The sequence below is a fragment of the Arthrobacter sp. YC-RL1 genome, assembly GCF_001454985.1.
Lineage (GTDB): Bacteria > Actinomycetota > Actinomycetes > Actinomycetales > Micrococcaceae > Glutamicibacter > Glutamicibacter soli.
On the sequence record NZ_CP013297.1, the window covers coordinates 1134878 to 1360991 of the forward strand.

Consider the following 226114-nt stretch of genomic DNA (forward strand, 5'->3'; position numbering starts at 1 on the left):
CCCACTGCTGGACCAGTTCCGGGCTGCGTTCAATGGCCAGGACCTCGCGCCCCTGCTTGACCAGGGTTTCGGCGACGGACGCGCCGAAGCGGCCCAGCCCGATCACCAGTACCGGGGCGTTGTGGTCAATGTTCTTGTCAGCCAATGATCGGCCTTTCTTCCGGGAGCTTGTACAGCGTATCGCGATGTCTCATGGTCAGGGCGCTGGCCAGGGTGATGCTGCCGATGCGGCCTGCGAACATGAGGGCGCTGAGCACGTACTTGCCGGCCGGAGGCATCTCCTGGGAGACGCCGGTGCTCAACCCCACCGTGGCGAAGGCGGAGATGGACTCGAACAGCGCCCGCGAAATGCCCACCTCTTCATCGATGGTCACCAGCAGGCCCGTGGCCAGCGCGACCAGCGAGGCGCCCAGGGCGACCACCGAGATGGCCACGCGCATGGTTTCCTCCGGGATGCGGCGGCCGAAGGCGCGGGTCTCGCTGTCGCCGCGCACCTCGGCCATGATAGCCAGGAACATCACGGCGATGGTGGTGACCTTGATGCCGCCGGCCGTGGAGGCCGAGCCGCCGCCGGCGAACATCATCGCGTCGGTGATCAGCATGGTGACTTCGTGGATGTCGTTCTGGTCCACCAGATTCATGCCGCCCGAACGCATCATGACGGAGGAGAACAAGGCATGGATCAGCTTGTCCGACATGCTCAGCGTGCCGATGGTCTTGGGATTGTTCCATTCGGCCAGCAGCCACAGCAGCGCGCCGGAAACCAGCAGGATGGTGGTCACCAGTAGCGTCAGCTTGGTGTGCAGGTTCCACTTCTTGGTATTGAAGCGGTTGGCCAGCAGCACCATGATCACCGGGAAGCCCAGCGAACCGACGAACACGCCGGCCATCAGCGGCCCGAGGATCCACAGGTCGGTCTCGTAGGGCACCAGCCCGTCGGAGTGGGGCGTGAAGCCTGCGTTGTTGAACGCGGAGACCGCATAGAACACGCCGTGCCAGATGGAGGAGAGCAGGCTCTCGCCGAGGATGTAGAAGCGCGGGATCAGCAGCAGCGCGATCAGCGCCTGCAGGCTGATGGCCGTCAGGATCACGATGCGCAGCAGCGAGCCGACCTCGCCCAGCGCGGAAGCTCCAGAGGTGTTCATGGAGTTCTGCGCCATTAGCTTCGCACGCACGCCGAGCTTGCGGGAGACCGCCAGGGACATGATCGAGGCGAGAGTCAGGATGCCCAAGCCACCGACGAAGGTGCCCACGATCATCACCAGCTGTCCAGCGAAGGACCAGTGCTCTGCGGTCGAGACCGTGGTCAGCCCGGTCACGCAGACCGAGGACACGGCGGTGAACAGCGCATCGTGCAGTGGCGTGGGCTTGCCGGTCGCGGAAGCGAACGGCGCGGCCAGCAGCGAGGTGAACAGGGTGATGACGATCAGGAAGGAGCTTAAGGCCAGACGGGCGGGAGAGCGGATGGTGAAGTTGGCGATCAACGTGCGCAACGCCAGCCACCTGCGGCGCGCCTCGCCGCGCGATTCGCCGGGCTGCCTTCCGGCGCCCGGACCGCTCAAGCTGCTCATTGGAATAGGCTCGGTCTTTCCCTAGGAGATCAATGTCTGGAAACCCTACTCCATGTAATTTACGCGGTTGACGGCGACTTCGCCCGTCCAACGGCCATGTCCTCAGGCTCCGGAGCAATCAGGACGCCACAAATGCATGAGTTGCATCACGATCAGGTACCCTGAAATTGTGTTAGAGCCCCAGCATGCCCCACGACCAACGATGGTGATGTGGGACGAGAAGTACCTGAAATACAAATTTAGCGACTGGCACCCGATGCATCCGGCCCGACTGGAACTGACCTATCGGCTCAGCGAACAGCTCAATGTCCTGGGTGCGCCGAATATCAGCATCGAGCCCCCGGCGGTGGCGGAAGACTCCGTGATCGCCACGGTGCATGACCAGTCATTTATCGACCAGGTACGCAAGGTCAGCCTTGATCCGAGCATTGTCGCCGAGGATTTCGGGCTGGGCACCGAGGACGATCCGGTATTCGCCGGGATGCACGAGGCTGCGGCCCGCATCGTGGGCGGCTCGGTCATCGCGGCAGACGCGATCATGGACGAAACCACCGTGCGCGCCGTCAACTTCGCCGGCGGCATGCACCACGCCGCGCGCAGCAAGGCCAGCGGCTTCTGCATCTACAACGATGCCGCCGCAGCCATCCACCGCATGCTCGAGCGCGGGGCGCAGCGCGTGGTGTACATCGACGTGGATGCGCATCACGGCGACGGCACCGAATCGATCTTCTGGGACGACGAGCGCGTGTTGACCATCTCCATCCACGAATCGGGCCTGAGCCTGTTCCCGGGCACCGGCTTCGCCAACGAGATCGGCGGGCCCAAGGCCGAGGGCAGCGCCGTGAACATCGCGGTGCCGGCCATGACCTCGGATGCCGGGTGGATGCGCGCCTTCCATGCGGTCGTTCCGCAGCTGGTGCGCGCCTTCAAGCCGGAGGTGATCGTCTCCCAGCACGGATGCGACGCGCACCGCGATGACGACATGACCAACCTGAAGCTTTCGGTGGATGCCCAGCGCCAGGTGGCCATGGACATCTCCCAGCTTGCCGACGAACTGTGCGAAGGCCGCTGGTTGGCGACCGGTGGGGGCGGCTACAACGTCACCGCCGTCGTGCCGCGCACCTGGACGCACCTGACGGCAATCGTAGCCGGCAAGCCGGTTCCGCTGCGCACCTACGTTCCGGAGGAATTCCGCCGCTACGTGCTGGAAACCTACGGCCGGGCGATGCCTTATCTCATGGGAGACGACGCCCAGCTGTGGTGGCGCAACTGGGAAGTGGGCTACGACCCGGCTGACCCGGTGGACCGCTCCATCATCGCCACCCGCAAGGAAGTGTTCCCGCTGTTCGGGCTGGACCCCTGGTTCGATTAGCGGCCGGCGTTTCGTCCAGCGCTGCGGGGCGGGACGCGGCAAATCCTGCAAGGCTGTTGCCATTCGCAGACATATGCCTACGTTGCAGATCGGTCATATGCCGCTAGGGTTATGTCTGTGGCTATAGACGAAGTTTTTTCTGCGTTGGCTGAGCCGACGCGGCGCAGGATCATTGAAGCATTGAAATCCGAACCCAAGGCAGTGGGTTCGCTGGTAACCGAGCTGGAAATTTCCCAGCCGACGGTTTCCAAGCACCTGAAGGTGCTGCGCGAGGCCAACCTGGTCAGCATGACGGCGGCCGGGCAGCGGCGCATCTACAGCATCGATACCGAAGCGGTCGAGGTGCTGCTTGGCTGGTGCGCCGATATCCTGCCGGTTCCGGATTCCCCGGCGCAGCTGGAAGAGGTGGCGCGCAACGAGGTCCAGGACGACCTCGCCGGCACCGCGCCCGCTGCGCAGCATTTGGGTCGAAGTGTAGGCCGCGGGCTTGAACAAGTCACGGGCCGAGCCCAGGAATTTTTCGACAAGCTACCGCGTTTCGGGCGCCGCCGGTAGACATTTGACCAGTGGATCGCGCGCTGGGTCGACAAAATGGCCAAAAATTTACGTTACGCGGACATTCCTGTTTTGTAACGTGAAATTTTCGTTCAGATCGCCTTGCATGGCATTCTCGTGTCTGGGGCAGTGACGCCGGGTATTTTGTGGCCCCGTCACGGCCCGTGCCTGCCCCAAGTGATGAGGAGAGAAACTTGGATAAGCACTTAGCGACGATTCGCGACGAAGTCTTCCGCCGCAATCCCGGCGAAGCAGAGTTCCACCAGGCAGTCACCGAGGTTTTTGAAAGCCTTGAAGCGGTATCGCTGAAGCACCCTGAATACGCCGAAGCCGCCATTCTGCAGCGTCTGTGTGAACCTGAACGCCAGATCATTTTCCGCGTTCCCTGGGTCGACGACGACGGCAAGGTCCAGATCAACCGCGGCTTCCGCGTTGAATTCAACTCTGCGCTGGGCCCTTACAAGGGCGGCCTGCGCTTCCACCCATCCGTCTATCTGGGCATCGTCAAGTTCCTTGGTTTCGAGCAGATCTTCAAGAACTCCCTGACCGGCATGCCAATCGGCGGCGGCAAGGGCGGCTCTGACTTCGACCCGCGCGGCAAGTCCGACGGCGAAGTCATGCGCTTCTGCCAGTCCTTCATGACCGAGCTGTACCGCCACATCGGCGAATACACCGACGTGCCTGCAGGCGACATCGGCGTCGGTGGCCGCGAAATCGGCTACCTGTTCGGCCAGTACAAGCGCATCACCAACCGCTACGAGTCCGGCGTCCTCACCGGCAAGGGCCTGTCCTGGGGCGGCTCGCTGGTCCGTCCGGAGGCTACCGGCTACGGCGCCGTCATCTTCACCGAGGAAATGCTCAAGACCCGCGGCCTGTCCTTCGACGGCCAGCGCGTCATCGTCTCCGGCTCCGGCAACGTGGCCCTGCACGCCATCGAAAAGGCTCAGTCCCTGGGCGCCAATGTCGTTACCGCCTCCGACTCGGGCGGATTCATCGTGGACGAGGGCGGCATCGACCTGGACCTGCTGCGCCAGATCAAGGAAGTCGAGCGCGGCCGCATCTCCGAGTACGCCGAACGCCGCGGCAGCAAGAAGGTCAAGTACGTCGAAAGCGGCAACGTCTGGGACGTGCCGGGTACCGTGGCCCTGCCATGCGCCACCCAGAACGAATTGGGCGCGGCCTCGGCCAAGAAGATGGTTGCCGCAGGCACCATCGCCGTCGCCGAAGGCGCCAACATGCCGACCACCGCGGAAGCGACCTCGGTCTTCCAGGACGCTGGGGTGCTCTTCGGCCCCGGCAAGGCCGCCAACGCCGGCGGCGTGGCCACCTCTGCGTTGGAAATGCAGCAGAACGCCAGCCGCGACTCGTGGTCCTTCAACCACACCGAACGCCGCCTGAGCGAAATCATGGTTGGCATCCACGACCGTTGCGCAGCCACTGCGGACGAGTACGGCATGCCGGGCAACTACGTGGCCGGCGCCAACATTGCGGGCTTCGTCAAGGTCGCTGACGCAATGCTGGCCCAGGGCCTTATCTAGCGCCTAGTAGCAGCCGGAGTACCTGTAGCCCAGAGTATGTGAAGTGGAAAACACTTCAGATACTCTGGGCTGCTGTCGTTGCCCGGTAAAAAGTCGGATTGTCCGTGACACGTGTGTGTTTCGTGATGCGAAAGTTATGAAAGTGCGACTAGACTGGTACAAAGCAAACGTGAATCCGATCGCCGGTGTTGATCCAAAGTCGTGTAAGTTCACGTGTGCTAGTCACGCGACGAACAAAGAGATCAGCGTCAGGAGAATATCCCGCATGCAGGATAAACAGAATTTTGCAGGAGCCCGTTTCATGACGGTGGCCGAGGTGGCCGACATGATGCGCGTTTCCAAAATGACGGTTTATCGTCTGATCCATGCGGGCGATCTGCCTGCGGTTCAGTTTGGTCGCTCCTATCGCGTTCCGGAAAACGCCGTAGAAACCTATCTGCAGTCTGCGGCAATCGATCCGCAACGCGGCACGGGTTCCCTCGGTCGATAAGCCAAGCGGTGGTCAGAGCATGGCCGAAAAGCGGGTAATCTATTAAGGAACGTTTAACGTCCGGTCAACCTTGCCGTGTGCTTCGGCGCAGGGGGAGCATCGAGGTTGGCGCATTTTAATTAGTTTGTGAGGAACCAATATGGGCTCTGTTATCAAGAAGCGCCGCAAGCGTATGTCGAAGAAGAAGCACCGCAAATTGCTTCGTAAGACCCGCCACCAGCGTCGCAATAAGAAGTAAATTTACTTCGAGCAGCTTGCCGCTTGGCATTCATCGCCACCGCATCAGGATTCTGTCCTGGACGGTGGCGATTGCTTTACCCGCAGAAAGCCGCAGGGGCCCTGCTAGCGGCCGCTGCGGTCCTTGAGAGACCGCTTGGCGGCCCAGATGAATCCGATGACGCCAGCGGCTTTCAGGCTGAACTTGGCGGCGCGCTGTCCTGTGCGGAAGTCGTAGACCTGCCAGCCGCGGCGCTTGGCATAGGCGCGCAGCCGGGCATCTGGATTGATGCAGACCGGATGCCCCACCGCTTCGAGCAGCGGGACGTCGTTGTAGGAGTCCGAGTAGGCCCAGGACTTGGACAGCTTGATCCCGCGTTCCTTGGCCAGGGCGCGGACTGCCTGCGCCTTCTCCGCGGCGTGGAGAATGGGGCTTGCCAGCGCTCCGGTATAGACCCCGTCCACGCTCTCCACCACGGTGCCCAGCGCGCCGGACAGCTTCAACCGGTCGGAGATGACGTTGGCCACTTCAAGGGGAGTGGCCGTGACGAGCCAGACTTCGCGGCCCACCGTCAGATGCTGGTGGGCGATGGCCACGGTTCCGCGCCACAGCTTGGGCTCGATGTACTCGTCGAAGATCTCGTTGCCGATCTCCTCGATTTCGGAAACCTTGATGCCCTTCGCCATGAGCAGGGCGCGGTCGCGGATCTGGTGGATATCACCCAGGTGCTCGCCGCGGGCCGCGAAGCGCAGCTGCTTGAGCGCGAACCACAGGATCTCGCGCATGCGGAAGAACCGGTGTTCATGCAATTTGCGGGCCAAGAGATAGAGCGAGGCGCCGCGAACCAGGGTGTTGTCGACGTCGAAAAATGCGGCGACGATTTCGGGACGCTGCTCGGGCTCGGGCGCGGAGGCTGAATCGATGGAAGGCATTTGCTCCAGTTTATTTCATTGCGAAGTTTAAGACCCGTCGGGGCTCATGAGAATATGAAGGAGTGAAGACAATGCATGAAATTCAGTTGCTGGTACGCCAAGGATGCCACCTTTGCGAGGCCGCACGGGCGACCGTCAGCGAGGTCACCAACCGACTGGAGATGCAGTTCACCGAGCTGGACATCGACGGCGACCCGAAGCTGCTCGAGCGACATCATGAAGAAGTCCCGGTGCTGATGATCGACGGGCAGGTCAGGGATTTCTGGACCATCGACCCGGTCCGGCTTGAACGTCTGCTCAGCAGCTAATGAACACGACCGCGCGCTACCAGCGTGCCTTGGGGAATCAAACCGATGGGGGGACGCGGCATGTCCGAGCTTGAGGCAAAGGTGCTTCCTGAAGCCACGGTTGCACGCCTGACCCAGTACCTACGCGCGCTGAATGCCCTTGAATCACGGGGAATGGAACGCACCAGCTCCGGGGTGCTGGCCAAGGAATCCGGCGTGAATCCAGCGATCCTGCGCAAGGACTTGTCGTGGTTGGGTTCCTACGGCACCCGCGGCGTGGGCTATGTCGTACGTGAGCTCTCGGAGCACATCAACAACACGCTGGGCCTGAACCGGGACTGGCGCGTGCTGATCCTCGGCGCCGGCAACCTGGGCCGAGCGCTCAGCGGCTATGCAGGCTTCACCACCCGCGGCTTCAAGGTCAGGGCTATCCTCGACGTCTCGCCCGACCTGGTAGGCACGGACGTCGGGAACCTGCATGTCGAGTCGCGCAACGACCTGGCCGAGGTGGTACGCCGCGAAGAGATCAATATCGCGGTGCTGGCGGTCCCCGGCGATGCCGCCCAGGACCTAATCTATGAGCTGGGGGAGCTGGGCGTGAATTCCGTGCTGTCCTTTGCGCCCAAACCACTGGTTGTTCCGCGCGGCATGAACCTGCGCCGGGTGGACCTGTCCACCGAGCTTCAGATCTTGGCGTATCTGGCCGTTCAGCCATAACAATTTTTTGGGCAAACGCAGAGGCGGCCTGAACCCTTCCGGGTTCAGGCCGCCTCTGCGTTGTCTGCGCTGCCGCTTTTAGCGGTAGCCGGCCCGACGCGACATGCGTCGGGCAACGATGTATTCCGAGGATGGACGCAACCAGGAGAAGACCACGCCGGCTACGCCGAGACCGACTGCCAGCACGATCAGCGCGTTCAGCAAGCCTGCCTGGGCATCACCGAACATGGACACCGTGGCAATGGACATCGACAGTCCCAGCAGCGAAAGCACTGCCAGCACGGTGGCGATGATGCGCATGGCGCTCACGCCGCGGCCCACGAAGAAGCCCACCAGGAAGTACAGGGCAATGCTGACGACAGCGGAGGTGATCATGAAGCCGGACATCACGGAGTTGAACTCGGCCATGAATGCTTCGGGGCTGCTGAGCATCTGCTCGAGGAACGGGTCATCGGCCAACTGCGGATTCGCCTGCAGGTCGTTCTGCATCTGCTCCTGCAACAGCGACCACTGCGAGGTGATCATGTTGGCGAACATGTTCGAATTGAATATGAACCAGGTGGCAATGGCATTGACGATTCCCGAGAGCAGGATCAGCAAGAAGGCCCACTGCAGGGTCTTGGGACGCTGCGCCGGAGGCTGGACCGGCGTGTAGCCTCCCTGTTGCTGGCCGTAGGGGTCGAACGACGGCGCAGGGGATTGCGGCTGCCCGTACGGGTTCTGGCCGTAGGGGTTTTGTCCATAGGGATTCGGGTTCGAAGCGTTGGACCCGGAATTGGGGTCGTAGGGCTGGCCCGGCTGGTTCGGATCGTAGTTGCTCATCTGTGTCCTCAAAGGTTGAACCGGCAGGAAATCACGAAGGTTCCACATGCCTGATTCCGTGTGCATTCTCGTACTCTCAAGACTAGTCGCCGAGCTTTGTGATACACCCCATCCGAAAGGATGGTTTTCCATTTGCGATTCCCATGCAAGCCCTGTGAATCGTTGACGGTGAGCACATTATTCATCTTTTAGGTTGATTCTTTGAGACACTGGAAACATGCCAATCTCGACTGTTCATTTGCTGCGCCACGGGGAAGTTTTCAACCCGGATCGCGTTCTTTATGGACGAATCCCCGGTTTCGGCCTGTCAGAGCGGGGATTCAAGATGGCCGATGGGGCCGGCGACTACTTCGCCAAGCACCAGGCCTCCGGTGGAAACATCGTCCGGATCGTCGCCTCGCCACTAGTCCGGGCCCAGCAGACCGCAGCCCCCGCGGCGCAGGCGCTGGAGCTGCCGATTCTCACCGATGACCGGGTCATCGAGGCAGACAACCAACTGCAGGGACTGTCCAAGGTCGCGCAACATCTGAAGAGCCCTCGCTACTGGCCGCTGCTGGTCAACCCCCTCAAGCCGTCCTGGGGCGAACCCTACGTCGAGCAGGTCGCCCGCATGCGCGAGGCCATGGACTTCCACCGCAAGGCCGCGCTCGAAGAGCACGGCGACGGTGTCGAAATCGTGATTGTCAGCCACCAGCTTCCCATCTGGGTCACCCGGCGCGCCGCCGAAGGCAAGCCGCTGTGGCACGATCCGCGCAAGCGCGAGTGCACGCTGACCTCAATTACCAGCTTTGAATTCGATGGAGATGACATCCTCTCCGTGCGTTACACCGAACCGAGCCCCGAGCTTCTTGCGGGCGCGGCAAACATCCCTGGAGCCTGAAGCAAAATGATTGATCCCGTGCAGAATTCTCGTCCGCTGTCTCGGCGCACCATGTTGCGTACGTTGATAGTGGCGGCGGCTGTGGTGCCGTTGGCGGCGTGTTCGGCCAAGGAGGATAATCTCACCGCTCAGGCCAACAGCGGCGACGGCAAGAACTACATCGCAGGCGACGGGGCAGTGCAGGAATACACCCCTGACCTGCGCACGGATCCAGTGAAAATCGAAGCCAAGACCTATCAGGGAACTGCGGTGGCTACCGCTGACTGGCAGGGCCAGCCGGTGGTCTTGAACTTCTGGTACGCCGCGTGCGCACCATGCCGTATCGAAGCACCTCACCTAAAGGAACTGGCCGAGGAATTCAAGGGCAAGGTCAATTTCCTCGGCGTCAACGTCCGAGACGAAGCGGAAGCTGCCAAGGCTTTTGAACGCACCTTCGAGATCCCGTACGAATCAGTCCAGGACACCAGCGGCGACATCCAGCTGGCCATGACCAAGTACGTCCCATTGCAGGCCGTCCCGTCCACGCTGATCCTGGACCGCAAGGGCCGGGTCCGTGCCCGCGTCATCGGGGCCGTCGAGCCGAGCACCCTGAAATCGCTGATCGGCACCGCTCTGACCGAAGAGTTGTGAGCTGAGCATTGACCTCTAATCCATTCGCGGACATCGTTCTGGACGGTTCGCTGCTGCTGGCTGCGCCGGTAGCGCTGCTGGCCGGTCTGGTCTCCTTCCTTTCGCCCTGCGTGCTTCCGCTGGTGCCCGGGTACCTGGGCTATGTCACCGGACTGACCGGCGCCGATCTAAAGGACCACCGCCGCGGACGCGTGCTGGCAGGCGTGCTGCTGTTCGTCTTGGGCTTCTCGGTGGTGTTCATTGCCGTGGGAGTGCTGTTCAGCCAAGCGACCGCATGGCTTCGCTTCAACGGCGGCTGGGTCACCCAGGTCCTGGGTCTGGTGGTGATGTTCATGGGCGTCGTGTTCATGGGCGGATTCTCCTTCATGCAACGCGACCGCAAGATCCACCGGAAGCCGCCGGCAGGCCTGTGGGGCGCACCGGTGCTGGGCCTGACCTTCGGGCTGGGCTGGGCTCCGTGCATCGGCCCGACCCTGAGCGCCGTGCTGATCATGTCCACCGGCGTGGATGCGAACGTCGGGCGCGGAACGCTGCTGACCGCGTTCTACTGCCTGGGCCTGGGGCTGCCGTTCATCCTGATCGCGCTGGGTCTGCAGCGCGGCATGCAGGCGTTGAACTTCTTCCGCCGCCACCAGCTGCTGATCATGCGGCTGGGCGGTGGACTCCTGATTCTTTTGGGTCTTGTCATGGTTACCGGCCTGTGGGGCACCTGGGTAACTGAACTGCAAAACTGGTTTGCCAATGAAGTGAGGTTGCCAATCTAATGGCGAAGAACAAGCAGAAGGCCAAGAACCGGGGCGACGCCCCGGCCCTTGGCCTTGTCGGATCCCTGCGGTGGATTTGGACGCAGCTGACGTCGATGCCGACGGCGCTGTTCCTGTTGCTGATGCTGGCGGTCGCCGCCGTGCCGGGATCGATTTTCCCCCAGCGTTCGGTCAACCCCGAACTCGTCGCACAGTACCTGGACCAGCACCCGGTAGCCGGCCCGTGGCTTGACCGCTTCCAGATGTTCGAGGTGTACTCCTCGGCCTGGTTCTCAGCCATCTACATCTTGCTGTTCATCTCGCTGGTCGGCTGCATCACCCCGCGCATCAAGAAGCATGCCAAGGCCCTGCGCACCCCGCCTCCGCGCACCCCTGCCCGGCTGCAGCGGCTGCCGCAGTACCATTCCATGGACGTCATGGAGGGCCAGCCGGATACGCCTACCGACGACGAGCTGATCGATGACGCCTACAAGATCCTGAAGAAGCGCGGCTACCGCGTGGAACGCCGTGAAGACGCGACCGGCCGCTCGGTCGCCGCCGAACGCGGCTACACCCGTGAGATCGGCAACCTGCTCTTCCACATCTCGCTGCTGGGCATCCTCGCGTCCGCCGGCCTCGGCCAGGCCTACGGCTACGGCGGCCAGCGCGTGGTTGTCGAAGGCGAGACCTTCGTGAACTCGCTGGTCTCCTACGACTCCTTCAGCCCCGGCAGCAATTTCTCCGCCGACGACCTCCAGGGCTACTCGGTGAAGCTGGACAAGTTCGACATCATCTTCGACCGCGATTCGAAGGACTACTTCGGCCAGCCGCTGGACTTCACCGCGCATGTCCAGGTCCGCGAGAATCCCGACGCCGAACCGGTCAAGCAGGAGCTGAAGGTCAACCACCCGCTGCGCATCGACGGCGCGGACGTCTATCTCGTGGGCAACGGCTATGCGCCGGTGGTCACCGTGCGCGACGGCGACGGCAACGTGTCCTACTCGGGCCCGCTGGTAGCCGTCCCTCAGGACTCCGTGTACACCTCGCTGATGGTCATCAAGGTCCCCGACGCCAAGCCCGAGCAGCTGGGCTTCCAGGGCTTCCTGCTGCCGACCGCCCTGGTCGGCGAGGACAACGTGGCATTCTCCGGAGACCCGAACGCCATCAACCCGCAGCTCCAGCTGAACTCCTACTACGGCGACCTGGGACTTGACTCGGGCGAGCCGCAGAACGTGTACGTGCTGGACACCGAAAAGATGACGGAGCTGAACAACCGAAATCTCGATGCCGGCGGCATCGTGCTCGGTGCGGGGGACACCTACGAGCTGCCCAACAACATGGGCAGCATCACCTTCGACGACCTCAAGCGCTATATTGCCCTGGACGTGAACTACGATCCGGGCAAGATGCCGATCGCGATCTTCTCCGGCTTGGCGCTGCTGGGCTTGATCATCTCGATGTTCACTCCGCGCCGCCGCGTCTGGGTGAAGCTCCGCAACGAGGACGGCAGGCGTAGTATCGAATACGCGCTCTTGGCCCGTGGCGAGGATCCGAGGCTTGAACGTGAATCCGATGAATTGCAGAAAATCTTTGACAAGGCTTGGCCGCTGGCAAGCCAGGAACAGGACCTAGGAGCCGTAAATGGGTAGCAACGCTGCACTTGAGCCAATCAATGAAACGCTGGGCGTTTACAGCCAGCTGTTCATGCTGCTGGCAGCCATGGTCTACATGGTCGTCTTCATCTTCTTCGCGCTGGACCTGGCCAAGACCAACAAGTCCATCAGCGAGATGGACGCCGCGGCGCTGAAGGAAGACGAGAAGCTCCTGGTCTCCGCCGGCGCGGTGACCCGTCCGGCCCGCGGCCGCCGTGGCCAGGAGGTCCGCGCGGACAACGTCGGCGAGCACATCGTGACTGACAAGATGGAGTACACCAAGCTCTCGTCGAACCGCAAGATGGCACGCATCGCCGTGGTCCTGATGTGCCTGGCCGTCGCGCTGCACGGCTTCGCCGTCTTCGCCCGCGCGTTCGCCGCGAACCGCGTGCCGTGGGGCAACATGTACGAGTTCATGTCCACCGGCGCGCTGGTGGTTTCCGTGGTGTACCTCGTCGCGCTGTTCTTCAAGGACCTGCGTTTCATGGGTGCGTTCATCTCAGGTTTGGTGACCCTGATGCTCTGCGGCGCCACCATCGGCTTCCCGACCCCGGTCGGCCACTTGGTGCCTGCCCTGCAGTCGCCGTGGATCGTCATCCACGTGTCCATCGCGGTCTTCGCCTCGGCCCTGTTCGCCATCAGCTTCGCCATGAACGTCCTGCAGCTGATGCAGCACTCCCGCATGAAGCGCATTGCCGACGGCCAGCCGGACAAGATGCCGTTCATGCGCGTGGTGCCGGGCGCCGGCGCGCTGGAGAACTTCGCCTACCGCCTGAACACCATCGGCTTCGCCATGTGGACCTTCACCGTGATCGCCGGAGCGATCTGGGCTGAAGCCGCCTGGGGCCGCTACTGGGGCTGGGACCCGAAAGAAGTCTGGTCGTTCGTGATCTGGGTTGTCTACGCAGGCTACCTGCACGCCCGCGCCACCGGCGGCTGGACCGGCCCGCGCTCTGCATGGCTGTCGATCATCGGCTTCCTGTGCGTGGTCTTCAACTTCACCATCGTGAACATCTTCTTCAACGGCCTGCACTCCTACGCCGGCGTCTAAACAGCGCAGAAGCGTCAACAGGGATCCGGCGACCTGCCAACTGGTGGGCCGCCGGATCCCTGTTTTATGCGCCTTGACGGGGCTTCCACGGCTTCCCAGAGCCTGACATGCGTTGGACAGGGCCTCTGGAAGCTCCAGGACGCTGTCTGCGGATCCGCGGGAGCGCCAGCAATCCAACTGCCGCATGCCCGCTGGCGCGAACCGGAGCGAAGGCTTTCCCTCCGTGGCCCATTGAAGCTTTGAGCACGGGGCACGGAGCGCATTGTCCGGCCCGCCCTGGCCAAGGCAAAACACAACCCCCGCCAGCTGTGATCTGGCGAGGGTTGAAGGGCTGTCGGCTGCAGGTTGTGCAGCGTTTTCCGCTAGCTTTCGGGAGCGGCGGTGCCGTTTCCGTCGGACTTGTTCTTGTGGTCCTTGGTTTCCTTGGAAGGACGCTCCGTGGATTGGTTCTTTTGCTGATCTGCCTCGCGGCGCTTGAGCTCTTCCTCACGTGCGGTCAGCTCGGCATCACGCTGCTGCTGGCGGCGCCACACCTCCAGCTGGCGCAGGAAGTCCTCGTCATCGTCCGGGGCCCGCGAGGTTTGGGCGGTGCTCGTCTCGGCACTCAGCGGGCGGCCCAGGGTGAACCACAAAGCGGCTCCGATTAGCGGAAGGAAGACGATCACTGCAAACCAGGCAGGCTTGGGCAGCGAGCGCACCTGATGTGCCTCGGACCGAGCGCATTCGATGACCGTGTAGATCATCAGCGCTACCGAAATCAATGCGGCGAAAATAATGAAGCGGACCATGACTCCAGTCTAGTGACTATTTTCCCCGCTGGTTCATCGGCAAACTCTCTTCACAGGTTCATCGGTAGACTTTAAGCTATGCAGCTTCTGAAATATACCGTGCTTCGACTGGGAATTTTCCTGGTCGTTTTCCTTGGCCTCTGGTGGGGCCTGAAATGGCCGATTTTTGTGGCGGGCCTCGTGGGCCTGGCCATCGCCTTCGCGGTGTCCTACCTGTTCTTCAATGACCTGCGCCTGCGTGCGAACCAGGACGTGGGCAAGGCGTTCAACAAGACGACCGCCAGCAAGTCCGAAAAGCAGCTGGCGGACGAGGCCGCCGAGGATTCCTACGACGAATCCCAGCGCCGCCCGCAGGATCCCAGCGCGTAACCCGGTACCTGACCGCCGGGAAACCCAACGCCCCATCCGCCAGCATGCTGGCGGATGGGGCGTTGGGTTTTAAGCGTGGTGTGCCGGGCTCAGCGCAGCCACATGGGGACCAGGATGGCGCCGGCGAAGAGCACCGCATAGACCATGTTCACGATGCCGGTCTGCTTGAGCACGATGACCAGCTTGGACAGCTCGGCCTGGCGCAGCATGGTCAGGCTCGGGGCCACCGCCGGCAGGAACGTGACCAGGATCAGCCACATCCACGGGAAGGTTCCGGTGACCAGCAGCGGCAGCAGGATCGCCACGGCGAGCATCAGCACGTAGCTCAGCCGGGCGTTGTGCTCGCCCAGGCGCACGGCGAGGGTGATCTTGCCGACCTCGGTGTCCGTGGGGATGTCGCGCGCGTTGTTGGCCATCAGCAGCGCGCAGCCGATCAGGCCGGTGCCCACAGCGCCGAGCAGCGCCGTCAGGGTCAACGTGCCGCTCTGGGTGAAGGTGGTGCCCAAGGTGGCCACCAGGCCGAAGAAGATGAACACGTAGACATCGCCCCAGCCTCGGTAGCCGTAGGGGTTCTTGCCGCCGGTGTAGCCCCAGGCAGCGAAGATCGCCGCCACGCCGATCAGCAGCAGCGGCCAGGCTTGGGAGAGGATCACCAGGACCAAGCCCAGCACGGCGGCCAGGCCGAAGCAGGTGAACGCGGCGTTGCGCACGTTCTTCGGATCGGTCAGCTTCGAGCCGGTCAGGCGCAGCGGCCCGACACGCTCGTCGTCCGTGCCGCGGATGCCGTCCGAGTAGTCGTTGGAATAGTTCACGCCGATCTGCAGCAGCAGCCCGACGCACAGCGCCAAAAGGAAGCGGAACCAGTGGAAGAGACCGGTTTCGCCCACTGCTGCGGCGGTTCCGATGACGACCGGGGCAATGACGATGGGAAGGGTGCGCAGGCGCGCGCCGGCAACCCATTGGGAAAGTGTGGCCACTTTCAGTCCTTTCGGGCGAACACAAAAATCCGTACCCTCTAGTTTCCCGCGAATCGGCGGGCAAGGCGAATCGGGCGGCTAGCGGGCCTCGGCCAGCCGGGTCACGACCAGCCGGCGGTCGAACTTGCCGTTGGCCAGCAACGGCAGCCCCTGCGGGTAGTGCAGCACGTATTTCGGCACCGCTTCCTTGCCCAGGGTGCGGCGCACCGCTTCGAAGGCGTCCTCGGTCCGGGTGGGCCCGGAGTAGGCAAGCCCCACGGCTTGGCCCCACTGCGCGTCCGGAACTGCTACCACGAGGGCCTGGGTGAAGAACTCCTCCAGCAGTCCCTCGATCTTCGCCGCGGAGAGTTTCACGCCTCCGGTGTTGATCACGTCGTCGATGCGTCCGGCGATGCGCAGCCGGGAGCCGTCCACGCTGCCCAGGTCGTCGGTCAGGTACCAGCGCTGCCCGTCGTGCTCCACGAAGTGCTCGGCGGTGGCCTGCGGGTCGTTGGCGTAGCCGTCGGCCAGCATGGGGCCGGAAACCAGGATGCGCCCGTCCTGCTCGCGCAGCTTCACCCCGGGCAGGGCGGTGCCGTTGTAGACCAGGCCGCCGGAGGTCTCCGCCGAGCCGTAGGTCTGGAAGATCTTCAGCCCGTGGTGCCGGGCGCTGGCCAGCAGGTCCTTGCTGGCGCGCGCCCCGCCCAGCAGGATCGCGTCGAAGCGCTTGAGCGCGGCGACGGTCCGCTCGCTGGGGTGGTCCAGCAGCCGGGCCAGCTGGGTGGGGACCAGCGAGGTCAGCCGGCGGGTGTCCACCATCTGCTCGGCCGCCGCGGTGAACTCCTCGGCGGAGAAGCTGCCGTTCTGCTTCATGAGAACCGGCTTGGTTCCGGCGAACAGCGAGCGGGTGAGCACGCTGAGCCCGGCGACGTAGTGCACCGGCAGGGCCAGCAGCCACTGGCCCTCGAAGCCCAGGAACTCGGCGGTGGCCTGCGCGCTGGAGGCCATCGCCGAGACGCTGAGCACCGTGCGCTTGGCGCGCCCGGTGGACCCGGAGGTGCGCACCACCACCATCGGCTCCTCGAAGCCCGCGAGCTCGGAGCGATCCAGCCGGTTCAGGACCCAGCCATCCGGGGCGCCGGGATCCGCCACGACCTCCACGGCCGGGCCGTCCTCGTTCACGGCGGCGGCCAGCGCCTCCAACAGTGCCAGATGGGGTGCGTCCAAAGCCGTCTCCTAGCTCGGGTCGATGGGTGGATCGGTGGTGGTGCGGTGCGCGGCTAGAAGTAGTACGGGTAGTTGGACCAGTCAGGGTCGCGCTTGCCCAGGAACGCGTCGCGCCCCTCCACCGCTTCGTCGGTCATGTAGGCCATGCGGGTGGCCTCGCCGGCGAAGACCTGCTGGCCGGCCAGGCCGTCGTCGGCCAGGTTGAAGGCGAACTTGAGCATGCGGATGGCCTGCGGGGACTGGGCGGCGATGTCCGCCGCGTATTCCAGGGCCACTTCCTCGAGGCGCTCATGCTCCACCGACTCGTTGACAGCGCCCATGCGCACCATGTCGTCGGCCGAGTATTCGCGGGCCAGGAAGAAGATTTCGCGGGCGGTCTTCTGCCCGACCTGGCGGGCCAGCAGCGCCGAGCCGTAGCCGGCGTCGAAGGAGCCCACGGTCGCGTCGGTCTGCTTGAACTTGCCGTGCTGCTTGGAGGCGATGGTCAGATCGGAGACCACGTGCAGCGAGTGCCCTCCGCCGGCGGCCCAGCCGTTGACCACGCACACCACGACCTTTGGCATGGTGCGCATCAGGCGCTGCACCTCCAGGATGTGCAGGCGGCCGGCGCGGGCCGGGTCGATGGTCTCGCGGGTCTCGCCCTCGGCGTAGCGGTAGCCGTCGCGCCCGCGGATGCGCTGGTCGCCGCCCGAGCAGAAGGCGTGGCCGCCGTCCTTGGGGGAGGGGCCGTTGCCGGTGAGCAGCACGGTGGCCACGTCACCGGTCATGCGCGCGTGGTCCATGGCGCGGTAGAGCTCGTCCACGGTATGCGGGCGGAACGCGTTGCGCACCTCGGGCCGGTCGAAGGCGATGCGCACGGTGGGCAGGTCTCGCAGGATCGCACCGGAGGCGTCGCGCTCGACCTGGCGGTGGTAGGTGATGTCGGTGAAGTCGAATCCCTCGATGACCCGCCACCGGGTCGGGTCGAAGATATCGGAAACCTTGCGGGGCAATGCGGAATTATTCTGGCTACTCACCCTGTAAATGCTAGCCGTTTGCCGCGCGTTCTTCAGCACTTCGGCCGCCGGGCCGGCTTTGTTGCCCGTTCGGCGCAAACAACGGCGGCGGCGCTTCCCCAATGGGAAGCACCGCCGCCGTGGCCGGGACATTGGCTCAGGCGCTAGGAACGCGGGCTGTCGCCCGCCGGAGGGACCGTGGCCAGGATGCCGGTGTCGTGGGCATCAGGGATCTCGGTGCCACGCAGCGAGGCGCCGGCGGTCTCCGGCATGAACTTGACGGCGATCACGCCGATCACGCAGGAGGCCATCATGTACACGGCGGGGAACAGCAGGAAGCCGGTGGAGTTGATGGCCGCCTCGTTGACCATGGCCGCGGTGCCGCCGAAGATCGCGGTGGCCACGTTGTAGGTGATGGCGAAGCCGGCGAAGCGCACATGCGAGGGGAACATCGCCGGGAACGTCGCGGTGATGGTGGCCAGCTGCGGGATGTAGAGCAGGCCCAGCACCGCGAAGCCCACGATGGCCCAGACGAAGGACTGGCCCATGAGCCAGAACATCGGCAGCGCCAGGACGAACAATCCGATCACCGAGGTGTACCACATGGGTTTTCGCCCGATCTTGTCAGAGAGCGATCCGGCGAAGGGGATGACCGCCATCATGGCCACCTCGCCGATCAGGATGGTCGCCAGCGAAGCGGTGGAATCCAGGCCCAGCTGGGTTTCCAGGTAGGTCGGCATGTAGCTGAGCAACGTGTAGTTCACGACGTTCAGCGCGATGACCAGTCCGCCCATGGTCAGGATGGGGCGCCAGTAGGTGGTGAGCAGTTCCTTCAGCGAGCCGCCCTGCTGGTTTTCGCCGGATTCCTCCAGCTCCTGGAAGACCGGGGTGTCCTCCAGCTTGCTTCGCAGGTACAGGCCGATCAGGCCCATGGGAAGCGCCAGGAAGAACGGGATGCGCCAGCCGTAGGCCATCATGGCTTCCTCGCCAAGGCCCAGCTGCAGGAACAGCATGACCGCGGTACCCAGCGCGAAACCGCCCAGGGTGCCGAATTCAAGGAAGGAGCCGAAGAATCCGCGTTTGCGGTCAGGGGCGTATTCGGCCATGAAGGTCGCCGCGCCGCCGTATTCGCCGCCGGTGGAGAAGCCCTGGATCATGCGCAGCAGCACCAGCAGCACCGGGGCCAGCACGCCGACCATTTGATAGGTCGGCAGCACGCCGATCAGGAACGTCGCGCCGGACATCATGAGGATCGTCAGGGCCAGGATCTTCTTGCGTCCGAGCTTGTCGCCCAGCGGGCCCCAGACGAATCCGCCCAAGGGGCGAACCAGGAAGGACAGGGCGAAGGTGGCCAGCGCCATCACGGTGCCGCCCTCGGTGGGGAAGAAATGGGCGGTGATATAAGTGACGGCGACCGCGTAGACGCCGTAGTCGAACCATTCGGTCATGTTGCCCATGGCCGAGGCGGCTGTGGCCTTGCGGACTTCCTGCCGGCCTTCCACGGTGGACATGTCCGGGCCGATGTCCTGGGTCAGGTCCGGGGAGAAGGAGGCGGTATTCGAATTGTCTTGTGGTTGGCTGTTTTCCGGTTGCACAACTGCTCCGATGCGTCTCAGCTTTCCGTCGACCGGATGCCCGGGCTGGCAATGGAAAACTTTGCCGTCCCGGTTACGGTCCACGATCCGGGCAGGCCCGGAGTCGGTCAAGTGACCGAGACTACGCCGTCATCAACCGAAATTCAACGTTTGACATGGAATTCATTGGAACTCCCCACGGACATATTCGATCGGGTATCACGTGATCAACAGACGGAGCTCCTAAACAGCCGGGGGTTTCACGTAAAGTTTGTGTCGAGCCGAGCTTGTATTATTGAACGAATGGTCGGTAAGTTAGAGTGCTGAGCATCACTACTTTTTGTCGCAAGGAGCAATCATGGCCGAGGCATTTCTCGTAGGCGGAGCACGTACCCCAGTTGGACGGTACGGCGGAGCGCTGAGCAGCGTGCGTCCGGACGACCTGGCGGCGTTGACGATCCGCCGCGTCATCGACGACGCAGGCATCGATCCGGAGCTGGTTGACGAAGTCATCTTCGGCAACGCCAACGGCGCCGGCGAAGAAAACCGCAACGTGGCCCGCATGGCCTGGCTGCTGGCCGGCCTGCCGAACACGGTTCCGGGCATCACCGTGAACCGCCTATGCGCCTCGGGCATGAGCGCCATCACCATGGCAAGCCACATGGTCAAGTCCGGCGCCGCGGACATCGTGGTAGCCGGCGGCGTGGAATCCATGTCCCGCGCCCCATGGGTCATGGAGAAGCCTGCCAAGGCCTTCGCTAAGCCGGGCGCCACCTTCGACACCTCCATCGGCTGGCGCTTCACCAACCCCGCCTTCCTGTCCGGGGAGCTTTCCCGCGACGGCAAGGCCACCTACTCCATGCCGGAGACGGCCGAGGAAGTCGCTCGCGTCTACAACATCTCCCGCGAGGACGCCGACCAGTTCGCCGTGGAATCGCACGCCAAGTCCATCGCCGCCATCGAGGCCGGACGCTTCAAGGACGAGATCGTCCCGGTGACCGTCAAGGGCCGCAAGAGCGACACGATCGTGGACACCGACGAAGGCCCGCGCCCGGGCACCACCGCCGAGGTGCTGGCCGGTCTGCGCCCGGTCGTCAAGGGCGGCTCGGTGGTCACCGCCGGCAACGCCTCGACCCTGAACGACGGCGCTTCGGCCATCCTGGTGGTTTCCGAACGTGCCATCCAGAAGTACGGGCTGACCCCGCGCGCCCGCATCGTCGACGGCCAGGCCGCCGGCCTGGCACAGGAGATCATGGGCATGGGCCCGGTCCCGGCCACCAACAAGGTGCTTTCCCGCGCGGGCCTGTCCATCTCGGACATCGGCGCCATGGAAATCAACGAGGCCTTCGCCAGCCAGTCGCTGGCCAGCATGAACGAGCTGGGCGTGGACCCGTCCATCGTGAACCGCGACGGCGGCGCCATCGCCCTGGGCCACCCGCTGGGCTCCTCGGGCTCGCGCATCGTGATCACCCTGCTGGGCCGCATGGAGCGCGAACTGGCCGGAGCGCAGCGCAAGCTCGGCGTGGCCACCATGTGCGTGGGAGTCGGCCAGGGCACCGCCCTGCTGGTGGAGGGCGTCTAACTCCATGAGCCTGACTCCCGAAGACTTCACTACCTTGCAGATCACCGAGACCGATGACCGCGTGTGGGTGCGCCTGCACCGCCCCGAGGTCCGCAACGCGATCGACCAGGTCATGGTCGACGAACTGCACGCGGTCTGCGCCTACCTTGAGCGCACTCCGAAGATCATGATCCTGGCCGGCACCCCCGGCACCGCGCCGACCGAGGAAAAACCGCGCGGCTCCAAGGGGATCTTCGCCTCCGGCGCCGACATCGCGCAGCTGCGCGAGCGCCGCCGCGACGACGCGCTGGCAGGCATCAACTCCGGCATCTTCGACCGCATCGCCAAGCTGCCGATGCCCGTGGTGGCCGCGCTTGACGGCTTCGCCCTGGGCGGCGGCGCGGAACTGGCCTACGCGGCAGACTTCCGCATCGGCACCGAGGATCTGCGCATGGGCAACCCTGAAACCAACTTGGGCATCATGGCCGCCGCCGGCGCGACCTGGCGCCTGAAGGAACTGGTCGGCGAGCCGCTGGCCAAGGAGATCCTGCTGGCCGGCAAGGTGCTCACCGGAGCGCAGTGCCTGGAAGTCCAGCTGATCACCGAGCTGCACCCGGCCGCCGAGCTGGACGCCGCCGCCGACGCGCTGGCCGACCGCATCGCCGCGCAGGACCCGCTGGCAGTGCGCATCAGCAAGTCGGTCTTCCACACCCCGCGCGAGGTGCACCCGATCATCGACAACCTGGCCCAGGGCATGCTCTTCGAGTCCCAGGCCAAGTTCGACCGCATGCAGGCATTCCTAGACCGAAAGAAGAAGTAAGCATGAGTGAAGCGACAAACTTTATCGACGGCGCCCTGCCTGCCACCATGGGCGTGCTCGGCGGCGGGCGCATGGGCGCCGGCATCGCCCACGGCTTTTTGGTCAGCGGCAGCGCCGTGACCGTGGTTGAGCGCGACGAGGAATCCGCCAAGGGCGCCTACGAGCGCGTGGTGGAGTCCGTGGACAAATCCATCGCCCGCGGCGCGGTCAGCGAAACCCGCGAGCAGCTGCTGGCGCGCTTCGCCGTGAGCACCAACTACGCCGACTTCGCCTCGGCACAGCTGGTCATCGAAGCCGTCCCGGAAATCTGGGACCTGAAGATCTCCTCGCTGCAGGCGGTGGAAGCCGAGCTGTCCCAGGACGCCGTGCTGGCCTCCAACACCTCCTCGCTGTCCGTGTCCGGCATGGCCGAGAAACTGGCGCGCCCGCAGAACTTCCTGGGCCTGCACTTCTTCAACCCGGTCCCGGCGTCCACGCTGATCGAGGTCGTCATCGGCAAGCAGACCAACCCGCAGCTGGTTGACGCCTCGCGCGGCTGGGTCTCCGCGCTGGGCAAGACCGCAGTGGTGGTCAACGACGCCCCGGGCTTCGCCTCCTCCCGCCTGGGCGTGGCCATCGCGCTGGAAGCCATGCGCATGGTCGAAGAGGGCGTGGCCAGCGCCGAGGACATCGACAACGCGATGGTGCTGGGTTACAAGCACCCGACTGGCCCGCTGAAGACCACCGACATCGTGGGCTTGGATGTGCGCCTGGGCATTGCCGAATACCTTCACGAAACCCTTGGCGACCGCTTCGCTCCGCCGCAGATCCTCAAGGACCTGGTGGCCGAGGGCAAGCTGGGTCGCAAGACCGGACAGGGCTTCTACACCTGGTAGGAACCCAAGAGCACGACAACCGATGGAAAGGGCTGCGCAAGCGGCCCTTTTCGCATATCCGGCGCGCGTTTCAGGGAATCAGGCCGCGGCTTCGGGCCCGCAGCACCAAATCGAAGCGGTTGGCTGCCTCCAGCTTGCGCATCGCCGAGGCGATATAGCTCTTGACCGTGCTCTCGGCCAGGTCAAGGTGCGCACCGATCAGCGCGTTGCGCTTGCCCAGCGCCAAGTGGGTGAGGACATCCAGCTCCCGGGGCGACAGCGGGCCCGCGCCGCGTGAACCGGCGACCTCGCGCGGCTGCCCGGCGCGCAGCATGGATCCCGCGGTGCTCAATCGCTGCGCCAATTCCGGATCCTCGATCAGCCGGGCGATGTCGCGCAGCTCGGTGTACAGCACTGTCAGGTCCTCCTGGCTCAACGCCAGATCCGAGGCGTGGGTGGCGTGGGCCTCCGAGGCGGACAGCACCGCCAGACGACGTTCGGTCTCCTCGTGGACCGACAGTTCCCAGGCCAGGCGCCGCGCCTCGCCGGCCGCGGCGGCCAGCGTTTCATCCGTGAGCTGGGAACGGTCGCGCAGCCCGGCGTAGATCAATGCGCGCACCTGGTTGTCGACCACCACGGGGATCGCCAGCAGGGTGATGATCCCTTCCACGCCGATCTCCCGGTCGTAGCTGTGGATGATGTCGGGGGACTGGTGGTAAGCCCCGGTGGCCGTCAGCTCCCGGCGGGCCAGGGCAAGCCCGCCCAGCCCCTGTCCGGGCTGGATCACCAATCCGCGCAACGCGCCGGTGCGGGTGCCGGCGAAACTTGTCAGCACCGTGCCGCCGGATTCCGCGAAGCCGCCGAAGGCCACGGGGAAGCCGGTGCGGGCGGCCAGGGTGTTCAGAGTACGCTCCAGCAGGGCCACCTGGGGCAAGGAATCGGTGGTCAACTGCTACCTCCTTTAGATGGTAGTGACGCGTCTCACTGCCTCCCTAGGATACCTGCAGGAGAGTTGGTGACGCAGGTCACCGCCCGACGATTATTCCGTACAACTACACATCGGAGTGTGCCCCATGACTGCAACCCTGACCCGCCCGGACCTGGAGTTGCCGCTGCGCGAACAGCCAGCCGCCAAGACCGCTATTGCCGATCCGGCGGCCCTCGGCCTGGGCGCCTTCGCCATGACCACCTTCGTGCTGAGCCTGGCCAATGCCGGGCTGATTCCCGAGGCCGGTTTCGCGGTCCTGGCGCTGGCGTTCTTCTACGGCGGCATTGCACAGATCATTGCCGGCGTCATTGAATTCTTCAAGGGCAACGTCTTCGGGGCCACCGCCTTCACCTCCTACGGAATGTTCTGGATGGGCTTCTGGTGGATCGAGAGCAACCCTGAAATCGCCGCCGCCGTGGGATCCGTCGGCATGGGCGTCTACCTGCTGGGCTGGACCCTCTTCACCATCTACATGACCATCGCCTCGCTGAAAACCAATGGGGTCCTGGTTACCGTGTTCACCGTGCTGTGCACCGCCTTCGTCGCGCTGACCATCGGCGCGTTCACCGGCAACCAGCTGATCCACGAGCTCGGCGGCTGGCTGGGCCTGGTCACCGCGGCACTGGCCGCGTACGGTTCCTGCGCCGTCGTCACCAACGCCACTTGGAAGCGCGAGGTGCTGCCGATGTGGGCCAAGTAGCCCGCAGCTGAGCAGAGCGCAAACAACGGCAGCCCGCCGACCCGGAGGATCCCGGGTCAGCGGGCTGCCGTCCGTCTGGGGCTAAGCGAACATGCTGGCCAGCAGCGAGGTGAACAGCGCCTCGGCGTCGCGCGGCAGGCCCTTGGCGGTAAACCAGTCGCACATGTTGACGCAGTCGCGGTGCAGGTAATCCAGGCCCTGCACGTTGCCGGCCAGATCCACGCATTGCGGCACATCGATGACCACCAGCCGGGCGCCCGCAACCAGCAGGTTGTAGGCCGACAGGTCGCCGTGCGCGATGCCCAGCGCGGCGAACTTCTCCATGGCGTCGGCCAGCTGGTCCCAGAGGGCCGGAAGCCGAGGATCGTTGCGGGAGATCTGCTGCAGCCGGGGCGCGGCGGCCCGCGGGATCTCCGGGTCCGCAATGAATTCCATGAGGATTTCAGTGCCGTCGATCTGCACGGGATAGGGGACCGGGATCCCCGCTTCGTGGCAGCGCCGCAGATAGGACCACTCGGCGCTCGCCCACTGCAGGGCCGCCACCTCGCGGCCGTAGCTGGAGTTGTTTTTCACCGCGCGGTTATCGCGCGAGCGCCGGGCCGAGCGGCCCTCGCTGTAGGCCTGCGAACGGCTGAACTGCAGGTGCTCCCGGCCGCGGTAGCGTTTGGCCGCCAGCAGCGTGCTGCGTGTTTCGGTGGCCCGCTCCACGAGGAAGACATCGCCTTCCTTGCCGGTTTTGAGGATTCCGAGCTCGGTATCCAAGGCCGCGGCGTCCTCGATGAGCCACGAGGGGTAGGGCTGCGGTCCGCGACAGCCCTTTTCGATGGATGGCCAGGTGGAGTAGCGCTGGCCCTCGATTAGATCGTCCTGGGTGGTTTCGTCCCAGGTCGGCTGGCCGCGGCGGGTTTTCAGCTGGGTGTCGGCCTCGTCGTAGCCGTTGCGCGCTAGGGGAGAAAAGGCGGTGTTGCCGCCGGGGTAATGAGACACAATGAGTCCTTGGTGAGAAGGGGAGATGGCATAGCAAGGTCACGGACATTCATCGGTACCCCTCCTTAGATAGACTCATTGGCATTTGCCAATGACTAATACCCTACAGCAGATGGCGAATGTGTTGCAATGGACTCATGAGCCACGCCCCCGAGTACCGCAAGCAGTCGATGGACGTCCACTGGGACGGCGCGATCAATGCCCGCCACATCTGCGGAGTCTTCTACCGCATGGGCCGCCACGAATGGCTCACCGCCCAAGGCTGGCGGCAGCTGCAGGCGGACGGCATCGACCGGGTGATCGACCTGCGCAACCCGGGGGAGATCAGCCGCCGCGAGCACGACCCGGTGGTGGATGAGTTGAGCATGCAGGGCATCGAGCTGTTCAACCTCCCGCTGGAATCCCCGGGCAACAAGCGCTTCGAGGCGATCGCGGTGCCGTACATGAACCACACCGGAATGTTCCGGCTGGTCTGCGAGGAATTCGGCGGGCATCTGGCCTCGGTCTTCGAGAACCTGGCCGCAACGCGCAGCGGCGCGGTGATCCACTGTTCCGCCGGACGGGACCGCTCCGGACTTGTGGCAACGCTGCTGCTGGATTTGGCCGGGCGGCGCGACGAGATCCTGGCCCACGACGAAGCGGCGGTGCGCGGCATCAACGAATGGCATCGGGTCTCGCCGCGCAAGCACCCCTATGAGTCCCACCAGGCGGACGGCGAGCTGGACTCGATCATCCGCGGCCGCGCCGCCGAACTGGAGAAGTTCCTCGACTGGCTCGGCTATGCCGGGGACTACTTGCGCGGGCAGGGCGTGGGCGAAAGCAGCTTGGCTGCATTGCGACAGCTGGCACGTCGCGAAAACCCATGACAGAGCCGCAATCGAACTGTAGGCTCGGGGCATGGATGGAAAGCTGCGGCATCATGCCTTGAACTATGTTGAACTGACCGTCACCGACCTGCAGGCGGCCAAGGACTTCTACGCGGCCGCCTTCGGCTGGAAGTTCGTCGACTACGGCGACCAATACGCCGGCATCCTCATGCCGGAAGCTACTGCGGAGGAGTCCGGGGGACTGCTGTTGGCCGACAAGCCGCGGCCCGTCGGCGGGCCCTTCGTGCTGCTGTATTCCGAAAACCTGGACGCCACGGCGCGCGCCATCGAGGCCGCCGGAGGCTGGATCGACCAGCCTGCCTATCCGTTCCCCGGAGGCCGCCGGCTGCATTTCACCGATCCTTCCGGAAACGAGCTGGGAGTTTGGGCCTCCGCATAGGAACGTGGCACCCATGGCCTTGATCCAGCACGATCAATGGCACTATTTCGATCCATCAGCTTCGCTGACCGGCGGATGATCGTAAAGAAAGGAGCACGGGAAATGGGCATTGGTGACTCAATCCCGCGCGGCGGTGATGATCTGGTCGTGTCTCTGGGCCAAGACGACGAGGCATTCTGGAGAGATATCGCTGACAGAGGCGTGGACGCTTTGGAAGCACTTGAACCGGGTGGGCCGAATTTCTGGACTGTCGTGCAAGCCTTGGCTCCGTGGGCCGCATTCCTTGCTGCGGCCGTAGTTGCGGTGGTTGCTTTGCTGAATCTTGCGCATCAACGAAAAGTTCTCGCCTCGTCCAATGCCAATGAGTCCCGTTCCGAATGGTGGCGGCGAACCCAATGGGCGCTGGAAGCCAGCACATCTCGGGACCCTTCGATGAAAAAGTTCGGGAAGGAAGTATTGGAGCAACTTGTAGACAGTCCCCTTACCAGCGATTCAGACAAGATATTGCTTGATGCCGTTTGGAAGGGTGGCAACACGGGTTTGGTTGAATCCAAGATTCAGCTACTTTTGCAGGATGCCAATAGGTTTGGTTTTCTCGGGGGTGGGGATCCCGCGTCGGAAGAAACTGTAGACCAGAAATCAACCGAGCGGGACAATGGGGACCAAGAGTGAAAGGAGGAAAACATGTCGGAGCCGGCAACCGCACCTAGGGCGCGGACTTACGACCCCAATAACGCCGAAGAAGTCTTCAGGGTGCTGGGCGAGGAAATCGAAGCAGCCAAGCTTAAGGTTGCGCTTGATCGCCGATTGGGTCGCAAGACGTCCGAGTCAGTCATTGAGCTTTCCCAAATTCGCTTGCCCGAGCACCTCGGCCGAGTTGTGGATGGGTAGTTTCCACCGCGGTTTGCAGAAGGGATGAAATCCAGAGTCTCCGCGGAAATATTCCGCGCCATTCCTAGGTGATCTTGTTGCTCTTCGGAAAACTTGAGGTGTTGGGACTCCACGCGGATTTCATCTGAAAGCGGGCCCGCCGATGGCGAGCCCGCTTGTTCGTGGGATTCCGTTTCCCGGAGTAGCCAGCCGTTCTTTCCTTGTCTCGGCGTAAACCGAGCGCAGGAGCCTAGTGCTTGGGCTTATCCACCACCAGGTTGGTGATGCGCAGGGTGCAGATGCGGCGCTGCTGCTCGTCGGTGATGAGCACTTCGTGGCTGGTCATGCGCCGGCCCAGCTTGATCGGCGTGGCCGTGATGGTGACCAGCCCTTCGGTGGCCGAGCGGTGGTGCGTCGCGTTGACGTCGACTCCCACCACGACCTTGCCGAAGGTCGAGGCGAATTTCACGGCGGCCCAGGAGCCCACCGCTTCACCCACTGCCAGCGAGGCGCCGCCGTGCAGCAGGCCGAAGGACTGGGTGTTGCCCTCCACCGGCATGGTGGCCACCACCTTGTCCACGGATTCCTCGATGATGCGCACACCCATCTTGTGGTCCAATTCGCCCAGCTCAATCGTCCATGGTTCGAGGTTCCGGGCCTGGTGCTGCATGTCGGTCATTTTTGCGGTCCTTTACGGGTGTCGTCGATCACGTCATTGCTGTTATGGTTAACACTAATACTGACCGACCGTTCAGGAAGGAATTGCGTCGATGACGACAGCCCAGATTGGTGTAGTCCCAAGTTTCATTGCCGGTCAATGGCAGACCCCAGCAGCCGAGGGAGGCACTGAAGTACTCGATGCCAACACCGGCGAGCTGCTCGCCACCGTCACCAAGGAACGCCTTGATGTTGCCGGTGCCGTAGCCTACGGCCGCACCACCGGCCAGCGCGAGCTGGCCAAGCTCTCGCTGCACGAGCGCGCGTTGAAGCTCAAGGAGCTGGCCCTGCACCTCAACGAGCACCGCAAGGACCTCTACGAGATCTCCTACAAGACCGGCGCCACCAAGATCGACTCCATGGTGGACATCGATGGCGGCATCGGCGTGCTGTTCACCTTTTCCGGCAAGGGCCGCCGCGAACTGCCCAACAGCAATGTCATCCTCGACGGCCCGACCGAGCCGTTGAGCAAGGACGGCTCGTTCCTGGGCACCCACATCTACACCGCGCTGACCGGTGTCGTGGTCCAGGTCAACGCCTTCAACTTCCCGGTCTGGGGCATGCTGGAGAAGTTCGCCCCGGCCTTCATCGCCGGCGTGCCGACCATCGTCAAGCCCGCCACCCCGACCGGCTACCTGACCGAAGCCGTGGTGCGCCTGATGCTCGACTCCGGCCTGCTGCCGGACGGCTCGCTGCAGCTGCTCTCCGGCTCGGCCCGCGACCTGATGGACCACCTGGACTACCGCGACATGTTCGCCTTCACCGGCTCGGCGGCCACCGCCAGCAAGCTGAAGGCCCATCCGAACGTCATCGACGGTGGCGTACGCTTCAGCGCCGAGACCGACTCGCTGAACGCCGCCATCCTTGGCCCTGACGCAGTGGAAGGCACCCCGGAGTTCGACGCCTTCATCAAGGTCGTCGTCAACGAGATGACTACCAAGGCTGGCCAGAAGTGCACCGCCATCCGCCGCAACATCGTTCCGGCCGGCCAGGTGGACGCGGTCATCGCAGCCATCGGCAAGCGCATCGACGAGCGCGTGGTCGTCGGCGACCCGCGCGTCGAAGGCGTGACCATGGGCGCGCTGGCCTCCCTTGACCAGCTGCGCGACGTGCGCGCCGCGGTCGAGGATATGCTGGCCGCCGGCGGCGAGCTGGCCTACGGCGCGCTGGACGCGCCAAAGGTCCGCGTGGCTCCGGACACCGACGCAGTGGCCGAGCAGGGCGCCTTCATGGCCCCGATGGTGCTGCGCTGGGAGGACGCCCGCAACCCGATCCTGCACTCCCGCGAAGCCTTCGGCCCGGTCAGCTCCGTGGTCGGCTACGACACCGTGGACGAGGCTGTGGCCCTGGCCGCGCTGGGCGCCGGCTCGCTGGTCGCCACCGTCTGCACCAATGACGCCGAAGCCATGCGCCAGCTCTCGCTGGGCATTGCAGGCCACCACGGCCGCGTGCACATCCTGAACCGCGAAACCGCGCGCAGCACCACGGGCCACGGCTCGCCGGTGCCGCACCTGGTCCACGGCGGCCCGGGCCGCGCCGGCGGCGGCGAGGAACTGGGCGGCGTGCGCTCGGTCAAGCACCACATGCAGCGCACCGCGGTGCAGGGCTCCCCGAACATGCTCACTGCCCTGACCGGCGTGTGGCACACCGGCGCGGCCCAGTCGCTGGCCGGCTGCGAGAAGTTCGGCGGCCAGGCCTCGAACGTGCACCCGTTCCGCAAGTCGCTGGCCGAGCTGAAGATCGGCGACGGCTTCGTTTCAGACCTGCGCGAGGTGAGCCTCGAGGAAATCACCGCGTTCGCGAATGAAACCGGCGATACCTTCTACGCGCACACCGACGCGAAGGCCGCCGAAGCCAACCCGTTCTTCCCGGGCATCGTGGCGCACGGCTACTTGCTGGTCTCCTGGGCCGCGGGGCTGTTCGTGGAGCCCGCTCCGGGACCCGTGCTGGCCAACTACGGCTTGGAGAGCCTGCGCTTCATCACCCCGGTCGGTGCCGGGGACTCGATCCGCGTGACCCTGACCGCCAAGAAGATCACCCCACGCGTGACCGACGAGTACGGAGAGGTCGCCTGGGACGCCGTGCTGCACAACCAGAACGACGAGATCGTGGCCACCTACGACGTGCTGACCCTGGTGGAGAAGACCGATTCCACCTACGCCAACTGGCAGGGCTGAGCCCCGCTCCGCGGTAGCGCCATAAACACCACGCCGGCCTTCGAGAATTCTCGAAGGCCGGCGTGGTGTTGTTCCGGGAAGTATTTACTTGTCGTCTGCGGAGTTCAGCTTGTCCAAGGCGGCCTTGGCGGCTGCTTCCAGGGCGATCTCTTCCTGGGTCGGTACCGGCTGCGAGGCCTGGGGCAGCGCGCGCCACTGATACCAGCCGTACAGTGCCGCCAGGGCGGTGAACACGTACAGGCCCAACATGCCCAGCATCGGGCTGACCAGGAAATACACCACGACATAGGAGATCGCGCCGGCGGCCAGCAGCAGCCAGCCACTGCGCACGCCGCGGGCGATTAGCACGAAGGACGCGAAGATCACTGCGTCGGAAACGTACATGGCCCAGACTTCCGGGGTGGCGCTCAGGTAGCTGCCGTTGAACAGGAAGACGTTGAAGTGCAGGGCCACCAGCAGGATGATGCCGGCCAGCAGGCCGACCACTGAGGTCACGGTGAGCTGGGTGCGGGTCACCATGCGGATGAACTTGCCCTTGAGCTCGAATCGGGAGAAGCGCCACAGTCCGAAGATCGCCAGCAGAAGCAGCGGGACGCCGTAGAACAGCGCGTACAGGTCGTACTTCATGGCGCTGATGATCGGTCCGGAGAATACCGCCATGATCAGGGCCCACCAGCCCAGGTCGTTGCGGTGCGCCAGCAGCAACGCGGCGATGACCACGAACAGGGCGCTGATCGCGAACAGCAGGATCTGCACGCCAGAGCTGGTGCTCAAGGACAGCTGGAAGAGACTATCAATAATTGATTCCACGATGCTTCTTTGTGTTGAGTTGTATACGGCTGCGCGGGAGCAAAACGCACCCCTACGATGCTAGCTGTGAATCCTGTGAGGAACACAAGCGCGGCAGCCAGTCCGGTCCGCAGGAACCCGGTGCACCTCGATGCACGGCAAAGGCCCCGGCCCGCCCCGCAGGGAGAACCGGGGCCGATAGCGCCGGGGTTCAGGAGGTCTGGTCCTCGGGCAGCGCATGCAGGCCATTGAACAGCAGCGAAATCGCCTGGTTCTCCAAGGTCACCGCATCGATCACGCCGTCCAGGCGGTACCAATCCACCACCGAGTTGATCATGCCGAACAGCAGGCGGGCGGTGGCGCGAGGCTCCAGGTCCTCGCGCAGCTGACCCTCGCGCTGCGCCAAGGTCACCAACTGCGAGAGTTCGCGGTCCATCTGGCGTCGGCGCTGCAGCGCGGCGCGCTCAAGCTCCGTGTTCCCGCGCAGGCGCAGCAGCAAGGTCACGTAGGAACGCTTGGCGATCAGGATGCGCACCGTGGAGCGCAGGAAGAATTCCAGGCGCTCGTCGGCGTTTCCCTCATGCCCGTGCACCTGCTCGATCATGGATTCCAGCGGGATCAGCGCCTCGTCCAGCGCCAGGCGCAGCAGATCCTCCTTGGAGGGGACGTGGTGGTAGATCGCCGACTTGCTGATGCCCAGCCGGTCGGCGAGCTTGCCCATCGAGGTTGCATCGTAGCCGTACTCGTTGAACGCCTCGACGGCGGTCTGGAGCACGGTTTCCTGGTCGTAACCGGGACGGCCGCGTTTGACCGGTGGGGTCACTGCTGGGGTTGTCTGCATAATTCCTCGATTATTTCACGTCTCCGTGACGGCTAGCTGTTGCGCAGGTCGTAAATGCGCTTGAGCTTGCCCATGGAGCGTTCAAGAGTCTCCGGATCCACCACGTCGATGGCGCAGGAGGAACCCACATGGATCTTGATCAGCTTGGCCAGGGTCTTGGCGGCGTCGGCCGCGTCCTCGGCCGAGGCATCCGAACGGCGCTCGACCTTGACGGCCAGCTGGTCCATGCGGTCAGGACGGGTGAGCACGAGCTGGAAATGCGCGGAGAGGGCCGGCACCTTCAAGATCAGTTCCTCGATCTGGCTCGGGAACAGGTTCACGCCGCGCAGGATGATCATGTCGTCGCTGCGGCCGGTGATGCGGCCCATGCGGCGGTGGCCCGGACGCGCGGTGCCCGGCATCAGACGGGTCAGGTCGTGGGTGCGGTAGCGGATGATCGGCAGCGCCTGCTTGGTCAGCGAGGTGAAGACCAGCTCGCCGTGCTCGCCGTCCGGCAGCACCTTCGTCGGGTCGTAGGCGTCCAGGATCTCCGGGCGGAAATGGTCCTCCCAGATGTGGCTGCCGTCCTTGCGCTCGCGTGATTCGCCGGCCACGCCTGGGCCCATGACCTCGGATAGGCCGTAGATGTCGCAGGCGTCGATGCCGAACATCTCTTCCAGCTCGTGGCGCATTTCCTCGGTCCACGGCTCGGCGCCGAGCACGGCGACCTTCAGCGAGGTGTCGCGCGGGTCGAGGCCCTGGCGCTGCATGGCGTCGCCAATGGTCAGCAGGTAGGTCGGGGTGCACAGGATGGCATCCGGGGCGAAGTCCTTGATCAGGGTGATCTGCTTCTCGGTTTGGCAGCCGGACATCGGGATCACGGTGGTGCCCAGGCGCTCGGCCGCGGCGTGGGCGCCCATGCCACCGGTGAACAGGCCGTAGCCGTAGGCGTTATGCACCTTCCAGCCCGGCTTGACGCCGGACAGGCGCAGGCAGCGGGCACCGAGCTTGGCCCAGTCGTCCAGGTCCTTCTGGGTGTAGCCGACCACGGTCGCGCGGCCTGTGGTGCCCGAGGAAGCGTGGATGCGGGCGACCTCGTGCTGCGGCACGGCGAACATGCCGAACGGGTAGGTCTTGCGCAGGTCTTCCTTCTCGGTGAACGGGAAGATCTTTAGATCATCCAGTTCCTTCAGGTCGTTCGGGTGCACACCGGCTGCGTCGTACTTTTCCTTGTAGTACGGCACCTTGTCGTAGGCCAGGTGCAGGGTTTCCTTCAGACGGGTGAGCTGGATCGATTCGATCTGATCACGGCTCATGGTCTCTTCTGCATCCAGCGGATTCGGCAGGCTGTCGCGATCGATATTCTGTGACATGCTCGTACTTTCGTGTGGTGGTGGCGGAAAGGGCTAGCGGCTCTTGGGCTTCGGGACGGTTCGTGAGCGTCCGCGGAACTCGGCCACCGTTTCGGTGGCTCCGTCGCGGCCCGGCTGAGTGACGGTGATGTCGTAGAGTCCGCTGCGGCCCTGCTGGGAGACCCGGCGTGCTGATGCGGTCAACAAGCGTCCGGGGATGCCCGGCTTGAGGAAATTGATGTCCACTCCGGAGGCGACTGTGATCGTGTCCTCCGACCCCTCGGGAGGGTTGCAGCTCAGTGCGAAAGCGGTATCGGCAAGGGCGAAGATCATTCCGCCGTGGGCGATGCCGAAGCCGTTGAGCATCTCCCGCTTCAGCTCCATGGTGATGACGGCCTTGCCATCGGAGACCTCGACAACCTCGATGCCCATCCACTGCGTGGCATAGTCATTCTCGAGAATTGCGTGCGGAAGAGGTTTCTCGACCTGTGTTTCGCTCATGGACTTCCTTCGCCGAATTATTTACCGAACGATCATTAGGTAATAACAAAATGTGAGGCAAGTCAAGTTCTGGTGGTGAATCGTCTGCGAATGGCTGGCTATCGCGGGGAAAAGTCTTAGCTGCCGAAAATCCGTCGGTGCAGGTCAAGGATGAAAGGCTCCTTGATCCGGTTGTAGTCCATCACCAGCCCCTGTGCCCCGTGCGTCGCCGCCAGCTGGCTGGCCGCCTCGCGTTTGGCCGCGGCGTAGGCCTCGCGGTCCGCGCGGTGGCCGCGCAGGTGGTCGCGGAAGAGGACCATACGCAGGAACTCCGGGCTGCCGGGACTGAAGACATGGATGTTGCCGGCCGCCAGCCCGGTGCCGGCCCCGGGCTTGAACATGCGGTGCTTGTACCAGCCAGGTTCCCGGTGCCAGAAGACCATGCCCGCCGCGCGCAGCTGCCGGACGTACCGCCCTTCATCATCGGCATCGGGAACCAGCAGGGCCACGTCGATCAGCGGCTTGGCCGGCAATCCCGGCACCGAGGTGGAGCCGGTGTGCTCGATGGCCAGGGCGCTGGACCCCAGCGCTGCGGACAGCGCCGCGCGGATCTTCTCGAAGTCCCCACGCCAGCGCGGATCCGCCGGGGCCAGCTCGATGAGTCCGCGCGAGGGTGCGCCATCGACATCCTCGTAGCCCGGGTCCGAGGTCGGCTGCAGGCCGAGCAGCGGAGCGTAGGGCAGCGTGCACAGGTGCCTGCGCGCCGCAGGCCAGCGTGGATCCGCAGCGCTGTCGCTGATGAGGAAGCCCAGCGCGCGGTAGAAGTCCACCGCATCCGCGTCGGTGGTGGCCCAGATGCAGCGGCCGTGCAGTTCCTGCAGCCGGCTCACCAGTGCCGAGGCCAGGCCCCGGCGCTGGTGCGTCCCGAGCACGGCGAGGTACTCGATGCACAGGCTGTATTCGTCGCCCAGCCGGTAGGCTGCCAGCGCCACCGGGCCGCCGTCCGCGCCGAAGGCTGCCAGGACCTGCAGCTGCCGGCAGTCATCGATCAGTTCCTGCAGGGCCGGCTCGTCCACCGGGTCGGCGGCCAGCGCCAGCAGCTCGCGCACGGCGGGATCCTGGCGGTACTCGGAGATCTGGATGTGGCGCATGGCAGTCTTTCCGGTGGTGGGTGTCTACTTCACGATCTCGCGGCAGCCCAGCGCGTCCAAGATGAATGCGTAGTCCCAGGCGCGGGACTTCCACGACTCGTAGCGGCCCGAGGCGCCGCCGTGGCCGCCTTCCATCTCGGTCTTCAGCACGATCGGCTGCTCTCCGGTGTTCAGCTCGCGCAGCTTGGCCACCCACTTGGCCGGCTCCACGTAGAGCACACGCGTGTCGTTCAGCGAGGTGACCGCCGCGATCTTCGGGTAGGACTGCGCGGTGACGTTCTCGTAGGGGGAGTAGGACTTCATGTAGTCGTAGACTTCCTTGTCCTCGATCGGGTTGCCCCATTCCTCCCATTCCAGCGCGGACAGCGGCAGCTCGGGATCCAGGATCGAGGTCAGCGCGTCCACGAACGGCACCTGCGCCACGATCGCGGTGTACAGCTGCGGGGCCATGTTCGCGATGGCGCCCATCAGCAGGCCGCCGGCCGAACCGCCCAGCGCCACCAGGCGCTGCGGGTCGGCCCACCCGGAGTCCAGCAGGTACTTGGTGGCGTCGATGAAATCGGTGAAGGTGTTCTTCTTGTGCAGCTTCTTGCCCTGCAGGTACCAGTCGCGGCCCAGCTCGCCGCCGCCGCGCACATGGGCGATGACGAACACGACACCGCGGTCCAGCACGCTCAGCCGCGGGATGCCGAAGCCCGGATCCATGGACGCCTCGTAGGAGCCGTAGCCGTAGATGAGCACCGGGTTGGGCACCGAGGTGTCCAGGTCCGCGCGGCGCATGATGGTCAGCGGGATGCGCGTGCCGTCGGCCGCCACGGCCCATTCGCGGGTGGACAGGTAGTCCGCGGCGTCGTAGTTGTTCACCGGGGTCTGCTTGCGCAGCACCAGCGACTGGTCCTCGAGCCACAGGTCGTACACGCGGGCGGGGGTGAAGTCCGCGGTGTAGCCGATGCGGATCAGCGGAGCTTCCAGCGAGGCGAAGGTCGGGGAGGCGGTGAACAGCTCGTCCTCGAAGGCCGGCTCCAGGGCCGCCTGCTGCGCGGCGGTGCCCAGCCCGTCCAGGGCGATGAGCTGGACGCGCTCGCAGGTGTCGCGGCGCACCGAGAGCACCAGGTGCGTGCCGGTCAGCACGGTGCCCTCGATCTTCACGGTCTGCTGGTGCTCGATGACCGTGCGCCACTGCGCGGGCTCGGTCTGCTCGCCGAGCTGGTCGAGTCCGGCCATCGACACCATGTTGTTCGGCGCCTGGAAATCGTGGGTGATGACTGCCGCGCCGTCGGTCCCGGGCAGCAGGTCCACCCCGTGCAGCAGGCGCAGCGAGCGCGGCACCAGCAGCCGCACCTGGGCCGCCGGATCAGTTAGATCCAGCACGCTGGTCTCCGAGTATTCGGAGTTGCCGCTGGAGATCAGCAGCTTGGTCCGATCGGTGCTCAAATCGAAGCCCAGCCACATGCCCGGGTCGTCTTCCTGGTAGAGGACGGTGTCCGTGGCGGGATCGGTGCCCAGCACGTGGGCCTTGATCTGGTGCGGGCGCCAGGTCTCGTCCACCACGACGTAGAAGACCGTCGAGGAATCGGGGGAGAACGCCAACCCGTAGAACACGCCCTCGATGACGTCGGGCAGCAGCTGGCCGGTGGCCAGGTCCTTGACGTAGAGGGTGAAGCGCTCGTCGCCTGCGGTGTCGATGCAGTAGGCCAGCAGGTTGCTTTCCTCGTTCAGGGCCATGCCGCCCAGCGCGAAGAAGCTCTGCCCCTCGGCCAGCTGGTTGCCGTCGAGCAGCACCTGCTCGGCCTCCAGCGCGGTTTCCGGGTCGATGACCGGCGGGGTCCAGTCGGCTCGCGGGTCCCCGGTCTGCTCCGCTGCGACGCGGCACTGGATGGTGTAGGGCTTGCCCTCGACCGAGCGGGTGAAGTACCACCAGCCCCGGCGCCGGGTGGGCACCGACAGGTCGGTCTCCACGGTGCGGGCCTTGATCTCGTCGAAGATGGCCTGGCGCAGCGGCTCCTGGTCGGCAGTGACCGCGTCGGTGTAGGCGTTTTCAGCCTTCAGGTGGTCCAGGACCTGCTCGCTGGTCTTCTCGCGCATCCATTCGTAGTCATCGGTGAAGGTGTCCCCGTGGAAGGTGCGGGTGACTGGATTCTTCGCGGCGATCGGCGCGCTGGCGGTAAGCGGTTCTGGAGTCATATACCTATTCAATCCCACCGGTCCGCTGTTTGGCAGGCCGCTAAGCTCAGCGCGGACAGCCTTCAGGGCCTCGTGCGCTGACGCGCTCGGTTGGGCGGAAAAGGTTTCGACATGCGCGCATTGGCCATAGGCTAGCAAGCAGAGTGAATCAATCTGCCCCATGGGTTACTCGCCCCTACAGCATGAGAAAGCGATTGAGATAAGTGAAAAATAAACACACACCGACCCGGACAGGTCGCCTTGCCCGGTGGATCGCCGGCGTGGCCATCGGTCTGATGGCGCTGGTGGTTGGAGCCCCGGCGTCCATGGCCCAGGGCGCCGACAGCGTCGAAGGCCAGACCTACGTCATCGGCACCGACACCACCTTCGCCCCGTTCGAGTTCCGCCAGAACGGCGAGCTGACGGGCATCGACATGGACATCCTCCATGCCATCGCCGAGGACGAGGGCTTCCAGGTCGAAGTCCGCTCGCTGGGCTTCAGCGCGGCGCTGGCCGCGCTGTCCGCCAACCAGGTCGACGGCGTCATCGCCGGCATGTCGATCACCGACGAACGCAAGCAGATCTACGACTTCTCCGAGCCGTACTTCGAGTCCGGCGTGCAGATGGCGGTGGCCAAGGACGACGAGGCCATCAAGGGCTACGAGGACCTCAAGGGCAAGACCGTTGTCGCCAAGACCGGTTCCGAAGGCGAGACCTACGCGAAGTCGATTGCCGAGCAATACGGCTTCACCGTCAAGTCCCTTGACCAGTCGGCCACCATGTACGAGTCGGTCAAGGCCGGCTCCGCCGTCGCCGTCTTCGACGACTACCCGGTGCTGGCCTACGGCATCGCGCAGGGCAACGGCCTGAAGACCGTCACCGACAAGGTGCCCGGCGGCTCCTACGGCTTCGCCGTGAACAAGGGCGAGAACACCGCGCTGCTGGCCGCCTTCAACGACGGCCTGGCCGAGCTGAAGGCCAACGGCGAATACCAGAAGATCCTGGACAAGTACCTGGCCGACCCCACCGCCAGCACTCCTGGCAACTTCTTCGACCTGGCGGTCAAGTCGTTCCCCGCGCTGATGACCGGTCTGGGCAATACGCTGGGCGTCACCGCCATCTCCTTCGCGATCGCCATGGCGCTGGGCCTGATCTTCGGCTTCTTCAAGATCTCCGGCAACATCGTGCTGCGCGGCATCGCCACCACCTTCGTGAACATCTTCCGCGGCACCCCCCTGCTGCTGTGGGCGTTCATGTTCTACTTCGGCCTGCCGCAGCTGACCGGATGGGACATCAGCGTCTGGACCGCCGGCATCCTCACCCTGTCGCTGAACGCCGGCGCCTACGTGGCCGAGATCGTGCGCGGCGGCATCCAGTCGGTGGATCCGGGACAGCTGGAAGCCGCCCGCTCGCTGGGCCTGGGCTACGGCAAGTCCATGCAGAAGGTCGTGATCCCGCAGGCCTTCAAGATGATGACCCCGTCGCTGATCAACCAGCTGATCATCAGCCTGAAGGACTCCTCGCTGCTGCTGGCCATCGGCTTCGCCGAACTGCTCTACCAGGGTCAGCAGATCTACGCGGCGAACTTCCGCGTCACCGAGACCCTGCTGATCGTGGGCGTCATCTACTTCGTCGCCATCATGGCCCTGACCAAGCTGGCCAACTATGCCGATAAGAGGTTCAACAAGTGAGCACCGCAAGCGAGATGAACTCGCAGGTAAAGATCCAGGTCACCGACCTGCACAAGTCCTTCGGATCCAACAACGTGCTCCAGGGCATCGACCTGGAGATCCGCGAGGGCGAGGTGTTGTGCGTGATCGGCCCGTCGGGCTCGGGCAAGTCCACGCTGCTGCGCTGCCTGAACAAGCTGGAGGACATCACCTCCGGCACGGTGGTTGTCGACGGCTTCGACGTGACCGACCCGAAGGTGGACATCAACGAGGTTCGCCGCCACGTGGGTATGGTTTTCCAGCACTTCAACCTCTTCCCGCACATGTCGGTGGCCGAGAACATCATGCTGGCCCCGGTGGAGCTGAAGAAGATGAACCGCACCGAGGCCCGCGCCAAGGCGCTGGAGCTGCTGGAGCGCGTGGGGCTGAAGGAGAAGGCAGATGCCCGCCCGGCTTCGCTCTCCGGCGGCCAGAAGCAGCGAGTGGCCATCGCCCGCGCGCTGGCCATGTCCCCGGGCATCATGCTTTTCGACGAGGCCACCAGCGCGCTGGACCCTGAAATGGTCGGGGAGGTGCTCCAGGTGATCAAGGAGTTGGCCGACTCGGGCATGACCATGGTGCTGGTGACCCACGAGATGGGCTTCGCCCGTGAAGTCGCCGACCGCGTGGTCTTCATGGCCGACGGCGTGGTCTGCGAGCAGGGCAAGCCGGAGGACCTCTTCGGCAACCCGCAGCAGGCCCGCACCCAGGATTTCCTGTCCAAGGTGCTGTAGCGACGCAGCGTCCGTAGTCGCGACGCTTTATTCCGCAGGCCGCCCGGAAATGAACAAAAAAATTGTTCATTTCCGGGCGGTTTTGCCATGTGCGGGTCAATCCACAGGAACGACATAGAAAATTATCATTGAAGCTTCAAGTTTTAAGTATAGGGTTGATCCCGAGTTGTTGCGAAGCCGCTCATCCCCGAAGATCCGCCGATGGAGATTGACATGACCACCCGAAACAACCCGCCGATGACCTCCGCCGCCCTGCTGGTGCTGCGCGTTGTGCTCGGCATCATCCTGGCCGCCCATGGCTGGCAGAAGTTTTTCCAGTACACCCTCGATGGGGCTACCGCCTCGTTCGAGCAAATGGGCGTCCCGCTGGCCTCGATGGTGGCCCCCGCCGTGGCCACCCTTGAACTCGCCGGCGGCATCGCGTTGGTCCTCGGGGTGGTGACCCGTGTCGCCGCGGGGCTGCTGGCCTTGGATATGCTCGGTGCGCTGTTCCTGGTCCACCTTCCTGCCGGCATTTTTGTCGACAACGGAGGATATGAGCTGGTGGCCATCTTGGCTGCCGCTGCCGCGGCTCTGGCCTTGGCCGGCCCGGGCTCCTATTCGGTGGACCGTCTGGTCTTCGGCCGGACGGCCCCGGTCGGGTCGATGTCGAACGCCTAGGAGATAGTCAAGCCCGGCACCCGAAAGAGCATCTTTCGGGTGCCGGGGCATTTAAGCGGACGATTGGCTGGCCTGGGGTGCTTGCGTGATGCCGGTTTCGGTGGTGATGTTGACGTGACCGAACCCACTCTGACATACTGAACGAACGGTCAGTATGTAAATAGTTTTCAGTGAGGTGAACCCATGGCCCCGACCACACCGCAGGAGCCGGGACTGAGTGCCGTCCCAAGCTACGAAGAAGAGCAGTCGCAGGCGCGTTTTGACGCCCTGATCGGCAAGGATTCGCGTATTGAGCCACGCGACTGGATGCCGGATGCCTACCGCAAGACCTTGACTCGCCAGGTTTCCCAGCACGCGCACTCCGAGATCATCGGCATGCAGCCTGAGGCCAACTGGATCACCCGCGCGCCGTCGCTGAAGCGCAAGTCGATCCTCATGGCCAAGGTCCAGGACGAGGCAGGGCACGGACTGTACCTGTACTCCGCCGCCGAAACCCTCGGCACCGACCGCGACGAGCTGAACGACCAGCTGCTGACCGGACGCGCCAAGTACTCCTCGATCTTCAACTACCCGGCACGTTCCTGGGCCGACATGGGCGCCATCGGCTGGCTCGTGGACGGTGCGGCCATCGCCAACCAGGTGCCGCTGTGCCGCGCATCCTATGGCCCGTACGGCCGCGCCATGGTCCGCGTCTGCAAGGAAGAGTCCTTCCACCAGCGCCAGGGCTTCGAGATCCTGCTCTCGCTGTCCCGCGGCAGCGAAGCTCAGAAGAAGATGGCCCAGGATGCCGTCAACCGCTTCTACGAGCCTGCGCTGATGATGTTCGGCCCACCGGACGAGCAGTCCCCGAACTCCAAGCAGTCCATGGCCTGGAACATCAAGCGTTTCTCCAATGACGAACTGCGCCAGCGTTTCGTCGGCATGATCGCCGAGCAGGTCAAGGTCCTCGGACTGACCCTGCCGGATCCCGAACTGCGGTACGACGAAGAGACCAAGCAGTGGATCCACAAGGATCTGAACTGGGATGAGTTCATGGCAGTAATCAAGGGCAACGGCCCAGTCAACGCGCAGCGCATGGAGCGCCGCCGCGAAGCCCACCGCGAGGGTGCCTGGGTTCGCGAAGCCGCCGCAGCATACGCCGCCAAGCAAGTACAAAGTGAGGTTGCCTAACATGAGCCAACAGAACAATTGGCCCCTGTGGGAAGTATTCGTTCGTTCCTCCCGTGGACTCTCGCACGTCCACGCAGGTTCGCTGCACGCTCCGGATGCCCAGATGGCAGTGCGCAACGCCCGCGACCTGTACACCCGCCGCAATGAAGGCGTGTCCCTGTGGGTTGTGAAGTCCGAGGACATCATCAGCTCCGATCCGGATGAGAAGGACGCTTTCTTCGAATCCCCGCAGGGCAAGGACTACCGCCACGCGACCTATTACAAGGCCAGCGAGGGAGTGAAGCACCTGTGAACCACGACGAACTCGATGCCGAGCTCGACAGCTTCGGCGACGCGCTGGCCTCGGCCACCCGCGTCACCCCGGGCAACGCGCTGCGTCCGGAAGACATCGCCGTGGGCGGTGCCAAGCCGAGCGAAGACGTTGCACGCTACGCACTGACCCTGGGCGACGACGCACTGATCCTGGCCCAGCGCCTGTCGCACTGGATCTCCCGCGCACCTGAGCTGGAAGAGGACATCGCCCTGGGCAACATCGCCCTTGACGTGCTCGGACACGCCCGTTCGTTCCTGACCTACGCCGGCCTGGCCTGGGACAAGACCGAAGACGACCTGGCCTACTGGCGCGAAGAAGACGACTTCACCTCGCTGTGGATCGTCGAGCAGCCCAACGGCCACTTCGGCGTGACCATCATCCGCCAGCTGATCGTCTCGGTTTTCCAGCACCTGCTGTACTCCAAGCTGACCGAATCCGCCGACGAGACCCTGGCCGCGATCTGCGCCAAGGCAGTCAAGGAAGTCGACTACCACCGCGACCACGCCATCCAGTGGACCATCCGCCTGGGCCTTGGCACCGAGGAATCGGCTGCCAAGATGCGCCACGCGCTGGAAATCCTCTGGCCATACGTCGACGAGATGTTCCAGGACCTGGAGCTGCACCGCAAGCTGGACGGCATTGCAGTGCTTCCGTCCTCGCTGCGCGAAGCCTGGGACAAGGAAATCAACGCCGTCCTGGCAGATTCCGGCCTGGAAATCCCGAAGACTGGCCAGGCCATGGCCAACGGCCGCGGCGGAGAGCACTCCGAGCACCTCGGATTCATCCTGGCTGAAATGCAAGTCCTTGCCCGCAAGCACCCCGGTGCAAGCTGGTAGCCACCACACCAACCCTTTCGCCCGCTAAGGGGGAGCAGTCTTGAGCAACCTGATCGCCAACACCGAAGATCTGTTCGCCATCGCCTCGAAGGTCACGGATCCGGAGATTCCCGTGCTGACCATCGCCGACCTCGGCATCCTGCGTGAAGTCCAGCAGGACGAGGACGGCGCGGTCCACGTGGTCATCACCCCGACCTATTCGGGCTGCCCGGCCATGGACGTCATCACCGAGGACCTGCACAGGGTCTTCCAGGAGGCAGGCCATGAACAGGTCGACATCCGTTTGGTGCTCACCCCCGCCTGGTCGACCGACTGGATGACCGAGAGCGGCAAGGCCAAGCTGGAAGCCTACGGCATCGCCCCGCCCACCGGGCGGGGCCATGCCGGACGCGTGACGCTCGGCATGAGCGTCAAGTGCCCGCGCTGCCATTCGCTGAACACCCGCGAGCTGGCGCGCTTCGGCTCAACTTCCTGCAAGGCGCTCTACACCTGCAAAGACTGCCTGGAACCCTTCGACTACTTCAAGGTGCTCTCATGACCGACCAAACCACACCAACTCGTCGCCGTGCCTCCTTCCACCGGCTGACCGTCTCCAACGTCCGCCGCCTGACCAAGGACTCCATCGAGGTCACCTTCGCGATTCCCGAGGAACTGAGCGAGGAATACGACTACGTGGCGGGCCAGTACGTGGCGCTGCGCAAGGAGATCCCGAACGCGGAAGGCGAGCTGCACGAGCTGCGCCGTTCCTACTCGATCTGCGCCGAGCCCACTGGCAGCGAGATCAAGGTCGCCATCAAGCGCGACCTGGGCGGCTTGTTCTCCACCTGGGCCAACGAAAACCTGGCCGCAGGCGACCAGATGGACGTGATGAGCCCTGCCGGCGCGTTCATCTCCAAACACCGCCTGACCGAGATCAATGATCCGTCCAAGATCGACACCGCTGACCAGGACCGCTTCGTCGCGGTGGCCGCAGGCTCGGGCATCACCCCGGTGCTCGCCATCGCCCGCACCATCCTGGCCGCGAACGAGAACACCCGCTTCGACCTGATCTACGCGAACAAGGCAGCCATGGACGTGATGTTCCTGGAGGAGTTGGCGGACCTGAAGGACCGCTACCCGTCCCGACTGGCCCTGCACCACGTGCTCAGCCGCGAACAGCGCATCTCCCCGCTGCTCTCCGGGCGCATCGACGCGGACAAGCTGTCCACGCTGCTTGAGACCGTGGTTCAGGCGCCGAGCGTCGACGAATGGTTCCTGTGCGGACCGTTCGAGCTGGTGCAGCTGGTCCGCGACCAGCTGACCGGCATGGAGATCCCGGCCGAGAAGGTCCGCTTCGAGCTGTTCTCCACCGGCGAGCCGACCAAGCCCCAGGGCCATATCGGCCGCCCGGTCAACGTCGAAGAAGACGAGGACAGCTACGAGATCAGCTTCACCCTCGACGGCCTGCAGGGCGAGGTCAAGTCGCCGGTACGCGCCAACGAGACCGTGCTGAACGCGGCGCTGCGCGTCCGCCCGGACGTTCCGTTCGCCTGCGCCGGCGGCGTGTGCGGCACCTGCCGCGCCAAGGTCACCAGCGGCACCGTCACCATGGCGGAGAACTACGCGCTGGAGCCTGACGAGGTCGAGGCCGGCTACGTGCTGACGTGCCAGTCGCACCCGACCACCGAAAAGCTTAGCGTCGACTTTGACGCCTAGAAACGGGATGACTTCATGATCGAACTGACGATTGCCGACTCCATCGCCCGCGTGGTGCTGAATGCGCCGAAGAAGATGAACTCACTGGACGAGGCGGCACTTGCCGAATTGTCCGAGGCCTATGACAAGGCCGCGGCGGCCGTGGAAACCGGAGAAGTCCGCGCCCTGGTGCTGACCGGCGAAGGCCGCGGCTTCTGCGCAGGACGCGACATCTCCGGGGTCAACCCGGCAGATGACGACGTCATCGGCTACCTCGAAGGCAAGGTGCAGCCGCTGCTGGAGAAGATGTCCAGCTTCCCGGCTCCGACCTTCGCCCTGGTGCAGGGTGCCTGCCTGGGTGTTGGACTTGGCCTGGCAGTCGCCACCGACGTGGTGTACGTGGCGGAAAACGCGAAGATCGGTTCGCCGTTCGCCAACCTGGGCGCGACCCTGGACTCCGGGGGACACTGGCTGTTCACCGAGCGCCTGGGTGCCCACCGCACTCTTGACATGATCTACACCGCAGAGCTGATTTCCGGTGCCGAAGCCGTGCGTTCGGGCCTGTTCTCCCGCGCCTTCCCGGCCGAGGAACTCGCCGAGCGCGGCGAGGAGATCATCGCCAAGGTCGCCCAGGGCGCTACCCAGGCGTTCGTCGCGTCCAAGCAGCTGGTGGCGGAAATCCGCGACCAGCGTGTGGGCCTGTGGAACTCCATGCGCACCGAGAACCGCGCGCAGGCGGCACTGTGCGACACCGTGGACTACGCGGAGGGCTTCAAGTCCTTCCAGGAGAAGCGCCCGCCGGTGTTCACTGGCAAGAAGTAAGTACTTGAAGCCAAGCGCCCGCCAGATTGATTCTGGCGGGCGCTTGGTGCATCAATAGACTTTCAGGCTGGGCCGCCGAGGCTGCCGTCCGTAAAGTTTTTTCTTGCAGGCCAACGCCGCCAAGCCGGCAACGAAATTGCCGACGCGCAGGTTGAACTTGCGTAGAACCAAGCACCCTGTTTCACAGTTTTCCCAGCTGGACCGCGCATGTACTGTGCATGACAACAACAGACTTCATGACCGGTCAACGGAATCCGCACAGCGATGCTATCGATCTCGTGCGGGGACCAGTCGACAGCTTTGCGTTCTTCCATGGGTCGGTGCTCGTCTTGGGCCCCTCAATACGCTGTTGTTCCAGTTCGGCATAGCAAGTATTGGCCAGGGGACGGCTGCGACTTTGGATGTTGAATGAGAAGCGGCCTGCCGTGCGAGAATTTTCGGAGCAACGACAAAACGTCCGCTGGATCTGATCCGGCGGACGTTTTGTCTTCGGGCGGGCTTGCCCGTTTAACGGGTATCGGTGTCTTCAAAAATCAGCAGCGTCTGGGTATCCAGCACGGTGGGCAGCGATTGCAGCTCCTCGAAAACCACCCGGCGCAGGTCCAGATTGTCCTTAGCGCGCACCAGCAGGATCACGTCGAAGTTTCCGCCAACCAACCCGATATGGTGCACCTCCGGGATCGAGGCCAGATGGTCGCGCAGTTCCCGCCAGGAGTGCTGGCGCAGCTTCAATGTCACGTAGGCACTGGCTTTCAGGCCGGTTTTCACAGGGTCGATGACCACCGTGTAACGGGTGATCACCCCTGCATCCTGGAGCTTGGCGATTCGCGAGTACGCATGGGCCCGGGAGACATGGACCTTCTGTGCGACCGTGGTGACCGACTGCCGGCCGTCGCTGGTGAGTTCGGCCAAGATCGCGCGGTCGACATCATCCAGTTTCAGTTCCGCGTCAGCGGTCATTAGTACTCCTTGCGAGCGGGTCGGACGAGTCATCGCCAAACCCATTTTCTTGATACGAATCGTCTACAAGTATACGCATCCCATGCTCAACTTTCCATGATTAGCGCCCGGAGTGGATACAGATTGCCACTGATACGCATAATTAGTTGCAAATGATGTTTGGGTGAAGCCAGTCACAGGTATGCGTGACGGGGGACCTTCGCAGCACTACGAAAGGTGGGAGAACATGAGCACCGATGCACACGCGGGTCGCATGACTGAAGTCAGCGACAAATTCGGTATCACCCCGGAAGACTACATGCTGCCAGCACGGCACATGATCAACCTTCTGGACCCGGATGGAACCCTCCGTCCACAGGACAAGCAGGGCACCGAACCGGGCCATGAGTACCCGTTGCCGAGCCCCGCTCGTCTCATGGAGGCCTACTCCGCCCTGGTGACCGGACGCCGCGTCAACGACCAGAACTCCGCCCTGGTGCGCCAGGGCCGCATGGCCGTCTACCCGTCGAGCCACGGCCAGGAAGCCTGCCAGGTCGCCGCCGCGCTGTGCCTCGAAGAAGGCGACTGGCTGTTCCCGACCTACCGCGACACCGTGGCCGTGCTGACCAAGGGCGTCGCCCCGATGGAAGTCATGACCAGCTTCCGCGGCGAATGGCACTGCGGGTACGATCCGAAGGCCTACAACTGCGCGCCGATGGCCACCCCGCTGACCACCCAGCTGCTGCACGCGGTGGGCGTCGCCCACGCGGCCAAGCTGCGCGGGGAGGACACCGTTGTGGTCGCCATGTGCGGCGACGGCGCCACCAGTGAAGGCGACTTCCACGAAGCGCTGAACTTCGCCGCGGTGTTCAACCTGCCGGTGATCTTCTTCGTGCAGAACAACAAGTACGCGATCTCCGTGCCGTTCTCCCAGCAGTCCGCCGCCCCGTCCCTGGCCCACAAGGCCGTGGGCTACGGCATGGCCGGCGAACGCGTGGACGGCAACGACCTGATGGCGCTGATGGCAGTCATGACCCGCGCCGTGCGCCTGGCCCGCGAGGGCAACGGCCCGCTGCTGGTCGAGGCCCACACCTACCGCATGCAGGCCCACACCAACGCGGACGACGACAAGCGCTACCGCGAGGACGCCGAGGTCGCCGAGTGGAAGGCCAAGGATCCGGTCATCCGCATCCAGTCCTACCTGGACGATGCCGGGCTGCTCACCGAGCAGGCCACCGCGGAGATCACCGAGAAGGCCGAGGCAGTGGCCAAGACCCTGCGCGACGGCATGAACCAGGACGCGGACACCGATCCGCGCGAGCTGTTCGAGCACGTCTACTCTTCCAAGACCCCACAGATGGCCGAGCAGCAGGCAATGCTCGCCGACGAACTAGCCCGTGAGGAGGCCTAGCATGACTACCACCACTTCGCGGGTGAACCCGAACGTCTCCGACGCTACCGCCCGTGCAGCGGCCAAGGCCGCCACCGAGAACCAGCCGGTCACCTTCGGCAAGGCGCTGAACACGGCGCTGGCCGATGCCCTGACCGCAGAGCAGTCCGTGGTCATCTTCGGCGAGGACGTGGGAACGCTTGGCGGCGTTTTCCGCATCACCGACGGGCTGACCGCCCGCTTCGGCAACGAACGCTGCTTCGACACCCCGCTGGCCGAGTCCGGCATCGTGGGCATGGCCGTGGGCATGGCAATGAACGGCATGCGCCCGGTCATCGAGATGCAGTTCGACGCGTTCGCGTACCCTGCCTTCGAGCAGATCGCCTCGCACGTGGCCAAGATGCGCAACCGCACCCAGGGCCGCCTGCCGCTGCCGATGGTCATCCGCATCCCCTACGCCGGCGGCGTGGGCGGCGTCGAGCACCACTGCGATTCCTCCGAGGCCTACTACGCCCACACCCCGGGCCTGAAGGTCTTCACCCCGGCAACCGTGGCCGACGCCTACCTGATGCTGCGCGAGGCCATCGACTCCGAGGACCCGGTGGTCTTCTTCGAGCCGAAGAAGCTGTACTGGTCCAAGGAGCAGGTCAACCTCGAAGAGCTGGCCGCCCAGTACGAGGCCGGCAAGGCCGCGGAAACCGAGGGCAAGGCGCGTATTGCGCGCGCCGGCTCCGATGCCACGCTGATCACCTACGGCCCGAGCGTCTCCACCTGCATGCAGGCCGCCAAGGTCGCAGCGGAGGAGGGTATCAGCCTGGAAGTCATCGACATCCGCACCATCGTTCCGTTCGACGACGAATCGGTGGCAGCCTCGGTGCGCAAGACCGGCCGCGCCATCGTGGTGGCCGAAGCCCAAGGCTTCGCCTCCGTGGCCAGCGAGATCGTTGCCCGCGTGCAGGAGCGTTGCTTCCACTCGCTGGCGGCTCCGGTGCTGCGCGTGACCGGCTTCGACATCCCGTTCCCGGCGCCAACGCTGGAAAAGTACAACCTGCCAAGCGTCGAGCGCATCCTTGATACGGTCGACCAGCTCCAGTGGGAGGCCTAAATTGAGCATTAAGACGTTCCTGCTGCCCGATCTGGGCGAAGGCCTGACCGAGGCTGAACTGGTGCGCTGGATGATCGCCGAGGGCGACTCGGTCATCGTCGACCAGCCCATCGCCGAGGTGGAGACCGCCAAGTCGCTGGTGGAGATCCCGTGCCCGTTCGAAGGCGTGGTCTCGACCCTGCACGGCGATGCCGGGCAGATGATGCTGGTGGACGAACCGTTCATCTCCGTGAACACCGGAGGCGGCGAGCCGGAAGCCGCAGCCCCTGCCGCCGAGGGCGCGCTGTCCTACCGCGAAGAGGAAATGGCCGGAACCCAGGTGCCGGAGGAGGCCGAAGAGGACGAAGCCAGCGGCAACGTGCTGATCGGCTACGGCACCGGCGCCTCCAAGCCGAGCACCAGCCGCCGTCGCCGCCCGCGCGCAGGCAGCACCACCGCGGCCGCGTCCAGCGAGACCTCCACGCAGGCCGTGCGCGTCATCAACCCGCTGGTGCGCAAGCTGGCCCGCGAAAACTCCATCGACATCCACGCAGTGCGCGGCACCGGCCCCGAGGGCCTGGTCCTGCGTGCCGACGTGGAGGCGCTGATCAGCCAGGGCCAGCCAGACGCAGCGGCCGCTGTCCCGGCAGCCCCGGCGGCAGCTCCCGCTCCGGCCGCCGCGCCGGCACCGCAGAAGCCGTCCGAGGGCGCTGCCGCAGGCGCAGACAAGCGCACCGGCCTGCCGGTCGCTTCCAGCCAGGTGCTCTCCGGCGTGCGCAAGACCATTGCCGCCGCCATGAGCACCTCGCGCCGGGAAATCCCGGAAGCGACAGTGTGGGTGGACGTGGATGTCACCAAGCTGCTGAAGCTGCGCGGAAAGATCAAGGAATCCGAGGGCCAGGCGCCAAGCATCATGGCGCTGATCTCCCGCTTCGCCGTGGCCGGCCTGCAGCGCTTCCCTGAGCTGAACAGCCGCATCGACGTGGAGGACGACGGCTCGCTGCGCCACACCATCTTCGATGGGGTCAACCTGGGCTTCGCGGCCCAGACCGACCGCGGTCTGGTGGTCCCGAACGTGCGCGACGCCCACAAGCTGAACGCCAACGAGCTGTCGGCCGAGTTCGCCCGACTGGCCGGCGTGGCCCGCGAAGGCAAGGCCGGGGTCTCCGACCTGTCCGGCAGCACCTTCACCATCAACAACTACGGGGTGTTCAACGTGGACGGCTCCGCGGCGATCATCAACTACCCGGAAGCTGCCATCCTCGGCCTGGGCCGGATCGTTGAGAAGCCATGGGTTGTCAACGGCAAGATCAAGGTCCGTTCCATCTGCGAACTGACCCTGAGCTTCGACCACCGTGTCTGCGATGGCGGCACCGCTGCAGGATTCCTGCGCTACGTCGCCGATGCGATGACCGATCCGAAGAAGGCCCTGTCTACCCTGTAGACGGCCGGAATCAGGCCCCGCAACCCGGGAAGTTTTCCCGGGTGGCGGGGCCTTTTCCGTACCCTTTGGGCGGCTGCAGCCCGGGGGATTAATTGGCAAGTCAAGGCGCATTTCCTAGACTTGAAGATGACTTATCCGGCGACCGGCCCGAGAACGGGGCGGAGCGCCGAAGCCGAAAGGGGCAGATCATTTCCAGCGAACGCGTTGAGATCAGAAGCCGTACACCCCTGATCATCCTGCTTTTCCTGCCCATTGCGGTGATCGCGCTGACCCGGACGCTGCTGGGGACGTCGCTGCCCAGCATCACAGCGACCCACTGGTCCGACAGCGCCCGGCCGGACGGATTCGCCGACAGCGCGGTGTTCTTCACCGCCTCCATGACCTTCGCGATCCTCGGAGGCTTGGTCGCATGGGCATCGTTGTACCTGACCCGCAAGCCACTGGTGCTGCTCGGGCTTCTTTTTGTGGGAAGCCTGATGGCTTGGACCACCGCAGGGGTCTATGTTTCCAGCTCTGTGCCTACGGCGTTCGCCGGTGATCCGACCCAAGCCGTAGCGGGACCCTGGATCTTCGCCAGCATCGCAGCGACCTTGGTCAGCCTTGTTCCTGTTTGGATCTGCGGGGTATTCCAGCAGTACCAGCTCAATCGCCAGAACAAGCGCCGTGACCGCTTGGCTAAGGTACAGGAGAAGCGGCAGGCAGCCACAGTGAAGGCCCCGCCGGCGGCTGAAATCGCACCAGGTGATGAATTCAGCGAGACAATGAACGCCCCCCGGTGGTTGTGGCTGCTAGGACTTTTCATGGCGGGCATGGGTATCTTCATGATCTTCATGAGCACCACTGAAGGTGGAGACATCGTCAGCTTCATCATGGGAATCGCCTTCATCGTCCTGCTCACCCCGCTGGTCCTCGGGCTGGCGAGGATCCGCGTGACGGTGGCCGGCGGAAGGCTACGCGTGTCCAGCGCCCTTCTGGGGTTCCCGTCGCGCACCATCGAGGTCAAGGACATGGAATCGGTCCTCGCCGAGGAGATCCAGCCCATGGAATGGGGCGGCTGGGGATGGCGCTTCTTCCCCGGCGGATCCGCCGTGGTGCTGCGCCGCCATGAAGGGCTGGCCGTTGAATTGAAGGACAAACGCCGCTTCGCGGTCACCATCCCTCGTTCCGAACAGGCCGCCGCCCAGCTGAACGCCCTGATCGCCCAGGGTCGCTAGCCGGTACTGCGGCGGATCAGATGCGGGCCGGGCCGATGACAACGGAGCGCAGCGCCAGCCCCGAGATCAGGGACGCAGCCACCACATGCACGATGCCCAGTACCGCATAGGCCAGCAGCAGCTCCTGCGGGACCTTCTGGATGTGCGGGTGGGGGAGCAGATAGGACAGCAGCAGCACCAGCACCCAGACGACCAGGCTTAGGACGCCCAGGCTTCGCGACCAGCTGGTCTTGCTGACCTCGCCGCTCAACGGCTGGATGCGCTGCAGCACCGCGCTGGCAAGGACCATCCAGAACGCTGCGACCAGGAAACCGGCGGCGATATCGCTGGGACGGTGCCAGCCGCACACCAACGTGGCCACTCCGGCCGCCGTGGCGAAAACCCACGCGACCAGCTGAACCACAGGCCGTAGCGTCGGCGGCGAGACCAGGTACATCAGTCCCATCGCCGCGGCGGCGGCCGTGGTGTGTCCCGAAGGGAATGAATTTCCCGAGGTGCCGAAGTTGAAATCTGGGCGGATCAGGATCATGTGCTTGAGGATCTGCGTGGTGGCCATGGCGGCACCTGCAGCAGCAACCGCAATCACCGCCCGCAGGAATCTGCGGTCGCGGATGACGCGGTAGAGCAGGAACACCGTGGCAATGGCTCCGCAGATCAACGGCAGGAAATCGAGGAACTGGCGGACCGGGTTGCCCGAATTGGTGGACGGCCACCACTGGGACCACACGGTGAAGCCCACCTGGTCGGCCCACTGGCCGGCGCGCATCTGGACAAAAAAGACGTACTCGACAATGAACAACGCCAGCAACAGCAACCCGCCGGACCACCACTGCACGTGGCGTGGCTTCAGGGTGGCGGAATGGCGGCTCATATCTCTAGCCTGTCATAACTCACGTGCTTCAAGGCACGCTTTGGGCATGTAACTATCGCCACCATGGCTAGGCTGGGACTATGAACTTTCCCCTGCCTGCCCTGGAAGAAATCCTCGCCCACAGCCACGTAGTCCAGCTGCCCATGCAGGTGAAATTCCGCGGGGTGACCCAGCGCGAAGCGCTGCTGATCGAAGGACCGGCGGGCTGGGGAGAATTCTCCGCCTTCTTGGAATACGGTCCGCAGGAAGCATCCCGCTGGCTGGCCGCCGCCATCGAAGCCGCCTACCAGCCCTTCCCGCAGCCGCTGCGCACCAGCATCCCGGTTAATGCCACGCTCCCGGCCGTTCCGGTCGGCGAAGTCGGCCGCGTGCTTGAACGCTACGATGCGCCGCACACCATCAAGATCAAGGTGGCCGAGCAGGGGCAGAGCGTAGATGAGGACCTTGCCCGGGTGGCCGAAACCCGGCGCTTGTACCCGCAGGCCGCGCTGCGCGTGGACGCGAACATGGGATGGGACATCCCCACCGCGGTGGCAGCGCTGACCCGGCTCAGCGACTTCGATCTGCAATACGCGGAACAGCCGGTGCCCGGCATCACCGGACTGGCCGAGGTCCGCGCGCGACTGCGTTCCGCGCGGATCGACCTGAAGATCGCCGCGGACGAAGCAGTGCGCAAGCACACCGATCCGCTGGAAGTCTCCCGGCTCGGGGCCGCCGACCTGATGATCATCAAGGCTCAGCCGCTGGGAGGCATCCAGACCGTGCTCGACATCGCTGCGCAGGCCGAACTCGATGTCGTGGTCTCCAGCGCCCTGGACACCTCTGTGGGCCTGGCTCAGGCCGCCGCGCTGGCCAGCGCCCTGCCCGAGCTTCCCTATGCCTGCGGGCTGTCCACCGGAACCCTTTTCGCGGACGACGTGACCGACGAGCCGCTGCTGGCTACCGCCGGGTACCTGCCGGTGCGCCGCGTGAAGCCGCAGCCGCACAAGCTGGCCAAGCTGCATCCGGGACAGGAACGAGAGGCCTGGTGGCACCTGCGGGTGCGCGACTGCTACGCGCAGCTGTTGGAGAACTAGGGGAGCCGCACCCAGAATTATCCTCGTGTTAACCTCCAGTACGGCTTTTGACCACTTCGGGATGAAAACCTCGAATCGCTTCACCCCCTGACGAGCGAGCCACACCGAGGAAGTGACGGATCAATGAATCCCACCCGTACCCTGCTGCCGATGCTTGGCCATACCCGCGGCGGACGTTCCGCAGCGACCTGCCACTTCAAATGCGGGGATGCCTGCGTCAAGCCGGACTGCAACAACTCATCCAACGCGTACTTCCGCGACATCGCCGACTCCGCGCTCTCCCGCCGCCAGATGCTTGGGCTCGGTGCCATCGGTGCCTCCGCACTGGTCGTCGGCCCGCAGCTGTTCGGCGCCCCGCCGGCATCCGCTGCTGAAGTGGCCGTCGCCGGCAAGCACGGCTCCCACGGCGGGAAGCTCGGTTTCCAGGCCATCGACCCGGTCTCGCGCTCGGTGGACACCATGACCGTGCCCGAAGGCTACGACTGGCACAGCATCATCCGCTGGGGCGACCCGCTGTTCAAGCGCTCGCCGGAATTCGACGCGCAGAATCAGACCGCACGCAAGCAGGCCGAGCAGTTCGGATACAACTGCGACTACCTGGACATCATCGTGGACAAGTACTCCGGCCGCACCGGCGTGCTGGTCGCCAACCACGAATACACCAACGAAGACATGATGTTCGACGCCGACTGGTTCGAGGCGAACAAGGACGAAGCCCGCCGCATCGCCATGAACGCCCACGGCTTCAGCGTTGTCGAGGTCTCTCGCAAGAAGAACGACAAGAAGTGGACCTACGTCCAAGGCGGCGAACGCAACCGCCGCATCACCATGCAGACTGAGTTCACCGTGGACGGGCCGGCTGCGGGCAGCGACCTGCTCAAGACCGCAGCGGACCGCACGGGCACCAAGATCCTGGGCACCTTGAACAACTGCGCCGGCGGCACCACTCCGTGGGGCACCGTGCTCTCCGGCGAGGAGAACATCGACCAGTACTTCCGCGGCCGCGGAACCGCCGAGGAAGCCCGCTACGGAATCGCGGCCAAGGCCACCGAACGCGGCTGGGAAGACACCGACCCGCGCTTCGGCCTGCACCATGAAGGATTCGAGAACGAGGCGAACCGCTTCGGCTGGGTTGTCGAGATCGATCCGCAGAATCCGAAGTCGATCCCGGTCAAGCACACCAATCTGGGCCGCTTCAAGCACGAGGGCGCGAATGTGCGCATCGCCAAGAACGGCAAGGCCGTCGCCTACTCGGGCGACGACTCGCGCTTCGAATACATCTACAAGTTCGTCTCCTCGGGGACCTACCGCAAGAACGACCGCCGCCACAACATGACCCTGCTGTCGGATGGCGACCTGTATGTCGCGAAGTTCGCCGGCAACTCGCCGGCCGCTGAAATCGACGGCAGCGGGGCGCTGCCCTCGGACGGCGCCTTCGACGGCACCGGCACCTGGCTTCCGCTGGTGCGCGGCGGCAAGTCGATGGTGGACGGCATGAGCGTGGAAGAAGTGCTGGTGTATACCCGTCTGGCCGCCGACAAGATCGGCGCCACCAAGATGGACCGCCCCGAAGACGTGGAGCCGAGCCCGGTCTCCGGCAAGCTGTACGTGGCGCTGACCAACAACTCCGACCGCGGCAAGGCAGGCAAGGAAGGCGCCACCGAGCAGAACCCGCGCGTGGCAAACCGCGACGGGCACGTCCTGGAGCTGACCGAAGCTGGCAACGACGCGACGGCCACCAAGTTCACCTGGAACATCCTGCTGGTGGCGGGCGACCCGAAGGTCAACTCCTCCACCTACTTCTCCGGCTATCCGGCGCAGAAGGTCTCCCCGATTTCCTGCCCGGACAACCTGGCCTTCGACTCGGCGGGCAACCTATGGATCTCCACCGATGGCGCCCCGGGCACCATCGGCTACTCCGACGCGCTGCACAAGGTGACGTTGACCGGCAAGGACCGGGGCCGCGTGGAGCAGTTCCTCGCGGTGCCCACCGGGGCCGAGACCTGCGGCCCGGTGATCCATGACAAGGACGGTTCGGTGTTCGTTGCGGTGCAGCATCCGGGCGAGGGCGGCAGCTTCGCCCAGCCGGCGTCGCTGTTCCCCGATTTCGTAGCCGCTCCGGGCAAGGTGAAGAAGGGCCAGTTCTACGGCCCGCGGCCCAGCGTGGTCCAAGTCTTCACCGAGCGCCAGGGCAACAACGGAAACGGTCACGGGCATGGCCACGGCAATGGGCACGGCAAGCACTAGCCATTTCCGGTGACAGGCAGGAAGCGGCGGGAAGCGACAGGCTTCCCGCCGCTGTCCGCGTCCCGGGATGAACTCCGGGTACCGGGCAACCGGCGACTCGATAGACTTGGAAGGGTGTTTTCCGGCCAAGACTAGAGGTGACTGAACGCGTGAGTGCGCAGCAGGATGGACAGCGTGCCATCACCACGGCCCGCGAGGTGCTCTCGGCACTGATTGCCGCAGGAATCAGAGACCTGGTGATTTCTCCCGGTTCCCGCAGCGCCCCGCTGGCCTACGCCGCGGCCGAAGCCGAAGCCGCAGGGAAGCTTCGGGTGCATGTGCGCATCGACGAACGCTCGGCTTCTTTCATGGCGCTGGGACTAACCCAGGCCACCGGCGCGCCCACTGCCATCGCCGCCACCAGCGGCTCGGCCATCGGCCAGATGCTGCCCGCCGTCATGGAAGCCAACCACACCGGCACGCCGCTGCTGGTGCTCTCGGCCGACCGGCCGGACGAGCTGCACGGAACCGGCGCCAGCCAGAGCACCCGGCAGAAAACGTTGTTCGGCGAGCACGTTCGTGCGGCGCTGAACGTCCCCGCCGGGAACAGCCCTGCAACTGCGCTGGATGCGGCCCTGGCCGCTCTGCGCGGCAATGCGCAGGCACCGGCCGGCCCGGTGCAGCTGAACCTGCAATTCCGCGACCCGCTGACGCCTGAAGACGATTCCCGAGTGGAGACCCAAGCCTGGACCGGCATTGAGCCGGGGGACTGGGCAAGCCCAGGAACCCAACTGTCCGGAACCGCCTGGCCGCAGCCCACCGACGCCGCCGTGCGGCGCACAGTGGTTGTCGCCGGACACGCTGCGGGTCCCGAGGCGCAGGCTTTCGCCCAGCACCTGGGGCTGCCGCTCTTCGCCGAGCCGTCCTCCAACGCGCGCTTCTCCGCCCACGCCATCCGCCACTACCGCCCGCTGATCGCGGTAGGTCTTGAGCGCATCGAACGCGTGGTGCTGTTCGGGCGTCCCACGCTCAGCCGCCCGGTCGGCCGGCTGCTCGCCGCAGCGCACATCGACTCGGTGATCTGGGAACCGGCTCCTGCCCCCTGGTACGAGGCCGGGCGCCGGCGCGAAACACCCGTGGCAGATCCCCAGCAGCTCGTCGACTTCGCCGGCACCGCACCCCGGGGCTGGCTGGAGGGCTGGCAACAACTGGATGCGCAGGCCCAGCCGATCCGCGCAGCACTGCAGGAACCCGAAACCCTGGACGGGGCCGCAGTGGCGGAGGAAATCTGGAACGCCCGCATTCCGCAGCTGCTGCTGGGGTCCTCGAACATCGTGCGCGACTTCGACCTGGCTGCGGATCCGAGCGTTCCGGGGGCCAGCACCTGCCATGCGAACCGCGGATTGGCCGGCATCGACGGGACCATCTCCACGGCCCTGGGCCTGGCGGCGGGCAGCGGGCAGCACACCGTGGCAGTCATGGGGGACATTACCTTCGCCCATGACGCAAGCTCGATGCTCTGGACCCTGGGCGAGCAGAAGCCCACGGTGGACGTTGTCGTCTACAACGACGGGGGAGGAGCGATTTTCTCCACACTGGAGCACGGCCAGGTGGACGAATCCCGGCGCTACGGCAATAGCGTGGAGCGGCTGTTCGCCACGCCCCAGCAGATGGACCTGAGGGCGCTCGCCGAAGGCTACGGCTGGAGCTACCACCGGGTGCTCACCCGCGCAGAACTCGGCTCGCTGCTGTCTAGCGGCACCCCCGGGGACTTGCGGCTGATCGAGATCCCGGCGAGCCGCCAGGCACTGCGCGCGCACCATCTGGAACTGAATAAGCGCCTGGGCGAACTGCCCTGGCCTGCGGCCTGATCCGGACTCGGAACCGCGCCAGACGCGGCGAAGCCCCGGCAGGCGAACTGGCTGATGGCCAGGATGCCTGCCGGGGCTTCGGCGATTCCTATCTCCGGGGGAGGACTAGATATCCACGTGGGTAGGGTCGAGCACGCGGCGCAGGAAGTCCTGCGTTCGCGGCTGCTGCGGATTGCCGATGACCTCGGCCGCAACGCCCTCCTCCACCACGACGCCGCCGTCCATGAAAACCACGCGGTCGGCGACCTCTTTGGCGAAGGCCATCTCGTGGGTCACCACCAGCATGGTCATGCCCTCGCGGGCCAGCTTCTTCATGATGGCCAGCACTTCGCCCACGGTCTCCGGGTCCAGCGCACTGGTCGGCTCGTCGAAGAGCATCAGGGTCGGTTCCATGGACAGCGCGCGGGCGATCGCCACGCGCTGCTGCTGGCCGCCGGAGAGCTCGTCCGGATAGCGTCCGCCGAAGTCGCCCAGACCCACACGTTCCAGGTTCAGCTTCGCGGTGGCGTGCGCCTTGGCCTTGTCGCGCTTGAGCACCTTGATCTGGGCGACGGTGCAGTTCTCCAGCACGGTCAGGTGCGGGAACAGGTTGAACTGCTGGAACACCATGCCGACGTTCTGGCGCATCTTGTCCAGGTTGACCTCGGGGTCGGTGGCCTCGAAGCCGCCCACGTGGATGGTGCCGCCGTTCGGCTTCTCCAGCAGGTTCACGCAGCGCAGCAGGGTGGACTTGCCCGAGCCCGAAGGGCCGATCAGGCAGACTACCTCGCCGGGCCTGACGTCCAGGCTGATGCCCTTGAGCACCTCGTTGCTGCCGTAGGACTTGCGCAGGTCCGAGATCTCCACGCCGGCGGCGCGTTCTGCCATCGAGTTGTTGGTCGTGGTCATTGTCGGTCCTTTCTAGCGCTTGGTCCGAGCCGAGCGGGATTCAAACTTCCGGGCTACCAGGCTCAACGGGATCGTGATGACCAGGTAGAACAGGCCGGCGGCGACCAGCGGGGTGATGCCGGCGTCCAGCGACTGGATGCCATCGCGGCCGAATTTAGTCATTTCGTACTGGGCCATCGACGCGCCCAGGATGAAGGCCAGCGAGGAGTCCTTGGTCAGCAGGATGATTTCGTTGGTCATCGGAGGCAGGACGATCTTGAACGCCTGCGGGATCACGATGGTGACCATGGCGCGCCAGGCAGGCATGCCCAGCGAACGTGCCGCTTCGGTCTGCCCCTTGGGCACTGCCTGCAGGCCCGCGCGCAGTGTCTCGGCGATGTAGGCCGAAGATACCAGACCCAATGCCAGCATGATGTTCACCGGCTGCGGCCAGGTGGTGCCGAAGGCCTGGGGGAGGCCGAAGCCGAAGGCCAACAGCACCAGGATGGCGGGGATGCCGCGGAAGAATTCAACAAAAGCGGTGGCGAACCAGCGGTACGGGGCGAAGGACGCCATTTTCATCAACGCCAGCAACAGGCCGACAACCAGGCCGAAGGCGAAGGAAATAACGGTGTAGAAGATGGTGTTCTTCAAGCCGACAATGATCATGTCCGGGAACATCGGGCCTAGCTTCTCGAAGGAGAAGAAGGCATAGCGGGTCTTTTCCCAGTCCAGGGACAAGACCACTGCGGCGATGATCGCAACAAACAGGATGATCTGGATGGTTTTGCTCAGGCGGGCGCGCTGACTCGTGGTCATTGCCATGGTGTACCTCTCATAAAGGTCGCGGGGGCCGCCGCGGCGCCCGGATCAGGGCGTCGCTCGGCCCCCGCGTCTAAATAGTCCGTTAGCGACGAGGACTTACTTCTCGCCGAACCACTTCACGGTCAGCTCTTCCATTTCACCCGAATCGGTCAGGCGCTTCAGGGTGCCGTTGACCAACTCGAGGGTGGCGGCCTGCTCCAGCGGCACTCCGACGCCCAGCTGCTCGCCGGTCTTGAAGTCGGCGACCACCGCGTAGCCCGGCTTGTCCTTGATCGCGTAGCCGAGCACCGACTGGTTGCCCAGCAGCGCGTCAACCTGGCCGGCCAGCAGGGCCTGGGTCTGCAAGCCCGCGTCCTCGTAGCCCACGATGTTGCTCAGGCCCTGTTCCTTGGCGTACTTCTCGCCGGTGGTGGCCTGCTGCACACCCACCTTCTTGTCCTTGGCCGTGGCCAGATCGGTGATGCCCGAACCGTCCTTGGAAATCAGCACCAGGTCGTCATCCATGTACGGGGTCGAGAAGTTCATCTTCTTGGCGCGCGCATCGGTGATGGACAGCGAGGAAATGGCAATGTCGCACTGGGACTTGAACAGGCCGGATTCGATGGAGTCGAAGCTTGCGTCGATGACGTTCAGCTCAACCTTGGCATCCTTGGCGATTTCCGCGGCGATGTCCATGTCGAAGCCGACGTTCTTGCCGCCCTTGACGAACTCGAATGGCTCGTAGGGGATGTCGGAGCAAACGGTGAGCTTGCCTGCGTTGAGGAAGGTCGGCCCACCTGCGGCGTCTGCCGAAGGCTCGGCCGAACCGCTATCGGAGCCGCAGGCGGTCAGGGCCAGAAGTGCCACGGAAGTTGCTGCCAGGGTGGTGGCAAAACGTTTCTTGGTCAGACGCATAGGATCAAAACCTACTTTCGGGTAATGCGAGTGGATCATTGCGTACGCACAATCATAACCACGCTACAACGAGGATGAGATTCACCTCACACACGTGTCGGGGAGCATAAGTAAAACTTGTGCTCAAATCCGACCATTACCTGACCAGCACGAGGAAGCCGGCTAGGGCACTACTCGGCGCCCAGCGCCTGGCGCATCGGGCGCATTTTCGCCCATGACTCGGCCAGCTCGTCTTCGGGCACCGAGCCTGGAACGATGCCGCAACCGGCGTAGAGGCGCATGTGGTTTGCATCCTCCAGAATGCCTCCGCGCAGCGCGATCCCGAATTCGCCGTCGCCGCGCGAGTCCACCCAGCCCACCGGGCCGGCGTAGGGTCCGCGGTCCAGGCCTTCCAGCTGGCGCAGCACCGCTCCGGCCTGCTTCGTGGGAGTGCCGCACACCGCGGCGGTCGGGTGGAAGATCTCCGCGATGTCCAGTGCTGAGGGCAGCGCCCCGCGCTCGTCCGGGCGCAGTTCGGCGCGCACGTCGCTGGCCAGGTGCCAGACATTGGGCAGCTGCAGGATGAACGGCTCGTCCGGGGACTTCATGCCGTGGGAAATCGGGTTCAGCGCTTCGGTCAGCGAATCGATGGCCAGCTGGTGCTCGTGGCGCTGCTTGGGGTCGTCGAAGAGCCGGCGCTTGGCAAAGTCCGGGGCGTCAGCCCCTTCGGTGGCCCGGTCCAGGGTGCCGGCCAGCACGCGGGCCTCGGCCAGTCCGTTGGTGACACGCACCAGCATCTCGGGGGTGGCGCCCACCAACCCGTCCACCGAGTAGGTCCAGCAGTTGCCGTAGCGTTCGGTCAACGCGGTCACGACATGGGACAGGTCGATCGGTGTGGTGCTGCGGGCCATGATGTCCCGGGCGAGCACCAGCTTGGAGATGCCTGACTCGCTGAACGTGCCCAGCGCCTGGCGCACCGCGTCAAGGTAGGCGCCGGCGGTCAGCTGTCCGCTGGTCAATTCGATCTCGCCCTGGGTCGTCGGGGCTAGTGCCGCTTCGTCCTTAGCGGCCCGGGCGCGTTCCAGCGCGGAGTCGAGAGTCAGGCCAGCCAGCTGTTCGGCGCTGCCGGTCACCGTGATCCACGACTTCTCGTCATCCTGCCCCAGCACGATCTGGGGGATCACCAAGCGCGAGTCGAAGGCGCTGGTGAAGGAGAAGGCGAAGGACCCGAACGCGATCAGGCCGCTGCCGGGCCGGTTGATCGGGTCGGTGATCTGCGCCTGTGAGAGCAGCTGCGCGAACCAGGTGCGCGCCTCGACGAAGCGCTGTTCGCCGCGGGTAGTCAACCGCGCGGCGGTCCCGAATCCCACCAGCCCGCGTCCGCGCCGCGTCCAGACCATGCTGCCGTGGCGCAGGGAATCGGAGATGAGATGCTCGGAGGCACCTTCGTACTCGAAGGTGATGCTGGTTAACGCTGGTGCCGAGGCATGAAGGCCGCTGGCGCCGAGAACGGACGAATCTGCAGACATGATAGGGCTAAGCCTACCGCGCAATGACCACCGGCGACTGGAGGAGGTGTCCGCTGTCACCACGCCGGATGCAGCTGTGACTTTCAGCGGGTTGCGCCGCGCCATCGCGCGCGACCCGGTAAACTCGGTGTTGACCAGTTTCGCGGCCCATTGCCATGCCATAAAACGCGGCAAGCGCCGGTCTGCGAGCGTTCAGTGGAACGCATCGGATAGAGTGAAGTGATGTTTGTGCGCCACCAGCGCGGGCAAGCAGTCCTCGTTCAATGCGATGACCAAGCCGATGAAAGATAGTAAGCCGTAAAACAGTGACTGATTCCAAGAGCAACTGGACCGCAGCCGGACACGAGGTGTCCGACTCGATTGAGCTGAATCCTGAAACCGCAGTGCTTGCTGCGGCCATCAATCTTCCCTCGGGCTTTGCACTGATCGCCGAGGATCCCGAATTCGGACCTGCCATCTCCATGGGCATGGCCAAGGTGGAGAAGCTGCTGCGCGATGCGCTGGCCAACTCCGACCCGTTGATTGATGCCTCAAGCCGACACCTGGTGGAAGCCGGCGGCAAGCGCGTGCGCCCGCTGCTGGTGCTGCTGACTTCCCTGCTGGGCGGCGGCGTGACCGACGAGGTCATCAAGGCCGCCGCCGTGGTCGAGCTGACCCATCTGGCAACCCTGTACCACGATGACGTCATGGACTCCGCGCCGATGCGCCGCGGCGCTCCCACCGCCCATGAGGTCTGGGGCAACTCCGTGGCCATCCTGGCCGGAGACCTGATCTTCGCCCGCGCTTCAGTCTTCGGCGCCGACCTGGGCCCCGAAGCGGTGCTATGGCAGTCGCGCACCTTCGAGCGCCTGTGCCTGGGCCAGCTGCACGAATCCATCGGCCCGCGTGAGGGCGACGACGCCATCGCCCACCACATCCAGGTGATCAGCGACAAGACCGCCTCCCTGCTGGCGACCTCCGGCGCCTTCGGCGCCCGCTTCGGCGGCATCCCCGAATTCATCGAAGTGCTGCGCGAGTACGGCGAGAAGGTCGGTGTGGCCTTCCAGGTCGCGGACGACGTCATCGACATCGCCTCCAAGGAAGCCGACTCGGGCAAGACCCCGGGCACCGACCTGCGCGAAGGCGTGCCGACCCTGCCGGTGCTGCTGCTGCGCCAGGCCGCCGAGAACGGCGACGCCGCCGCGCAGGCGGCCGTCGAGCTGGTGGATTCGGACCTGACAAGCGACGAGGCTCTGGCCAAGGCCGTGGAAGCCGTCGCCGCCCACCGCTCCGTCCAGGACGCCTGGAGCGTGGCTCGCCGCTGGGCCGACGACGCTATCGAGGTGCTGGCTCCGTTGCCTGAAGGCACCGTGAAGAGCGCGCTGATCTCCTTCGCGGACGCCGTGGTGACCCGCGAAGCCTAGCTCCGGCGAACCGTCCAAGCAACGAAGTCCTGCACCTCCCGGAAGGGAAGTGCAGGACTTCATTGGTTTAAGCCGCGGTTTTCAGCACCGCAGGTCGGACTCGTAGAGCCGCTGCGGGTGTTCGTCGCTGAAGAGCGCCGCGCGCAGCTGCTCGGCCTTCGCGGCGCGGTCCTCGACAGGAACCCGGTGGCGCAGCTGGCGGTAGAGCTCGTCGTCCCAGTACCGCGGAAAGACATGCTGGTGGTAGTGCCAGACATGCTGGTTCCCGGCAGGCTCGTTGTGCTGGCGGGTGCTGGTGCCGTCCGGATTCCACGCCAGCTTCATGGCCAGCGCGATACGCCGGGTCTCGCGCATGATCGCGGCGCCGATCTGCTCATCCAGGTCGTACAGGGATTCAAGATGGGCTGTCGGGATGATCATCACGTGCCCGCCGAAGTTCCCGAAACCGTCGCAGGCCATGATCGCCGCGACCTGGCCGGTCTGGTAGATCATGTCCGTCGGGGCGCACAGGTTGTCCTCGCTGAAGGGCAGGTTGTTGACCAGCTCGCAGAACGGGCACTGGTAGCCGTGCGGTTCGTGGGAACGGTAGAGCACTAGTCCTCCAGCTCGGCAGCTAATTCCTCGAAGACCCAGGCGAACATGTCCAGGGTGAATTCGCTGAAGGTGCCCTCCTCGCTGACCCAGTTGCCCTTGGCGTTGTTGCGGCGGTAGACAATCGGATCCGGCACCTCGAGCTGGGACTGCTTGAAGCCCCACACGAACTTCTCTTCCTCGTCCTCGAGGAACAACAGGTAGCCGTCCTCGATTTCCAGCTCTTCGGGATCGAAGAAGTAGTGGTAGGCCTCCATGAAATCGTCGTTGTTGCCCAGGGCGAGGTAGAACTCCTCCAGGACAAAGGGGATCTGGACCTTGGCCTCGGCCAGGCGGTCTGCCAATTCCCCGGCGCTCAGGCCATCGGCTTCGTTCCACTGGTCCTCAAGGTATTTCGGGACGAGTGAACGGAACTTCTCTAGAAACATGTCAGCCATGCGTTAATCCTATCCAGAACTAGCGCAGCTCAAGTGCACTGAGCGCAATCCATAGTTGGACCCGGTCACTGGTGACGTTCGGGTCGTAGCCGGAGAGCTCGGCAATTTGCTGCATGCGGTAGCGCACGGTGTTGCGGTGCAGTCCCATCGATTCGGCCACCGCTCCCACGGAGCCGTCGCGGTTCAGGTACTCGCGCAGGGTGCGCATCAGCCCCGAGTCGTGGGAGGAATCGAAATCCTGGATGGGGCCCAGCGCCTCGGCGGCCAGGTCCTGCAAGGGCACGTCGCGGGCGGCCAACAGCAGGGAGGTCAGCGAGAGCTTGGTGGGGACATTGACGCGTTCGCCGTGGCGTAGCGATTCCAGGGCCTCGAAATAGCTCCACCGGATGCCGGTGGTGTTCGAGTAGCGTCCGCCGTAGCCGACCTTGGCGGGGATGCCTGCGGTAGCCAGGTAGGTGTCGAGCCGGTCGATGGACAGCTGCACCTGCTTGTACGCCACGATGACCACTAGCCGGTCCTCGACGATGGCGGTGACCTGCGAGGCGAGGTCGGCGGGCAGGGGGAGTGTCTGCAGCCTGTCGGCTTGGCCGCTGGCCTGCACCAGCACCACCGAGTGCTCGCGCTGGGATTCCAGGCCCAGCGCGCCCAGGCGGACCGCCGCGTCCGATCCGGACAGCGCTCCGGAGGCAAGGTCGGCCAGTACCTGCCCGTTGGCCAAGCGCCGCGAGGCGCGCAGCCGGGACTTGTTGGTCAGCTCCAGTCCGATCAGCGACTGGGCGTATTCCACGATGGGGTCCCGGGTGTAGGGCTCGGCGATGTGCAAGGTGCAGCGGTCGCGCAGCCCGGTGGCCACCGGCAGCTCGTGCCAGGCTCGCCCCGGATCGAAGTCGCCGCTGATCACTTCGCCGTGCAGGCTCAAGGCGACTTCGGTGCTCAGCATCTTGGACAGCTCGGTGAGCATGCGGTCCAGATCCGAAGACAGCAGGGATTGGGCCAGCTTCTGGTGGGCGCGCAGCAGGTTCTCAACACGCTTGACGTGGTCGGCGTTCAGCGCTTCGGCAATTAGGCGCGAAATCGCCGCGAAAGGAGTTTTATAGGGCACCTCGATGACCGGCAGGCCTACTTCCCGGGCGGTTTCAAGTACCGGACCCGGTACGCTTTCGTGCTCCAAGCCGATACCGAACCCCAGCGCCACCACATCGTTTGCCGCGAGCGTGCGAACGAAATCGATCTGCGCCGCGGCCGACTTCTGGCGGACTCCGGTGGTCAGCACGATCTCGCGGCCGGTGAGGAATTTGGAGGGGTCCAGAAGCTCAGTCACCGCGCCCCATGTGATCGCGGTCTCCAAGGAGTGTGTAGGATCAGTCAAAGCCTTTAAACCAAGCTCGTCATGATCCAGCAGTCCGCGTAAACTAATTGCCATAGGTTCATTCTATGGTGCGTCTCCCGCTGCAACGATTTGCGCAAAATGCTCAAAAACTTGCGCGAAAGATGCCGAAAAGTGACCACATTGCGAAATTTTTGCGCTAGCTTAGTGACATGAGCTCTCAATCATCTACTCAGGGCGCTCCGCTCGCATCAGACAAGCGTGAGACTTTCTCGTCACGCAAACTCTTCATTCTCTCCGCGATCGGTTCGGCCGTTGGTCTGGGAAATATTTGGCGTTTCCCCTACGTCGCCTACGAAAACGGCGGCGGCGCATTCCTCATCCCTTATCTGGTTGCCATCCTGTGCGCCGGTATTCCGCTGCTGTTCCTGGACTACGCAGTCGGCCACCGCTACCGCGGGTCGGCCCCGCTGTCCTACCGCCGCGCGAATCGCAAGGCCGAAGTGCTCGGCTGGTGGCAGGTCCTGATCTGCTTCATCATCGCCATCTACTACGCGGCCATCATTGCGTGGGCCGCCATGTACTGCTGGTTCTCCATCACCAAGGCCTGGGACAAGAACCCTGACGGCGCTGGTGGATTCTTCATGAACGACTTCCTGAAGGTCCAGGAAGAAGTCACCGTTGGCTTCGACTTCGTCGGCCCGGTGCTGATCCCGATGTTCGCCGTCTGGCTGATCGCCATCGTGATCATGGTGGCCGGCGTGAACAAGGGCATTTCCCGCGCCAACGCCATCTTCATGCCGCTGCTGATCATCATGTTCCTGGTCCTCGTGGTCCAGTCGGTCTTCCTGCCCGGCGCCATCGACGGCCTGAACACCTTCTTCACCCCGAACTTCGAAGCGCTGAAGAACCCGAGCGTCTGGGCTGCTGCGTTCGGACACATCTTCTTCTCGCTCTCCGTGGCCTTCGGCATCATGGTGACTTACTCCTCCTACATGAAACGCAAGAGCGACCTGACCGGTTCCGGCTACGTGGTGGCCTTCGCCAACTCGAGCTTCGAGCTGCTGGCAGGCATCGGCGTGTTCGCCGCCCTTGGCTTCATGGCCTACAACGCGAACTCCAGCGTGGACGAGGTCGCGGTCAGCGGCATCGGCCTGGCATTCATCGCCTTCCCGACCATCGTGTCGCAGGCGCCGCTGGGTTCGGTCATCGGCGTGCTGTTCTTCGGTTCGCTGGTCTTCGCCGGCTTGACCTCGCTGATCTCGATCCTCGAAGTGATCGTGGCGGCGTTCCAGGACAAGCTGGGCTGGCGCCGTGCACCGGCGACCCTGATCGTGACCATCCCGGTCGCGCTGATTTCCCTGGCGCTGTTCCCGACCACCACGGGCCTGTACCTGCTGGACACCATGGACGCGTTCGTGAACCAGTTCGGCATCCTTGCCTGCGCACTGGTCATCGTGATCGTCCTCGGCGCCGGCCTGGGCATGCTCCCGAAGCTGGCCAAGCACCTTAACCGCCACAGCTCCATCAAGGTGGGCACCGGCTGGAAAGTCCTGGTTGGCGGCGTCGGCCCGGCAGCGCTGGGCTACATGCTCATCAACGAGGTCCAGACCAAGATGGCCGAGCAGTATTCCGGCTATCCGGCATGGTTCAACGGTGTCTTCGGCTGGGGCATGGCCGGTGCGCTGATCGTGGGCGCAATCATCTTGTCCATGGTTCCGTGGAGCAAGAAGTCCAAGCTTGATGACCCGGAATTCCACCAGCACAAGAAGAATGTCGAAGCCGAGGAAATTCCGGAACCCGCAGGAAAGGAATACTGACAATGAGCGCACTGGCGATTGTCTTCATGATCATTTCGATGCTCACCATCTGGGGCGGCCTGGCCCTATCCCTCATCCACCTGTCGCGTCACCCGGAGAAGACCGATGACGACGTGATCGAGCCGGCACACTCGCTGTAGCCTCGATTTACGGCAGCACCAGCGCGGCTCCCGTTCCTTCGCGGAACGGGGGCCGCGCTTTGTCTGTGCACTTGCACTACCAAGCCGGCAGCTCCTTGTGCTGAATCCGGTAGTGCAACGTTTCGCGCCAACATATTCTGCTACTAGAACTTTGCATTCCTCGGCGGATGCAAGAGCCATAGTGAGAGGAAAAGCTGGTGGACGTTACCTACCGCATTGAACAGAAGCGCAAGCTCGAAGGCCCATTCCCAGGCCCCAAGTCTCAGGAGCTGACCGCTCGCCGCGCCAACGCGGTGGCAGCTGGCGTCGCCTCGACCCTCCCGGTGTACGCTGCAGACGTTGACGGTGGCATCATCGTCGACGTGGACGGCAACCAGCTGATCGACCTCGGCTCCGGCATCGCCGTGACCACCGTTGGCGCCTCGAACCAGGCAGTGGCCAAGGCCGTCGCCGAGCAGGCCCAGCGCTTCACCCACACCTGCTTCATGGTCGCCCCGTACGAGGGCTACATCGAGCTGGCTGAGAAGCTTGCCGCCATCACCCCGGGCAGCTTCGAAAAGCGCGCCGCATTCTTCAACTCGGGCTCCGAAGCAGTGGAGAACGCCATCAAGGTGGCCCGCGTGGCCACCGGCCGCCAGGCAGTGGTTGCCTTCGACCACGCCTACCACGGCCGCACCAACCTGACCATGGGCCTGACCGCCAAGGCAGCTCCGTACAAGCGCGGTTTCGGCCCGCTGGCGCCGGAGATCTACCGCATGCCGATGAGCTACCCATACCGCGAAGAGAACCCGAACATCTCGGGCAAGGAAGCCGCTGAGCGCGCCATCCTGGCCATGGAGAAGCAGATCGGCGGCGACCAGATCGCCGCGATCATCATCGAGCCGATCCAGGGCGAGGGCGGCTTCATCGTCCCGGCCACCGGCTTCCTGCCTCGCATTGCCGAATGGGCCAAGGAAAACGGCATCGTCTTCGTCGCCGACGAAGTACAGGCCGGCTTCGCCCGCTCGGGCTCCTGGTTCGCCTCGGACATCGAGGAAATCGAGCCGGACATCATCACCGTGGCCAAGGGCATCGCCGGTGGCATGCCGCTGTCGGGCATCGTGGGCCGCGCCGAACTGATCGACGCCGTGCACGGCGGTGGCCTGGGCGGCACCTACGGCGGCAACCCTGTTGCCGTGGCAGCTGCGCTGGAGTCCATCAAGTTCATGGAGGAGCAGGACCTCTCGGGCCGCGCCCGCGAGATCCAGGAGCAGTTCTTCACCCGCTTCACCGCGCTGCAGAAGGACGTCCCGGCAGTGGGCGACGTCCGTGGCCGCGGTGCGATGATCGCGTTGGAATTCGTCAAGGCCGGCGGCAAGCAGCCTGACGCAGCCGTAACCAAGGCCATCGCCGACGAGTGCCTGGCCCAGGGTGTCCTCATCCTGACCTGCGGCACCTACGGCAACGTTGTCCGCCTGTTGCCACCACTGGTCATCGGCGACGAGCTGCTCACCGACGCGTTCGACGTGCTGGAAGCAGCAATCCGCAAGCACGCCGCCTAATTGGCAGCGAACGGATAAACCCACCCCAAACGGCATCCCGCACAGCTCGCGCTGTGCGGGATGCCGTGCATTAACCGGGGGCTTCCCGGCCTTCCGCGTCGCACCCGCGCGGGCAGGCACCCGGCAGGGCGCTGCAGGGGACCTGTCGGCCGCGAAGTGAAGCAGCACGGGACGGGTGCGCTGGAGCGACCAGAAGGCCTCAAGAAGCGGGGCAGACGGTTCAGCTAATGAACAAGGCCCGCAGCTGCTTTCCCAAAGGACTGGGAGAAGCTGCGGGCCTCGCTGTGCGCGGAGGGAGCCTTAGACGAGCTGCTTGGGCTCCGGCATGGTGCCGGCCTTGGGCGCGCGCAGCATGTCGACCAGGACGATGATGACGGCGACCCAGACCAGCCCGAATCCGATCCAGCGTTCCACCGGCATCTGCTCGCCGAAGACCAGCAGTCCGAGCATGAACTGGATCAGCGGAGCCAGGAACTGCAGGGAGCCGACGGTGCTCAGCGGCAAGCGCCGGGCAGCCCCGCCGAAGAGCAGTAGCGGCACAGCGGTAATGATGCCGCTGGCGGCCAACAGGAGCACCGTGGCCGGGTCGGCCGCAAACAGGGCCGAGGAGTCCTCCATGGCTAGCCAGCCGATGAACACGGCGGCCAGGGGAGCGAGCCACAGGGTCTCCATGGTCAGTGTGCCCAGCGCAGTGCCGCTCTGGCCCACCTGGTTCTTCACCAGGCCGTAGAAGCCGAAGGAGAAAGCCAAGCCCAGGGAGATCCAAGGAACCCGGCCCAAGCCGATGGTCAGCACGATCACCGCGAGGCAGGCGAAGCCCACTGCCACCCATTGCAGGGTCCGCAACCGTTCCTTCAGCACCAGCACGCCCAGTAGGATCGCCACGATCGGATTGATGAAGTAGCCCAGCGACGCCTCCAGCACGTGTCCGGTCAGCACCGCCACCGCGTAGAGCACCCAGTTCGCCGCGATCAGGAAGCTGGCCAGCGCCAGCTGCCGCATGGTCTTGCCTTCCTTGAACATGGCCGCGAACTGGCGCATCTGCTTGGTCGCAAGCAGCAGCATGACGCAGAAAACCAAGGAGAACACCACTCGGACCGCAACGAACTCGAAGGCCGAGATCTGCGGGAGCATGAGGAAATAGACCGGGAGCAGGCCCCAGATGAGGTAGGCGGTGCTTCCCTGGATCAAGCCGTAGCTGTGCTGCGAGCGGATGGGGTTCACGGTGCGTGGTGTCATGCGGCGGATCGGCTTTCGAACAGGGAGGACTGCGGTGAGCCCGGAAACTTCTTATCAAGAAGTGGATACAAATCACACGCTATAACATCGAGCCGTGCGCGGCGTTCCCCGTTTCGCTTCATTAACCGCCGGCGTTGCCAAGATCACCCTGCCGCGGCGCAGGTTTTCTCCCCGCAGCGGAACGGTGCGGCGTTTCCGTACGTTGACTAGACTAGGAAGACTAAGTACGAATTCATGACTAGGGGAGTACGCCATCGTGCATGGACACAACAACGGATTCAAGACGGCCCTTTTGCTTGGCGGCATGTTTGCGTTGCTCCTGGCAATTGGCTCCCTGATTGCCAACGGCACCGGCAACGCCAGCTTCATCTGGATCTTCGCCCTGATCGGCGTGGCCACCACCGCGTACGGCTACTGGAACAGCGACAAGATCGCGCTGCGCTCGATGCATGCCTACCCGGTGACCGAGGAGCAGCAGCCGGAAATGTACCGGATCGTGCGCGAGCTGTCGATGAATGCCCAGCAGCCGATGCCGCGCCTGTACGTTTCGCCGACCGCCTCGCCGAACGCGTTCGCGACCGGACGCAACCCGGAGAACGCCGCGGTGTGCTGCACCGAGGGCATCATGCAGCTGCTCAACGAGCGCGAGCTGCGCGGGGTGCTGGGCCACGAGCTGATGCATGTCTACAACCGCGACATCCTCACCTCCTCGGTGGCGGCGGCCATCGCCGGCGTGATCACCTCGCTGGCGCAGTTCCTGCTGTTCTTCGGCGGCGGAAACAACAACGAGAACCGCAACGTCAACCCGATCGCGCTGATCGCGCTGTCCCTGCTGGCTCCGATTGCCGCGTCGATCATCCAGATGGCCGTGAGCCGCACCCGCGAGTTCGACGCGGACGAGGACGGCGCCAAGCTGACCAACGACCCGCTGGCCCTGGCCAGCGCGCTGCGCCGGCTTGAAAGCGGCATCAGCGCGGCCCCGTTGCCCGCCCAGGATCAGAAGCTGGTCAACAGCTCGCACCTGATGATCGCCAACCCGTTCGGTTCGAAGCTGAAGCAGATGTTCTCCACCCACCCGCCAATGGACCAGCGTATTGCGCGCCTGGAGTCCATGGCCGGCGGCCAGCAGTACTAAACTCCGGTATCGCACCGGTTAGATGGAAATAGGCGAGGAGCCCCGGCAGGGGCTCCTCGCCTAGGTCGTACCGCAGCGGTGGACGCTTAGCGGTAGTTGATGAACTGGAGGTCGGCTTCTTCGAAGTCCTTCAGCAACGCGATGATGCTCTGCAGGTCGTCGCGGGACTTAGAAGAGACGCGCAGCTCGTCGCCCTGGATGATGGACTTGACACCCTTCGGGCCCTCGTCGCGGATCAGCTTGTTGATCTTCTTGGCGACATCCTGGGCGATGCCCTCCTTGATGGCGGCTTCGATGCGGTATTCCTTGCCCGAGGCGAACGGCTCGCCGGCGTCCAGGGACTTCAGCGAGATGTTGCGCTTGACCAGCTTGGACTGGAAGACGTCGAGGACTGCCTTGACGCGCTCTTCCGAGGCGGCCTTCATGAGGATCTTCTCGCCGCTGAAATCGATCTCTGCCCCGACGCCCTTGAAGTCGTAGCGCTGCTGGATCTCTTTTTGGGCCTGGTGCAGCGCGTTGGCTACTTCCTGACTGTCCACCTTGCTGACAACGTCAAAACTGGAATCGCTAGCCATGTGAATACTCCTAGATGTAACGGTTCAGATTCGAGTCCAAGACTACCGGGTTTGGGCCCCGAAAACCGGCTGTGATCAGGGTTACAGCAAAAAGACCCCTCTCGATTTCACATCACTGAAAATCTCCTGTAGAGTTATTTCTCGTTCCGACAAGAACAAATGTTCCCAAACGGAGCGATTCGGCAGATTACCCGAGTGGCCAAAGGGGGCTGACTGTAAATCAGCTGGCAACGCCTTCACTGGTTCGAATCCAGTATCTGCCACAAATAACTCCCAGATCGAAAGATCTGGGAGTTTTTGATTAACCGGAAGCTATTCCCGAAATGGCAAAGGTTTGTTAAATCTCCCATTTCTGGGTATTCACCGCGCTCGTCCGCTACCGTGTAAGCATGGCAACTAAAAATGTGAGCGAAAACGATTTCGCGCAGCTGATCGAAGAGAACGACATTGTCCTCGTGGATTTCTGGGCTGCGTGGTGCGGCCCCTGCCGCCAGTTCGCCCCAGTGTACGAGCAGACCTCGGAGAAGTTCACCGATGTCGTCTTCGCGAAGGTCGACACCGAAGCAGAGCAGGGCCTGGCCCGCGCCGCCAACGTCACCTCCATCCCGACCATCATGGCCTTCCGTGAAAAGGTCCTCGTGTTCTCGCAGGCAGGCGCACTGAACGCGAGCCAGCTCGAAGACCTGGTCACCGCGGTCAAGGGCATCGACATGGGCGAGGTCCACGCGCAGATCGCCCAGGAAGCCGCCCAGGCGGAATCCTAAGCACCTACGCTTCGGGTTCTAGCGCTCCCGGTGATCCAGCGGCGCATAGCGGGGCCCGAAGCTTTGCTTCCGTTCGCCCGAAAGCTGCAGCAGGCGAACCACTCGCTGCCGATGCGGAGCGAACGGAGCAAGAAGTTCCATCATTCCGGCGTCATCCACACGCCTTCCGGTGAGCACCTGGCCCACGAACGCGGCCAGATGGAAATCTCCCACCGAAACGAAATCCGCCGAACCGTGCGAACGCTGCAGCGTCTCGGCCACGGTCCACGGACCAATACCCGGCAGCGAGAGCAACGCAACCTCCAGAGTCCCGGGTTCTCTCGCCGCCGGCTTCGCCGCGTCAATCGGCTGACCGGCCCACCACTGGAGGCTTCCAGCCGCCGCCGCTACCTGGCGCAGGGCAGTTGCCCGCTTCTGGTCCACGCGCGCGGCCTGCCAATCCCAACGATTCATCGTAGCGATCTGGGCCGCACCTGGGGCGATCCGCAGCCCATCGGGCACCGGTCCGGGCGCCGGCCGTCCCTTATGGCGGATCAGCCAGCGCCATGCGTAGTTCGCCTCGATCCCCGTGACTCGCTGCTCCAGCACTGCGCCCAGCAGATGCTCGAAGATCCGGTTGGTCCGCGGCAGGACGACGTCCCGGTGCAGGGTGCGGGTATGCTGCACGATCTCCGGCAACGTGGCGCTGAACTCCGGAGCGTCGAAACCGCTCCAGTCATCGCTGGCGCCCAGTAGATCCGGGGCGCAATCCACGGCCCAGTGGGCGCCGGGACCCCACCCCTGGAATGTTGCAGGCGCGTTAAGCGTGGGCTTGAGAATTCGCAGGGACGCGTCGCCCGCCGGCGTCGTGAACGCCAACCAGGCCTCGGAAGCGGACAGCCGGATGGTCGGATCGCCCAGACCGCGGCGCAGAACACCTAGCGACCTGCCCAAAGAGACCGGTCCCTGCGGGGCGTAGGTTCCGGTGACTGCGTCCTGGTCCAATTGCATGCTCGGCTGCTTCCTTTCCTTATGCCGGCCCGCCGCCGTGCGGCCCGTGTTAACACCGTGGATGGGCGTGCGGGGACTGCGTGACGTTAAGCTACGAACGGCAACGACAAGTGTGACACCCGCCGGTAAAGTTCTTGACATGAAGTATGCGCCTACTGTTTTGGACCTGATCGGCAACACACCGCTCGTCAAGCTCAACCGCGTGACCGAAGGCGTCAAGGCCACGGTACTCGTGAAGCTCGAATACCTGAACCCGGGCGGCTCCATCAAGGACCGCATCGCGCTGAAGATGATCGAGCGCGCCGAGCAAAGCGGCGAACTGAAGCCCGGAGGCACCATCGTGGAGCCCACCAGCGGCAACACCGGGGTCGGCCTGGCCATGGTGGGGCAGCTTAAGGGCTACAACACCGTCTTCGTCACCCCGGACAAGGTCGGGGAGGAAAAACGCGACGTGCTTCGCGCCTACGGTGCCGACGTCGTGGTGACCCCCACGGCGGTAGCTCCGGATTCTCCTGAATCCTACTACGGGGTCTCCGACCGCTTGGTCACCGAAATCGACGGCGCCTACAAGCCGGACCAGTTCTCCAACCCCGGAGCCCCGGACAGCCACTTCGAAACCACCGGACCTGAAATCTGGACCGACACCGACGGCAAGCTGACCCACGTGGTGATCAGCGCCGGCACCGGCGGGACCATCACCGGCACCGGGCGCTACCTCAAGCAGATTTCCGCCGATCGCGCCTCCGGCCCGGTCAGGGTCATCGCCGCGGATCCGGATGGCTCGGTCTATTCCGGCGGCACCGGCCGCCCGTACTTCCTCGAAGGCGTCGGCGAGGACATGTGGCCCGGCAACTACGACTCGGCCGTGCCCGACGAGGTCCAGGCGGTCACCGATGCCGAAGCCTTCGCCATGACGCGCCGGCTGGCTAAGGAAGAAGGCTTGCTGCTGGGCGGCTCCTCCGGCATGGCCGTGGCTGCGGCCCTGCGTATCGCCAAGGACCTCGACGAAAACGACGTTGTGGTAGTCATCGCCCCGGACGGCGGCCGCGGCTATTTGGCCAAGATCTACAACGAATCATGGATGCTGACCCAGGGCTTCACCGGCGAGCAGAACTCAGAGCTGCGTCGCGTGGCCACGGCGTTGGCGACCGAACCGGTCATGACAATTGGCCCGGACGCCACGCTGGCCCGGGCTGCCGCGTTGCTGCGCGAATCCGGAGCCGACGCGCTGGTCGTCGCCACGGCGCAGCTTCCGGCCCGCATCGGCGAGGTCCGCGGGGTCGTCGGCGCTGGCCAGCTCACCGAGGCGCTGCTTGCCGGGGCCGCTCCGGACAGCACCTTGGCGGACCTGGAATCGCTGCCGGTCCCACTGCTGGGAGTGGGGGAGAGCCTGGACCGCGCACGCCAGTTGCTGGAGCATTGCCCCGCCGCGCTGCTGACCGAAGACGGCGAGGTTGTCGCCGCACTGACTTCATCCGACCTGCTGGCCTATGTCACCCGCTAGAGATTTCGCAAAGGACACACTTTCAATGACTGAAAATCCCCAGGGATCCAACACCCGTTTCGTCCACGCCGGCCAGGCCTTCGAACCGGTCACTGGCGCCGTGGTGCCGCCGCTGCACTTTTCCTCGACCTACGCCCAGGACGGCATCGGCAACCTGCGCGGTGGCTACGAGTACGGCCGCGGTGGTAACCCGACCCGCGACGCGCTGCAGGCCCAGCTGGCCGCCGCCGAGCACGGCACGCACGCCTTCTCCTTCGGTTCTGGACTGGCCGCCGAGGATTCGCTGATCCGTGCCATTCTGCGCCCCGGTGACCACATCGTGCTGGGCAATGACGCCTATGGCGGAACCTTCCGCCTGATCGACCGCGTGCTGGGTGCCTGGGGCATCGGCAACACCCCGGTGGACATGGGCGACGAAGCGGCGCTGGCCGCGGCCATCGAGAAGAACAAGGCGAAGCTGGTGTGGGTCGAGACCCCGTCCAACCCGATGATGAAGATCACCGACATTGCCAAGGCCGCGCAGATCGCGCACGCGGCCGGCGCGCTGCTGGTCGTGGACAACACCTTCGCCAGCCCGTTCCTGCAGCAGCCGCTGACCCTGGGGGCGGACATCGTGGTGCACTCGACCACCAAGTACATCGGCGGCCACTCCGACGTGGTCGGCGGCGCGGTGATCGTCAAGGACTCCGAGCTGGCCGAGAAGATCGGCTTCATCCAGTTCGCCGTCGGCGCGGTCTCGGGTCCGATGGACGCATTCCTGACCACCCGCGGACTGAAGACCCTGGGCGTACGTATGCGCACCCACTCGGAAAACGCCGCGCAGGTGGCAGCCTGGCTGGGGGAGCGCAAGGAAGTCGAGCGCGTGCTGTACCCGGGCCTGGAAAACCATCCGGGCCACGACATCGCCAAAGCGCAGATGAGCGGCTTCGGCGGCATGGTTTCCGTGCAGTTCGCCGGCGGCGAGGCCGCGGCCCGCAAGGTCGCGGAAAGCACTCGCCTGTTCACCCTGGCCGAATCGCTGGGCGGCATCGAATCGCTGATGAACTACCCCTCGGAAATGACCCACGCCTCGGTCAAGGGCACCGAACTGGCAGTTCCGGTGAACCTGCTGCGCCTCTCGGTGGGCATCGAGGACGCCGCGGACCTGATTGACGACTTGGAGCGGGCCTTCTCCGCGCTATAGCCGAGGCAGGAGCCCCGCGCCGGAGGAAAACCATCCGGCCGAGAACTGAAAATGCGCGCTGAACCCGTCTCCGGGTTCAGCGCGCATTTTCGGTCTTTTCTCTGGTGCCCAGAGGCCCGGGTGCTGCGAGGCGGAGTGCCCGTCAGCGCGGAGGCACCGGGCCGCGTTTGCGTGGCTTGGGGGAGACCACCTTGAAGTAGCGGTTGCTGGCCGGCACCCACATCAGCGCGACACTGAACAGCACAATGGCCGCCAGGATCGAATAGCGTCCCATGCGCAGCACCATGGGCAGCGCCGCGATCAGCCCGACCCAGGTCAGCTGGGCCCGCGCCGAGCGCTGGCCGAGAAACAAGCGGTAGGCCAGAACGCCGAAAGCGACGCCGGCCGCCAGCAGCAGCGCAACCAGCGACATGGCCGCAAGGTCCAACGAACCGCGCTGGGTCTGCTCGTAAACCAGGAATGCCCCGAAGCCGAGAAAGAGCACTCCGGCCAGTACCCAGAGCAGCTGCGAGATGAGCAGCCCGCCGGGGACCGGCTCGTCCGGACGCCTTGGAAAATCACGAATATTCACGGTTTCAAGCCTACTGGGTGAGTAGCGGTGCCCGATCTCACACACCCCTGGCGCTGACAAACAGGGGCAGGGTTCGTTAGCATTAAGTGTTCGCGAACATCAGGGTATCCCTTGCATCTGGCCCAATTTTTGAGGTTAGAGCCTTCTCGTGTTGTATCTCCGCAAAGTGTGTGCGGGTCTTTATGTCATAGGGGAGCGCTTGATGAGCGTGACTTGTTTTCTGACTGTGTAGCCTTGTGTCGTTTCTTTGGGGACGGCTAGGCCTATTCCCCTAACGAATGAGGTAATTCTTCGTGTCTTCTGACATGCCCGTAAACACTGCCGACACCCAGACCACCGAGGAACCAACGGTTACCTTCAGCGAACTTGGTCTTGATGCCCGCGTGCTTGCTGCACTGGCCGACCTGGGCTACGAAAAGCCGTCGCCGATCCAGGCCGCCACCATTCCGCTGCTGCTCGACGGCCGCGACGTTGTCGGTCTGGCCCAGACCGGTACCGGCAAGACTGCCGCTTTCGCATTGCCTGCGCTCTCCCGCATGGCAGAGCTGGCCGACCTGAACGGTCCGGCCACCACCCCGCAGATCCTGGTTCTGGCACCGACCCGCGAGCTCGCGCTGCAGGTTGCCGAGGCTTTCACCTCCTACGCCAAGTACCTTCCTGACTTCACCGTGCTGCCTGTCTACGGCGGCTCGCCATACGGCCCGCAGCTGGCCGGCCTGCGCCGCGGCGCACAGGTTGTCGTCGGCACCCCGGGTCGCGTGATCGACCACATCAACAAGGGTTCCCTTGACCTGTCCAACCTGCAGTACATGGTGCTGGACGAGGCCGACGAAATGTTGCGCATGGGCTTCGCCGAAGAGGTCGACAAGATCCTGGAAGCCACCCCGGAAGAGAAGCAGGTTGCCCTGTTCTCGGCCACCATGCCACGCACCATCCGCCGCATTGCTTCAGAGTACCTGCGCAACCCGCAGGAAGTCGCCGTCAAGTCCAAGCAGACCACCGGCGCCAACATCACCCAGCGTTACCTGCAGGTCATGGGCGCCCACAAGCTGGACGCCATGACCCGCATCCTCGAGTCCGAGGAATTCGACGGCGTCATCGCCTTCGTGCGCACCAAGATGGCCACCGAGGACCTCGCCGACAAGCTGAAGGCCCGCGGCTTCACCGCTGCAGCCATCAACGGCGACATCCCGCAGCAGCAGCGCGAGCGCACGGTCGAGAACCTGCGTTCGGGCAAGATCGACATCCTGGTCGCCACCGACGTTGCCGCCCGCGGCCTGGACGTCGAGCGCATCTCGCACGTCGTGAACTTCGATATCCCGCACGACACCGAGTCCTACGTGCACCGCATCGGCCGTACCGGCCGCGCAGGCCGCAAGGGCGACGCGATCCTCTTCATGACCCCGCGTGAGAAGTACCTGCTGCGCGCCATCGAGAAGGCTACCCGCCAGTCGGTGACCCAGATGCAGCTGCCTTCCCTGGATTCGGTGAACAACCGCCGCATCCAGAAGTTCACCGACCGCATTGATGCAACCATCACCGGCCAGGACCTGGGCACCTTCCGCGAAATCGTGGAGCAGTTCGCCGCCCAGCACGAGGACCTGGACCACCTTGAAATCGCTGCGGCCCTGGCCCTCATGGCCCAGGGCGGCCGCCCGCTGCTGATGACCGAGCCGGTCATGCCACCATCCAAGAAGGCCCGCCTGGAGCGCGACCGCGCAGACCGTGGCGATCGCGGAGAGCGCGGCCCACGCCGTGGCAAGACGGCCGCCGAGGGCAACGCCATGTACCGTCTGGCAGTTGGCCGCCGCAACCGCGTGCAGCCGGGTTCCATTGTTGGCGCACTGGCCAACGAGGGCGGCTTCAACTCCTCGGAAATCGGCGGCATCGAGATCCGTTCGGACCACACCTTGGTCGAGCTGCCAGCCGAGCTGAGCAAGGACCAGTGGCGTGCACTGTCCAACACCCGCATCGGCGGCGAGCCGATCAACCTGGAGCTGGACTCCGGCCGCAAGCCGCGCCGCGATGACGAATCGGATCGCGGCGGTTACCGCGGCGGACGTGGCGGCAGCTTCAACGACCGCAAGCGCGCGGGCGGCTTCCGCGGCGATGACCGCCGTGGCGGCGGCGACAAGCGCTTCGGCGGACGAGGCAAGGATCGCTTCAGCGATTCGGCTCGTCGCCGCGACTACTAAGCCGCCAGTGGCTTAGCCAGCGTGAACTGAGAACCCCTGGGAAAGACCGCAAGGTCATACCCAGGGGTTCTTCGCATCCCGGGGCTTGCTTGGCGCCGCCGTAGCCAAGAACTCGCCATGATGTGGGAATGCCTGGTCTCCGGCGTCTTGAGGGGCCTCAGGGACACCAGAATGCCGGACGTGACCCCACGGAGCCGCACGAACTCCTGAAAGGCCGTCAAATCCGCTCTGGCGTGCGAAGAGGTGATTCATCGGCGGCGGGGAATGAGTGGCAAACGCAGCCATCCTACGCTCAAATCCAAAAGGCTCAGGGTAAGCAACGCCCGAGCGTGGGTTCGCTGGCCAAAGCCTGATCAGTACAACCGGGGATGCAGTGCTTGATCCGAGGGGTGATGACTGGCAACAGCGCGAGAACCTTGCAAGCGGCCGGAAAGGTCTTGAAGGATTGCAGAGCCATGCGTAGTTCAGTGATTTGGACTCCGACTAAAGCGCTGTGAATGCCAGGACGCGAAGCCCGTTAAAACGGCAATGAATACCACAAGAAAAACGCAGGGAAACGAAAAGAGAGACAATCTGAATTCAGATTGTCTCTCTTATTTCGAGCCCCCTGCCGGAATCGATCCGGCGACCTCGTTCTTACCAAGAACGCGCTCTACCACTGAGCTAAGGGGGCAACGAGTAATAACTTTACACAGCTTTCGGTTGATTGCAAAATCCTGAGCGGATATGTCGTTGAGGTCACATCATTCCTACTCAGGATGGTATTAGCGACGCTAGCACCAAAGAGATGTGAGGTGGCGGAAATTATGGCGATGTGCCACGTCGCTCCGCCGGCATTCAGGCGGTGGAGCCGGATTGCCAGGAGTGGGTCCCTGTGGGTGGGGTGCTGGAAAGAATCGCGACCAGCGATGATTGGGTGCGGCCCGTGACCTTTATTGGGTCGCCCGTTCGCCGCGGGCAGGAGCTGGAGATTTTATTATCGGGTGGCAATTATTTGCCAATTTATCGACCCCGAAACGGCCGTGAGCATCGTCACTTACGGTGTTTTTGTCCCATTCTTCGTCCCGCGCCGCCTTGCGGTGATCGGTATTCTCTACCTGACTTGGGTTTATCCATGATTCCGGGTGGTGATCCCGGGGGTGGTTGGCGATTTTTGTTTCCACGAAAACCCGTGTAGAGTATTTACTCGTTGCCCCCTTAGCTCAGTGGTAGAGCGCGTTCTTGGTAAGAACGAGGTCGCCGGATCGATTCCGGCAGGGGGCTCTGAGTGAGAAGCGATCTTGGCTTCTACTGGAAAGCTTCTCACTTGTGGCGGCGTAGCTCAGCTGGTTAGAGCGCACGACTCATAATCGTGAGGTCCCGGGATCGAGTCCCGGCGCCGCTACCCGATTTAGCCCCGGAATCTCAATGATTCCGGGGCTTTTATGTTTAACCAGAAGCGCCTCAGGTACCCCCGAAGGTGCCCCCGATAGTTTATTTCGAGCTAGCGTAACGTAGCGGACGCTAGCGCAGGCTACCGATTTTAGAACTTCAAAATGTCGCCCCATGGATATAGGCTTATTCCAACCTCTCAATCGAACATACTTTCGACCAAGTTAGGAATAGTAGTGCCGAACAGCACAGACCAGAAAAAGAAGAGCGCCACCCCGTTAGAGGTGACGCTCTCCAAGTTGACCGCGACCGACTTGGTTACGATCGGACTAGCAACAAATGTTGCACCATCAGAGGTCCTTAGCAGCCTCATTCAGAAGAGCGCCTGGGTCAACGCCTAGCGCCTGGCATATCTGCATAAAGGCGGACACCGGGATATCTCGGTGTCCGTTCAGGTATCTAGACAGTGTGTTCACTGCAAGGCCTGACTTCTCAGCCAAATCTTTTTTCAGGATTCCTTTTACTGCTACCACCGCCCTAAGCTGGGCGGCTATGGACTGACTCGTTTTTGACTCATCTTCCATACTGGATAGCTTATCACCAATTTGGGCACGTTCACACCCGATAAGAATATTTAAGTTCTCACCCGAACGGGGTTGCGCTTGCCCGAATGGGCATGTAGAGTCTTACTCATGATCAACAACGAAGCAGCCGAAAAGGTAGCAACCGCAGTTGAGAAGTCGAAGATCCCAGTAGCTCGAATCGCACGGGACTCCGGCGTACCAAGGGCAACCTTGGTCCGCAAGATGAACGGTGGCGGCGAATTCGGGGTTTACGAAATCCTCCGAATCGCCAATGCAATCGGAATCGAACCGGCTTCACTCCTGCCGACGCCGTACCAGGCTAAGCACGCCGCATAAGAAAGGCCTCCGATGCTCGAACATCGAAGGCCAACATTCCAACAACACACGCAGAAAGGTTGTCGAAATGACTACCACCATCGTACCAACCATCGAGAACACCGACAACGGACTCGTGGTTAGCAGCGTGACCATTGCAAATGGCACCGACAATCAGCACAAGAGCATCGTCCGACTCGTTCGCGACAACCTCTCCGATTTCGAAGAGTTCGGAAGGGTGGGATTTGAAAACGCACCCTTTGAAACCGCCGGGGGAATCCAAACCCGCGCCATCGCCAAGCTGAACGAACCACAGTCCACTCTCCTGATGACCTACCTGCGAAACAACGACAAGGTGAAGGCATTCAAGAAAGCTCTCGTGAAAGCGTTCTACGAAATGGCCGAACAGCTCAAGTCCCAGGCGTTCAACCCGGCTAGCTTGTCCCGCACAGACATTCTTCGCATGGCGCTGGAATCTGAAACGCGAGCAATCGCCGCCGAAGCGAAGATCGAGCAGGACGCCGGGAAAGTTGCCTACGTCGATACTCACGTGAAGCCCGAGAACGTACAGCCGTTCAACACCGTAGCGAAGAATCTGGGAATCAACGTATCAGACCTGCGGCGCGCACTGATCTACCGCCACTGGATCTACGTCGATGGCTACCGGATCAGCAAGGACGGCGTGCGCGCAAACCGCTACAGCGCCTACCAGAACAAGAACTACCCAAAGTACTTCAAGCACTGCGTGACTCACGAGGTCGCACGACTAAACGGCACTCCATGGCACACCTTGAAGATCACGCCGGAAGGCGTAGCCGCGGTCACGCGACTAAACGAACGCCTGACCGCAGAGTATGGCTCACTTCGGGAAGCGCTTCCGGAACTCGAAGCCAAGTACAACAAGCGCAAAGGAATTGCAGCATGAGCACTGAGACTAAGCACGCATACACTGTGCAGGAATCCGCTAAGGCCTACGGGGTCAGCCAGGATACTATCCGGGCGGCAATCAAACGCGGCGACCTCGCAGCCAAATACCCGACCAGCCGGCCAATCATCGGAGCCAAAGAACTCGAAGCATGGTTCAATGCGCTGCCCGATGAAGCTCACGCCTAATCAGGCATCACACCACTCTTTGTATTACTTTTCCGTTCATGGGTTCGCCCGTGACGTTGAAACAGGGGTTCATTCGTTGACCCCGGAAACAGGAATCATGACCGTCACCGGATACCAGAAGAAGATTATGGCTGCTGTGCCTGAGATCAAGAAGTCTAAGGCTGAGAAGCTGGCGCACAAGATCGCTAAGCGTGCCCAGGCTATGCAGGAGCAGTTCGATTTCTTCGAGTCGCTGAAAATCTTGGGGGTTATCAGCGACCCAACCGCCCGCGACGCCGTGAAGAACATGGAGGCAGCAGCATGAGCAAGCACGTTGATATTGATCAGTTGGAACGCGATATGGGTGATGGTGGCGGCGAGTACGTCAACATTCACTATATGGAGCTGGTGAACCTTATTGAACGCGTGAGGGCTGGCGAGCAGCTGCGCAGTGAGATTGCGGAGGTTGCAAAGAACTTCTGCTTTGTCAGCTAACCAAAACCAAACAAAACGAAACCCACCAGCGGCCATCTGGTGGGTTTCCCATTTCCTTAGGAGAAAACGATATGTCAAGCGTAGCAAAACCCCCGCCGATTCCTGTGGTGTTGAACAATCACGACGAGTGGGATGAAGCTGCACGGGCTGCTATGAACGGTTTCATTGCTCGTGGTGTTTCTTTCACTGCTGATGACCTCCGTGATGTCACCCCTGCCCCGAAGCATGCTAACTGGGTTGGCCCGTTGTTTGGTGAGTATCAGGCTAAGGGTTTGATCCGGTATGTGCAGCATGAGCGGTCGCGGTCTAGGTCGCGTCGTGGTGGTGCTGTAGCTCGGTGGACGGCGGTGAAACAACGTGGATGAACCAATGACGGTGCGTGACAACGTTTGTGTTGTTGTTGTCGGTGTTGTTTGTGCCGCCGGTTTCGTAGCCCTGATCAATGTGGTCGGGGCTTTACTCATGCTCACAGTAGGGAAAATCTGATGGAAGATCTGAAAGAACTCAGCCGGATTGCTGAAGCCGCAACCCCCGGGCCGTGGGAAAAGTATGACCTGCCGGTTGCCGTTGCGAATTCTAATTTCACTATTCACGCGCCGAACGCTGTCGGGGTCCCAACGTGGACAACGGCTTTACCTCCTGAGATCGCCAGCACACTAAAGGCGGAAGATGCCGAGTTCGTCGCCACGTTTGACCCGCCGACCGTGCTGGCCCTCCTGTCCCGCCTCGAACAGGCTGAACAGGCCGTCGCAAGGGTTTCCGAATACCACCGCCGCGAAGAAGTCCGCGACGTCTTCGGTGATCACCAAGTGCGTTGCGCCGGATGCTTCGAGTGGTGGCCATGCACAACCGCACGCGCCTTGGACGGTGATCGGTAGTGAAAACTCCATCTTTGCAACCAGCGCTCCACCGGGCTCACATCGCCCTGGACAATCTCAGCCACGGTGCGGTTGTTCTTGACCGCTTCGGGCACGCATGGCAGCAGAGCAGAGTCGGTGCTGTCGGTTCTGGCTACTGGTATCGGTCCTACGGTGACGACTCCGAAGTTTCGTCGTATGAGGTCGCCCAGCGTGGACCTATGAAAGTCCTATGGAAAGGCGGTGACGTGTGAGTAAGTGCATCAGTGTGCACGGTGAGTTCTCGGAGCATGAATACACCGGACAGAATCCGACGTGTGATTACTGCGGTCAGGTTTCCGAGATGATCGCTGTCGACCAGCTACAGACGATGCGCACCGCTTTGGTAGCGATCCAAGAACTGCACCATCCGGCGATAACGCTAAAGGGATGGGACGCAGATGGCAAAGAGATAACCGAATGGGTCTGCAAATACTGCACGAGCATCGCAGAGAAGGGAACTTACTTCGCGTTCCCCTGCGCTACCCGCCGGTTGGCTGACGACGCGCTGACCGCCCGCACCACCAAGAACGGAGACAACAAATGAGCAACCAGCCCCCGCTAAACCCGGACGCAAGTACCGAAAGTTGCCTTGATTGTTCGGCAACATCTCGAATCTTAGAGCAAAAGGAGCAACATTTCGACAGGTTCTTCAGCATGGCTGAGGACATGTTCAATGTCGCGACCGCATCATTGCACGCAAATCAGGGCAAGTGCGCCGAAGAGATCATCCGCATTTGGGATACAAGGAGCCAGCGATGACTAACACCCCGCTAAACCCGGACGCTTTTGATGCTGCTTGGGAGGCGCTGTATGAAGCGTTTTCCGGGCGGATAGGTGATCTGAACGGCAATGACTGCGAGCGCATGGCTGAGACTGCGATCCAGGCTTATCTCGCCGCCGCGCTGCCGGAAGTGACCAGCGTCGAACAGTGGGACGCGCTGCCCATCGGCACCATGGTTCGCGTTCACTTCAACGGCAATTCAGAACTCATCATCCGATGCCCCGCTAATTCGGGTGCTGGAATCGGTGGCATGTCGTTTATCGGCGGGCGCTGGTGGACTGAAGTGTTCACCGTATGGAACGCAGACACACTCGAAATCAAATACATTCCGGAGGTGAAGCCATGATCGGTTCTTGGTTTTGGGTGTTCATATACACCGCTTACACGCATTGGATGCACTCATGGCTATAGGAGGCCAACAATGACTGGTAAAACCCGTTCGTTTGAGCGACCAACCCTACCCGTATTCCAAGCATCCTGTGCTTGTGGCTGGACAGGTCGCCAATGGAGCTTTGAAGCCATCGTCAGGGAAGAACAAGAAGAACACAGGTGCGAACCATGAGCCGTTACCCGCACCCCTACCAGCAACATTGCGAACCAGACGGTTCCTGTGGATGCTGCGAACCCCAAGCCGAATCCAATGATTCGGCTTTTCTTATACCCGAAAGCAACCAGGAGGAAGACGATGGATAACAGGATCTACGACTTGGAAAGCGACGACTTGGCCAAGGTGCTGATCGGCAAGCGCATCACAGGCATTGATGAGCGAGCGGGTTCTATCAAGCTCGAAGACGGCACTCAGCTAATCATCGAAGACTCCGCGGACTGCTGCGCCTACTTCGGAGGCGATCTGAAGAAGATCGACCTCACCGAGAACGCGATCACCGCAATTCGACACGATGATCTTTCAACTGGTGAGTACGACGAGCACTGGAAGCTGACAGTCCTTTCGGTGGACAAGGAAGTTTGTGCCATCGAGATCGACGGCGATTCTGGGAGCGGGTACTACTGCCATTCGATCAACCTCATCGTGCGAAAGCCAAAAATCAAGGAGGCCGACTGTGGCGATCAAGATTGAACCCGGCATCATCGACGGCCTACCCAACGCCGAATACCACGGGGCTAAAGAATGGCTCGGGTCCACCAGCTTGAAAACGCTGGCCATGAAAACCCCAGCACACTACAAGCACGAGTCAGAGCATCAGGTGTTCAAGGATGAATGGAACATCGGAACCGCCTCACACTCCCTAATTCTGGAAAACGACACCACAAACATCGTGGTCCTCGACTTCCCGAACTACACCACCAAAGCAGCGAAGGAAGCTAAAGCCGCAGTTATCGCGGACAACAAGCAACCCTTGCTAGCTAAGGAGTGGGAGCAGGTTAAGGCCATGCGTGACAGCGTGATGAGCCACCCTGTAGCCGGGCAACTATTCAGCGGGCATGTTCCTGAGCGGTCGATCTTCTGGGAACAGGACGGGATGAAGTACAAGGTGCGGCCGGACGCGTTGCACCCTGATCTGATCGTGGACCTGAAAACGACCGTGAACGCTTCACCGGATGAGTTCGGTCGGAAAGCGTATGACTTCGGCTATTTCGTGTCCGCTGCCCTCTACCAAGAAGGCGTTCGGCAGGTCACGGGCAAGAAGCTGCCGTTCGTGTTCGTCAACGTCGAGAAGACCGCACCATACCTCGTGTCGGTCACTGAGCTGGATGAGGATGCGCTCGACTTCGGACACATGATGATCGAACGCGGATCCCGCATCTACAAAGAATGCACCGAATCCGGTGTGTGGCCAGGATACCCAACCCGCACCATGACCCGGTTGCCTGACTGGGCTTACTGGCAGCTCGAAGAACTCGATGACCAAGAAATCACCATTACGAAAGGAGCCTAACCATGGACTTGTCTAGCGCTATCGAAGCGAAATCCGACCAGAAAAATGCGGATGACTTCCTCGCTGGCCCGAAGACGTTCCAGATCGAACGCGTCGAAGTGCGGGGCGGGCAGGATCAGCCCGTGTGGATCCACCTTGTCGGCGAGCAGGGGAAGCCTTGGAAGCCGTCCAAGAGCATGACCCGCGTCCTTGTGCAGGCGTGGGGGCCAGACGGTGACACGTACGCTGGCCGGTTCGTGACGTTGTTCCGTGATCCTGAGATCAAGTGGGCTGGCGAAGCGGTTGGCGGGATTAGTGTTGCCGCTTTGTCTCATATTGACAAGACGTTCAGCATGAAGCTCACGGTGTCTCGTGGCAAGCGTAAAGCGATCACGGTGCAGAAGCTCGAAGCACCAGCACAGACTGATTGGTTGGCAGCGGCTGAGACTGTCACTGATATGGACAGCCTGCGAGACCTGTACATGGACGCACAAGCCGCCGGGGCATCACCGGACGTACTGAAGACTATCCAAGGCCATACCGGCCGTATTGAAGGGATCAACCACTAATGGCTCTACCTACTATTTCGCACCCGTTCGGTGTTGTCGCTGACCCGGAGTTCGGAACCACTCAGAACGGTAAGAATTATTGCCGGATCCGGTTCGGTTCGTCGGCTCGCAAGTTCAATCAGGAATCGAACCAGTGGGAAACCACGGCGAGTTTCTATGTCGCTGGTACCGCTTGGGAGCAGGACGCGGAACGTATCCGCAACGCCGGGATCAAGCAGGGCGATCAGGTGTATGTGGAAGGCCAGCTTGTTACTGAGTCTTGGGAGAAGGATGGGCAGAAGCAGTCTAAGACGGCGTTGCGTGTGAAGACTGTGCGCCGGTTTGAGAAGTCGCAGAACGCTCAGCAGGGCAATGGTGGAGGTTTCCAGGCTCCACAGCAGCAGGTTACTCCGCAGCCTAATGGTGGGGGTTCTTGGGCTGGTACTCCGGCACAGGATCCTTGGAGCACTGGTGGGAACCCGGCTCAGGGCAACGGTGGCGGCTGGGATCAGGGAACCGCCCCGTTCTGAGTTATCCACACCTAATCAACAAGCGCTAACCCAAACCGGGTAAGCGCTTTTTTCATGCACCAAACACGGGGCTGGTTTCACATCTTGGGGGTGAGGAACCAGCCCCAAACCCATAACCAAAGGAACAAAAATGTCAGCAGTAGACACCGAACCAATCCGCCCATGCCAAGGCTGCAAACGACCAACCAGACCCAACGGATGGTCACCCGAAGAATACCCCGGCACCGTCACCTACGGCGGATACGGGTACTGCACGAACTGCCGACGCGCACAGGTCAAAGAAGAACAAGCAAAGATGTTCGGGGAACCGCAAGCCGACCGCCCAACCACCGAACAAAACAAGGCCTCGTTGCTCGCCTACTTCAAGGAGCGCCGCCCATACCGTGAAGCACTCGGACAAACCCACTTCCCAGACCCACTAAACCCCTGGCCCACCCCAGCCTGCGGAACCCCAGCAGGCTACAAACACCACGTAAAGCGCAAAGAAAAGATCTGCGAACCGTGCAGGAAAGCCAGATCCGAACAGCGCCCAACACGCCGCAAACGAGAGCTGAAGCCCTGCGGAACATACGCCGCATGGATGCGACACAACCGCAAAGGCGAAGAAAAAGACCTCGCCTGCGAAAACGCTTACACACTCCACAAAGCCGAGCAAAGAGAACGCGCACGAGCACGAAGGGCAGCCGCATGAACGAGTGCGATAAGTGCTGTCGTGGATCCGCACCGTACTTCATGTGCCGTCGAAGCATGGACTGCATCTGCCACAAGATCCGTGACGAACAAGCCCGCGTCACCCCGAATAACCTCCCGTGGGCTGATCACACAGCCAACACAGCAATAGGAAGAACCAAATGAGCGAATACAAAGAAGGCGACCGTGTGCTGGTCGATGCCGTAGATGGATCCACCGGGTTCGTAGAAGTTGAAATCACCGCACTCGAATACAACTACTTCAACGACCTCCGCTACCGGGCAGGAAAACGAATCCTCCACCCCAAAGAAATCCAAGGACATGCACAAGCGCCCGCACAGGAAACCGACACGGACGAACCCAACGAACGCGCCCGAATCCTTGCCGAGTCCGAGAAGCTGATCAACGGTGACCGGGCGAAAGACTACGGCGACCCAAACGAAAACTTCGGCCGCATCGCTGATCTGTGGAACGCACAATTCGCCCACAAACTCAACCAACCATTCACCGCACAAGACGTGGCCTACGCACTTATCCACCTGAAAATGTCACGCCTCGCAAACACCCCAGGACACCGCGACTCACTCATCGACGTCTGCGGATACGCCGCACTATCAGGAGAACTCAAATGAAACTCGAACAAGACCACCTCACGGAACTTGCAGAGCTTCGATTCGAGAAGCAGCAACTCGGATACCACCTAGCAGAAATACGAACCAAGCTCCGCGGAAATAACCACCATCGAGGCCTGATTGCGGCGCGAGTTAGAAAGCTCAATCGCCTAAAAGAAGTCGATACGCGTCTCGAAGAACTAAAGACTCTGATCGCAAGGAAGCCCTTTTCACAAATCGACCTAGTAGTTCTCATTGAGCGCTTGGCTGAACTCGAAGCAACCATCGTTGACCAAGGATACGAGGGCGGCCTCAGAGCATTGAGGGCATTCATCAAAGTCGTCATTGCAGACCAGAACCGCCTCAGCTCATTGGAAGGAGCAAGCGAATGACCACGTATCAGGCAGCAGTGAAGCGTGACCATGACGCGGCAGTAGAAGCGCTCATGGACGCATATCTGGCGTACGGGCAATACCCGAACCATGAGGAGTCTTTCCTCATCAACACCATCGTCACAACGTACATCGGCGCACCACTATCCTGCGCGCAGATCACGGAAGCGCTGGAGACCTGTCACGACATCCACTACCGGCGCACCACGAAACCGAATCTGATGTACCACGGTGCGGAAGTTATGCCAGAAGACGACCTATACCAGGACGCGCTAGCCGACTACGAACACGACAACGAAACCACCCTGTACCGAATCATCCAAGAAGCAACCAAGTAAGGAGGCCAGCATGGGCTGGTTCAAAGTTGACGACCAGTTAGCCTTCCACCAAAAAGCCGTCGTCGCCGGAAACGCTGCAATGGGGTTATGGGTGCGCGCCGGCTCATGGTCATGCGCCCAACTCACAGACGGTTTTATAGCAAAAGCTATGGCAAATGCTATGGCAAACGAATGCGATGCTGATGCGCTTGTTCTGGCTGGGCTATGGGATGAGGTCGAAGGCGGCTACCAGTTCCACGACTGGTCAGAGTTCCAACCAAGCGCCGAAGATGAGCGCGAAAAGCGAAAAGCCCGGAGTTTAGCGGGTAAAAAGGGTGCGGCCGCCAGATGGTCTAACAAAACGGATAGCAAATCGCATAGCAAATCGCATGGCAAAAACATGCGGTCGCAATGCCCCGACCCCGACCCCGACCCTATAAAGAACTCTTCGTCCGAAGTTGATAAATCAACTCCGCGACCAGACGTCGAAAACCTCCTGAACGCATTCGACAAAAACATGGAATCGAACGGAGCCAAAAAGCCAACACGGTCTAAAGCCAACATGGACGCGCTCAGGCTACTTATCGACAAAGACGGATACAGCACAGAGCAAATCCTCTGGATCATGAACTGGGCTGCAAACGACGAGTTCTGGCGAACCAACATCCTGTCACCTGCAAAGCTCCGGGAAAAGTTCGATCAACTCAAACTCAAAGCTGGGGTACAACCATCAGCACCTAAGCCACTCAAAGGCTTCGACTTCTAGGAAGGAGACCAAACCTTGGAACACACCCACACCGTCGAACGATCAATCATCGGAATGATCATCAACACCCGCGGCGGCATCATCTCCCAAATGACACTCGACCCCGCAGACTACGCCTCGAAACAATACGAGGTCATCCACCGGGCAGCATTGACGATGTACAACGAACGCAGAGGCATCAGCCAACTCACCCTCGAAAACGAACTACGAGGCAACGAGTTCCGTGTAGACCCGCTAACCATCCGCGAAGCCGCACAAGAACTACCCGACTACGACAACATCGAAGTCCTCGAAAACATTGTTTCCGAAGCAGCCACACGCCGCCGACTCCTAGCAGTGTTCCAAGGCGCACAACAAGCCATCGCATCCCCGGTAGACATCGGCGACACCGTCGAAGAAACCCGGCTCAGGATCACCGACGCGGTAGCAGGCTCCAAAGGCCCGAAAGTATCCTTCCTCGCCGATGACGTAGACGAGATCATTGCCAGCCTGGACGAAGTACACAACTACCCAGCAACACCATGGGCAGACCTCGACGACATCATCGGTGGCCTACGCCCCGGAAACGTGTACGTCGTCGGAGCACGACCCGGAGTCGGCAAATCAGTGCTCGGCATGCAATTCGCGCAAGCCATGGAGCGCAACGGGGCAGTACCATTCATCAGCCTCGAAATGGGCAAAACCGAAATCGGCAAACGCTTGATTGCTAACGAAACCGAAATCAGTCTCTCCCGCGTCGACTCAGGCAACCTCCACGACCGCGAACGCAACATCATCGCCGAATGGCGGGCACGACGACTCGAACAAGGACGCATCGCGATCCTCAACGAATCACTCACCATGTCGCAAATCAAAAAGTTCGTCCACAACGTCAACCGCAGGCAGAAGATCAGCGGCATCGTCATCGACTACCTGCAACTGATCAACTCACCATCCGGTGACCGCAGGCCACGGCACGAACTGATCGCTGAAGCATCACGCCAAGCGAAAATGCTCGCCGTCGACTACGGGGTACCACTCATCCTGCTATCGCAGGTGAACCGAAACAGCACCCAAAACGACGACCCACCAAAAATGTCAGACCTCCGCGAATCCGGTGCCATCGAACAAGACGCATCAGTAGTCATCCTCCTACACCGGGCAATCAACGGGCAGGACGAAGAAGCAAAAACGAAACTCATGGTCGGAGTCGCCAAGAACCGCCACGGACGCACAGGATCATTCGAACTCGAATTCAAAGGCCATTATCAGAAAGCGGTGTAAACCATGATCACCATCGAACAAGTGCAAGGCATGGGGCGCGAACAGTGCCGTGACCTCATCCCACGATTGCATGAGCAGCACGACTACATCGCATGGTCGGAACGAAAAGAGTTCTTCCAGCCGTTCGCGTACAGCCCCTCGAAACCCATTCCGCCGAAGTTCGGTTGGCCAGACCTACCAACCGACAAGCACCAGATCGACGTGATGCTGATCGTCTGCCTCGAAAAAGTCGGATCCGATGTAGTGCACATCAGTCAGGTCATGGACGAATACCTAGACCACCTAGAACACCAAGCCACTCTCAACGAGGGTGGCTTTTCTGATGCCAACGAACAGGAGCAAAAATGATCACGATTTCCGTCCCTGCACCGTATTTCCCGCCTGTACGTGATCGTAAGACCGGGAAGTTGAAGCCGGTGAATCCTTGGTTGAATGCGAACCATCGTGCCCATCGTATGGCTGAAGCGACGAAGATCGCGGCGTGGCGTGTAGCGACCACTAAAGCCGCTGAGGGTGTCGCAGAGATACAAACTCCGGTGCGCATCATCGCGCACATCTTCAAGCCGCGCCGAGGTATTTATGATCCGAACAATTTGAACGTGACCACGAAGGCTTGTGTTGACGCGCTGGTGGAGTGTGGCGTGCTGGCTGCGGACGATTATCATCACGTGATCGGCCCGGATCATCGTCACGGTGGAGTTGCGCCTGCATCAATCATGTTCACGTTCGAACCACTAACACCCCTCTGGTTAGCCTAAGGCGCCACCTAGGACGCACGAACAACCGATCAAGCTACCCGTGGACGTCCAAACACTTCCTAGCGCCTCTAAGGGCGCTTTTCTCATCTCAGGAACAAACCATGACCTTCACCAGCAGAACCTACAAAGCCGCAATCAGGCGATCCATCCGCAAAGAGGCAAAGCTACACGGCCAGCACGCCTCATGCTTCCGCGGACCCGAAGCGTGGCTCAAACAGTACGAACACACTCGCAAACTCCAAGCACGAAAGCGCAGGGAACGTAAATGCCCCGCAAGCCGCAAGGACACCCAGCACGCACCAACCGGGACGCGTTGCATGTGGAAGTCGAGAAGCTGGCAATGCGTTTGACGAAACTCGTCCCACAAGTAATCAGGGACGCTCGTTTCGATCCTGAAGACGTCATCGTCTCCAAAGCCGGAAGCGTCGCCATGCTCCACCTACTCGCAGTGCTGGCCGACCGTCCAACCCCCGCCGAAATCTACGGCCACGGCAAACACGGATACCACAAATCGAAGGACACGAAATGAAACCACTCACCGTCGCCAACATCGCACTCTGCTACGGCTCTCTACTCGCAACCATCGTCACATTCGACGCAACCCCATTCCGAATCGTCCTCATGGCACTACTCGTACTCCTGCTCGGCTACTGGCTCTGGATTGCAGTTGGAGAGAACCGGAAACGACGCAACATGCAAAACCTCATTGACATGATGGGGCAGCGAATCATCGAAGCCAGGAACAAGCCATGACCACCTACACGATCACGTCGCAGCACGGAACCCACTGCCTCATGCTCGGAACCATGCTCATCGCACAAGCCACCGACCGTGAAGACCTCGAACGCGTCAAAGCCGGCCTCGAACACCGACACCCAGACAGGAAACAACCATGAGCCGACCAAGCATCGGGATAATCATCGAACACCAACGCCACGCATACCGGGTCCTCGAAGTCCGCGAACCACTCGATAGCAACTACCTCTACGAAGTAATCGTCGAACGACTCACCGGACACGCGCCCGGAACACACCACGGGATGAGGATCAAAAACCAACACAAACACTGGCGCGAAATCGGTGAACATTACGCAGTCTGCAACTGCTGCAACGAACTACCACCATGCAGTGGCATCCGCGCTGAACGAGCCGTTCAGCAGTCTGTCGAAGCCATGAAAGTCCCAGACGGATACTGCCCAGCCTGCAAAGAGCCAATCACGCACCGGCAAAAGAAATACGTGTTCCCCGGCCCGAACCTACTGAACCCATTCGGAGCCGACGGAGTGCAGTTCCATCAGCGCAGCAAATGCCAGTCCAGCGCCGCGGCCTACGAAGAAAAGTGGGTGAAAGCAGATCCCACCCGGGCGCGCTCGCTACTAACTCTCACCTGCCCAGGCCACGTGATCGTGCATCACGACGGCACCGGCGAATGCCACCGCGCAGACGGCGAAAGTTGCCCGCACATTCATGCTCGGCATCAGAGTTATTCCGCCTGCTATACCCAATCCCACGGGTGTGGGAAAGAATGCCCACGCAACGGCCATCCAGGATGCCGACTGCACCCCGACCTCACACCCGCCGGAACCATGAAAGGAATGATCCCATGATCCCCGCAATCATCTGCTGCGTCGTAGCCACCGCCATCATCTTCACCGTGCTACTCGCATACGCCTGCGCCAAAGCCTCAACAAGGCCATACCCACGTAAACCCGAAAACAAGGACGCACCATGAGCGACACCATCAACATCTACGGCCACGAAATACAACTCGAAAAAGCCGACTCACACATCACCGACATCATCATCATCGCCCGAGAAATCCAATACGCGCCCGACGGCACCATGGAAGACGCAATCCTCATCAGTACCACCCCAAACAGCACATACATCATGCAACGCGGAATCATCGAAACCGCACGAGACGAACTGCGAGACACCGAATGAACATCACCGCCAAAGAACTCTCAGGACGGCACCTAGGGAAAACCGTGACGTTCGTAGTACCCGGCTATAACGGCGAACCAATCACAAAACGACTCCAACAAATCCGGCACTACGCCACATTCGTCAGCCTTCACTTCTCATCCACAAATTCAGCCTGCGTGGAACCGTGGACCCCAATCACCATCCAGGAGGGGCAGTGAAGTACTTCTACGACACCGAGTTCTACGACAACGGACACACCGTAGACCTAATCAGCATCGGCATCGTCGCCGAAGACGGCCGCATGCACTACAGCGTCAGCGAAGACGCACCATTCGACTGGATCAACGACACCCAACCATGGCTACGCGAAAACGTCGTCGCTCAGTTGCCAGATGAATACTTCTGGAAACCACGCGAACAGATCCGCGACGAGGTCTACGCGTTCCTCACCGCTGGAAACACCCCACCCGAACTATGGGCATGGTTCGCCGCATACGACCACCTCTGCCTATCCCAACTCTGGGGACGCATGATCGACGTACCAGCACCAATCCCACAATTCACCAACGACGTGCGATCGCTCGCCGGATGGACTGGAATCACCAAACTCCCAATGCAACCAGCAGGACTACACGACGCACTCCAAGACGCACGCCACGTCAAACGAATGCACGACCACATCACCAACCCACACGGACAGGAGGGGCAGTGAACACCTGCGGAACCATCGACTGCGAAGCTGAAGCGCAAGACAAATACTTGTGCGCAAACTGCATCCGAGACTTGCAAGCATGGATCAACAAATGCGCCGAAATCCTACCCGAACTCGACGACACAATCGCCCGAACCGACAACGTGCGACAACACAACAACGAAGGCAACAACGGAACCAAAAGCGCCGGCAGCTCAGCACCACTCAACCTCGACGCAATGCAGTTGAAAATCAACCTGCAAAGCATCACCCAAACCGCCGAACACTACGCCAAAGACCAACACGCAGCCGGCATCGCCTGGACAATCCAAAACTGGTACACCAAAGCCGAACTACTCATCAGCGGACCCGAAACCGAACACATCGACCACCAAGCCAACCGCGAAAAGATCGAACAGATCGCGCCACCAATGCCCACGCGTCAACTCGTGCCCTGGCTACGCGCAAACGCTAAACTAACAATCAAAGCAAAAGACATCCGCAACTGGGCATCACGAGGCAAACTGCACCCAGTCACCCGCACACCACAGCCCACGTACTGGCCGCACGAAGTCCTCGCAGTGCACCGTGAAACCAAGGGGGACTGAGCTTTTAATTTCGACCAGAACCGTGTAAAGTGACTCAAAGAGGGCGGGAAACTGTACCCTCACCAAGGATTCTCAGATTCGAGAGTCCTTATTTTTATGCCCAAAGCGACCCGAAGGCCCCCAAGCTCGGGTCGCTTTTCGCATTTAAGAAACGTCTGAGCCGCCCGGAGAACAGACGATAAACCCACCGGGCCACCGAGACCACAGACTCCCCAAGCTGTGCGTCGGTGACAACTGAATAGCCCTACGGCACACGAGGCCGAAGGGAGCGCTGACCGGTGTGACCCATCGCGGTTACCGGGGTTCGAGTCCCCGGCAGCGCACGCCAGGTATGCGGAGCCAAATGAGTGAGACTGGCTCACTACGGGACGACCGCCGCAAAGCCTAATCCCATAGCCGACGGGGAGATAGTCGGCCACTCTACTTCCATAGAATCCTCGGGTAGCTCCCGAGGCCAGAAAGCCCCTGACGTTCTCCTACGTCGGGGGCTTTCGCATACCTAGGAGATCTAATGAGCTGGGCAACGAGAGAAGGCCGCGCACCGTACAGGGCTAGGCGATACCGGAGCCGCATGAAAGCAATGAAGCGCATACTCGGCGGCCATTGCGTCGTGTGTGGAACCGACGAGAACTTGCAGTTCGACCACATAGACCAGAGCACTAAGCTGTTCACGATTGCCGAGCGCTGGGATGCCCGGCACGAAACGCTTATGCCGGAACTTGCCAAATGCCAGCTCCTTTGCGAACGCTGCCACACTGCCAAGTCCGCTGCCGAGAAATCTGTAGAGCACGGCGGTGGCACATCAGGAAAGCGCAACTGTAAATGTGATCCATGCAGGGCTCGCAAGAATGAATACATGCGCCGCTGGAAAGCCGAGCGACGGTTGAAGTTGCGATCGGTATAAAGATTTGGCCTGGGTACGCTCAACTGCCCATCCGCCCTTGTAGCTCAACCGGCAGAGCAACCGCCTCGTAAGCGGTAGGTTCCGTGTTCGAATCACGGCATCGGCACCAACACACAACCCAACCAAGGGGCCCGGCGCTGCGACCGGGATACGATCCAGCAACGCCGCCCGCGTCAGAACCATGGACAACTGACGCGGGTAGCAACAACAAAGGCGGTGACAACGATGGCAACCGAACGCAACGGACGAGGACACCGAGCCTACCGACGCAAAGCCCAACACCTCCGCAACAAACAACTCCCATGCGCATGGTGCGGACACCCCATCGACTACACACTCCCACCAAACAACCCCCTCGCATTCACCGCCGACCACACACAACCACTCGCAACCGGCGGACACCTCTACAACCAAGAACTCCAACCCATGCACCGAAAATGCAACGCAACCAAAGGCGCAACCACACCACCCACACTCCGCCCAGCCGGATAAAGAGAGCGGTAATCATGAATCTAGTAACCCAAGTTCTTGACCACGAAGCAAGAAAGTGCGAACGCAATATCGCAGATCTCGAAGAAACAATCAACGATAATCGCATTCGACTAGCTGCCGACATTGAATCGCTTGAGGCCATGAAACTATTACTTGCCGAACTTAAGCAAGCGAAAAAAGAAATCAACAAATAAAAACGACCCCGCAACGACTGGAATCGTTCGGGGTCACGGCCGAGTTGAATGGAACAACCCGACATGCCAAGAATACCCGATCTTCCCTGCGCAGTCTGCGGAAAAATGATGTGGCGAGGAACAACATCACTTCCCGAAGGGGAAGCTAAATGCCGTCCCTGCCGTCGAGCCAACCAAACACAGGAAAGCAAGGCGGAACCAGTGAAACGTCACTGCGGGCACTGCGGGAAAATATTCGCAGCCAGAACCAAGGCACACAAATTCTGCGCCAAGACATGCAGCAGAGAAGCCGCACGCAAGACCGCACCACAACAGAAGTGCATAGGGTGCGGCAAAAATCTGGGAGACTACCGCTCCGAACATTGCACATCCTGCGCCCAACGCATTCGCCACGGATGGAGCGGAAGCAAAGAGCTAACCCTCCGCACAAAGCCTAAACAAAAACCAATACAACCTATTCGCAACACAGCGCCCCGCACATTCAAAGCGGGGCGCTGTGTTGTATGTGCTGGACATTTCTTGAGCCTCAACATGGACGTGACTTGCAGTAGCGGATGCCAAGTTGCTCACTACCGAGCGCAAAAACAAGAAGCTAAGCATCGACGCAGGGCGCGACAGCGTGCCTCGTATGTCGCGCCCGTCCACCGCTACAGGATATTCGAGCGCGACAACTGGATCTGTCAACTATGTGGTGAGCCAATTAGCAAGGCAGAGAATTACCCGTCGCTCTGGTCAGCATCTATCGATCACATCGTGCCTATCGCCAAAGGTGGTGCGCATGAACCGAGCAACTGTCAAGCAGCTCACTTCATCTGCAACTCCTTCAAGTCAGATCGGCTCGAAGGGGTGGGGGTATGCCTAAAAATATCCTGAAATTGCCTTGTCCCGGGCCGATCGAGGCGCTTCTCTCTCCGCAGTTTCTGGGGTTGTACCTGATTAGTACCGGATTGGTGGTGCTTGATGCCTAAACCCCCTGCTCCTTGTGGCACGAAAGCTGCTTATGAGCGTCATTTGCGTAAGAAAGAGCCGGTTGATGATGCTTGTCGGCGGGCTAATACGGTGTCGAAGCGTCGGCAGCGTGATGAGTCTCGACGTCCGTCTGCTGATAGTGCGCCTGGGGGTGTTGTTGTGCCTGAAGCGCCGTCACGAGAGAACGATTTAGAGCGTGCGCGTGAGGTTTTGTGGGCTTCGATTCAGTATGCGGTTGCAGAGGACCCGACTCGTGTTTCTGGGCTCACTAAGGAGCTTCGCGAGGTGTGGAAAGAGTTAGAAGCCATTCGTGGTGAGGAAAAGCAGGAGGCTGATAGTTTTGACAGCTTCCTTGACGGCGGCAACGTTGTTGGGTTCCCAAACGCCGCGAATTCTTAAGTCTCCTGAGCGTGTTGGTACGCATGGTCCACGGGTGTGCCAGTTTCTCGATATGTGCGGTGTGAACCTTTTGCAGTGGCAGCGCGGCGTGATGGATGAACTGTTCGCTTATGACGCTTCGGGTGCTTGGGCGGCGACTGAATTTGGTGCGCTTGTTGCCCGTCAGAACGGCAAGGGCGAGATCCTGCTCGGTTACGACCTAGCTCATTTGTTCATGTTTCCACGGGCTAATGGTGCGCATAAGACGATTCTGCATACTTCGCATGAGACAAAGACGAACGATGAGGCTTTCCAGAAGTTGGAGGCTGTGATTCGTTCTGTGCCTCAGTTGGAAGCTCGTGTTGCACACATTTACACGGCGAACGGGCAGGAGGGTGTGACGCTGAAGCCTCGAAAGGGGCAGAAGCGTGGCGATCGGATCCGGTTCGTTGCTCGTTCCAAGAATTCTGGGCGTGGTTTTACTGCTTCGAACGTGATTTATGACGAGGCTCAGGAATTCAGCCGGCAGGCCTATAAGGCGATCTCTTACACGCAGACAACGATCAAGAATCGTCAGGAGTTGTTTGCTGGCACTGTCCCTGAGGACGGTGTGAATGATTCTGAGGTGTTCGAGGGGCTTCGAGACCGTGGGCGAGACACTGAGGCGTTCCCTCGTACTGGGTGGGCGGAATGGTCGCCTACCGGGGCTGAAGATCCCGACTTGGCCGAGAGTATCGATAAGTCGGATGAGTCGGTGTGGCTTGAATCTAACCCGTCTGCCGGCTATCTGATCGAGCTGGAAACGATAGCTCAGCAGTTGGAACGTGATAAGTCGCCCAACGCTGAAGATTTTGGCATGGAGCGCCTGTCTATTTGGCCGGCCCGTCGCCCTGAAGCTGAAGTTGTTCTTCACGACATGGACATGAGCCGCTGGGGCGATTTCGTTGTGTCCAAGGACGCTGAGGTGTTGCCGGCTGGTGGCGCTTTGACGGTTTATCTGGGGCGTGGCGGTGGTTTCGCTACCGTTTCGTATGCCGCCCGTATTTCTGATGGTCGCATCGGTGTGAAGACGCTGTATACGGCTCCGCAGACGTTGTGGGTGCCGTCGAAGCTTCAGGAGATGGCTGATGAGCTTCGTCCGTCGATTGTGGTGCTTGATGCGAAGAATTGCGCCCCGGTTTTGACGGATATTGACGCGATCAACCTCCCGTACATGTCATTGAACGCTTCTGAGATCGCTGGTGCCTTCGGTCTGTTCGTTGAGTCGTGGAATTCAGGGCTTGTTGCGCACTTTGACCAGGAAGATTTGCGCGAATCGTTCAAGAATGCCGGCACTCGACCTTTGGTTGGGGGAACAACTTGGGACCAGGTTGACCCTTTGGAGCCAATTACCCAGGCGCAGTCGGTGACTTTTGCGTTTTGGGCTGTCAAAAAGTTTGAATCTGCGCCGCCTAAGACTCAGGCGGTCGTAACAGGGATTAGGTGAGACTGTGGCTAAAACTGCCGAGGAACTGACTGGCCTAATTGGCGGCGATTTCATGCGTGATGCACGCAAGGAGTGGGCTCGTCTGCGGTGGTTGCAGAAGAACATTGACGGTGGTCTGAATAAGACGTGGATGCCTGAGCATGCTGATCTTGAATACAGGGATTTGTTTCGCAAGGCGCGTTCCCCGTGGCTTCGTTTCGTTCGTGATTGCATCGCTCAGGGGCTCATCGTTGATGGGTACACGCATAACAGTGTGTGGCTGGATGCGTGGCAGGCGAACGGTATGGATGGCCGGCAGGGTCAGACGACGCGTGAGGCGATCGGCCTTGGGTATTCGTTCATCCTGTCGTTGCCGTCGTCTGATGGTGGTGTGGTGATGCGCCCGTTGTCTGCGGCGCGCACGTTCATGCTGAAAGAAGATCCTTGGGCTGAGTTCCCTGATTTTGTGCTTCATCGGCTGTCTGACACGAAGTGGTTGGCGGTTGATGATGAGGCTTCGTACCGTTTCGAGGGTAGTCCTGAGCGTATTGGTGAAGTTGAGGTTACGCCTCATGGTCTTGGGTTTACTCCGGTGGCGCTCATCCCGAATAGCTACTCGAACGATGGGCTTCCAGAGTCGGAGATTGAGCCGGCGATCCCGGTATACAAGCGGATTGTTGATGCCACGTTCACTTTGCAGATGACTCAGCGTTATGGTGCGTTCCCGCAGAAGAACATGGCCGGCGGAACTATTGCTACGGACGAGAACGGGAACGCGCTCATGCGCCCGTCTGTTGACTCGCTGTTGCATTCGACGGACCCGGATACCAAGTTTGGTTCTTTCCCTGCCGTTGATTTGGACAAGGTTTCCAATTCGGTGGACACCCATATCAAGCATCTTTCGGCTGTATGCCAGGTTCCTCCGCATTATCTGTTGGGAACTGTGGTGAATATGTCTGCTGAGGGTATCGCGGCCGCTGAATCCGGGTATTTCCGCAACATTGATGATCACAAGGTGGTCATGGGTGAAGGGTACGAGCTGGCGCTACGATCTGCCGCTGCCATTCTGGATGACGATGCTGCTGGCGATACGGCAGCTGAGATCCATTGGCGTGACACTTCCACGCGTTCCTTGGCGCAGACCAGTGACGCTGTGGTGAAGCTGGCTACTGTTGGCGCTCCGTTGGAAATGTTGTTTGCCATGATTCCTGGCTGGTCTAAGAGTGATGCTCTTGAAGCGGCCGAACATGTCCGCTCGAATGGTTCGCAGGCGCTTCCGGAAGCTATTCAGGCTAACGCACAGAAGGCCGTGAACGGTTTCGGCAAATTAGAACTCCCCGTTGAGGGTGATCAGTGACAGCGACTGTTTTCGCTGGAATATCGACGGATTTACGGATGAATCGAGGAATCACTCATGTCTAACGAACCAGCCCCAACTGCCCCCGCTGGTGATCCTGCATCGTCTTCCGAACCTGCTGTTTCGGCGTTCACGCCCCCAGCATCTCAGGAGGAACTGGACAAGATCATCAATACTGCGGTGGCTCGAACTCATCGAAAGTACGCAGATTACGACGAACTGAAGTCCAAGGTCAGCGGTTTTGATGAGAGCTTGTCAAAGGCTAGGGGCGAAGGTCGAGCAGAGGCCGAATCTGAGCTGGCGTCGAAGCTATTCAACGCTGAGGTTCGTGCAGCTGCACAGTTAGCGGGCTTCCATGATCCTGCTGATGCTGTAGCTCAGTTCGGCGATCATTCCGGCGTTGTTTCTGGTCTGGACGTAGACAAGGACAAATTGTCGGCGCGCCTGACTGAAATTGCGACGGAAAAGCCGTATTTGGTGAAGGCTGACCAGTCGAAGCCGAAGATCAAGCTGAAGCCGTCGCTTGGCGAATCTCCGAAGGCCCAGGATTCTCCTTCGGCTAAGGGCGCTCGTGCTGCTGCTGCACTTCGTGAGTTTTCCTCAAAACGCTAACCATTCCTATTTTGGAGGTATTGCCAAATGGCAACTGTAACTCGCGCCGATATTGAGGCGCTGATCGAGGAAGAGTACAACCATACTCTCCTGAACCGTGCTGCTGAGACTTCCACTGTTCTCCGCGCATTCCGCACCGTGCCGATGGGCGCTAAGGTGCAGAACCTGCCCGCTCTGGCAACCCTGCCTGAGGCCAAGTGGGTTGGCGAGACCGCGGAAACCCGCACCAAGCCGACCACCAAGTTCTCTTTCGAGAACAAGGTGCTCACCGCCGCTGAGGTCGCCGCGATCATCGTGATCAACGAGGAAGACATCGAGGACGCGACCGAAGACCTGCTGTCGGATGCTGCGGAGCTCGGCGGTCAGGCCATCGGCAAGGCGCTGGATGCTGCTGTTCTGTTCGGCACCAACAAGCCAGCTGCGTGGACTTCTGCAGATCTGTTCGCCGCTGCGACTGCTGCCGGCAATGTCTTCCAGGTTGGCACTGGTGGAGACGACCTGGTTGGATCCATCTTCCAGGCTGCTGAAGCTGTGGACGATTCGGGTGCGAACCCGGACGCGTTCCTCGCTCGTGGTGGCCTGAAGTATAAGCTGGCGAACCTGCGTGACGCCCAGAACGCCCCGATCTACCTGCCGTCCCTGTCTCAGGCTCCGGGTTCTGTGGACAACGTTGCCGGCCTCGACGCGTACTGGAACAAGAACGGCGCATGGGACAAGACCAAGGCGCTGGCGATGGTCGCTGACCCGTCGCTCGCCCTGGTTGGTATCCGGTCGGACATCTCGGTGAAGTTCCTCGATCAGGCCACCATCGATGGTGTGAACCTGGCAGAGAACGATCAGGTTGCCCTGCGCTTCCGTGCCCGTTACGCGTACGTCCTCGCTGATGTTGTCGGTAGCGAGGGTACCCGCATGTCTCCGGTGGCTGCGGTCACTCCTGCCGCTGTTGGTGGCTAGTCATGGCGGTTCTCGTTCATGAAGGTACGGGGCGGAAGGTTTCTGTAACCGGCGCGGTTGCAGATTACTTCCGCTCCAATGGTTGGAAGGAGGTCGAGGGTGGCAAGTCTGCTGACGCTGGTGAAGGTCGAACCGCTGCTCGCACGGCCCCTAAACGACGCGGAAAAGCCTCGGATTGATGGTTGGCTGAACGCTATCGAGGCGTTCTTGTTCAACCGCTACGGTGAGCAGAAGGTTTTGGGCCTGTTCGATTATTTCCTTGTGATGGTTGCTGATGCTGTTCAGCGCCGGCTCACTAAGGGTAATCAGATGGCCGAGCAGGAAGGTGCCGGCCCGTTTCAGGTTCGTTGGTCATCGGAAAGTTCTAAGGGTGGCTGGTTTCTGCCTCGTGAGCTGTCTGAGATGGACGATACGGCGGGTTTGGGTAGTGTTCGAACGTATCGGACTCCTGCTCCGTCAGCGGTGATTGCTGGCAATTTGATTGATCGGTTTGCGTTGCCTTCTGCTTATGACCCGTACGAGCGTACCGATGGGTATTTCTGATGTTTGGCCATGGTGAGTCTGTGGTGTTGCATCGTTATCTAGGTCAGATTCGTAATGCGTCTGGGCAGACGGTGAAGCAGTTTGCTGATGATATGTCGGTGCATGGTGTTGCGGTGGCCCCTGGTGGCGGTTCTGAGCCGTCTCAGGGGCTTTCGTATCGGGTCGTATCCAAGATGACGATTTACGTGCCGTCGTCGGTGTCGATTTCGCCTCAGGACGAGGTTACGGTGCGGGGGAAGCGTTACGGAGTTGATGGTGATGCTTCCGGCGGTTGGGTGAGTCCTTTTACTGGTTGGTCGCCGGGTTCGGCGGTGACGTTGAAGCGGGTGACGGGGTAAATGGCCAAGCGCAAGGTGAAGTTCAACATGAAGGCTTTCGAGGAGTTGCGTAAGTCGCCGGGTGTTGTTGCTGATTTGGAGCGTCGTGCACAGAATGTTGCGGCTGCTGCGGGCGGTGAGGACATGGGTTATAAGGTGACTAAGCTGGTGTTGGAGGGTCCGCGTGGTGCTGTGTCGGTGATGGCTACGGGGCACGCGCACTTCCATAACCGCCGTCATCATGCGTTGCTTCGGGCTCTTGATGCTGGGCGGGACTGATGGCTGAAATCATCTTGTTTCAGGATCCGACTCAGCGTGCCATGGCTTACCTCGGCAACTGGGTTCCGTTCTATGCTGGCCCGTTCTTGGATGTGCCGGCCGATTGGGCGTGGGATCAGCTGTTGGTGACGGTTGTGGACACTGGCGGGCGTGGTGAACGTGACGTGGTGTTGGATGATGTCCGGCTCACCGTCGAAGTGTCTCACCCTAATGCTCCGCGTGCGTCGGAAGTTGCACGACGTTTGCATGGGCTGGTCAGAGCATGGCCTGAACATGAGAGCGGCGTGATCTTCCTGCGCACGCTCCAACGGCCAACATTCACCCCGGATGATGCGACCCGCACGCCGGCGTATACGTTCACCGTGGAACTGAGTTTCAGGGCGACCGCAGCCGAAATAACCGCTATCTAACCAAATCATTTTCAAGAGCCTAACCACGCGTGTGGTTGGGCTTCTTTTGTATGCCCTTTAGGAGGCAAAGACATGGCTACTGGTGTAGATGCCATTATGACCGGTGCGCCGGTCACTGCGACTGGCGGTGTGTGCTTCGCTGATGCGACTGCCGCAGCACCAACTGACGCGACCACCGCACTGGATCCTGCGTGGATCAAGGGTGGTTTCATCGGTGAAGACGGTGTAACCCGTACTACCGATGCGTCGGACGAGAAGATCAAGGCTTGGGGCGGCGACACTGTCAAGATCGTCCGCACTGAGCACTCGATCACTTACACGTTCCAGTTCCTGGAATCCGCTAATGCTGAGGTGCTGAAGCTGATCCACGGTGAGGAAAACGTGGTGATCGCGGGCAACAAGGTGACTGTGAAGCACACTGCGAAGATGCCTCCGCGTAAGTCCTATGTGCTGGACATGAAGGATGCGGACACGGGTCTTCGTGAGTACATCAAGGATGGTCAGATCACCACTTCGGGTGATGTGACTTTCGTTCATTCGGATGTGATCCGTTACGAGGTCACGATTGAGTGCTTCCCTGATGCGGCGGGTGTGAAGGCGATTTCGTTTGTCGATTCGCCGGCTCCTGCTGGCCCGTAAGTAAGTCTCCTGTGCCCGGTGTGTGGTCAGCTCCACCGGGCACAGGTTCTAACCCCTGATGCTGACCAAACAATTCACATACTTTTAGGAGCTGACATGCCTGTATCCAAGTCCCGCAAGGGTGGACGTTCGACCAAGAAGCAGTACTCGTTCGTGAAGTTCGAATTCGAGGGTTTCAATGACCCGTTCGAGCTTCCTTCGTTCGAGCAGATGCCCATCGGCATCATTGAGGCCATGGAGAAGGGCAACATCTCCAAGATCGTCGGTTGGCTTGACAGCGCGGGCGTGGACAAGTCTACGCTGGATGACTTCCGTGAGCTGTCGCAGGAAGAGGTCATGCCGTTCACTGAGGCTTGGGGCAATGGCCAGCCGGTGGGTTTAGGGAACTCGGAGAGCTAGTCCGACTCCACGCTGAACACCCTACGGAGTTTGAAGCGACGCTAATTGAGCGTGGCCTGCGCTGGCGCAACGTCGGCACCGTGGACTTTACGTGGTCTGACTGTTGGGCTGTCATCTCAAACCTGCCATACGATGCCCCGTTGACGAAAGCGATCAACGGGGCTGACTGGTGGTGGTATCACCCTGTAGTGGATTTCGTTGTAGGTTCCTTTGACTATCTCGGTGTCATTGCGGCTGTTGTTCAGCGTCGTCCGAAGGTGAAGCGTGATGACGTTCCGAAGCGCACTGTGAGGCCGTGGGATCGTCGTAAGGAGACTGAGACTTTGAAGGTGAAGCCTTCGAAGCTTGATGATCTGCGCAAGTTGCTCGGCTGGTAGCTCGCCCGTTTTTCTGCCCGATTTTTGTTGTTAGCCCCTGCTGTTTGGTGGGGGCTTTTTTCATGCCCTGAATCGGGCGGAAAGGGGCTCTTGTGGCTTCCGTTGAACTCGCTACCGGGTATGTCACCCTGGCCTCTGAAACTTCGCAGTTGGCGAAGCAGATCGGCGGGATGTTCAAGAATGCTGAGCGTGATGCTGGGCGGACCGGGCAGGCGATGGGTAAAGCTATCGCCAAGGGTTTCGAGCAGAACGCCCCTGACATTGATGAGCTGACGGCTGATGTTGAGCGTGCTGAGAAGCGGTTGGCGTCTCAGGCTGACATTTCGGCGCGCAAGCAGGAGGCTGCTAAGCGCAAGGTTGAGATTGCTCAGGCGAAAGTCAATGAGGCTACTGAGAAGTACGGTACGAAGTCCTCCCAGGCGTTGTCGGCGGTTGACCGTTTGGCTACTGCTGAGCAGAAGCTTGAAGCGGAGACGCTGGCGGCTGCGGGCGCTCAGAACAAGTTGCAGTCTGAACTTGACCAGTCAAAGTCGAAGCTTTCTGATGCTTCGAAGCAGTCTGCCGAAGCGTCCAAGACCTACGCGAAGGGTTGGAAGGGTGTTGGTCAGCGGATCAAGGCCTCTCTAGCTGGTGGAGTGAAGACCGCTACTGATGCGGCGCATAAGCAGGCTGAAGACGGTGGCAAGCATGCTGGTGGCGGTTTCAGCAGTGCTTTCAAGGGTGCTGTAGCCGGTCTGGCCGCTGGTTTCTCTGTAGCTGCGGTGACACGCGGTGTCGGCGAAATGGTGAACCTTGCTGGTGAGGCTGAGCAGTCCATCGGCGCGATTGACACGGTTTTCAAGGACAACGCGAAGACCATGCATGAGTGGGCGGCTACGGCGGCTCAGACTGTTGGTATTTCGGGTAACGAGTACCGAAGCTTGGGCACGCTGCTTGGCTCCCAGTTGAAGAATGCTGGCACGCCGATGGATGAGCTGGCCGACAAGACGAACGCTCTGATCGGCATGGGCGCGGACATGGCATCGATGTTCGGTGGCACGACCAAGGAAGCCGTTGAAGCGATCTCATCCGCCCTTAAGGGCGAGATGGACCCGATTGAGAAGTACGGCATTACTCTCAGCCAGGCGGCGCTTGAAGCTGAGGGTTTGTCTAAGGGCATCTTGAAGCCGGTTGTTGATTCGGTGAAGGTTTCCGAAGCGGCAACGAAGATGACGTTGGCTCAGAAAAAGTACAACGAGGTTGTTAAGAAGCACGGCAAGGATTCTGATCAGGCGAAGCGTGCGCAGTTGGCGCTCACTTCGGCTGAGCGTGCTTACAACAAGGCGACTGCTGGCAAGGTGCCGAAGCTTGAAGGTGAAGCTAAGGCGTTGGCTGTGCAGTCGGCGTTGTACTCGCAGTCGGCTGACGCGCAAGGCAACTTTATGCGCGAGGAAGACACCTTCGAGCACAAGCGGCAAGTTGCGCTCGCCACGTGGGACAACCTGAAAGAGAAGATCGGTGGGGCTTTCCTCCCTGCCATGACTTCGGCTTTCGGCTTCATCAACGATACTGCGTTGCCGGCGATGGAGTCTTTCAGCGGTTGGGTTGGCGGAGTCGCGTCAACGATTGGTGAGCGTCTTGGGCCGGCGTTGCAGAACACTGCTACATGGGTTTCGGACAACAGCACTGCGTTGACTATCGCTGCTGGTGTGATCGGTACCCTGATGATCCCCATGCTGATTCGGTGGGGTGTCCAGGCGACTGTTGCAGCGGCGAAGAATGTTGCGGCGTTCATCTTGACCCGGTTGGAAGCGATCAAGACTGCAGCCGTGTTTGTGGCCCAGTCGTATAAGATCATCGGCCAGTGGATCGCGATGAGTGCAGCCGCTGTAGCGTCTGGGATTAAGACTGCCGCTGTCTGGACTGGAACGATCATCAAGAACGCTGTGATGGGCGCAATCGCCATGACGGTGCAGGCGGCTAAGGTCGTCGCTTCGTGGGTTGCGATGTCTGCCGCTGCTGTCGCTTCTGGCATCAAAACAGCGGCGGTGTGGACTGGCACGATTATCAAGCAGGCCGCTATCGGTGCCGCACAGTTCGCGGTGTCTGCTGGGCGTGTGGTTGCCAGTTGGGCGATGATGGCCGCTCGTGCTTTGGTTCAGGGCGCGAAGATGGCTGTTTCGTGGACTATCGGCGTTGTTGTTCCAGCTGCTCAGGCTGCTGTAACGATGGGTATTCAGGCCGCGAAGATTGTCGCTAAATGGGTGTTCATGGGCGCGCAGTCCTTGTTGCAGGCTGGGCGAATGGCAGCCGCATGGTTCATTGCGCTTGGTCCTATTGGGTGGGCGATTGCGGCGATTATTGGCATCGCGGCGATTGTTATTGCCAACTGGGACAAGATCAAAAAGTGGACGGTCGACACGTGGAATTCGGTTTCCGCGACGATCAAGGACGTCTGGCTGACAAAGATCAAGCCGATCTTCACAGTGTTTGGGTCGTTCTTCAAGTCCACCTGGGAGAACGTCCTGAAGCCAGCTTTCAACGCGGTCAAGGCAGCGTGGAAGGGCATTTCGGACAGCATCAAATATGTCTGGAATACGTTCATCAAACCGGTGTTTGACACCTTCGGGAAGATCCTGAAGGGCGACTTCGTCGGTGCTTTCCAGACGGCGAAAGACGCTGTCGAGAAGATTTGGAACGACATCAAGGGCGTCGTGAAGAAGCCTATCGAGTTCGTCGTGAACAAGGTCATCAATGATGGTCTGATCGGCGCGTTCAACAAGGTCACCGGGTTCATTGACCCGGAGCATAAGGTCATCCCGAAGATCGGCAATGTTGCGTTGCCGGCAGGGTTCGCTACTGGTGGTTGGACAGGTCCGGGCGCTAAGTACACTCCTGCTGGTATTGTCCACGCGGATGAGTTCGTGGTCCGCAAGGAGTCGCAGCGCTCGATTGAGAAGACCGCTCCTGGTTTCCTTGATGGGTTGAACCGGTTTGGTGCGAAGGCCCTGGGCTACGCGAATGGTGGTTTCGTTCGCCCGGTCAAGGGCGGGTCGTACACTTCGAAGTTCGGTGCTTCCCGTGGCCGGTACCCGCACGCTGGTTTGGATATTGCGGTGCCGATTGGCACCCCAGTGTTCTCTCCGATGGACGGTACTGTTCGGGCGGCACGAACTAACGCGGTTCCGGGCCGTTCGGGTATCGGCATCCTGGTGGATCATGCTAACGGGATCTCCACCTATCAAGGTCACCTGTCGCGGTTGCTCGCGCAGGTTGGTCAGCAGGTGAAGGCTGGTCAGCAGATCGCTCTGTCGGGTAATACTGGTCGTTCTACTGGTCCGCACGTTCACTCGGAAGTGTGGATCAATGGGAAGCCGGTGGATCCGTGGAGTTACATCAACGGTGGAGCTATGCCGGTTGGTGGTTCTGGTGGTGGCGGGTTCAATCCGTTGCAGGCGTTGATTGATTTCAAGGACAGCATTGTTGGACGGTTCAAGGAGTCGTTCAGTGGTGGTGGCATGTTCGCTGATTTGGCGCAGGGTGCTGGCACGAAGCTGACGTCGGACATTTTGGGTTGGTTCCCGGCTCAGATGGCGAAGATCGGCGACTTTGCTCAGGACGTGTGGGGTAACACGAAGGATTTCTTCAATGGTAAGGATTCCGATGTGCAGTCTGCTGTGCGTGGTGTTGCCAACGGTTACGGGTGGGGTTCTGGTCGGCAGTGGGATTCACTTTCCAAGCTGATCAATAAGGAATCTTCCTGGAACCCGAACGCGCAGAACCCTACTTCGACGGCTTATGGGTTGTTCCAGTTCTTGAATTCCACTTGGGGTTCGTATGGTGCGAAGACGTCGGATCCTGCTGGTCAGGCGCAGGCGGGCATGAAGTACATTCAGGCTCGTTACGGTGACCCGGAGAAGGCGTGGGCTTTCCATAAGCGGAACAACTGGTATGCGAATGGTGGTCTCGTTACCCCGACCCTGTACGACGGTGGCGGATGGTTGCGGAACACTGGTGCGCCGCAGCTGATCGATCACAAGAAGTCGAAGCCTGATGCTGTGTTGACTAATGCTCAGTGGGGTTCGGTGATGAAGTCGATTGAGATTTCTCAGAAGGTCGCTGATGTTGGGCAGGCTACGACGGTTTACAACATTCAGACCCCGCAGGGTGCAACTGTTGACGATCTGACGGCCGCGTTGCGGTTTGAGAAGCGTCGTCAAGAACGTGGAGGTGTGCGTAGTGCGGTTTCGGTTTGATGGTGTTGAATTCGGCGACAGGCTTCCGTTGTTTGTGACTGGGTTTGATGCTGGGAACACTGAGTATCGGTCGAATGATGTTGAGCGTTCTCAGGGTGACGGTTTGATTGCTGGCCGTGATTTCTTGGGTGGGCGTACTTGGGGTTTGAGCTTGTCTACGAACATGCCTGATCTTCCTGATGCGCTCACCCTTGAATCCCGGTTGGCGGCTGCGTGGCATAACCCTGCGCACCGTAATAAGTCGTTGGCGCTCGTCCCGCTCTCTTATGAGCTGGGCGGGCGCTGGCGGCGCGTTTATGGTCGACCTTCCCGGTACGCGGGGATCAACGGGGACATTTATTCTGTGCAGGGTGCTGGGCAGATTGAGTGTGATTTCAAGGTCCATGATCCCCGTTATTTCGATGATTGGGAGCAAGTGCTTCGGTTGCCGATTGTGCCGGCGAGCACTGGTGGTTTGAAAGCGCCGTTGATTGCCCCGTTGTCTACGGTGCGTTCTGGTGCTGACCGTGCAGGATATGTCATCAACACTGGCACCGCACCAACGCCGCTCAAAGTGGTTTTCCGTGGCCCTGTGACTGACCCGTATGTGCGTGCTGCTGCTGGTTGGGAGATCGCTTTGAAGGGCACGTTGCGGGCTGGTCAGTCGGTGGTGGTGGATGCGTTCGCTGGCACTGTGATGCGCGGTTCATCTCCGGTGGCTGGTTTGTTGACTCGTAAAACACGTTTGTCGTCGGCTGTGTTGCCGGTCGGTAATTCTGATCTGACTTTTGGTGGCGTTGACCCAACCGGCACTGCTCTTGTGGAGCTTCGTTGGCGCAACGCTTACTACTCAATCTAAGGAGGCCTTTGTGGCTTTAGATCTAACCCCCTGGATGATCGGTGGCGGTGCGGTCCATAGTGTTGAGGTGGCGCGCCTGTTGGCTTATGCGGCGACCTCGGGTGCGGAGGGTGTGGTGGAGCCTGCTTCGTTGGCGGTGAAGGCACAGTCCACGCCGAACGGGACGGTTGCGGTTCGTCCTGGTGCGGCGTTGATTCTGAACCGTTACGCGGGTGGTTCTCAGCAGACTTATGTGTTGCGTAATCCGTCGTCTACTTCGGTGACGATCCCGGCGACGGGTTCGACTGGTGGGCGTACGGATGCGATTATCGCCCAGGTGCTGGATCCCCAGTATGAGGGTGCCGCCCCAGCTGACCCGGTCACGTTCAATTATGCCCGTTTGGAACGCATCGCCTCGGTGCCGGGGAATCTGAACAGCATCGAACAGCTCGGTCTATCATATCCGGCGATCTTGCTGGCGAAGATCACCATCCCAGCTAGTACCGGCACGATCACCAACGCGATGATCACCGATCTGCGCGATGTGGCGTTGCCGCGAACCCGTGATGTCTGGCGGCCACGCCCCAACGTGGTCGCCGATAAGGAAACACTGAAAGCCGCTGGCACGGATGGTGAGTACTTCCCTAATGCTGGTGGTGAACAAACCATTCCGATTCCTAAGTGGGCCACCCGCGTTCAGATCAGGGCCACATGGATGGGTGTTCGGCTTGAACCAGGTACTAACTGGGGTGAGATTTGGGCGGAGTTCGGTCCTTATCTGAGGCCTTCTACCCGCCGGCATAGCACTCAGCGGTACACGTGGGACGGGTCATCTGCTGGTGGGGTTAGCCGTCAGCCGTGGATTGTGGAAGACGACGTTTATATTCCAGCGGACATTCGTGGCACTGATCAGATCTTTGTGATGAAAGCGCGGTACGGGTCTGCTGGTGGTGCGTGGACTGTTTCGATGGATGGCATGTCCGGTGTTTCGTTGTCTCTGCGGTTCTTAGAAGCTGCTGACCCGTCCACCACCTAACAGGAGGCTGTTGTGTCTGATTGGCGTTTCCATCTGATGACTCTCCCGGACAGGGTGTGGGTTGACAGGGATCTTCCGTTGCAGGATGCCAAGGTGATTACGCCGTTGTCTGGGCCCGCGTCGATCAGTGGACAGCTTCCGCTCGGGTATCGGGGCATTGAGACCCCGGACCGGAAGCGGGCGTTGGTGGAGTGGGGTTCTGCGATTGTGGCTGAGCAGGAGGGCCGCGACCCAGTATTCGGGATTGTGGATGAGCTTTCGACTGACGGGGATTGGTTGAATGTTGGGGCGGGCGGGTTCACGTCGTACCCTCAGGGGATGCCGTGGACTGGCCCGCAACTGTCTTCCACCAAGATTGATCCGTTGGATGTGGTGCGGGCTATTTGGGACCGCTTGCAGTCCTATGAGTCCGGGGATCTTGGTGTGGTCGTTGGTGAAGGCCGGTCGCTCAAATATTTGGGCAAGCCTGAGGGTAAGGAACTGACTGCGGCGAAACGTTTCCAAGCGTATATGCAGGAGCAGTTGGATTACACCAAGGAGCAGGCTGAGGGTGACGCGCAGTTGGTGGAGCAGTACGCGACCAAAGCGCTCGCAGCTGCTGGCCTTCCGAAGGGTGGGCTGTTGATTCGTCAGCAGTCCGCCCCTACTGGGGATAAGCGGTCGAAGCGGAATCTGTGGTTCAAGGGCAACGCGGACGGCCTGCTTGGCGGGTACACGTGGAACGGGAAGAAATGGGTGGAGTTATCCACGGCGAAGTTCAACGCAGCCAGTGACTGGTTCTTTGAATGGCTGGACCAGAAGGAAGTCCTGAAGGATTCCAAGGCCATGTATTCGAAGACGAAAACCGAGTTCAACGATGCGAAATCGAAAGTCAATGATCTGTCTGATCAGAAGGCGGACCCGTACCAGTTGAACTGGTGGGAAACCCACGACCTCGGCTCCGTCATTTCTGATCTAGCGCGTGAAACCCCGTTTGAGTTCCGTGAGGAAACGAAATGGGTCGGTGATGACGCACTGTCTCACCGGATTGTTTTGGGTGTGCCTGAGTTTGGTGTGCGGCGTGAGGATCTGCGGTTGGAGATCGGCGTGAACGTCACCGCACCACCGCCACTAGTCGAGTCCGATTATGCCTCTCATGTGCTGGTGCTAGGGGCGGGTGAGGGGCGTTCCATGCTGAACACGCTCGCGTCGAAGGATCGTGGCCGGCTACGGCGAACTGTTGTGGTGGAACGTAAAGACCTCACGCGGAAAGACCGGGTTGATGCGACAGCTCGCACCGAAGTCAACGCGAGGGACGCGGAATGGTCGTTTGAAAGCTTATCCCTCGTTGATCATCCGATGTGCCCCTACGGCAGTTTTGACGTGGGGGATTACTTGTATCTGACCGGCGACGCGGGCTGGACCCAGTTGGATCAGTTGGTGCGGGTGACTGAGATTGCGGTGGATTGCGTGACGGGGAACATGGATTTGAAGGTGGTGTCTACGTGACTAATCTGCGTGATGAAGCGCGCTGGCTGATCAGTGAGATTGGTGATGCGAAGCGTTTGGCTAAGGCTGTGGGCAAGCCGCAGCTGGCGAACTCCGCTATCGAGGCCGGCAAGATCGAGGAATACGACGCTGATGGTGCGTTGATGCAGATCGTCGGTGAGCAGCACGACGGCACGCACGCCCCGGTGACGGTGAATGGTCCGGTGCCGCCTGAGCCTGTTGCCCCGGTGATTACGGTGGGTGCGAGTGGCGTGGAGGGGCGCTGGTCGGGCAAGTTCGCGGGTGACATGCTGTCGCCCATGGATTTCTCCCATGTGGCGTTGCATGCTTCACGTGTGGAAGTGTTCACCCCGTCGAATGAAACCCAGCTGGCCACGATCACTGGTGAGCTTGGGGATGTGGCGACGAAGATCCTGGACGCTGGCGAATGGACTTTCGGGTTGGTGGCGGTGTCGAAGGCTGGCAAGTGGTCTGACATGTCTGAGACGGTCACGGTGGATGTGCCTGACTTCTCCGGCGGCACTAGCGAGGTGCTGGACGCACTGTTGGGGTTAGGTTCTGCGGTGGACGGCAAGATCACCGTAGACATCAAACCCCCGACGCTGGCTGACGGTGAGGGTAAACCGGCTGACGCGCTGTGGAATGAGCTGGATCCTGTAACGCGGGAGCAGGTCGCTGTGTGGCGGTGGACCGGAACCGCGTGGGAAAGCCTGCCACTCAGCGAAACGATCATCCCCAAAGTCAGCATTGGACAGGGCACTTATGGGGTGCTGGAAGGTGTCCGACTCGCCGCTGACGCTGTAGACGGCAAAACCATTACCGGAGCTACGGTGCAGACCGACAAGGAAGCCGCGAAGGGCTTGAAGCTCGACACCGCAGGCATGCGCGTTTACGGTTCAGAGGGCGGCGAACCAGTTACGGAGATCCGAGCCGATGGTGGAACCGTTTACTCCATCACAAATCCTGCAACAGGTGAAGTTCTCGCAGCACTTGACTCCGAGGGTGGCGTGACGGGGCAGGCGCTTAGTATTGCTGGCGAGTCTCGTTTGGATGGGTCTGTTGTCACGGGTAGTGACCCGCTCACCAGCGGGCACGGTTCCGGCGATTACGGGGTGACGATGAACGGACGCGACACTCTAGGTGCTACGTTCATGAAGTACGTCGAAGAACACCCGAACGTCGCAGACGGCAACGCGTGGATGACCGTCATCCCACACGGCATTGTTGCACATCAAGAAGTCTCCGCACCTGATCAGGCCTGGAACGCTGTTGGCGGTATCGATCACGCTCGTATTCGTGCGGTCGTGACATTGAACGCGGTCTACGGTCGCATGTACCAGATCACCTACCGCACCCCAGCGATCAAGGAAACATCATCTGTGGGCGGCACTATCGGCGGCGCGGCAATCGTGTATTCGAACCCAGGTGGGTCGATCTCCGCCGGTGCCACAACGAATAACGCGCTACGCGGATCCCGTTACTACCTTCGCGGCGGTGGAGGTTTCGATCAAGCCATGGTCACCGTGTACGCACGGTGCCCGGAAGATATTCCTGAAGGAAAGATCATGCTCGGCCCGGAAGTGTACATCTACTCCGGGCGTGCAGCCGTCGCCTCAGATACGAATGATACTGCCCGTTGGTCGGTCATCGTGGCTGATCTTGGGATACGCCGTTCCGCGTACACAGGCCGCGACATTGACTCGAACAAGCAAGGCACAACCCCACCGCCTGTGCCTGAACCAGACGCGGATCCGGTGAAGCAGTACACGGACACGATAGATGCTACGTGGTGGCAGGCTTACACAGGTGACGGCACAAAGGCAACCCATTCGACCTACTCTGGTTCAGCCGCTCAGGGACGTTCGCCCTATGCCCCAGGCAATGGTGTGATGCGAGGGCTGGTTGGGTTCCCGTCTCAGGCTGGTCGCTTGTCTAATGCGACAGTGAAGAAAATCGAAGTGTACGTGTACGCGAAGCATTGGCACTCGTCGGCTGGTGGAACCGCGTGTATTGGTGTGCACAACCATGGTGGCGCTCCTGACAGTTGGTCTTCGTCAGCCAATGATGTGAAGCGTCAAAAGTTGAAGAAGCCCGAGGGTCGGTGGATTACTTTGCCTTCGTCGGTTCACGCGGGGTTCAAGAGCGGAGACACCAAGGGCATCAGCTTCCTGCCGCCTTCTTCGTCTACCTCATCCGAATACTACGGGCTGTTCAAGGGCAACCGGACGAAGCTGCGTATCACTTACACCAAATAACGCCACCGGCTAAAAGGGGCAGAACGAAACGTTTCTGCCCCTTTTTTGGCGTGCCAAAAATTCTTTGGAGGAACCATGGCGGCTCGACCGCAAACAACCAGCGACCTGCTGAAGATTCAACGCGCCCTTGGTGGTGACACCATGTGGGGTCTTCGATTGGAGATCGCTTTCAAACTGGCCGGAAAACCGGATACAGAAAGCAACCGGATCACTGTCACCACTGCTTGCGTGGATCAGATCATTTGCGACATCGACGGAACAGTATCCACCGAATCTGTACCCGACGAACAAGTTATCGCGGCTATCGAAAAGTTGGAGGGGTAGTAATGCTGACTGAAGACTTTGAGCAGGCTCAGTACCTGAGCTCGCAGGTTGAGCAGGCGCGTCAGCGTGCGGTGTTGGCCGCTTCTGACGCTGGATCTTCTCGCGACGGGGCACATGCCGCAGAGCAGGTGGCGCGAGAACACGCGAAAGATGCTGAACGTGTAGTTCAGGGAGCTGAAAAAGCACGCGATGAAGCCCAGGCCGCCGCTGACCGGGCTGAAGCACCAACCGATGCCATGGTAGCCACATTGGCTGGCAACCCTGTGTCGTTGACTCGTGCAGCCGTTGACTCAGCTACTGGCGACATGATCACCACCGAGGGTTCGACCACGCAGGCGGCGGGTGACGCACGTTGGGTCACCCAAACCGGGGCGGACATACTCGTAGCATCGGAGATCGAACGAACCGGATCCGAAATACAAGTCTCCGGTGACAACCGATGGGTAACCAACGAGGGCGCTGACAGTATGGTCAGTGCCCTTTTCAATGCCCCGGATTCAGCTGTTCAAGTAGCGGCCGACAACCGATACTCTAAACGCGGCGAGCTCGAAGTCAATGTTCGTGATTTTGGTGCTGTAGGCGACGGGGTCACGGACGATTATTTGGCAATCCAGGCCGCCCTTGTGGCTTCACTAGCGATCGGTTCGCGACTCAGGATTCCATCCGGCCGGTACCTTCTCAACGACACGCTGCGCCCCACCGCAAACGGTCTTCATATCGTCTGCGCGCCAGATGCAGAACTCATCAACAACAAACCAGGCTCCATCCTGAAGAGCAATGCTCGCCTCGAACCTGTCAAAGGATTTGACGACATCACTATCGAAGGTGGTATCTGGAACGCCAACGGGCTGGTGACCGGAGACTTCACCGGTTGCATTGGGCTTGGAAAATCCAAGAACGTCATCGTTCGTGACGCCATTCTGAAAAACTCCAGCAGCGGGCACCTTATCGAGTTCGCTGGCTCGGAAAACGTCCTGATCGATAATGTTCGAATCGCCGGGTACATCGACACTGTTGGTGGCAGAGATTACGCGGAAGCTTTCCAGCTAGAGCGAATCACCAAGACCGGCTATCCGGATGCCGACATCAACGACAGTACCCCGTGCAAAAACATCACGATTCAGAACTGCACCCAGATCGACCCCGACACAGGGTATTCGCGCTGGCCTGTTTCTGTCGGAGGTCACGCTATTGATAGTGGTGGCGTATTTATTTCCAATGTGAAGATCCTGCACAACAACTTCGGGGAGTGCACCTACCGCGGAATACGGTTGCAGGCATGGCGGGATGTTGTCATCGACGGAAACACGGTCTCCGGCCCGGTCGGTTTCACTGGGGCAACCAACACCGAAGCCCGCTCCGACTGGCGAATCACGAACAACAACATTTCGAGCACCTCAACCCACGGGATATGGATTCTCAACGCACGAGGGATCTCACTCTCGGGGAACACCGTGAAATCCGCTGGTGTGGGCATCCGGTTAGAAGGCTGCTTTGAAGTTGACGTGGCCAACCTTCCATCTGTGATCACTGGCGGCGCTGGAAACATCGGGGTGCAGATTATCACCGGATGCGATGGCGTCACCGTCTCAGGCTGCTACCTTGTTGGGTCGAATGGTTGCTCTGTGCAGAATTCGGTAAATGTTCGGTTTATCGGCAATCGTGTTGCGGCGACTGCTAACGGGATCAACGCGTTTGAAAATACAGCGAATATCGCCGTGATGAACAACATTTTCGAAACAAGTGTTGGCGGCAGGGTCGTAACCGTAAATGCAACCGCCGCAAAGATCGCTATTTCAGGGAATGTTTACAAGGCTGGCAATTCTTTGCATAACGGGACGACTCAAGTAACTCTTGGCACGAATTTTGACATTCTTTAGACTGCCTCAATGAACGGCAATGGCTTGGAGGAAACTCAATGGATCAGATCCCTTGGGCTGCGATAGGCGCGCTCACACCCAACGGCCTGCTGATGCTTACTATTTGGTTGATCTTGTCCGGCAAGCTTGTCCCGAAAGCCACCCTTGACCGGGAGACTAGTCGGGGTGACCAATGGCGCGACACTGCGGCGAAGAAACAGGAAATCATCCAGGTGCAAGCCGAGACAATCCGTGATCAGGCGGTCATCTCCGAGACAGTAGCTAAGGTCATGTCAGCGGTTCAGGAAGCCAACAAGGCTGGTGAAACCACATGAGTTTCTGGAAGCGACACAAGCAAGCAGGACAGGACGCGGACGAAGCGTTGGCCGCGAAGATCGAAGCTGATATTGAGCTTGCCGCTGTAAGAGCTCAGCAGCGTGAGGTTGCTAAGCAGTCCGAGCAACTGCGCCAAATCAATAAGCAAAATCATTTCAGCGAGGGCTTGCAGCGCTCGTTCCGAGGAAGGCCAGCATGACAATCCAACCACTCACCGGCATCCTCATGTCGATAGCCCTGCTGGAAACGCTGATTGTGATGATCGGGTGGCACGGGCTCACTGGTGGCACGTGGACGAAGTTTCCTGCCGGTCGGGTGCTCATGGGCTTGCTGGCAGTCATGTCGGCGATCCTCACGCTCGCTTCGTTGTCCGGCTTCTTCCCGGCGTTTCCTGGCAGGCCGTGGGTGTACATCGGCTTGTACACGCTACTGATAGGTGTGCTCGGCTGGCTTGGCTGGACGATCTTCAGAGAACAACAGAAACACAACAAGGACTAGCCACTTCGGCTGGTCCATATTTTTGCCCCGTCACAGTCCGTGTGGCGGGGCTTCATCATACCTAGGAGCAAATCATGGCGCTAACTCGCCTCGGCTGGGACGTTCTCGAACCCGGCTCCAACCGACTCACCAACCTCTCCTGGATCACCGGCAAGGTCCGCTCGGGGGACGCTCACACGATCCTCAACGAGCTAGGACGACGATTCAACTCTGAGGTGGAGACCATCCGCAAGGACTGGTCGTGGGGTTACGCCAAGCGCCCTGTGCGTGGCGCTTCTGTAGCCTCTGAGCACTCTGCTGGTGTTGCTGTGGACTTCAACGCACCAGCGCACGGCCTCGGCTTGTCTGGCACGTTCTCCGCTGCTCAGGTGCGCGCTATCCGCCGTATCCTCGATGACCTCGACGGCGCTGTCCGCTGGGGCGGTGACTACGCCGGCCGCAAGGATGAAATGCACTTTGAGCTTCAAGGCGGTGTCACCAAGCTCGCCAAGGTTGCCGCGAAGATCAACGGCGGTGTGGGTGACGTGAAGCCAGCCGGTAAGCCTTCGAAGCCGAAGCCAGCCGGCAAGCGTCCAACCGACTACAAGGACCTCTCTGTAGACGGCAAGTTCGGTTCCGATTCCGCTGAAGCTGTCCAGATCCTCATGTCCCAGATCGGCTTGTACGAACGCGAGATCGACAAGAAGGCCGGCGAACATACTTGGGCGGCAGTTCAGGAATGGTTGAACGGCCTCGGCTACTACCACCGCGCTGTTGACGGCGACTTCGGCAAGCACTCCGTCATCGCGCTACAGCAGTTCCTCGCGAAGAAGGGTCACCTCGACACCCGCAAGTGGCTGATCGACGGCAAGTTCGGGTCAGAAACCATCAAGGCGTTCCAGCGCTACCTCAACACACAGAACGGAAAGTAGATCATGTCTAACTGGACTTCCCTTATCCCTGCCCGTGTCCGCTCGGCCCTCTACGTGGGGTTCGGCGTGCTCTCGTTGGCTCAGTCATCCATCCTCGCTTACAGTGCCGCTGTACAGTCTCCTGCGCCCGTGTGGGCTGTCGGTGGTGGTGCTGTCCTCGGTGTCATCGGTGCCGCGTTTGGTTTCGTCGCAGCAGGCAACACCGAAGTGATCGACACCAACCACGGCGAACACGTCGCTGAATAAGTGATAGTAAGGAATTCCCTTACTATCACTTAGAAAACAAGTGATAGTAAGCAAATAGACCCCCACTCATTATGAGTGGGGGTCTACACGTGTTTAAGAGGCTAACCGAGGCACTTCCTAGCGTCCTCAGAAACCTTGTCAGCAGACGACACCTGCCACGGCGAACCCTTAGCATCAGGCCAATTCGTGAACTGCTTAGCAATACCATCAGCCGCACCAATCACAGACCCACCCGGCTCCAAACTACCCGAAGCCCACAACCCCGTCAGATCCTCATGCCCCTCATTGAAGCTCATCGCGATCACATACAGTTCACCGTCTTTCGCAGCAGCACCCTTGATCGGCTTCATCGGGTTGCCTGAAGTTCCGTCTGCGATGGCTTGGAGCATGGAATCTTCGACTGACAGGCAGTCAGCGGCCGGCGCGGACTCCGACGAACAACCAACCAGAGCGACAGATGACAGTGCGAGCGCGGACAGGACAGCAAACGTTTTCTTCACAGGGTTCTCCTAAACGGCATGAGTGATTACTACCGAGTGTAGATGATCAGTGCGACAACTACCCTCACGGCGACTAGAATTCGGTTCATGGATCAGTACGGAAACCCAGGCCCCTACCAAGACCCCAAAATGCGGGAATGGTGGGACCATCTTGAATTCGAGCAACAGGACAACGACAACGAATAAAAAACCCCGCAGAAACAAATCTGCGGGGTTCATTCGTGGTTAAGAGGCTACGCTTCGATGGCCTTTCCAGATAGTGCGGTGCTGAGCTTCGAGATAGCGTCCTGCATAGCCCGCTTGTTACCGGCCTGACCATATCGGCGAGTCACCGAAACTGTGGAGTGTCCAACGATCTGCATGATCGTTGCCTCACCTACACCCAGTTCATACAGTAGGCCAACTGCCGTGTGCCGTGCGCCGTGGAGCTTCACTTTCTCGTTCACACCAGCGCCGGCCAAGATGACTTTCCATTCCTTCGAAGCGTCGGCTGGATCCCATGGTTCACCGTCGCGTAGGAACACAAGCCCGTCTTTGCGGTCGCCGATTTCGCGCCGTAGCAGCTCGGCAAGTTCTGGCACTAGCGGGGGAGTGCGCCAGCCGGCCTTCGACTTCGGGCGGGCAAGGTAGAGGCTCTTGCCGATATGCCGGTACTCGTGATCCTTCGGCGCGCTGTCTACGTCGGAGATGCGCTGTGTCTGCCACGAGAGATCTAGATGGTCGTCCAATACTCGATCCACTTCGAGGCCGATAATCTCACCGCGACGTGCCCCAGTGAGCAGGTAGGTTGTCCAGAGCGCTCCGTCTGGGTGTGTGGTCAAGTACCCGATGAGCTTGATCGCTTCTTCGAGGGTGAGGACTTCCTCGGTGGTGTGCCGTTTGCTGGGCTTGTCTACGAGTTCACAGACGTTCCGACTGATGTTGCCCTCACGCACGGCCATCTTCAGCGCACCAGATAGCGCGTTGTGGACTAGGAGCGCGTAGGTGCTTGAAAGGTATTCGGTGCCTTCGGGCGGGTCTGACAGTTCACGTAGCGCCTTGTCCTTCGGTGTCTCCTGGATGACATCATGCAGGTGCTTGATGTCCTGCGGGGTGAGCTTGTCCAGTTTCTTTTTGCCCAGTAGCGGGTTGATGTAGTCACGGAACGCTACCCGGTACCCGTTGACTGTGTTCGGCGCGAGTTTCTTGGCGCGTTCTTCCAGCCAGTGTTCTGCCCATGCTTCGAGGGTGACGCTGCTGGTTGCGAGGTCGCCGGTCTTGGCTAGTTCGTTTTTTAGTTCGCGGAGGACTTTGACTGCGTCGGCTTTGCTTTTTCGTCGAATTTCTTTTCGACGGCGCTTTCCGTCTCGGTCTGGTGGAAGTTCGATGCGGACGCGCCAGTAGCCTCGGCTGTCTTGTGTGAGTGATCCTTCGCCTTTGCCGCGGGTTTTCTTGGCCATGGTTCTCCTTTGGTACCCCCATTGGTACCCCCATAGGTACCGTAGGTTAGCTTATGCTAGCGTACCGACAACCCCTAAAAACCGCGGAATCATGCGGATCTAGCCTACCTCTAGGGTATCAAGCGCACGACTCATAATCGTGAGGTCCCGGGATCGAGTCCCGGCGCCGCTACAGCAGTAAAACCCCGGAAACCCAACGGTTTCCGGGGTTTTTGTGTTCCCGATCGGGCCGTTCACAAGCCCGGGTACTCAGATAATGCCTCCGAAAGTGATCCGTGGGTTCAATGGAGCCAAACGCAGTTCCCGTGAAGCCACCCGATGAATGAGAAAACGCGGATCGGCTCAGTGCCGATCCGCGCCTATCCATCCTAGTTTTGTTTCCTTGGCGACTCGGTTGGTTCCTCAGGAATACCTTGCTGGGCGATCATCAATAATTCCTGCAAAACGGAATCATCGAAACCTCGATCATCCTCGGACTCCGTGCTGTTGACATCGTGGCCGTGGACTTCCGTGTGCAGCCTTTGCATTTTCATGTCCAGGCTTTCTGCGACCCGTGCCGCCTCGGCCAGCTCTTCGACAAGATGCTCGGGCACGGCGCCTTCGTACTTGTAGAAGATCTTGTGTTCGAGCGTCGCCCAGAAGTCCTGCGCAATGGTCCTGATCTGGATTTCCACGGTGATATCAACCGGCCCCTCGGACAGGAAAACCGGGATCTTCACGATGGCATGCAGGCTTTTGTACCCGTTGGGCTTGGGATTCTTGATGTAGTCCTTGATCTGGATGACTTCCAGATCGCTTTGCGATGTCAGCGTATTGAGCACCTTGTAGATGTCTTTCACAAAACTGCAGGTGATGCGAACGCCGGCGATGTCGCTGATATTTTCGCGGATTGCCTCGAACGTTGGAGTGATGCGCCGCTGGGCGACTTTCCGCATGATGCTTTCCGGCGACTTGACCCGGGAGGTGACATGCTCGATGGGGTTGTACTTGTGCAGGTACAAGAATTCCTCGCGCAGAATCGACACCTTGGTCAGGATTTCATCGACCGCAAACTGGTGTTCCATCATGAAGCGCTGGAACTGGTGATGGAAAGTGCGAGCCATGTTCTGGAGTTCAGGGTTGTTCATCGCTGCGGTACGCAGTGCCACAGGGGGAGGGGACGGCCTGTCTGAGCTTTGAGTTGAAATCTCTATCACCTCTGAATATTCAATGTCGCGAAGTCGGGGCACGCGTCTGTATGTACCTCCAGAGTAGAACGCAGTCCTAAGAAAATGGACAGAACCCCGGGTATACCGACCGAAAACCATCCGATGCCTACCAGAGTTGACGCGGTTCCGGCACAACTGGAACACTGCCCAACGAGCTCTGCAATGTGAGCGCCTACGAAGCGGTGAGCGGAGTTCCAGGAATCAGGTGGTACTGGCTTAGGCTTGAATGCGACTCTTTTCTTGAAAGGCCTCCATGGAATTCCCCAGTGAATCACGACAGCTCTGCCACGGGATCAGCTTTTCCCACTACGAGCCGGCGCCAAGCCTGAGCCTCCGTCGCGGTTCACAGTGGATCCATGAGTCCTTGTCCAAGAATCGAGCCCTTCGCTTGCAAGTCAGCGACCTGAAGTTCTGCCTGGGCTATATCTCCATGAACCCTGACGGCGGTCGCAACAATTTCCCCTGCCCGAAAAACAAAGCTGTACGGACAGGCAATCAGTGCGACCAGTGTCGGAGACTTGACCACTCCAAATTCATGCACCACTTCCATACGACCGGCGAAGCGCCGGCGGGGATGCGAAAATATTTGGAACAGCCGCATTTCCTCTACGTGGCAAGCTTCGCCCATGGAGCCACGAAGGTCGGCACGACCTCAACCCAGAGCAAATGGAGCCGCCTAGCACAGCAGGGTGCGGTCGTCGCCCGCTACATCGCTGGCGCGGGGGACGGCGCGGCCATCCGCGTGCTTGAAGATCTCATCACCGAACACGTGGGACTGGGCCAGCAAGTGCGGCAGAAATCCAAGGTGAAGGGGCTGACCAGCTGGGAACTGACTTTGGCCAGCCTCGATGACATCAACCGTGCAGCGGCCGACAAGGCCCGGGACTTCCTGTCTGCACAACGCGGGCTGGAGACCTATGGCATCGAACTTCGCGATGAGCTGTGGGAGCACCCGGAGTATGCGCAACTTGTGGTCGACGCCTGGGACGCGCATGCGCTGCATCCGTGGGATCAGAAGATCGCAGACAACCAGTTCAACATCAGGGTGCGCGGAGTTCTGGGGCAAACCATCATGGTCGACAGCGGCCCGTCGACAACCCTGAGGCTCATCGACGCGGCGGAACTCAAAACCCACGAATTGGGAGTTGCCGATGAACGTGGCGACTTCCATGAAGAACAGTCTGCGCTGTTCTAGGTAATCGAGGCTAGGGGGCCGAATCCGCCACGGCTGCGGCTTCGGCTAGGCGCGCCAGCTGCAGATCTTCGATACAGAGCATGAGCACGCTGTTGGGTTTGTTGAAGCAATAGAGTTCAACCCCGCAAGTCCCGGCCGTCCACCTTGCCGCGGGCATGGCTTCGGTTCCCCAGGTTTCCGTCGGAGGAGAAAAGTACGTTGACAGTTCCGTCCGGAGCTCGGCGAATTTTTCCAGAACCTGCGGATGCTGTTCCGATGGCTGCGGGTACAGGAATAAGGTGATCAGCACGAGAGAACCCCGGAACGAACTCCAACGAGCATCCACCTCGGCCCCCAACGGAACTTTCAGCACCCAGATGCCTCCGATGTTCTCCTCTGCATCTTCCGTGGGTCGCTGCGGGCTGTGCATGCCCAACGCTTCGAATACGCGAACGCGCTCAGCCTCGCTGTGGGGCCATTCGTGGCCGAGGATGCGGCCGATGAATGCGACCACTTCTACCGGTGCCGGTGAGTAGGGCATGCCCTGCGTAGGCGCTGTCATACCCGGAGCCTAGCGCGGGTCGGTAGATCAATGCAACGGACGCAGTACTGCAGGGCGAGGCCGCGATCCGATGACGATGGCATAGACGCCCATGGCGCCGACGTCGCCTAGACTCCGTGAATGGGTGACGGGGGAATGCCACGTCGTCGGCGGAATGCCGACCCCAGATGCTGCACATCCCCACTCCGGCTGAGGTCAAGACCTCAGATGGCACCTGCACAGATTCCAGAATTGATGGAGGAGACATGGATAAGCGCAACGGCACCCAAGCCTCCGCAAGCTTGCGGGTCAACCGATTGTCGATCATCGCCCTCTGCCTGGCCATTGCCGAAATCCCGGCCCTGATCTTCCTGGGCGGCACTGGCCCGGCGGTTTTCGCGGTAGGTGCAGGCCACGTGGCACTGAACCAGATCAAAACGAGAAATGAGCAAGGCGCGAAAGCCGCCATCCTCGCCTTGGCGCTCGGCTACGCGGTGGCGCTGTTCGGGGTCTTCAGCACCCTGCGAGCGCTGCCGTACATCTTCGCCTAGTCGTCTGGGCGGGCTCGCTTTGCCGATGAGTCAGGCCAGATGTCCTTCCATGAACTGGCGGTTGCGGGATGTCAGCAGAAATACCCTTGTACGTCCGCGGTCGCTCCCTGCCCTGAACTAGACTGGTGGGTATGACCAATACGCCTTGGGAGGCGGCCTCCCAGCACTACAAGAAGATCGTCTTTACCGCGATGGGCACCATCGGGCTAGGGATCATCCTGACGATCATCGGTTCAGTCAACCACATTCGACCGGTGCTCTACGTAGCCATCGGACTGCTGGTCATCGGCATGCTCTGCCACGTTGCAGGACTTGTCATTCGCGCCCGGGACGCCCGCAACTGGCGGATCGCCAACGGCCTGGCAACCCCTAAAGCCAAGAAGAACAAGGGCAACGGCGGTAACTAGCCGCACCCCGAAGGTTTCGTGTTCCGCAGAGCTGGGAGCCCCGAGCGGCTGAGCCCTGCGTGGACAGCAATCAACACACAGTCACAAAGTTCAGGAGAACTAATGGGCATCAACCCTGATCTGGTGGGGCGCATCTACCCTGCCGGCGAGTCCTACCAGGTAGGACGAGAGAAGATCCGAGAATTCGCAGCAGCCACCAAGGCCACCTCTCCGGCCCACTACGATGTCGAATCCGCGCGCAAGCTCGGCTTCAATGACGTGGTCGCCCCGCCGACCTTCGCCATCATCGTGGCCCAGCGCGCCGACGCCCAGCTGATCGCCGACCCTGCCTCGGGCATCGACTTCTCCCGCGTGGTGCATGCAGACCAGCGCTTTACCCACCACCGTCCCATCGTGGCCGGCGATGAACTGCTCGCCGAGCTGTACGTGGACCAGATCCGCGAAATGGGCGCCGGGGCCATGATCACCACCCGCGCCGAAATCACCACCGTCGGTGGGGAAAAGATCGCCACCACCGTTTCATCGCTACTGGTTCGAGCTGAGGACTAATCATGATCGCTTTCGACACCCTTGAAAAGGGACAGGTTCTCGGCACCCACACTGTCAACGTCAACCGCGCCGACCTGGTGCGCTATGCCGGCGCTTCGGGGGACTTCAACCCCATCCACTGGAACGAGCGCTTCGCCAAGGAAGTCGAGCTTCCCTCGGTCATCGCCCACGGCATGTTCACCATGGGCGCGGTCATCGACCTGGTCTCCACCTGGGTGGGCAATCCGGGCGCAGTCATCGACTACCAGACCCGCTTCACCAAGCCGGTCGTCGTCGAGGACCCCGAAGGTACCAACCCCTCGGACTTCGAAGGAACCACCATCGAGGTCGAGGGCAAGATCGGTGCCCTGGATTCCCAGGCCCGCACCGCCCGCGTGGACCTGACCGTCTCCGCCAACGGAACCAAGGTATTGCTCAAGTGCCAGGCCGTGGTGCAGCTCTGAACCAGCAACCCGCAGCCGACGTGCCGGTCGCGGTAAAGCACTGGCGCAACTCGTTGATGGCCGCCTACACGGCCAGCGGCCTGCTGCTGGCAACCCTGGTCTCCAGGCTTCCGGCACTGCGCGACGAGCTGGGGCTGGACCACTCGCAGGTCGGCCTGCTGCTGCTCGGAATGAGCGCAGGCTCCTTCCTCTCCGTATCCCTGGCTGGTCACCTGGTGATGCGTTTCGGCGCCACCAACGTCATGCGCTACGGCGCACTGATTGCAGGTCTCGCGCTCATGGGCGTCGGCTCCACCTCGGGACTGCTGCACTCAAGCATGCTGACCGCGACGGTGCTCTTCTGCCAGGGGCTTGGAGCCGCCTCGTGGAACGTCGCCTCGAACATCCAGGGCGCGGCCATGGAACGGGCACTGGGACGCAGCGTCATGCCTGCCCTGCACGGGTTCTTCTCCGTGGGTACAGTTCTCGGCGCCGGAATCGGCGCCGGCGCCGCAGCGGTCGCGCTGCCGCTGCAACTGCACTACGGGGTCATGGGCATCTTGATCATCGCCACGGTGCTGTATTCGACCCGTTTCTACGGGGAAGACCGGAGCCGGGCCTCGAAGGATTCGAAGTCCAAGGGGCATTCGCTGCTGAGTACCTGGAAGGAGCCGCAAACGGTCCTGCTGGGCGTGCTGGTGCTGGGCATGGCGCTCGCTGAAGGCGCGGCCGGGGACTGGGTGGCCTTGGCCCTGGCCGATGGCTACGGGACCACCGAAGCCACCGGCGCGCTGGGCTACGCGGCCTTCGTGACTGCCATGACGCTGACCCGATTGCTGGCCGGGGACTTGATCCTGCGTATGGGGCGGGTTTGGATGATCCGGGCCAGCGCCATCGCCGCGCTAGTGGGCCTGCTGATCTTCGCGTTCGGAGACAACCTGCCATTGGCTTTCGTGGCGCTGGCGGTGTGGGGCATGGGTGTTGCCCTGACCTTCCCGCTGGCCATGAGCGCCGCATCGGATGACCCGGAACACGCGGCAGCCCGCGTGGCAGTGGTTTCTACCATCGGCTACGCGGCATTCCTGGGAGGTCCGCCGCTGCTGGGCCTGCTGGCCGGGGCTATCGGCCTGCTGCCTGCCCTCGGCTGCATCTCGATCCTGGTTGTCGTGGCGTTCCTGCTGTCGAAGAACGCCGCAGGCTATCCGCGCCAGCCCGAGTCCGCCAGCTAGATCCGCCCGAATCAACGTATTTCCAGAGACAAATCGAAAGATAGTAGTTCAATGCTGAAGAACATGACCACCACGGCTGTTGGCGGCGACGCTGCGCGCACCGTGACCGCGTCCACCGAAGCCGAGCTGATTGCGGCGATCACCGCCGCGGACAACGCCGGCGAGGACATCCTGTTCATCGGCGGCGGCTCGAACCTGGTTATCTCGGACGAGGGCTTCTCGGGCACCGTCATCCGCATCGCCACGCGCGGCCTGGTTGTCGAGGAACAGGACGGCGGGCTGGCGCTGCTGCGCGCCGCGGCCGGCGAGAACTGGGACGCCACGGTCGAGTACTCGTTGGCCGAAGGCCTGAGCGGACTCGAAGCCCTCTCCGGGATCCCCGGCTGTGCCGGTGCCACCCCGGTGCAGAACGTCGGCGCCTACGGAGCGGACGTCTCCCAGACCTTGGCCTGGGCCCGCGTCTGGGACCGCACCGCGCAGGAGATCCTGCAGCTGTCGAACGAGGACCTGGCGTTCGCCTACCGTGATTCGCTGATCAAGCGCACCAGCACCCACGGTTCGCCCCGGTACGTGGTGCTGGAAGCCGCGTTCCTGCTCAAGCGCGGCAACGAGTCGGCGCCGATCCGCTATGCCGAGTTGGCCCGCCGCCTGGGCGTCGAAGCCGGCCAGGGCGCGGATGCAGCGCTGGTTCGGCAGACGGTTCTGGAACTGCGTCGGTCCAAGGGCATGGTCTATGACCCGCAGGACCCGGACTCGCATTCAACCGGCTCCTTCTTCACCAACCCGATTGTCGACGCGTCGGTGCTGGAGCAGCTGCCGCACAACGCTCCGAACTACCCGGCCGAGCAGGCCGAAATGGTCAAGTTGTCGGCCGCCTGGCTGATCGACCAGGCAGGTTTCGGCAAGGGCTACGGGCTGGAGGGGACCGACGGGTTCCAGATCGCCGGGGGACGGGCTTCACTGTCCACCAAGCACACCTTGGCCATTACGAACCGGGGCACCGCCAGCGCGGCTGACATCCTGGCCATCGCCCGCGCAGTGCGCGCCGGGGTTGCCGAGCGGTTCGGCATCACGCTGGTCAATGAGCCGCTGCTGATCGGAGTGGAGCTCTAGTATCCGTCCGCATATGTGAAAATGCCCGGGGCGCACCGTTCAGTGAACTGTGCGCCCCGGGCATTTGTCGGCGGGGAAGTAGTCCCTACAGGCGGCCCTGTGCGATGGCCAGCATGCGCCGCAGCGGCTCCGCGGCGCCCCAGAGCAGCTGGTCGCCCACGGTGAAGGCGGAGATGTACTCCGGGCCCATCTCCAGCTTGCGGATGCGGCCGACCGGGATGTCCAGGGTGCCCGAGGCGGCCACCGGAGTCAGCTGCTCCATGGTCGCTTCCTTCTCGTTCGGCACGACCTTGGCCCACTCGTTGTCCTCGGCCAGCAGCGACTCGATCTCGGAGACCGGCAGGTCTTCCTTCAGCTTCAGGGTCAGCGCCTGCGAGTGCGAGCGCATTGCGCCGATGCGCACGCACAGTCCGTCCATGGCGATGTGGCGGCTGCCGGAGGTCTGCAGGATCTTGTTGGTCTCCGCGCCGGCCTTCCACTCCTCGCGGGACTGGCCGTTGCCCAGGTCCGAATCGATCCACGGGATCAGCGAACCGCCCAGCGGCACGCCGAACTGTGCGGCGTCCAGGCCGCCGCGCTGGGTTTCAAGCACCTTGCGGTCGATCTCCAGGATGGCGCTGGCCGGGTCCGCAAGCTCGTCCGCGACCGAGGCGTTGATGTCGCCGAACTGGGTCAGCAGTTCGCGCATGTGGCGGGCGCCGCCGCCGGAGGCCGCCTGGTAGGTCATGGAAGTGCCCCACTCGACCAGGTTGTTCTTGAACAGCCCGCCCAGGCCCATGAGCATGCAGGACACGGTGCAGTTGCCGCCCACGAAGTCCTTGACGCCGGCAACCAGCGACTGGTCGATGACGTTGCGGTTGATCGGGTCCAGCACGATCACCGAGTCGTCGTTCATGCGCAGGCTCGATGCGGCATCGATCCACAGTCCGTCCCAGCCGGCCTTGCGCAGCTCGGTGTGGACCTTGGTAGTGTAGTCGCCGCCCTGGGCGGTCACGATTATCGGCAGCTTGGCCAGCGTCTGGATGTCGAAAGCATCCTGTAGCGGGCCGGCGCCCTCGGCGAATGCGGGGGCCTGGCCGCCGGCATTCGACGTCGAGAAGAAGACCGGGTCGATCTGCGCAAAGTCGCCCTCGTCGAGCATGCGCTGCATGAGCACGGAACCGACCATGCCACGGTAACCTACAAAACCAACAGATGAAGTCATACCTCAATGGTAGGGCTGAATTACGTTATTATCCCGGTTCGTTACAGCGCTTAAAGCAGAATCACACCCAAGCCCCAGAAGGGCCGGGTGTGATTCTGCAGCAGCAAAAGTTCTACTTTTCCTCAAGCAACAGCTTGCGGTTCTTGATGGCCCAGAACGCTGCGTAGAGGAACACCTGGGTCGGGACGAACAGCAGGATCACGCCGAAGATCTTGTGGCCGCCGAGCACCATGAAAAACCCGAGCACCGCGACAACCAGCGCGAGCAGCGGGAAAAGCATGTAGCCGAGGACGAACAGGGCATCTGAGTGCTGTTTGAGATCAGCGAGGTATTTTTTCATGGGATGTTAACTAGTCCTTTTCGCGGATCCAGGTTTCAAAACGGTAGCGGGTGCCGGTACCGGACTTGTGCCATTGGTTCTCCGGTCCATCCAGTCCCGGGTCGCTGAGCCCCAGGGCAAAGTCATCGGGGAGCTGCGGCGCGCTGGTATCTCCCTGGACCTCCAGATCGAGCTTGGTGATCACTGCCAGGTCCAGCAGCTGAAGCGATTGGGCGTAGACCTTGCCTCCGCCGATGATCCAGATTTCCCGGCTGCCCTCACAGGTCTTGGCCAGGGCCAGGGCTTCGCCGAGGTCCGCGACCGGCAGCGCACCGGCATCGCGCAGCGCCTGGTGCGACTCGGCGCGGGTGGTCAGCACGATGTTGCTGCGTCCGGGCAGCGGCCGGAACTTTGGCGGAAACGACTCCCAAGTGGCGCGGCCCATGATGACCGGATGGCCGGCGGTGATCCTCTTGAAATGGGCTAGGTCTTCCGGGACATGCCAGGGCATGGTTCCCTGGTTGCCGATGATTCCGTTGTCCGCCTGGGCCCAGATGGCGCCAACCAGCGGCGTGAGGTCGGCGGTGTGGCGCGGTTCAGGCGTCATACGGCGACGGTCCCCTTGATGGTTGGGTGGTGCTTGTAGTCGACGACCACGAAGTCTTCCAGAGTGTAGTCGAAGACTGACTCCGGCTTGGACGCGAAGTCGAGCGTCGGGTACGGGTACGGCTCGCGGGAGAGCTGTTCGCGCACCTGCTCCAAGTGGTTGGTATAGATGTGCACGTCGCCGCCGGTCCAGATGAACTCACCCGGTTCCAGGTCCAGCTGATGGGCGAGCATGCGGGTCAGCAGCGCGTAGGAAGCGATGTTGAACGGCACGCCGAGGAACATGTCGGCACTGCGCTGGTACAGCTGGCAGGACAGCTTGCCGTCGGCCACGTAGAACTGGAAGAAGACATGGCAGGGCGGCAATGCCATGTTCTCGATTTCGGCGACATTCCAGGCCGAGACGATGTGGCGGCGGGAATCGGGGTTGCTGCGCAGCGAGTCGACCAGCTGGGAGATCTGGTCGATCTGCCCGCCTCCGGGGGTGGGCCATGAGCGCCACTGGACGCCGTAGACCGGCCCCAGTTCGCCGTCCTCATCAGCCCATTCGTTCCAGATGCGCACGCCCTGGTCCTGGAGCCACTTCACGTTGGACTCCCCGCGCAGGAACCACAGCAGTTCTGCAGCGACCGAGCGGAAATGCACGCGCTTGGTGGTGATCAGCGGGAAGGAATCGGCCAGGTCGAAGCGGATCTGGCGGCCGAAGACCGACAGCGTGCCGGTTCCGGTGCGGTCTTCCTTGGCGGCGCCGTTCTCCAGAACGTCGCGAAGCAGGTCTTCGTATGGGGTAGGAATGCTCACCCCACCAGTTTAGTCCACCGGCGAACGGCGCCGGAGGTCCCGTGGCGTATTCCACGACGCCCCGGATAACGAAGCTTCAGCCCTTGACGACCATGCCCTGGTACTCCGGGTAGCGGCGCAGGTAGTCCTGCACGTAGCTGCACTCGGGAACGATCTTGACGCCCTCGTTGGCCAGCCGGTCCAGTACCAGCGTCACCAGCGCCCGGGCGTAGCCGCGGCGGCCGAATTCCTCGTTGACGATGGTGTGCTGGATGGTGACCACGTCGTCTTCGCGGTGGTAGCCGATGAAGCCGACATAGGTGGATCCGTGCCACAGCGAGAAACGCCCGCGGTCTTCATCATGGTCCAGGCGCAGACCCTGGTGCACGATCTTCTCAACCGGTTGCTGGGGCTGATTTGCACTCATGGCTTGGCCTTTCTCTGGGTGACAAGAGCCACTGGGGATTCTTATTAAACAGTCATAGTCGCATTTGTGCGCAGATGCAACGACGGGCATCCTCGCGGCGTGAGGAGCCGGGGATGCCCGTCCGCCGGGTGCGGTGCAGCGGCGCCGGCGGTGGTGTCAGTCGTGATACGGGGTATGGACTTCCAGGGAGATGATCCGCGGATTCGCGCCGGGTAGCTGGTGCGCCACGATCACCCCTCCGGGATCGAGGAAAGGATCCTTGGCGGGGAGCACCTCGGCGATGGTCGCCGAGGTGCTGCCCTTGAGGACCTTCAGTACCGTGGGAAGCACCGGCCGGTGCGTGCACAGCACCTGGGAGCGGTTCTTGTCCAGGAGTTTCTGCACCGCCTTCGCAGCCCGCTTCGGGTGCCGGGTGGCCGCATGCTCGGTGACCGCCCGCACGGAGCTGAGCTTCAGCTGGTTCGCCGTGACGTAGGGCGCGACGGTCTGCACGCAGCGCATCCACGGCGAAGACGCGACATGCCCCGGGGCCCAGGCTTCCAGCAGTCGCGAGACCGCCTGGGCCTGGCGGCGCCCGGTGGCCGCCAGCGGGCGGTCGCCTTCGGCACGGGTCCACTTGCTGCGCGGCTTGGCCTTTGCGTGGCGGACCAGGATGAACGGCTTGGCCTCCAGATGGCCGGCCTTGTGGGCGGCGAGCAGGTCCTGCAGCGGCGCGGCGTCCGAGGGGTTGGTCAGCATGCCGATGGCCTGCTTGGGGGAGACCCAGCGGACCTCGTCGCATTCGGATCCGTCCGGGATGACCTCGGCTTCGTGGTGCGTGGCGGCCGCCCAGTAGTAGACGACCTTGGCGCGCTGCTTCACCGAGTACGCGGTGGCCGCCAGCGGCAGGCCGAGCGTGATCTGCAGCCCGATCTCCTCGTGGACTTCGCGCACCGCGCATTCGGCGATGGCTTCGCCGTCGTCCAGCTTGCCCTTGGGCCAGGACCAGTCGTCGTACTTGGGCCGGTGGATGACCAGCACCCGCAGCTTGCCGTGCTCCAGCCGCCACGGGATGGCCCCCGCGGCGATGATGTCGAAGTGGCCCAGGCGAATTTCCTCGGCATCGGATGAACGATGCAGTTCCAGCACCCGGTCAAGGGCGCGTTGGACATTCGAATCGGCCACTAGCTGTTTCGCCCGCTATTTCGCCGCTGGGCGTGGTCCTGGATGAGCCAGAACTGGACATCGGAGAGCGGGTTGCCGTCCTCGTCCTTGTAGTGCCGGTCCCACTTGCCGTCCGAGTGCAGATGCCAGGAGGAGGTCCCGTCGTCCATGTAGCGTTCCAGCAGGCTGATCATTTCCTCGATGTCCTCCGGCTGCCCCAGGGAGACCAGGGCTTCCACGCGGCGATCGAGGTTGCGGTGCATCATGTCGGCCGAGCCGATGTACACGATCGGGTTCCCTGCGTTGGCGAAGGTGAACACGCGGCTGTGCTCCAGGAAGCGGCCTAGGATCGAGCGGACCCGGATGTTCTCGCTCAGCCCCGGGACGCCCGGGCGCAGGGCGCAGATGCCGCGCACGATCACGTCGACCTTCACCCCGGCCTGGCTGGCGCGGTACAGCGCGTCGATGATCGCCTCGTCGACAATCGAATTGACCTTGATGACCACCTTGGCGTCGACCCCGGCCTGGGCGTTGCGCACTTCCTGCTCGATGTGCGCCAGCAGCCCGGTGCGCACCGAACGCGGGGCGACCAGCAGACGCTTGTAGGTGGAGCGCGGGGCGTAGCCCGAGAGCTGGTTGAACAGCTTCGAGACGTCCTCGCCGACCTCCTCGTCGCAGGTCAGCAGCCCGAAGTCCTCGTAGTAGCGCGCGGTGCGCGGGTGGTAGTTTCCGGTGCCGATGTGGCAGTAGCGGCGCAGCTTGTCGCCTTCGCGACGCACCACCAGGGAGAGCTTGGAGTGGGTCTTCAGGCCCACGATGCCGTACACTACGTGCACGCCCGCCTGTTCCAGCTTGCGCGCCCAGGAGATGTTCGCCTGCTCGTCGAAGCGGGCCTTGATCTCAACCAGCGCCAGCACCTGCTTGCCTGCCTCGGCCGCGTCGATCAGCGCATCGACGATCGGGGAGTCGCCGGAGGTGCGGTACAGGGTCTGCTTGATGGCCATAACCTTCGGATCCGCCGCGGCCTGCTCCAGGAAGGCCTGGACCGAGGTGGAGAAGGAATCGTAGGGGTGGTGCAGCAGGATGTCGCGGCGGCGTACGGCGCCGAACACGTTGGCTGCCTTGGCGGTTTCCGACTCGTTCAGGAACCGTGAGGTGTGCCCCATGTGCTTGGGGTAGTGCAGCTCGGTGCGGTCCAGCGAGGCGATGACGCCCAGGCCGCGCAGGTCCAGCGGGGCAGGCAGCTTGAAGACCTCGTCCTCGTCGATACCCAGCTCCCGGGAGAGCAGGTCCATGATCTGCGGGTTGATGTCGTCAACCACCTCCAGGCGCACCGGAGGGCCGAAGCGGCGGCGCAGCAGCTCCTTTTCCAGGGCCTGCAGCAGGTTCTCGGCGTCGTCTTCCTCGACTTCCAGGTCCTCGTTGCGGGTGACGCGGAAGAAGTGGTGCTCCACGATTTCCATGCCCGGGAACAGCTGCTCCAGGTGCACGGCGATCAGGTCCTCCAGCGCGATGAAGCGTGCGGCGCGGTGCGAGGAGTGGGCGGCGCGCGGGCCGTCGATGCTGACCAGGCGGTCGATGGTGTCAGGCACCTTCAGGCGGGCGAACAGCTCCTTGCCGGTCAGCGGGTTGCGCACCACCACGGCCAGGTTCAGCGACAGGCCGGAGATATAAGGGAAGGGGTGGGCCGGATCCACCGCCAGCGGGGTGAGGATCGGGAAGACCTGGGCCATGAACCACTCGGAGAGCAAGCTCTGCTCGGAGGCCGAGAGCTCGTCCCAGCCGGTGATGCGGATGCCGTGCGTGGCGAGGTCGGGGGAGACCGACTCCGAGTAGACCCTTGCATGGCGGGTCTGCAGCTCGTGCGCCGAGTTCAGCAGCAATTCGAGCTGGTCCACCGGGTTCATCCCGTTGGCCGCCGGGACGGCCAGGCCGGTCACGATGCGGCGCTTCAGGCCGGCGACGCGCACCATGAAGAACTCGTCCAGGTTGGAGGCGAAGATCGAGAGGAAATTGACGCGTTCAAGCAGCGGCAGGTCGACGTCCTCGGCAAGTTCCAGCACCCGCGCGTTGAAATGCAGCCAGCTCAGTTCCCGGTCGAGGAACCGCTCGTTCTCGAAACCCCCGTCCGGATGGAGGTCGGGCAGGAGTCCTGCCGGTTCGATCCGGTCTTCATTGACCTTGGATGAAGGGACATCCCTCAGTTGTGCCGGGGGCTGCTTGGGGGTGGTTGTCATCTGCTGAACTCACTTCTTCCTGCAGGTGGAGGCCATCTTCACCGTTGGCTGGCAGTCCGGGAAAATCCCGGACTGCCATGCGCTATCAGTCTATCTGTTCGGGGCCGTACATGATGTCTGCGGACCATAGCGTGAAGCCGAGTGACCGGTAGAGCTTGACTGCCGCCTCGTTCTCGGCGTCCACGTACAGCAGCACCGACCCGACCCCCTGCTCCAGAAGGTAGTTGATGCCCACAGTAGTCAGCGCGCGGCCCAAGCCCAGGCCCTGCGCCTCGGGAACCACGCCGACCACGTAGACCTCGCCCATCGGGCGGATGTTGTCGGCGCCCGCCGGATGGATCTTGGTCCAGTGGTAGGCGATGAGCTGGTCTTCCGGGTCGAAGGCCAGGAAGAAGCCCTGCGGGTCGAACCAGTTCTCGTTCATGCGCGCATCGAGATCGGACAGGGTCAGCGAACCCTGTTCCGGATGGTGCGCGAAGGACTTGGCATTGGCTTCAAGCCAGGCCGACTCGTCCTCGCCGACGCGGAAGCTGCGCAGCGTCAGCCCGCGCTGCAGCGGCGTCTCTTCCAGAGAGTCGGTGCCTTCGCGGCGCATCCGGTACAGCTCGCGGTTGCGCGACAGGCCGATCGAATCGGCCAGCTTGCGGGCCGCTGGGTGGTCGCCGTGCGCCCAGGTCAGGATCTGGCTCAGATCCAGCTGTTCGCCCAGCCTCTGCAGCAGCTGGCGGCCGATGCCGTGGTTGCGGAACTGGGGGTGGACCACCAGTTCGACGATCCAGCGCCGGGATATCGGGTCGTCGATCGCGACGATGACGCCGCTGAGCTGGGCTTCGCTTCCCTCGCCCGAGGAGGCCAGCAGCGTGATGACGTTCTTGCCGGAGGTTTCCGAGCCCAGTGCGACCAGCGTCTGGTCGCTCAAGGGCGGGTTGCCGTCCTCCTGCAGCGCGGCGGCGGCCAGGTCTCGGACCTCGGCCAGCGAACTCTGTTCCAGCTCGCCGAGGACCTTCTGAATGGACACAGTTTTCTGGGGCAGCTCGTTCATGCTCTCAGGTTATCCGCTGGATGACCTGACCCGCCAGAGGCCCTGTCATGTTAGGCCTCGTTGTGGAACCGGTAGCCGACATTTCGCACGGTGCCGATCAATTGTTCGTGGTCGGTGCCCAGTTTCGCGCGCAGGCGCCGCACGTGCACGTCCACGGTGCGGGTGCCCCCGTAGTAGTCGTATCCCCATACCTCGTGCAGCAGCTGCTCGCGGGTGAATACCCGGCCCGGGAACTGCGAGAGGTACTTGAGCAGCTCGAATTCCTTATAGGTGAGATCCAGGATCCGCTGGTCGATCTTCGCGGTGTAGCTCAGCTCGTCGATGCGCAGCCCGGAGCGGTTCTGCGGCGCTTCCGCCGGGGCGGCGGGCTCCGGCACGGCGGAGAGGAGCAACCGGATGCGGGCCTCCAGCTCGGCGGGGACCGCCGTGGGCAGGATGAAGTCCGCGGCATGCCATTCGGAGTTCAGGATGCTCAGCGCGCCCTCGCTGGCCACCAGCAGCAGCGGAAGCTTCAGCGTTGAATGGATGACCTGCGCCAGCGAGCGGGCCGCCACCAGTTCGGTGCGGGCATCGAGGATGACCGCATCGCATTCGGAAACCTGGCTCAGGGACTGCGTTTGCGCCGGGAGGCACTGGATCTGATGCAGTAGTAGTTCGAGCGCCGGAAGCACTTCAGCTTCGGACTGTCCGTTGTTCGTCAGGAGCAGCAGGTTCGCCACAGCGGTCTTCCTCCTGCCAGATAGATGCGAGAAAATCGTTTTTACGTGTCAAAGTATAGAGAATGGAAGAGTCCAAGCTCGCATGTGAAGTCACAAGTGCGCATAAATTACCGTCAGGAATTCTGGTTTGAGGATCAAGGTATTAATAAGCGGTCTGCTGGCTTCGGCCCTGCTCCTGGGAGCGGCCAGCCTTCCCTCCGTCGAATGGGCGATGGGCGCTGTCGCGGTCATATTGCAGCTCACGTTCGCCTACACCTGGCCCCGGCTGATCCGCGCTGAAGCGCCATGGCCGCTGACGGTCATCCTTGCCGTGTGCTCGCTCGCCTCGACCGCGGCGGTGCTGTTCATGCCGGGCGTGTCGCCGATGTCCCATGGCGTCGAAGTCATTGCGGTGGGCGTGCTGCTGGTGTTCATCAGCCAGGTGCTGCGCGGGGCCGAAGCCGAGGGCCGCATGGCCGGCACGGTCAGCGGCATCACCGGCGTGGTCATGGCGGTTCTCGGTTCGGCATGGGCCGCCGCCGGAACCGTGAACTTCGGGTTCGCGCTGACCCTGGTCACCGTCATCGGGCTGGCCGGGGCCGGCCTCGTGGCGATGACGCGGTTGCCCAACCGCATCACCATGTTCCTGGCGCCGCTGGTATCGCTGGTGCTCGGCGCCATCGCCACCGCGCTGCCGCTGGGGATGCACATTGTTGAAGGCGTGGTGCTGGGCCTGCTGGCGGGAATCCTGGTCAGCGCCCTGCGCGCCCTGGCGCTGTCCACGCGCAGCGTGCGGAACCTGACCGGCGTGATGGGCCTGTCCAGCGGGATCGTCCTGCTCAGCGGCGCCGCCAGCTGGTACGCCCTGGATTTGATGGTTTTCAGCTAGCGGATCGCACCGCTTGCAGCACCGAAGCCCGGGCTGCGTCACGCAGGTCGCGGTTCATGCAAAGCTCGCGCTAAGATGAAGCCATGAATGATAACTTCCTTGCACTCGAAATTTTCTTCCAGGCTCTCGTGGTCATCGCCGGACTGGGAATGGCGGGCTTCGCCGGACTGGTCGTCAAGCGTCTTTTCCAGGGCCAGAAGTAGCAAACAGCGCACACAATAGCGTGTGCGCTGTTTTTGTTTCACCAACGACTAAGGAGCGAGTGGTCCATGGCATTTGCCCTACCGACTGACCTCACCCCGGAACTCGTGCCTTTCGCCTGGCTCATTGGAACCTGGGAAGGCATGGGGCGCCTTGGAGAAGGCGAAGCCGAGGACGAATATTTCTGGCAGCAGGCCACCTTCAGCGACGTCGGCGGCCCCTACCTCGAATACCGCAGCGAATCCTGGCTCACCGACGCCGAGGGCAACAAATTGCGTCTGCTTACCGTGGAGACCGGTTTCTGGTCCCTGGATCGTGAGCAGCTCGAAGCCGATGCCGGTCCCGGCATGATTCCGGGCGACGTGTTCCCGGTGCTGCGTTCGGCGGATGACGTGCAGCAGCTGCACACCAAGGACGGATTCAAGATCCAGGCGCATATCGTGCAGCCCGGCGGCATCTCGGAACTGTACTACGGCCTGATCGATGGTCCACGTGTCCAGCTGGCCACCGAAGGGCTGCTGCGCAGCAAGAACGCCAAGCAGTACGCCTCCTCAACCCGCATCTACGGGTTGGTCAACGGTGAACTGTTCTGGCGCTGGGACGTGTCCATGGGGAATCTGGAACTCAAAGCCCATGCGTCAGCCGCGCTGAAGCGTGTTGCCGCGGACGAATCAACGAAGTAGCCATGACTGAAACTTATCGTTCCCAGCTGCTGCAGCGCGATGGCGCCGTGGAAGCCGGGGGAGTGGACGCAGGGGTTGCCGCGCACTACGGCGCGCCGACCCGCGAAGCCCGACGATTGTTCGAGGGCGAAGCCATCGCCGACCTGTCGCATTTCGACGTCCTGGAAATCACCGGAGTCGATCGTCAGAGCTGGCTGAACACCCTGAGCACCCAGCAGACCACCGCGCTCAAGCCGGGAGACAGCAGCCAGGCGCTGCTGCTCTCCATCCAGGGGCGCATCGAGCATGAGATGAAGGTGCTGGTCGACCAGGAGCGCCTGCTGCTGATCGTCGAGCCCGGCAGTGGACCGGCGCTCCAGGAGTTCTTGAACTCCATGCGCTTCATGCTCCGCGTCGAGGTCAACGACCTGTCCGCCACCCACGGGGTGCTTGCGGCCACCCGCCGCATTCCCACCGCAGGCGAGCTGATCTGGACCGATCCGTGGCCTGGAGTCGCCGAGGGCGGCTGGGCCTACTCGCGGGACGAGCACCCGGGCGCCGAGCGCCCGTGGCTGCTGCACGTCATCGAGCTGGAGAAGCTCGGCGAGGCGGTGGGCGAGGAGCAGCTGGCCGGCATGATGTCGGTGGAGGCCCTGCGCATCGCCGCCTGGGAGCCGCGCTTCGGGGCGGAGATCGACGACAAGACGATCCCGCATGAGCTGGACTGGCTGCGCACCTCGGTGCACCTGAACAAGGGCTGCTACAAGGGCCAGGAAACAGTAGCCCGCGTGCACAACATCGGGCACCCGCCGCGCCGCATCGTGTTCCTGGATCTGGACGGCTCCATGCACACGCTGCCGGCTTCGGGGGCCGAGATCAAGCTCGGCGACCGGGTTGTCGGCAAGGTGACCTCCGCGGCGCTGCACTACGAAGCAGGGCCGATTGCGCTGGGCGTCATCAAGCGCAACGTGGACCCCGGCGAAGTGCTCAGCGTGGTGGATGGAGACAGCGTCTACCCCGCCAGCCAAGAAGTCATCGTGACCCCGGACGCCGGACAGGTGGCCGGGCGGTTCACCGGATTCCTGCGCACGCCGCCAGCCAAATAGGAGGCCGGCGAAACAGCACGAGCCGTGAAGTCTTCAGGGACTTCACGGCTCGTGCGTCGTTTAAGACGTTGCCTGCGCGGATAGCTACACTAGCTGGCCCGCTGTGCGCGGGGTCAATGAATCAGTCCAGCGCGTCGCATTTTTCCACAGGGCCTAATAAACCTGACGATGGAAGATTCAGTTGTGTCCCATCTGGGTCCACACCCACTGGTGATAATCAGTAGCCCACTCTCTCGCATGATGCTGAGGATTTCGAGGACCGGTAAATCTTGCCTGAGCGTACGAGCACTAGATTCCATCAATGCTTGATCCTTATCTCACTGCATAGAAGTCACATAAGTCTCTTGTCGCATAGAAGCTCTCGGACACTAAAGACCGCCTGACTCGCTTTGATCTCGTCTTATCTGTCTCTACTAGATACGAGCCCTTAGTGAGAATCCATTATTTCTATTGGAAAGTATGCATAAATATATGATCATAGCGAACTCTGACGAAAATTGAGGTTTCAGACAGTAACTAGTCGAGGATAGTTATTGACATTGCAAAATAACGTTAATAGCATCAAAGTGGGTTTGTGCCATGACAAGAAGGGAAGTGGCATGAAGCAGAAGAAGCCCGAACCGCTGGTAGTCGTAACGTCTGATGGGGTTACCCTTGCTAACCTGCTACTGCAATCGAGAAGTTGGATTCATAGATGCGTAGACACAATAGCGCTAGATGACGACGGGCGAAGCTGGCAGCGTACCTCTCTGGACCTTACTCCGCCTGGTAGCTACACGGGTTCCGCACTTGCCGAAGCTAAAAATCGCGAATCTTCGATTCTTCCCCACTGGGGAGTGATTCGGGGCAGCCGAAACCGGATTATTCTACCTATTGGGTTTTTCAAAAAAGGAGTAGGGATCCGAGGGTTCGGGATTATCGGACCAAAGGGTTCACCTTTGTCAGTCCTGACAACTGCGAAGAACGTTGATCTAGTATTCGAAATGCTCGTCTCTTTATTACCGAATCTATTTTTTGAAATTGCAGCTCATGATGAATTGATCGTGCGAAATATTCTTTCGATTGCAGAGCGCAATAAAAGTGTTGACCAGAGTGCAAAATCGGATGTAAGAAATTGGATCATACAACTAAAGAATGACCCAAGGTATTCGCATGCTCTCGAAGAGAAAGATGCTTGGGATATATTTGAGCAAGTTGCCCTATCGCTGGCGGAAGAATTTCTAATGTTGGTTGAAGTTGATGTAGAACTTCAAGGTGTTAGGAGCCTAATCAAAGTATCCTTTGAGATAGACCTTGAAGTAAGCAGTGAGTGGCACCTAGGTACTATCTCAGTTTCTACGTCGCTCTGGAGCTTTGGTATAGCTGCAAGCCATCACTGCGAGTTGAGGCTGCCTGGTGATCTAGTGTTAACCAAGATGGCCCTCAACGAAAATGCTGAGGTGGGACGCGACGCACGCTTTCGAGAGCTTAGGCGACGGCTTCGATTCTGGCGGGGAGATTCTGGCCATAAGGAGCCGGTAGAAGTCTCTACAGGCCATGTGAGTTGCGCTCCTCCTAATTCAGATAAGTTCGCATCAGGCTATATGCGGGCACAAGTTGAACCAGCGAGACAGGGGATATCAAGCATTACAGTTATCGCAATTTGGGGAATGCTGTTTTTGTGCTTAGCTTCAATTTGTTTTCGTATTTGGAATGATTTTTTCCTGAGGCCGATACATTCTGCGCCGACTTCTGTAATCTCTGTTCTCTTGGCCGTCACTGCGGTATTGTTGTCGTGGCGTTCGATGCGGCGCGAGCATACACTAACTGGAATACTGTTCTCGCCATTTAGGAAAATCCTGTTGTGGAGTTCCTTGGCCTTAGCTATACTCGCTGTACTGCTATCGCTGATGTTTGATAGCTGGGTATGGCACGTGGGTTGGTATGTAATCTACGGTATTACTTTGGCTGTGATCTATACATACTGGAAGCTCTGGAGGGTTGCGTACAGTGCTACATAAATTATTGATGGGCATTCTACAAGGTAAGGGGAGCGATTCCACCGCTGGCCCCGTTCCTAGCGGTGCGCGTGATCAACTCCCAGTCACTGTTGCAGTCGTTTCCCCTGGCGCTCACTGGGCAGGATCTACTGCTGTTTCAGTTGAAACAGTCGAGAGAGTGCTCAGCGAAAAGCGTAAAAGCGAAAAGGGCAAGAACCTTAGAAATTCCACAGAAAAGATTCGAGCCTCCAGAGATGCAGATTTTACGCTGATAGGCAGATGAAACGAAAAAGCGAAATGCCGTCGGGCTTGAAGTCTCCTCTGGAAGGTGATTTTAAGCCCGACGGCATATTTAACTTGAAGTTCATGGTCAGCCGAAGAGGATCTTCGCCTCGTTGTAGCGCTCCATCGGCACCCGCTTGAGGTTGTTCAGGGCCGCGCGCATCGGCACGCGGTTGATCTTGGTTCCGTGCAGCGCCACCATGGTGCCCCACGCCCCGTCGACGACCGAATCCACCGAGGCCATGCCCAGCCGGGTGGCCAGCACCCGGTCGAAGGCGGTGGGCACCCCGCCGCGCTGGATGTGGCCCAGCACGGTGGCGCGGGTCTCGATGCCGGTGCGCTCCTCGATCAGCGGGGCGAGCATCTCGCCGATGCCGCCCAGCCTGGCGCGGCCGAAGGTATCAAGGCCGCGCACGGAGAAGGCCTCTTCCATGCCTTCGGGCACGAAGCCCTCGGCGACGACGATCAGCGGCGCGCGGCCGCGGTCGTGGGCCTCGTTGACCCACTGGCAGATCTGCTCCATGGTGGTGGAGACCTCGGGGATCAGGATGGCGTGGGCGCCGGAGGCCATGCCCGCATGCAGCGCGATCCAGCCCACGTGCCGGCCCATCACCTCGGCGACCATGCAGCGGTGATGCGAATCGCCGGTGGTGCGCAGCCGGTCGATGGCCTCCACGGCGATCTGGTTCGCGGTGTCGAAGCCGAAGGTGTAGTCGGTGGCGTCCAGGTCATTGTCGATGGTCTTGGGCACGCCCACGAGCGGCAGCCCGGCCTCGCACAATCGCTGCGCGCCGGCGAGGGTGCCCTCGCCGCCGATGGCGATCAGCGCGTCCACGCCGTTGTCCTTGAGCACCGCGGCGATGTTCTGCGGTCCGCCGTTTTCGCCTTCGAAGGCGTTGGTGCGGGAAGTGCCCAGGATGGTGCCGCCCTGCTTGGAGATGCCGCGCACCGCGGTGCGCGGCAGCTCGAAGAAGTCGCCTTCCTTCACTCCGCGCCAGCCGTCGCGGAAGCCGACGAATTCATGGTCGTAGCTCTTGATGCCGTTGAGCACGGCACCGCGGATCACTGCGTTCAGGCCCGGGCAGTCGCCGCCCGAGGTCATGATTCCAATGCGCATTTACCCTCACTTGGTCATGATGGGACATAACCTGCGGCGGTGCGTGGGGGACGGGAAAATCGCTTGCCCCGTGGGGCAGCGCTGCAGGAAATCCATCTGGATGTCATTCGATATCCGCGCGCCATTGAGCATCGAGTTTGAAAAATAGTCTACGTGCTTAAGCCCACAAGGGCGAGTTTGCGGACCATGGGAGATCCGCAAACCCGCCCCGGGTTGCTGCGCCGCCTCAGGCGGTGCCGGCTAGAACTTCCTGAGCCATTTCTGCAGGATGATGCTGTCGTCCTGGGCCGGGATGAGCAGCCAGGCCACGATGTAGGCGCCGATGCCGAGCACCGGCAGCAGGAACGAGACCAGCATGATGATGCGCACGATGGTGACATCCCAGCCGAACTTGTCGGCCAGTCCGCCGGCTACGCCGCCGGCCATGCGGGCCGGGCCGCGGCGCAGCGGGATTGATCGGATCGAGTTGAAGAACTTGTCCATGTTCGGGCTCCTGGTTTTCGGGTTGGAAGACTAGTAGTTGGGGTTGGCAGGGGGTGGAAGCTCGTCATCGCGGTTGCCGCGCTTCATGGCTGAAGCGATGCCGGAAACGATCATCACGATACCTGCCAGGGCGATCAGTGAGATGAAGAACAGCGGGGTGTCCAGCGTCCAGTCGAAGATCGTGTTGCTCAGCGAGACCACGGCGACCACAACGAGAATGAGTCCGAAGACCAGGGTTCCGGTGGGGAACTTGGTCTCCCGGGTTGGTTTGGAATTCATGTGTCCATTCCTTAGAACTGCGGATTGGTGGCGTTGCCGGGGCCGGTGGATACCGTTGACTCGAAGCTGGAGAACACTCCGTCGATGTCCACGGTGAGGGTCGGTGCGTCGGCCGGCAGCTGGCGCAAGTCCTGGGGCAGCTGGCCCTCGAGGTCCGAGATGAAGACCCCGTCGCTCTTGATCTTGACCGGAACATTGTCAGGGAGTTTCAGTTCCAGCTTGGAGAAGACCGAGGAGACGTCAACGGTGGTATCCGAGGTGATGTCCTGCTTGTCGGTCAGGTCCAGGGTTGAGTTGCTGAAGACGGCGCTGTACGAATGGTCCGAACCATCGGTGTGCACCATCGACTGGTTGCCCGACGCGAGGTTGCTTCCGCCGAAGATGACGGTCAGCACCAGCAGCGGAATGGCCAGCCCCAGCAGGCCCCCGCTGGTGCGCTTGGTGGCGGAGATGAGGATCAGGCTCAGACCCACCAGAAGCAGCCCGCAGGCCAGGGCGACGGACCAGCCGTTGCCGGGCAGCTCCACGACGTTCAGGTAGTCGATGCTGAGCACCGCGGCGATCACCAGGACAGTCAGGCCCACGATGGTGGTGGCGATCCAACCCGGTACCGGAGGGGCCAGCCGCGCCCGGCGGGCTTCCTTGGCCTGCTTCGACGGGTTGGGCCGCGGCGGGTAGGCCTGGTGCTCGAACGGGGTGGTGTAGTCCGCGTCCGGCCGCGAGGTGGAGGCCGAGCCCTCCTGCGGTCCGGAGGGACCCGGTTTCTCAGATTCCATGGTGTGCTCCTCAGAAGCCGAAGTGGATGTCTGCATGAAGTCGAATTGATCGGCGCCGGCCGGTTCATGCCCCGGAACACTTGCCTGCGCGCTGAAAGACGTGTTTTCCGAACGCCAGGTTTTTTCAACCACGGTGCCGGTCAGGGTTTCCCCTGAGCCCTGGGTCGTGTGCTGCGTGGTCCCGGCAGGTGATGAATCCTCCGGGGCCGGCCGGTAGGTAGCGCCGGGCCGCGAGCCGTCGTATTTGGTGTCGCGGCGCTTGAAGATCAGGAAGACGATGGCCGCGACGATGGCGATGGGCCACAGGATCGGGGCCAGCGAGTCCAGGAACCAGGGAGCGGGGAAAATGCCGAGCACCATGGTGATGAGCGCGCCGGTCATGCCGCTGGTCCATTCCTTGTTGATGGCGCGTTCCAGGTGGATCCGGTCCTCGGTGTCCGGCAACAGCGCCCAGGCGATGCCGTAGAGCACCAGGCCCAAGCCGCCGAGGATGCTCAGGGCCACCAGCACGCCGCGCACCAGCACCACGTCGATGCCGAAGTGCTCGGCGATGCCCGCGGCGACGCCACCGATCCATTTGGATTCCTGGCGGACGATCTTCAGCTTGCGCATCTGGGCGAAGAATTTGTCTTCATGGCCCGGGCTCTGGTTCCTCATGCTTCAATTCTGGTGCAGAGGGAGCCGTACCCGCTATGAGGGGCTACCCTGATTTGTCCCTAGGGGTGCCCCCGGTTGTGCCCAGAACGCGGCGGAACCCGGCGATTCCATGCTTGACTTAGAAGCATGGCAACCCCTGAACAGCGAAAATTCATCGTGCGCAGCGAGAACCGGTTCATTGCCGGCGTCTGCGGGGGACTCGCCGAGCATCTGAACATCCCGGTCAGCTATGTGCGCCTGGCATTCCTGGCGCTCAGCGCGCTGGGCGGCGTGGGCTTGCTGCTGTACGGGTGGCTCTGGGTCTTCACCCCCAGCGCGGACGAAACCCAGGCCGACGAGCTGCGTTCCTGGGGCGCCAAGAACCGCACCCTGGCCGAGGAAATGGCCCGCGTGCAACAGGGCCTGTTCAGCGGCCGGGAGAACGCGGTGTCGCTGAGCCGTTGGCGGGACGCGCTGATCGGTGCGGGCCTGCTCGCGCTGGCGGTCCTCGCCATGGGCCAATGGGCAGGCTGGAAATTCCGCTGGGACCTGATCTGGCCGGTGATCGGCATCCTCGGCGGCATCCTGCTGGCCTGGATGCAGATCGACCGCAGCGCGGTGCAGCCGGACCGCAAGATCAACGCCACCCTGGTCATCCGGCTGGCCCTGGGCCTGGTGCTGGTGGTCGGCGGGCTGCTGGCCATCCTCAGCGGCACCGTGGCGGTGGCTGACCTGCTGGGCGGGTTCTGGGCGGCCCTGGCGATCATCGCCGGCGCCGTGGTGGTGCTGCTGCCCTGGGGCGCGAAGCTTTGGCGCGACTACCTGGCCGAGCGCAGCAACCGGCAGGCCACCGCGCAGCGCGCGGAATTCGCCGCGCACCTGCACGACTCGGTGCTGCAGACCCTCGCAGTGATCCAGAAGCGCAGCGAGGAGCCGGCCGCGGTGCGGACCCTGGCCAGGGTGCAGGAGCGCGAGCTGCGCCAGTGGCTCTACGGCGAACAGCACCTGGACGCCGAAGACGTGGTGGTCGAGATCCAGAACGAGGCGGAGAGCATCGAGCAGCTGATGCTGCGCGACATCGACGTGGTGGCCGTGGGCAACGGCCAGGGGTTCGCCGGGCAGCAGGCGCTGGTGGCCGCCAGCCGGGAAGCCATGATGAACGCCGCGAAGCACGCCGAGGGCAAGATCTCGGTATATGTCGAATGCTCGCCGGCGCAGGTCGAGGTGTTCATCCGCGACCGCGGCGCCGGGTTCGACCTCGGCTCGATCCCCGAGGACCGGCACGGGGTGCGCGAATCCATCCTCGGGCGCATGGAACGCGCCGGCGGGGCCGCGCGCATCCGCAGCGGCCAGGACGGCACCGAAGTACAGTTGAGCATGCCGCGTGGCACTGAGCAGGAAGAACAGAAGGCATCATGAGTGAAACCACCGAACAGACCTACCGGGTGGTGCTGGTTGACGACCACGCCATCTTCCGTTCCGGGCTGCGCGCGGATCTTGCCGCGGACCTGCAGATCGTGGGCGAAGCCGGCAGCGTGGAGCAGGCCATCGAGGTGATCGAGCGCGAGCGCCCGGACGTGGTGCTGCTGGATGTCCACCTGCCTGGCGGCCGCGGCGGCGGGGGCGCGGAGGTGCTTGCCTCCTGCGCGCACCTTTTCTCCCAGACCAAGTTCCTGGCGCTGAGCGTTTCGGACTCGGCGCAGGACGTGGTGCTGGTAATCCGCTCCGGTGCGCGCGGGTACGTCACCAAAAGCGTTTCCGGCCAGGAGATCTCGGATGCGGTACGCCGGGTGGCCGGGGGAGACGCGGTGTTCTCCCCGCGCCTTGCAGGCTTCGTGCTCGACGCCTTCGGCTCCTCGGTGGCGCCGGGGCAGATCGACGAGGAGCTGGACCTGCTCACGGACCGCGAGCTGCAGGTCATGCGGCTGATCGCCCGGGGCTACAGCTATAAGGAAGTGGCCAAGGAGCTGTTCATTTCGATCAAGACCGTCGAATCGCACGTCTCCAACGTGCTGCGCAAGCTGCAGCTGTCCAACCGCCACGAGCTGACCCGCTGGGCCGTGGAGCGCAAGATCCTCTAGATGCCGGAAACCAGACAAGCCGAGGCGCCAACCTTTCCAGGTTGGCGCCTCGGCTTGTGTGGTGTTGGAAACCTACTTGGCTTCGCCCAGCAGCTTGATCATGCGGTCGACACCTTCGGCCAGATCAGCGTCGCCCAGTGCATACGACATCCGGATGTAGCCCGACGGGCCGAATGCCTCGCCCGGAACCACGGCGACCTCGGCCTGCTCCAGGATGAAGGCGGCCAGCTCGGCGCTGGTGTTGTTCACGACGCCGCGGATCTCGCGGCCCAGCAGGCCGCGGACATCCGAGTAGGCGTAGAAGGCGCCGTCCGGGGTCGGGCAGTGCAGGCCGTCGATGGTGTTCAGGCCCTCGACGATGGCTAAGCGGCGGCGGTTAAAGGCGGTCTTCATCTCGTTCACGGCATCCAGCGGACCTGCCACGGCGGCCAGCGCGGCGCGCTGCGACACGTTGGCGACATTCGAGGTCGCGTGCGACTGCAGGTTGGTGGCGGCCTTGATGACGTCGTTCGGGCCGATCATCCATCCCACGCGCCACCCGGTCATCGCATAGGTCTTGGCTACGCCATTGAGCACGACCACGCGGTCTTCGAGCTCCGGCACCAGGGTGGCGATGGAGCTGAACTGCGCATCGCCGTAGGTCAGGTGCTCGTAGATCTCATCGGTGACAACCCACAGGCCGTGCTCCGCGGCCCACAGGCCGATCTCCCGGACCTGCTCCGGGGTGTAGACGGCGCCGGTCGGGTTGGACGGGGAAACGAAGAGCAGGATCTTGGTGCGCTCGGTGCGCACGGATTCCAGCTGCTCCACGGTGACCTTGTAGCCCTGCTCCGGGCCGGCAAAGATCTCCACCGGCTTGCCGCCGGCCAGCTGGATGGCTTCAGGGTAGGTGGTCCAGTACGGAGCCGGGACGATGACCTCGTCTTCGGGATCCAGCAGCGCGGCGAAGGTGTTGTACACGGCCTGCTTGCCGCCGTTGGTGATCAGGACCTGGGAAGGTGCGACCTCGTAGCCAGAATCTCGCAGGGTCTTCGCTGCTACGGCTTCACGTAGCTCGGGAAGTCCGCCGGCAGGAGAGTAGCGGTGGTTCTTCGGATCGCGGGCTGCCTGCACGGCTGCCTCGACGATGTAATCCGGGGTTGGGAAGTCAGGCTCACCAGCGCCGAATCCGATGACCGGGCGTCCTGCGGCCTTCAGGGCCTTGGCCTTGGCGTCAACGGCGAGGGTTGCGGATTCGGAAATTGCGCCGATGCGGCGAGAGATTCTAGACATGGAAGATTTCGTCCTGAAGTCAACGATGGTTGGTGATGCTTCTAGTCTAGATCCCGCGGGCGCGCTTCCCGCGCCGAACTGGAAAAATGACCTCTCACGACCAGTCCAGTGGTGACGAAAATGCGTTATGCGCCACACTGCATCTGTCCAGTTCGACATTTTGGATTTCCTTGCGTAAAGTTATTTCTCGTTGCAAAGACATCGCAACGGACAAGGCATAACGCTGAATCCGACAAGATTATGCAACGGAGCATTCAGCTCTAAAGGGTAGTGGCGCAATTGGTAGCGCAGCGGTCTCCAAAACCGCAGGTTGCAGGTTCGAGTCCTGTCTGCCCTGCGCAGTAGCGATCTATCGCTCAGCGAGAATCTCACGTCACGGTGTGTTGTGGTCAGAACGGCTGCGGCACACCGTGATTGTTTCAACTGGCCAAAAAATTGAAACGAGGAACAACGTGACAGAGGCTGTAGTGAACTCGGGCAAAGGCAAGCAGAAAAAGGGCATCTTCGCCCGCATCATGCTGTTCTTCCGCCAGGTAATCGGCGAACTGAAAAAAGTCGTCACACCAACGCGCAGCGAACTCGTGAACTACTTCTTCGTTGTTCTTGGCTTCGTCGTGGTGGTCATCGCGATCGTCACAGCGTTAGACTTCGTCTTCGGGCAGGGATCGATCCTCCTGTTCACCCGGCAAGTAGAACAGTAATTTGATTGCCTCGGCGGTATAATCGCTCCGAGGCAATTTTAGTGTCATCCAGTCAAAGAAAGCAGGATCCGCAGTGTCCGACAAGGAACTCGAACCGCAGATTAATGACGAGGTCGAAAACGAGTTCGTTGAAGCCACCGGCGATCAGGTGGAGGCAGCTGAAGAAGCTGCAATCGACGAAACCGAAGAGGCAACCGTAGCGGTTGACGAATCCTTCGAGGCCCTCGTTGCGGACGTGGATGCCGATGACGCAGACGCCGAGGAAGAAGCTCCAGCAGAAGAGGACGCTGCCGACAAGGTAGCCAAGCTCAAGGAAGAATTCCGCACGAAGCTGCGCCGTCTTCCGGGCGACTGGTTCGTAATCCACACCTACGCAGGTTACGAAAACCGCGTGAAGGTCAACCTCGAAACCCGTATCCAGACCCAGGACATGGAAGATTTCATCTACGAAATCCAGGTTCCGATGGAAGAGGTCGTCGAGGTCAAGAACACCCAGCGCAAGATCGTGCGCCGTGTGCGCATTCCGGGCTACGTCCTGGTGCGCATGGAACTGACCGACGCTTCGTGGGGTGTTGTTCGACACACCCCAGGCGTCACCGGCTTCGTGGGCAACGCCCACGATCCGAACCCGCTGAACCTCGATGAAGTGTTCTCCATGCTGGAGCACACCGTGGTCGACCCGGCCGAGCAGCCAAACGCCGCGAAGCCAGGCCGCGCCCCGATTACCGAGGTCACCGTGGACTTCGAGGTCGGCGAATCGGTCATCGTCAACGATGGTCCGTTCGAGACCATGCCGGCTACGATCTCCGAGATCAAGCTGGAAGCCGCTCAGCTGGTTGTGCTCGTTTCGATCTTCGAACGCGAGACCCCGGTGACCCTGAACTTCAACCAGGTTACCAAGATCCAGTAGTATTAAGTTTTCGTGCCCCGCTTCGAGTGCTTTCGATGCGAGGGCGCGTTCGGCTGTCGCGCCACGATAGCCACAACCCGCACCACGCTCCTGTGCTGCGGGAACTGCAAGAGTAGAAGGACCCGACATGGCCCCAAAGAAAAAGGTCACCGGACTCATCAAGCTGCAGATCCAGGCAGGTGCTGCTAACCCAGCTCCTCCAATCGGTCCTGCACTTGGCCAGCACGGCGTCAACATCATGGAATTCTGCAAGGCTTACAACGCTGCCACCGAGTCGCAGCGCGGTAACGTGATTCCAGTTGAAATCACCGTGTACGAAGACCGTTCGTTCACTTTCATCACTAAGACCCCACCTGCAGCTGAGCTGATCAAGAAGGCTGCCGGCATCGCCAAGGGCTCGGGTGTTCCACACACCAACAAGGTTGCAAACCTGACCCAGGCCCAGGTTGAGGAAATCGCCACCTCCAAGATGGCTGACCTCAACGCAAACGATCTGGCTGCAGCAGCCAAGATCATCGCCGGCACCGCTCGCTCCATGGGCGTGACCGTAGAAGGCTAATAACGCCTTCGGTCATTCGCCCCATGGGTGAAGGACACTCAAGAATTCAAGAAATGGCGATAAGTTCACTCGGACTTTTCGCCCGTGGCAGGACCCAGCGCGGTCCACATGACCACGACTGCATAAGGAGATAACGCAGATGGCAAAGCGCAGCAAAGCATATGTAGCCGCCGCGGCTAAGATCGAGGCTGACAAGTTCTACGCTCCAGCCGAGGCAATCGCCCTGGCCAAGGAGATCGCTGGCGACAAGACCCACTCGACCGTTGAGGTTGCATTCCGCCTGGGTGTCGACCCACGCAAGGCCGACCAGATGGTTCGCGGTACCGTGAACCTGCCACACGGCACCGGCAAGACCGCCCGCGTGGTTGTTTTCGCCAACGGTGACAAGGCTGAGGCAGCCCGCGAAGCCGGCGCCGACTTCGTTGGCTCGGACGACCTGATCGAGAAGATCCAGGGCGGCTGGACCGACTTCGACGCAGCGGTTGCTACCCCGGACCTGATGGGCAAGGTTGGCCGCCTGGGTAAGATCCTCGGCCCACGTAACCTGATGCCAAACCCTAAGACCGGCACCGTGACCATGGATGTGGCCAAGGCTGTTACCGACATCAAGGGCGGCAAGATCGACTTCCGCGTCGACAAGCACTCGAACCTGCACTTCATCATTGGCAAGGCTTCGTTCGATGCCAAGCAGCTGACCGAGAACTACGCAGCTGCACTGGATGAGGTTCTGCGTCTGAAGCCTTCGGCTTCGAAGGGCCGCTACATCTCGAAGGCCACCATCGCTACCACCTTCGGTCCAGGCATCCCTGTTGACTCGAACGTAACCCGCGTTGAGGCCTAAGCTTTAGAGCTTATTTAAGCCCGCGGGCTCCACCACTGATCGTGATGGTGCCCGCGGGCTTTTGCATTCCCCGAGGGCATCCGCTGTTGTGCAAGCAACCTCCCAAGGTCGATCACAGGGCTGCCCCGGCGCCGTGGGTCCAGGGGAGCGGGAGAAGCCAGGCGTCGGGCCGGCCAGGAAATGGACGGCCAAATCAAGTGCACCCTTACCCAGACGCGCCCGTAACAGGGCACGGACCTGGGATGAATCTCCGAGTGGGTGCATCCAGAAGTGGACTTTCGTGATGAGCCTCCCGGGCAGTGCGATACGCGGGGAATCGAGAGGAACGCGGACGCTGGAAACCCTCCTCAAAGCGCTAAAATCGGCCACGCTCGCATAAACATGCAAATGCGTTCAATTTTTTTCATCATGCGTTTAACCCCGTAATTTCGCGGATCTTGGAGTGTCAACCCCCGAAAACATGGGAAATTCATTGGAATTTGCCAGCTTACGGTTCTGTGTCATGGGCAAGAAATGCTACCATTGAAGCACTGATTTATTCAGCGGTGTCTGCATGGGACCCCCAAGACTATGCAGGCGCTGGGTGGGTAAGTTTCCCCAAAGCTTACTCATCGACAAGTAGCCTGTATCTAGCGTCCCCCAAGTGCTAGATGCAGGCCTTGTCTTTTTAAGCAGCGGTTCAAGTGGGCGGTATCACGCCTCGACGATACCGCTGAATTTGGAAGAGGGCGTGATGCGTGCCTACAATAGAAATACCGAAGACCGTCGGTTGAGCATTTATGCTCCTAAAGGTCCGCAAGGACGACCAACGCAGGTTTCATAGATTTGATTTGACTTGAATGAGTTGAACTGCCCTGTGCTCCTGCGCGGGGCCTTTTTTATGGCCTCGCCGGTTATGAAACGGTACCGAACAAATCCCCGGAAGGAGTGTTATGGCAACCCCGAGCAAGACTGCAGCGATTGAAGAGATCACTGCTGACTTCAAAGATTCGTCTGCGGCTGTCTTGACCGAATACCGTGGGCTTACCGTTGCACAGCTCAAGGATCTGCGCCGCTCGCTTGGTCAGGAGACCAAGTACGCCGTTGTGAAGAATACCTTGACCGCTATCGCAGCGAAGGAAGCCGGCATCGAAGCATTCGATGACCAGCTTTCCGGTCCGACCGCTATCGCCTTCATTAAGGGCGATGCAGTTGCTGCCGCAAAGAGCCTCACGGAGTTCGCCAAGGCCAACGACAAGCTGGTTATCAAGACCGGTTGGTTCGAAGGCAAGGCACTTGATACGGCCGGCATCGCAGCCTTGGCTGCGCTGGAATCGCGCGAGACTCAGCTGGCACGTGTTGCTGCCGTGCTGCAGGCTCCAGCTTCCGCTGCTGCCCGCGTCGTCGACGCCCTGCGTGCAAAGCTCGAAGAGAACGGTGGCGCTGCCGCCGAGGAAGCCCCGGCAGAAGCCTAAGCTTTCGAGATTCTCTCGCAACGTAACCCATATTCATAGGCCGCAAGGCCAAAACCGAAAGGACGCCGACCATGGCGAAGCTCACCAACGAAGAGCTGCTTTCCGCATTCAAGGAAATGACCATCATCGAGCTTTCCGAGTTCGTTAAGGAATTCGAAGAGACCTTCGACGTTACCGCTGCTGCTGTTGCAGTTGCAGGCCCGGCTGCCGGTGGCGAAGCCGCTGCTGAAGAGCAGACCGAATTCGACGTAGTCCTGGAGTCGGCTGGCGACAAGAAGATCGCAGTCATCAAGGAAGTTCGCGCAATCACCTCCCTGGGTCTGAAGGAAGCTAAGGAGCTCGTTGACGGCGCTCCTAAGGCTCTGCTCGAGGGTGTTGCCAAGGACGCTGCTGAGAAGGCTAAGGAAGCCCTCGAAGCTGCCGGTGCAACCGTTACCGTTAAGTAAGTTACGCGGTCACTCGCAACTTATTACCAAGGGTCCACAGATTTCGATCTGTGGGCCCTTGGCCGTTAACTGAATGATTTCTTAGAAATAGATTTATAACGTTTCTATTAACAGCGTTTTTATAGGTTCAGTGTTTAAAGTTGAAGGCGTGCCAAACAGCGATACCATTCAGCCGCGTCAACCGGCCCCGCGCTTGGGATTACTGGACGGTCTACGTATCACCGCAGCCGTGGTCGTCGTCCTCTACCACTACACCGCATGGGGCCACAATTTCTGGGGTCAATATGCCCCCGATACTTGGCCGGTGCTCTCGACGGTCACCCGGTACGGCCAGATCGGCGTACAGCTGTTTTTCCTGATCTCCGGCTTCGTGATCCTGATGTCGATGCAGGGCAAATCGGTCATCCAATTCATCGGTTCGCGCGTGGGCAGGCTCTATCCCGCTTATTGGGTTGCCGTGCTCGCGGCAGCGCTGCTGTCTTTCGTCTTCTGGCCATCGATCGCCGACGGACGCACTCCGGCGGACATCTTGCCGAACCTGACCATGATGCAAACGGCGTTCGAGGTGCGGCATCTGGACGGCGTGTATTGGACGCTCTGGATCGAACTGCGCTTCTACATCCTGCTTGGCATCATGCTCTTGTGCGGCCTGGTGAAGAACGAGTCGATCATGCTGCTCTCGGTGCTCTGGCCTGCGCTGGGCCTCTATCTGCACTTCACCAGCTACGTGAAACTCCAGGACTGGATCGCCGGCCCCTACGCCGCGCTCTTCGCCGCAGGCATGGTGCTCTACCTGATCTACCGCGATGGCCACAGCCTGCTGCGCTGGTTCGTCGTGGCATTCAATACCGTGATCGCGGCCTACTTCACCGGCTTGAAGGGCAGCGAAGACGCGCTGCAACTGTCGAACATGCACGTTCCCGCGTGGCACTTCCAGGCGCTGATCGTGCTCTGCGTTGGCCTGCTGGCGCTGTGCACGCTAACGCCGCTGAAACATATCCGAGCCAAATGGCTTGCCGTTGCCGGTTCCCTGACCTTCCCGCTCTACCTGTTCCACCAACTGTGGGGATGGTGGATCATCGAGCAGCTGCATGGCCAAGTGAACAAGTACTTCCTGCTGACCGGCACCGTTGCGGTGCTGATGCTGTGGTCCTATGCTGTTGTGCGATTCATCGAGAAGCCGCTGGGCCTGCGCCTGCGCAATGCAACGATCGCCGGCCTGACCAAGGCCAAGACCGCCACGCAGAAAATATTCGCGAAGCCTCCAGTGGCTATTCCGGAGTCGAAATATCAGCAATCGTGGCCTCAAAGCCGCTGACCAGATCCTGGGGATCCACCAGCAGGCCGTGCAGCGGATCCCCGCTGCCCATGGCCACGCGCTCGGGAACCGGATCGGCGAAGACGCTCGCATCGATGATCACCGGCAGTGCCGTGTGGGAGCCGAAGGGCGTAATGGTGCCGCGCACGAAATGAGTGACGGCCAACGCGGTCTCGGCATCGGGCAGCGAAAGCTTGTTGACCCGGAGCACCGCGCGGATCTTCGCCCAATCCAGTTTGCGGCCGCCCGGGATCAGGGCGAAGACGAATGAATCGTCCGATCTCTTGAGCACCAAGGTCTTGAGCAGATGCCCAGGTACCACACCCAGAAGTTCGGCGGCTTCCTCAAGGGACGTCGCCGCTGCCCGGGGAACGATGTCGATCGGCACTTCGCGGCGTGCTGCATCCAGCAGAACGCGGGTCATTGCTTCCGACGACTTCAGATCCGACATTGAAAACCCCTCATCACGTGACCGGCCCGGTCGCAGTGCAGGTGGGCAGCGCTGCGACCGCGGCATGCTTATAGCTGAGCCTAGTGCAGAAGATCCTGGCAGGCGGTGTTTGCCAACGCGACACTTGATGCCGCGCCTATTCCCGGATCGCGGGAGTACCCGTGGGATACGGCCACGGTGGGGGATAGGCAATGCAGCGGTGCGGGTGCTGAGCGGGCGCCTTCGGGCAGAAGCAATTTCAGTCAATCGCAGAAACTGCGCTCATTTGGAATCCGGAGCGCAAGATCGACGGCCTCGTGAAGCCCCTGTGACTAATCGCACGTAGGTACGGCACTCGCATTTTTCGGCCATCAGGCGTGAACTAGCTCATGCCCTCGCGGTGTAATTCGCAGGGAAAAAATGCCGGTATCATCTGGGAAAAGTCCCTGCCCGGGGAAGTAGGGCGACGCTGCCAGCGCGGGAAATCCGGGGTCCCGGGACCCTGGAGCGAGGGGTTCCGAGAGCAGAACCAAAAACTATAGCACGGATTTCGGCCGGAGGTGTCGACAAGTGCAAATTCCTCCGGTAAGGTTGAAATTTGCGCCTTACTGTTTGCGCGCGCGGCCTTCATATAGCGGTGGGTCTCGTGGACGAAAAAGAGGGCTTGTCCTATGACAGGCACCTTAGCACGGTAAGCGTTCGGAAACCTGACGGTCTTTGGAAGGATCCATCTTGGTCGCCTCGAGCAACCCTAACAACCAAACCGCTAGTTCGGCTCGCGATGCTGCATACGCTGGCCGACTTTCTTTTGCAAAGATTCACGAACCACTTGAAGTGCCTAACCTGCTGGCATTGCAGACCGAGAGCTTTGACCGCCTCGTCGGCAATGAGCGCTGGGTAGAGCGCCTGACCAAGGCCGAAGCTGCTGGCGACTCCAGCGTGCCGAACACCTCGGGACTGGCCGAAATCTTCGAGGAAATCTCCCCGATCGAGGACTTCCAGGACACCATGTCCCTGAGCTTCTCGGAGCCGGAGTTCGCTGATCCGAAGTACACCATTGCGGAGTGCAAGGACCGCGACGCCACCTACTCGGCACCGCTGTACGTCAAGGCCGAATTCATGAACAATGAAACCGGCGAAATCAAGCAGCAGACCGTGTTCATGGGCGATTTCCCGCTGATGACTGAAAAGGGCACCTTCATCATCAATGGCACCGAGCGTGTCGTGGTGTCCCAGCTGGTCCGCTCCCCGGGTGCATACTTCGAGTCCGCACCGGACAAGACCAGTGACAAGACCATCTACTCAGCACGCATCATCCCGTCACGCGGTGCATGGTTCGAACTGGAAATCGACAAGCGCGACCAGATCGGCGTGCGCCTGGACCGCAAGCGCAAGCAGTCGGTCACCGTCCTGCTTAAGGCCTTGGGCTGGAGCGAAGAGCAGATTCTGTCCGAATTCGGCCAGTACGACTCGGTACGCGCCACCCTTGAGAAGGACAACATCAAGGACCAGAACGAAGCGCTTCTGGACATCTACCGCAAGCTGCGTCCAGGCGAGCCTCCTACGGTCGAGGCAGCCCAGGCTCTGCTGAAAAACATGTACTTCGAGCCTAAGCGCTACGACCTGGCAAAGGTCGGCCGCTACAAGATCAACCGCAAGCTCGGCGTGGAGACCCCGGTCAACGCTGAGAACGCTTCGGTGCTCTCGATCGACGACCTCGTCGCCATGATCCGCTACCTGGTTGCGTTGCACGCAGGCGAGAAGACCGTCTCCGGCACCCGCAAGGGCGAGATTGTCGATATTCCGGTGAACGTGGACGACATCGACCACTTCGGCAACCGCCGCATCCGCGCGGTGGGCGAACTGATCGAGAACCAGATCCGCACCGGCCTGTCCCGCATGGAGCGTGTTGTGCGCGAGCGCATGACCACCCAGGACGTCGAGGCGATCACCCCGCAGACCCTGATCAACATCCGCCCAGTGGTGGCAGCGATCAAGGAGTTCTTCGGAACCTCGCAGCTCTCGCAGTTCATGGACCAGAACAACCCGCTGGCCGGCCTGACCCACAAGCGCCGCCTGTCGGCCCTGGGCCCGGGCGGCCTGTCGCGCGACCGCGCCGGCATGGAAGTTCGAGACGTCCACCCGTCGCACTACGGCCGCATGTGCCCGATTGAAACCCCGGAAGGCCCGAACATCGGCTTGATCGGTTCGTTGGCGACCTACGGCCGCATCAACGCCTTCGGCTTCATCGAGACCCCGTACCGCAAGGTGTCCAACGGCGTCGTGTCCAACGAGGTCGAGTACCTGACCGCGGACGACGAGCTGCAGCACTACATCGCGCAGGCCAACGCCCCGCTGGATGAGAACGGCGCGTTCATCGAAGACGCCGTGCTGGTCCGCGAAAAGGGCGGTGGCGGCGAGCCTGTCATCGTCGACGCCGATGAAGTGACCTTCATGGACGTTTCCCCGCGCCAGATGGTGTCTGTGGCTACCGCTCTGATTCCATTCCTGGAGCACGACGACGCCAACCGCGCACTGATGGGCGCCAACATGCAGCGCCAGGCTGTGCCGCTGCTGCAGTCGGACCGACCGCTGGTCGGCACCGGCATGGAGAAGTACGCCGCGGTTGACGCCGGCGACTCCGTGGTGGCCGGAAAGCCGGGCGTGGTGACCGAGGTCTCCGCCGACCTGGTGGTTGTCATGAACGACGACGGCACCGAGTCGATGTACCCGATCATGAAGTTCGCCCGCTCGAACCAGGGCAACGCCTACAACCAGCGCGTGCGCGTGTCCGAAGGCGACCGCCTGGAGTACCAGTCGATCATCGCCGACGGCCCGTCCACCGACATGGGCGAGCTGTCCTTGGGCAAGAACCTGCTCGTGGCATTCATGTCCTGGGAAGGCTACAACTACGAGGATGCGATCATCCTCTCCCAGCGCATGATCTTCGACGACGTGCTGACCTCGATCCACATCGAGGAGCATGAGGTCGACGCCCGCGACACCAAGCTGGGCGCCGAGGAAATCACCCGCGACATCCCGAATGTCTCGGAAGACATCCTCTCCCAGCTCGACGACCGCGGCATCGTGTACATCGGTGCAGAGGTCGAGGCCGGCGACGTGCTGGTGGGTCGCGTGACCCCGAAGGGCGAAACCGAGCTGACCCCTGAAGAGCGCCTGTTGCGCGCCATCTTCGGTGAGAAGTCCCGCGAAGTGCGCGACACCTCCCTGAAGGTGCCGCACGGCGAGTCGGGCACCGTCATCGGCGTTCGCATCTTCGACCGCGACAACGACGACGAGCTGAGCCCGGGCGTCAACCAGCTGGTGCGCGTGTACGTGGCCCAGAAGCGCAAGATCACCAACGGTGACAAGCTCGCAGGCCGCCACGGCAACAAGGGCGTCATCTCCAAGATCCTGCCGCTGGAGGACATGCCGTTCCTGGAGGACGGCACTCCGCTGGACGTCGTGCTGAACCCGCTGGGTGTGCCAGGCCGCATGAACGTGGGCCAGGTCATGGAAATCCACCTGGGCTGGGCAGCCAAGCAGGGTTGGAACATCGAGGGCGAGCCTCAGTGGGTCAAGGACCTGCCGAACCTGCCTCGCCAGTCGGGTCCGACCACCGTGGCAACCCCGGTCTTCGACGGCGCCTCGGAAGAGGAAATCCGCGGAATCCTGGATTCGACCAACAAGACCCGCGACGGCGTGCGCCTGATCGGCAACTCCGGCAAGGCCCGTCTGTTCGACGGCCGCTCCGGCGAGCCGTTCCCGGATCCGGTATCGGTCGGCTACATGTACATCTTGAAGCTGCACCACCTGGTGGACGACAAGATCCACGCCCGCTCCACCGGTCCGTACTCCATGATCACCCAGCAGCCGCTGGGCGGTAAGGCCCAGTTCGGTGGCCAGCGCTTCGGTGAGATGGAAGTGTGGGCCCTGGAGGCCTACGGCGCCGCTTACACGCTGCAGGAAATCCTGACCATCAAGTCGGATGATATCCACGGCCGCGTGAAGGTCTACGAAGCCATCGTGAAGGGCGAGAACGTGCCGGAGCCAGGTGTTCCGGAATCGTTCAAGGTTCTGATCAAGGAAATGCAGTCGCTGTGCCTGAACGTCGAGGTGCTCGGCACCGACGGCCAGACAATCGAAATGCGCGAATCGGACGAGGAATCATTCCGTGCCGCAGAAGAGCTCGGCATCGACCTGTCCCGGTCGGAGCCGAACTCCGTAGAGGAAGTGTAGTCCGGTGCGCCGCCCGGACTGCACAGCCCGGGCGGCCGCGCCGCACACCGACTTATTCGTATCGACTTCAGACACCATAGAAGAGAGAAAAGGACCCTATGTCCAACGATTCCTCATTCGGCCTCATGCGCATCAACCTTGCCACCGCGGACGAGATCCGCGCTTGGAGCTACGGCGAGGTTAAGAAGCCTGAAACCATCAACTACCGCACCCTTAAGCCGGAGAAGGACGGTCTTTTCTGCGAAAAGATCTTCGGTCCTTCCCGCGACTGGGAATGCTACTGCGGCAAGTACAAGCGCGTGCGCTTCAAGGGCATCATCTGCGAACGCTGCGGCGTCGAGGTGACCCGTGCGAACGTGCGCCGCGAACGCATGGGCCACATCGAGCTTGCTGCTCCCGTGACCCACATCTGGTACTTCAAGGGCGTTCCTTCGCGCTTGGGCTACCTGCTGGATCTGGCACCCAAGGACCTGGAAAAGGTCATCTACTTCGCCGCCTACATGATCACTTCGGTGAACGAGGAACGCCGCCACGCGGAGATGCCGAACCTGCAGGCACAGCACGACCTTGAACTGCGCCAGCTGGCCAACAATGCCGAGGCCGACAAGAAGGCTGTTGCCGCCGACCTGGAAGCAGAGCTGGAGCGTCTTGAGGCAGACGGCGCCAAGAACGCCGAGCTGAACAAGGCCCGCACCCTGGCCGAAAAGACCGTGCTGCAGATCGACAAGCGCGCCAAGGCGGAGTCCGAGCGCCTGCGTGCGGTCTGGGAACGCTTCAAGGGCCTGAAGGTTGCCGACCTCGAAGGCGACGAAGGCCTGTACCGCACCATGCGCGAGAAGTACGGACTGTTCTTCGAAGGCTCCATGGGCGCCGAGGCGATCCAGAAGCGCCTGGAGAACTTCGACCTCGAAGCCGAAGCCGAAGATCTCAAGCAGATCATCGACAACGGCAAGGGCCAGAAGAAGGCCCGCGCTCTCAAGCGCCTGAAGGTCGTCAACGCATTCCTGGCCAATGGCAACTCGCCAAAGGGCATGGTGCTCGACGCCGTTCCAGTGATCCCGCCGGAGCTGCGCCCGATGGTCCAGCTCGACGGTGGCCGTTTCGCCACCTCGGACCTGAACGACCTGTACCGCCGCGTGATCAACCGCAATAACCGCCTCAAGCGCCTGCTTGATCTCGGTGCGCCAGAGATCATCGTGAACAACGAAAAGCGCATGCTGCAGGAAGCCGTCGACTCGCTGTTCGACAACGGCCGCCGCGGCCGTCCGGTCACCGGACCGGGCAACCGTCCGCTGAAGTCGCTGTCCGACATGCTCAAGGGCAAGCAGGGCCGCTTCCGCCAGAACCTGCTCGGCAAGCGCGTTGACTACTCGGGCCGTTCGGTCATCGTGGTCGGCCCGCAGCTGAAGCTGCACCAGTGCGGTCTGCCTAAGCAGATGGCCCTGGAGCTCTTCAAGCCGTTCGTGATGAAGCGCCTGGTTGACCTCAACCACGCGCAGAACATCAAGAGCGCCAAGCGCATGGTCGAGCGCTACCGCCCGCAGGTGTGGGATGTTCTCGAAGAGATCATTACCGAGCACCCGGTGCTGCTGAACCGTGCGCCTACCCTGCACCGCCTGGGCATCCAGGCCTTCGAGCCACAGCTGGTCGAAGGCAAGGCCCTGCAGCTGCACCCGCTGGTTTGCGGCGCGTTCAACGCTGACTTCGACGGCGACCAGATGGCAGTCCACCTGCCGCTGAGCCCGGAAGCTCAGGCTGAAGCACGCATCCTGATGCTGTCCTCGCACAACATCCTGAAGCCTTCGGACGGCCGTCCGGTGGCTCTGCCTTCGCAGGATATGATCATCGGCCTGCACCACCTCACCACCAAGCGCGAGGACGAGATCGGCGCCGGGCGCGTGTTCTCCTCGGTTTCCGAGGCCATCATGGCCAAGGACCGCGGCGAGCTGCACCTGAACGCCCCGATCAAGGTGCGTGTCGAGAACTTCGTTCCTTCGGACGAGCAGCCGGCCCCAGAGGGCTGGGAGCCGGGCACCGAAGCCTTGCTGGAGACCTCGCTGGGCCAGGTGCTGTTCAACGACACCCTGCCGGCGGACTACCCATGGGTTTCCCGCGTGGCCGGCAAGGATGCGCTCTCGGACATCGTCAACGACCTTGCCGAGCGCTACCCGAAGGTCGTCGCGGCGGCAACGCTGGACAACCTGAAGGACGCAGGTTTCCACTGGGCTACCCGCTCGGGCATCACCGTGGCGATCTCGGACATCACCTCGAACATGAACAAGGCAGAAATCCTTGAGCCGTACGAGGAACGTGCCCGCAAGGTCCAGGGTTCGTACGACAAGGGCCTGATCTCCGACATCGAACGCCGCCAGGACCTGATCGACATCTGGACCAAGGCCACCGACGAGGTTGCCGAGGCCATGAAGAACGGCATGGAAGAGCTGAACACCATTAACCGAATGGTGACCTCCAAGGCTCGTGGTAACTGGCTGCAACTGCGCCAGATCGCCGGTATCCGTGGTCTGGTGTCCAACCCCAAGGGCGAGATCATCCCGCGTCCGATCAAGTCTTCCTACCGTGAAGGCCTGTCGGTGCTGGAGTACTTCATCGCGACCCACGGCGCCCGTAAGGGCCTGGCGGATACCGCGCTGAAGACCGCCAACTCGGGTTACCTGACCCGTCGTCTGGTGGACGTCTCGCAGGATGTCATCGTTCGCGAAGAGGACTGCGGCACCAAGCGCGGCCTGACCGTCGCGATCGCCGACTCCAGCTCGGGCATCCGCATCAAGCACGAGACCGTGGAGAACTCGGCCTACACCCGTACGCTGGCCGCCGACGTCAAGGACGCCGAGGGCAACGTGCTGGCGACCGCCGGTTCCGACGTGGGCGACGTGCTGATCGACGAGCTGTACGCTGCAGGAGTGGATGAGATCCGCGTCCGCTCCGTGCTGACCTGCGACTCGGCCGTTGGAACCTGTGCGCTGTGCTACGGCCGTTCGCTGGCCACCGGCAAGACCGTGGACATCGGCGAGGCAGTGGGCATCATCGCCGCGCAGTCCATCGGCGAGCCCGGTACCCAGCTGACCATGCGTACCTTCCACACCGGTGGTGTGGCATCGGCCGACGACATCACCCAGGGTCTGCCTCGTATCCAGGAGCTCTTCGAAGCCCGTACCCCGAAGGGTGTGGCTCCGATGTCGGAGGTCTCCGGTCGCGTGTCGATCGAGGACGACGAGAAGCAGCTGCGTGTTGTGGTCACACCGGACAACGGCGACGAGAAGCAGGCCTACCCGGTTCTGCGTCGTGCCCGTCTGCTGGTGGAAGATGGCCAGTCCATCGTCGCCGGTACCCAGCTGACCAGCGGTACCCTTGACCCGAAGCAGGTGCTGCGAGTTCTGGGCCCACGCGAGGCGCAGAAGTTCCTGGTCCGCGAGGTCCAGGACGTGTACCAGTCCCAGGGTGTGGGCATCCACGATAAGCACGTGGAAGTCATCGTCCGCCAGATGCTGCGTCGCGTCACCGTCATCGAGTCCGGCGAGACCGAGCTGCTCCCGGGCGAGCTGGCCGACCGTTCGCGCTTCACCGCTGCGAACCGCAAGGCAGTCGCCGAGGGCAAGCGTCCGGCCGCTGGCCGTGACGAGATGATGGGCATCACCAAGGCATCGCTGGCCACCGATTCGTGGCTGTCGGCGGCTTCCTTCCAGGAAACCACCCGCGTCCTGACCCAGGCCGCGATGGAGGGCAAGGAAGATCCGCTGCGCGGTCTGAAGGAGAACGTGATCATCGGTAAGCTGATCCCGGCCGGTACCGGTCTGGATCGCTACACCCAGGTCGAGGTCGAGCCGACCGACGAGGCAAAGGCAACTTTGTTCACCGGTACCTCGGCATTCTCCTCGGGTCTCTACGACGATGCGCTGGAAGGCGGGCTGTCGCCTGAATTCCGCGCCATCTCGATGGACGACTACGACCACGGCTCGGACTTCCGCTAAACCGGCAAGCACCGAGGCTGGCAGCTAGCCAGCTCGTAGGGCGCCCGCCGCACACGCAAGTGTGCGGCGGGCGCTTGCGCTTTTAATTTGGCAAAGGCCTGTTCACCAGGGCTTCACTTGGTGCTCACCACAATATGAAATCGTGCAGAAGTTGGAGCGCGGGCTCGGGTAACCCCGCAACCCGGCACGAATCGAAGACGAAGACGGTGAGAAGTTGGGAAAGACATCACGAGCCATCGCAGCAGGGGCACTGGGCCTGGGACTGCTGTTCAGTACGCTGACGGCGCAGGCCGCCGGGCAGATCGATCCGGGCAAGCAGCCCGAAACACCCTGCGCCGCAGCGCCGCCGGTCAAAATTGAAACCGGCGCGGTCTTCTCCGACCCGTTGCAGGACCGGGCCGGAGCAGTTGCCGAACGGTTGTGCTCCTACTTCAAGCAGGCCGATGCGGGGTCCACCATTTCGCTGGCGGCATTCGTGATTTCGGGACAGAGCGGCGAAGACTATGTCGACCAGTTGCTGGCCGCGCACGAACGCGGGGTGAAGATCCAGGTGGTCATGGACGGGTGGCAGATTTCCAAGGCGCCGTCGGCGCGGCTGATTAAGGCCCTGGGGACCGACACGACCGCCGGATCCTGGGTGGCGGTCTGCTCGAATACCTCGCCGGAGGGGAACACCAGCTCCTGCCAGGGGACCAAGGGCATGCACAACAAGTTCGCGCTGTTCTCCTCGGTGTCCGGGCAGCAGAACGTAGTGGTGCAGTCCTCGGCCAACGTCACGGATGTGAACCATGTGAGCTACTGGAACAACGCACTTACCGTGACCGGTGATGACGGGCTGTACCGTGCATACCGTTCCTACCATGCGGACATGGCTCGTATGGAGCAGACTCCGGATTACCACCGCACCGAGACCTCACGCGGGCCGGCCGGTGTGTCGGTCGTCCGCTTCTTCCCGGCGGCAACTGCGGACCCGGTGGCGCAACGGCTTTCGGAGCTGCAGTGCAAAAACAAGAACAGCTCGGTGGCTGTCACCATGAGCGAGTGGGACGATACGCGCGCCGCCGTCGCGGAAGAACTCGGGCGTCTGAAGGCCGAAGGCTGCGAGGTCACCGTGGCCGCTGGACCGGTTGACGGGCAGGTCGCCGCCGTGCTGGATGCCGCGGGCATCGAACGCCGCATAGTAGAGGATACATCTACTACTGGACGCGTGCACTCGAAGTACTTCGTCGTGTCCGGAATGCGCGATTCAGCCTCTCCCGAAGGCAACCGCGGGGATGCCTCCTTCGTCTTCACTGGGAGCCACAATTACAATTCCACCAGTCTGCGCCGCAATGACGAGGCCATCTTGGAACTGCACAACCGCAATGTGGTCAAGGCCTACCAGGCCAACGCCCAGCGGCTGATGCAGATCGGGGAACCGGCCGGAGAAAAGCAGACAGTCAGCAAGTAGATTTATCTCCTGGCAGATATTGCTACTAGAGATTCCACCGGATCCTCCGCCTCGCTGTTCAGTGGGCCGTTACCTCGCGGCGCTCGCGCGTTCACGGGCGGGGGATAGGTTGGAGCCAGATTCCTCGCCGGTCGGCGGCATCAAGCAGTAATCGCACGGTGCCGACGCGGTGAGATAGCTTACTGTTCATGGTGCAGGGGCCGATTAATGCTAGAGTTAAGGCAATTGTTTTATGTGTGGCAAAATGGACACGGTCCGGGTTGCGGGTAGGTTGCGCAACGAATGCCACACTTTCGCACGCCTAGGGACATTCTGATCCTGGATGGGCGGTAAAGCAAGCAGTTAGTGCTGCAGAAGAACAGTGTGAGCCCGCAAGAGCCCGCCCGCTCCGATGCCGTGCCGAAGAACTTAGACAATGGAAGGACACGAAAGTGCCTACTATTCAGCAGCTGGTCCGCAAGGGCCGCTCGCCTAAGGTCGTAAAGACCAAGGCTCCTGCCCTGAAGGGCAACCCAATGCGCCGTGGCGTGTGCACCCGTGTGTACACCACCACCCCGAAGAAGCCGAACTCGGCACTGCGTAAGGTCGCACGTGTGCGCCTTGCCGGTGGTATTGAGGTCACCGCTTACATTCCAGGTGTCGGTCACAACCTGCAGGAACACTCCATCGTGCTCGTTCGCGGTGGTCGTGTGAAGGACTTGCCAGGTGTCCGCTACAAGATTGTTCGTGGTGCTCTGGATACCCAGGGTGTGAAGGATCGTAAGCAGGCTCGTTCCCGCTACGGTGCAAAGAAGGATGGTAAGTAATGCCTCGTAAGGGTCCGGCGCCAAAGCGCCCACTAGTTTCTGATCCAGTTTACGATTCCCCACTGGTCACCCAGCTGATCAACAAGGTTCTCGTAGACGGCAAGAAGTCCACCGCAGAGCGCATTGTTTACGGTGCACTCGAAGGTGCAGCTGCAAAGTCCGGCACCGACGCAGTGTCGACCCTCAAGAAGGCCATGGATAACATCCGCCCGGCCCTTGAGGTTCGTTCCCGCCGTGTTGGTGGCGCGACCTACCAGGTTCCTGTCGAGGTCAAGCCAGGCCGTGCAACCGCACTGGCTCTGCGCTGGCTGGTTGGCTACTCGAAGGCTCGCCGCGAGAAGACCATGATCGAGCGTCTGATGAACGAGATCCTGGACGCTTCGAACGGTCTGGGCGCAGCTGTGAAGCGTCGCGAAGACACTCACAAGATGGCTGAGTCCAACAAGGCATTCGCCCATTACCGCTGGTAAGAACCGCTTGGATTTGCTGGGCGTCTACCGGCGCCCAGCAAATCCAGCATCACCTCTTAGGGAGACAACGTGGCACAGGACGTGCTGACTGACCTGAACAAGGTCCGCAACATCGGCATCATGGCTCACATCGATGCCGGTAAGACCACTACTACTGAGCGCATCCTGTTCTACACGGGTGTAAACCACAAGCTCGGTGAGACCCACGACGGTGGCGCAACCACCGACTGGATGGAGCAGGAAAAGGAACGCGGTATCACCATTACCTCCGCGGCCGTGACTTGCTTCTGGAACAAGAACCAGATCAACATCATCGATACCCCGGGCCACGTTGACTTCACCGTTGAGGTGGAGCGCTCGCTGCGCGTGCTCGATGGCGCCGTTGCCGTGTTCGACGGCAAGGAAGGCGTTGAGCCTCAGTCCGAGACCGTTTGGCGTCAGGCTGACAAGTACAACGTTCCACGTATCTGCTTCGTGAACAAGATGGACAAGCTCGGTGCTGACTTCTACTTCACCGTGGACACCATCATCAACCGCCTGGGTGCCAAGCCGCTGGTCATGCAGCTGCCAATCGGCTCCGAGTCGGAGTTCACCGGCGTGGTGGACCTGCTGACCATGAAGGCATTCGTCTGGGAAGGCGACGCCAAGGGCGACGTCACCATGGGCGCTGCTTACGAGACTCGCGAAATTCCTGCAGACCTGCAGGAAAAGGCCGAAGAGTACCGCGCCAAGCTGGTCGAAGATGTCGCTGAGGCATCCGAAGAGCTCATGGAGAAGTACCTCGAAGGCGAAGAGATCTCGCTGGACGAGCTGAAGGCCGGCATCCGCAAGCTGACCGTGAACTCGGAAGCCTACCCGGTCTTCTGTGGTTCGGCGTTCAAGAACCGTGGTGTTCAGCCGATGCTGGACGCCGTGATCGACTTCCTGCCAAGTCCTCTGGACGTGGGCGCCATGGTGGGTCACGATCCAAAGAACGAAGAAATCGAGCTCACCCGCGAGCCTTCCGAGGATGCACCATTCTCGGCACTGGCTTTCAAGATCGCTGCTCACCCGTTCTTCGGTCAGCTCAACTTCGTCCGCGTTTACTCCGGCAAGGCAGAGTCCGGCGCACAGCTGCTGAACTCGACCAAGCAGAAGAAGGAACGCGTTGGCAAGCTCTTCCAGATGCACGCCAACAAGGAGCAGCCGGTAGACGAGATCCACGCAGGTCACATCTACGCTGTCATCGGCCTGAAGGACACCACTACCGGTGACACCCTGTGCGATCCACAGAACCCAATCGTCCTCGAGTCGATGACCTTCCCGGATCCAGTGATCTTCGTGGCCATCGAGCCTAAGACCAAGGGCGACCAGGAGAAGCTGTCGACCGCTATTCAGAAGCTGTCGGCGGAGGATCCAACCTTCACCGTTTCGCTGAACGAAGACACCGGCCAGACCGAAATCGGCGGCATGGGCGAACTCCACCTGGACATCCTGGTGGACCGCATGAAGCGTGAATTCCGCGTGGAGGCCAACGTCGGCAAGCCGCAGGTTGCATACCGCGAAACCATCAAGAAGGCTGTGGAGAAGGTCGACTTCACCCACAAGAAGCAGACCGGTGGTTCGGGCCAGTTCGCAAAGGTCCAGGTCACGTTCGAGCCTCTGGAAGTTGTGGACGGCGTAACCTACGAGTTCAAGAACGCCGTCACCGGCGGTCGCGTGCCTCGTGAGTACATCCCGTCGGTTGACGCTGGTATCCAGGACGCTATGCAGTACGGCATCCTCGCCGGCTACCCGCTGGTCGGCGTGAAGGCTACCCTCATCGATGGTGCCTACCACGACGTCGACTCCTCGGAAATGGCGTTCAAGATCGCCGGTTCGCAGGTCTTCAAGGAAGGTGCACGCCGCGCCAACCCTGTTCTGCTCGAACCGCTGATGGCCGTTGAAGTTCGTACCCCGGAAGAGTACATGGGCGACGTTATCGGCGACCTGAACTCCCGCCGTGGCTCGATCCAGGAGATGTCCGACGCCGCAGGCGTCAAGGTCATCCGCGCAGCTGTTCCGCTGTCTGAGATGTTCGGTTACATTGGTGACCTGCGTTCGAAGACCCAGGGTCGTGCAGTTTACTCGATGACCTTCGACAGCTACTCTGAGGTCCCGAAGGCAGTTGCCGACGAGATCATCCAGAAGTCCCGCGGCGAGTAATCGCCTCGGAACCAAAACTTGGCCGTGACCCCCGAGTGGGGAAGTGGCCGATCGCGAGGCCGGCGGAGATCCGTCGACGCCGGCCTTGCAAACGGCCAACGAGGGATTTGCATCACATGCAGGGCCCGCAGAGGACCGAAATTTCCATATTTATCCATGCCCCCAGTAGACTATTTGAAGTTCGTTTGCGAACCGCGCAGACGAAAAAAGTCTTCTGTAAATGTTTCTAGGAGGAACTTGTGGCAAAGGCAAAGTTCGAGCGCAGCAAGCCGCACGTCAACATTGGTACCATCGGTCACGTCGACCACGGTAAGACCACTCTGACCGCAGCAATCTCCAAGGTTCTGGCTGACAAGTACCCGGACCTGAACGAGCAGCGCGACTTCGCTAACATTGACTCGGCTCCGGAAGAGCGCCAGCGCGGTATTACCATCAACATCTCGCACATCGAGTACCAGACCGAGAAGCGTCACTACGCACACGTTGATGCTCCAGGCCACGCTGACTACGTCAAGAACATGATCACCGGTGCTGCTCAGATGGACGGCGCGATCCTGGTTGTTGCCGCAACTGACGGCCCAATGGCTCAGACCCGCGAGCACGTTCTGCTGGCCCGCCAGGTTGGTGTTCCTACCCTGATGGTCGCACTGAACAAGTCCGACATGGTTGACGACGAAGAGCTGCTCGAGCTCGTGGAGATGGAAGTTCGCGAACTTCTGTCCTCGCAGGGCTTCGATGGCGACGACGCACCGGTCATCCAGGTTTCGGCCCTGAAGGCCCTCGAAGGCGATCCAAAGTGGGTTGCCAAGGTTGAGGAACTGATGGACGCTGCTGACACCTTCATCCCGGATCCAGTTCGCGACCGCGACAAGCCATTCCTGATGCCGATCGAAGACGTCTTCACCATCACCGGTCGCGGTACCGTGGTGACCGGTCGCGCCGAGCGTGGCACCCTGGCCATCAACTCGGAAGTTGAGATCGTTGGCATCCGCCCGATCCAGAAGACCACCGTTACCGGTATCGAGATGTTCCACAAGCAGCTCGACGAAGCATGGGCAGGCGAGAACTGTGGTCTGCTGCTTCGTGGTCTGAAGCGCGACGATGTTGAGCGCGGTCAGGTTGTCGTAGCCCCAGGCTCGATCACCCCGCACACCAACTTCGAAGCCAACGTCTACATCCTGTCGAAGGACGAAGGCGGACGTCACAACCCGTTCTACTCGAACTACCGTCCGCAGTTCTACTTCCGCACCACCGACGTTACCGGCGTTATCACCCTCCCAGAGGGCACCGAAATGGTTATGCCAGGCGACAACACCGAAATGTCGGTTGAGCTGATCCAGCCAATCGCTATGGAAGAGGGCCTCGGCTTCGCAATCCGCGAAGGCGGCCGCACCGTTGGTTCGGGCAAGGTCACCAAGATCACCAAGTAGTCTCTGCTTGACGATCTAGATCGCTAGCGGTCTATCGGCAATCCCCGCCACTCATTACGAGTGGCGGGGATTTCTGTCTTAAACGCTACCCGATGTGGTGAGTAACTCTAAAAGGTGGTCTAATTAGAGGGGCGGGATATTCCCGTCGGATTGACGAATCATTAGCGAGGGGAGTGCCGGGGCAATGGAAGTACTCGTAGCACTGGTATTCATCGCGGCGGCATTTATTGTCGGCCGCAACGCGGGCCGCAAGGCGCCCTCCAGTGACGCGCAGGCCCTGCGCCAAGCCCGGGAAACCGCGTGGCAGGAAGGCTACGAGGCCGCGGTCCGGTTCCTCGGCGAGCGGCGAAGGGAACCCGGCCCCAGCCCCGAGCTCCCCGATGAAGTCGAGTCAGGGCCGGAACAGGACAAGCACCTGCCGGCTGCCGGCATCCCCAGGCCCGCCGCATTCCAGACGGCGGAGCCGCAGGCCGCCCCGCAGCCGGACGCCGTACCGCCGCCGGCGGGGCAGCCGTATCTCGCGGGTGCAGCCGCGGACATCCCGGCCGTCCCAGGCGCGTCCGGCGCCTGGCAGGACCGTCCGCGCATCCTGCAGACGGGAGGCAACCGCACGGCTGCGCAGCCTCCGGCGCCCGCAGCCCCGGTCAAGGTCCTGAGCAAGCGCGAACGCGAACTGCGCAATATCAACGTCACCCTGTACGTCGCGGCCTTGATGATCGTGGCCGCCGGGGCGCTGTTCCTCAGCTTCGCGCTGTTGCCGCTGGCCAAGCTGGTGGCGCTCTTCGCACTGGCCGCCGCCTTCTACGGCGGGGGACTGGCAGTCCATGCCACGCGTGAATCCCTGAGGCCTGCGGCGGCCGCATTCGCCGGCACCGGGCTGGCCCTGCTGCCGTTGTGCGCCATCGCCACCTACAACACCGTGGACCTGAGCGGACCGACCGTCTGGCTGGTTTTCTCGGCGATCGCCACGGTGGCTGTCGGCTACGCCACGGTGCGCTTCCGTTCACGGGTGCTCGCCTGGCTGGCGGTGCTCATTCTGGTGAGCACCGCCATGGCCTCGGCCGCGACCATGCAGCGCGGAGTATTCTATTACCTGCTCGTCCTGCTGGTCCTCTCGATCATCCTGCTGCTGGCGGCCACTCGCAGCCGGGCCGTTCGCGACTCGATCTTCTTCCAGGCGCTGAAGGCCACCGCCCAGATGATCCCCGCGCTGGTGCTGGCCCTCGCGGTAATCCTGTCCCCGGCGCTGACCGCGCGGAACTACCTCTGGGTCTTCTTCCTGCTGACAGCCCAGCTGCTGCTCTCGGTCAGGCTGTTCGAGCGGGCTCGCCACCTGCGTTTCCTCTCCGCGCGCGCCACCGCCATGCTCACGGTTATTGCAGGCTGCGCGCTGCTGGAGCTGCCGGTGCGATCCATCGCGCTGGTCTTCGCGGTGCTGCTTGCCGCGCAGGCCCTGGCCGTGGTGCTGGCCGGCGACAGCTACCGCGCCATCTTCGCGGTCGACGCCAGGCTGTGGCGCATCGAGCGCGCCACCTTGTGGATGCTGGCGCTGCTGTCTGTGGTCACCGCCTATCAGGCTTCGGCGTTCGGCGCCGATACCGGGCTGATCAGCTTCGTGGCGGTGCCTGTGCTCGTGCTCGCCGCAGTTCCCGGGCTGTGGCGACAGGCAAAGATCGAGCTCGCAGCCTTGCTGGCGTTCGCCGTTCTTCCCGGCATGGACAACGCTGCTGAACCCTGGCGCCTGCTACCCGCGCTGGGCTTGGCGCTGCTCGTGGTTCTGGCACTGCGCACGAAGATGCCAGCTCCGTGGTCCGTAGCCTACCGGGTGATCGGCTGGGCGCTCTGCCTTGCCCTCGGCGTGACCGCCGGCGCCGCGGCAGGCGATCTGGGATACCCTGCGCAGCCCGCCGCGCTCAGCATGGCCAGCGTCCTGGGCCTGTGGGTGCCGCTTTTCGCCTGGTGGGCCATGGACGCTGTTGCCAGCGGGAGCAAAACCCTGATCTATCGGGGCATCGACCTGCGCCAGCTGCGCTTGGCCTGCAGCGCCGCCTTGGCGTTGGCGAGCCTCGCACTGCTCGCCAGTCTGGACTTTGCGGATGCCGAGGCCTACTACGGGTTGGAGCCTGTGGGGTGGTTCAATGCCGGCGCAGTGCCCACCCTCGCGCTGACGATACTGGCCGCGCTGCGCGCCGCACCTCGAAGCCTGACGAAAGAGCACGCAGTACGCGGAACCGCCGCCGCTGTGCTGGCCCTGGTCTACCTGCTGAGCCTGGGCGCGAGCCTGTGGCAGCCGGGGTTGGCCATCGCCCTGGTGCTGCTGGCCTATTTCCTGGCTGAGGCCCGCCGGGTCCGGATTGCCGGCTGGAAGATGATCTACGCAGGCGCCGCCCAGCTTACTTTCTCCAGCGCCGTCTGGTGGTTCACGGGGCACATGAACTTCGACGGCCACGGACAGTTCGCCCTGTTCAGCGTCTCGGTGGTGCTGCCGCAGCTAGTCCGGCTCGGTTCCGCCTGGCGCCAGCGCCGTGAACTGCGCCTTGAGCTGCGTATCATCGCCTGGGGCATGCTGGTGTTCATCCCGGTGTCCACGCTGGGCTATTCCAGCGTGGACCTCGATGCCGACAGGGGAGTGCTGCTGCTGCAAAGCCTGTTGTTTGGACTTTACGGCACGGCGTTGTTCATGGCAGAGCACTCAGCCGGCCGGTGGCGCCAGGCTTATCTCTTCGCCCCGCTGCTGTCCGTGCTCGCCCTCATCCAGATCCCCGCGTTGGACCTGTCCACGCAGAGCGGATGGGTCAGGAACTCGTGGTGGGACACCCCGGTGGCCTTCGGGCTGCTGCTGGTTCTTTCCGGCGCGGCCGCGGCCGCGGAGTGGATCTTCCGACGCCGGCCGGATGTGGGCGTGGCCGTCGGTGCGGGAATGTTCCTGCCGCTGCTGGTGCTCAATGCCTGGAACCCCGGTGATGGATGGGTGCTTGCCAGCGCCGCCCTGACCGCGGTGTACTTCGCCTTGATGGTGCACACCCGGTCTGTCGCCTGGTTCGCCCTGGGCTCCGGCCTCGCCGCCTGCGCCGCGCTGCTCTACTCGGTACAGCTGTGGCGAAATGTGCAGGTTCTCAGCCGGTTGCAGACCCTGGACGTGGTCTGGGCCCTGCTGGCCGCCACCTTCGTCTTCTACGTCATGGCCGCGACCCATGGACGTTTCGCCGAGGCGCGCCCCAGCTATCCCGCCGAGGCCTACCGGGCAGCGGACGCCAGGGGATCCGCCTCGCGGTTGTACCTGCTGATGGGCCTTGCCTGCGCCTTCGGAGCCGGCGCGTTGGCCCATCTGGGCAACCGGGAACCCGGCCCGGTACTGGGCGGCGCGGCGCTGGTCTTCGCGGTGGCAGTGGCCGTGCGCATCTTCGAATGCCCTCAACAGCTCAAGCCGTACACCCTGGATCTGCTGCTGCCATTGGCCGCCTACCTGGGTATCAGCAGCTACACGATCCTGGAGCACCTGCCGGAAGCAAGCATCCTCGCCTGTTACTCCAGCTTGGTCTTCGTGCTGCTCGTCGTCTGGCGCAACCTGCAAAAAACGCCGGTGCTGGCCAACCGGTACCTGGTTGTCGCCGGCGTGATGGCGAACCTGGCGATGCTGGCGAACCTTGTCGATGCCAAACCGGCGACCAGGATCTACGCGCTCATTTTCTTCGCGGCGTTGATCGCCTACGGACTGAAGCAGGGCCGCCGCCTCTACATCTGGTGGGGCGCCGCAACCATTACCCTGGCGGTGCTCTGGTCCTTGAGGTCGCTGGCCTTCCTCTGGCTGGTAATCCTCGGCGTGGGCCTGATTGCCGCGGCGGTGATCAAGCTTTCCCGGGTGGACAGCTTGAAGCAGGGCGGGGGACCTGCCGGGTCCATTCCGTCCGGGAGCCCCCAGCCGGGCCAGCACCCGGTGCCCGGAGCGCCGTGGCCGCTGTCCAATCGCCCCGATGCCGGCGAGGACCAGCCGGATTCCGGGCAGCCCAGGTAGCCCTTGGCGGCGCGTGAGGTCAAGATCACGCGCCCGGATGCGCCCATAAGATTTGCGCGATTCCCGCCGACCTGTCAGACTAGATAAGTTGCTTCGGTGCAACCCGATCCCCGTTTGCCGGGGTATTCGGCTGGTTTGAACGACCGGGATCGACTCTCACGCAGGATAATGCCTGGGGTTCGGGATCGATACAACTGCTTCAAACTATAAGGCCTCCGATGAAAGTGAAAACTTTTGCGGACTGTCGTGACTGAAATTTACGCGACACGCCCGAGTTCGGGGGTCGGAGCCTCCTGGGGTTGAGGAACCCGGATTCATCCGGATTCAGCCGCAGCGTAAGGCGTGCCGGCTCGCAAGAGCCCGTATTAGGCACAGAACTTGTAAATAGTGCTATCAGAAAGAGGCATGACGCCATGGCGGGACAGAAAATCCGCATCCGGCTGAAGTCGTATGACCACGAGGTCATTGACGTTTCAGCCCGGAAGATCGTTGAGACGGTCACGCGCGCAGGCGCAACCGTAGTCGGCCCAGTGCCGCTGCCAACGGAAAAGAACGTGTACTGCGTTATCCGTTCGCCACACAAGTACAAGGACAGCCGTGAGCACTTCGAAATGCGCACGCACAAGCGTCTGATCGACATCGTCGATCCGACCCCGAAGGCTGTTGATTCGCTGATGCGTCTCGACCTGCCGGCGGACGTCAACATCGAAATCAAGCTTTAAGGGGAGGTGGCGAGAAAACTATGACCGCAACCCGCAATGTTAAGGGCCTGTTGGGCACGAAGCTCGGCATGACCCAGGTTTGGGACGAGAACAACAACCTGATCCCTGTCACCGTCGTGCAGGCTGATAGCAACGTTGTCACCCAGCTTCGCAACGCTGACCGCGATGGCTACACCGCAGTTCAGATCGGCTACGGCCAGATCGATCCGCGCAAGGTGACCAAGCCACTGGCAGGTCACTTCGAAGCTGCAGGCGTGACCCCACGTCGTCACCTGGTAGAACTGCGCACCGCAGACGCTGCCGAGTACGCAGCTGGCCAGGAACTGTCCGTGGAACTCTTCGAAGCCGGCCAGAAGGTCGACGTCGTTGGCACCTCCAAGGGCAAGGGCTTCGCCGGTACCATGAAGCGTCACAACTTCTCCGGTGTTGGCGCTTCGCACGGTGCTCACAAGAACCACCGTAAGCCAGGTTCCATCGGCGGCGCATCGACCCCAGGTCGCGTTTTCCGTGGACAGAAGATGGCCGGTCGCATGGGCGCTGAGCGTGTTACCACTCAGAACCTGACCATCCACGCCATCGACGCTGAGAAGAACCTCCTGCTGATCAAGGGTGCCGTTCCAGGCGCCCGCGGCCGCGTCGTCCTCGTACGCACCGCCGTGAAGGGAGCATAAGTAAATGACTAAGGCACTTAACGTCGAACTGCCTGCAGAGATCTTCGACGTACAGACCAACGTCCCGCTGCTGCACCAGGTTGTCGTTGCACAGCTGGCTGCTGCCCGCCAGGGTACCCACAAGGTCAAGGACCGCTCCGAGGTTTCGGGTGCAGGTCGCAAGCCGTTCAAGCAGAAGGGTACCGGCCGCGCCCGTCAGGGTTCGATCCGCGCTCCTCACATGACCGGCGGCGGCATTGTCCACGGCCCAACCCCGCGCGACTACTCGCAGCGTACCCCGAAGAAGATGAAGGCTGCTGCACTGCGCGGCGCCCTGTCTGATCGCGCACGCTTCGATCGCGTCCACGTCATTGAGAACCTGGTCGCCGGTGAGACCCCGTCGACCAAGGAAGCACTGGCAACCCTGCGTTCGCTGACCGAGCGCAAGAACCTGCTTGTCGTCATCGATCGCGCCAACGATGTTGCTGCACTGTCCGTGCGCAACCTCGCCGCTGTGCACGTTCTGTACGTCGACCAGCTGAACACCTACGATGTTCTGGTTTCGGATGACGTAGTCTTCACCAAGGCTGCATTCGATGCCCTGGTCCAGAAGGAGGAAGCCAAGTGAGCACCTTCTCCAAGGCTCCACACGACGTGGTCATCGCACCAGTCGTATCGGAAAAGAGCTACGGTCTGATCGACGAAGGTAAGTACACCTTCCTGGTCGACCCACGTTCGAACAAGTCGGAAATCAAGAATGCCGTTGAAGCTATCTTCAACGTCAAGGTTGATTCCGTGAACACCATCAACCGTCCAGGTAAGCGCAAGCGTACCAAGTTCGGGTGGGGCGCACGCAAGGCTACCAAGCGTGCAATCATCACCCTCAAGGATGGTTCGATTGACATCTTCGGCGGTCCGCTTTCCTAAGCGGAGACCACTTTAACGAGGAATAGAATAAATGGGAATTCGTAAGTTCAAGCCGACTACCCCGGGCCTGCGCGGCTCGTCGGTAGCCGACTTCGCAGAAATCACCCGATCGACTCCGGAAAAGTCGCTGGTTCGCCCACTCACCAAGAGCGGCGGCCGTAACAACTCCGGTAAGATCACCACCCGACACAAGGGTGGCGGACACAAGCGCGCATACCGCGTGATCGACTTCCGTCGTCACGACAAGGACGGCGTTCCGGCAAAGGTTGCTCACATCGAGTACGACCCGAACCGCACCGCTCGTATCGCACTGCTCCACTACGTGGACGGCACCAAGCGCTACATCATCGCACCGAACAACCTCAACCAGGGTGACACCGTTGAGGCCGGTCCGAACGCTGACATCAAGCCAGGCAACAACCTGCCGCTGCGTAACATCCCGGTTGGTTCCGTGATTCACGCTGTGGAGCTCCGCCCAGGCGGCGGCGCCAAGATGGCTCGTTCCGCTGGCGCTTCGATCCAGCTGGTAGCCCGTGAGGGTCGCTTCGCTCAGCTGCGTCTGCCTTCCGGCGAAATCCGCAACGTCGATGTGCGCTGCCGCGCAACCATCGGCGAAGTTGGCAACGCCGAGCAGATTAACATCAACTGGGGCAAGGCCGGCCGCATGCGCTGGAAGGGCGTTCGCCCAACCGTGCGTGGTGTTGTCATGAACCCAGTCGACCACCCACACGGTGGCGGTGAGGGCAAGACCTCGGGTGGTCGCCACCCGGTCAACCCCAACGGTAAGCGTGAAGGACGCACCCGTCGTCCGAACAAGGAAAGCGACAAGCTCATTGTGCGTCGTCGCAAGACCGGCAAGAACAAGCGATAGGAGCCTGGAAACATGCCACGCAGCCTGAAGAAAGGCCCCTTCGTCGATCAGCACCTGTTCCTGAAGGTCGTTGCTGAAAACGAAAAGGGCACCAAGAACGTCATCAAGACGTGGTCCCGCCGTTCGATGATCATCCCGGACATGCTGGGACACACCATCGCCGTGCACGACGGTCGCAAGCACATTCCTGTGTTCGTTACCGAATCCATGGTTGGTCACAAGCTCGGAGAGTTTGCCCCAACGCGCACGTTCCGTGGCCACGTAAAGGACGACAAGAAGGGCAAGCGCCGCTAGGCCCCGCAAGGGAACTAGTGATCGCTTAGCACTTCTTCGATAGACGAGAGAAGGATAGCAATGGAAGCCAAGGCAATTGCGCGCCATATCCGCGTAACGCCTATGAAGGCCCGGCGCGTCGTCAACCTTGTTCGTGGTCTGCAGACCAACGAGGCACTGGCCATTCTGAAGTTCGCCCCACAGGCAGCTTCGGAGCCGGTATACAAGGTTGTCGCATCGGCAGTGGCTAACGCCCGTGCCGCCGCGGACCGCGCAGGTGAAGCATTCAATGAGGACGAGCTGATTATCAGCGAGGCGTTTGTTGACGAGGGTCCGACCATGAAGCGGTTCCAGCCGCGAGCTCAGGGTCGCGCATTCCAGATCAAGAAGCGCACCAGCCACGTGACTGTGGTTGTTTCAACCCCTAAGAAGGGTGGGGAGAACTAAATGGGACAGAAGGTAAACCCGAACGGTTTCCGTCTCGGCATCACCACTGACCACGTGTCGCACTGGTTCGCTGATTCCAGCAAGCCAGGTCAGCGCTACAAGGATTACGTGAAGGAAGACGTACAGATCCGTGCGCTCCTGTCCGACGGCATGGACCGCGCCGGCATCGCCCGCGTTGAGATCGAGCGTACCCGTGACCGTGTGCGTGTGGACATCCACACCGCTCGTCCGGGCATCGTGATCGGTCGCCGCGGCGCCGAAGCCGACCGCATTCGCGGCGAGCTGGAAAAGCTCACCAAGAAGCAGGTTCAGCTGAACATCCTCGAGGTCAAGAACCCTGACATGGAGGCCCAGCTGGTCGCCCAGGGCATCGCCGAGCAGCTTGCTTCCCGCGTGGCTTTCCGCCGTGCGATGAAGAAGGCAATGCAGTCGGCAATGCGCGCTGGTGCCAAGGGCATCCGCGTTCAGTGCTCCGGTCGCCTGGGCGGTGCAGAAATGTCCCGCAAGGAGTTCTACCGCGAAGGCCGTGTGCCGCTGCACACCCTGCGCGCGAACATCGACTTCGGCAAGTTCGAAGCCAAGACCACCTTCGGCCGCATCGGCGTGAAGGTCTGGATCTACAAGGGTGACGTCACCGCCAAGGAACTGGCTGCACAGCAGGCTGCTGCTGCTCCAGCTCGCGGCGGCCGCGGCGGCAACGATCGTCCACGTGGTGGAGAGCGTCGTCGTCGTAACGACCGCAACAAGGGCGCTGCAGCTCCGGCTGCGGAAGGAGGAGAGGCTTAAATGCTTATCCCACGTCGAGTAAAGTTCCGCAAGCAGCACCACCCGAAGCGTTCGGGTGCTGCCAAGGGCGGCACCACCGTAGCATTCGGTGATTTCGGTATTCAGGCGCTGACCCCGGCCTACGTGACCAACCGTCAGATCGAGGCCGCTCGTATCGCCATGACCCGTTACATCAAGCGTGGCGGTAAGGTGTGGATCAACATCTACCCAGACCGTCCGCTGACCAAGAAGCCAGCCGAAACCCGCATGGGTTCCGGTAAGGGTTCGCCGGAGTGGTGGGTCGCCAACGTCAAGCCAGGACGAGTCATGTTTGAACTCGGTGGCGTCAGTGAAGAGGTAGCTCGCGAGGCCCTGCGTCTCGCGATTCACAAGCTGCCGATGAAGGCACGCATCGTGCGTCGTGAAGGTGGTGAATAGGGATGTCTATCGGTTCTAAGGACCTTAGCATTGAGTCCCTGGACGGCTTCGATACTGCTCGTTTGAACGAGGAATTGAAGAAGGCCAAGGCAGAACTGTTCAACCTGCGTTTCCAGTCGGCCACCGGCCAGCTGGAGACCCACGGTAACCTGAAGGCCATCAAGCGCGACATCGCCCGCATCTACACGGTGCTGCGCGAACGCGAGCTGGGTATTCGTCAGGATGTCGTTGTTCCGGTTGAAGAGACCAAGAAGGACTCCAAGTAATGAGCGAGAAGGAGAACGGTGTGGCTGACGCAACCGAGCGCAACGACCGCAAGACCCTCCGTGGTTACGTGGTTTCCGACAAGATGCAGAAGACCATCGTCGTTGACGTTGAGGACCGTGTGAAGCACGCTCTCTACGGCAAGGTCATGCGTCGTAACAAGAACGTGAAGGCTCACGACGAGAACAACGAGGCCGGCATCGGTGACTTGGTTGTAATCGCTGAGACCCGCCCGCTGTCTGCTGACAAGCACTGGCGTCTGGTCGAGATCGTCGAGAAGGCTAAGTAAGCTTTCTTGGTGATTTCACGGATTACGTGAATTGCACAAAACGCCCCGAACACTTCGAAAGAAGAGTTCGGGGCGTTTTTGCGCATACGGAACAACGTGGCTGCCGTGGCCTGGCCGAGAATTCTGTGCAACCATGCTTCATGGCACAGATTCAGTTTTTCCGCCCCGAGGGGCTCGTCCACTCACCGGCCTTCAGCCACGCGGCGGTGGTCCCGCCGGGCATGGCCACGGTCTATCTTGGAGGGCAGGACGCGGTCGACACGCAAGGCCGGCTGGAAGGCGCGGGGGACATCGCCGCGCAGGCGTCCAAGGCCTTGGACAACGCGGTGGCGGCACTGGCAGCCGCCGGAGCGAGCCTCGACGACGTGGTGCAATGGACCGTCGTCATGGTCCAGGGCAGCGATGTCAATGCCGCCTACGGGGCGATCGCTCCACGGCTCGCCAGGGACGAACCGCCCTTGGTCGTGGCCAGCATGGTCGCCGCCCTGGGATTGCCCGGCGCGTTGATCGAGATCAGCGCGATCGCCGCCATCGTGCCCTGAAGTCCTCGGGGTGGCTAGCGTTCAGGAACATTCTGTTCGCGGTACGAGCTGGGACTGAATCCGAGAATTCTCCGGAAGTCCGAAGCCAGGTGCGCCTGGTCCGCGTACCTGAGTTCGGCGGCGATCTGGGCGATGGAGGTTGACGGGTTCTCCCGTACCCGTGCGGCTGCTTCCTGCAGCCGGTAGCGGCGGATGACCGCCAAGGGCGGCAACCCGAGATACCGCAGCGAAAGCCGCTGAAGGCTCCTGACGCCCAATCCCAGTGTTGCGGCCGCCTGCTCGACACTGACTGCGCTGCGGGTCGCGGCGACGTAGTCGATGAATTCGTTGGCCACAAGCCCCTGCGACTCAGGGACAGGACACGTACGCGTAAACCACGCTCCCAGCGCAGCGGCGCTTTCATGATTGCCCGAAGGGCCCGCGCCCTTGCCCAGGATGCAGGTGACCGCCTCCAGCAGATCCGGGGCGTTGAATTCGACTTCGCGGTCAACCAGCTCGGCGGGGGACAGCTCCAGGACGTCCGCCGCAGCGGGCCGGAGCAAGGCGGCCACAGCCCACCCGTTGCCGGATAGATCCCGGTGGGATGCCGCGGAGGCCGGGCCGGACACCGTCACGCCTTCTTCCTGCACCACGAGGTTCATCAACGGGAACGGAAGCAGCTGTTGCCGCGAGGTCCTGCCGGCATCGATATCCCAGTGCACGAGCCAGAACCAGCCGACCAGGGCCTTCAGCTCGGGTGGCGGGAGAATACGCTCGAACTGCGGGAGCCGCGCGGGATACAGGACACCTCGGCGATCGCGTTCATCTGCCACCGGCCACCGCCTTGAAGTTGTCGTGTTTCTACAAGTCCAAGGGTGCCACAGGGGAATACCGTTGTGGCATGAAAACAGAGAATGAATCAACCCGCGGCGTCTCCGGCAAATACACCACCGACGGCGTACCGCATGGCGTGAGCAGCCTGACCCCGTTCCTGTCGATCGCCAATGCCGCCGGCGCGCTGGAATTCTACCGCGACGTGTTCGGCGCGCGCATCATCGACACCACCGTGATGGGCGGGGTTATTGCGCATGCAGAGATCGACTTCGGCCAGGGGCACCTGCAGATCGGTGAACCAAGCCCGGACTACGGGCTCGTTCCGCCGCCCGCCGCCCCGAACGCCTGCTATTCCATGGGGCTGTACTGCCAGGACGTCGATGCGGTGCTTGCCAAGGCCGTCGAAGCCGGCGCGACGATTCGCGAACCGGCCACGAACTTCGTCTCCGGTGACCGATTCGCATCCATCATCGACCCCTTCGGCATCCGCTGGTCCATCTTGAGCCGGGTGGAAGACCTGTCCGAGGAAGAAAGCGCGCAACGGGTGGCCCAATGGGCATCTGAACAGTAGGAACACGCCGTCAATCGGCTTCCGCATGGACCTCACCGCGTAGGCTCAAGACATGATGAGCACACGGGCGACGACGACACTTCCGTGGGCGTGGCCGCTCGTGCTGTTGGCCGGCATTCTCATCGGATTGCTGGGATGGCTCCCATGGCTCGGCGCCGGCTGGGTTCCGAAGCTGCAGGCCTTTGCGCTGTGGATGCTCGTACTGCCGGCCGCAGCATGCCTGGTCGCGCTGCTGAGGCGCCGATGGGTTCTCGCAGCGTTACTGCTCGGCTGCCTGCTGTCAGGAGTAGCTGCCAGCTTCAACCCCGCGATGCCGTGCTCGACCGCCGGGGCAAGTGGCGAATCGTTGACGATGATGTCCTTCAATACGCTCAAGGCGGGCGCGGAACCCGACGAACTGGCCGAGGCGATCCGGCAGCGCGACCCCGATATTCTGGTGCTGGTGGAAACTAGCGAACCGCTGCATGCGGCCCTGACCCAGCGCGGCGCCATGAATGACCTGGGATACCGGACCGCGCAGGCCCCGGCCGGGGGAGAGCGTGATACCGTGATCTTCTCGCGCTACCGGCTCACGGAGCGGACCGAGGAGCTGAGCGCGAAGGACACCGGATGGTATTCGCTGCCGGTCGCCGAAGTGCAGACGCCGCAGGGGCCCGTCACAGTCGCCGGCATCCACATCTACCCGCCGCTGAACAACGCCGCGCGGTGGGCCCAGGGACTGGCCGCGCTGGAAGACTGGGCGCAAAGCCACCGCGGGGGCCCGGTGATCTTGGCAGGGGACTTCAACTCGGTACGCGCCCACCCGCAGTACCGAAGTGCGACGGTCGGTTTCCTTGAATCCTCCGGTCGGTGGCCCGACGTCTCGTGGCCGGCGGGCAGGAGATTCCCTCCGCTGGTCGAAATCGACCATATTCTGGCCAGCCAGGCACACGTGGCGGACTTCCAAACGCAGAGCATTGGCGGTTCGGACCATCTGGGTGTGGTGGCCGAGCTGATGGTGGATCCTTGAATTTCCGCGGTTCTTTTCCGTTGCCGATGTGACCAACAACGCGTCTTTTCGCCCTACCACACCATTTCGGTTTCGCGCCACTCTAGGCTAAACTTAAGAATCTGTGCGCATCTTGTTCGGGGACTATCCACCTTCGGCCTGATGCAGTGCGGTCGGAAATCATATTCGCTGCACACACAGCCTCGATATTTTACGCCTCGGCCCTGCCGCCAATTGGGATCAGCATTCGGTGCGCCCGCGTCGGTGGGGGTAAGCGATCGTATCGTGGAGACCATATCCGTTCCGCAAGGCTCATTTATGAGAACCAGCGAGACGACAGGAGTAAGAAGTGATTCAGCAGGAGTCGCGACTCAAGGTTGCCGATAACACCGGTGCTAAGGAAATCCTTACCATTCGTGTTCTGGGTGGCTCGAAGCGTCGCTACGCAAGCATCGGCGACACCATTGTCGCAACCGTCAAGGATGCAATCCCTGGCGGCAACGTAAAGAAGGGCGACGTCGTCAAGGCTGTCGTCGTTCGCACCAAGAAGGAAATCCGTCGCGCCGACGGTTCCTACATCAAGTTCGACGAGAACGCTGCAGTGATCCTCAAGGGTGACGCTGCCGATCCTCGTGGAACTCGTATCTTCGGCCCAGTGGGTCGTGAACTTCGCGACAAGAAGTTCATGAAGATCGTTTCCCTGGCTCCGGAGGTGCTGTAAGCATGGGCGCAAAGATCAAGAAGGGTGACCTGGTTCAGGTCATCGCCGGTAAGGAACGTGGCAAGCAGGGCAAGGTCCTGAAGGTCATCACCGAGACCAACCGCGTGCTGGTTGAGGGCGTTAACCGCGTCACCAAGCACACCAAGGCTGGCCAGACCGAGCGCGGCACCCAGACTGGCGGCATCGAGGTTGTTGAAGCTCCAGTACACGTTTCGAACGTTGCTGTTGTTGATCCAGAAACCAAGAAGCCAACCCGCGTTGGTTTCCGCGAGGAAACCGTAGAAAAGAACGGCGTGTCCAAGACTGTACGCGTTCGTTACGCCAAGGCTTCCGGAAAGGATCTGTAATGACTGAAGCAGCCAACAAGATCCAGCCACGTCTGCGCGCTAAGTACGCAGCTGACATCCGCCCTGCCCTGCAGGAGCAGTTCAACTACGCCAACCCGATGCAGGTTCCTAACCTGACCAAGGTTGTAGTGAACATGGGTGTTGGCGAAGCAGCCAAGGATTCCAAGCTCATTGAAGGCGCCGTGCGCGATCTGACCGCAATTACCGGTCAGAAGCCAGTGGTTACCCGTGCCCGCAAGTCGATCGCACAGTTCAAGCTGCGCGAAGGCATGCCGATCGGTACCCACACCACCCTGCGTAACGATCGCATGTGGGAATTCGTTGATCGCCTGATCACCCTGGCACTGCCTCGTATCCGCGACTTCCGCGGCCTGAGCGACCGCCAGTTCGATGGCAATGGCAACTACACTTTCGGTCTGACCGAACAGTCGATGTTCCATGAAATCGATCAGGACAAGATCGATCGCGTGCGCGGTATGGACATCACTGTGGTGACCACCGCCAAGACTGACGACGAAGGCCGCGCCTTGCTCAAGGCTCTGGGCTTCCCGTTCAAGACCAACAACTAATCTCACTACGTTACAGGTCCGCAAAGGAAACCGTAACGAGGAAGGGCTGAAGCCCACATGTCTATGACAGATCCAGTCGCAGATATGCTGACTCGTCTGCGCAACGCCAACTCGGCTTACCACGACACTGTGTCGATGCCGTCGAGCAAGCTCAAGCTGCGCATTGCCAACATCCTGAAGGAACAGGGCTACATTGCCTCCTTCGAGGAAGAGGCTGCCGAAGTCGGCAAGAAGCTGACCATCACTTTGAAGTACGGCCCATCGCGCGAGCGTTCGATCGCCGGCGTACGTCGTATCTCCAAGCCAGGCCTGCGCGTTTACGCAAAGTCCACCAACCTGCCTCACGTGCTCGGTGGTCTTGGTATCGCGATCCTGTCCACCTCCTCCGGTCTGCTTACCGACCGTCAGGCTGCAAAGAAGGGCGTGGGTGGGGAAGTCCTCGCCTACGTCTGGTAACGGGAAGGGAAGGAAAACACTATGTCACGTATTGGACGTCTTCCGATCACCGTTCCTGCCAACGTTGAACTGAACATCGATGGCCAGCTGGTCACCGTCAAGGGCCCGAAGGGTGAGCTTTCGCTGACCGTTTCGGCTCCGATCACCGTTGCCAAGGACGAGAACACCGTTACCGTCTCCCGTCCGAACGACGGCCGCGAGGCCCGTTCGCTGCACGGTCTGACCCGTACCCTGATCAACAACCTGATCATTGGTGTCACCGAGGGTTACGAGAAGAAGCTCGAAATCCACGGTACCGGCTACCGCGTTCAGGCCAAGGGCAACACCCTTGAGCTTGCTCTGGGTTACTCCCACCCGATCAGCGTTGAAGCCCCTGAGGGCATCACCCTGTCCGTGGAGGGCAACAACAAGATCACCGTTGCTGGCATCGACAAGCAGCACGTCGGTGAGGTTGCCGCTAACATCCGCAAGCTGCGCAAGACCGAGCCTTACAAGGGCAAGGGCATCCGCTACGCCGGCGAGCGTATCCTGCGCAAGGCTGGAAAGGCTGGTAAGTAATCATGGCTATCGGAATCAAGGGCAAGAGCAAGTCCGCTCAGCGCGGTCGCCGTCACCTGCGTGTGCGCAAGCGCATCGTCGGTACCGAGGCTCGTCCACGCCTGGTCATCAACCGCTCGGCTCGTCACATGTTCGTTCAGATCGTGGACGACTCGAAGGGTCTGACCCTGGCCAGCGCTTCGACCATGGAAGCAGATCTTCGCGCAAGCGATGCAGACAAGACCGCAAAGTCCAAGCGCGTTGGCGAGCTCGTTGCAGAGCGTGCCAAGGCTGCCGGCATTGAGGCTGTTGTATTCGACCGCGGCGGCAACAAGTACCACGGTCGCGTGGCTGCTGTTGCTGACGGCGCACGTGAAGGTGGGCTGGCACTGTGAGCGAAGCAACCAACAAGAAGGAAACTCAGGTGTCTGAAGCTACTGAGGCAGTCGAGACTGCAGCTGCTCCCGCTACCGAGAACACCGGATCCCGCCGTGGCGAGGGTCGCGGTCGTGGCGAAGGCCGCGGTCGTGGTGAAGGTCGTGGCCGCGGTCGCGATCAGAAGGATAACCGCAACGAAGACAAGGACAAGTTCCTTGAGCGCGTTGTAGCTATCAACCGCGTCTCCAAGGTCGTCAAGGGTGGTCGTCGCTTCAGCTTCACCGCTCTGGTAGTCGTCGGTGACGGCAACGGCATGGTCGGCGTTGGCTACGGCAAGGCTAAGGAAGTTCCTGCCGCTATCGCCAAGGGCGTTGAAGAGGCCAAGAAGTCCTTCTTCCGCGTTCCACGCGTTGGCACCACCATCCCGCACCTGGTCAAGGGCGAGGCCGCCGCTGGCGTTGTCTTGCTCCGCCCAGCCGCTCCGGGTACCGGCGTTATCGCCGGCGGTCCGGTGCGCGCCGTGCTGGAGTGCGCAGGCATCCACGACATCCTGTCGAAGTCGATGGGTTCGCAGAACCAGATCAACATCGTTCAGGGCACCATTGCCGCACTGAAGGCTCTGGAAGAGCCTCAGGCTGTTGCAGCTCGCCGCGGTCTTCCGCTGGACGAGGTTGCACCGGCAGCAATGCTGCGTCACATCCAGTCCCAGAAGGCAGGTGCTTAATTTCAATGGCTAAGAACATTGTTCCAAGCGACGCCCAGCTGGAAATCACCCAGATCAAGTCCATCATCGGTGGTAACCAGGTACAGCGCGACGTTGTTCGCTCGCTGGGCCTGAAGCGCATCGGACACACCGTTGTCCGCTCCGCTGACCCTGTGACTGTCGGCATGGTCAACAAGGTCCCACACCTGCTGAAGGTTGAGGAGGCGAAGTAAAGATGGCTCAGAAGGAAAACGCACTTAAGGTACACCACCTGCGTCCAGCTGAAGGTGCCAAGACCGCCAAGACCCGTGTTGGTCGTGGTGAGGCATCGAAGGGTAAGACCGCCGGTCGCGGTACCAAGGGTACCAAGGCTCGTTATCAGGTGAAGGCAGGCTTCGCAGGCGGACAGCTTCCGCTGCACATGCGTCTGCCGAAGCTGCGCGGCTTCAAGAACCCGTTCCGCGTCGAGTTCCAGGTTGTAAACCTGGACAAGATCTCGGAGCTGTTCCCAGAGGGTGGCGAAGTCACCGTCGAGGCACTCGTTGCCAAGGGCGCCGTTCGCAAGAACCAGCCCGTCAAGGTGCTGGGCACCGGCGAGATCTCGGTCAAGGTCGACGTGAAGGTTGATGCCTTCTCGACTTCCGCTGCTGAGAAGATCGCTGCTGCCGGCGGCTCGGCAAACACCCTCTAAGCTAGGGTCAAGCCAAGGCCAAGCCCCCGTTCACGTTGAGTTTTCAAGGTGAACGGGGGCTTTCCATTTCTCAAAGATTTTCGGCTGATCGCCGGAAATAGCTTCGGTGATCTGGCTGTTCTTATTACAAATGAGAAAATTCCGGGCATTTTCCGTGTCTCGTATTTGGCGCGGAGCTACCTAGGACAGCTAGAATCATTAGGTCGTAGTCGTATCTGGCTCAACGACTCAGGAACATACTTCAGGAGGACGCTTGTTCAGCGCCATAGCCCGAGTTTTTCGGACGCCTGATCTGCGCAACAAGTTGCTGTTCACGCTGGGGATCCTCGCGATCTACCGTGTCGGCGTATTCATCCCGACCCCGGGTATTGATTACAGCAACGTTCAGCAGTGTCTGGCAATGGGTGAAACCACCGGTGGACTTTATTCATTTGTGAATCTGTTCAGTGGCGGCGCCCTGTTGCAGGTTTCGATCTTCGCGATGGGCATCATGCCGTACATTACGGCGGCCATCATCGTGCAGCTGCTGCGTGTGGTCATCCCGCACTTCGAGACCCTGCACAAGGAAGGCCAGGCCGGCCAGGGCAAGCTGACCCAGTACACGCGTTACCTCACCATCGCCTTGGCGCTGCTGCAGGGCACCACCTTGGTGACCTTGGCCCGCACAGGCAACCTGTTCCCGAGCTGCAGCCTCCCGCTGGTGCCGGACGACAGCCTGATCGTCATCTTGCTGATGATCATCACACTCACGGCAGGCACCGGCCTGATCATGTGGATGGGCGAGCTGATCACCGAACGCGGCATCGGCAACGGCATGTCGATCCTGATCTTCACCTCGATCGCTTCGGGCTTCCCAGCCTCCATGGGCGCGATCCTGCAGACCCAGGGCTGGCTGACCTTCGTCGGCGTCATCGCCATCGGCCTGGTCATCATCGGCCTGGTTGTGTTCGTGGAACAGTCCCAGCGCCGCGTGCCGGTGCAGTACGCCAAGCGGACCATCGGTCGGCGCACCGTGGGCGGGACCTCCACTTACATCCCGCTTAAGCTGAACATGGCTAACGTGATCCCGGTGATCTTCGCCAGCTCGATCCTGGCCCTGCCGCAGATGATCGTGCAGTTCAACCAGAACCCGGACGGCACGCTGCCGGACTGGGCGCTGTGGCTGCAGACGCACTCCTCGACCTCCTCGCCGTGGTACATGCTGGTGTACACCTTGCTGACCATCGGCTTCACCTACTTCTACGTAGCCATCACCTTCAACCCGGTTGAGGTGGCGGACAACATGAAGAAGTACGGCGGCTTCATCCCGGGCATCCGGGCCGGCCGTCCGACCGCCGAGTACCTGCAGTACGTGATCTCGCGGATCACGTTCCCGGGTTCGCTGTACTTGGCATTCGTCGCGTTGATTCCATTGATTGCCTTCGTGTTGATCAACGCAGATCAGAGTTTCCCATTCGGCGGCACCTCGATCATCATCATGGTTGGTGTTGGTCTTGAGACCGTCAAACAAATCAATGCTCAAATGCAGCAACGAAACTACGAAGGGCTACTGCGATGAGTCGACTGCTTATCATTGGACCGCCGGGCGCCGGTAAAGGAACCCAGGCCGTGAAGATCTCCGAGCGCCTGGAGATCCCCGCGATCTCCACCGGCGACATCTTCCGCGCGAACGTCAAGGGCGGCACCCCGCTGGGTATCGAAGCCAGCAAGTACATCGACAATGGCGACTTTGTACCTGATTCGGTCACCAACAACATGGTCGAAGACCGCCTGAACCAGGACGATGTGGCCACCGGCTTCCTGCTGGACGGCTACCCGCGCACCAGCGCACAGGTCGACGCGCTGGATGCAATGCTGGAAGCCAAGGGCATCGCCCTGGACGCAGTGCTGCAGCTGACCGCCGACGACGACGAGCTGGTTGCCCGGCTCCTGAAGCGTGCAGAGATCGAAGGCCGCGCGGACGACACCGAAGAGGTCATCCGCCACCGCCTGGGCCTGTACAACGCAGAGACCAAGATCGTGGTCGACCGCTACGAAGAACGTGGCATCGTGCGCAAGGTCGACGGCATCGGCGCCATCGACGAGGTCACCGACCGCGTCATGGCCGCATTGAACGTCAACGCCTAAGCGCAAGCGTTCTCACGCGCAGGGACCGTGCACGGCAAGCCTACGGGCGAGCGGCACGGTCCCTGCGTGATTTTACAGACTGAAGGCTCGCACCAACGCCGGCAACCGCCGGCGGCGAGCAACCCGTGAACACCTAGGGGAGTTACCTTGGCACTTGGACAGCCGCGAATTGAGTACAAATCCAACTCGGAAATCCTGAAGATGCGTGAAGCCGGCCTGGTGCTGGCCGAGGCGCTGGATGAGGCCGTCGCCATGGCACGCCCGGGCATCACCACCGCCGCCGTTGACAAGGTCTTCGCCAAGGTGCTGGAGCGCCACGGAGCCACCAGCAACTTCCTCGGCTACCACGGGTTCCCGGCCAATATCTGCGCCTCGGTCAACCACGAGGTCGTGCACGGCTTCCCGTCGGACTACGAGCTGAAGGACGGTGACGTGCTGAAGATCGACGGCGGCGCCATTGTGGACGGCTGGCACTCGGACTCGGCGCGCACCGTGCTGGTGGGCAAGAACATCGACCCGGCAGACCAGCGCCTGAGCGACATCACCGAGCAGGCCATGTGGGCAGGCATCGCCGCCGCGGCCAAGGCCCGCTTCATCGGCCAGATCGGCACCGCCATCGACGACTTCGTGACCAGCCAGCCGGGCGACGAGCTGGGCATCTTGGAAGACTACTGCGGCCACGGCATCGGCTCCGAGATGCACATGGCTCCGGACGTGCTGAACTACAACTCCGGCCACCGTGGTCCGCGCATCAAGCCGGGCATGGCCCTAGCCATCGAGCCGATGCTGGTGCGCGGCGGCATCGAGACCTCGGTGCTTGAGGACGACTGGACGGTGGTCACCAACGACAAGTCCAACGCCTCGCAGTGGGAGCACACCGTCGCCTTCACCATGGGCGGCGTCTGGGTACTCTCGGCCCATGACGGGGGAGAGGCCGGCCTGGCGCCGTTCGGCGTGACCCCGTCGCCAATCCGCCCATAGGGTACCTGTCCACTGAAGATCCAGCACTCCGCATCCACGCGGAGTGCTGGATCTAACAGTTTAAAACACGGTCCGAATTGGCGAAGGCCGTGGTGATGGCGTAGTGTTGTCTGTTGGTTCGTTATTTAAGTGCGCCCAAAACCTTAGGTTGGGGTTGCACCGGTCGCGAACCAGAACCAATTACTTGCCGAGGGAAACCAAGGCAACCAAAGTTAGCGGGGAAAATGGGCAAGAAGGAAGGTGTCATCCAGGTAGAGGGCACTGTGACCGAAGCGCTGCCGAACGCGATGTTCCGCGTGGAGCTGCCGAATGGACACGTGGTGCTCGCCACTATCTCGGGTAAGATGCGTCAGCACTACATTCGAATCCTCCCAGAGGACCGAGTGCAGGTTGAAATGAGCCCATACGACCTCAACCGAGGCCGTATCGTTTACCGCTACAAGTAAACAGCACTCTTGGACTTTTCTGGCGGACGTTGTGCGATTCATCGCAAAGCGCCCGCTAGAGCAATGTTCTTGGATAAGCTTTTTACTGCTCCACATTTAACTGCAACCGCAAGAGGAGTAAACCCTTGAAGGTTAACCCTAGCGTGAAGCCGATCTGCGACAAGTGCAAGGTGATTCGCCGCAATGGTCGCGTCATGGTGATCTGCGAGAACCCACGCCACAAGCAGCGTCAGGGCTAATTCCGTTTTTCGGGATTTCCCACGCGTAGTCATATAGGCAGTACCGCGGCAACCCAGGTTGCCGTACACCCCCGGATTCGGAGGCCGGGGCCGCGAGGACACTCGCGGAAGGTGCTGCTCCAGACCTCCGTTGGTTGAAAGGTAGCCACTTGGCTCGTTTAGCAGGCGTGGACATCCCACGCGAGAAGCGCGTAATCATCGCGCTGACTTACATCTACGGCGTGGGCAAGACCCGTGCAGAAGAGACCATCGCAGCAACCGGGATCTCCCCGGATACCCGCGTGAAGGATCTCACCGACGCTGAGCTCGTTCAGCTTCGTGACTTCATCGAAGGCACCTACAAGGTGGAAGGTGACCTGCGCCGCGAGGTTCAGGCTGACATCCGCCGCAAGGTTGAAATCGGATCCTACGAAGGTCTTCGTCACCGTAAGGGCCTGCCGGTCCGCGGTCAGCGCACCAAGACCAACGCTCGTACCCGCAAGGGCCCGAAGCGCACCGTAGCCGGTAAGAAGAAGACTCGCTAAATCTTAGCGGTCTAGTTCAAAAACCTTTTTCGTAGGAGAAGAAATGCCCCCAAAGACTCGTGGAGCGGTACGTAAGCCGCGTCGCAAGGACAAAAAGAATATCGCCCAGGGACAGGCGCATATCAAGAGCACCTTCAACAACACCATCGTTTCGATCACCGATCCGACTGGCGCTGTGATCTCGTGGGCTTCGGCCGGCGAGGTAGGCATGAAGGGCTCGCGTAAGTCGACCCCGTACGCTGCCCAGATGGCTGCTGAAGCCGCTGCCAAGCGTGCGCAGGAGCACGGTATGCGCAAGGTTGACGTTTTCGTCAAGGGCCCGGGCTCGGGACGCGAAACCGCGATCCGTTCGCTGCAGGCTGCTGGCCTTGAGGTTGGATCCATCCAGGATGTTTCCCCAAGCGCACACAACGGTTGCCGCCCATCGAAGCGTCGCCGCGTCTAATTGATTCGCTAGGCTAAGCCTGAGAAGTCACCGAAGCATTCATCTGAGTGCTCCGGTGACTATCTTGGACTTATAAGCCTGCAAAAAGACGAACGGCCACCTCAGGCTACCGTCGTTTCCACCCCCGTGAGGCGTCATATAGCGGACGCTCGCTGAAAGGAAATGTAAGTGCTCATTACGCAGCGCCCAACCCTGACCGAAGAAGTAGTTGCCGAAAACCGCTCCCGTTTCGTTATCGAACCGCTGGAGCCAGGCTTTGGTTACACCCTTGGTAACTCGCTCCGCCGCACCCTGCTGTCCTCGATTCCTGGTGCATCCGTCACCAGCATTCGTATCGACGGCGTGCTGCACGAGTTCACCACCGTAGCCGGTGTCAAGGAAGACGTCACCGAACTGGTTCTGAACATCAAGAACCTGTCCGTGTCTTCCGAGCACGACGAGCCAGTCGTCGCCTACCTGCGCAAGCAGGGCCCAGGCGTCGTCACCGCAGCGGACATCACCCCGCCAGCCGGTGTGGAGTTCCACAACCCTGATCTGCACATCGCGACCCTAAACGCCAATGGCAAGTTCGACATGGAACTGACCATTGAGCGCGGCCGCGGTTACGTGTCTGCCTCGCAGAACAAGAGCGCTGATGGCGAGATCGGTCGTATCCCTGTGGATTCGATCTACTCCCCAGTGCTGAAGGTGACCTTCCGCGTGGAGGCTACCCGTGTTGAGCAGCGCACCGACTTCGATCGCTTGATCGTCGACGTGGAGACCAAGGAATCGATCACCCCGCGCGATGCAGTTGCATCCGCAGGAACCACCCTGGTTGAACTGTTCGGTTTGTTCCGCGAACTGAACACTGCAGCCGAGGGTATCGAAATCGGCCCATCGCCAACCGACGCAGCCCTGGCTGCCGACATGGCACTGCCGATTGAGGATCTGGAACTCACCGTTCGTTCGTACAACTGCTTGAAGCGTGAGGGCATCCACTCTGTGGGTGAACTTGTCACTCGCTCCGAGGCTGACCTGATGGATATCCGTAACTTCGGTGCGAAGTCCATTGACGAAGTCAAGGCCAAGCTTGTTGAACTGGGTCTGGCCCTGAAGGATTCCCCTCCAGGCTTCGATCTGGCCGCTCGTAGCGCCATCGATGATGGCGACGACTACGACGAGGGTCTGTAAAGACCTGAGTCTCGCGACACACTACTTCATCCGTCCATACGGCCTAATCGTACGGAACGGGTTATTCATCTAGGAGAACCACAATGCCTACCCCCACCAAGGGTCCGCGTCTCGGCGGCAGTGCAGCACATGAGCGACTGATCTTCGCTAACATGTCGGCACAGCTCTTCGAGAACAAGAAGATCACCACCACCCTGACCCGCGCCAAGCGTCTGCGTCCACACGCAGAGCGCCTGATCACCTTCGCAAAGCGCGGAGACCTGGCTTCGCGTCGTCGCGTCCAGTCCGTGATCGCTTCGCGTTCGCGCACCAACAAGTCGATCGTTCACGAACTGTTCGAGAACATCGCACCAGCCATGGCTGACCGCAACGGTGGTTACACCCGAATCACCAAGATCGGTAACCGCAAGGGCGACAACGCTCCTATGGCTGTTATCGAGCTCGTGATGGAGCCAGTTTCGCCAAAGCAGGCTGTCGTCAAGGAAGCCACCAAGGCTACCGAGAAGGCTGCTGAAGCTACCGAAGAGGCCTAAGCCCTAGCGTTTAGCATCTTCGGCGCTTGAAGCGTCAAAAATCCCCGGAATACCTGATCGGTATTCCGGGGATTTTTGCTTCGAGGTACAGGGCAAAGCATGCATGAATGATGCCATTATTTCTGCGTCGTTCGCATGGTGCCAGCTGCAGGCCTGGAATCCGGCTAGCGTATCAACCGACTGAGTCCAGATTAGGGCATGCGGTGCCCAGATACTCCGTGTTCTGTTGCTGGGACGCTGTATTCAGCTCGCTGATACTTTCCATTTGGGCTTCGAAGTCTGAGCTATCGTCAGCCAGAATCTTCAAGGCTGAAGTGCTTTGCCCTGCTGCGGATATCAAGGATTCTTGCAACTGCTTGTCTCCGGTCTTGCCGGCCGTGTCCTTTAGCATTGCATCGAACTCCTCAAGCGCCGATTCATAGTCTCCTGTCTCGCCTTTTGCCAGCTTGATGTCACCTGTTTCGAACTTCATATTGATCTCACGCTCCTTGATTTGCTGGTTGAGGTAGTCGCAAGTTTCTTCCGTGGAGAGCTTCCCGCTACATCCCGTCAGAGCGGTGAGCCCTAAACAGAAGAGGGCAGTTGCGGCGGCGAATTTTCTGAACATGCTGATCCTTGTGGGGTAAGTGGACTGGTCTGTTGTTTCGCCGTTGAATGTACGAATTACGCTGTAGTCTACAGAATGGCTAATTCGATGCCACTGAGGCACGTCTGGTCTGTGAAACCAGCCACCGAATTCGGTGAGATGAAAAGCCACTGCGCATAATGGTATTCATGAGTGCGCAGTCTGAAATCTTTGATCCGCTGGGAACCGTGGCCGTGGGGGAGACCCGCACCCCGGCGTGGATCCGGATGCGCATGGTCCTCGGATATGACGGGGCCGCCTACAACGGGTGGGCTCGCCAGCCCAATGTCACCGGCGTGCAGCAGCTTGTTGAAGAAGCGCTTGAGACGCTGATTCGCCGGCGTGTTCGCGTGGTGGTGGCCGGCCGTACCGACGCAGGGGTGCATGCCCGGCGCCAGGTGGTCCACCTGGACCTGACCCAGGAAGAATTCGACGGCCTGCCGCGCCGCTCTCCCTTGGCCCCTGGACCTGCGCTGGTGCGCCGCATCAATGGCATTCTGGGTCGCCAGGATGGTGCCGTGTGGGTGCATGAGGCCGAAGTTGCCCCGGAAGGCTTCGACGCCCGGTTCTCCGCGCTGGCCCGCCGCTATTCCTACCGGATTGCTGATGGTATCGAGCGCTGGGATCCGCTGACCCGCCACCTGACGACCTGGCATCGCGAACCGTTGGATGTCGAAGCGATGAACCGCGAGGCGCAGACCGTGCTGGGACGCCACGACTTCCTGACCTACTGCAAACCCCGCCCCGATGCGACAACCATCCGCACGCTGCAGGAATTCAGTTTCACCCGTACCGAGGACGGAGTCATCCTCGCCCACCTTAAGGCAGACGCCTTCTGCCACAACATGGTCAGGGCCCTGATCGGCGCTGCCATGATGGTAGGCGATGGGCGGGAGCAACCGGGCTTCTTGGCAAGCCGTCTCGAAGAGATGGTCCGCGATTCAAAAACCAAGCTGGCCCACCCCCGGGCGCTGGTGCTTGAAGAGGTCTACTACCCGAACGCCGACCAGTTGGCTGCGCGGGCGCTGCAGACCCGTGCCAAACGCGAAGACCACGACGTGGATACTCCGGGCGCAGCAGTGAGCCAAAGCCCCGAAAGCAGCGTCGGTTAAGGGTGTTCTTACTCACCCGCACTGAACATTTTTGGCCGGAAAGGCTTTAATCAGATAAACTCTTATGAGTTGTGTATGTCCACGTTCGACACTACACGCCCAAGCGTGACGGCTTAGTTGCATAGTCGCTGGTCTGCTGGGCGCGCGAACATCTCTGGACGGCCGGTCTATATCAGTCCTCACCTGACGTACTGGTCCAAACACAAGAACAACACGACAGTGCTCGTCACCGGGGGATCTCACCGCCTTCGGCCAAGCGACTGTTTGACCAGAAACGAATCAACGTAAGGCAATTACTGTGCGTACGTACACCCCAAAGCCGGCTGATCAGACTCGTCAGTGGTACGTCATCGACGCCACCGATGTAGTGCTCGGCCGCCTCGCCGTTCAGACCGCAACCCTGCTGCGCGGCAAGCATAAGCCAACCTATGCTCCACACATGGACATGGGCGATCACGTCATCATCATCAACGCCGAAAAGGTTGCTCTGACCGGCAAGAAGCTGCAGAACAAGCGCGCTTACCGCCACTCGGGCTTCCCGGGCGGCCTGAAGAGCATGAACTACGCCGACCTGCTGGAAAAGAACCCAGTGCTGGCTGTTGAGAAGGCCGTTCGCGGCATGATCCCTAAGAACAAGCTGTCTGCTGTTCAGATGTCCAAGCTGAAGGTTTACCGCGGCGCCGAGCACCCACACGCTGCTCAGGCTCCAAAGGCACTGGAAATCACCCAGGTCGCTCAGTAGTCCTGGCCCCGACAACAAACACTTAATAGGAGATTATCGTGGCTCAGAACGCTGAAGAAACCACTGAATTCGAAGGCGAGACCCCTTCGTCTTACACCACCGAGACCGCTGCCTCGACCGTTGTGGCCGAGACCGAGCGTGCTCCGCTGACCGTTCCAGGTGGAGCAGTTGGCCGTCGCAAGCAGGCTATCGCCCGCGTCCGCCTGATTCCAGGCTCCGGCAAGTGGACCGTCAACGGTCGCGAACTGGACGACTTCTTCCCGAACAAGCTGCACCAGCAGGATGTCAACGAGCCTTTCAAGGTTCTGGGTCTGGAAGGCGCATACGACGTTATCGCCCGCATCCACGGCGGCGGCATTTCCGGTCAGGCTGGCGCACTGCGCCTGGGCATCGCCCGTGCACTGAACGAGATCGACCGCGACGCTAACCGCCCAACCCTGAAGAAGGCCGGTTACCTGACCCGCGACGCACGCGTCATCGAGCGCAAGAAGGCTGGTCTGAAGAAGGCCCGCAAGGCTTCGCAGTTCTCGAAGCGCTAAACCTTCCTTCGAGGTTTATCCAACGGCTCCACAACCCTTCGGGGATTGTGGAGCCGTTGGCCTTTAAACAACAGGTGAACAGTGCCTCATTGCGCCAATTCTTCGCAATTGGTGCCTGCCAGGGCACCTTGCAAGACCGGTAAATCGAAGCGCAGGGCTTATGATTGATAACGATGGCAAGGTTATTTGGGACCGATGGGGTCCGAGGAAAAGCAAACGAATTGTTAACCCCCGAGCTGGCGATGGAACTCGCGCAGGCGGCTTCGGTGGTTTTGGGTTTGAGCCAGCCTGAGGACGGGCACAAACCAGTCGCTGTGGTAGCGAAGGATCCGCGTATCAGCGGCGACTTCCTCTCTGCCGCAATCGAAGCGGGTCTGGCCGCCTCCGGCGTCGACGTCAAGGACGCAGGCACGCTTCCCACCCCGGCCGCCGCCTTCCTGGTCGGCGACCTGGACGCAGACTTCGGCGTGATGATCTCCGCATCCCACAACGCCGCTCCGGACAACGGCATCAAGTTCCTGGCCCGTGGCGGCAAGAAGCTCGACGACTCCCTGGAAGACGCTATCGAGGCGTGTCTGAAGATGCCCAAGCCGCGTCCTGTCGGCGGCGAAGTCGGACGTGTCTCGCGCTTCGCCGACGCCGAGGACCGCTACATCGTCCATCTGCTGCAGTCCCTGCCTAACCGCCTGGACGGCCTGAATGTAGTCCTGGACTGCGCCCACGGCGCAGCGTCCGGTTGCTCGCCGGAGGTTTTTAAGGCTGCTGGCGCCCAGGTTATCGTGATCGGCGCAGAGCCGGACGGCATCAACATCAACGACGGCTACGGCTCCACCCACCTGGAGAAGCTGCAGGCCGCCGTGCTGGAAAACAACGCAGACCTGGGCATCGCCCACGACGGCGACGCCGACCGCTGCCTGGCAGTGGACCACGAAGGCACCATTGTCGACGGAGACCAGATCATGGCCATCATGGCCATTGCGCTCAAGGAACGCGGCGAGCTGAAGGACGACACCCTGGTCGCCACAGTGATGAGCAACCTCGGCCTGAAGCTGGCCATGGAGGCCGCAGGCATCACCGTGAAGCAGACCGGCGTGGGCGACCGCTACGTGCTGGAAGGCATGCAGGAAGGCGACTACTCGCTGGGCGGCGAGCAGTCCGGCCACGTGATCTTCAGCAAGTACGCCACCACCGGTGACGGCGTGCTGACCGGCCTGAACATCGCGGCCCGCATCAAGGCCACTGGCAAGTCCCTGAAGGAACTCGCCTCGGTGCTGACCGTGCTGCCGCAGGTGCTCATCAACGTGCGCGGCGTGGACAAGGCCGGAGTGCCGGACTGCGAGCCGCTGCAGCTGGACATCGAAGCCGCCGAAGCCCGACTGGGCTCCACCGGCCGTGTGCTGCTTCGTCCCTCGGGTACCGAGCCGGTAGTCCGCGTAATGGTCGAGGCCGCCACACATGAGCAGGCGCAGGCCGAAGCTGAGGCACTGGCAGCTTCGGTTTCCGAACACCTGTCACTCGGTTAATACTCGGCTGATTTGGCCAAGCCCCAAGTAAATCTGCAGTAAATTCTCACGTCCCCGTAGCGTGTGCCCCAAGGGCACACGCTACGGGGATGTGGCATGCTGAAAAGAGAATTCAATGCCAGGCCCCGCCTGGCTTTGAGCCATGGACGAAAGAAGGGGAGTCGTGACTCTACGCATCAGCGTTATCGGTACCGGTTATCTGGGAGCCACCCACGCGGCCTGCATGGCTGAACTTGGATATGAAGTCATCGGCCTCGACGTCGACGCGTCCAAGCTCACGGCCCTGGCCGCCGGGATCCTCCCCTTCCATGAACCGGGCCTTCCGGAGCTGCTGCGCAAGCATGTGGCCAGCGGCCGGCTGCGCTTCACCGATTCCTACGCTGAGGCCGCGGCAGCTGCGGACATCCACTTCATCACCGTGGGAACACCGCAGCGCGCCGATTCCCAGTCAGCGGACATGAGCTACGTTGACGGGGCGGTGGACAGCCTGCTGGAGCACATCACCGATCAGGCGCTGATCGTCGGCAAATCCACGGTCCCCGTCGGCACGGCACGCCGCCTGACGGAGCGCATCGCGGCCAACGCATTGCCCGGCAGCGAGATCACCCTGGCATGGAACCCTGAGTTTCTCCGCGAGGGCTTCGCAGTCAAGGACACCTTGACTCCCGACCGTCTGGTCTACGGCCTGAGCGACACGGAACCTCACGGATTCGGACTGCGCAAGATCCGCGAGGTCTATGCCCCGATCCTGGAGCTGGGCACCCCCGAGATCGTGACGGACCTCGAAACCGCCGAACTGGTCAAGGTCGCCGCCAACGCATTCCTCGCCACCAAGATCTCCTTCATCAACGCCTTCGCGGAAGTGACCGAAACCGTGGGCGGGGACATCAAGACCCTGGCCGATGCCATCGGCCACGACAGCCGCATCGGGCGCCGGTTCCTGAATGCCGGCGTGGGCTTCGGCGGCGGCTGCCTGCCCAAGGATATCCGCGCGCTGCAGGCGCGCGTCTCCGAGCTCGGCCTGAGCCACACCATGGGCTTCCTCGCCGAAGTGGACCAGATCAACCTGCGCCGCCGCGACCGCGTGGTGTCTCTGGCATCCAGCATGCTGGGCAACGAGCTGGCGGGCAAGCACATCTGCGTGCTGGGCGTGACCTTCAAGCCGGACAGCGACGACGTGCGCGATTCACCGGCCTTGGACATCGCCGTGCGCCTCTACAATGCCGGCGCCGACGTCTCGGTCTACGACCCGCAGGGCAACAAGAACGCCGCCGGACGCTTTCCGCGCCTGCACTACGTGGACTCCTGGCAGGAAGCCGCCAAGGACACCGATATCGTGCTGCTGCTCACCGAATGGCAGGAGTTCCGGGATCTGGACCCAACGGAACTGGGAGAGGTGGTGTCCACCCGAGCGCTGATCGATGGACGTAATGTGCTGGACCGCCAGGCCTGGCGCGCAGCGGGCTGGACCATCACCGGTCCGGGGGAGTATTTCCAGGTGGTGAACTTGGCGCCCGGTACCGCGCAACTACCGCTCCAGGTCTCCCACCCGGCGTAGCCTTTCCGAATTCGGCCGTCCCATAGGGGCGGCCGTTTTCGTGTCCGGATGGCCAGATAGATGGCCCGATTTCTGGGCACGTCCGGCAGCTGGGGCAGACCGACCCTTCGGTGAGCGTGGAAAGGCGGCGCAACTGCCGGGCTGGACATGGACGCCAAGACCCAGCTGCGTCCAGGAGGCCTGGGAACGCCAGGACGGCTCTTCAGAAAACTATTCGAGGACTCGCGAGATCTCCGGGAAAACCCTGGATCGGCTTCGCGGGCACGGGGTGAATCTCGGTGCCAGCTGTGAAATTCACTCAACCCACGGTGCGGTTCGCTTCCAAAGGGTTACGGTGCGGTTGATAACCATCACTCGTCGCTAGCCCCCTGGAAGGCCTCAATGTACGAACGTTTCGAAACGCGGCCCTCGATGGATCCATTGCGGATCGCGGTGCTTGCCCACCTGCACCATCCGATAAGGCCTCCGTTCGCGGGCGGGATGGAAGCGCATACTTCCCATGTGGTGGCCGACCTGTGCGCTCGGGGCCACGAGGTGACGCTATTCGCCAAGGCAGGCAGTGCGCACTTCGGACGCAATTCACGCGGCCGCGTGCAGGCGGTGCTTCCGGCGGATTACCAGGTGCGGGGCTATCCGGACGAGGACCATCGGGACGAACAGCACCGGCGGCTCGACGGGGCCATGTCCTCGGCGATTTCAGCTGTCCGTGCTGGAGCCTTTGATGTGGTGATCAATAATTCCCTGAGCCCCATTCCCCATGAGCAGCTAGACGGGATCCCCACGTTGCATCTGCTCCATACTCCTCCCTTGCCGCGCATCACTGCGGTATTGGCCACCCGCCCCGAGCGGCCCCACGGCCATCGCTATGCCACTGTGTCGCACAGTAACGCACGCGCCTGGAGAGCATGGATCCCTGATCTGGCCGTAATCCCGAACGGCATTGACCTGCGCAGATGGGAGCCGGGCAGGAAGGACCGCATAGTCCCCGGCACCGCGGCATGGACTGGTCGCATCACGCCTGAGAAAGGTACCCATCTGGCCATCGCTGCTGCCCGGGCCAATGGCCTGCGGCTGCGCCTTGCCGGACCCATCCAGGACCCCGAGTACTACGAATCGCTCATCCGCCCGTCCTTGGATGACAAGGTCCGCTACATGGGACACCTCGGCCAGGACCAACTGAGGGAGGTCATCGCCTCCGCTCAGGTCTTCATCTCGTCGCCGCTGTGGGAGGAGCCCTTCGGCCTGACAACACTGGAGGCCATGGCCTGCGGCACCCCGGTAGCGGCGACTCCGAACGGTGCGATGGCCGAGCTGATCGGAGCGTCCGGTGGGGTCGTGGCGTGCACGGCGGACGAGGCAGGACTCGCGAACGCTATCCGCCAGGCAGTGGGCTTGCGCCGCACCGACGTGCTGCAGCGTGCCGCCCAGTTCTCCCGGGACCAGATGATCCGTTCCTACGAGGAAGCCCTCTACGACCTCCACGCGGCCCAGAGCCTGGGACGGGTGCAATGAACCGCAAACCAAGAATTTCCTACTATGCGCACCACATGGGATCCGGACATTTGCGCCATGCCCAGCGGTTGGCCGCCACCGGGCTCGCGGAGCTGCAAGTGGCCAGCACCGGGACTGCATCCCGAAAACTCTTCGCGGACAACGTGCAGTACGTGCCGCTGGAAGCGGACGAGGGATCAAGCCAGCTGCACTTTGCCCCAACCAGCGGCCATTTGCACTATGCCCCGACCGGAAAGCCAATCGTGGAACGCTTCGCCGCGCTGAACGCGGGATGGAAAGCCTTTGGACCCGATCTGGTGATGGTGGACGTATCGGTCGAAGTGGCGCTCTTCGCCCGGCTGAGCGGGTATCGCGTGGCGCTGCGCAGGATGCCCGGGGTCCGTACGGACCGCCCGCATTGCATGGCCTACGATCTCGCAGATGCCCTCTTTGCGTATTATCCGCAGCACCTCGAGGAGCCCTTGCACCGTGATTCCTACGCGCAGAAGAGCTTCTATCTGGGTACTCCTGCGCCGCATGCTGCTCGACCCGTCGCAACCCGGGCTTCGGTCCGAGCTCCCGCCCAAGACTGCGAGGGCACACGGCGTGTAGTCGTCCAGACCTCGCTGGCCGCCTCGGTGGACTCCTCAAGGCTCGTGAAGGCCGCGGTCCGCAGCCCGAGCTGGAGTTGGGAGGTCATCGGATCCGTCCACGGGGCAACTGACAGATTGCCGGAGAACCTGCGGCTGCACGGCACGGTCGAGCATCCGGAGCAATGGCTGGATGCCGCAGACGTGGTCATTTCCTCCTCGGGCCACAATGCCGTCGCCGCGGCGGCCGCCAGCAAGCGGCCCACCATGCTGATCCCCGAAGAACGGCCTCATGCGGAGCAGGCAGTTTTTGCCCGCATGCTGCATGAAGCCGGGGGATGCGCCATGCTGGAGTCCTGGGACGAACCGGTAGACTGGGAGGGGACACTGGCCAAGGTCGCAGGCAGGGACGGATCAGCCCTGGCTCGGACGCTGCTTGTCAGCGAGGACGAGTTCACCGCAGGGTTGCGGCGCATGTTCTCCAGTCTGTGCGAGTCATGACCTGGCTAGTAGGCATCCATGCTGTGCGCGGCGCGGATCTCTTCAGCACTCGGGTGGCGCAGAATCATCAGGTCTTCGCCCTGGGGATCCCAAGCGACCAGGCCGCGCTCTTCGAAAGCCCGGAGCCAACCGGACATCGGCCAGCCATGCCAGGTAGCTCGGAAAGTGCGTGCATTCTGGATGATGTCGGCGAAATGGTTCAGCGGGGGCTTGACCACCCCATGATGCTGGTGGAATACGGTACCCGGCGTGAATACCACCGGCAAGCCCAAAGCACTGGCTTTGAAGCCGAAATCCGTGTCCTCCGCACCGTAGCCGGCATAACCGGTCGAGAAACCGTCCAGGCGAATGAAGTCCTCGGCGCGGATCCCGAATCCCAGCGACCAGAACATTTCATGGCGCTCGCAGGGCGTATCCATGGGCAGTTCGGCCCGCAAATGGTGCGGTGTGGAACGCCGGGTCAGCTCCTCGGCGTCCGGGGTAGGCCCGGGGCCCAGGGGCTGGGCGAGGTATCGCGGCTCGGCCATGGCGAGCACTGGTTGCCGGCGGAGCCAGTCAAGCAGGATTCCGAAGGTGCCAGGGGCAGGAATGCAGTCCACGTCCAGAAACACAAGGTACCGGCTTTGCGCGTGCTTGGCGGCATGGTTCCGGGCTCGCGCCAACGGCAGTCCCTGTTCCCCAGGATACGAGGCCACGTGCACGGAGGTCACCGGCACTGCGGATTCAACGGGTGCCGGGTCGGGCTCGTCCATGTAGGCGACGATGATTTCCGCCGGCTGAAGGGCGCTGCGATTCACCCCGTCAAGCAGGCGTTGCAGGTGCCCGTGCCGTTGGTGGGCAATTACCAGAACCGAGAAATCCAGAGCCATCTTCCAACCTTTCCACGCTGGCGGGGCAGCGCGCTCACGTGATGCTTCCGCCTTCCAACGTAGCCGTCCCACCACGATCCCCGCAGGAGAAACCGTGAGTTCACAGAAGATCCCCACGCCGATCCGCGTAGCCTCCGTGCCCTACAGCCAGGTCTACATCCGCCATCTCCAGCTGCCCGACGCGGAGGGGACTGGCTTGGTGCGGCGCTTGCAGGATCCGGAACCCGCGGGGGGACCGCGAAGCCAGCAATCCGCCTGGTGGCCGCCGCGCATGCTCGAACCGGACTGGATCCGGAAGAACAGCGGCAGCTTCGATCTGATGCACGTGCATTTCGGTTTCGATGCCCTGGATCCGCAAACGCTCCGGCAGACGGTAGCCGAGCTCCGCGCCGCCGGCAAACCTCTGGTGTACACCGTGCATGACCTGATCAACCCCCACCAGCCGGATCCCAACGCGCATGAGGCGCTGCTGGAGGTGCTGATCCCGGCGGCCGATGCGCTGATCACCTTGACCCAAGGCGCGGCGGACGAGATCTCGCAACGCTGGGGGCGCAGCTGCTACGTCTTGCCGCATCCGCACGTGATCGACTTCTCGACCATGGACCGGCTACGGGAGCAGCGGGCGCAGTCACGCGGCGATAGCCAGCGGGGCCGCAGGATCGGGGTGCACCTAAAGGAGATGCGTCCCAACTTGTCGGAGCAGGTGATCGAGCCGTTGGCGCAGATCGTGGAGGACCTGCCCGGCTGCAAGCTGCAGGTCAACATCCACCGGCAAGTGGTGGACCCGCAGAACAAGGAATACCTCCCAGCGCTCGCCGAGTTCCTCGCGGCAGGTCATGACGCTGGGCGCTGGGATCTCGTGGCGCACGAGTACTTTAGCGAAACTGAATTGTTCGACTATTTCGGCAGTCTCGACGTGAATGTCCTGCCGTACCGCTACGGCACGCACTCCGGATGGCTTGAAGCCGCACTGGACGCGGGCACGGCAGTCATCGCCCCGGACTGCGGCTACTACTCGGACCAGGACGCCTCCGTGGCCAGCTACCGCTGGGACGGCGAGCAGGCAGACGCGCACTCATTGCGCCACGCGCTCCAACGCCAGCTTTCCCTGCCGTACGTTCCGGGGATGGACGCACAAGGACGCCGTGAGCAACGCGAGGCCCTGGCCGAAGCCCACCTGCGGTTCTACCGATCCCTGATGGGTTCCCGCGGGGTCGGTCAGCCTACGGAACCGGAGGCACGCCAAGGGCAAACCGCGTCCGGACGGTAGCAGGACATCGGGAAGCTAGAACCCGAAACGCTTCATGACTCCGGGCAGCAGCTCGATGAGGCGCGACGCGTTGACGGTTCCACAGGCAGCCGCGGCCCGGCCGGCTTCTCCGTGGATGACGGCAGCGCACGCGGCCAGTTCCATCATGCGGCGGTTGGAGACGGTCTGCACGCCGTTCACGCCGGTCAGCGAGCTGTCCGAGAGCAAGTAGCCCAGGATGCCGGTCAGCACGTCGCCGCTGCCAGCTGTGGCGAGCTGCGGGGCGGTATGGCTGACCACCAAGCTGCTGCCGTCCGGAGCCACAATGTAGTTGGTCGGCCCCTTGAGCAGGACAACTGCGTTGTAGGCCAGCGCCGCCCAGCGAGTCCAGCGGATTGGAGCCGCCGCGATCTCCTCGATGGTGACGGTCACGCCGGCCCGGCGCAGCAGCATCCGCAGTTCCTTGGCGTGCGGAGTCAGCACACGTGGCTGTTCGCTGGGGCCAGCGGGCACGAGCTCCAGACCCGAAGCGTCGATGACGGCTGGCTGGCGGCTGGCGAAGACCTCGGCGATCGCGCCGGTCGGGGGAGTGCGGCTGTCCAGGCCGGGCCCGATGGCCCAAGCCGAGATCTTGGCACCGCGCCCGTGCACGTACCGGCGGGCCGAGGAGAGCGCTTCGCGGATCTGGTCATCGTCCAGCGGAACGGTTTCGGGAACTGCCACGGCCAGCAGGGCCGCGACGTCTTCGGGCACATGGGTGCGCAGCAGACCGATGCCGCAATTCACCGCTGCCCGGGCGGTCAGCTGCGCGGCTCCCGGATACAGCGACGAGCCTGCGATCAGGCCGAGCACGCCCCGCTGGTACTTGTGGCGCCCGGCATCACGCCAAGAGCGGTGGGCGTCAAGCAGCTCTAAGGCCGCTTGCTTGTCGACGAGGTTCGTCTGGGGCGCTTGGCCGGTGAAATCGAAATCCAGCGGAACCACGGTAATGTCCCCTGTGGCCAGCGGCCCGTCGCCGGTCAGCAGGCCCGACTTCATCGCACCGAAAGTGACGGTCCGTTCGGCCAGCAGCACCTTGTCATCCGCGACGCCGGTTTCAGGGTCCAGGCCGGAAGGCAGATCGCAGGCCAGCACACGTGAATTCCGTGGAATCAGAGGCAGTTCCGCCCCGGAACGGTAGCCAAGTCCGTACAGCGCGTCGATGATCAGGGTTGCCTTGCTGAGAGTCTCGGTGCCCTTGGAAAGCGGCTGGATCCGTCCGCCAGCCGATTCGTAGACGGACAATGCTTCGGAATGCACCGACGAGGCGCACTGCAGCGCGGCAGTTGCATAACCTTGGTCTTCCAGCTGGGACAGGGCATAGAGTCCGTCTCCGCCGTTGTTGCCCGGGCCAATCAGGCCGACCACCAGGGTGCTAGGAGCGACCGGCTGCTCGCCGAGCATGTCCACGGCTTCGGCCGCCAGCGCGCTCGCTGCCTGTTTCATCAAGGCGGTGTCAGACCGACGTGAAATCTCCTGCGCTTCTACCGAACGAACCTGGGCAAGACTGTAGACGGGGATCATAAGTCAAACAATACTCATCCTTTACCTGCAACGCTGGTTTTATTCGCCTTCGTGTCGTAAAGCGGGTTATGCGCGTTCGGCGACAACCATGGCAATGGCCATGTCTCCGTCGTGGGACATGGTCAGATGCCATGAGGTGATGCCCCGTTGCCTGCTGGCTTCCGCCACGGTGCCGGTGACGTGGATCTGCGGATCGCCGGCTTCGTCCTTAAGGATGCTGCAGTCCTGCCAGTTCATTCCCGCTGGAGCCCCGAGGGCCTTGGCGACGGCTTCTTTGGCTGCGAAGCGTGCGGCCAGGGAGCGCAGCGGGAGCCCTCGCTCAACCTCGGTGAACAGCCGGTCGTGCAGTCGTGGTGTCTTTTCCAGCTGCCGCCCGAAGCGCGGCACGTCGACAATGTCTACGCCAATTCCAGCAATCATGCCTTCCAGTTTATCCAGTCCGTCGGCGAGGCAATAAAACTGCGGGCGCCCTCCCATCATGAGGACACCCGCAGTTAATGGCATGGAAACCGGTGGATTACTCCACGGTCACCGACTTGGCCAGGTTGCGTGGCTGGTCGACGTCGAAGCCCTTGGCGGTAGCCAGCTCGCAGGCGAAGATCTGCAGCGGCACGGTGGCCAGCAGCGGCATCAGCAGGGTCGGGGTCTCCGGAACATAGAACACGAACTCGGAGAAGTCCTTGACCGCGTCGTCGCCGTCTTCCGCGATGACCAGGGTCTTGGCGCCTCGGGCGCGGACTTCCTGGATGTTGGAAACAACCTTGGAGTGCAGCGAGTCGCGGCCGCGTGGGGACGGAACCACCACGAAGACCGGCTGGCCGTCGTCGATCAGGGCGATCGGGCCGTGCTTCAGCTCGCCGGCGGCGAAGCCCTCGGCGTGGATGTACGCGATCTCCTTGAGCTTTAGCGCGCCTTCCATGGCGACCGGGTAGCCGACGTGGCGGCCCAAGAACAGCACGGAGGACGCATCGGCCATGGAGCGGGCCAGTTCCTTGATCTCGCCGCTGCGGTCCAGGATGTCCTGGATCTTGGCCGGGATCTTGCCCAGGTCTGCCAGGATGTCCTTGATCTGGCCGGAGAACAGGTTGCCGCGCAGCTGTGCCAGGTACAGGCCCAGCAGGTAGGTGGCGGTGATCTGAGCCAGGAACGCCTTGGTGGAAGCCACCGCGATCTCGGGACCTGCGTGGGTGTACAGCACCGCATCGGATTCACGCGGGATGGTGGATCCGTTGGTGTTGCAGATGGACATGGTCTTGGCGCCCTGCTCCTTGGCGTAGCGCACCGCCATCAGGGTGTCCATGGTTTCGCCCGACTGGGAGATCGAAACGATCAGGGTCTTCTTGTCCACGATTGGCTCGCGGTAGCGGAACTCGTGGGAGAGCTCCACCTCCACCGGGATACGGCACCAGGACTCGATGGCGTACTTGGCGACCTGGCCGGCGTAGGCGCTGGTACCGCAGGCAAGCACCACGATCTTGTTGATCTTGGTCAGGTCTTCGGCGTCGATGCGCAGCTCGTCCAGGGTCAGGCGGCCCTCGGCGTCGGAGCGGCCCAGCAGGGTGTCTGCCACGGCGGCAGGCTGGTCGAAGATTTCCTTCTCCATGAAGGATGGGAAGCCGCCCTTCTCTGCGCTGGCTGCGTCCCAGTCGACGGTGAATTCCTTGCCTTCGGCAGGATTGCCGTCGAAGTCGGTGATGGAGTGGCTCTCCGGGGTGATGGTCACGATCTGGTCCTGGCCCAGTTCCACCGCACGACGGGTGAAGTCGATGAAGCCGGAAACGTCGGATCCCAGGAAGTTCTCGCCGTCGCCCAGGCCCAGCACCAGCGGGGAGTTGCGGCGTGCCGCCACGACAACACCCGGGTGGTCCTGGTGGACTGCCAGCAGGGTGAAGGCGCCTTCGAGGCGCTGTACTGCAAGCTGCATGGCCTTGGTCAAATCTCCGTCGGCACCGTTGGAGTACATCTTGCCCAGCAGGGCTGCTGCAACTTCGGTATCGGTCTCGGAAAGGAACTCGACGCCGTCGGCGAGGAGCTCGGCCTTGATGCCGGCGAAGTTCTCAATGATGCCGTTGTGGATCATTGCCAGCTTGCCGCCGTCGGCGAGGTGTGGGTGGGCGTTTCCGTCGCTTGGACCGCCGTGGGTGGCCCAACGGGTGTGGCCGATGCCGGTCACAGACTCCGGTAGTGGTGCCTGAGCAATTTCGTTCTCCAGGTTGACCAGCTTGCCGGCTTTCTTCCTGGAATGAATAGCGCCGTCAGCCACGACTGCCACACCGGCCGAGTCGTAACCTCGGTATTCCAATCGGCGCAAGCCTTCAATCAGAACGTCAAGGGCGCCGTGGTCGGCGTTCGCGCTTGAGGTTCCTGCATATCCTACAATTCCGCACATGGAAAAAAGACTACCGGCTCACGGCCAAACGATGGAACTAATCGTGGCAGAGCACTCAAAAAACACTGTGCGATAGGTCACCTGCGCGCGTTGTTTTGGCCAAGCAAGACTGAGTGTTAAATCGGAGTTATTTGGGTTGTGGCACTACTTGTTGGCAGAATTTGTCCTCGTGGAACCACACGACACACTCGAATCAACAGTTACGCCTTTCGTAGACCTCGAACGCGAAACTTGGGCGCGGCTTTCCAACCAGATGGAACAGCCGCTGAACCAGGACGACATCGAGCGCCTGCGCGGCCTGGGCGACACCCTGGACCTGCAGGAAGTGCGTGACGTATACCTTCCACTCAGTCGCCTGCTTTCCTTATATGTAGAAGGGGCTGGTGCAACCCATCGGGCCACCACGACCTTCTTGGGGGAACAAACCCGCCAGACCCCGTTCGTGATCGGAGTGGCCGGTTCCGTGGCGGTAGGAAAGTCGACCACCGCGCGCGTGCTGCGCGAGATGCTGCGCCGCTGGCCCGAGACCCCTGACGTCCAGTTGATCACCACCGACGGTTTCCTGTATTCCAATGCGGAGCTTGAGCGCCGCGGCATCATGCAGCGCAAGGGCTTCCCGGAATCCTACGACCGCCGCGCACTGCTGCGTTTCGTCTCCGCGGTGAAGTCCGGGGTCCCGGAAGTCAGCGCACCGGTGTACTCGCATCTGACCTATGACATCATTCCCGGCCAGCGCCAGTACGTGCGCTCGCCGCAGGTGTTGATTGTGGAAGGCCTGAACGTGCTCCAGCCGGCACGGACCCGTTCCGATGGAACTGTGGGTTTGGCGCTGAGCGACTTCTTCGACTTTAGTGTCTACGTGGATGCCAAGACCCAGTACATCGAGGAATGGTACATCCGCCGCTTCATGAAGCTGCGCTCGGGCGCCTTCTCGGATCCGGCATCCTACTTCCACCGGTACGCGAAGCTGACCGATGAAGAAGCGCGCGCCACCGCCCATGACATCTGGTCCCGGATCAATGCTCCGAACCTCAAGGAAAACGTGCTGCCCACCCGGGGCCGAGCCCAGCTGGTGCTGCGCAAGGCGGCCGACCATTCGGTACGCCGAATGCTGTTGCGAAAGATCTAATGAACCCTAAACAGTACGTGTGATTTTGTCGAACAGGTCGAATTCGGGTGTCCGAAATCCTGTTGTACTGGGAAATTGCTGTGTAAGCTCGAACCATGCTTAAGGGTTTCCGCGATTTTATTATGAAAGGCAACGTTGTCGATCTGGCCGTTGCCGTGGTGATCGGTGCCGCATTCGGCGCCGTAGTGACCGCGCTGGTCGACAACGTGCTGATGCCGTTGATCGCAGCTCTGGTCGGCTCCCCGAACTTCGACGCCTTCCTGCTCTTCACCATTAATGGTGTCGAAATCAAGCTCGGTGTATTCATTACCGCCTTGGTCAACTTCCTGCTGATCGCCGCCGCAGTCTACTTCGCGCTGGTCATGCCAATGAACAAGGCCACCGAGATGCTCAACCGCCGCCGCGGCATCACCGAGGAAGAGGAAGAAGCCGAGCCGGATCCGCAGCTGGCCCTGCTGGAACAGATCCGCGACGAGATCAAGTCTCTGCGCTAACAACCCCAGCTTTATCATCATCACTCGCTTTCAGGGGCGGGCCGCCAGACCTCCGGGTCGGCCGGCCCGCCCCACGAATTTAACGCCACAGGTTGCTGTGGCGGAGCGCGCAGGGGAGGTGACGGCATGAGAGGCCGAAAAGTGGGAAGATGGAAGGGTGAACTCTGAAGCACTTGAGCAAAGCAACAATTCTGCCGGACTGGCGACTCCTGCTTTCTCCCCGTGGGAACGCCGGGCAGTCATTGACCTCTCCGCAATCCGCAACAACGTCAAGCAGGTAGTCGACCTCGTCGCCCCGGCCGCGGTCATGGCCGTAGTCAAGGCGGACGGTTATGGGCATGGCGCACTGCAGGTCGCTACCGCGGCGCTGGAAGCCGGCGCCAGCTGGGTTGGCTGCGCTCACGTCACCGAAGCTTTAGCACTGCGGAAAGCCGGGATTGAAGCACCGATGCTCGCTTGGCTCCACACCCACGACACACCCTTCGACGACGCCATCGCGGCCGGCATCGACCTCGGAGTCTCAGGCTGGGATCTGGACGCCATCGCCGCGGCCGCCCAACGACTTCAGGCCCCCGCACGCATTCACCTGAAGGTGGACACCGGGCTCGGCCGCAACGGCTCCACCATGGCAGACCTCCCGGGCCTGCTGCAGCGTGCCAGCGAATACCAGGAAGCCGGACTGCTGCGCGTGGTCGGCATCTTCTCCCACCTGGCCGTGGCCGATGAACCAGAGCGCCCAGAAACCGACATGCAGCTGGCCGTCTTCGACGAAGCCATCGCGCTGGTGGAAGCCGCGGGCTTCGACCTGGAAGTGCGCCACATCGCCAACACCCCGGGCATCCTTTCCCGCCCGGACTCGCACCACGAGCTGGTGCGACTCGGTCTGGGCCTCTACGGCCTGAGTCCCTTCGAGAATGAAACTCCTGGCTCCTTCGGCCTACGCCCTGCCATGAAGCTGGTGACCCGCGTGGCCAACGTCAAGAAGGTCCCCCTCAACCAAGGCGTCTCCTACGGGCTGAGCTACCACACCACCGCGGAAACCTATCTGGGCCTGATCCCGCTCGGCTACGCCGATGGCCTGCCGCGCATCGCTACCGGAGCGCCGGTGACCATCAACGGCAAGAGCTACCCGGTGCGCGGCCGCATCGCCATGGACCAGTGCGTCATCGACCTGGGCCCGGACGTGGACCCGGCGGACTTCCTGGGCGTCGAGGCAGTGATCTTCGGCGAGGGCGGCCAGAGCGTCAACACCTGGGCCTACGCCGCGAACACCATCAACTATGAGGTGGTCACCCGCATCTCGTCGCGCGTGCCGCGCTACTACATCCAGGGCAGCTGGGGCGAAGCCGGTGAGTGAGACGACCAAGGAATTCACCGTCCAGTTGACCGACCTCGACGCCACCGAGGCGCTGGGCACCGCACTGGGCACCCAGTTGCAGGCAGGCGACCTGGTCATCCTCACCGGGGCGCTGGGCGCGGGAAAAACCACCCTGACCCAATCGCTGGGGGTGGGATTGAAAGTCCGCGAGGGAATCATCTCCCCGACCTTCGTGCTTGCCCGCCAGCATCCCTCACTGGTCGAAGGCCCCGGGCTGATCCACGTAGACGCCTACCGGCTCAAAGACCAGAATGAGGTGGACACCCTTGACCTGGAATCCACGCTGGCCGAATCGGTCACCGTGGTCGAGTGGGGACTGGGCAAGGTCGAGCACCTGACCGACTCCCGACTGGAACTGCAGCTGGACCGCGAAACGCTCGCCGCAACTGAAGAGCAGACCGTGAATCCGTGGGAAGAAGAAGCGGACCTGGACGAACCACGTCTGTTCACCCTCAAGGCCATCGGCCCGCGCTGGGGCGAACCAGCTTTCGAACATCTGAAGAGCACGCTGCTAAACGCCGTGCACACCGGAGAACTACATGCCTAACTACCTGTCCATCGACACCTCCGCCCACGCCTCGGTCGCACTGATCGATGCCGACACCGGAGCCGTCATCGCCACCCGCACCTCGCCCAAGGGCAACGACCAGACCGAAACCCTGGCCAGCTACGTCCGCGACCTGATGGCCGGCCACGACCAGCAGGGCCCCGAATTGGCAGGCATCATCGTGGGCGTCGGACCGGGCCCGTTCACCGGCCTGCGCGTAGGGCTGGTCGCCGCGCGCACCTTCGGCTTCGTCTGGCAGGTCCCGGTGCATGGTGTCATGTCGCTGCATGCGCTCGCCGAACGGGTGCTGGAACTGGACGAGGTGCCCGACGAGTTCATCGTCGCCTCGGACGCCCGCCGCAAGGAAGTGTACTGGGCCAGGTACAACCGCCAGGGCGCCTTGACGGATGGCCCGCACGTGGCCGCGGCAGCCACCCTGCCCGCATTGCCGGTGTACGGCGTGGGCGCTGGAATCTACGAAGACGCCCTGCGAGAAGCCGGCGCCGCCCCACAGCCCGAGTCCTTCGAATGGATCGCCGAGTCCGCGTACCTGGCTAAGCATGGGCTCAAGGAACTGGCAGCCGGGAAGGACCTTTCCAACACCGCGCCGCAGTACCTGCGCGAATCCGATGCCCAGGTGCCGGCATTCATGAAGCAGGCCGAGGCCAAGGAAGCCACGGCATGAGCGTGAACTTGCGCTCCATGACCAGCGCCGACATCCCCGCGGTTCACCAGCTGGAAACCCGGCTGTTTCCCGAGGATGCCTGGCCGGTCGCCGCCTTCGAATCCGAGCTGGCCCAGCACGAAACCCGCAACTACTGGGTTTACGAAGACCAAGGCCGGATCATCGGCTACGCGGGATTGTGCACCGTGCTGCCCATCAGCGATGTGCAGACCATCGGCATTGATCCGGCGTACCAGGGACAGGGACTGGGCAGGAAGCTCATGAACCTGTTGATCGACACAGCTCGGGAGTCCAAGGCGCTGGATGTCATGCTGGAAGTCCGCTTCGACAACCCCACCGCCATTGCACTGTATGAATCCCTGGGATTCACCACCATCCACCGGCGAGAGCGCTACTACAAGGGCGGCGTGGACGCACTGATCATGAGACTGCAGCTGGATGCCCTGCAGGAAAAACGTACGCAGAAAAACGAGGAACCCACCGCATGAGCACGAAAGAACCGGTAGTACTGGGAATCGAATCCTCCTGCGATGAAACCGGCGTCGGCATTGTGCGCGGCACCCAGCTGCTGGCCAACGCCGTCTCCAGCTCCATGGACGAGCACGTGCGCTTCGGCGGCGTGATCCCGGAGATCGCCGCCCGCGCCCATCTGGAAGCCTTCGTACCTACCCTGCAACAGGCGCTGGACACCGCGGAGCTGACGCTGGATGACATCGACGCCATTGCAGTCACCAGTGGTCCCGGGCTCGCCGGAGCTCTCATGGTCGGCGTCTCTGCCGCCAAGGCGTTGGCGCTGGCCACGGGCAAGCCGCTGTATGGCATCAACCACTTGGTCGCCCACGTAGGTGTCGGCGTGCTGGAAGGCACCGTGTTGCCCCCTACCTTTGGCGCACTGCTGGTCTCCGGAGGCCATACCGAGATCCTGAAAGTCACCTCGCTGACCAACGACGTGCACCTGCTGGGCTCGACTATCGACGACGCCGCCGGTGAAGCCTATGACAAGGTCGCCCGACTGCTGGGCCTCGGCTATCCAGGTGGTCCGGCCATCGACAAGGCCGCCAAGGACGGCGACCGCAAGGCATTCCGATTCCCACGCGGCCTCTCGCTGCCGAAGTTCGTCGGCAGCGCCGAGAATCCAGGCAAGCACCGCAACAACTTCTCGTTCTCCGGACTCAAGACCGCGGTAGCACGTTGTGTGGAGCACTTTGAAGCCGCAGGGGAGCCGATCCCGGTCGCTGACATCGCCGCTTCTTTCCAAGAAGCTGTGGTGGACGTGATCACCGCCAAGGCAGTGCGTGCCATGAAGGAAAACAACCTCACTACGGTGCTGCTGGGCGGGGGAGTGGCTGCAAATACGCGACTGCGTGAACTGCTGGCGGCCCGGTGCGCATCCGCTGGCATCGCGTTGGTTGTACCGCCATTTAGCCTATGCACGGACAACGGTGGAATGGTTGCTGGTCTTGGTGCGCAATTAGTTGCTGACGGTGTTGAACCTTCAGGACTGGACTTTGCTACTGATTCATCGCAACCGGTGACGCAGATCGTGCTGTCCCGCTAAGCAGTAACACATGAGGATTGCTAGGGTCCGGCTTTTCAGAAAGCCAGACCCGAACCGTTGAAGGTGCCATGCTCTGAACGAGCATGGCACCTTCATATCTTGAGTATTGCCTCATTGTTTGCCTGCTGAAACTTATTTGTGCGTATATCAGCGCAGCAGTAGTTGGGAGTACAGCTCCCTAGCTGAAGCGGTCAGTTGGCTTGTGTGAGCATTCGGCTAACGTTATTCCTGACGATTTCGCGGAAATCGCCACCCGAAGCAGCGAACACCTCGCGCTGCAGCTGGTACTCTGCACCCCGCTCGATTAATCGGATGATGCCTTGTAGCTCGTCCGCGCAGCCCAGCTGTTCGGATATTGGCGTCAATCTCTTTACCTCGCTACGTAGGTGGTCAGTAACCAGCATTTCATCGCCTTGGGCGTTGAGAATGATGATTGCATCTAGACCGTAGCGTGCTGCGCGCCATTTGTTCTCGACGCGATACCAGTCAGGCATAACGGGGATCTTGTTGCCTGCTTCGAGACTCAGCGACATGTCGTGCACCAGGCATTGGGTCAACGCCGTGATGGCGCTGATGTCTTCCAGCGAGCTCATGCCGTCGCAGATGCGCATTTCTACGGTACCGAGACGTGCCACCGGACGAACGTCCCAGCGGATCTCCGAAATGTCGTCAATGACGCCCGTGTAGAGCATGTCGGCAACGTAAGCTTCATACTCGGACCAGGTATTGAAATGGAACGGGATGCCGGCGGTGGGCAGCTGCTGGAACATCAGCGCTCGCTGCGATGCGTAGCCTGTATCCTCGCCGCCCCAATATGGGCTCGACGCGCTGAGCGCTTGGAAGTGCGGCTGGTAGTTGATCAGGCCATCGGTGATAGGAAGAGCCTTTTCGCGGTCGTTCAAACCTACATGGACGTGCACCCCGTAGATCACCATCTGGCGTCCCCACCACTGGGTGCGGTCGATCAGGTTTGCGTAACGATCCTTATCGGTTACCGGCTGCGAAGTGGGCGCAGCGAAGGGGTGGGATCCAGCGCAGTACAGATCCACACCCATCGGGGTCGTGACTTCGCTGAGGGTACGGACGTTCTCTCGCAGTTCCGCCGCGGCTTCGGCAACGGTGTGGTGAACGCCGGTGACGACCTCCACGGTGTTCATCAGAAGCTCGGGCTTGATGGTCGGGTGCTCTTCCTCGTGGGAGATCCCGGCATCATCCTTGAGCTTGCACAGGACCCTCTCGGCGACAGAGCATAGATCGGCAGTTTCATGGTCAACGAGTGCAATTTCCCATTCGACACCGATGGTGGACTGGGCTGAGTCTGCAAATTTGATCTTCTGCACGGGACTCCTTCATTGCAAGGTCGATCCAGACGGGGCCTGAACCAGCATGTATATAAACCGGTGTACCCCACAGCCATTGGAGGATAACCGTAACCATTGTATTTGGTGCGTGGGGTTTGTCAGTCCATTGCACCAATGTCTGCAGGTTACGCGTAACAAACACGTGCTCAGTGGGGCTGAACCTCGAACGCTACGCGCTTGTCGCCAATACGTGCCAGCATCAGCGTCGCTTTGTTCTTGGCGCTCTTGGGCGATCCGGCAAGCAGAATCCGTCGCAGCTCTTCAGGAGTCACGTCCACCCCGCGTTTTTTGATATCCAGGGTGCCGATGCCATTGGTCTTGACCCAGCTGCGCAGCTTCTTCACGTTGTAGTCGTGGACTGCCACGACTTTGTATCCGCGCGCGAATGGAGTGGAGATCTGCTGCGCATGGGTGAAGTAGGCGATGTGCTCGTCTAGCAGGTGCCCGCCGGTGGACTCCAGCAACGTGGAAATCAGGTGCGAGCGAATCACGGCGCCATCGGGTTCATAGACGTGCTCCTGGAGCTCACCCACTGGTGCTGGAACGTCAGCCTGCGCTGTTACCGGATTGGTCAGTTCGTGCGCGCCGTCTTTGTCGATCACCAGTGCGGCTCGGGCAATGCCTTCGCGTCTGAGCCGGCCGAACCAAAGGCACGCTTCGATGACGGAGCCGTGGTCGGAGATCCAAACTGCTTCGGCGGTATCCGGAATGGCGTCATGAGGCAGGCCCGGGCCGAGCTTGACCCCGACGTCCTTGCCTTCGTCGACGAGCTTCTCGACAAAGGACAGGGGAGGGGAGAAAGCTTCGGGGTCGAAGAGTCGACGAGTGTTCCCTGCCTGATCGGTGCGGCGGGCCGGGTCCAGCCAGACGCCGTCGATTCCGGTGAGGTCGGTTTCCTCGGCGCTGCCGTGGACAACCTTGGCGTTCTCGAATGGCATCAGGTTAAGCGTGGTGGCAGCCGCGGTCGTTTCATCTTTTTCCACCGCGGTGACTTGCAGGCCTGCGCTTGCCAAGGCAATTGAATCGGTGCCGATTCCGCAACCGAGGTCGGCTACGTGGGTGCAGCCTGCCGAAGTGAAGCGGCGCGCGTGAAGTCCAGCGATGGTCAGCCGTGTAGCCTGTTCCAGTCCAGCCGGAGTGAAGACCAAGGAATCGGCGAAGGGGCCGAATTTCACTCGCGCCCGGTAGCGAAGTTCCGCCTGGGCAATCACCGCCCGGATCACCTGCGCGTCATGCCCGTCCTTGCGCAGTTTCTCATTCAGCGTCCAGGCCGCGTCTTTGGTGGCCACCATGGACGGGTCGATAGTCGAGAGAAGACTCCAGCCGTCAGCTGACAGGAGTGCGGCAAATTGTTCGTTCAGTGTTGAGTCATTTGAAGCCTGCGCCATGCTTTAAGAGTATCTGGGATTTGTTGTCTTCATGGTTGCGTGCTTGGGCCAGGCAGTGCGAGTTGCTGGGCGTAGCGGGGACGATTTGCCCGTTAGGGAGCAGGGACTACTCGCCTGACATCGTGCACATGCTGTCATCCGGCACGGCTTCACCTGCCGGAAATACCTGCGCTCGGAGCCCTGCTGTGACCGTCTCGCTCCCCGTCCGCCCAAGATCGTCGTACTCCAGCTCCACTGATTCAACTACCCCTGATTTGAGGGGGCTCACGAGCGCCACAACGAGCTGAACTGTTGCATGTTCGCCAGCTGCCGCTTCATGATTGGTCGAAATCTGCGCATCGGGATCTGAAGGCAGCGAGACGCCGCGGAATCCTTCCTCGCCGTCCGGAATGACGCCGAAACTCTCTATTTGGACGTTGTCGGATTTCTTGGGAGTCACCTCACGTATGAGAACAGGGCGGGAACCGTCCGCATGGATGTGCACCTGAGCGATGGCGATTTGCCCTTGCCCGTCCGAAGGGGTGCAAGCCATCGACGATGCATCGGTTTGGGTCGACAAATGGGCTCCCGCGGGTGCGCATGCAGTCAGAATCAGGCATCCTCCCGCCATGAGCCCTGCCAACGTTCGCCGGTGAATCGACATTCCGCGTTCCTCCACCTAGACGAATGATCCGCAGGTCAATCACTGACCATGGCTGTTGCAGTGGAGTTTACGTGGCCACCGGCCGAGAGCACTGTATTTGTTCCGCTGATTGGGGGAGTGGCGGCGAATTTGCCGAGGATCGCCCACGGTCGGGCGACAGCAGGTTTTCGTACAAAGCCATTCCTGCGAAGCCCGGGCGGATCGACATCTGAACGCATGAACTAAGGGCTTGGTCCCGATCGAGGCTTTCCGCATATCGAATTCACGTCACATTTACGTCATATTCAGCCCTGCAGATATTTTTCTGGATCTCCCTAAACTGGGGTATCAAGCGGGTGTCAGGCTCCCGGACGTTGCGCAGAAGGGACAATCAGCCGAGAAAGTACCCAAGTCTAGAATAAGTTTTTCTGATTCACTAGCATTGAATGAGTTTCAAAGGCTAATCCTTAACGTCGCTTCAACGGCAATCTTCGGATTGGGCAATGATGTGGTTTACGGTGCGCGAGCTGCGGGAGCCTTCTCGGAGTTTTCATTTTCTGAGGATCAAGGTTGCGAGTTTCGCGGCAGGGAAATTGTCGAGTGATCCACGTCGCACGAGAGGTGCCTCGTGGTGTTGTATGTCACCTGTGATGAAACTAAGGCAGACAACGACACGGCAGCCGACGGCGCAACGAAGCACCGTCCCCGCTCCGGAAACAGCAGGCAACGCAACGGATCACAAGCTCAAGCGACAACTCAGCAGTCGGCATCTGCAGATGATCGCCATTGGCGGCTCCATCGGCACCGGGCTGTTCGTGGCCTCCGGCGGCACCATCGCCCAGGCCGGACCGGGAGGGGCGCTCGTCGCCTATGCCGCCGTGGGACTCATGGTGTACCTGCTCATGCAGTCGCTGGGGGAGATGACCGCAAAGATCCCGGTGGCAGGTTCCTTCCAGACCTATGCCACCCGTTTCGTCTCGCCGTCCTTCGGGTTCGCCATCGGCTGGAACTACTGGTTCAACTGGGCCATCACCGTAGCGGCCGAGTTGGTGGCAGCGGGAATCGTCATGAGTTTCTGGCTGCCTGACGTCCCCGGCTGGGTCTGGGCCGGAGGGTTCCTCTTCGTGCTGACCGCGCTGAACGCCCTGTCCGCCAAGGCCTTCGGTGAAGGCGAGTTCTGGCTCGCGCTGATCAAGGTCGTCACCGTCATCGCATTCCTGGTGGCCGGCGTCCTGATGATCTTCGGCATCCTGGGCGACCATGCCGACCCGCTCGCCAATTGGCGGGAAGGCCAAGACGTCTTCCATGGGGGATGGATTTCCATCATGGCCGTGTTCATGATCGCCGGGTTCTCCTTCCAGGGCACTGAGCTGGTCGGTGTCGCGGCCGGCGAAGCCAAGGATCCCCGCCGTGAAATCCCGAAAGCCATCCGCAGCGTGTTCTGGCGCATCATGCTCTTCTATATCGGCGCCATCTTCATCATCGGCTGCCTGATCCCGTTCACCGACCCGAGCCTGCTCTCAAGCGGCGAAGCTGACGTGGCGTCCTCGCCATTCACCATGGTCTTCGAGCGTGCCGGCATCGCCTTCGCGGCAGCCGCGATGAACGCCGTCATCCTCACCGCAATCCTCTCCGCCGGAAACTCCGGACTCTACGCCTCGACCCGCATGCTCTACGCCATGGCCCACGACGGCAAGGCTCCGAAGATCTTCGGCCGCACCAACTCCCGTGGTGTGCCCATGGCCGCATTGTTCGCCACCGCTGGTGTGGGACTCTTCGGATTCCTCACCGCGCTGATCGGACAGGGCGCGGCGTATGCCTGGCTGCTCAACGTCTCGGGCCTGTGCGGCTTCATCGTCTGGGTGGGCATCGCGGTGTCCCACTACCGCTTCCGCCGTGGCTATCTGGCGCAGGGATACGACGTGTCGGACCTGCCCTACCGTGCCCCGTTCTTCCCGTTGGGACCGTTGCTCGCTTTCGTGATGCTCATTGCCGTCATTGCGGGACAGAACTACGAGGCGGTGCTCGCCGGACGCGGCCTGGAAGTGCTCTCCGCCTACATCGGCCTGCCGCTCTTCCTGGGGCTCTGGCTGATCCACAGGCTCGTGACCAAATCAAGGGTCGTCCCATTGATGAAGATGGATCTGTCCGCTCCGGAAGACATCGAGGAATCGGCCAAGGTGCGCTCTGCGCGAACCGTGGCGGGGAACTAGTGCGTTCGTTAGCACTCGCCTTGACCGAGTGCTAATAATCGTCCTAAAGTCATGTGTGGGTGGCATGCCGTTGGCATGTCACACCGCCTGACTGGATACCACCAACTGGCACCGCGACGACGGTTGGTCCAATGCCAGTAGGGCGCACCCCTACACCATTGGTTCATACATGAAAAGGAGAGACCATGTCTGTCTCCATCAAGCCGCTCGAAGACCGCATTGTCATCAAGCAGGTCGAAGCCGTGACCACCACCGCTTCGGGCCTGGTTATTCCGGACTCCGCCAAGGAAAAGCCGCAGGAAGGCACCGTTGTCGCAGTAGGCCCAGGCCGCATCGACGACAACGGCAACCGCATTCCGCTGGACGTAGCCGAAGGCGACGTAGTCCTGTACTCGAAGTACGGCGGAACCGAGGTCAAGGTCGGCAACGAGGAGTACCTGGTGCTCTCGGCTCGCGACGTTCTGGCAGTCGTCGTAAAGTAACGCCAACCTCGCGGCATCCACTAGCCATCCACCGTCACGGCGCTCGCCGGACGTGGGGGAGAAGCTACGCGGATGCAGCCGAACTTTCAGGAGTCAATGCATGGCTAAGCAGCTAGCATTCAACGAGGAAGCACGCCGTGCCCTCGAAGCGGGCATCGACAAGCTCGCAAACACCGTGAAGGTCACCCTCGGCCCACGCGGCCGCAACGTGGTGCTCGCCAAAACCTGGGGCGCCCCGACCATCACCAACGACGGTGTCACCATTGCCCGTGACATCGATCTGGAAGATCCATACGAGAACCTCGGCGCACAGCTGGCCAAGGAAGTCGCCACCAAGACCAACGACGTTGCAGGCGATGGCACCACCACCGCCACCGTCCTGGCCCAGGCACTGGTCAAGGAAGGCCTGAAGAACGTGGCCGCCGGGGCCGCGCCTGGCGATGTCCGCAAGGGCATCGAGCTGGCCACCGAGATCGTCTCCGAGCGCCTGGCCGCCAACGCCGTGGCCGTGGAGGACAAGGTCGCCAACGTGGCGGCCATCTCCGCGCAGTCGGATGAAATCGGCGACCTGCTGGCCGAGGCCTTCAAGACCGTGGGCACCGACGGTGTCATCACGATCGAGGAATCCTCCACCACCGCCACCGAGCTGGTCCTCACCGAGGGCATGCAGTTCGACAAGGGCTACCTGTCCCCGCAGTTCATCACCGATGCAGAGCGCCAGGAAGCTGTCCTGGAAGACGCACTGGTGCTGATCAACCCGGGCAAGATCTCCACCGTGGCGGAATTCCTGCCGCTGCTGGAAAAGGTCCTGGAAGCCAAGAAGCCGCTGCTGATCATCGCAGAGGACGTCGAGGGCGAAGCCCTGTCCACCCTGGTGGTCAACAAGCTGCGCGGCCTGCTGAACGTGGTAGCCGTCAAGGCTCCGGGCTTCGGCGACCGCCGCAAGGCCATGATGCAGGATCTGGCGATCCTCACCGGTGCCCAGGTGGTTACCCCTGAGCTGGGTCTGTCGTTGGACCAGGTCGGCACCGAGGTGCTCGGCTCGGCCCGCCGCGTGACCATCACCAAGGATTCGACCACCATCGTTGACGGTGCCGGAACCGAGGAAGACGTCCAGGACCGCGTGGCCCAGCTGAAGGCCGAACTGTCCCGCACCGATTCGGAATGGGACCGCGAGAAGCTCTCCGAGCGCCTGGCCAAGCTGGCCGGCGGCATCGGCGTCATCAAGGTCGGCGCGTCGACCGAGGTGGAACTGAAGGAACGCAAGCACCGCATCGAGGACGCCGTGTCCTCCACCCGTGCAGCGCTGGAGGAGGGCATCGTGGCCGGCGGCGGTACCGCCCTGGTCGACGCCCTGTCCGCACTGGATGAGGATGCCCGCGCCACCGCCGCCGAAGGCGACGTGGCAGCAGGCGTGGCCATCGTCCGCCGCGCACTGGTGCAGCCGCTGTTCTGGATCGCCACCAACGCCGGCTTCGACGGCTCCGTGGTGGCCTCCAAGGTCGCCGAATCCGGTGCCAACGAGGGCTTCAACGCCAAGACCGGCGTCTACGAGAACCTGCTTTCCGCAGGCGTCATCGACCCGGTCAAGGTCACCCGCTCGGCGCTGCGCAACGCAGCTTCGATCGCAGCCCTGGTGCTGACCACCGAAACCCTCGTGGCTGACAAGCCAGCCGAGGAAGAGGAAGCAGCACACAGCCACTAGGCTTCTGCCTGGCAGCTGATGCCGCCGCGGAACCGAGTCTCGACTCGGATCCGCGGCGGCATTCGTGCATTAATGGAACACATACTTCGACCACATACCCCGACTAAGCGATGGGAGCGCCCGCCATATGCGGCACCACCGCAATGAAGAGCCCGGCCCACCCCGGCTGCGGCGGTTCAACACCACACGCGCGGCCCGCAAGTGGATTGTCGCCGCAATGGTGTTCGGCATGGCGTTGCTGGCCGCCGGAATCGCGGCAGCCTTCCACCAGGACAACCTGTACCTCGCGGGCCTCATGAAGCACTCAACAACGGTGAGTGCAACGGTACTGTCCCAGGACGTGGACGACTGCTCAGTGCAGGTGAAACTCAACGGCGGCGAACACACCGCGCAAACCAGCTGCACGGATCAGCTGTACAAGCCGGGGTCCGAGGTCCAGCTCGTTGCCGATCCGCGGATGCCGGCAGCTGACCCGTATTACTACCACCTATACAGCTCACCAATGCAATTGGAAGAAGACGCGGAAACCGACTGGATGCTCGGAGCTTTCTTCGTGCTCATGCTGGCCGGAGGCACGTGGGCTATCGGCTACAAGTTCATGCTCAAACCAGACCGACCTGCCCACGTGCTACGCCAACTGGGCGTCAAACCGGCCCCGGGCCGTTTCGAACGCCTGGTATTGGCTTTGCAGCATGCGCGGCGCAAGGCCCGCTACACGCTGATCCTGGTGTGCCTGGTGGTGTCCGTTGCCTCAGCGGCGGCGTTCATCGTGAGCGCTGCGCAGGACGCGCGCGCCGCGCAAGACGCCGTCAGCACGCAACCGCACATCACCGCGACGCTGGCAGCCCACGAGATCACCGGGCGCTCCGGAGAGCCGGCCAAGGTTGACGTGGGCGACCGGCGGATGGCACTGAGCTGGAACACGGTAGGGCAGAAATCCATGGAACTGGGTGATGAGCTGCTCGTAGTCATCGATCCCAGATACAAGGACATTGCCATCCCTGTTGATTTCGCGCAGGGTCCCGACAACTCGTCGGGAGCTCGACTGGGTAATATGCTGTTTGTCTTTTTCCCCGGCGCTCTTCTAATGGGCCTTGCCTTCAGGGTTCTTGCCAGCAGGAGTCCATTCTCCGCATTCGAGCCGGTTCAATTGGATGAGGATGACCAGACTCACCCACTCTGAGCGAAAAGTTCATGCCCGTGTGAGAGCCGAACCAACGTCTACAACCAAGCAAAATGGCAGGTTCCCCGCTTGGCAAGGGTGCTCCCTCTTCTCGTCCTGCAGCTCCAAGCAGCGACGTACACTTGCGGAAACCTATTCCAAAATTTCGCCGACACCGAGAAGGTTTACTTGCCCGACACGGACTACGTGCAAGTAGCGATCCGGCGCTTCTCGCTCTGCTGTTTCCCGACTGCAATAAAGAGCTTCGGGAATCGGCGACTCCATGACTCCGTAGATGGGATTTCCGTTGGCATCCATGTCATACGGCAACAAAGTGGTATGGGTAAGATACAGGATCTCGGCTTCTGTCATGGCGCTATCGCCAGCATCCTGTACCCTTCGCGCTTCCCAACTGACTTCAGCGTCCGGATACATCTCTTGAAGTGCATAGCAGTTACGCTCGTTGGCCATGACCGCAATGATTGGTTCTATGTACTCCAGAGACGCAAACGGGCTGCGTTGCTTAGCGTAGACGACATAGACCTTCGATTTGTCCCGGGAATCCGGGACATGAAGCATCTTGAGTCTTGCTACAAGCTTGGTGAGAGACGGCATTGAACACCCTTCTGTACGGAAGCGTACCCATCGTCAAAATAAATCTTGCCATAGCAAAAATGGTGCCGAAGGTACTGATTGACCAGTTGGCTGTCTTCAACGTTGTCCAACAAGTTCATGGTGCCGAGCTTCGAAGACAGCGGAGAATCAGGTTCCTTCACACGTCCTAACGGAACACGTTCTAGACGAACCAGCCACGGTTTTCGCCAGCCGACTAAGCCAGGCGCAACCCTGCGATGCCAAGCCCCAACGATGAATTAATCGGGTGTTACCAGATGGATCTAACCCGGCGGCAGCCTGCGCCATCCTAGGCATTTCGTCTCTGCGGCCCGCGTCTCGGTCGCTGTAGTCGGATGAAAGGAGCTAGTGAAGGGACTACCAATTTGTCGTGCAACGCAAGCTTGAGGAATCAGTTCAAATGGAATACAAATTCCTGATTGCTAGGATCGAATGATGTTCGGAAAGGGCTGAGGCCGCAGAACCGGACCCGCCCTGTCCCCGAGGAAAGCACCACTTCGTGTCGTTGACGATCACCCCCGCCGGGAAAGCTGAATCCAAACCCGGATTCAGGACCGACCTGCAGGGACTGCGCGCCCTGGCGGTGCTGCTCGTGATGGTCTACCACATCTGGTTCTCCCGGGTTTCCGGGGGAGTGGACATCTTCCTGATGCTCTCCGCCTTCTTCCTCACCGCCTCGGTCTCCAAACGGATCAGCCGCGGCGAATGGCCCCGGGTGCTGAACCAATGGGCCCACCGCTTCTCCCGGCTCGTGCCGCAGGCCGCCGTAGTGGTGCTCGCGGTGGTGATCGGTTCATGGGTGCTGCTGCCCAGCAACCGCTGGCCGCAGCTGATCGACCAGTCTTTCGCCTCGCTGTTCTACAAGCAGAACTGGTACCTGGCGGAGAACCAGGTCGACTACTACGCCTTCAACACCGCGGCCTCCTCGCCGCTGCAGCACTTCTGGTCGCTGTCCGTCCAAGGGCAGGTCTTCATCCTCTGGCCGCTGATCCTCGCGGCCTGCGCTCTTGTCTGGAAGCTGTTCTTCTCGAGGCGAAACTTCGCCTGGGTCGCCGGCACCGCCTTCGGGCTCATCTTCGCCGGATCCCTGGCCTTCTCGATCCACCTGACCGCCGCCAACCAGCAGGTTGCCTACTTCCATACCGGCGCCCGGCTGTGGGAATTCGCGCTGGGATCCCTGCTGGCGCTCGCCCTGCCGTGGCTTTCCGCGCTGCCGGAGAAGCTGCGCCGGATTGGCGGCTGGACGGGCCTGTCCACGATCATCTCCTGCGGCGCACTGCTGGACGTGCAGGGCCAATTCCCCGGCTACATCGCGCTGGTCCCGACCTTGGGTGCGGCGCTGGTCATCATGGCCCCTTCCGCCCGAAGTTGGTCCAACCCCTCGGGGCTGCTGTCGCTGCCTCCGCTGCGCAAGCTGGGGGACCTGTCCTACGGCATGTACCTGTGGCACTGGCCGCTGCTGGTGTTCTACCTGACGCTCAGCGGCTCGAGCCGCGCGGGCATCCTTCCCGGAGCGCTGCTGATCATCGCGTCCATCGCCATGTCCTGGTGCACCACACGCTGGGTGGAGAAGCCGCTGTCCGCGCGGCAGGTGGCCGCGGACTTCGGCGGCCTGCTCGCAGGACGCCAAGCCCAGCTGGCCTCCGGCGTGCTGGTTGCGGTGATCGGGGTGGGCATCGTCAGCGTCCCGGTGCTCGCCTGGGAAGGCAACGTCGAGTACCGCCGCACCGTGGCCGCCGCGCAGGCCCCTGAGGAGACGCCCGGGGCCACCGCCAGCGAGGACTGGGATCCGTCGCCGGCGGCGCTGACCCTGCCGCTGGCCACCGACCTGGACGGCGAATGGCAGAACCCGGGGCAGGAGTGCTCCGGGGCGCAGGATCCCGAGGACCCGCGCATCACCTTCTGCCGGCAGGGCGGCAACTTCGGCGCGGGGGAGCCGGTGCTGGTGATGCTGGGTGATTCGCACATGCAGCACTGGTCCGAGGCCGGAGCACGGATGATGGAGGGCTCCGGCGGCAGCTGGATCCTGCTGCACCACCCGGGCTGCCGCTACGGCTCCGAGACGGCGCGCTCCGAACCCGAGTGCGCTTCCTTCCAGGACGCGGCCCAGGAATACGTCACAGCGCTGGCCCCCACCTGGGTTATGGCCAACGCCAGCATGACCGTGCAGGGCTACGACGAGGACCTGCGCACGCCGGGGGAGCAGGAAGCCCTGGTGGACGGGTTCGACCAGGCGATCTTCCCGTTCCTCGCCGCGGGCAGCAAGGTGGTCGCGGTGCGCGACACCCCGCGCTACGAATACCTCATCCCCGAATGCGTGGACTCGGCCAAGTCGGACCCCTCGCGCTGCGATGGGCTGGCCTCCGAGCTGCTGAACGAGACCAACCCGGTGGAGAAGTGGCTGGACTCCGCCGACTACGGCAACACGGTGATCTCCCTGGACCTGACCCCGGTGCTCTGCCCTCAGGGCGTGTGCAAGGCGGTCATCGGCAACGTGCTGACCTATCTGGACAATTCGCACCTGTCCAAGATGTTCGTGGACAGCGCCGCGGACGAGTTCGCCACCGCCTTCCGC

General features: G+C 61.8%; 242 protein-coding genes, 7 tRNA genes and 1 pseudogene (2 of these 250 cut by a window edge). 187 read left to right on the forward strand and 63 right to left on the reverse strand.

The window, feature by feature from the left end; translation table 11 throughout:
• Positions 1 to 145, reverse strand: the 5' end (the start) of a protein-coding gene (locus ATC04_RS05235; RefSeq protein WP_047119821.1) for a TrkA family potassium uptake protein. 527 nt of this gene lie to the left of the window's left edge; only the first 145 of its 672 coding nucleotides appear in the window; the start codon lies at positions 143 to 145; its stop codon lies off the left edge, out of view.
• Positions 138 to 1571, reverse strand: coding sequence for a potassium transporter TrkG (locus tag ATC04_RS05240; protein WP_047119820.1), 1434 nt, complete (start codon positions 1569 to 1571; stop codon positions 138 to 140). The genes ATC04_RS05235 and ATC04_RS05240 overlap by 8 nt, the downstream gene beginning before the upstream one ends.
• A gap of 202 nt (positions 1572 to 1773) precedes the next feature.
• Here ATC04_RS05240 and ATC04_RS05245 point away from each other — a divergent pair, with 202 nt between their 5' ends.
• From ATC04_RS05245 to ATC04_RS18715, 5 genes are all read left to right on the forward strand, one after another.
• A complete protein-coding gene (locus ATC04_RS05245; RefSeq protein WP_047119819.1) occupies positions 1774 to 2943 on the forward strand; it encodes an acetoin utilization protein AcuC in 1170 nt (389 codons plus the stop codon).
• 111 nt (positions 2944 to 3054) lie between these two features.
• Positions 3055 to 3498, forward strand: a complete 444-nt coding sequence (locus ATC04_RS05250; protein WP_047119818.1) for a metalloregulator ArsR/SmtB family transcription factor — start codon at positions 3055 to 3057, stop codon at positions 3496 to 3498.
• Between the two features lie 194 nt (positions 3499 to 3692).
• On the forward strand, positions 3693 to 5036 hold the full coding sequence (gdhA, locus tag ATC04_RS05255; RefSeq protein WP_047119817.1) for an NADP-specific glutamate dehydrogenase: 1344 nt from the start codon (positions 3693 to 3695) through the stop codon (positions 5034 to 5036).
• Positions 5037 to 5301: 265 nt separating this feature from the next.
• Positions 5302 to 5526, forward strand: a complete 225-nt coding sequence (locus ATC04_RS05260; RefSeq protein WP_047119816.1) for a helix-turn-helix domain-containing protein — start codon at positions 5302 to 5304, stop codon at positions 5524 to 5526.
• Positions 5527 to 5665: 139 nt separating this feature from the next.
• Positions 5666 to 5764 carry an AURKAIP1/COX24 domain-containing protein gene (locus ATC04_RS18715; RefSeq protein WP_005504750.1) on the forward strand — a complete coding sequence of 33 codons (99 nt, stop codon included), beginning with the start codon at positions 5666 to 5668 and terminating at the stop codon, positions 5762 to 5764.
• 104 nt (positions 5765 to 5868) lie between these two features.
• Here the strand turns inward: ATC04_RS18715 and ATC04_RS05265 are convergent, their stop codons facing one another.
• Positions 5869 to 6675, reverse strand: a complete 807-nt coding sequence (locus ATC04_RS05265; RefSeq protein WP_047119815.1) for an HAD-IB family hydrolase — start codon at positions 6673 to 6675, stop codon at positions 5869 to 5871.
• A gap of 71 nt (positions 6676 to 6746) precedes the next feature.
• Between ATC04_RS05265 and ATC04_RS05270 the strand changes: the two genes are divergently transcribed.
• Both ATC04_RS05270 and ATC04_RS05275 read left to right on the forward strand, forming a co-directional pair.
• The gene (locus tag ATC04_RS05270; RefSeq protein ID WP_047119814.1) at positions 6747 to 6983 is read left to right on the forward strand and encodes a glutaredoxin family protein; all 237 of its coding nucleotides are present in this window, start codon (positions 6747 to 6749) and stop codon (positions 6981 to 6983) included.
• A gap of 60 nt (positions 6984 to 7043) precedes the next feature.
• Positions 7044 to 7679, forward strand: coding sequence for a redox-sensing transcriptional repressor Rex (locus ATC04_RS05275; RefSeq protein WP_082124070.1), 636 nt, complete (start codon positions 7044 to 7046; stop codon positions 7677 to 7679).
• Positions 7680 to 7757: 78 nt separating this feature from the next.
• Here ATC04_RS05275 and ATC04_RS05280 read toward each other — a convergent pair whose 3' ends face one another.
• Positions 7758 to 8501 (reverse strand): hypothetical protein, encoded by a 744-nt coding sequence (locus ATC04_RS05280; protein ID WP_047119812.1) that lies wholly within the window; start codon positions 8499 to 8501, stop codon positions 7758 to 7760.
• 217 nt (positions 8502 to 8718) lie between these two features.
• Between ATC04_RS05280 and ATC04_RS05285 the strand changes: the two genes are divergently transcribed.
• From ATC04_RS05285 to ccsB, 5 genes are read left to right on the forward strand one after another with little or no spacing between them, the layout of a single operon-like run.
• On the forward strand, positions 8719 to 9381 hold the full coding sequence (locus ATC04_RS05285; RefSeq protein ID WP_047119811.1) for a histidine phosphatase family protein: 663 nt from the start codon (positions 8719 to 8721) through the stop codon (positions 9379 to 9381).
• Between the two features lie 6 nt (positions 9382 to 9387).
• On the forward strand, positions 9388 to 10011 hold the full coding sequence (locus ATC04_RS05290) for a TlpA disulfide reductase family protein (protein ID WP_183043073.1): 624 nt from the start codon (positions 9388 to 9390) through the stop codon (positions 10009 to 10011).
• Between the two features lie 8 nt (positions 10012 to 10019).
• A complete protein-coding gene (locus ATC04_RS05295) occupies positions 10020 to 10775 on the forward strand; it encodes a cytochrome c biogenesis protein CcdA (RefSeq protein ID WP_047119810.1) in 756 nt (251 codons plus the stop codon).
• Positions 10775 to 12403: a cytochrome c biogenesis protein ResB gene (locus ATC04_RS05300; protein WP_047119809.1), complete on the forward strand. Its 1629-nt coding sequence runs from the start codon at positions 10775 to 10777 to the stop codon at positions 12401 to 12403. Before ATC04_RS05295 ends, ATC04_RS05300 begins: the two co-directional genes overlap by 1 nt.
• Positions 12396 to 13457, forward strand: coding sequence for a c-type cytochrome biogenesis protein CcsB (gene ccsB / locus ATC04_RS05305; protein WP_047119808.1), 1062 nt, complete (start codon positions 12396 to 12398; stop codon positions 13455 to 13457). The genes ATC04_RS05300 and ccsB overlap by 8 nt, the downstream gene beginning before the upstream one ends.
• Before the next feature lie 362 nt (positions 13458 to 13819).
• Here the strand turns inward: ccsB and ATC04_RS05310 are convergent, their stop codons facing one another.
• On the reverse strand, positions 13820 to 14245 hold the full coding sequence (locus ATC04_RS05310; RefSeq protein WP_052772455.1) for a PLD nuclease N-terminal domain-containing protein: 426 nt from the start codon (positions 14243 to 14245) through the stop codon (positions 13820 to 13822).
• Between the two features lie 78 nt (positions 14246 to 14323).
• On the opposite strand from ATC04_RS05310, the gene ATC04_RS05315 reads away from it, so the two are divergent.
• A complete protein-coding gene (locus tag ATC04_RS05315; RefSeq protein ID WP_047119807.1) occupies positions 14324 to 14614 on the forward strand; it encodes a DUF4229 domain-containing protein in 291 nt (96 codons plus the stop codon).
• A gap of 89 nt (positions 14615 to 14703) precedes the next feature.
• On the opposite strand, the gene ATC04_RS05320 is transcribed toward ATC04_RS05315, so the two are convergent.
• From ATC04_RS05320 to ATC04_RS05335, 4 genes are all read right to left on the reverse strand, one after another.
• Positions 14704 to 15591: a 1,4-dihydroxy-2-naphthoate polyprenyltransferase gene (locus ATC04_RS05320; protein WP_047119806.1), complete on the reverse strand. Its 888-nt coding sequence runs from the start codon at positions 15589 to 15591 to the stop codon at positions 14704 to 14706.
• 78 nt (positions 15592 to 15669) lie between these two features.
• Positions 15670 to 16797: an AMP-binding protein gene (locus tag ATC04_RS05325; RefSeq protein ID WP_047119805.1), complete on the reverse strand. Its 1128-nt coding sequence runs from the start codon at positions 16795 to 16797 to the stop codon at positions 15670 to 15672.
• 53 nt (positions 16798 to 16850) lie between these two features.
• Positions 16851 to 17813 carry a 1,4-dihydroxy-2-naphthoyl-CoA synthase gene (locus ATC04_RS05330; RefSeq protein WP_047120868.1) on the reverse strand — a complete coding sequence of 321 codons (963 nt, stop codon included), beginning with the start codon at positions 17811 to 17813 and terminating at the stop codon, positions 16851 to 16853.
• A gap of 143 nt (positions 17814 to 17956) precedes the next feature.
• Entirely contained in the window at positions 17957 to 19387 is a 1431-nt protein-coding gene (locus tag ATC04_RS05335; protein WP_231735916.1) for an MFS transporter, read from the reverse strand.
• A gap of 337 nt (positions 19388 to 19724) precedes the next feature.
• On the opposite strand from ATC04_RS05335, the gene ATC04_RS05340 reads away from it, so the two are divergent.
• Genes ATC04_RS05340 through ATC04_RS05350 form a run of 3 tightly spaced genes read left to right on the forward strand, consistent with a single transcriptional unit; the run spans position 19725 to position 22622 of the window.
• Positions 19725 to 20948, forward strand: coding sequence for a thiolase family protein (locus ATC04_RS05340; protein WP_047119804.1), 1224 nt, complete (start codon positions 19725 to 19727; stop codon positions 20946 to 20948).
• A 4-nt stretch (positions 20949 to 20952) separates the two neighbouring features.
• Positions 20953 to 21747 carry an enoyl-CoA hydratase/isomerase family protein gene (locus ATC04_RS05345; RefSeq protein WP_047119803.1) on the forward strand — a complete coding sequence of 265 codons (795 nt, stop codon included), beginning with the start codon at positions 20953 to 20955 and terminating at the stop codon, positions 21745 to 21747.
• 2 nt (positions 21748 to 21749) lie between these two features.
• A complete protein-coding gene (locus ATC04_RS05350; RefSeq protein ID WP_047119802.1) occupies positions 21750 to 22622 on the forward strand; it encodes a 3-hydroxyacyl-CoA dehydrogenase family protein in 873 nt (290 codons plus the stop codon).
• A 70-nt stretch (positions 22623 to 22692) separates the two neighbouring features.
• Here ATC04_RS05350 and ATC04_RS05355 read toward each other — a convergent pair whose 3' ends face one another.
• The gene (locus ATC04_RS05355) at positions 22693 to 23550 is read right to left on the reverse strand and encodes a LuxR C-terminal-related transcriptional regulator (RefSeq protein WP_052772454.1); all 858 of its coding nucleotides are present in this window, start codon (positions 23548 to 23550) and stop codon (positions 22693 to 22695) included.
• Positions 23551 to 23674: 124 nt separating this feature from the next.
• On the opposite strand from ATC04_RS05355, the gene ATC04_RS05360 reads away from it, so the two are divergent.
• Positions 23675 to 24289 (forward strand): GPR1/FUN34/YaaH family transporter, encoded by a 615-nt coding sequence (locus ATC04_RS05360; protein WP_047119801.1) that lies wholly within the window; start codon positions 23675 to 23677, stop codon positions 24287 to 24289.
• A gap of 81 nt (positions 24290 to 24370) precedes the next feature.
• Here the strand turns inward: ATC04_RS05360 and ATC04_RS05365 are convergent, their stop codons facing one another.
• Positions 24371 to 25276 (reverse strand): RIO1 family regulatory kinase/ATPase, encoded by a 906-nt coding sequence (locus ATC04_RS05365; RefSeq protein WP_052772453.1) that lies wholly within the window; start codon positions 25274 to 25276, stop codon positions 24371 to 24373.
• Between the two features lie 137 nt (positions 25277 to 25413).
• Here ATC04_RS05365 and ATC04_RS05370 point away from each other — a divergent pair, with 137 nt between their 5' ends.
• The 4 genes from ATC04_RS05370 to ATC04_RS05385 all read left to right on the forward strand — a co-directional run bounded on the left by ATC04_RS05370 (position 25414) and on the right by ATC04_RS05385 (position 27433).
• Positions 25414 to 26142 (forward strand): tyrosine-protein phosphatase, encoded by a 729-nt coding sequence (locus ATC04_RS05370; RefSeq protein ID WP_052772452.1) that lies wholly within the window; start codon positions 25414 to 25416, stop codon positions 26140 to 26142.
• A 31-nt stretch (positions 26143 to 26173) separates the two neighbouring features.
• Positions 26174 to 26542 (forward strand): VOC family protein, encoded by a 369-nt coding sequence (locus ATC04_RS05375; RefSeq protein WP_047119800.1) that lies wholly within the window; start codon positions 26174 to 26176, stop codon positions 26540 to 26542.
• Between the two features lie 102 nt (positions 26543 to 26644).
• Positions 26645 to 27214, forward strand: coding sequence for a hypothetical protein (locus tag ATC04_RS05380; RefSeq protein WP_120989107.1), 570 nt, complete (start codon positions 26645 to 26647; stop codon positions 27212 to 27214).
• Positions 27215 to 27226: 12 nt separating this feature from the next.
• Positions 27227 to 27433: a hypothetical protein gene (locus tag ATC04_RS05385; protein WP_047119798.1), complete on the forward strand. Its 207-nt coding sequence runs from the start codon at positions 27227 to 27229 to the stop codon at positions 27431 to 27433.
• 229 nt (positions 27434 to 27662) lie between these two features.
• On the opposite strand, the gene ATC04_RS05390 is transcribed toward ATC04_RS05385, so the two are convergent.
• A complete protein-coding gene (locus ATC04_RS05390; RefSeq protein WP_047119797.1) occupies positions 27663 to 28091 on the reverse strand; it encodes a hotdog fold thioesterase in 429 nt (142 codons plus the stop codon).
• 91 nt (positions 28092 to 28182) lie between these two features.
• Between ATC04_RS05390 and paaZ the strand changes: the two genes are divergently transcribed.
• The gene (gene paaZ, locus ATC04_RS05395) at positions 28183 to 30306 is read left to right on the forward strand and encodes a phenylacetic acid degradation bifunctional protein PaaZ (RefSeq protein ID WP_047119796.1); all 2124 of its coding nucleotides are present in this window, start codon (positions 28183 to 28185) and stop codon (positions 30304 to 30306) included.
• An 84-nt stretch (positions 30307 to 30390) separates the two neighbouring features.
• On the opposite strand, the gene ATC04_RS05400 is transcribed toward paaZ, so the two are convergent.
• The 6 genes from ATC04_RS05400 to ATC04_RS05425 all read right to left on the reverse strand — a co-directional run bounded on the left by ATC04_RS05400 (position 30391) and on the right by ATC04_RS05425 (position 37082).
• Entirely contained in the window at positions 30391 to 31116 is a 726-nt protein-coding gene (locus tag ATC04_RS05400) for a nicotinamide mononucleotide transporter (protein WP_160309095.1), read from the reverse strand.
• Positions 31117 to 31306: 190 nt separating this feature from the next.
• Complete coding sequence (locus tag ATC04_RS05405; RefSeq protein ID WP_047119794.1) at positions 31307 to 31936, reverse strand: TetR/AcrR family transcriptional regulator; 630 nt, start codon at positions 31934 to 31936, stop codon at positions 31307 to 31309.
• Between the two features lie 32 nt (positions 31937 to 31968).
• Positions 31969 to 33288 carry an AMP-binding protein gene (locus ATC04_RS05410; RefSeq protein ID WP_047119793.1) on the reverse strand — a complete coding sequence of 440 codons (1320 nt, stop codon included), beginning with the start codon at positions 33286 to 33288 and terminating at the stop codon, positions 31969 to 31971.
• Positions 33289 to 33321: 33 nt separating this feature from the next.
• Positions 33322 to 33768 (reverse strand): hydroxyphenylacetyl-CoA thioesterase PaaI, encoded by a 447-nt coding sequence (paaI, locus tag ATC04_RS05415; RefSeq protein ID WP_047119792.1) that lies wholly within the window; start codon positions 33766 to 33768, stop codon positions 33322 to 33324.
• 116 nt (positions 33769 to 33884) lie between these two features.
• Positions 33885 to 34898 carry a bifunctional GNAT family N-acetyltransferase/GrpB family protein gene (locus tag ATC04_RS05420; RefSeq protein WP_052772451.1) on the reverse strand — a complete coding sequence of 338 codons (1014 nt, stop codon included), beginning with the start codon at positions 34896 to 34898 and terminating at the stop codon, positions 33885 to 33887.
• 24 nt (positions 34899 to 34922) lie between these two features.
• Positions 34923 to 37082, reverse strand: a complete 2160-nt coding sequence (locus ATC04_RS05425; RefSeq protein WP_047119791.1) for a S9 family peptidase — start codon at positions 37080 to 37082, stop codon at positions 34923 to 34925.
• A gap of 275 nt (positions 37083 to 37357) precedes the next feature.
• Between ATC04_RS05425 and ATC04_RS05430 the strand changes: the two genes are divergently transcribed.
• The 9 genes from ATC04_RS05430 to ATC04_RS05470 all read left to right on the forward strand — a co-directional run bounded on the left by ATC04_RS05430 (position 37358) and on the right by ATC04_RS05470 (position 44979).
• The gene (locus tag ATC04_RS05430) at positions 37358 to 38752 is read left to right on the forward strand and encodes an amino acid ABC transporter substrate-binding protein/permease (protein WP_082124069.1); all 1395 of its coding nucleotides are present in this window, start codon (positions 37358 to 37360) and stop codon (positions 38750 to 38752) included.
• A 14-nt stretch (positions 38753 to 38766) separates the two neighbouring features.
• Positions 38767 to 39504, forward strand: coding sequence for an amino acid ABC transporter ATP-binding protein (locus tag ATC04_RS05435; protein ID WP_047120861.1), 738 nt, complete (start codon positions 38767 to 38769; stop codon positions 39502 to 39504).
• Between the two features lie 213 nt (positions 39505 to 39717).
• Complete coding sequence (locus ATC04_RS05440) at positions 39718 to 40164, forward strand: DoxX family protein (RefSeq protein WP_082123954.1); 447 nt, start codon at positions 39718 to 39720, stop codon at positions 40162 to 40164.
• 183 nt (positions 40165 to 40347) lie between these two features.
• Positions 40348 to 41334, forward strand: a complete 987-nt coding sequence (gene paaA, locus ATC04_RS05445) for a 1,2-phenylacetyl-CoA epoxidase subunit PaaA (protein WP_047119790.1) — start codon at positions 40348 to 40350, stop codon at positions 41332 to 41334.
• Between the two features lies 1 nt (position 41335).
• Entirely contained in the window at positions 41336 to 41626 is a 291-nt protein-coding gene (gene paaB, locus ATC04_RS05450) for a 1,2-phenylacetyl-CoA epoxidase subunit PaaB (RefSeq protein WP_047119789.1), read from the forward strand.
• Complete coding sequence (paaC, locus tag ATC04_RS05455; RefSeq protein WP_047119788.1) at positions 41623 to 42483, forward strand: 1,2-phenylacetyl-CoA epoxidase subunit PaaC; 861 nt, start codon at positions 41623 to 41625, stop codon at positions 42481 to 42483. The genes paaB and paaC overlap by 4 nt, the downstream gene beginning before the upstream one ends.
• Before the next feature lie 40 nt (positions 42484 to 42523).
• A complete protein-coding gene (gene paaD, locus ATC04_RS05460; protein ID WP_047119787.1) occupies positions 42524 to 43021 on the forward strand; it encodes a 1,2-phenylacetyl-CoA epoxidase subunit PaaD in 498 nt (165 codons plus the stop codon).
• Positions 43018 to 44178, forward strand: coding sequence for a 1,2-phenylacetyl-CoA epoxidase subunit PaaE (gene paaE / locus ATC04_RS05465; protein ID WP_047119786.1), 1161 nt, complete (start codon positions 43018 to 43020; stop codon positions 44176 to 44178). Before paaD ends, paaE begins: the two co-directional genes overlap by 4 nt.
• Positions 44179 to 44193: 15 nt before the next feature.
• A complete protein-coding gene (locus tag ATC04_RS05470) occupies positions 44194 to 44979 on the forward strand; it encodes an enoyl-CoA hydratase/isomerase family protein (RefSeq protein ID WP_047119785.1) in 786 nt (261 codons plus the stop codon).
• Between the two features lie 507 nt (positions 44980 to 45486).
• On the opposite strand, the gene ATC04_RS05475 is transcribed toward ATC04_RS05470, so the two are convergent.
• The gene (locus tag ATC04_RS05475) at positions 45487 to 45939 is read right to left on the reverse strand and encodes an Lrp/AsnC family transcriptional regulator (protein ID WP_047119784.1); all 453 of its coding nucleotides are present in this window, start codon (positions 45937 to 45939) and stop codon (positions 45487 to 45489) included.
• A gap of 226 nt (positions 45940 to 46165) precedes the next feature.
• Between ATC04_RS05475 and pdhA the strand changes: the two genes are divergently transcribed.
• The 4 genes from pdhA to ATC04_RS05495 all read left to right on the forward strand — a co-directional run bounded on the left by pdhA (position 46166) and on the right by ATC04_RS05495 (position 51050).
• Complete coding sequence (pdhA, locus tag ATC04_RS05480; protein ID WP_047119783.1) at positions 46166 to 47329, forward strand: pyruvate dehydrogenase (acetyl-transferring) E1 component subunit alpha; 1164 nt, start codon at positions 46166 to 46168, stop codon at positions 47327 to 47329.
• Between the two features lies 1 nt (position 47330).
• A complete protein-coding gene (locus ATC04_RS05485) occupies positions 47331 to 48413 on the forward strand; it encodes an alpha-ketoacid dehydrogenase subunit beta (RefSeq protein WP_047119782.1) in 1083 nt (360 codons plus the stop codon).
• A 1-nt stretch (position 48414) separates the two neighbouring features.
• Positions 48415 to 49836, forward strand: coding sequence for a dihydrolipoamide acetyltransferase family protein (locus ATC04_RS05490; protein WP_047119781.1), 1422 nt, complete (start codon positions 48415 to 48417; stop codon positions 49834 to 49836).
• 257 nt (positions 49837 to 50093) lie between these two features.
• On the forward strand, positions 50094 to 51050 hold the full coding sequence (locus ATC04_RS05495) for a DUF3093 family protein (RefSeq protein WP_047119780.1): 957 nt from the start codon (positions 50094 to 50096) through the stop codon (positions 51048 to 51050).
• A 16-nt stretch (positions 51051 to 51066) separates the two neighbouring features.
• Here the strand turns inward: ATC04_RS05495 and ATC04_RS05500 are convergent, their stop codons facing one another.
• A complete protein-coding gene (locus ATC04_RS05500) occupies positions 51067 to 51921 on the reverse strand; it encodes a phosphatase PAP2 family protein (RefSeq protein WP_052772450.1) in 855 nt (284 codons plus the stop codon).
• A gap of 80 nt (positions 51922 to 52001) precedes the next feature.
• On the opposite strand from ATC04_RS05500, the gene ATC04_RS05505 reads away from it, so the two are divergent.
• The 3 genes from ATC04_RS05505 (at position 52002) to menD (ending at position 57094) form a co-directional block, all read left to right on the forward strand.
• Positions 52002 to 52997: an o-succinylbenzoate synthase gene (locus ATC04_RS05505; protein ID WP_047119779.1), complete on the forward strand. Its 996-nt coding sequence runs from the start codon at positions 52002 to 52004 to the stop codon at positions 52995 to 52997.
• 123 nt (positions 52998 to 53120) lie between these two features.
• On the forward strand, positions 53121 to 55244 hold the full coding sequence (locus ATC04_RS05510) for a PhoX family phosphatase (protein WP_060616998.1): 2124 nt from the start codon (positions 53121 to 53123) through the stop codon (positions 55242 to 55244).
• Positions 55245 to 55393: 149 nt separating this feature from the next.
• Positions 55394 to 57094 (forward strand): 2-succinyl-5-enolpyruvyl-6-hydroxy-3-cyclohexene-1-carboxylic-acid synthase, encoded by a 1701-nt coding sequence (gene menD / locus ATC04_RS05515; RefSeq protein WP_047120857.1) that lies wholly within the window; start codon positions 55394 to 55396, stop codon positions 57092 to 57094.
• Between the two features lie 105 nt (positions 57095 to 57199).
• Here the strand turns inward: menD and ATC04_RS05520 are convergent, their stop codons facing one another.
• The 4 genes from ATC04_RS05520 to ATC04_RS05535 all read right to left on the reverse strand — a co-directional run bounded on the left by ATC04_RS05520 (position 57200) and on the right by ATC04_RS05535 (position 61188).
• Positions 57200 to 57982, reverse strand: coding sequence for an amino acid ABC transporter ATP-binding protein (locus ATC04_RS05520; RefSeq protein WP_047119778.1), 783 nt, complete (start codon positions 57980 to 57982; stop codon positions 57200 to 57202).
• 12 nt (positions 57983 to 57994) lie between these two features.
• On the reverse strand, positions 57995 to 58786 hold the full coding sequence (locus tag ATC04_RS05525) for an amino acid ABC transporter permease (protein ID WP_047119777.1): 792 nt from the start codon (positions 58784 to 58786) through the stop codon (positions 57995 to 57997).
• Positions 58787 to 58882: 96 nt separating this feature from the next.
• A complete protein-coding gene (locus ATC04_RS05530) occupies positions 58883 to 59680 on the reverse strand; it encodes an ABC transporter substrate-binding protein (protein ID WP_047119776.1) in 798 nt (265 codons plus the stop codon).
• 170 nt (positions 59681 to 59850) lie between these two features.
• Positions 59851 to 61188 carry an isochorismate synthase gene (locus ATC04_RS05535; RefSeq protein WP_052772449.1) on the reverse strand — a complete coding sequence of 446 codons (1338 nt, stop codon included), beginning with the start codon at positions 61186 to 61188 and terminating at the stop codon, positions 59851 to 59853.
• Between the two features lie 305 nt (positions 61189 to 61493).
• Here ATC04_RS05535 and ATC04_RS05540 point away from each other — a divergent pair, with 305 nt between their 5' ends.
• Positions 61494 to 62591 carry a polyprenyl synthetase family protein gene (locus tag ATC04_RS05540; protein ID WP_047119775.1) on the forward strand — a complete coding sequence of 366 codons (1098 nt, stop codon included), beginning with the start codon at positions 61494 to 61496 and terminating at the stop codon, positions 62589 to 62591.
• Positions 62592 to 62672: 81 nt separating this feature from the next.
• Here ATC04_RS05540 and ATC04_RS05545 read toward each other — a convergent pair whose 3' ends face one another.
• Genes ATC04_RS05545 through ATC04_RS05555 form a run of 3 tightly spaced genes read right to left on the reverse strand, consistent with a single transcriptional unit; the run spans position 62673 to position 65042 of the window.
• On the reverse strand, positions 62673 to 63185 hold the full coding sequence (locus tag ATC04_RS05545) for an HIT family protein (protein WP_047119774.1): 513 nt from the start codon (positions 63183 to 63185) through the stop codon (positions 62673 to 62675).
• Positions 63185 to 63619, reverse strand: a complete 435-nt coding sequence (locus ATC04_RS05550; RefSeq protein WP_047119773.1) for a hypothetical protein — start codon at positions 63617 to 63619, stop codon at positions 63185 to 63187. Before ATC04_RS05550 ends, ATC04_RS05545 begins: the two co-directional genes overlap by 1 nt.
• A 19-nt stretch (positions 63620 to 63638) precedes the next feature.
• A complete protein-coding gene (locus ATC04_RS05555) occupies positions 63639 to 65042 on the reverse strand; it encodes a PucR family transcriptional regulator (RefSeq protein WP_047119772.1) in 1404 nt (467 codons plus the stop codon).
• A 116-nt stretch (positions 65043 to 65158) separates the two neighbouring features.
• Between ATC04_RS05555 and ATC04_RS05560 the strand changes: the two genes are divergently transcribed.
• From ATC04_RS05560 to gabT, 3 genes are all read left to right on the forward strand, one after another.
• Positions 65159 to 66766, forward strand: coding sequence for a sodium-dependent transporter (locus tag ATC04_RS05560; protein WP_047119771.1), 1608 nt, complete (start codon positions 65159 to 65161; stop codon positions 66764 to 66766).
• A 2-nt stretch (positions 66767 to 66768) separates the two neighbouring features.
• Complete coding sequence (locus tag ATC04_RS18720) at positions 66769 to 66906, forward strand: methionine/alanine import family NSS transporter small subunit (RefSeq protein WP_082123952.1); 138 nt, start codon at positions 66769 to 66771, stop codon at positions 66904 to 66906.
• A 197-nt stretch (positions 66907 to 67103) separates the two neighbouring features.
• Complete coding sequence (gabT, locus tag ATC04_RS05565; RefSeq protein WP_047119770.1) at positions 67104 to 68447, forward strand: 4-aminobutyrate--2-oxoglutarate transaminase; 1344 nt, start codon at positions 67104 to 67106, stop codon at positions 68445 to 68447.
• 300 nt (positions 68448 to 68747) lie between these two features.
• Here gabT and rarD read toward each other — a convergent pair whose 3' ends face one another.
• A complete protein-coding gene (gene rarD, locus ATC04_RS05570) occupies positions 68748 to 69686 on the reverse strand; it encodes an EamA family transporter RarD (protein ID WP_047119769.1) in 939 nt (312 codons plus the stop codon).
• A 256-nt stretch (positions 69687 to 69942) separates the two neighbouring features.
• Between rarD and htpX the strand changes: the two genes are divergently transcribed.
• On the forward strand, positions 69943 to 70821 hold the full coding sequence (htpX, locus tag ATC04_RS05575) for a zinc metalloprotease HtpX (RefSeq protein WP_047119768.1): 879 nt from the start codon (positions 69943 to 69945) through the stop codon (positions 70819 to 70821).
• Between the two features lie 86 nt (positions 70822 to 70907).
• Here the strand turns inward: htpX and ATC04_RS05580 are convergent, their stop codons facing one another.
• Positions 70908 to 71396, reverse strand: coding sequence for a YajQ family cyclic di-GMP-binding protein (locus tag ATC04_RS05580; RefSeq protein ID WP_047119767.1), 489 nt, complete (start codon positions 71394 to 71396; stop codon positions 70908 to 70910).
• A 181-nt stretch (positions 71397 to 71577) separates the two neighbouring features.
• Between ATC04_RS05580 and ATC04_RS05585 the strand changes: the two genes are divergently transcribed.
• Positions 71578 to 71659 (forward strand) — tRNA-Tyr (locus tag ATC04_RS05585).
• 126 nt (positions 71660 to 71785) lie between these two features.
• On the forward strand, positions 71786 to 72160 hold the full coding sequence (gene trxA / locus ATC04_RS05590) for a thioredoxin (RefSeq protein WP_047119766.1): 375 nt from the start codon (positions 71786 to 71788) through the stop codon (positions 72158 to 72160).
• Between the two features lie 18 nt (positions 72161 to 72178).
• Here trxA and ATC04_RS05595 read toward each other — a convergent pair whose 3' ends face one another.
• Positions 72179 to 73150: a hypothetical protein gene (locus ATC04_RS05595; RefSeq protein ID WP_047119765.1), complete on the reverse strand. Its 972-nt coding sequence runs from the start codon at positions 73148 to 73150 to the stop codon at positions 72179 to 72181.
• 139 nt (positions 73151 to 73289) lie between these two features.
• On the opposite strand from ATC04_RS05595, the gene ATC04_RS05600 reads away from it, so the two are divergent.
• Complete coding sequence (locus ATC04_RS05600; RefSeq protein ID WP_047119764.1) at positions 73290 to 74654, forward strand: cystathionine beta-synthase; 1365 nt, start codon at positions 73290 to 73292, stop codon at positions 74652 to 74654.
• A 25-nt stretch (positions 74655 to 74679) separates the two neighbouring features.
• Positions 74680 to 75837, forward strand: a complete 1158-nt coding sequence (locus ATC04_RS05605) for a cystathionine gamma-synthase (protein ID WP_047119763.1) — start codon at positions 74680 to 74682, stop codon at positions 75835 to 75837.
• Between the two features lie 142 nt (positions 75838 to 75979).
• Here ATC04_RS05605 and ATC04_RS05610 read toward each other — a convergent pair whose 3' ends face one another.
• Entirely contained in the window at positions 75980 to 76408 is a 429-nt protein-coding gene (locus tag ATC04_RS05610) for a hypothetical protein (protein WP_047119762.1), read from the reverse strand.
• Between the two features lie 305 nt (positions 76409 to 76713).
• Between ATC04_RS05610 and ATC04_RS05615 the strand changes: the two genes are divergently transcribed.
• Positions 76714 to 78603: a DEAD/DEAH box helicase gene (locus tag ATC04_RS05615; RefSeq protein WP_047119761.1), complete on the forward strand. Its 1890-nt coding sequence runs from the start codon at positions 76714 to 76716 to the stop codon at positions 78601 to 78603.
• Between the two features lie 601 nt (positions 78604 to 79204).
• Here the strand turns inward: ATC04_RS05615 and ATC04_RS05620 are convergent.
• Both ATC04_RS05620 and ATC04_RS19225 read right to left on the reverse strand, forming a co-directional pair.
• Positions 79205 to 79276: transfer RNA gene (locus tag ATC04_RS05620), tRNA-Thr, on the reverse strand.
• 259 nt (positions 79277 to 79535) lie between these two features.
• Positions 79536 to 79766, reverse strand: coding sequence for a hypothetical protein (locus ATC04_RS19225; RefSeq protein ID WP_152666879.1), 231 nt, complete (start codon positions 79764 to 79766; stop codon positions 79536 to 79538).
• Positions 79767 to 79794: 28 nt separating this feature from the next.
• Here ATC04_RS19225 and ATC04_RS05625 point away from each other — a divergent pair.
• Positions 79795 to 79866: transfer RNA gene (locus tag ATC04_RS05625), tRNA-Thr, on the forward strand.
• 47 nt (positions 79867 to 79913) lie between these two features.
• Positions 79914 to 79987: transfer RNA gene (locus ATC04_RS05630), tRNA-Met, on the forward strand.
• Between the two features lie 337 nt (positions 79988 to 80324).
• On the opposite strand, the gene ATC04_RS18725 is transcribed toward ATC04_RS05630, so the two are convergent.
• Complete coding sequence (locus ATC04_RS18725) at positions 80325 to 80558, reverse strand: helix-turn-helix transcriptional regulator (RefSeq protein ID WP_082123951.1); 234 nt, start codon at positions 80556 to 80558, stop codon at positions 80325 to 80327.
• A 108-nt stretch (positions 80559 to 80666) separates the two neighbouring features.
• Here ATC04_RS18725 and ATC04_RS05635 point away from each other — a divergent pair, with 108 nt between their 5' ends.
• The 55 genes from ATC04_RS05635 (at position 80667) to ATC04_RS05860 (ending at position 119410) form a co-directional block, all read left to right on the forward strand.
• Positions 80667 to 80894, forward strand: coding sequence for a hypothetical protein (locus tag ATC04_RS05635; protein WP_047119760.1), 228 nt, complete (start codon positions 80667 to 80669; stop codon positions 80892 to 80894).
• Positions 80895 to 80961: 67 nt separating this feature from the next.
• Positions 80962 to 81798, forward strand: a complete 837-nt coding sequence (locus ATC04_RS19705) for a Rha family transcriptional regulator (protein ID WP_052772448.1) — start codon at positions 80962 to 80964, stop codon at positions 81796 to 81798.
• Positions 81795 to 81986 carry a helix-turn-helix domain-containing protein gene (locus ATC04_RS05645; RefSeq protein ID WP_047119759.1) on the forward strand — a complete coding sequence of 64 codons (192 nt, stop codon included), beginning with the start codon at positions 81795 to 81797 and terminating at the stop codon, positions 81984 to 81986. Before ATC04_RS19705 ends, ATC04_RS05645 begins: the two co-directional genes overlap by 4 nt.
• Before the next feature lie 97 nt (positions 81987 to 82083).
• On the forward strand, positions 82084 to 82290 hold the full coding sequence (locus ATC04_RS05650) for a hypothetical protein (RefSeq protein ID WP_047119758.1): 207 nt from the start codon (positions 82084 to 82086) through the stop codon (positions 82288 to 82290).
• Positions 82287 to 82460, forward strand: coding sequence for a hypothetical protein (locus ATC04_RS19230; RefSeq protein ID WP_157359277.1), 174 nt, complete (start codon positions 82287 to 82289; stop codon positions 82458 to 82460). The genes ATC04_RS05650 and ATC04_RS19230 overlap by 4 nt, the downstream gene beginning before the upstream one ends.
• 485 nt (positions 82461 to 82945) lie before the next feature.
• Positions 82946 to 83338, forward strand: a complete 393-nt coding sequence (locus ATC04_RS18735; RefSeq protein WP_082123950.1) for an ead/Ea22-like family protein — start codon at positions 82946 to 82948, stop codon at positions 83336 to 83338.
• Positions 83339 to 83567: 229 nt separating this feature from the next.
• Complete coding sequence (locus ATC04_RS05655) at positions 83568 to 83903, forward strand: hypothetical protein (RefSeq protein ID WP_047119757.1); 336 nt, start codon at positions 83568 to 83570, stop codon at positions 83901 to 83903.
• A gap of 211 nt (positions 83904 to 84114) precedes the next feature.
• A complete protein-coding gene (locus ATC04_RS05665; RefSeq protein ID WP_047119755.1) occupies positions 84115 to 84486 on the forward strand; it encodes a hypothetical protein in 372 nt (123 codons plus the stop codon).
• 339 nt (positions 84487 to 84825) lie between these two features.
• Positions 84826 to 85218 (forward strand): hypothetical protein, encoded by a 393-nt coding sequence (locus tag ATC04_RS05670; protein ID WP_047119754.1) that lies wholly within the window; start codon positions 84826 to 84828, stop codon positions 85216 to 85218.
• Complete coding sequence (locus ATC04_RS05675) at positions 85202 to 86038, forward strand: PD-(D/E)XK nuclease-like domain-containing protein (RefSeq protein ID WP_052772447.1); 837 nt, start codon at positions 85202 to 85204, stop codon at positions 86036 to 86038. The genes ATC04_RS05670 and ATC04_RS05675 overlap by 17 nt, the downstream gene beginning before the upstream one ends.
• A gap of 2 nt (positions 86039 to 86040) precedes the next feature.
• Complete coding sequence (locus ATC04_RS05680) at positions 86041 to 86586, forward strand: hypothetical protein (protein ID WP_047119753.1); 546 nt, start codon at positions 86041 to 86043, stop codon at positions 86584 to 86586.
• Entirely contained in the window at positions 86586 to 87095 is a 510-nt protein-coding gene (locus ATC04_RS05685; RefSeq protein ID WP_047119752.1) for a single-stranded DNA-binding protein, read from the forward strand. Before ATC04_RS05680 ends, ATC04_RS05685 begins: the two co-directional genes overlap by 1 nt.
• A gap of 851 nt (positions 87096 to 87946) precedes the next feature.
• Entirely contained in the window at positions 87947 to 88417 is a 471-nt protein-coding gene (locus ATC04_RS05690; RefSeq protein WP_052772446.1) for a DUF6378 domain-containing protein, read from the forward strand.
• On the forward strand, positions 88414 to 88788 hold the full coding sequence (locus tag ATC04_RS05695; protein ID WP_047119751.1) for a hypothetical protein: 375 nt from the start codon (positions 88414 to 88416) through the stop codon (positions 88786 to 88788). Before ATC04_RS05690 ends, ATC04_RS05695 begins: the two co-directional genes overlap by 4 nt.
• Complete coding sequence (locus ATC04_RS05700; RefSeq protein WP_047119750.1) at positions 88785 to 89126, forward strand: hypothetical protein; 342 nt, start codon at positions 88785 to 88787, stop codon at positions 89124 to 89126. Before ATC04_RS05695 ends, ATC04_RS05700 begins: the two co-directional genes overlap by 4 nt.
• A 10-nt stretch (positions 89127 to 89136) precedes the next feature.
• Positions 89137 to 89871 carry a hypothetical protein gene (locus ATC04_RS05705; protein ID WP_052772445.1) on the forward strand — a complete coding sequence of 245 codons (735 nt, stop codon included), beginning with the start codon at positions 89137 to 89139 and terminating at the stop codon, positions 89869 to 89871.
• A 15-nt stretch (positions 89872 to 89886) separates the two neighbouring features.
• On the forward strand, positions 89887 to 91134 hold the full coding sequence (locus tag ATC04_RS05710) for a DnaB-like helicase C-terminal domain-containing protein (protein WP_052772444.1): 1248 nt from the start codon (positions 89887 to 89889) through the stop codon (positions 91132 to 91134).
• Between the two features lie 3 nt (positions 91135 to 91137).
• Positions 91138 to 91482: a hypothetical protein gene (locus ATC04_RS05715; RefSeq protein ID WP_047119749.1), complete on the forward strand. Its 345-nt coding sequence runs from the start codon at positions 91138 to 91140 to the stop codon at positions 91480 to 91482.
• Entirely contained in the window at positions 91479 to 91892 is a 414-nt protein-coding gene (locus ATC04_RS05720; RefSeq protein WP_152666878.1) for a hypothetical protein, read from the forward strand. The genes ATC04_RS05715 and ATC04_RS05720 overlap by 4 nt, the downstream gene beginning before the upstream one ends.
• Positions 91893 to 92157: 265 nt before the next feature.
• Complete coding sequence (locus tag ATC04_RS05725) at positions 92158 to 92421, forward strand: hypothetical protein (protein ID WP_047119747.1); 264 nt, start codon at positions 92158 to 92160, stop codon at positions 92419 to 92421.
• On the forward strand, positions 92418 to 92645 hold the full coding sequence (locus tag ATC04_RS05730) for a hypothetical protein (RefSeq protein WP_047119746.1): 228 nt from the start codon (positions 92418 to 92420) through the stop codon (positions 92643 to 92645). Before ATC04_RS05725 ends, ATC04_RS05730 begins: the two co-directional genes overlap by 4 nt.
• Positions 92642 to 92788 carry a hypothetical protein gene (locus ATC04_RS19235; RefSeq protein ID WP_157359278.1) on the forward strand — a complete coding sequence of 49 codons (147 nt, stop codon included), beginning with the start codon at positions 92642 to 92644 and terminating at the stop codon, positions 92786 to 92788. Before ATC04_RS05730 ends, ATC04_RS19235 begins: the two co-directional genes overlap by 4 nt.
• Complete coding sequence (locus ATC04_RS19240) at positions 92785 to 93498, forward strand: hypothetical protein (protein ID WP_152666877.1); 714 nt, start codon at positions 92785 to 92787, stop codon at positions 93496 to 93498. Before ATC04_RS19235 ends, ATC04_RS19240 begins: the two co-directional genes overlap by 4 nt.
• Positions 93499 to 93619: 121 nt before the next feature.
• Entirely contained in the window at positions 93620 to 93835 is a 216-nt protein-coding gene (locus tag ATC04_RS05735) for a hypothetical protein (RefSeq protein ID WP_047119745.1), read from the forward strand.
• Positions 93836 to 94031: 196 nt separating this feature from the next.
• Positions 94032 to 94529 (forward strand): 3'-5' exoribonuclease, encoded by a 498-nt coding sequence (locus ATC04_RS05740; RefSeq protein WP_047119744.1) that lies wholly within the window; start codon positions 94032 to 94034, stop codon positions 94527 to 94529.
• Positions 94526 to 95116 carry a hypothetical protein gene (locus ATC04_RS05745; protein WP_052772443.1) on the forward strand — a complete coding sequence of 197 codons (591 nt, stop codon included), beginning with the start codon at positions 94526 to 94528 and terminating at the stop codon, positions 95114 to 95116. Before ATC04_RS05740 ends, ATC04_RS05745 begins: the two co-directional genes overlap by 4 nt.
• Positions 95117 to 95687: 571 nt before the next feature.
• Entirely contained in the window at positions 95688 to 96020 is a 333-nt protein-coding gene (locus ATC04_RS05750; RefSeq protein ID WP_047119742.1) for a hypothetical protein, read from the forward strand.
• Between the two features lie 33 nt (positions 96021 to 96053).
• A tRNA-Thr gene (locus ATC04_RS05755) sits at positions 96054 to 96129 on the forward strand.
• Between the two features lie 116 nt (positions 96130 to 96245).
• Entirely contained in the window at positions 96246 to 96512 is a 267-nt protein-coding gene (locus ATC04_RS20090; RefSeq protein ID WP_082123948.1) for an HNH endonuclease, read from the forward strand.
• Between the two features lie 14 nt (positions 96513 to 96526).
• Positions 96527 to 96706, forward strand: a complete 180-nt coding sequence (locus ATC04_RS19245) for a hypothetical protein (RefSeq protein ID WP_152666876.1) — start codon at positions 96527 to 96529, stop codon at positions 96704 to 96706.
• 531 nt (positions 96707 to 97237) lie between these two features.
• Positions 97238 to 97579: an HNH endonuclease gene (locus tag ATC04_RS20095; protein ID WP_353611646.1), complete on the forward strand. Its 342-nt coding sequence runs from the start codon at positions 97238 to 97240 to the stop codon at positions 97577 to 97579.
• Between the two features lie 87 nt (positions 97580 to 97666).
• Entirely contained in the window at positions 97667 to 98074 is a 408-nt protein-coding gene (locus tag ATC04_RS19250; RefSeq protein WP_152666875.1) for a hypothetical protein, read from the forward strand.
• 61 nt (positions 98075 to 98135) lie between these two features.
• Positions 98136 to 99539, forward strand: coding sequence for a hypothetical protein (locus tag ATC04_RS05765; RefSeq protein ID WP_160309092.1), 1404 nt, complete (start codon positions 98136 to 98138; stop codon positions 99537 to 99539).
• Positions 99540 to 99543: 4 nt separating this feature from the next.
• Positions 99544 to 100875, forward strand: a complete 1332-nt coding sequence (locus tag ATC04_RS05770) for a phage portal protein (RefSeq protein ID WP_052772441.1) — start codon at positions 99544 to 99546, stop codon at positions 100873 to 100875.
• Between the two features lie 57 nt (positions 100876 to 100932).
• Positions 100933 to 101487 (forward strand): hypothetical protein, encoded by a 555-nt coding sequence (locus ATC04_RS05775; protein WP_047119737.1) that lies wholly within the window; start codon positions 100933 to 100935, stop codon positions 101485 to 101487.
• Positions 101488 to 101514: 27 nt separating this feature from the next.
• Positions 101515 to 102441: a phage major capsid protein gene (locus tag ATC04_RS05780; RefSeq protein WP_047119736.1), complete on the forward strand. Its 927-nt coding sequence runs from the start codon at positions 101515 to 101517 to the stop codon at positions 102439 to 102441.
• Positions 102442 to 102540: 99 nt separating this feature from the next.
• On the forward strand, positions 102541 to 102984 hold the full coding sequence (locus tag ATC04_RS05785) for a hypothetical protein (RefSeq protein WP_047119735.1): 444 nt from the start codon (positions 102541 to 102543) through the stop codon (positions 102982 to 102984).
• Between the two features lie 20 nt (positions 102985 to 103004).
• Positions 103005 to 103322, forward strand: coding sequence for a hypothetical protein (locus ATC04_RS19255; RefSeq protein ID WP_152666873.1), 318 nt, complete (start codon positions 103005 to 103007; stop codon positions 103320 to 103322).
• Entirely contained in the window at positions 103323 to 103580 is a 258-nt protein-coding gene (locus ATC04_RS05790) for a hypothetical protein (RefSeq protein WP_047119734.1), read from the forward strand.
• The gene (locus ATC04_RS05795) at positions 103580 to 103990 is read left to right on the forward strand and encodes a hypothetical protein (RefSeq protein WP_047119733.1); all 411 of its coding nucleotides are present in this window, start codon (positions 103580 to 103582) and stop codon (positions 103988 to 103990) included. The genes ATC04_RS05790 and ATC04_RS05795 overlap by 1 nt, the downstream gene beginning before the upstream one ends.
• 72 nt (positions 103991 to 104062) lie before the next feature.
• On the forward strand, positions 104063 to 104629 hold the full coding sequence (locus ATC04_RS05800; protein WP_052772439.1) for a hypothetical protein: 567 nt from the start codon (positions 104063 to 104065) through the stop codon (positions 104627 to 104629).
• Positions 104630 to 104725: 96 nt separating this feature from the next.
• A complete protein-coding gene (locus ATC04_RS05805; RefSeq protein ID WP_047119732.1) occupies positions 104726 to 105028 on the forward strand; it encodes a hypothetical protein in 303 nt (100 codons plus the stop codon).
• 140 nt (positions 105029 to 105168) lie between these two features.
• Positions 105169 to 105405: a hypothetical protein gene (locus tag ATC04_RS19260; protein WP_152666872.1), complete on the forward strand. Its 237-nt coding sequence runs from the start codon at positions 105169 to 105171 to the stop codon at positions 105403 to 105405.
• Positions 105406 to 105497: 92 nt separating this feature from the next.
• On the forward strand, positions 105498 to 109640 hold the full coding sequence (locus ATC04_RS05810; protein ID WP_047119730.1) for a peptidoglycan DD-metalloendopeptidase family protein: 4143 nt from the start codon (positions 105498 to 105500) through the stop codon (positions 109638 to 109640).
• Complete coding sequence (locus ATC04_RS19265; RefSeq protein WP_197413516.1) at positions 109624 to 110478, forward strand: hypothetical protein; 855 nt, start codon at positions 109624 to 109626, stop codon at positions 110476 to 110478. The genes ATC04_RS05810 and ATC04_RS19265 overlap by 17 nt, the downstream gene beginning before the upstream one ends.
• Positions 110479 to 110488: 10 nt before the next feature.
• Positions 110489 to 111493: a hypothetical protein gene (locus ATC04_RS05815; protein WP_152666870.1), complete on the forward strand. Its 1005-nt coding sequence runs from the start codon at positions 110489 to 110491 to the stop codon at positions 111491 to 111493.
• A gap of 12 nt (positions 111494 to 111505) precedes the next feature.
• Positions 111506 to 112981 (forward strand): hypothetical protein, encoded by a 1476-nt coding sequence (locus ATC04_RS05820; RefSeq protein ID WP_157359279.1) that lies wholly within the window; start codon positions 111506 to 111508, stop codon positions 112979 to 112981.
• A complete protein-coding gene (locus ATC04_RS05825; protein WP_047119726.1) occupies positions 112978 to 115236 on the forward strand; it encodes a hypothetical protein in 2259 nt (752 codons plus the stop codon). The genes ATC04_RS05820 and ATC04_RS05825 overlap by 4 nt, the downstream gene beginning before the upstream one ends.
• Positions 115237 to 115311: 75 nt before the next feature.
• Positions 115312 to 115560, forward strand: a complete 249-nt coding sequence (locus ATC04_RS05830) for a hypothetical protein (protein WP_047119725.1) — start codon at positions 115312 to 115314, stop codon at positions 115558 to 115560.
• A gap of 2 nt (positions 115561 to 115562) precedes the next feature.
• Complete coding sequence (locus ATC04_RS05835) at positions 115563 to 117440, forward strand: right-handed parallel beta-helix repeat-containing protein (RefSeq protein ID WP_047119724.1); 1878 nt, start codon at positions 115563 to 115565, stop codon at positions 117438 to 117440.
• Positions 117441 to 117478: 38 nt separating this feature from the next.
• A complete protein-coding gene (locus ATC04_RS05840; protein ID WP_047119723.1) occupies positions 117479 to 117754 on the forward strand; it encodes a hypothetical protein in 276 nt (91 codons plus the stop codon).
• Entirely contained in the window at positions 117751 to 117954 is a 204-nt protein-coding gene (locus ATC04_RS05845; protein ID WP_047119722.1) for a hypothetical protein, read from the forward strand. Before ATC04_RS05840 ends, ATC04_RS05845 begins: the two co-directional genes overlap by 4 nt.
• Positions 117951 to 118253, forward strand: a complete 303-nt coding sequence (locus ATC04_RS05850; RefSeq protein WP_047119721.1) for a hypothetical protein — start codon at positions 117951 to 117953, stop codon at positions 118251 to 118253. The genes ATC04_RS05845 and ATC04_RS05850 overlap by 4 nt, the downstream gene beginning before the upstream one ends.
• A 74-nt stretch (positions 118254 to 118327) precedes the next feature.
• Positions 118328 to 119164 (forward strand): M15 family metallopeptidase, encoded by an 837-nt coding sequence (locus ATC04_RS05855; protein ID WP_052772438.1) that lies wholly within the window; start codon positions 118328 to 118330, stop codon positions 119162 to 119164.
• Between the two features lie 3 nt (positions 119165 to 119167).
• On the forward strand, positions 119168 to 119410 hold the full coding sequence (locus ATC04_RS05860) for a hypothetical protein (protein WP_047119720.1): 243 nt from the start codon (positions 119168 to 119170) through the stop codon (positions 119408 to 119410).
• Positions 119411 to 119511: 101 nt separating this feature from the next.
• Here ATC04_RS05860 and ATC04_RS05865 read toward each other — a convergent pair whose 3' ends face one another.
• On the reverse strand, positions 119512 to 119910 hold the full coding sequence (locus ATC04_RS05865) for a hypothetical protein (protein WP_047119719.1): 399 nt from the start codon (positions 119908 to 119910) through the stop codon (positions 119512 to 119514).
• Positions 119911 to 120143: 233 nt separating this feature from the next.
• Complete coding sequence (locus ATC04_RS05870) at positions 120144 to 121349, reverse strand: site-specific integrase (protein WP_047119718.1); 1206 nt, start codon at positions 121347 to 121349, stop codon at positions 120144 to 120146.
• 93 nt (positions 121350 to 121442) lie between these two features.
• Here ATC04_RS05870 and ATC04_RS19270 point away from each other — a divergent pair.
• Positions 121443 to 121520, forward strand: a tRNA-Met gene (locus ATC04_RS19270).
• 197 nt (positions 121521 to 121717) lie between these two features.
• Here the strand turns inward: ATC04_RS19270 and ATC04_RS05875 are convergent.
• Positions 121718 to 122497, reverse strand: a complete 780-nt coding sequence (locus ATC04_RS05875) for a GTP pyrophosphokinase family protein (protein WP_342352853.1) — start codon at positions 122495 to 122497, stop codon at positions 121718 to 121720.
• A 424-nt stretch (positions 122498 to 122921) separates the two neighbouring features.
• On the opposite strand from ATC04_RS05875, the gene ATC04_RS18750 reads away from it, so the two are divergent.
• Positions 122922 to 123752, forward strand: a complete 831-nt coding sequence (locus ATC04_RS18750; protein WP_160309088.1) for a DUF2797 domain-containing protein — start codon at positions 122922 to 122924, stop codon at positions 123750 to 123752.
• Positions 123753 to 123762: 10 nt separating this feature from the next.
• Here ATC04_RS18750 and ATC04_RS05890 read toward each other — a convergent pair whose 3' ends face one another.
• Positions 123763 to 124293, reverse strand: coding sequence for a hypothetical protein (locus ATC04_RS05890; RefSeq protein ID WP_047119716.1), 531 nt, complete (start codon positions 124291 to 124293; stop codon positions 123763 to 123765).
• Positions 124294 to 124538: 245 nt separating this feature from the next.
• Between ATC04_RS05890 and ATC04_RS05895 the strand changes: the two genes are divergently transcribed.
• The 6 genes from ATC04_RS05895 to ATC04_RS05920 all read left to right on the forward strand — a co-directional run bounded on the left by ATC04_RS05895 (position 124539) and on the right by ATC04_RS05920 (position 128543).
• Complete coding sequence (locus ATC04_RS05895; RefSeq protein ID WP_047119715.1) at positions 124539 to 124823, forward strand: DUF4190 domain-containing protein; 285 nt, start codon at positions 124539 to 124541, stop codon at positions 124821 to 124823.
• Between the two features lie 131 nt (positions 124824 to 124954).
• Complete coding sequence (locus ATC04_RS05900) at positions 124955 to 125230, forward strand: hypothetical protein (protein WP_047119714.1); 276 nt, start codon at positions 124955 to 124957, stop codon at positions 125228 to 125230.
• 102 nt (positions 125231 to 125332) lie between these two features.
• Complete coding sequence (locus ATC04_RS05905; RefSeq protein WP_047119713.1) at positions 125333 to 125779, forward strand: MaoC family dehydratase N-terminal domain-containing protein; 447 nt, start codon at positions 125333 to 125335, stop codon at positions 125777 to 125779.
• Positions 125780 to 125781: 2 nt separating this feature from the next.
• Positions 125782 to 126222: a MaoC family dehydratase gene (locus ATC04_RS05910; RefSeq protein WP_047119712.1), complete on the forward strand. Its 441-nt coding sequence runs from the start codon at positions 125782 to 125784 to the stop codon at positions 126220 to 126222.
• Positions 126198 to 127430 carry an MFS transporter gene (locus ATC04_RS05915; protein WP_231735917.1) on the forward strand — a complete coding sequence of 411 codons (1233 nt, stop codon included), beginning with the start codon at positions 126198 to 126200 and terminating at the stop codon, positions 127428 to 127430. The genes ATC04_RS05910 and ATC04_RS05915 overlap by 25 nt, the downstream gene beginning before the upstream one ends.
• Positions 127431 to 127448: 18 nt before the next feature.
• Entirely contained in the window at positions 127449 to 128543 is a 1095-nt protein-coding gene (locus tag ATC04_RS05920) for a UDP-N-acetylmuramate dehydrogenase (protein ID WP_280524260.1), read from the forward strand.
• Between the two features lie 85 nt (positions 128544 to 128628).
• Here the strand turns inward: ATC04_RS05920 and asd are convergent, their stop codons facing one another.
• The 9 genes from asd to ATC04_RS05965 form a co-directional block, all read right to left on the reverse strand.
• Complete coding sequence (gene asd / locus ATC04_RS05925; protein WP_047119710.1) at positions 128629 to 129747, reverse strand: aspartate-semialdehyde dehydrogenase; 1119 nt, start codon at positions 129745 to 129747, stop codon at positions 128629 to 128631.
• Positions 129748 to 129859: 112 nt separating this feature from the next.
• On the reverse strand, positions 129860 to 130087 hold the full coding sequence (locus tag ATC04_RS05930; RefSeq protein ID WP_047119709.1) for an NF038396 family protein: 228 nt from the start codon (positions 130085 to 130087) through the stop codon (positions 129860 to 129862).
• Between the two features lie 10 nt (positions 130088 to 130097).
• Complete coding sequence (locus ATC04_RS05935) at positions 130098 to 130673, reverse strand: dihydrofolate reductase (RefSeq protein WP_047119708.1); 576 nt, start codon at positions 130671 to 130673, stop codon at positions 130098 to 130100.
• Positions 130670 to 131473: a thymidylate synthase gene (locus ATC04_RS05940; protein ID WP_047119707.1), complete on the reverse strand. Its 804-nt coding sequence runs from the start codon at positions 131471 to 131473 to the stop codon at positions 130670 to 130672. The genes ATC04_RS05935 and ATC04_RS05940 overlap by 4 nt, the downstream gene beginning before the upstream one ends.
• A gap of 76 nt (positions 131474 to 131549) precedes the next feature.
• On the reverse strand, positions 131550 to 131879 hold the full coding sequence (locus tag ATC04_RS05945) for a GNAT family N-acetyltransferase (protein ID WP_047119706.1): 330 nt from the start codon (positions 131877 to 131879) through the stop codon (positions 131550 to 131552).
• 156 nt (positions 131880 to 132035) lie between these two features.
• Positions 132036 to 133043 carry an NUDIX hydrolase gene (locus ATC04_RS05950; RefSeq protein ID WP_082123945.1) on the reverse strand — a complete coding sequence of 336 codons (1008 nt, stop codon included), beginning with the start codon at positions 133041 to 133043 and terminating at the stop codon, positions 132036 to 132038.
• Positions 133043 to 135259 (reverse strand): RNA degradosome polyphosphate kinase, encoded by a 2217-nt coding sequence (locus tag ATC04_RS05955; protein WP_047119705.1) that lies wholly within the window; start codon positions 135257 to 135259, stop codon positions 133043 to 133045. Before ATC04_RS05955 ends, ATC04_RS05950 begins: the two co-directional genes overlap by 1 nt.
• Positions 135260 to 135344: 85 nt before the next feature.
• The gene (mshD, locus tag ATC04_RS05960) at positions 135345 to 136301 is read right to left on the reverse strand and encodes a mycothiol synthase (RefSeq protein ID WP_047119704.1); all 957 of its coding nucleotides are present in this window, start codon (positions 136299 to 136301) and stop codon (positions 135345 to 135347) included.
• Between the two features lie 50 nt (positions 136302 to 136351).
• The gene (locus ATC04_RS05965; protein ID WP_047119703.1) at positions 136352 to 137020 is read right to left on the reverse strand and encodes a response regulator transcription factor; all 669 of its coding nucleotides are present in this window, start codon (positions 137018 to 137020) and stop codon (positions 136352 to 136354) included.
• A 127-nt stretch (positions 137021 to 137147) separates the two neighbouring features.
• Between ATC04_RS05965 and ATC04_RS05970 the strand changes: the two genes are divergently transcribed.
• The 4 genes from ATC04_RS05970 (at position 137148) to ATC04_RS19275 (ending at position 141857) form a co-directional block, all read left to right on the forward strand.
• The gene (locus ATC04_RS05970) at positions 137148 to 137888 is read left to right on the forward strand and encodes a hypothetical protein (RefSeq protein ID WP_152666868.1); all 741 of its coding nucleotides are present in this window, start codon (positions 137148 to 137150) and stop codon (positions 137886 to 137888) included.
• 269 nt (positions 137889 to 138157) lie between these two features.
• Positions 138158 to 138772 (forward strand): FABP family protein, encoded by a 615-nt coding sequence (locus ATC04_RS05975; protein ID WP_047119701.1) that lies wholly within the window; start codon positions 138158 to 138160, stop codon positions 138770 to 138772.
• 2 nt (positions 138773 to 138774) lie between these two features.
• Positions 138775 to 139857 (forward strand): folate-binding protein YgfZ, encoded by a 1083-nt coding sequence (locus tag ATC04_RS05980; protein WP_197413518.1) that lies wholly within the window; start codon positions 138775 to 138777, stop codon positions 139855 to 139857.
• 599 nt (positions 139858 to 140456) lie between these two features.
• Positions 140457 to 141857 (forward strand): hypothetical protein, encoded by a 1401-nt coding sequence (locus ATC04_RS19275; RefSeq protein ID WP_152666867.1) that lies wholly within the window; start codon positions 140457 to 140459, stop codon positions 141855 to 141857.
• Between the two features lie 349 nt (positions 141858 to 142206).
• Here ATC04_RS19275 and ATC04_RS05985 read toward each other — a convergent pair whose 3' ends face one another.
• From ATC04_RS05985 to ATC04_RS06000, 4 genes are all read right to left on the reverse strand, one after another.
• Positions 142207 to 143235: a 6-phosphofructokinase gene (locus tag ATC04_RS05985; protein WP_047119700.1), complete on the reverse strand. Its 1029-nt coding sequence runs from the start codon at positions 143233 to 143235 to the stop codon at positions 142207 to 142209.
• 240 nt (positions 143236 to 143475) lie between these two features.
• The gene (locus ATC04_RS05990; RefSeq protein WP_047119699.1) at positions 143476 to 143718 is read right to left on the reverse strand and encodes a PspC domain-containing protein; all 243 of its coding nucleotides are present in this window, start codon (positions 143716 to 143718) and stop codon (positions 143476 to 143478) included.
• Positions 143719 to 143748: 30 nt separating this feature from the next.
• Positions 143749 to 143997, reverse strand: a complete 249-nt coding sequence (locus ATC04_RS05995; RefSeq protein ID WP_047119698.1) for a hypothetical protein — start codon at positions 143995 to 143997, stop codon at positions 143749 to 143751.
• Between the two features lie 11 nt (positions 143998 to 144008).
• On the reverse strand, positions 144009 to 145430 hold the full coding sequence (locus ATC04_RS06000) for a PspC domain-containing protein (protein ID WP_047119697.1): 1422 nt from the start codon (positions 145428 to 145430) through the stop codon (positions 144009 to 144011).
• Positions 145431 to 145556: 126 nt separating this feature from the next.
• On the opposite strand from ATC04_RS06000, the gene ATC04_RS06005 reads away from it, so the two are divergent.
• Positions 145557 to 146828: an ATP-binding protein gene (locus ATC04_RS06005; RefSeq protein WP_047119696.1), complete on the forward strand. Its 1272-nt coding sequence runs from the start codon at positions 145557 to 145559 to the stop codon at positions 146826 to 146828.
• On the forward strand, positions 146825 to 147490 hold the full coding sequence (locus ATC04_RS06010; protein WP_047119695.1) for a response regulator transcription factor: 666 nt from the start codon (positions 146825 to 146827) through the stop codon (positions 147488 to 147490). Before ATC04_RS06005 ends, ATC04_RS06010 begins: the two co-directional genes overlap by 4 nt.
• A gap of 72 nt (positions 147491 to 147562) precedes the next feature.
• Here ATC04_RS06010 and ATC04_RS06015 read toward each other — a convergent pair whose 3' ends face one another.
• On the reverse strand, positions 147563 to 148762 hold the full coding sequence (locus tag ATC04_RS06015; RefSeq protein ID WP_047119694.1) for a pyridoxal phosphate-dependent aminotransferase: 1200 nt from the start codon (positions 148760 to 148762) through the stop codon (positions 147563 to 147565).
• A 264-nt stretch (positions 148763 to 149026) separates the two neighbouring features.
• Here ATC04_RS06015 and ATC04_RS06020 point away from each other — a divergent pair.
• The 8 genes from ATC04_RS06020 to ATC04_RS06055 all read left to right on the forward strand — a co-directional run bounded on the left by ATC04_RS06020 (position 149027) and on the right by ATC04_RS06055 (position 154991).
• Positions 149027 to 149099: transfer RNA gene (locus tag ATC04_RS06020), tRNA-Trp, on the forward strand.
• Positions 149100 to 149214: 115 nt separating this feature from the next.
• Positions 149215 to 149463 (forward strand): preprotein translocase subunit SecE, encoded by a 249-nt coding sequence (gene secE / locus ATC04_RS06025; protein ID WP_047119693.1) that lies wholly within the window; start codon positions 149215 to 149217, stop codon positions 149461 to 149463.
• A 73-nt stretch (positions 149464 to 149536) separates the two neighbouring features.
• The gene (gene nusG / locus ATC04_RS06030) at positions 149537 to 150373 is read left to right on the forward strand and encodes a transcription termination/antitermination protein NusG (protein ID WP_047119692.1); all 837 of its coding nucleotides are present in this window, start codon (positions 149537 to 149539) and stop codon (positions 150371 to 150373) included.
• Between the two features lie 127 nt (positions 150374 to 150500).
• On the forward strand, positions 150501 to 150932 hold the full coding sequence (gene rplK, locus ATC04_RS06035) for a 50S ribosomal protein L11 (RefSeq protein ID WP_047119691.1): 432 nt from the start codon (positions 150501 to 150503) through the stop codon (positions 150930 to 150932).
• A 139-nt stretch (positions 150933 to 151071) separates the two neighbouring features.
• Complete coding sequence (gene rplA / locus ATC04_RS06040) at positions 151072 to 151773, forward strand: 50S ribosomal protein L1 (RefSeq protein ID WP_047119690.1); 702 nt, start codon at positions 151072 to 151074, stop codon at positions 151771 to 151773.
• 932 nt (positions 151774 to 152705) lie between these two features.
• Positions 152706 to 153227, forward strand: a complete 522-nt coding sequence (rplJ, locus tag ATC04_RS06045) for a 50S ribosomal protein L10 (protein WP_047119689.1) — start codon at positions 152706 to 152708, stop codon at positions 153225 to 153227.
• Positions 153228 to 153298: 71 nt separating this feature from the next.
• Positions 153299 to 153673 (forward strand): 50S ribosomal protein L7/L12, encoded by a 375-nt coding sequence (rplL, locus tag ATC04_RS06050; RefSeq protein WP_047119688.1) that lies wholly within the window; start codon positions 153299 to 153301, stop codon positions 153671 to 153673.
• Between the two features lie 148 nt (positions 153674 to 153821).
• Entirely contained in the window at positions 153822 to 154991 is a 1170-nt protein-coding gene (locus tag ATC04_RS06055) for an acyltransferase (RefSeq protein WP_047119687.1), read from the forward strand.
• Here the strand turns inward: ATC04_RS06055 and ATC04_RS06060 are convergent.
• The gene (locus tag ATC04_RS06060) at positions 154945 to 155442 is read right to left on the reverse strand and encodes a YbaK/EbsC family protein (protein ID WP_082123944.1); all 498 of its coding nucleotides are present in this window, start codon (positions 155440 to 155442) and stop codon (positions 154945 to 154947) included. The two genes, ATC04_RS06055 and ATC04_RS06060, sit on opposite strands and share 47 nt — an antisense overlap.
• A 711-nt stretch (positions 155443 to 156153) precedes the next feature.
• On the opposite strand from ATC04_RS06060, the gene ATC04_RS06065 reads away from it, so the two are divergent.
• The 20 genes from ATC04_RS06065 (at position 156154) to ATC04_RS06160 (ending at position 180192) form a co-directional block, all read left to right on the forward strand.
• Complete coding sequence (locus ATC04_RS06065) at positions 156154 to 159660, forward strand: DNA-directed RNA polymerase subunit beta (RefSeq protein WP_047120841.1); 3507 nt, start codon at positions 156154 to 156156, stop codon at positions 159658 to 159660.
• Between the two features lie 98 nt (positions 159661 to 159758).
• Complete coding sequence (locus ATC04_RS06070) at positions 159759 to 163649, forward strand: DNA-directed RNA polymerase subunit beta' (RefSeq protein WP_047119686.1); 3891 nt, start codon at positions 159759 to 159761, stop codon at positions 163647 to 163649.
• 214 nt (positions 163650 to 163863) lie between these two features.
• Complete coding sequence (locus ATC04_RS06075) at positions 163864 to 165099, forward strand: phospholipase D-like domain-containing protein (RefSeq protein ID WP_052772435.1); 1236 nt, start codon at positions 163864 to 163866, stop codon at positions 165097 to 165099.
• A gap of 431 nt (positions 165100 to 165530) precedes the next feature.
• The gene (gene rpsL, locus ATC04_RS06080; protein WP_047119685.1) at positions 165531 to 165905 is read left to right on the forward strand and encodes a 30S ribosomal protein S12; all 375 of its coding nucleotides are present in this window, start codon (positions 165531 to 165533) and stop codon (positions 165903 to 165905) included.
• Entirely contained in the window at positions 165905 to 166375 is a 471-nt protein-coding gene (gene rpsG / locus ATC04_RS06085; RefSeq protein WP_047119684.1) for a 30S ribosomal protein S7, read from the forward strand. Before rpsL ends, rpsG begins: the two co-directional genes overlap by 1 nt.
• Positions 166376 to 166444: 69 nt before the next feature.
• Entirely contained in the window at positions 166445 to 168559 is a 2115-nt protein-coding gene (gene fusA, locus ATC04_RS06090) for an elongation factor G (protein WP_047119683.1), read from the forward strand.
• 239 nt (positions 168560 to 168798) lie between these two features.
• Positions 168799 to 169989: an elongation factor Tu gene (tuf, locus tag ATC04_RS06095; protein ID WP_053798530.1), complete on the forward strand. Its 1191-nt coding sequence runs from the start codon at positions 168799 to 168801 to the stop codon at positions 169987 to 169989.
• Positions 169990 to 170173: 184 nt separating this feature from the next.
• Positions 170174 to 174004 carry a hypothetical protein gene (locus ATC04_RS06100; RefSeq protein WP_047119682.1) on the forward strand — a complete coding sequence of 1277 codons (3831 nt, stop codon included), beginning with the start codon at positions 170174 to 170176 and terminating at the stop codon, positions 174002 to 174004.
• Positions 174005 to 174417: 413 nt separating this feature from the next.
• A complete protein-coding gene (gene rpsJ / locus ATC04_RS06105; protein ID WP_013349689.1) occupies positions 174418 to 174726 on the forward strand; it encodes a 30S ribosomal protein S10 in 309 nt (102 codons plus the stop codon).
• A 20-nt stretch (positions 174727 to 174746) separates the two neighbouring features.
• On the forward strand, positions 174747 to 175397 hold the full coding sequence (gene rplC / locus ATC04_RS06110) for a 50S ribosomal protein L3 (RefSeq protein WP_047119681.1): 651 nt from the start codon (positions 174747 to 174749) through the stop codon (positions 175395 to 175397).
• Between the two features lie 4 nt (positions 175398 to 175401).
• Positions 175402 to 176004, forward strand: a complete 603-nt coding sequence (rplD, locus tag ATC04_RS06115; RefSeq protein WP_047119680.1) for a 50S ribosomal protein L4 — start codon at positions 175402 to 175404, stop codon at positions 176002 to 176004.
• The gene (gene rplW / locus ATC04_RS06120) at positions 176001 to 176303 is read left to right on the forward strand and encodes a 50S ribosomal protein L23 (protein WP_047119679.1); all 303 of its coding nucleotides are present in this window, start codon (positions 176001 to 176003) and stop codon (positions 176301 to 176303) included. The genes rplD and rplW overlap by 4 nt, the downstream gene beginning before the upstream one ends.
• A 31-nt stretch (positions 176304 to 176334) precedes the next feature.
• Positions 176335 to 177174 carry a 50S ribosomal protein L2 gene (gene rplB, locus ATC04_RS06125; protein ID WP_047119678.1) on the forward strand — a complete coding sequence of 280 codons (840 nt, stop codon included), beginning with the start codon at positions 176335 to 176337 and terminating at the stop codon, positions 177172 to 177174.
• Positions 177175 to 177186: 12 nt separating this feature from the next.
• Positions 177187 to 177468: a 30S ribosomal protein S19 gene (gene rpsS, locus ATC04_RS06130; protein WP_022874134.1), complete on the forward strand. Its 282-nt coding sequence runs from the start codon at positions 177187 to 177189 to the stop codon at positions 177466 to 177468.
• Between the two features lie 60 nt (positions 177469 to 177528).
• Complete coding sequence (gene rplV / locus ATC04_RS06135; protein WP_047119677.1) at positions 177529 to 177894, forward strand: 50S ribosomal protein L22; 366 nt, start codon at positions 177529 to 177531, stop codon at positions 177892 to 177894.
• Positions 177895 to 178680: a 30S ribosomal protein S3 gene (gene rpsC, locus ATC04_RS06140; protein ID WP_047119676.1), complete on the forward strand. Its 786-nt coding sequence runs from the start codon at positions 177895 to 177897 to the stop codon at positions 178678 to 178680.
• Positions 178681 to 179097 carry a 50S ribosomal protein L16 gene (rplP, locus tag ATC04_RS06145; protein WP_047119675.1) on the forward strand — a complete coding sequence of 139 codons (417 nt, stop codon included), beginning with the start codon at positions 178681 to 178683 and terminating at the stop codon, positions 179095 to 179097. It begins immediately after the preceding gene.
• A gap of 2 nt (positions 179098 to 179099) precedes the next feature.
• Positions 179100 to 179363 carry a 50S ribosomal protein L29 gene (gene rpmC, locus ATC04_RS06150; protein ID WP_047119674.1) on the forward strand — a complete coding sequence of 88 codons (264 nt, stop codon included), beginning with the start codon at positions 179100 to 179102 and terminating at the stop codon, positions 179361 to 179363.
• A complete protein-coding gene (gene rpsQ, locus ATC04_RS06155) occupies positions 179363 to 179650 on the forward strand; it encodes a 30S ribosomal protein S17 (protein WP_047119673.1) in 288 nt (95 codons plus the stop codon). The genes rpmC and rpsQ overlap by 1 nt, the downstream gene beginning before the upstream one ends.
• A 140-nt stretch (positions 179651 to 179790) precedes the next feature.
• Positions 179791 to 180192 (forward strand): Rid family hydrolase, encoded by a 402-nt coding sequence (locus ATC04_RS06160; RefSeq protein WP_047120838.1) that lies wholly within the window; start codon positions 179791 to 179793, stop codon positions 180190 to 180192.
• Positions 180193 to 180206: 14 nt separating this feature from the next.
• Here the strand turns inward: ATC04_RS06160 and ATC04_RS06165 are convergent, their stop codons facing one another.
• Positions 180207 to 181004: a helix-turn-helix domain-containing protein gene (locus tag ATC04_RS06165; RefSeq protein WP_047119672.1), complete on the reverse strand. Its 798-nt coding sequence runs from the start codon at positions 181002 to 181004 to the stop codon at positions 180207 to 180209.
• Positions 181005 to 181072: 68 nt separating this feature from the next.
• Here ATC04_RS06165 and ATC04_RS06170 point away from each other — a divergent pair, with 68 nt between their 5' ends.
• The 20 genes and pseudogenes from ATC04_RS06170 to rplQ form a co-directional block, all read left to right on the forward strand.
• Positions 181073 to 181576, forward strand: a complete 504-nt coding sequence (locus ATC04_RS06170) for a VOC family protein (RefSeq protein WP_047119671.1) — start codon at positions 181073 to 181075, stop codon at positions 181574 to 181576.
• A 52-nt stretch (positions 181577 to 181628) separates the two neighbouring features.
• On the forward strand, positions 181629 to 182585 hold the full coding sequence (locus ATC04_RS06175; RefSeq protein WP_082123943.1) for an endonuclease/exonuclease/phosphatase family protein: 957 nt from the start codon (positions 181629 to 181631) through the stop codon (positions 182583 to 182585).
• Between the two features lie 328 nt (positions 182586 to 182913).
• On the forward strand, positions 182914 to 183285 hold the full coding sequence (gene rplN, locus ATC04_RS06180; RefSeq protein WP_013349674.1) for a 50S ribosomal protein L14: 372 nt from the start codon (positions 182914 to 182916) through the stop codon (positions 183283 to 183285).
• Between the two features lie 2 nt (positions 183286 to 183287).
• Complete coding sequence (gene rplX, locus ATC04_RS06185; protein ID WP_047119669.1) at positions 183288 to 183632, forward strand: 50S ribosomal protein L24; 345 nt, start codon at positions 183288 to 183290, stop codon at positions 183630 to 183632.
• Positions 183632 to 184201 carry a 50S ribosomal protein L5 gene (gene rplE / locus ATC04_RS06190; RefSeq protein WP_047119668.1) on the forward strand — a complete coding sequence of 190 codons (570 nt, stop codon included), beginning with the start codon at positions 183632 to 183634 and terminating at the stop codon, positions 184199 to 184201. Before rplX ends, rplE begins: the two co-directional genes overlap by 1 nt.
• 57 nt (positions 184202 to 184258) lie before the next feature.
• A complete protein-coding gene (rpsH, locus tag ATC04_RS06195; protein ID WP_047119667.1) occupies positions 184259 to 184657 on the forward strand; it encodes a 30S ribosomal protein S8 in 399 nt (132 codons plus the stop codon).
• Between the two features lie 21 nt (positions 184658 to 184678).
• Positions 184679 to 185215 (forward strand): 50S ribosomal protein L6, encoded by a 537-nt coding sequence (gene rplF / locus ATC04_RS06200; RefSeq protein ID WP_047119666.1) that lies wholly within the window; start codon positions 184679 to 184681, stop codon positions 185213 to 185215.
• Between the two features lie 2 nt (positions 185216 to 185217).
• On the forward strand, positions 185218 to 185589 hold the full coding sequence (gene rplR / locus ATC04_RS06205) for a 50S ribosomal protein L18 (RefSeq protein WP_047119665.1): 372 nt from the start codon (positions 185218 to 185220) through the stop codon (positions 185587 to 185589).
• Between the two features lie 29 nt (positions 185590 to 185618).
• On the forward strand, positions 185619 to 186296 hold the full coding sequence (gene rpsE / locus ATC04_RS06210) for a 30S ribosomal protein S5 (RefSeq protein WP_181728114.1): 678 nt from the start codon (positions 185619 to 185621) through the stop codon (positions 186294 to 186296).
• 5 nt (positions 186297 to 186301) lie between these two features.
• Positions 186302 to 186508: a 50S ribosomal protein L30 gene (gene rpmD, locus ATC04_RS06215; RefSeq protein WP_047119663.1), complete on the forward strand. Its 207-nt coding sequence runs from the start codon at positions 186302 to 186304 to the stop codon at positions 186506 to 186508.
• A 2-nt stretch (positions 186509 to 186510) separates the two neighbouring features.
• Positions 186511 to 186966, forward strand: a complete 456-nt coding sequence (rplO, locus tag ATC04_RS06220; protein WP_047119662.1) for a 50S ribosomal protein L15 — start codon at positions 186511 to 186513, stop codon at positions 186964 to 186966.
• A 253-nt stretch (positions 186967 to 187219) separates the two neighbouring features.
• Positions 187220 to 188524 (forward strand): preprotein translocase subunit SecY, encoded by a 1305-nt coding sequence (gene secY / locus ATC04_RS06225; protein ID WP_047119661.1) that lies wholly within the window; start codon positions 187220 to 187222, stop codon positions 188522 to 188524.
• Entirely contained in the window at positions 188521 to 189093 is a 573-nt protein-coding gene (locus tag ATC04_RS06230) for an adenylate kinase (RefSeq protein WP_047119660.1), read from the forward strand. The genes secY and ATC04_RS06230 overlap by 4 nt, the downstream gene beginning before the upstream one ends.
• A 147-nt stretch (positions 189094 to 189240) precedes the next feature.
• The gene (map, locus tag ATC04_RS06235) at positions 189241 to 190074 is read left to right on the forward strand and encodes a type I methionyl aminopeptidase (protein WP_047119659.1); all 834 of its coding nucleotides are present in this window, start codon (positions 189241 to 189243) and stop codon (positions 190072 to 190074) included.
• Positions 190075 to 190298: 224 nt separating this feature from the next.
• Positions 190299 to 190520, forward strand: a complete 222-nt coding sequence (infA, locus tag ATC04_RS06240) for a translation initiation factor IF-1 (RefSeq protein WP_047119658.1) — start codon at positions 190299 to 190301, stop codon at positions 190518 to 190520.
• A 125-nt stretch (positions 190521 to 190645) separates the two neighbouring features.
• On the forward strand, positions 190646 to 190759 hold the full coding sequence (gene rpmJ, locus ATC04_RS18755) for a 50S ribosomal protein L36 (RefSeq protein WP_071894985.1): 114 nt from the start codon (positions 190646 to 190648) through the stop codon (positions 190757 to 190759).
• Positions 190760 to 190908: 149 nt separating this feature from the next.
• Entirely contained in the window at positions 190909 to 191283 is a 375-nt protein-coding gene (gene rpsM / locus ATC04_RS06245) for a 30S ribosomal protein S13 (protein ID WP_047119657.1), read from the forward strand.
• Positions 191284 to 191326: 43 nt separating this feature from the next.
• Positions 191327 to 191728 (forward strand): 30S ribosomal protein S11, encoded by a 402-nt coding sequence (rpsK, locus tag ATC04_RS06250; protein ID WP_022874114.1) that lies wholly within the window; start codon positions 191327 to 191329, stop codon positions 191726 to 191728.
• A gap of 168 nt (positions 191729 to 191896) precedes the next feature.
• Positions 191897 to 192898, forward strand: a complete 1002-nt coding sequence (locus tag ATC04_RS06255) for a DNA-directed RNA polymerase subunit alpha (RefSeq protein ID WP_047119656.1) — start codon at positions 191897 to 191899, stop codon at positions 192896 to 192898.
• 83 nt (positions 192899 to 192981) lie between these two features.
• A pseudogene (rplQ, locus tag ATC04_RS06260) lies at positions 192982 to 193410 on the forward strand (50S ribosomal protein L17); the annotation flags it as partial.
• A gap of 193 nt (positions 193411 to 193603) precedes the next feature.
• Here rplQ and ATC04_RS06265 read toward each other — a convergent pair.
• Complete coding sequence (locus ATC04_RS06265; RefSeq protein WP_047119654.1) at positions 193604 to 194038, reverse strand: hypothetical protein; 435 nt, start codon at positions 194036 to 194038, stop codon at positions 193604 to 193606.
• 245 nt (positions 194039 to 194283) lie between these two features.
• Here ATC04_RS06265 and truA point away from each other — a divergent pair, with 245 nt between their 5' ends.
• From truA to ATC04_RS06300, 7 genes are all read left to right on the forward strand, one after another.
• Positions 194284 to 195168 (forward strand): tRNA pseudouridine(38-40) synthase TruA, encoded by an 885-nt coding sequence (truA, locus tag ATC04_RS06270; RefSeq protein ID WP_047120837.1) that lies wholly within the window; start codon positions 194284 to 194286, stop codon positions 195166 to 195168.
• Between the two features lie 298 nt (positions 195169 to 195466).
• Complete coding sequence (gene rplM / locus ATC04_RS06275; protein ID WP_047119653.1) at positions 195467 to 195910, forward strand: 50S ribosomal protein L13; 444 nt, start codon at positions 195467 to 195469, stop codon at positions 195908 to 195910.
• 38 nt (positions 195911 to 195948) lie between these two features.
• The gene (gene rpsI, locus ATC04_RS06280; RefSeq protein ID WP_047119652.1) at positions 195949 to 196449 is read left to right on the forward strand and encodes a 30S ribosomal protein S9; all 501 of its coding nucleotides are present in this window, start codon (positions 195949 to 195951) and stop codon (positions 196447 to 196449) included.
• 173 nt (positions 196450 to 196622) lie between these two features.
• On the forward strand, positions 196623 to 197972 hold the full coding sequence (gene glmM / locus ATC04_RS06285; protein WP_047119651.1) for a phosphoglucosamine mutase: 1350 nt from the start codon (positions 196623 to 196625) through the stop codon (positions 197970 to 197972).
• Positions 197973 to 198135: 163 nt separating this feature from the next.
• Positions 198136 to 199530: a UDP-glucose/GDP-mannose dehydrogenase family protein gene (locus ATC04_RS06290; RefSeq protein WP_052772433.1), complete on the forward strand. Its 1395-nt coding sequence runs from the start codon at positions 198136 to 198138 to the stop codon at positions 199528 to 199530.
• A 381-nt stretch (positions 199531 to 199911) separates the two neighbouring features.
• Complete coding sequence (locus ATC04_RS06295; RefSeq protein ID WP_052772432.1) at positions 199912 to 201042, forward strand: glycosyltransferase; 1131 nt, start codon at positions 199912 to 199914, stop codon at positions 201040 to 201042.
• A complete protein-coding gene (locus ATC04_RS06300; RefSeq protein ID WP_152666866.1) occupies positions 201039 to 202112 on the forward strand; it encodes a glycosyltransferase in 1074 nt (357 codons plus the stop codon). Before ATC04_RS06295 ends, ATC04_RS06300 begins: the two co-directional genes overlap by 4 nt.
• Before the next feature lie 5 nt (positions 202113 to 202117).
• On the opposite strand, the gene ATC04_RS06305 is transcribed toward ATC04_RS06300, so the two are convergent.
• Positions 202118 to 202981, reverse strand: coding sequence for a glycosyltransferase (locus ATC04_RS06305; RefSeq protein ID WP_047119648.1), 864 nt, complete (start codon positions 202979 to 202981; stop codon positions 202118 to 202120).
• Positions 202982 to 203075: 94 nt separating this feature from the next.
• Here ATC04_RS06305 and ATC04_RS06310 point away from each other — a divergent pair, with 94 nt between their 5' ends.
• On the forward strand, positions 203076 to 204251 hold the full coding sequence (locus ATC04_RS06310) for a glycosyltransferase (RefSeq protein ID WP_047119647.1): 1176 nt from the start codon (positions 203076 to 203078) through the stop codon (positions 204249 to 204251).
• Between the two features lie 15 nt (positions 204252 to 204266).
• Here the strand turns inward: ATC04_RS06310 and ATC04_RS06315 are convergent, their stop codons facing one another.
• The 3 genes from ATC04_RS06315 to glmS form a co-directional block, all read right to left on the reverse strand.
• The gene (locus ATC04_RS06315) at positions 204267 to 205715 is read right to left on the reverse strand and encodes an NAD(P)H-hydrate dehydratase (RefSeq protein WP_047119646.1); all 1449 of its coding nucleotides are present in this window, start codon (positions 205713 to 205715) and stop codon (positions 204267 to 204269) included.
• Between the two features lie 144 nt (positions 205716 to 205859).
• Positions 205860 to 206213, reverse strand: coding sequence for a holo-ACP synthase (locus tag ATC04_RS06320; protein WP_047119645.1), 354 nt, complete (start codon positions 206211 to 206213; stop codon positions 205860 to 205862).
• Positions 206214 to 206310: 97 nt separating this feature from the next.
• Positions 206311 to 208182 carry a glutamine--fructose-6-phosphate transaminase (isomerizing) gene (glmS, locus tag ATC04_RS06325; RefSeq protein ID WP_047119644.1) on the reverse strand — a complete coding sequence of 624 codons (1872 nt, stop codon included), beginning with the start codon at positions 208180 to 208182 and terminating at the stop codon, positions 206311 to 206313.
• A 169-nt stretch (positions 208183 to 208351) separates the two neighbouring features.
• Between glmS and coaA the strand changes: the two genes are divergently transcribed.
• The 7 genes from coaA to tsaD all read left to right on the forward strand — a co-directional run bounded on the left by coaA (position 208352) and on the right by tsaD (position 213973).
• The gene (gene coaA / locus ATC04_RS06330; RefSeq protein WP_082124065.1) at positions 208352 to 209311 is read left to right on the forward strand and encodes a type I pantothenate kinase; all 960 of its coding nucleotides are present in this window, start codon (positions 208352 to 208354) and stop codon (positions 209309 to 209311) included.
• Positions 209312 to 209406: 95 nt separating this feature from the next.
• The gene (mscL, locus tag ATC04_RS06335; protein WP_047119643.1) at positions 209407 to 209805 is read left to right on the forward strand and encodes a large conductance mechanosensitive channel protein MscL; all 399 of its coding nucleotides are present in this window, start codon (positions 209407 to 209409) and stop codon (positions 209803 to 209805) included.
• 199 nt (positions 209806 to 210004) lie between these two features.
• Complete coding sequence (gene alr, locus ATC04_RS06340) at positions 210005 to 211162, forward strand: alanine racemase (protein ID WP_047120834.1); 1158 nt, start codon at positions 210005 to 210007, stop codon at positions 211160 to 211162.
• Positions 211155 to 211730 (forward strand): tRNA (adenosine(37)-N6)-threonylcarbamoyltransferase complex ATPase subunit type 1 TsaE, encoded by a 576-nt coding sequence (gene tsaE, locus ATC04_RS06345; RefSeq protein ID WP_052772430.1) that lies wholly within the window; start codon positions 211155 to 211157, stop codon positions 211728 to 211730. Before alr ends, tsaE begins: the two co-directional genes overlap by 8 nt.
• Positions 211723 to 212415, forward strand: coding sequence for a tRNA (adenosine(37)-N6)-threonylcarbamoyltransferase complex dimerization subunit type 1 TsaB (gene tsaB, locus ATC04_RS06350; RefSeq protein ID WP_047119641.1), 693 nt, complete (start codon positions 211723 to 211725; stop codon positions 212413 to 212415). Before tsaE ends, tsaB begins: the two co-directional genes overlap by 8 nt.
• Positions 212412 to 212903 carry a ribosomal protein S18-alanine N-acetyltransferase gene (gene rimI / locus ATC04_RS06355; RefSeq protein ID WP_047119640.1) on the forward strand — a complete coding sequence of 164 codons (492 nt, stop codon included), beginning with the start codon at positions 212412 to 212414 and terminating at the stop codon, positions 212901 to 212903. Before tsaB ends, rimI begins: the two co-directional genes overlap by 4 nt.
• On the forward strand, positions 212900 to 213973 hold the full coding sequence (gene tsaD, locus ATC04_RS06360) for a tRNA (adenosine(37)-N6)-threonylcarbamoyltransferase complex transferase subunit TsaD (RefSeq protein WP_047119639.1): 1074 nt from the start codon (positions 212900 to 212902) through the stop codon (positions 213971 to 213973). The genes rimI and tsaD overlap by 4 nt, the downstream gene beginning before the upstream one ends.
• Positions 213974 to 214164: 191 nt before the next feature.
• Here tsaD and ATC04_RS06365 read toward each other — a convergent pair whose 3' ends face one another.
• The 3 genes from ATC04_RS06365 to ATC04_RS06375 all read right to left on the reverse strand — a co-directional run bounded on the left by ATC04_RS06365 (position 214165) and on the right by ATC04_RS06375 (position 217281).
• Positions 214165 to 215313, reverse strand: coding sequence for a glutamate--cysteine ligase (locus tag ATC04_RS06365; RefSeq protein WP_047119638.1), 1149 nt, complete (start codon positions 215311 to 215313; stop codon positions 214165 to 214167).
• 167 nt (positions 215314 to 215480) lie between these two features.
• The gene (locus ATC04_RS06370; RefSeq protein ID WP_047119637.1) at positions 215481 to 216722 is read right to left on the reverse strand and encodes a class I SAM-dependent methyltransferase; all 1242 of its coding nucleotides are present in this window, start codon (positions 216720 to 216722) and stop codon (positions 215481 to 215483) included.
• A gap of 106 nt (positions 216723 to 216828) precedes the next feature.
• Positions 216829 to 217281, reverse strand: a complete 453-nt coding sequence (locus ATC04_RS06375) for a hypothetical protein (RefSeq protein WP_146956036.1) — start codon at positions 217279 to 217281, stop codon at positions 216829 to 216831.
• Between the two features lie 701 nt (positions 217282 to 217982).
• Between ATC04_RS06375 and ATC04_RS06380 the strand changes: the two genes are divergently transcribed.
• From ATC04_RS06380 to ATC04_RS06395, 4 genes are all read left to right on the forward strand, one after another.
• Positions 217983 to 219557 (forward strand): amino acid permease, encoded by a 1575-nt coding sequence (locus tag ATC04_RS06380; RefSeq protein ID WP_231735919.1) that lies wholly within the window; start codon positions 217983 to 217985, stop codon positions 219555 to 219557.
• A gap of 185 nt (positions 219558 to 219742) precedes the next feature.
• Entirely contained in the window at positions 219743 to 220039 is a 297-nt protein-coding gene (gene groES, locus ATC04_RS06385; protein WP_013349608.1) for a co-chaperone GroES, read from the forward strand.
• Positions 220040 to 220139: 100 nt separating this feature from the next.
• Complete coding sequence (gene groL, locus ATC04_RS06390; RefSeq protein WP_047119634.1) at positions 220140 to 221744, forward strand: chaperonin GroEL; 1605 nt, start codon at positions 220140 to 220142, stop codon at positions 221742 to 221744.
• 127 nt (positions 221745 to 221871) lie between these two features.
• Positions 221872 to 222927: a hypothetical protein gene (locus ATC04_RS06395; protein ID WP_152666865.1), complete on the forward strand. Its 1056-nt coding sequence runs from the start codon at positions 221872 to 221874 to the stop codon at positions 222925 to 222927.
• A 132-nt stretch (positions 222928 to 223059) separates the two neighbouring features.
• Here the strand turns inward: ATC04_RS06395 and ATC04_RS18760 are convergent, their stop codons facing one another.
• Positions 223060 to 223521, reverse strand: coding sequence for a hypothetical protein (locus ATC04_RS18760; RefSeq protein WP_082123940.1), 462 nt, complete (start codon positions 223519 to 223521; stop codon positions 223060 to 223062).
• Positions 223522 to 224038: 517 nt separating this feature from the next.
• Between ATC04_RS18760 and ATC04_RS06405 the strand changes: the two genes are divergently transcribed.
• On the forward strand, positions 224039 to 226114 hold the 5' portion of the coding sequence (locus ATC04_RS06405) for an acyltransferase family protein (RefSeq protein ID WP_152666864.1). 24 nt of this gene lie beyond the right edge of the window; 2076 of the gene's 2100 nt are visible here — the first part of the coding sequence; it begins with the start codon at positions 224039 to 224041; its stop codon lies beyond the right edge, outside the window.

Excerpts from the sequence above, each read along its gene's own strand:
- rplL (WP_047119688.1), top strand. The coding sequence starts at position 153,299 with ATGGCGAAGCTCACCAACGAAGAGCTGCTTTCCGCATTCAAGGAAATG.
- ATC04_RS06265 (WP_047119654.1), bottom strand. The coding sequence starts at position 194,038 with ATGTTCAGAAAATTCGCCGCCGCAACTGCCCTCTTCTGTTTAGGGCTC.
- ATC04_RS05605 (WP_047119763.1), top strand. The coding sequence starts at position 74,680 with ATGACTGAAAATCCCCAGGGATCCAACACCCGTTTCGTCCACGCCGGC.
- ATC04_RS06175 (WP_082123943.1), top strand. The coding sequence starts at position 181,629 with ATGATGAGCACACGGGCGACGACGACACTTCCGTGGGCGTGGCCGCTC.
- ATC04_RS19250 (WP_152666875.1), top strand. The coding sequence starts at position 97,667 with ATGCCTAAACCCCCTGCTCCTTGTGGCACGAAAGCTGCTTATGAGCGT.
- ATC04_RS05250 (WP_047119818.1), top strand. The coding sequence starts at position 3,055 with ATGTCTGTGGCTATAGACGAAGTTTTTTCTGCGTTGGCTGAGCCGACG.
- ATC04_RS19230 (WP_157359277.1), top strand. The coding sequence starts at position 82,287 with ATGAGCAAGCACGTTGATATTGATCAGTTGGAACGCGATATGGGTGAT.
- ATC04_RS05555 (WP_047119772.1), bottom strand. The coding sequence starts at position 65,042 with ATGGCAATTAGTTTACGCGGACTGCTGGATCATGACGAGCTTGGTTTA.
- ATC04_RS19245 (WP_152666876.1), top strand. The coding sequence starts at position 96,527 with ATGAATCTAGTAACCCAAGTTCTTGACCACGAAGCAAGAAAGTGCGAA.
- ATC04_RS05245 (WP_047119819.1), top strand. The coding sequence starts at position 1,774 with ATGGTGATGTGGGACGAGAAGTACCTGAAATACAAATTTAGCGACTGG.
- ATC04_RS05955 (WP_047119705.1), bottom strand. The coding sequence starts at position 135,259 with ATGACAACCACCCCCAAGCAGCCCCCGGCACAACTGAGGGATGTCCCT.
- ATC04_RS05530 (WP_047119776.1), bottom strand. The coding sequence starts at position 59,680 with ATGCGTCTGACCAAGAAACGTTTTGCCACCACCCTGGCAGCAACTTCC.
- ATC04_RS05830 (WP_047119725.1), top strand. The coding sequence starts at position 115,312 with ATGGCGGCTCGACCGCAAACAACCAGCGACCTGCTGAAGATTCAACGC.
- ATC04_RS18725 (WP_082123951.1), bottom strand. The coding sequence starts at position 80,558 with ATGGAAGATGAGTCAAAAACGAGTCAGTCCATAGCCGCCCAGCTTAGG.
- ATC04_RS05790 (WP_047119734.1), top strand. The coding sequence starts at position 103,323 with ATGGCCAAGCGCAAGGTGAAGTTCAACATGAAGGCTTTCGAGGAGTTG.
- ATC04_RS05930 (WP_047119709.1), bottom strand. The coding sequence starts at position 130,087 with ATGAAAAAATACCTCGCTGATCTCAAACAGCACTCAGATGCCCTGTTC.
- ATC04_RS05910 (WP_047119712.1), top strand. The coding sequence starts at position 125,782 with ATGATCGCTTTCGACACCCTTGAAAAGGGACAGGTTCTCGGCACCCAC.
- rpsS (WP_022874134.1), top strand. The coding sequence starts at position 177,187 with ATGCCACGCAGCCTGAAGAAAGGCCCCTTCGTCGATCAGCACCTGTTC.
- ATC04_RS05935 (WP_047119708.1), bottom strand. The coding sequence starts at position 130,673 with ATGACGCCTGAACCGCGCCACACCGCCGACCTCACGCCGCTGGTTGGC.
- mshD (WP_047119704.1), bottom strand. The coding sequence starts at position 136,301 with ATGAACGAGCTGCCCCAGAAAACTGTGTCCATTCAGAAGGTCCTCGGC.
- asd (WP_047119710.1), bottom strand. The coding sequence starts at position 129,747 with ATGACTTCATCTGTTGGTTTTGTAGGTTACCGTGGCATGGTCGGTTCC.
- groL (WP_047119634.1), top strand. The coding sequence starts at position 220,140 with ATGGCTAAGCAGCTAGCATTCAACGAGGAAGCACGCCGTGCCCTCGAA.
- mscL (WP_047119643.1), top strand. The coding sequence starts at position 209,407 with ATGCTTAAGGGTTTCCGCGATTTTATTATGAAAGGCAACGTTGTCGAT.
- rplR (WP_047119665.1), top strand. The coding sequence starts at position 185,218 with ATGGCTATCGGAATCAAGGGCAAGAGCAAGTCCGCTCAGCGCGGTCGC.
- ATC04_RS05980 (WP_197413518.1), top strand. The coding sequence starts at position 138,775 with ATGACTGAAACTTATCGTTCCCAGCTGCTGCAGCGCGATGGCGCCGTG.
- ATC04_RS18735 (WP_082123950.1), top strand. The coding sequence starts at position 82,946 with ATGGAAGATCTGAAAGAACTCAGCCGGATTGCTGAAGCCGCAACCCCC.
- groES (WP_013349608.1), top strand. The coding sequence starts at position 219,743 with ATGTCTGTCTCCATCAAGCCGCTCGAAGACCGCATTGTCATCAAGCAG.
- ATC04_RS05635 (WP_047119760.1), top strand. The coding sequence starts at position 80,667 with ATGATCAACAACGAAGCAGCCGAAAAGGTAGCAACCGCAGTTGAGAAG.
- ATC04_RS05855 (WP_052772438.1), top strand. The coding sequence starts at position 118,328 with ATGGCGCTAACTCGCCTCGGCTGGGACGTTCTCGAACCCGGCTCCAAC.
- rplE (WP_047119668.1), top strand. The coding sequence starts at position 183,632 with ATGACTGAAGCAGCCAACAAGATCCAGCCACGTCTGCGCGCTAAGTAC.
- ATC04_RS05375 (WP_047119800.1), top strand. The coding sequence starts at position 26,174 with ATGGATGGAAAGCTGCGGCATCATGCCTTGAACTATGTTGAACTGACC.
- ATC04_RS05475 (WP_047119784.1), bottom strand. The coding sequence starts at position 45,939 with ATGACCGCTGACGCGGAACTGAAACTGGATGATGTCGACCGCGCGATC.
- ATC04_RS05870 (WP_047119718.1), bottom strand. The coding sequence starts at position 121,349 with ATGGCCAAGAAAACCCGCGGCAAAGGCGAAGGATCACTCACACAAGAC.
- rplB (WP_047119678.1), top strand. The coding sequence starts at position 176,335 with ATGGGAATTCGTAAGTTCAAGCCGACTACCCCGGGCCTGCGCGGCTCG.
- ATC04_RS05945 (WP_047119706.1), bottom strand. The coding sequence starts at position 131,879 with ATGAGTGCAAATCAGCCCCAGCAACCGGTTGAGAAGATCGTGCACCAG.
- tsaB (WP_047119641.1), top strand. The coding sequence starts at position 211,723 with ATGCCTAACTACCTGTCCATCGACACCTCCGCCCACGCCTCGGTCGCA.
- ATC04_RS05485 (WP_047119782.1), top strand. The coding sequence starts at position 47,331 with ATGACTACCACCACTTCGCGGGTGAACCCGAACGTCTCCGACGCTACC.
- ATC04_RS05240 (WP_047119820.1), bottom strand. The coding sequence starts at position 1,571 with ATGAGCAGCTTGAGCGGTCCGGGCGCCGGAAGGCAGCCCGGCGAATCG.
- ATC04_RS05835 (WP_047119724.1), top strand. The coding sequence starts at position 115,563 with ATGCTGACTGAAGACTTTGAGCAGGCTCAGTACCTGAGCTCGCAGGTT.
- ATC04_RS05300 (WP_047119809.1), top strand. The coding sequence starts at position 10,775 with ATGGCGAAGAACAAGCAGAAGGCCAAGAACCGGGGCGACGCCCCGGCC.
- ATC04_RS05290 (WP_183043073.1), top strand. The coding sequence starts at position 9,388 with ATGATTGATCCCGTGCAGAATTCTCGTCCGCTGTCTCGGCGCACCATG.
- ATC04_RS05715 (WP_047119749.1), top strand. The coding sequence starts at position 91,138 with ATGATCACCATCGAACAAGTGCAAGGCATGGGGCGCGAACAGTGCCGT.
- rpsQ (WP_047119673.1), top strand. The coding sequence starts at position 179,363 with ATGAGCGAGAAGGAGAACGGTGTGGCTGACGCAACCGAGCGCAACGAC.
- ATC04_RS06305 (WP_047119648.1), bottom strand. The coding sequence starts at position 202,981 with ATGGCTCTGGATTTCTCGGTTCTGGTAATTGCCCACCAACGGCACGGG.
- ATC04_RS06295 (WP_052772432.1), top strand. The coding sequence starts at position 199,912 with ATGTACGAACGTTTCGAAACGCGGCCCTCGATGGATCCATTGCGGATC.
- ATC04_RS05845 (WP_047119722.1), top strand. The coding sequence starts at position 117,751 with ATGAGTTTCTGGAAGCGACACAAGCAAGCAGGACAGGACGCGGACGAA.
- ATC04_RS05265 (WP_047119815.1), bottom strand. The coding sequence starts at position 6,675 with ATGCCTTCCATCGATTCAGCCTCCGCGCCCGAGCCCGAGCAGCGTCCC.
- tsaD (WP_047119639.1), top strand. The coding sequence starts at position 212,900 with ATGAGCACGAAAGAACCGGTAGTACTGGGAATCGAATCCTCCTGCGAT.
- paaE (WP_047119786.1), top strand. The coding sequence starts at position 43,018 with ATGACCGACCAAACCACACCAACTCGTCGCCGTGCCTCCTTCCACCGG.
- glmM (WP_047119651.1), top strand. The coding sequence starts at position 196,623 with ATGGCAAGGTTATTTGGGACCGATGGGGTCCGAGGAAAAGCAAACGAA.
- ATC04_RS05435 (WP_047120861.1), top strand. The coding sequence starts at position 38,767 with ATGAACTCGCAGGTAAAGATCCAGGTCACCGACCTGCACAAGTCCTTC.
- rpsG (WP_047119684.1), top strand. The coding sequence starts at position 165,905 with ATGCCTCGTAAGGGTCCGGCGCCAAAGCGCCCACTAGTTTCTGATCCA.
- ATC04_RS05340 (WP_047119804.1), top strand. The coding sequence starts at position 19,725 with ATGGCCGAGGCATTTCTCGTAGGCGGAGCACGTACCCCAGTTGGACGG.
- ATC04_RS05380 (WP_120989107.1), top strand. The coding sequence starts at position 26,645 with ATGGGCATTGGTGACTCAATCCCGCGCGGCGGTGATGATCTGGTCGTG.
- ATC04_RS05560 (WP_047119771.1), top strand. The coding sequence starts at position 65,159 with ATGAGCTCTCAATCATCTACTCAGGGCGCTCCGCTCGCATCAGACAAG.
- ATC04_RS06000 (WP_047119697.1), bottom strand. The coding sequence starts at position 145,430 with ATGAGGAACCAGAGCCCGGGCCATGAAGACAAATTCTTCGCCCAGATG.
- rplA (WP_047119690.1), top strand. The coding sequence starts at position 151,072 with ATGGCAAAGCGCAGCAAAGCATATGTAGCCGCCGCGGCTAAGATCGAG.
- ATC04_RS06300 (WP_152666866.1), top strand. The coding sequence starts at position 201,039 with ATGAACCGCAAACCAAGAATTTCCTACTATGCGCACCACATGGGATCC.
- ATC04_RS05500 (WP_052772450.1), bottom strand. The coding sequence starts at position 51,921 with ATGAGCCGCCATTCCGCCACCCTGAAGCCACGCCACGTGCAGTGGTGG.
- truA (WP_047120837.1), top strand. The coding sequence starts at position 194,284 with ATGCGCATGGTCCTCGGATATGACGGGGCCGCCTACAACGGGTGGGCT.
- ATC04_RS05800 (WP_052772439.1), top strand. The coding sequence starts at position 104,063 with ATGGCTACTGGTGTAGATGCCATTATGACCGGTGCGCCGGTCACTGCG.
- ATC04_RS05985 (WP_047119700.1), bottom strand. The coding sequence starts at position 143,235 with ATGCGCATTGGAATCATGACCTCGGGCGGCGACTGCCCGGGCCTGAAC.
- ATC04_RS06230 (WP_047119660.1), top strand. The coding sequence starts at position 188,521 with ATGAGTCGACTGCTTATCATTGGACCGCCGGGCGCCGGTAAAGGAACC.
- ATC04_RS05900 (WP_047119714.1), top strand. The coding sequence starts at position 124,955 with ATGACCAATACGCCTTGGGAGGCGGCCTCCCAGCACTACAAGAAGATC.
- ATC04_RS19240 (WP_152666877.1), top strand. The coding sequence starts at position 92,785 with ATGAGCCGACCAAGCATCGGGATAATCATCGAACACCAACGCCACGCA.
- ATC04_RS05345 (WP_047119803.1), top strand. The coding sequence starts at position 20,953 with ATGAGCCTGACTCCCGAAGACTTCACTACCTTGCAGATCACCGAGACC.
- ATC04_RS05720 (WP_152666878.1), top strand. The coding sequence starts at position 91,479 with ATGATCACGATTTCCGTCCCTGCACCGTATTTCCCGCCTGTACGTGAT.
- ATC04_RS06100 (WP_047119682.1), top strand. The coding sequence starts at position 170,174 with ATGGAAGTACTCGTAGCACTGGTATTCATCGCGGCGGCATTTATTGTC.
- ATC04_RS05645 (WP_047119759.1), top strand. The coding sequence starts at position 81,795 with ATGAGCACTGAGACTAAGCACGCATACACTGTGCAGGAATCCGCTAAG.
- ATC04_RS05860 (WP_047119720.1), top strand. The coding sequence starts at position 119,168 with ATGTCTAACTGGACTTCCCTTATCCCTGCCCGTGTCCGCTCGGCCCTC.
- ATC04_RS05850 (WP_047119721.1), top strand. The coding sequence starts at position 117,951 with ATGACAATCCAACCACTCACCGGCATCCTCATGTCGATAGCCCTGCTG.
- ATC04_RS06060 (WP_082123944.1), bottom strand. The coding sequence starts at position 155,442 with ATGTCGGATCTGAAGTCGTCGGAAGCAATGACCCGCGTTCTGCTGGAT.
- ATC04_RS06015 (WP_047119694.1), bottom strand. The coding sequence starts at position 148,762 with ATGTCTAGAATCTCTCGCCGCATCGGCGCAATTTCCGAATCCGCAACC.
- ATC04_RS05705 (WP_052772445.1), top strand. The coding sequence starts at position 89,137 with ATGGGCTGGTTCAAAGTTGACGACCAGTTAGCCTTCCACCAAAAAGCC.
- ATC04_RS05730 (WP_047119746.1), top strand. The coding sequence starts at position 92,418 with ATGAAACCACTCACCGTCGCCAACATCGCACTCTGCTACGGCTCTCTA.
- ATC04_RS05405 (WP_047119794.1), bottom strand. The coding sequence starts at position 31,936 with ATGCAGACAACCCCAGCAGTGACCCCACCGGTCAAACGCGGCCGTCCC.
- rpsC (WP_047119676.1), top strand. The coding sequence starts at position 177,895 with ATGGGACAGAAGGTAAACCCGAACGGTTTCCGTCTCGGCATCACCACT.
- rplF (WP_047119666.1), top strand. The coding sequence starts at position 184,679 with ATGTCACGTATTGGACGTCTTCCGATCACCGTTCCTGCCAACGTTGAA.
- ATC04_RS05390 (WP_047119797.1), bottom strand. The coding sequence starts at position 28,091 with ATGACCGACATGCAGCACCAGGCCCGGAACCTCGAACCATGGACGATT.
- ATC04_RS05520 (WP_047119778.1), bottom strand. The coding sequence starts at position 57,982 with ATGACCACGACCAACAACTCGATGGCAGAACGCGCCGCCGGCGTGGAG.
- ATC04_RS05795 (WP_047119733.1), top strand. The coding sequence starts at position 103,580 with ATGGCTGAAATCATCTTGTTTCAGGATCCGACTCAGCGTGCCATGGCT.
- ATC04_RS05470 (WP_047119785.1), top strand. The coding sequence starts at position 44,194 with ATGATCGAACTGACGATTGCCGACTCCATCGCCCGCGTGGTGCTGAAT.
- rplJ (WP_047119689.1), top strand. The coding sequence starts at position 152,706 with ATGGCAACCCCGAGCAAGACTGCAGCGATTGAAGAGATCACTGCTGAC.
- ATC04_RS05580 (WP_047119767.1), bottom strand. The coding sequence starts at position 71,396 with ATGGCTAGCGATTCCAGTTTTGACGTTGTCAGCAAGGTGGACAGTCAG.
- ATC04_RS05700 (WP_047119750.1), top strand. The coding sequence starts at position 88,785 with ATGACCACGTATCAGGCAGCAGTGAAGCGTGACCATGACGCGGCAGTA.
- ATC04_RS05430 (WP_082124069.1), top strand. The coding sequence starts at position 37,358 with ATGGCGCTGGTGGTTGGAGCCCCGGCGTCCATGGCCCAGGGCGCCGAC.
- ATC04_RS06005 (WP_047119696.1), top strand. The coding sequence starts at position 145,557 with ATGGCAACCCCTGAACAGCGAAAATTCATCGTGCGCAGCGAGAACCGG.
- ATC04_RS05385 (WP_047119798.1), top strand. The coding sequence starts at position 27,227 with ATGTCGGAGCCGGCAACCGCACCTAGGGCGCGGACTTACGACCCCAAT.
- ccsB (WP_047119808.1), top strand. The coding sequence starts at position 12,396 with ATGGGTAGCAACGCTGCACTTGAGCCAATCAATGAAACGCTGGGCGTT.
- ATC04_RS05350 (WP_047119802.1), top strand. The coding sequence starts at position 21,750 with ATGAGTGAAGCGACAAACTTTATCGACGGCGCCCTGCCTGCCACCATG.
- ATC04_RS05780 (WP_047119736.1), top strand. The coding sequence starts at position 101,515 with ATGGCAACTGTAACTCGCGCCGATATTGAGGCGCTGATCGAGGAAGAG.
- ATC04_RS06395 (WP_152666865.1), top strand. The coding sequence starts at position 221,872 with ATGCGGCACCACCGCAATGAAGAGCCCGGCCCACCCCGGCTGCGGCGG.
- ATC04_RS05690 (WP_052772446.1), top strand. The coding sequence starts at position 87,947 with ATGAGCGAATACAAAGAAGGCGACCGTGTGCTGGTCGATGCCGTAGAT.
- ATC04_RS05890 (WP_047119716.1), bottom strand. The coding sequence starts at position 124,293 with ATGACAGCGCCTACGCAGGGCATGCCCTACTCACCGGCACCGGTAGAA.
- ATC04_RS06170 (WP_047119671.1), top strand. The coding sequence starts at position 181,073 with ATGAAAACAGAGAATGAATCAACCCGCGGCGTCTCCGGCAAATACACC.
- ATC04_RS06380 (WP_231735919.1), top strand. The coding sequence starts at position 217,983 with ATGTCACCTGTGATGAAACTAAGGCAGACAACGACACGGCAGCCGACG.
- rpsK (WP_022874114.1), top strand. The coding sequence starts at position 191,327 with ATGCCCCCAAAGACTCGTGGAGCGGTACGTAAGCCGCGTCGCAAGGAC.
- ATC04_RS06320 (WP_047119645.1), bottom strand. The coding sequence starts at position 206,213 with ATGATTGCTGGAATTGGCGTAGACATTGTCGACGTGCCGCGCTTCGGG.
- glmS (WP_047119644.1), bottom strand. The coding sequence starts at position 208,182 with ATGTGCGGAATTGTAGGATATGCAGGAACCTCAAGCGCGAACGCCGAC.
- ATC04_RS18715 (WP_005504750.1), top strand. The coding sequence starts at position 5,666 with ATGGGCTCTGTTATCAAGAAGCGCCGCAAGCGTATGTCGAAGAAGAAG.
- ATC04_RS05750 (WP_047119742.1), top strand. The coding sequence starts at position 95,688 with ATGAAAGCAATGAAGCGCATACTCGGCGGCCATTGCGTCGTGTGTGGA.
- rpmD (WP_047119663.1), top strand. The coding sequence starts at position 186,302 with ATGGCTAAGAACATTGTTCCAAGCGACGCCCAGCTGGAAATCACCCAG.
- ATC04_RS06160 (WP_047120838.1), top strand. The coding sequence starts at position 179,791 with ATGGCACAGATTCAGTTTTTCCGCCCCGAGGGGCTCGTCCACTCACCG.
- ATC04_RS19705 (WP_052772448.1), top strand. The coding sequence starts at position 80,962 with ATGACTACCACCATCGTACCAACCATCGAGAACACCGACAACGGACTC.
- ATC04_RS05840 (WP_047119723.1), top strand. The coding sequence starts at position 117,479 with ATGGATCAGATCCCTTGGGCTGCGATAGGCGCGCTCACACCCAACGGC.
- trxA (WP_047119766.1), top strand. The coding sequence starts at position 71,786 with ATGGCAACTAAAAATGTGAGCGAAAACGATTTCGCGCAGCTGATCGAA.
- ATC04_RS05425 (WP_047119791.1), bottom strand. The coding sequence starts at position 37,082 with ATGACTCCAGAACCGCTTACCGCCAGCGCGCCGATCGCCGCGAAGAAT.
- ATC04_RS05550 (WP_047119773.1), bottom strand. The coding sequence starts at position 63,619 with ATGGCTGACATGTTTCTAGAGAAGTTCCGTTCACTCGTCCCGAAATAC.
- rplK (WP_047119691.1), top strand. The coding sequence starts at position 150,501 with ATGGCCCCAAAGAAAAAGGTCACCGGACTCATCAAGCTGCAGATCCAG.
- ATC04_RS05315 (WP_047119807.1), top strand. The coding sequence starts at position 14,324 with ATGCAGCTTCTGAAATATACCGTGCTTCGACTGGGAATTTTCCTGGTC.
- ATC04_RS05725 (WP_047119747.1), top strand. The coding sequence starts at position 92,158 with ATGCCCCGCAAGCCGCAAGGACACCCAGCACGCACCAACCGGGACGCG.
- ATC04_RS05905 (WP_047119713.1), top strand. The coding sequence starts at position 125,333 with ATGGGCATCAACCCTGATCTGGTGGGGCGCATCTACCCTGCCGGCGAG.
- ATC04_RS05285 (WP_047119811.1), top strand. The coding sequence starts at position 8,719 with ATGCCAATCTCGACTGTTCATTTGCTGCGCCACGGGGAAGTTTTCAAC.
- ATC04_RS05510 (WP_060616998.1), top strand. The coding sequence starts at position 53,121 with ATGAATCCCACCCGTACCCTGCTGCCGATGCTTGGCCATACCCGCGGC.
- ATC04_RS20090 (WP_082123948.1), top strand. The coding sequence starts at position 96,246 with ATGGCAACCGAACGCAACGGACGAGGACACCGAGCCTACCGACGCAAA.
- ATC04_RS05410 (WP_047119793.1), bottom strand. The coding sequence starts at position 33,288 with ATGTCACAGAATATCGATCGCGACAGCCTGCCGAATCCGCTGGATGCA.
- paaA (WP_047119790.1), top strand. The coding sequence starts at position 40,348 with ATGGCCCCGACCACACCGCAGGAGCCGGGACTGAGTGCCGTCCCAAGC.
- ATC04_RS05665 (WP_047119755.1), top strand. The coding sequence starts at position 84,115 with ATGACTAACACCCCGCTAAACCCGGACGCTTTTGATGCTGCTTGGGAG.
- ATC04_RS18760 (WP_082123940.1), bottom strand. The coding sequence starts at position 223,521 with ATGCCGTCTCTCACCAAGCTTGTAGCAAGACTCAAGATGCTTCATGTC.
- rplO (WP_047119662.1), top strand. The coding sequence starts at position 186,511 with ATGGCTCAGAAGGAAAACGCACTTAAGGTACACCACCTGCGTCCAGCT.
- ATC04_RS06070 (WP_047119686.1), top strand. The coding sequence starts at position 159,759 with ATGTCCAACGATTCCTCATTCGGCCTCATGCGCATCAACCTTGCCACC.
- ATC04_RS05310 (WP_052772455.1), bottom strand. The coding sequence starts at position 14,245 with ATGGTCCGCTTCATTATTTTCGCCGCATTGATTTCGGTAGCGCTGATG.
- ATC04_RS05360 (WP_047119801.1), top strand. The coding sequence starts at position 23,675 with ATGACTGCAACCCTGACCCGCCCGGACCTGGAGTTGCCGCTGCGCGAA.
- paaB (WP_047119789.1), top strand. The coding sequence starts at position 41,336 with ATGAGCCAACAGAACAATTGGCCCCTGTGGGAAGTATTCGTTCGTTCC.
- ATC04_RS05680 (WP_047119753.1), top strand. The coding sequence starts at position 86,041 with ATGGACTTGTCTAGCGCTATCGAAGCGAAATCCGACCAGAAAAATGCG.
- ATC04_RS05685 (WP_047119752.1), top strand. The coding sequence starts at position 86,586 with ATGGCTCTACCTACTATTTCGCACCCGTTCGGTGTTGTCGCTGACCCG.
- ATC04_RS05895 (WP_047119715.1), top strand. The coding sequence starts at position 124,539 with ATGGATAAGCGCAACGGCACCCAAGCCTCCGCAAGCTTGCGGGTCAAC.
- ATC04_RS05525 (WP_047119777.1), bottom strand. The coding sequence starts at position 58,786 with ATGGCAATGACCACGAGTCAGCGCGCCCGCCTGAGCAAAACCATCCAG.
- ATC04_RS05615 (WP_047119761.1), top strand. The coding sequence starts at position 76,714 with ATGCCCGTAAACACTGCCGACACCCAGACCACCGAGGAACCAACGGTT.
- rplX (WP_047119669.1), top strand. The coding sequence starts at position 183,288 with ATGGGCGCAAAGATCAAGAAGGGTGACCTGGTTCAGGTCATCGCCGGT.
- ATC04_RS05735 (WP_047119745.1), top strand. The coding sequence starts at position 93,620 with ATGAGCGACACCATCAACATCTACGGCCACGAAATACAACTCGAAAAA.
- rplP (WP_047119675.1), top strand. The coding sequence starts at position 178,681 with ATGCTTATCCCACGTCGAGTAAAGTTCCGCAAGCAGCACCACCCGAAG.
- ATC04_RS05260 (WP_047119816.1), top strand. The coding sequence starts at position 5,302 with ATGCAGGATAAACAGAATTTTGCAGGAGCCCGTTTCATGACGGTGGCC.
- ATC04_RS05670 (WP_047119754.1), top strand. The coding sequence starts at position 84,826 with ATGGATAACAGGATCTACGACTTGGAAAGCGACGACTTGGCCAAGGTG.
- ATC04_RS05505 (WP_047119779.1), top strand. The coding sequence starts at position 52,002 with ATGAACTTTCCCCTGCCTGCCCTGGAAGAAATCCTCGCCCACAGCCAC.
- rpmC (WP_047119674.1), top strand. The coding sequence starts at position 179,100 with ATGTCTATCGGTTCTAAGGACCTTAGCATTGAGTCCCTGGACGGCTTC.
- infA (WP_047119658.1), top strand. The coding sequence starts at position 190,299 with ATGGGCAAGAAGGAAGGTGTCATCCAGGTAGAGGGCACTGTGACCGAA.
- ATC04_RS05370 (WP_052772452.1), top strand. The coding sequence starts at position 25,414 with ATGAGCCACGCCCCCGAGTACCGCAAGCAGTCGATGGACGTCCACTGG.
- ATC04_RS06010 (WP_047119695.1), top strand. The coding sequence starts at position 146,825 with ATGAGTGAAACCACCGAACAGACCTACCGGGTGGTGCTGGTTGACGAC.
- ATC04_RS06370 (WP_047119637.1), bottom strand. The coding sequence starts at position 216,722 with ATGGCGCAGGCTTCAAATGACTCAACACTGAACGAACAATTTGCCGCA.
- ATC04_RS05990 (WP_047119699.1), bottom strand. The coding sequence starts at position 143,718 with ATGGACAAGTTCTTCAACTCGATCCGATCAATCCCGCTGCGCCGCGGC.
- ATC04_RS06315 (WP_047119646.1), bottom strand. The coding sequence starts at position 205,715 with ATGAAACAGGCAGCGAGCGCGCTGGCGGCCGAAGCCGTGGACATGCTC.
- ATC04_RS05775 (WP_047119737.1), top strand. The coding sequence starts at position 100,933 with ATGTCTAACGAACCAGCCCCAACTGCCCCCGCTGGTGATCCTGCATCG.
- ATC04_RS05805 (WP_047119732.1), top strand. The coding sequence starts at position 104,726 with ATGCCTGTATCCAAGTCCCGCAAGGGTGGACGTTCGACCAAGAAGCAG.
- ATC04_RS05535 (WP_052772449.1), bottom strand. The coding sequence starts at position 61,188 with ATGTCTGCAGATTCGTCCGTTCTCGGCGCCAGCGGCCTTCATGCCTCG.
- rimI (WP_047119640.1), top strand. The coding sequence starts at position 212,412 with ATGAGCGTGAACTTGCGCTCCATGACCAGCGCCGACATCCCCGCGGTT.
- ATC04_RS20095 (WP_353611646.1), top strand. The coding sequence starts at position 97,238 with ATGGACGTGACTTGCAGTAGCGGATGCCAAGTTGCTCACTACCGAGCG.
- ATC04_RS19235 (WP_157359278.1), top strand. The coding sequence starts at position 92,642 with ATGACCACCTACACGATCACGTCGCAGCACGGAACCCACTGCCTCATG.
- rplD (WP_047119680.1), top strand. The coding sequence starts at position 175,402 with ATGACTAAGGCACTTAACGTCGAACTGCCTGCAGAGATCTTCGACGTA.
- ATC04_RS19275 (WP_152666867.1), top strand. The coding sequence starts at position 140,457 with ATGAAGCAGAAGAAGCCCGAACCGCTGGTAGTCGTAACGTCTGATGGG.
- ATC04_RS05270 (WP_047119814.1), top strand. The coding sequence starts at position 6,747 with ATGCATGAAATTCAGTTGCTGGTACGCCAAGGATGCCACCTTTGCGAG.
- ATC04_RS05650 (WP_047119758.1), top strand. The coding sequence starts at position 82,084 with ATGACCGTCACCGGATACCAGAAGAAGATTATGGCTGCTGTGCCTGAG.
- rarD (WP_047119769.1), bottom strand. The coding sequence starts at position 69,686 with ATGACACCACGCACCGTGAACCCCATCCGCTCGCAGCACAGCTACGGC.
- ATC04_RS05695 (WP_047119751.1), top strand. The coding sequence starts at position 88,414 with ATGAAACTCGAACAAGACCACCTCACGGAACTTGCAGAGCTTCGATTC.
- rplV (WP_047119677.1), top strand. The coding sequence starts at position 177,529 with ATGGAAGCCAAGGCAATTGCGCGCCATATCCGCGTAACGCCTATGAAG.
- ATC04_RS18720 (WP_082123952.1), top strand. The coding sequence starts at position 66,769 with ATGAGCGCACTGGCGATTGTCTTCATGATCATTTCGATGCTCACCATC.
- paaI (WP_047119792.1), bottom strand. The coding sequence starts at position 33,768 with ATGAGCGAAACACAGGTCGAGAAACCTCTTCCGCACGCAATTCTCGAG.
- paaZ (WP_047119796.1), top strand. The coding sequence starts at position 28,183 with ATGACGACAGCCCAGATTGGTGTAGTCCCAAGTTTCATTGCCGGTCAA.
- rpsH (WP_047119667.1), top strand. The coding sequence starts at position 184,259 with ATGTCTATGACAGATCCAGTCGCAGATATGCTGACTCGTCTGCGCAAC.
- rplC (WP_047119681.1), top strand. The coding sequence starts at position 174,747 with ATGACCGCAACCCGCAATGTTAAGGGCCTGTTGGGCACGAAGCTCGGC.
- ATC04_RS05595 (WP_047119765.1), bottom strand. The coding sequence starts at position 73,150 with ATGCAATTGGACCAGGACGCAGTCACCGGAACCTACGCCCCGCAGGGA.
- ATC04_RS05975 (WP_047119701.1), top strand. The coding sequence starts at position 138,158 with ATGGCATTTGCCCTACCGACTGACCTCACCCCGGAACTCGTGCCTTTC.
- ATC04_RS05440 (WP_082123954.1), top strand. The coding sequence starts at position 39,718 with ATGACCACCCGAAACAACCCGCCGATGACCTCCGCCGCCCTGCTGGTG.
- ATC04_RS05280 (WP_047119812.1), bottom strand. The coding sequence starts at position 8,501 with ATGAGCAACTACGATCCGAACCAGCCGGGCCAGCCCTACGACCCCAAT.
- ATC04_RS05995 (WP_047119698.1), bottom strand. The coding sequence starts at position 143,997 with ATGAATTCCAAACCAACCCGGGAGACCAAGTTCCCCACCGGAACCCTG.
- ATC04_RS05275 (WP_082124070.1), top strand. The coding sequence starts at position 7,044 with ATGTCCGAGCTTGAGGCAAAGGTGCTTCCTGAAGCCACGGTTGCACGC.
- rpsJ (WP_013349689.1), top strand. The coding sequence starts at position 174,418 with ATGGCGGGACAGAAAATCCGCATCCGGCTGAAGTCGTATGACCACGAG.
- pdhA (WP_047119783.1), top strand. The coding sequence starts at position 46,166 with ATGAGCACCGATGCACACGCGGGTCGCATGACTGAAGTCAGCGACAAA.
- ATC04_RS05420 (WP_052772451.1), bottom strand. The coding sequence starts at position 34,898 with ATGCGCCACATCCAGATCTCCGAGTACCGCCAGGATCCCGCCGTGCGC.
- ATC04_RS05600 (WP_047119764.1), top strand. The coding sequence starts at position 73,290 with ATGAAGTATGCGCCTACTGTTTTGGACCTGATCGGCAACACACCGCTC.